We start from the raw sequence: 213,556 nt of genomic DNA on the forward strand, positions 1-213,556 counted from the left end.
CCCCAGCTGGTTCAAGCCGGGGCAAGGTTGCACATGGGTCAATTCTCAATGACAATTTCCGCTGTTGCCGGGTCAAATCTCAGTGGCAATCAACAGTCCTCGCGCCTGACGTTGCGCCTTCTTCCCAACCCCATTTGAGTTCTCCTCTGGCCCAAGCGAAAGGACCAGAGATGAAGCGCAGCAGGCTCACCGAAGAGCAGATCATCGGCATTCTGCAAGAGCTCGAGGCCGGGGTTTCGGTCGCCCATCTGTGCCGCAAGCACGGCGTCAGCGATGCGACCGTCTACAAGTGGACGACCAAGTATGGCGCAGGGATGTCAGTGAGGCCAAGCGCCTGAAGGGTCTCGAGGACGAGCACGCCCATCTGAAGCGGCTGTTGGCTGACGCGATGCTCGACAATGACGCGCTGAAGGGTTTCTTGTGGAAAAAGTGCCGACGCCCGCTGCGAAGCGGCAGGCGGTCACGCATCTGATGGCAGGCCACGGGATGAGCGGGCGGCGGGCAAGCCGACCCAGAACGCTTTCGTCGAGAGCGGCAAGGGCCGCCTGCGTGGCGAACTCTTGAACGAGCCCCTGTTCCCGTCGCTGAACTATGCAGCGCGAGCAGTGGTGACTTGCCTGCAAAGCGAGATCTCGTTTTGGTGCTGCTGCAAAATCGTCGCGAGGCATAGAGATTGGCTTTTCCCAATCGTATCATGCGTTTCGAGAATATTGGCGTGCCTCAATAATGTCATTGCTGGGAACCAGAAACACAGCCTGTCTTGCAGATCGCTCAAGCGGGCAGTTCTGTATGCGCGATCAGGGGGGCGTCCGCCGGACCTTTGCAAAGCCGTGATCAATCGCAACGAAGCGCTCCAGCATCGGTACGACCAGCTTGGCGGGTTCGACCGGCATGCCGCCCTCGGTCAGCAGACGGCCGAAATCGGTGACGTCACGATGGAGCGCCGCCGGCAGCTCCACCGTCACCTTTACGGGTTTGTCGTCGGCAATGGGCCGAGTTTCATCTTGGTCATCTGGCAGGATCAGGTGAACTCTTGAGAGGCGCCGCTGGCTGGCAAAACCGCGGATAACGGGCGCCGCTTCGCTGCGGCGCAGGAGCTGGCCCGCCTGCGGGGGATTGCGCAATCTGTCTGCGTCACGCGTCGCAGCGCATCGACATGGTGCAGCGCCGTGACGGTAGCGCCGTGACGGTAGCGCCGAGCCACCTCGCAGCCCTGGCGATCCGGTCAAGACGAATACGATCGCTCTAGGCGTTGCGCTTGCGGCGGCGTTTCTGGGCGCGTTTGACCTCGGCAAGCCGCGATTGCGTGGCGCGCTTGCGCATCGGCCCCTTGGCCCCGCCGCGCCCGCGCCCGCTGCCTTGCGGCAGGGGCCGGCCCTCGACCTCCAGCAGTTCCAGCATCAAGCCGCCGGTCAGCGGCACGGCCTCGGAGAGGCGCACGGTGACGCGCTGGCCGATGCCGATTTCCAGCCCGGTTTCCGAGCCCAGCAGGATCTGCTGATCGGGGTCATAATGGAAATATTCGCGCCCGATCTCGCGGATCGGCAGCAGGCCATCGGCGCCGGTCTCGTCCAGCCGCACGAAGGCGCCGAATTTCTGCACGCCGCTGATGCGGCCGCTGAATTCGGCCCCGACGCGATCGGCCAGATAGGCGGCCAGATAGCGGTCGGTGGTGTCGCGTTCGGCCGCCATCGAGCGGCGCTCGGTCTCGCTGATCTGCTTGGCGGTGTCCGAGAGATTCTCGATATCCCAATGCGACAGCCCGTCATCGCCCCATTTGTGGCCCAGGATCAGCGCCCGATGCACGATCAGGTCCGAATAGCGCCGGATGGGCGAGGTGAAATGCGCGTAAGACCGCAAGGCCAGCCCGAAATGGCCATAGTTTTCCGGGTGATAATAAGCCTGCTGCATGCTGCGCAGCGCGGTCATGTTGATCAGCTCGTCGAAATCGGTGCCGCCGGCCTGTTCCAGCAGCCGGTTCAGGTGCCGGGTCTGCAGGACCTGCCCCTTGGCCAGCGTAAAGCCCGAGGCCTCGGCCACCTCGCGCAGCGCGTCCAGTTTCTCGGCGGTCGGCTCTTCGTGGACGCGGTACAGCAGCGGGCGGCGCAGGCGTTCCAACTCCTCGGCGGCGGCGACATTGGCCAGCACCATGAATTCCTCGATCAGCTTGTGGGCGTCAAAGCGGTCGCGGAAATTCACGGATTTCACCCGCCCGTCCGGGGTCAGGATGATCTTGCGTTCGGGCAGGTCCAGTTCCAGCGGCTGACGGCGCGCACGGGCCGCCTTCAGCAGCTCATAGGCGCCCCAAAGCGGGCGGATGACGTTATAGACCAGAGGTTCGGTCTGCGCGTCGGGATTGCCGTCGGCGGCGGCCTGCGCCTGTTCATAGCTCAGGCTCGCGGCCGAGCGCATCATGGCGCGATGAAAGCTGTGGCCGGTCTTGTTGCCCTGCGCGTCCAGCCGCATCTTGACCGCGATGATCGGGCGGTCGACGCCTTCGTGCAGCGAGCACAGGTCACCCGACAGGATATCGGGCAGCATCGGCACCACGCGGTCGGGGAAATAGGTCGAGTTCCCGCGCTTTCGCGCCTCGCGGTCCAGCGCCGAACCGGGGGTGACGTAATGGGCCACATCGGCGATGGCGACCCAGATCGTGGCGCCGCCGTCATCATGCAATTCCGCAGCCACCGCGTCGTCATGATCGCGCGCATCCGAGGGGTCGATGGTGACCAGAGGCAGATGGCGCAGATCCTCGCGCCCTTTCAGGCTGGCTGGCTTGGCGGCATCGGCTTGCGCAATCACGTCATCGGGGAAATCGTCGGGAATGCCGTGCTGGTGAATGGCAATCAGGCTGACCGCGCGCGGCGCCGAAGGATCGCCCAGCCGCTCGATGATCCGCGCCATCGGCAGGCCAAGGCGGCCACGCGGACCGGCCTGCTCGGCCTCGACCAGCTCGCCGTCCTTGGCGCCATGGGCATCGCCCGGACGCACCTGCCATTCCTTGTCCGAACCCTTGTCGATGGGCAGGATGCGGCCGCCGGCCTCGGGGCCATTGCGGCTTTCGCGATAGATGCCGACGACGCGATGCTGGACGGTGCCGATGCGGCGGATCAGCCGGGCCTGATAGTCGTGATCTTCCTCGCCCCGGGTCTCGATCAGGCGGGCCAGAATGCGTTCGCCCGCGCCGATGGCCGGATCGGATTTCAGCGGCGCATAGAGAATGCGCGGCATCGGCGCGTCGCCATGCCATTCCAGCGGCTTGGCAAAGATATCGCCATCGGCATCGGGGGGCAAAAGCTGCAGCACCGTGACCGGTGGCAGGCGCTCGGCGTCCAGATAGTGGCGGCGGCGGCGCTCAAGCAGGCCCTCGGCCTCAAGTTCCTTGAGGATGCGCTTGAGCTCGATGCGCTCGGCGCCCTTGATGTTGAAGGCTTTCGCGATGTCGCGTTTCGCGGTCGCCTCGGGATGGGCCGAAACCCAGTCGAGGATGTCTTGTCGGGAAGGAAGCTGTGCCATGGCGCCACGCTAGCACGGCGCAATGACGCGCGGCAGAGGCAAAATCAGGCCCCGCGCGGCACGTCCTGCGGCAGCGTGATGAAGGCCACGGCGTCGCGAACGATGGGATCGGCCTTGGCCCCGGCCTGCAGCGCGGCGATCAGGTCGGCGCGCATGCGATAGGTCCAGCTGTCATTGATATGGGCGGCGACGGCCTCGGCCGGGGGGCGGTCGGGCTGGCTGCGAAAGAAATCGGCCATCTGGCCGGCCATGCGGATCAGCTTGGACGCGGGATCGGACATCAGAAACCTCGGCTGCCGGCGATGCGCCGGGGATGGGTGTAAAGATCAAAGACCGCGCCCCGCGCCCGCGCGATCAGCGTCAGGCCCGCGCGCCCGGCCCAGTCCAGCGCAAGGCCCGTGGGGGCGCTGGCGCCGATCAGGACCGGCGCGCCGATGCGGGCGGCCTTTTGCACCAGATCGACCGACAGGCGCGAGGACATGACGATGGCCCCCTGCCCGGCATCGACGCCCGCCTGCGCCAAGGCACCGGCCAGCTTGTCCAGCGCATTGTGGCGGCCGACATCCTCGCGGGTGATGGCGCGGCGGCCGTCCCAGAAGGCGGCGCCGTGGATGGCGGGCGTGATCCGGCGCAGGACCTGCCCCTCGGCCAGCGCGTCCATGGCGCGGCCGACATCCTCGGGCGGCATCGACCAGTCGGATGCCACCGGCACCACCTGCGGCAGCGCCGCCGCGATGCTGTCCACGCCGCAAAGCCCGCAGCCCACCGGCCCGACCATGCTGCGCCGGCGTTCGGCCAGACCGGCGGCAAGGCCGGGACGCAGCCACAGCCGCGCCTCGCGCGCGGGGAAACCGCCGGCCTCGACCTCGACGTCCTCATAGTCCTGAATATCGGCGGGGCTGGCGATCAGCCCCTCGGTCAGGGCAAAACCCAGCGCGAAATCGCGCAGGTCATGGGGCGTGGCCATCAGCACCGCCTGAGACATGCCGTCGATGACGATGGCTACGGGGCATTCCTGCGGCTCGGGCGGCGGCGCGACGGGATGCCAGCCATCCTGCCAGCGCAGCGCGCCGCCGGGCTGATCCTTCATCGGCGTGTCACTCTGCGGCCTCGGGCAGGATGCGGCGGGCGATCTCGGAATGATGGCGATACTCCTCTTGCCATTCTGACGGGCCGTTCGAGGGGCTGACCTGCACGGCCGTCACCTTGAATTCGGGACAGTTCGTCGCCCAGTCGGAATTGTCGGTCGTCACTACATTGGCCTGAGTCGCCGGATGATGGAAGGTCGTATAGACAACGCCCGGCGCCACCCGCTCGGTGATCCGGGCCCGCAGCGTGGTTTCCCCCGAGCGCGAGGCCACCCGCACCCAGTCGCCATCCCGCAAGCCCCGGTTCTCGGCATCCGAGGGATGGATTTCCAGCACGTCCTCGGGGTGCCAGACCACGTTGTCGGTTCGCCTTGTCTGCGCGCCGACATTGTATTGCGACAGGATCCGCCCGGTGGTCAGCAACAGCGGGAAGCGGGCGCCGGTGCGTTCCTCGGTCGCGACATATTCGGTATGGATGAAGCGCCCCTTGCCGCGCACGAAGCCGTCCACATGCATCAGGGGCGTGCCCAGCGGCGCATCGGCATTGCAGGGCCATTGCACCGAGCCTTCGCGGTCCAGCAGGTCATAGCTGACGCCCGAGAAGCTGGGCGTGGTCATGGCGATTTCGGCCATGATCTCGCGCGGGTGGGCATAGTTCCAGCCGGCGCCCATGCGATTGGCCAGCATCTGGGTGATTTCCCAGTCCTCATGGCCGTTTCTGGGCGTCACCGCGCGGCGCACCATGTTGATGCGGCGCTCGGCATTGGTGAAGGTGCCGTCCTTTTCCAGAAAGGACGAGCCGGGCAGGAACACATGCGCGTAGTTCGAGGTCTCGTTCAGGAACAGGTCATGGACGATGACGATATCCATGGCCGCCAGCGCCGAGGTCACATGGCTGGTATCGGGGTCCGACTGGACGATATCCTCGCCCTGGCAGTAAAGGCCGCGGAAACGTCCGGCCAGGGCCTCGTCGAACATGTTGGGGATGCGCAGGCCCGGCTCATCGGACAAGGGCACGCCCCAGACCCGTTCATAGATCGTCCGCGTCGCCGCATCCGAGACATGGCGATAGCCCGGATATTCATGCGGGAACGACCCCATGTCGCAAGAGCCCTGCACGTTGTTCTGGCCGCGCAGCGGGTTCACGCCGGTGCCCGGCACGCCGATATTGCCGCACATCATGGCAAGGTTCGCGATCGCCATGACCGTGGTCGAGCCCTGCGAATGCTCGGTCACGCCAAGGCCGTAATAGATGCTGGCGCGGGGCGCGAGCGCATAGGCGCGGGCGGCGCGGCGGATCAGGTCGGCCGGAACCTTGCTGAGCTTTTCTACCTCGTCGGGGCCGTGGCGCGGATCGGCAAGGAATTCGGCATAGGCCATGAATTCGTCCCAGTCGCAGCGGCTGCGGATGAATTCCTCGTCGTAAAGCTTTTCGGCGACGATGACATGGGCCAGCGCGGTCAGCACGGCGACATTGGTGCCGGGGCGCAGGGGCAGATGCAGCCCCTCGCCCATATGCGGGGTGGAGAGCAGGTCGATCTCGCGCGGGTCAAGGACGATCAGCCCCGCCCCCTGCCGCAGCCGCTTGCGCAGCCGGCTGGCAAAGACCGGATGGCCGTCGGTCGGATTGGCGCCGATGACCAGCGCCAGATCGGTATCGTCGACCGAATCGAAATCATGCGTCCCGGCCGAGGTGCCAAAGGCCGTCTTCAGCCCGTATCCGGTTGGCGAATGGCAGACACGGGCGCAGGTATCGGTGTTGTTGTTGCCGAAAACCGCGCGGGCCAGTTTCTGGACCAGATAGGTTTCCTCATTCGTGCAGCGCGACGAGGTGATGACGCCGATGGCGTCGCGCCCGTGATCGCTTTGTGCCTGCCGCAGACGCGATGCGGCGAAATCCAGCGCCTCGTCCCAGCCGACCACGCGCCACGGGTCCTGGATATTCTCGCGGATCATCGGCTGGGTCTGACGGTCGCCATGGCTGGTATAGCCCCAGGCAAAGCGGCCCTTGACGCAGCTATGGCCGCGATTGGCCTTGCCATCGCGGCTGGGGACCATGCGCACGACCTCTTCGCCGCGCATATGCGCGTCAAAGGAACAGCCGACCCCGCAATAGGCGCAGGTGGTCTTGACGATATGTTCGGGGGTGCCGATCTCGATCACCTTGTTCTCGATCAGCGTCGCGGTCGGGCAGACCTGCACGCAGGCCCCGCAACTGACGCAATCCGAGCTGAGGAAATCGTCGCTTTCCATCCCCGCCGAGACCCGGCTGTCAAAGCCCCGCCCCTCGATGGTCAGCGCGAAAGTGCCCTGCACCTCCTCGCAGGCGCGCACGCAGCGCGAACAGACGATGCATTTCGCCGGATCAAAGGTGAAATAGGGGTTCGACTGATCCTTGGGCCGGTATTCGGGATTGAGCGCCCCGGCCTCGCGCTGCATGAAATGGTTCGCGCCGGGGTCAAAGCGCACCTCGCGCAGGCCCACCGCGCCGGCCATGTCCTGCAATTCGCAATCGCCATTGGCGGCGCAAGTCAGGCAGTCCAGCGGGTGGTCGCTGATGTAAAGCTCCATCACGCCCTTGCGGATGCGGGCGATATCGTCGGTCTGGGTATGGACGACCATGCCTTCGGCCACCGGCGTCGTGCAGGAGGCGGGCGTGCCACGCATGCCGTCGATGGCCACCACGCAGAGCCGGCATGAGCCAAAGGCGCTGACATGATCGGTGGCACAAAGCTTGGGCACGCTGATTCCGGCCTCGGCGGCGGCGCGCATGACGCTGGTGCCGGCGGGAACGCTGACCTTGATGCCGTCCACGGTCAGGCTGACGATGGTGTCGGAATGGACCGCTGGCGTGCCCATGTCGCGGTCGGGAATGATGAAATCCTTCATTCTGCGGCCTCCTTGCGCGGCTGGCCGCGCCCGCTGAAGTCATCGGGGAAATGGGTCAGCGCCGACATCACCGGAAAGGGCGCAAAGCCCCCCAATGCGCAAAGCGAGCCCCATTTCATCGTGTTGCACAGATCGGTCAGGATCGGGATCGCGTCCGGATCGCCCGCGGCAATGCGGTCGATGGTCTCGACGCCCCGGACCGAGCCGATCCTGCAGGGCGTGCATTTCCCGCAGGATTCGACAGCGCAGAATTCCATGGCAAAGCGCGCCAGTTTCAGCATGTCGGCGCAGTCGTCAAAGACGGTGATGCCGGCATGACCCAAAAGCCCGTCCTTGCCCGCCAGTTCCTCATAGCCAAAGGGCACGTCGAATTCCCAATGCGGGATATATGAGCCAAGCGGCCCCCCGACCTGCGCCGCCTTGACCGGGCGGCCGCTGGCGGTGCCGCCGCCGATCTCATTGACGATCTGGCCCAGCGTCATGCCGAAGGCCGCCTCGTAAAGCCCGCCATGGCGGACATTTCCGGCAATCTGAATCGGGATCGTGCCCTTGGACCGCCCGATCCCCAAGGCGGCATATGCCGCCCCGCCATGCGCCATGATCCACGGCACCGAGGCCAATGAGATCACGTTATTGACCACCGTGGGCCGGCCCAGAAACCCTTCCAGCGCCGGGATCGGGGGCTTGGCGCGCACGGTGCCGCGCTTGCCCTCAAGGCTGTTCAGCAGGCTGGTTTCCTCGCCGCAGACATAGGCCCCCGCACCGACGCGGACCTCCATGTCATAGGCGTGGCCTGAGCCAAGGACCGAAGGCCCCAGCAGCCCCGCCTGCCGCGCGACCGTGATCGCCGCCTGCATCTGGCGGATCGCATCGGGATATTCGCTGCGGATATAGACATAGCCGCGCGTGGCGCCCACGGCGATACCGGCAATCGCCATGCCCTCGATCAGGGTCAGCGGATCGCCCTCCATCAGCATCCGGTCGGCGAAACTGCCGCTGTCGCCCTCATCGGCATTGCAGATGATGTATTTCTGCGCCGCTTTCGCGCCCGCCACGGTCTTCCACTTGATCCCGGTCGGAAAACCCGCCCCGCCGCGCCCGCGCAGGCCGGAGGCCGTGACCTCCTCGACGGTCTTTTCCGGTCCCAGATCAAGGGCGCGCCGCAGCCCTGCCAGACCGCCATGCGCCTCGTATTCAGTGGTGGACATCGGGTCGATCACGCCCACGCGGGCAAAGGTCAGCCGCGTCTGCCCACGCATCCATGACAGTTCCTCGACCGGGCCCAAGGCCAGCGGGTGATCGCCGCCCGTGCGGATCACCTCGGCAAGCCCCGCGACATCCTCGGGCGCCACCGGCCCATAGCCATAACGCAGCCCGTCGCGTTCGACCTCGACCAAAGGCTCAAGCCAGACCATGCCGCGCGTGCCATTGCGGGTGATCTGCGCATCGGGCAGCGCACGGGCCAGCGCATCCGCCACCTCATCCGCGCCCACGGCCCTTGCGGCGGCATCGACAGGAACCCAGACCCTCATGCCCCCACCTCGGCCACCAGCCGCGTCAGCTTTGCCAGATCGGCGCGCCCGACCAGCCGCTGATCCATCTGGGCCGAGGGCGCACAGGCGCAAAGCCCCAGACAAAAGACCGGCTCCAGCGTCAGCCGCCCATCCGGCGTGGTTTCGTGGAAATCGATCCCCAGCGCGGCGCGAAGCTGATCGGCCAGCGCATCCGCGCCCATCGACTGACAGGCCTCGGCCCGGCACAGCCGCAGCACATGCCGCCCGGCGGGGGCTTCGCGGAAATCATGATAAAAGCTGACCACGCCATGGACCTCGGCCCGCGTCAGGCCAAGCGCCGCTGCGATCACCGGCTGCGCCTCCTGCGGGATATAGCCCCATTCGGCCTGAATATCGTGCAGGATCGGCAACAATGGCCCCTCGCGGTCGCGATGCAGGGCGACGATCGCATCAAGGCGCTCGCGGATGTCAGCGGAATTCGCTGTCAGGGTCATGGCTGGGCAGGTCCTGGCTCATTGCAATGCCCAACCAGCCTAGACCCCTACGATAGTCGAAACAATCGCGATGTCCCGTCTATTGATTGAAGTTCTCAATCAATTCGGCGGCCTTCAGCAGCGCATCGACCAAAGGCGGATGCGGCTCGCGCCGCGCCGTCACCAGCCCGACCATATGGCCCGCACCGGCCAGCGGTCGCGCCCGGACACCATGCGGCAAGGGCAGGCCCTGGGCCAGCGATTGCGGCAGGATCGCGGCCCAGTCGCCGCTGGCCACATGCGACAGGATCGCCAGCATCGAGGTCGACTCGACCCGCGGCATCGCGTCCGCCCCCGCCTCCAGCAGATGGCGGGTGACGATGCGGCGGTTCTGCATGTCCGGCGTCAGCAGGCACAGGGGCCGCCCGGCCGCCTCGGTCCAGTCGACCGGCCCGGTCTCGGCATCGCGCGACACCAGACAATAGGTCTCGCGGTAAAGCGGTCGGCTCTGCACCCGGCCCAAGGGCTCGCTGTCCAGATAGGTGACGCCGGCATCCAGCTCCAGCGCCTCGATCTGGTCGCGGATCTCGTCGGAGCTGCGCGACAGGATCGACACGCCGGCATTCGGATGGCGGCGCAAAAACGGCCCGGTCAATTCGGCAATGCGCGGCATGGCGGTCGGAATGACCCCCAGCCGCAGCAGCCCGGAAACCCCCTTGCGGCTGGCAGCCATCTCGGCCTGCATGGCGCGGGCATCGCCGACGATCCGCCGCGCCCAGTCCAGCACCCGCTCCCCCTCGGGGGTCAGCCCCTGATAGTGCGAGCCGCGCCGCACCAGTTGCACGCCCAGTTGCTCTTCCAAGGCCTTGATCGCGGATGACAAGGACGGCTGGGTGATGCCAAGCGCCTCGGCCGCGCGGCCGAAATGCTCTTCGCGCACCAGAACCATGAACATGGACAGCCGGTCGATCATCAGGCCTCCCGCCGCCCTCTTTCATGTCCAAATATCCTGCGGGGGTCCGGGGGCGCAAAGCCCCCGGTCCGGCAGATCAGACGATCTCGACGGCGTATTTCTCGATCACGGTATTGGCCAGCAGCCCCTCGCACATGCGGGCAACCTCGGCCTTGGCCGCCTCGGCATCGCCCGAGGTCAGGTCAAGTTCGATCACCTTGCCCTGACGCACGCCCGAGACGCCCTGAAAGCCAAGCCCGCCCAGGGCATGGCGGATCGCCTCGCCCTGCGGGTCCAGAACGCCATCCTTCAGCATGATGGTGACACGAGCCTTAAGGGGGGCTTTCATCGGCGGGCCTTTCAGTTGATCAAAGTGGGCTTGGTCAGCGTGGTGGTATTGGCAGGCATCAGGCCCAGCCGGCGGGCCACCTCGGTATAGGCGTCCGTCAGGCTGCCCAGATCGCGGCGGAACACGTCCTTGTCGAGCTTCTGCCCGGTCTTGACGTCCCAAAGCCGGCAGGAATCCGGGCTGATCTCGTCGGCGACGACCAGGCGCATGAAATCGCCGTCCCAGATGCGGCCGATCTCGATCTTGAAGTCGATCAGCTTGATCCCGGCGCCAAAGAACACACCCGACAGGAAGTCGTTCACACGCAGCGCCAGGCTGACGATATCGTCCAGATCCTGCTGGCTGGCCCAGCCGAATGCGATGATATACTCCTCGGACACAAAGGGATCGCCCAACTCGTCGTTCTTGAAACTGTACTCGACGATCGGGCGCGGCAGGGGCGTGCCCTCCTCCATGCCCAGACGCTTGGCGATGGAACCGGCGGCGAAATTGCGGACAATCACCTCCAGCGGAATGATCTCGACCTGACGCACCAGCTGCTCGCGCATGTTGATGCGGCGGATGAAGTGGTTCGGCACGCCGATATTGGTCAGCCCGGTCATGAAGAATTCGGACAGGCGGTTGTTCAGCACCCCCTTGCCCTCGATCGTGGCCTTTTTCTGGGCATTGAAGGCAGTGGCGTCATCCTTGAAATACTGGATCAGGGTGCCCGGCTCGGTGCCTTCGTAAAGGATCTTGGCCTTGCCTTCGTAGATTTTCTTGCGCCTTGGTGCCATGCTGCGCGTCTCCCGTGTGCAAGGTGACCGTCATTCCTTAGCGCCTATAGGCCAGAAACGGGGTCCGGGGCAATACGGGGCGCAAGACGGACCCCCGGAAAGACACAGCGGAAAGGTTCCGCAAACCAGTTCCCGCGATACAGGCTTGCGATGCGGCGTGCGGCTGGGCATATCCTGTTGTATAATCAAGAAACACCCAAGCCGGAGGCCGCCATGACCACCTTTGATGACCGCGAGCGCGCGCAAGAGGCGAAATTCGCCTATGATGCCGAGCTGAACTTCAAGGCCGAAGCGCGGCGCAACCGCCTGCTGGGCGAATGGGCCGCCGGCCTTCTGGGCAAAAAGGGCGACGATGCGCGCTCATACGCCCTGACCATCGTCAGTTCGGATTTCGACGAGCCGGGCGATGAGGACGTGTTCCGCAAGCTGGCCCATGACCTTGCCGATTTCGCCGAGGAAGCCGCGATCCGCGCCAAGATGGTCGAGCTGCGCGCTGTCGCCCGCCAGCAGATCGTCGACGAGATCTGATCCCGCGCCAGGCGCCATGCAGATGACAATACGCCCCGGACAGCCCGGGGCGTTCGCGTCCTTGACCGGCGGTTCTCAGGCAGCCGCCCGGGCCACGCGCGGATAAAGCCGCCACATGGTCAGCCCGCGGATCGCATTCAGCCCCATCAGCGCCGCCCACAGGCCATGATTGCCGAAAGCCATCGGCAGCACCGCGACCAGCAGCGCGTAACAGCCGACCGAGATCAGCATGGCGTCGCGCATCTCGCGCGTGCGGGTGGCGCCGATGAAGATGCCGTCCAGCATCCATGAGGCGATGCCGATCAGCGGCGCCGCGACCAGCCAGGGCAGGTAAAGCCGCGCCTCGGCCCGCACCTCTGCCGAGGTGGTCAACAGATCGATGATCGCGGGACCGGCCAGCGCAAAGACCGCCGACATCAGCGCCGCCCCCGCCACGCCCCATGCCGAGGTGACCGCGACGGCGCGGCGCAGCCGTTCGGGACGGCGCGCCCCGACCGCCTGCCCGACCAGGGATTCGGCGGCAAAGGCAAACCCGTCAAGCCCATAGGCGACAATGCTGAGAAATTGCAGCAGGACCTGATTGGCGGCCAGCGCCACATCGCCCTGCCCCGCGCCCAGAAACATGAAGCTGGTGAACGCGCCCTGCAACAGGACCGAGCGGATCATGATATCGCCATTGACGCGGACCAGTTCCACCAGCCGCTCGCGCGCCCAGATCCCACCCCGGCGCAGGGCCGCGCGCAAGGCGTGCCGGGCCAGCACCAATCCCAGCGCCAGCCCGGACCATTCCGCGATCAGCGTGGCCAGCGCGACGCCGCCGACACCCCAGCCAAGCCCCAGCACGAACCACAGGTCCAGCCCGACATTCAGCCCGTTCATCAGCAATTGCAGCGCCAGCACGGCCCGCGTCCGCTCGATGGCGATCAGCCAGCCGGTGATGGCGTAAAGCGCGATGGTCGCGGGCGCACCCCAGATGCGGATCGCAAGGTATTGCCGGGCCAGCGCCTCGACCTCGGGCGAGGCCGGCGCCAGCCGGAAGGCGCCGGCAAAGATCGGCACATGCAGCAGCATCAGCGCCAGCCCCGCCGCCAGCCCGATCCCCAACGCGCGGGCCAGATGCGCGCCCGCCTCGCCCTGATCGCCCGCGCCATGGGACTGCGCCACCAGCCCCGAGGTACCCATGCGCAAAAAGCCGAAAATCCAGTAGATCGAGGCCAGGATCACCGCGCCGATGCCGACCGCGCCAATCGGTTCGGGTCGGCCCAGTTGGCCGACGACGCCGGTATCGACCGCACCCAGAATCGGGATCGTGGCGTTGGAAAGGACGATGGGCAGCGCGATGGCCAGAACCCGGCGGTGGCTGATCTCGCGCCCCGGGGCCGGTTCGGCCATGCCTGCGTCAGCCATCCTGCGGCATCAGGAAATGCCCGGTCGCCTGCGCGAACAGCTTGGTGCGCTGGTCCTGCCATGCCTCGACATGGACGCTGGCATAGCGCCGCCCGGAGCGCACCACCCGCGCCCGCGCATAGGCGTCGCGCGGCAGGCCCGAGCGCAGGTAATCGACGGTAAAGTCGATGGTCTTGGGCAGGCGCGGCAGGCTTTCTGGGACCGAGGCATCGGGGGCGATGCGGCCCTCCTCCATGTCCTCCCAGATCGCGGTCCAGGTCAGCTCGACGATGCAGGTCACCTCAAGAAAGGCGGCCGTCACCCCGCCATGGATCGCCGGCAGCAGCGGATTACCGATCAGCTTTTCGTCAAAGGGCAGCACGGCGGTCAACTCGTCGCCACGGCGGTCGAAGACCATGCCCAGCCAGCGGATATAGGGTACGCCCGAGACCAGCGCATTCAGCGCGTTGTTGCGGCGTGACTTGATCGCGGCAAGGGGTTCGTTGCGGGGGGCCATGTCAGCGCTCAAGCGTAAAGGCGCCGGTGGCCGAGGCCACGGGGCGGGTTTCGTCCTCGTCCATCGCCACGGCGCGCACAAACGCGACCGAGCGGGTGACGTGATAGCATTCGGCGCGGGCGCGGATCACCTGTCCGGGCGTCGCGCCGCGCATATAGTCGATGCGCAGATCGATGGTCGCGGTCGAACGCGGCCCGACCGGATGCGCCATCACCGCCGCGCCACTGCAAGTGTCCATCAGCGCCGAGACGACGCCGCCATGGATCACCCCGCTGCGCGGATCGCCGACCAGCTCGGCATTCCACGGCAACGAGATCACCGCCCCCTCGGGGCCGATATCCTCAAGCACCATGCCAAGGGCGCGCGCATGCGGAATCGCCTCGATGAATTGGCGCGCGATGCGCCGGCGCTGTTCGCGCTGCTCGTCCTCTGACTGCCTTGTCATCCGTTTCCGCCAAACCTTGCGTGATCTTGCGGCATGGTATCAGCGCCCATCCGGCTGGCAAGCCCGCTGCGGTGGTTGAGTTTGATTCGCCAGCACGTTACGCTGAACGTCATGCGCATCCGACCACAGAGATTTCCGATGCCCGATAGCGAATATATAAGTTTCAAAGATATGTGCGGCCGTTTCGACGTCACGCCCAGAACCTTGCGTTATTATGAATATATTGAGTTGCTCAGCCCCCATAAGGAAGGCCGCTCGCGTTTTTATGGCGCGCGCGAGGTTGCCCGGATGAAGCTGATCCTGCGCGGTCGCCGCTTCGGCTTTTCGCTGGAGGACATCCGTCAATGGCTGCTGATCTATGGCGAAAAGGGAACGCGCGAGCAGTATCGTGTCTGGATCGATCTGGCCGACCGCCAGCTTGATGTCCTGCGCGAACAGCGCGACGAACTGGAAACCTCGATGAGCGACCTGCGCGCCCTGCGTGATGAGACATCAAGACTGCTGACTGAGATGGACGGTCGCGCCGAGCAAAAATAATGCAAGGCGCATCAGGCTGATTTTCATCAATATTCGCAGGATGACCCGACCCTGACGCGACGTTCCACCTTACGCGAACGTCAACCTTGCCTATATTGCGTGGCAAGTGAACGTGGTTTGGGAGGGTATCGGCCATGAGCGCCGACTTAATGACCATCCGGCAGATGTGCGACGCCTTCGATGTGACGCCGCGCACCCTGCGTTTTTATGAGTCCCGCGAACTTCTGTTTCCGCTGCGCCGCGGCCAGCACCGGCTTTACGGCCGTACCGACCGCGCCCGGCTCAAGCTGATCCTGCGCGGCAAGCGCTTCGGCTTTTCACTGGAACAGATCCGCCAGCTGCTCGAGCTTTACGACCCGGCCGAGCGCAACATCACCCAGACCGAGGCCATTCTGGCCACCGCCCGCGACAGACTGGCCGACATGGAACGCCAGCATGCAGAGCTGGGCGGCGCCATTGTCGATCTGCGCCAGCAGATCGCCGAGGGCGAAAGCCAGCTGCGCCACGTGAAATCAGAAGCCTGAAACGCAGACCCCCCGGGGAGGAACAATGACCACCTATGCCGCGCCCATCCGTGACATGCAGTTCGTGCTGCATGACCTGCTTGAGATCTCGAAGCAGGACCTTTCAGGCTATAACGAGCTTGAGCCGGAATTCACCGAGGCCATTCTGGACGCCGCCGGCAAGCTTGCCTCCGAGGTACTGGCGCCGCTGAACCGGGTCGGCGATCACGAGGGCTGCACGCTGGAGAACGGCGTCGTGCGCACGCCGACGGGGTTTCGCGCCGCCTTCGACCAGATGCGCGAGGGGGGCTGGACGGCGCTTGACTGCGACCCGGACTATGGCGGCCAGGGCATGCCCTATGTGATCGGCCTGGCTGCGGGCGAGCTGTTCTCGGCCTCGAACATGGCCTTTACCATGTATCAGGGCCTGACCCATGGCGCCTATTCGGCGATCCACGCCCATGGCTCGGACGAGCAGAAGGCGACCTATCTGCCCAAGATGGTCAGCTGCGAATGGACCGGCACCATGAACCTGACCGAGCCGCATGCCGGCACCGATCTGGGCATGCTGCGCACCAAGGCCGAGCCGCAGGACGATGGCAGCTACCTGATCAGCGGACAGAAGATCTTCATCTCGGCCGGCGATCACGACATGTCGGAAAATGTCATCCATCTGGTTCTGGCCAAGGCACCGGGCGGCGGCGAAAGCACCAAGGGCATCTCGCTGTTCATCGTGCCGAAGTTTCTGGTCAACGAAGATGGCAGCCTTGGCGCGCGCAATGCGGTCAGCGTCGGCAATCTTGAAGAAAAGATGGGCATTCACGGCAATTCGACCTGCGTGATGAACTATGACGGCGCGAAGGGCTGGCTCCTGGGCGACCTGCACAAGGGTATGCGCGCCATGTTCACCATGATGAACGAGGCCCGCCTTGGCGTCGGCCTGCAGGGCTATGCCGTGGCCGAGGCCGCCTATCAGAACGCCGTGACCTATGCCCGCGAGCGCCTTCAGGGCCGCGCGGTGACCGGCGACGCCAATCCTGCCGGGCCGGCCGATCCGCTGATCGTGCATCCCGATATCCGCCGCAACCTGATGGACCAGAAAAGCTTCCTTGAAGGCGCGCGCGCGCTGGCCTTCTGGGGCGCCTATCTGATCGACCGCGCGCGTTTGGCCGAGGACAAGACGGCGGACGACCTGATCTCGCTCCTGACGCCGGTGATCAAGGGCTTTTTGACCGACAAGGGCTTCGACTCGGCGGTGCAGGCCCAGCAGGTCTTTGGCGGCCACGGCTATATCGAGGAACAGGGCATGTCGCAATTCGTGCGCGACAGCCGCATCGCCATGATCTACGAGGGCGCGAATGGCGTGCAGGCGCTGGACCTCGTGGGCCGCAAGCTCGCGGCCGAGGGCGGCAAGCCGATCATGGCCTTCTTCGAGATGATCAAGGCCGAGATCAAGGCGCATGAGGGCGACGCAGCGCTGAAGGCCGACTTCCTCGAACCGCTGAAGTCCGCGTCAAAGGATCTGCAGGCGGCGGGGATGTATTTCATGCAGCAGGGCATGAAGGATCCGAACGCGGCGCTGTCGGGCTCCTATGATTTCATGCATCTGTTCGGGCATGTCGCGCTGGGGCTGATGTGGACCCGCATGGCCGCCGCCGCCAAGAAGGCGCTGGCCGAGGGCCGGGGCGATCGCCAGTTCTACGAGACGAAGCTGGCGACCGGGCGCTATTATATGGCGCGGCAGCTGCCGGCGACCGCCATGCATCTGGCCCGCATCCAAAGCGGCGCGGATCCGGTGATGGCGCTGGACGCCGACCGGTTCTGAACCCTTGTCCCCGCTGGCACGGCCGGATGCCTCCGGCGGGGATATTTGAATGAAGAAGAAGGGGCGGCCCCGCCTCATACGCGGCCATCGGCATCAGTGGCATGACGCGGGGCTTTCTCCTTCAGCGGTCATCGGCTTCCCAGCCTGTACCGCGCCGTCAGGATAGAAGGCGAAAGGTTGCGCAAGCGTTAACAAGGCCCATTCTTCTTCACGAAAATATCCCGGGGGGGTCCGGGGGCGCGCAGCCCCCGGCTGGACGAGGCAGGAGGAACCCATGACCGCACAGCTCTGGTGCTTTGGCGAAAGCGGCAATGCCTACAAGGCGGCGCTGACCATGGAACTGGCCGGATACGGCTGGCGGCCGGTCTATGTCGATTTCTTCAACGGCGAGGCCCGCAGCCCCGAATTCCGCGCCCTGAACGAGATGGGCGAGGTGCCGGTCTTTCGTGAAGGGGGTCTGACCCTGACCCAGTCGGCGGTTATCCAGTTGCATATCGCCGAGCGGAGCGGAAAGTTCCTTGGCCGCGACCGGAGCGAAGTCCTGCGCTGGCTGATGTTTGACAATCACAAGCTGTCGGGTCAGGCCGGATCCGCGCGGTTTCTGGCGAATTTCCTGCCCGAGGCCAAGCGCCCGCAAGAGGTGATCGGCTTTTTGCAATCGCGCCTGCGCGCCACCTACAAGGTGCTGAACGACCATCTGGCCAGCCGCGACTGGATCGTGGACGCCGCCCCGACCATCGCCGATTTCGCCTGTTGCGGCTATCTCTTTTACCCCGAACCCTTCGGCTTTTCGCGCGCCGAATGGCCCCATATCGACCGTTGGCTGGACGGCATTGCCGCCCTGCCCGGCTGGAAACACCCCTATGATCTGATGCCCGGCAATCCTTCGGACCGGGCAACGAAGGAGGACGCATGACCGAAGCCTATATCTATGACGCCGCCCGCACCCCGCGCGGCAAGGGCCGCCCCGATGGCAGCCTGCACGAGGTCACCTCGGTCGCGCTGTCGGCGCGGCTGCTCAATGCCGTCAAGGAGCGCAACGGTCTGGAAGGCCACGCGGTCGAGGACGTGATCTGGGGCAATGTCACCCAGGTCAAGGAACAGGGCGGCTGCCTTGCCCGCTCGGCGGTGCTGGAATCCGATCTGGACGAGTCGATCCCCGGTCTGGCCATCAACCGCTTCTGCGCCAGCGGCATGGAGGCGGTGAATCTCGCCGCCAACCAGGTCAAGGGCGGGGCCGGTCAGGCCTATATCGCCGGCGGCGTCGAGATGATGGGCCGCGTGGCCATGGGCAGCGATGGCGCCGCCATCGCCGTCGATCCCTCGATGACCTTCAAGACCTATTTCGTGCCGCAGGGCATCTCGGCCGATATCATCGCCACCGAATACGGCTTTACCCGCGAACAGGCCGATGCGCTGGCAGTCGAGTCGCAGCGCCGCGCCGCGCTGGCCTGGAAAGAGGGCCGCTTTGCCAAATCCGTCGTCCCGGTTCTGGACCAGAACGGGCTGGTGATCCTTGACCATGACGAATACATGCGCCCCGGCACCACGGTCGAGGATCTGGCAAAGCTCAAGGCCAGCTTCAAGGACATGGGCGAGGCCATGCCCGGCTTCGACAAGGTGGCGATGCTGAAATACCCGCATCTGTCGCATATCGAGCATATCCACCATGCCGGGAACAGCTCGGGTATCGTTGATGGCGCCGGTGCCGTGCTGATCGGGAATGCCGAATTCGGCAAGGCTTACGGCCTCAAGCCCCGCGCCCGCATCCGCGCCACCGCCAAGATCGGCACCGATCCGACGATCATGCTGACCGGCCCGGTGCCGGTGACGGAAAAGATCCTGAAGGACAGCGGCATGTCCATCAGCGACATCGACCTTTTCGAGGTGAACGAGGCCTTTGCCTCGGTCGTGCTGCGCTTCATGCAGGCTTTCCAGGTCGATCCGGCCAAGGTCAACCCGAATGGCGGCTCGATCGCGCTTGGCCACCCGCTGGGGGCCACCGGCGCCATCATTATCGGCACGCTCCTGGACGAGCTGGAGCGTCAGGACAAGAACGTGGGTCTGGCCACGCTGTGCATCGCGTCCGGCATGGGCGCGGCGACCATCATCGAGCGCGTGTAAGGGGCAGGAACATGACCGATTTCACCATGAAGAAAGACGCCGACGGCGTCGCCATCATCACCTGGGACGTGCCCGGCAAGTCGATGAATGTGCTGTCACTGGACGGCGCGGCCACGCTGAACACCCTGATCGACGAGGCCCTGGCGGACGCAACCGTCAAGGGCATCGTCATCACCAGCGGCAAGAAGGACTTTGCCGGAGGGATGGACCTGAACGTCATCGCCGGCATGAAGCAGGGCGGCGCTCAGGGCGTCTTCGACGGCGTGATGACGCTGCACAGCCTGCTGCGCAAGATCGAACTGGCCGGGATGGACTTCAAGACCAAGAAGGGCGGCAAGCCCATCGCCACCGCCCTGCCCGGCACCGCGCTGGGGATCGGGCTGGAGCTGCCGCTCTCGACCCACCGTATCTTTGCCGCCGATAACCCCAAGGCCAAGATCGGCCTGCCGGAAATCATGGTCGGCATCTTCCCCGGCGCCGGCGGCACCACCCGCCTTGTGCGCAAGCTGGGCGCGATGGGCGCGGCCCCCCTTTTGCTCGAAGGCAAGCTTTCCGACCCCGCGAAAGCCAAGGCCGCCGGCCTGATCGACGAGGTCGTGGCCGACCCGGTGGCGGCGGCCCGCGACTGGGTGCTGAAAGCGACCGACGCCGATCTGGTGAAACCCTGGGACGCCAAGGGCTACAAGATGCCCGGCGGCGAGCCCTATCACCCGGCGGGCTTCATGACCTTTGTCGGCGCCTCAGCCATGGTCCATGGCAAGACCATGGGCGTCTATCCGGCGGCGAAAGCCCTGCTGAGCGCCGTCTATGAAGGCGCGCTGGTGCCCTTTGACACCGCGCTGAAAATCGAGGCGCGCTGGTTCACCAATGTGCTGATGAACCCCAGCTCGACCGCAATGATCCGCAGCCTCTTCATCAACAAGGAGGCGCTGGAGAAAGGCGCGAACCGCCCCGAGGCCCCCGACCAGAGCGTGAAAAAGGTCGGCATCCTTGGCGCCGGCATGATGGGGGCGGGCATCGCCTATGTCAGCGCCATGGCCGGGATCGAGGTCGTGCTGATCGACGCGGCGCAGGATGCCGCCGAACGCGGCAAGGCCTATTCGACCGGGCTTCTGGACAAGGCGATCAGCCGCCGCAAATCCTCTGAGGAGAAAAAGGCCGAAGTGCTGGCCCGCATCACGCCGACGACCGATTACGCCGCCCTTTCCGGCTGCGACCTGATCGTCGAGGCGGTGTTCGAGGACCCGAGCGTCAAGGCCGAGGTCACGAAAAAGGCCGAAGCCGCCATCCCGGCGGACGCGATCTTCGCCACCAACACCTCGACCCTGCCGATCAGCGATCTGGCGAAAGCCAGTGCCCGGCCCGAGCAGTTCATCGGCATCCACTTCTTCAGCCCGGTGGACAAGATGCTGCTGGTCGAGATCATCAAGGGCCGCGAAACCGGCCCGCGCGCCGTCGCCAAGGCGCTGGATTTCGTCCGCCAGATCCGCAAGACCCCGATCGTCGTCAACGATGCGCGCTTCTTCTACGCCAATCGCTGCATCATCCCCTATCTGAACGAAGGCATCCGCATGGTCGGCGAGGGCGTGAACCCGACGCTGATCGAAAATGCCGCCAAGCTGATGGGCATGCCGCTGGGACCGCTGCAACTGGTCGATGAAACCTCGATCGATCTGGGCGTGAAAATCGCCAAGGCGACCCGGGCCGCGATGGGCGACGCCTATGCCGACGCGCCGGTGGACGAGGTGATCTTCAAGCTGGCCGATCAGGGCCGCATGGGCCGCAAGGCGAAAGCGGGTTTCTATGACTATGACGAGGCCGGCAAGCGTCAGGGCCTGTGGTCGGGTCTGGAACAGCAATGGCCTGAATCGGACGCCCAGCCCGAACTGACCGAGGTCCAGCACCGCCTGATGTTCGCCCAGTCGCTGGAAGCCGTGCGCGCATTGGACGAAGGCGTCCTCGAAGACATCCGCGAAGGCGATGTCGGCGCCATTCTCGGCTGGGGCTTCGCGCCTTGGTCGGGCGGCCCGTTCAGCTGGCTCGACATGCTGGGCGCCGCCCGCGCGGTCGAGATCGCCGACGATCTGACGGCGAAATTCGGCCCCCGCTTCGCCACGCCGCAGCTCCTGCGCGACATGGCGGCGAAAGGCGACAGCTTCTATGGCCGCTTCGGCGCCGGCAAGAAAGCCGCCTGAGGCCATCATTACGCAATGGAAAAGGGCAGAGGCGCAAACCTCTGCCCTTTCTTCTTCACTCAAATATCCAAAAAAACCGCGCCACACGCGCGATCAGATCAGCCCTTCGGCGCGAAACAGCGCCCGCACATCCCGCTCGGGCCGGGCGCCGACATGGCCGATGACCTCGGCCGCCGCGATGCAGCCCATGCGGCCGGCAGCCGCCAGCGGTGCCCGGACGGCCAGACCATAGATCAGCCCGGCCGCGAACTGGTCGCCCGCGCCCGTCGCGTCAACGGGCACGACGCGGTGAACCGGCGCGCTGACCCGCTCATCGCCGCGGATCAGGATCGCATCATCGCCCGAACAGGTGCAGATCACCGTGTTGCAATCGGCGCGGGCCAGACGCAGCGCCTCCTCAAGGTCCTCGACCTGATAAAGCGATTTCCATTCATGGACATTGCCGATGACGTAATCCATCGGCCCGGCGACCAGACGCCGGAAATCGGCACGGTGACGGTCGACACAGAACGGATCGCTAAGCGCGATCCCCGCCTGCCCGCCCGCCGCGTGGCAGGCCTCGGCCGCCTTCAGGAAGGCCGCCTTGCCGGCATCCTTGTCGAAAAGATAGCCTTCAAGGAACAGCCAGTCGGCACCGCTGAAGGTGGCAGGATTGACGTCGCCCGCATCCAGCTGGGCCGAGATGCCCAGATAGGTGTTCATCGAGCGCTCGCCATCGGGCGTCACGAAGATGATCGAGCGCGAGGTCGGCAGCACCTCGCCAGCCACCGGCGGATTGACGAAAACCGTGCCCTGCGCCTCGGTCTGCTCGGCATAGGACAGGCCCAGCGGATCGCCCGCGACCCGGCCGATAAAGGCGGTGCTCAGCCCCAGCGCACCGATCCCGGCCAGCGTATTCGCGACCGAACCGCCCGGCACCAGCCGCGCCTTTTGCGCATCCGTATCGGCCGACTGCGCCGCCATCAGGAATTCCGAGCGCTCGCGGTCGATCAGCTGCATGATGCCTTTTTCAATGCCCAGCCGCGCAAGGCTTGCATCCGACGCGGGCGCGATCACGTCCATGACCGCATTGCCAATGCCGATCACATAGGGGGTGGTCATTGGGTCTTCTCCTCATAGGGGCAAAGGTCTTCGATGGGGCAGATGCCGCAGCGCGGCCGCTTGGCCTGACAGATATAGCGGCCATGCAGGATCAGCCAGTGATGGGCATTCTGCTGAAATTCGACAGGGACATTGTCCTCGACGGCGCGCTCGACCGCCTCGACATCGCGGCCGGGCGCGATGCGGGTGCGGTTGCCGACGCGAAAGATATGGGTGTCGACCGCCTGCGCGGGAAAGTGAAAGACGGCATTCAGGACCACATTGGCGGTCTTGCGCCCGACACCGGGCAAGGTCGTCAGGGCGGCGCGCGACTGCGGCACCTCGCCGCCATATTCATCGACCAGACGCTGCGACAGCGCGATCACGTTCTTGGCCTTCTGGCGGAAGAGGCCAATGGTCTTGATTTCCTCGGTCAGCGCCTCGACGCCGAAATCCAGCATCTCCTGCGGGGTGGTCACGCGGCTGAACAGGTTTTGGGTGGCCTTGTTCACCCCGGCATCGGTCGATTGCGCCGACAGCGCCACCGCGACCAGCAGGGTGAAGGCGTTGACATAGTGCAGCTCGGTCAGGGGCTGCGGCTCGGCTTCGCGGAAACGCGAAAAGATCGCCATCTGGGTGGCATAAGGCAGGGCTTGCGGGATGCGGGGCGAGGATGCGCGGGCCATATCCGCCTGATGCCCCGCGCGCGCGCCATGTGCAAGCTTTGGCGCCCGGTTTCGCGTGCATCCGTGACTGGATTCACACCGATCTTGCGCTAGGCTGGGCTGAAACCGGATATGAGGCCGCCATGACCCAGACCGTCTTTGCCTTTGCCCAACCCGCCCCGGGCCTGCGGGTCCGCATCACCACCCAGCCCGCCGAGGATGCCGGCGCGGTGCTGTGCCATGGCGAATTCGCCACGCCCTTTGGCACCGTGATCGCCTTTGGCGCGGGCGGCGCGCTTTGGGGGCTGGGGCTGGCGGGCGAGATGTCGGCTGATGAGGTTCGCGCCGATCTGGCGGCACGCTGGCCCCGCGCCCGCGTCGTCACCGCCCCCGAGGCGCTGGCCCCGGCGGTGAATGCGCTGATCGCGGATCGGGGCGAGATCACCGTGCGCCTGACCGGGACCGAATTTCAACTCGCCGTCTGGCGCGCGCTCATCGAGGTGCCGGCCGGGCAGGTCATCAGCTATGCGATCCTCGCGGACCGCATCGGACGCCCGCGCGCCTTGCGGGCGGTGGGGACAGCGGTCGGGCAGAACCCGGTCTCATGGGCGGTGCCCTGCCACCGGGTCACCCGCACCGATGGCAGCATCGGCGGCTATCACTGGGGTGCGGCGATCAAACGCGCGCTTCTGACCCGCGAAGGCGCCAGCATCGCCCCCCGCGCCATCGCTGCATTGTGACGCATCCGGCGGGGATTTCCGCCTGTTCCTGTGGCCTTGGCCGGGAACCCGTGGCATGGTCGCGGTGTTTGGGCACCAGCGGCCGCGCAGCAAAGCGCGGACCAGATCGTTTGGACAGGCGATGATGGATCGCCCGCTAAAAAGGGAAAAGAAAGAATGAAGACCCGTATTCCGCTGCTTCTGGCCTCAGCCGGCCTGATCGCCATCAGCGCCTGCACGACCACCGATCCTTACGGCAACAGCACGGATGCCGGCGGGGTCGGCGGCCTGAACCGCACCCAGACCGGCGCGCTGGCCGGCGCGGCCATCGGCGGCATCCTTGGTGCGACGCGCGACAGCGACAAGAACGATCAGGGCCGTGATGCGGCGCGCGGCGCGTTGATCGGTGCGGCCTTGGGCGGCGGCATCGGCGCCATCCTGGACCGGCAGCAGAAATCGCTGCAGCAGTCGCTGAACAACCCCAATATCCAGGTCGTGAACCATGGCAGCTATCTATCGGTGACCATGCCGGAATCGACGCTGTTCGCGACCGACTCGGCGGCCGTGGGCGCGCAGGGGCAGAATGATCTCTACACCATTGCCCGCAACCTCCAGCAATATCCCGACAGCACGATCCAGGTCGTCGGCCATACCGACAGCACCGGCTCGGCCGCCTATAACCAGGACCTGTCCGAGCGCCGGGCGCGTTCGGTCGCGGGCATCCTGAGCGCCGGCGGCGTGGCGCAGAACCGCCTCAGCACCGCGGGCCGCGGCGCCAGCCAGCCGGTCGCAAGCAACGAGACGGTGGCGGGCCGCGCCCAGAACCGCCGCGTGCAGATCCTGATCACCCCGACCCGCTAAGGGCCGCGCACGACGACACGATGGGGCCGGCAGCCAAGCTGCCGGCCCTTTGCTTTCGCGCGGTTTTGCGTAGCTCCGGGTCGCGAATATAATACTTGTCATTTATAGAACTCTGACGGGTTTGCACATTGCGTACTGCTCCGGCTCATTCGGTCTTGGGATCAAAAGACGCTCGATCACTTTCCAAACCAAGACATTTTACAGTGCTCCCTTCACAGTCTGGCGAGCGGCAGAGTGAATCACGTCGGTTGACTAATTCGACGACACACAAAACATTATAGGTACATGGCGACAGGATAGGGCAACTGCATGCACGGCTTCCCATCAGGCTCAATATGGTCGGCAGATGATGAGATTTCCATACAGATCCGCGAGGTGTATTCGCGGTATGGACTGGCGATGTATCATGCACAGGTCCTTGAACACGGCATGGCTAACGCAGCCATCGTTCTCCACATGCTACCCACCGCAAGCCAGTATCCAAACCGGATTGAATGGGTGGAGGCGTTAGATAGTGCATTCAACTCTGAGCTATCAAAAACATTTGGTAATATGCTCAAAGCACTATCTTCATCCGAGCTCCCAAAAACTATTATTGACGGACTTGGTCGGGCCAAGGTTGTGCGGGATCATCTAGCACATCGTTTTTTCCGTGAGCATGATCAGAATTTCTTCGGCATTTCTGGCCGCGAAAAAATGATCTCCGAATGTTAACGGGCTATTGAACAGTTCCGTTCTATTGATGCCGAATTGGACGAGTTTCTACATGCCCAGTACGAACACTACGGCATCACAAAAGAAAAGGTGAACGCTCTCGTTGCCGCGAGAATTTTAGCTGCCAGGGCAGGCGATTAGCTAAAGCAAGGCGATCTGAGTAATCGGAGAAAGCCCCTCTAGCAGAGATCTCCGTTCCATTCCATAAAACGAGCCCGCACTGCATGTAAACCGCCCCAAAAACAAAACCCCCGAAGCTCTCGCCCCGGGGGTCTGGATCACTGTGCGTGGAATCGCGGCGGGCGCGGGCCCGATATCAGTTCAGCCGGTTGGCCACGTCTTCGATGGCCTTGTCGATGCCGGCGCTGCGGTCGGCGGCGCTGGCCTGCTTGCCCAGGATCTCGGTCGCGGCCGAAATCGCGGTCTGCACGGCACGGTCACGGACGGCGCGGACGGCATCGCCCTCGGCGCTGGCGATCTGATCCTCGGCCGCTTTCAGGCGGCGCTCAATCGACAGTTTCAGCGCGGCCTTGGCCTTTTCGGCCTCCAGCGTGGCTTCGCGCTTGGCGTTGGCGACGATCTGGTCGGCCAGACCCTTCACCTCGCGCTGGCGGCGCTCATAGCTGGCATAGATCTCCTGGGCTTCCTCGCGCAGGCGACGGGCCTCGGCCAGATCGTTGCGGATGCCCTCGGCGCGCTTGTCCAGCAGCCCGCCGACGATCTGCGGCACCCGGTAATAAACCAGAATGCCGATGAACAGCAGGAAGGCCAGCAAAACGATGAAGTCGGTGTTCCGCAGCGAGAAGAACGGACCCGAGGCGGCCAGCGCGGGGCTGGCGATCAGGGCAAAGAGAACGCTCAGACGTTTCATTGCAGCGCCCCCTTCAGTCGCTGATCGACCGCTTCGTTGACAAGGTTCTGATCGCTCTTGCCACCAAAGCTTTCCACCAGAGCCGCGGTCACGTCACGCGCAACGCTGCGCGCATCCTCGACCGCCGAGGCGCGAATCTCGCCGATGCGCTTTTCGGATTCGGCGGCACGGGCCCCGATTTCCGCGTCGGCATGGGCAATGGCCGCGTTCAGCTCTTTCTGGATCTCGGCCTTGTTGGCAGCGACGATCTTGTTGGCCTCGGCGCGGGCATCGGCCAGCGCCTTGTCATAGGCGGCCTCGGCCTCCTTGGCCTTGTGCTTGAATTCCTCGGCAGCCATGAGGTCGCCGGTAATGGCACCCTGACGGTCCGAGATGACCCCGCCGATGCGCGGCAGCGCAATCCGCGACAGGACCCAGTAGATCACCGCCAGAACAACCAGCAGCCAGAAGATCTGGTTGCCAAAGGTCGTGAAGTCCAGTTGCGGCATGCCGGGGGCGCTGGCTGCGTGGCCAGCCGCTGCGTGGGCGGCATCAGCTGCACCCGCCACGGCATGGGCCGCATCGGCGCCATGACCCGCCGCTTCGGCGGATTCGGTGGAAACCACCGTTTCGGTATTTTCGACCACGGCTGGCGCGGTCTGTTGCAACAGGCTGATCATATCCTACCCCATGCCGGTCGTTTCACAATCGGGTGGGCGCGTGACGCCCCCACCCAACCGCAAGGATGGCAGATAAGGATCAGACTGCGAACAGCAGCAGCAGCGCGACCAGGAACGAGAAGATCCCCAGAGCTTCGGCGAAGGCCATGCCGATGAACAGCGTGGCGGTCTGCGAGGCAGCAGCCGACGGATTGCGCAGCGCGCCCGCCAGGTAGTTGCCGGCAACGTTGCCCACACCCATGGCGGCGCCCGCCATGCCGATGCAAGCCAGGCCCGCGCCGAGATACTGTCCGAGTTGACCCAGATTTTCCATATTTATGCTCCTTGAGGCTTTTGGAAAGAGTTTCGATTTTCCTGATCTGCGGTCCCGCGCTTAGTGCGCGGGATGCAGGGCGTCCTTCAGATAGACGCAGGTCAGGATGGTGAAGACATAGGCCTGGATCAGCGCAACCAGCACTTCAAGCCCATACATGGCGGTGATGGCAACCACCGAAACCGGCGCGATGGCGGCAATGGCGGCGAAGGCGGCAAAGACCTTGATCACCGCGTGGCCAGCCATGATGTTGCCGGCAAGTCGGATCGAGTGGCTGACCGGACGCACGAAATACGAGATCAGTTCGATCACGGCCAAAACCGGGCGCAGCGCCAGCGGTGCCGAGCTGACCCAGAACAGACCCAGGAAATGCGCGCCGTTCTTGACAAAGCCCAGCACGGTGACGCCGACGAAAACCAGCAGCGCCAGCACCGCGGTCACCGCGATATGCGAGGTCGGCGAGAAGCTTTTGGGCAGCAGCGCCAGGAAGTTCGCAAACAGGATGAAGCAGAACAGCGTCATCACATAGGGGAAGTATTTCAGCCCGTCCTTGCCGGTCACATCCTCGACCATCTTGCGGACCATGCCGTAAAGCAGCTCGGCGATGGATTGCAGACGGTTCGGCACGATTGCGCGGCCACGGGTCCCAAAGACCAGCAGGCCGGTAATGGCCAGCGCGGCCAGAGCCATCCACAGCGTCGCGTTGGTCGGCGTGTACCAGTTCACCGCACCGTCGCCGAACAGCGGCTTGATGACGAACTGATCCATGGGATGGAAAACCAGACCACCTGCTTCTTCTTCTGTCGCCATCGTCATTCACCCTTGTCGTCGCCGGGATGCCCCGGTTTCTTGCCTATCTCATGCGCCGTCCGCATCATGGTCTTGATGCCGGCCACCAGGCCCAGCAGCACAAAGACCACCATGAAGACCGGGCGCCAACCGGTCACATAGTCCAGCCCGAATCCGATCCCGAAGCCAATGGCCAGCCCGGCCACAAGTTCGGTCACCATGCGCCATGCCATATTGGCCTGGCTGAAATGTTCCTCTCCGCGCGAGGGGCCCTGCACTTCCGCCCTCTGGCCCAGCCGCGCTTCCAGCTCGCGCAGCCGCCCCGCGTCCCGGGCCCGCGCGGCCTCGTCATGCGGTTCTTCGGCCAAGGCTCACACCCTCGTTATCGGTTGGGGCGGTGATAGGGGTTGGGGCTCTATGAGTCAAGCAAAGGGAATACCCCGCCAAATCCTTGAAAAACAAGCGATTGGCAGGCAAGGCGACGGTGGCAAAGCCGGACTTGCGGCGCCCCCGGCATCCGTTCCATATTCAACCCGCAAGTTAAGCAAAGCCGATGACCCCGCAGACCGCAACGCTCGACGCCATCTTTTCCGCCCTCGCCGATCCGACGCGGCGGGCGATCCTTGCCATGCTGCTTGAGGATGACATGGCGGTGACCGACGTCGCCGCACCCTTTGCGGTCAGCCTTGCCGCGATCTCGAAGCATCTGGCGGTTCTGGCGGCGGCGGGGCTGATCCGGCAAGAGCGGCGCGGCCGCATCATCTGGTGCAAGCTGGAACCGGACGGGCTGCGCAATGCCTCGGTCTGGATGCAGGGCTTTGGCCAGTTCGACCCCGTGGATTTGGACGATTTCGAACGTTTTCTGGCCGATGAGCTGGCCGCAAGCGCCGCCGACCTGCCCGAGGACCAGGCCTAGAAACGCAAAAAGGCCGGGCACGAGGCCCGGCCATGCAACGTCTTGTGACGACAGATTTATTTGACGGTGATGCGCCCATCCAGTTTCGGCGCGAAATCGGGTCCTTGCTTGGCCAGATATTCCGCCAGCACATCGGCCAGATCCGGGCCGAAATCATAGGCGTTCATGCCCTTTTCAGCTAGGACCTTATAGCCGTCGCCACCCGCGCGCATATAGTTTTGCGACACCACGCCATAGACCGCGTTCGGGTCGATGGGCACCCATTCTGCGCCGCTGCGCACCAGAACCTCGCTGATGCGGCTGCCCACGGGCGCGGCGGGATCAAGCGTGTATTTCAGCCCGGCCACCTGCGCGAAACGGCCGGCCCCCTCTTCGATCTGGCTGGCGCCGTTCTCAAGCGCGGCCACGACATCGCCGCCGCGCAGCTCGAATGTGGACAGCGTGTTCTGGAAGGGCAGCACCGTCAGCACATCGCCCATGGTCACCGGCCCGGCATCGATTGAGGCCCGCAAGCCGCCGCCGTTCTGGATGGCGATGGTGATGCCCTGATCCTTGACACGATCCAGCATGGCGTCAGTGACGACGACGCCCATCTCGCATTCCTTGGCGCGGCAATTGTTGCGGTCTCCGTCGATGGGGGTCTTGATATCGGCCACGCGCTTTTGCTTGAGCTCATCGATGGGGGCGGCCATTTCCTTGACCCGCGCGGCGATCTTCTCATCCGGCTTGACCGAGGCATCGAGCAGGATTGGCTGCCCTTCGGCTTTGATCAGCTTGCCCTGGTCGTTCCAGGTCAGCGTCAAATGGCCCAGATACTTGCCATAGGCGCGCGCGGTGACAACCGGCACCTCGGTCCCGTCGGCGGCCTTGACCATGGTCGGATAGGGACCCTCGGCATCCTCCATATCGCCCAGAAGCGTATGGCTGTGCCCGCCGACGACCGCATCGACCCCGGCAACCTCGGCTGCGATCTCCTGATCGCGCTTGTAGCCTTCATGGGTCAGCGCAAGGATCTTGGTGACGCCCGCCTCGGTCAGTTCCTGGACATCGGCCTTGAGGCTTTCCAGATCGTCCATGAAGATGACCTTGTCGCCCGGCGCCGCCGTCTCGGGCGTGTCCATCGCCAGCGCCGAGACGATACCGACCTTTTCGCCGCCGACCTCAAGCGTCAGCACATCGCCGACCTTGTCCTTGAGTTCGGGCGATTGCGACAGGTCCAGATTGCCCGAAACGACCGGGAACTTCACCCCCTCGGCCAGAATCTGCAAACCGCCCGGGCCATCGTCGAATTCGTGATTGCCGACCGCCATGGCGTCAAAGCCGATCGCGTTCATGAACTCGACCGTGTCCTTGCCCTTGTAGGTCGTATAAAACAGGCTGCCCTGATACTGGTCGCCCGCATCCAGCACGACGACGTTCTGGCCATCGGCCTTGAGCTGATTGCGCAACTCGTTGATCTTGCTGGCAACCCGCGCCACACCGCCAAAGCACTCGTTCTTGGCCTCGGTCTCGGCATCGCAGGTGCTGTCATATTTGTTGATCGGCTCGATCCTGCTGTGGAAATCGTTGATGTGCAGGACATGCAGCGTGTAGTCAGCCTGCGCGGCACCAGAAGACAGCGTTAATGCCGCCGCCGAAAGCATGAGCCAGCGTTTCATTCCAATTCCCCTCAGTCACGGATGCCAGACAACGGGGGGCAGATTGGGCGATGCTGGCGCGGTCGTCAATCGACGAAGCCGTGTAGAGCGCAAGACCGCTTGACGCAGGGGGCGGCGCAACGCATGAACCGGCCATGCTGGCCTACAAGATTTTCCGCGCCTCCGAGTATCAGGCATTCCGCCGCGACGGCCACAGCGCCGGCGCTCCCATCGACGTGACCGATGGCTATATCCACCTGTCCACCGCCGCGCAGCTTGCCGGGACGCTTGGCAAGCATTTCGCCGGCGAAGAGGGGTTGCACCTGCTTGCGGTGGAAACCGAACGCCTTGACGCCCTGCGGTGGGAGCCGTCGCGCGGTGGCGATCTGTTCCCGCATCTCTACCGCGACCTGCGTGCCGGGGACGTCCTGTGGAGCCGCCCCCTGCCCCTCGGCCCGGACGGTCACATCATCGGAGAGCTGGGATGAATCTGATCGAACGCCTTGGCCTTGCCGCGCTGCACCGTCTCGACCCCGAGCGTGCGCATGATCTTTCGCTGCTGGCGCTGTCGCGCGGCCTTGTGCCGCTGCCGGGCAAGCCTGTCACGTCCGAGCGGCTGCGCATCAGGCTGGCGGGGCTGGAGCTGCCGAACCCTGTCGGCCTTGCCGCCGGCTATGACAAGAACGCCCGCGCCCTGCCTGCGCTGATGCGTTCGGGTTTTGGCTTCATCGAGGTGGGTGCTGCGACGCCACGCCCGCAACCCGGAAACCCGAAACCGCGCCTGTTCCGCCTGACCGAGGATCGCGCGATCATCAACCGCTTCGGCTTCAACAACGAGGGTGCCGAAACCATCGCCGCTCGTCTGGCCGCACGCCCCACCCCCTATCCGCAAGGGATCCCGGTCGGCCTGAACATCGGCGCGAACAAGGACAGCACCGACCGCAGCGCCGATTTCACACAGGTTGTCAGAATTGCTGGGAATGCCGCCGATTTTCTGACGGTGAATGTCTCATCGCCGAATACGGAAAAACTGCGCGATCTGCAGGGTCCCGAGGCCCTGGCCGCGCTGCTGAAAAGCGTGCTTGAAACCCGCGACACGCTGCCGACGCGCCCGCCGGTCTTCATCAAGATCGCGCCGGATCTGGACGACGCGGCGCTGGCCGATATCGCGGGTGTGGCGCTGGCCGCCCCGGTGGACGGCATCATCGCGACCAATACGACGCTGTCACGCGAAGGGATTGCTTCAGCCCACGCGAATGAGGCCGGTGGCCTTTCGGGTGCTCCACTGTTCGAGCGCTCGACGCGCATCCTTGCCCGGCTTCATCGTGAAACCGGCGGCCGTATCCCGCTAATCGGCGTGGGCGGCATCGCCACGCCCGATCAGGCGTGGCAAAAGATTCGTGCCGGCGCCTCGGTGATCCAGATCTATTCGGCGATGATCTATCAGGGAATTTCCATTGCCTCGCAGATTGCCCGTGCCATCGACGACCGGCTTGCCCGCGAAGGCATGACGCTGACCGAACTGACCGGCAGCGGCAATGCCGAGTGGACCTGACCCACCCGGCCTGATTTTAGAACAGGTCTTCGTGACCCAGCAACTGGTTCATCATGCTGGATGGATCGGAACAGCCCGCATCCCCGACGATCCGCGCCGGAACACCAGCGACGGTCTTGCAGGGGGGAACCTCGCTCAGCACGACCGAACCGGCAGCGATGCGCGAATGATGACCGACGCTGATATTGCCCAGCACTTTTGCGCCGGCACCGATCATCACGCCATTGCCGATCTTGGGATGGCGGTCGCCGTCCTCTTTGCCGGTTCCGCCCAGCGTCACCGAATGTAGCATCGAGACGTCATTGCCGACGACCGCGGTTTCGCCGATGACGATGGAGTGGGCGTGATCGATCATCACCCCGGTGCCGATCCGCGCGGCCGGGTGAATATCTACACCGAACACTTCCGAGCAGCGCATCTGCACGAAATAGGCCAGATCGAACCGGCCTTGCTGCCATAGCCAATGCCCGATGCGATAGGCCTGCAGCGCCTGATAACCCTTGAAGAACAGGATCGGCTGCATCAGCCGATGCGTGGCCGGATCCCGCTCATAGACGGCCAAAAGGTCGGCCGTCGCAGCCTTCGCCAGATCGGGCGAACGCGCAAAAGCATCGTCGGCGATCTCGCGCAGGATCTGCTCGCTCATCTCGCGCGAAGACAGCTTCAGCGAAAAACGATAGGCCAGCGCCGCCTCAAAGGTTGCATGATGCAGCAGCCCGGCATGGATCAGCGCACCCAGCAGCGGCTCGTCGCGAACAGCGACGCGGGCTTCGCAATGGATCCGTCCCCAAAGCGATTCGCGCGTCGCATTGCGCCCATCGAAAAGCTGTTCGATCTTGTCGTTTTGCAGGTTCATCACGGTGTGCCCGTCCATTTCTCAGCCAAATTCTAGCGGAAATGGACGGGCGCGGAAAGGCCGCTGTGACCGGCGGTTAGTTCGGGATGCGCAGCTCCCACCAATGAAGGACCACGCGCACTTGCCCGCCGGTAAACTGCCCCCCGGTCGCGGTCAGCACCACCGGCGTCGGATCCCAATAGGTCATCGGCGCCGAAAGGATGCCGCGCGACCACGATCCTTGGCCCTTGCCCAGCCCCTGACCAAAGCGGTTCACGGCCCCCGGATTGCCCAGCGTCCATGACGTCGCGCTGCCGGTGATCGCCTCGAGCACGCGGGCCGTCACCCCGATCACCATGGCCCCGGGCGGGATCGCCATCATGGTCTGAAAGCTTGCGCCCGCGCCCAGTGTCACGTCCTCGGACAATTGCCGCGCGATCATGCCCGAACCATGCGTGCCAAGCGTAATCGCCCCCGCAACCCAGACCGAGCCATCATGAATGGCGGTCACACCCTGATCGGCGATCATGGCACGCCTGCCAAAGCCGGGCTCGACAAAGATCCAGCCGCCATTCGCTGCAATGGCGATCTTGCCGCCCTGCCCCTCCCAAGCATTGGTCGCACCCGAGGGAACCCCCCAGCACAGCCCGTCAACGACGGTTTCGGGTGGCGTGATGCGGCCCAGGCTTTGCAGCACCAGATCCACCTGCCCATCCAGCCGCACCAATGCGTCATTGACGGTCACATGCTTCTGCGCCTGCGCCGGCATCAGCAATGGCAGGTCGCAATTCGCGGTGGTGTTCTCAGGCATCGATCATCCTCCTTGCATATTGTCCCGGGCCGAACGTGTCGGAAAGCTGGGCCACCTCAACGGCAAACGCGCCCCCCGCCACGGCGGAAGACCAGATATCCTGTGGCACGGTCCAATGCGGCGCAGAAACCTGCGCCTGCGCCAGCACATTGCCGCCGCGAACCAGTCGGGCCAGATACAGCTCCTGCGCCTCGCCCAACGGCACGTCCGGGCCCTCCCACCCGTCACCCTGAATCCGCGTCCGGCGGATCCAGCTGATGGCGTGGCCCTTGACCATGATGTGACAGGGCGACAGCGGGCGCAGCCCGGCACCCCGGAAGGCCTGCGCAATCGGGCGATAGCTGGCATCGTCCGGCGCCCGCGTCGCTGGTCCGATCCGCCAGTACCGCAACTGATTGCGCGCCGTGGGCGCCAGATCCACCTGCTGCGCCGCACCGTCCAGCAGCACGACCGTGCTGCCCACCGGCCAGACCTCGGGCATCAAGGCATCAGTGCCCGCCTGTCCGCGCAGCCGCATCGACAGCTCCCACAGACCGGGCGAAATCAGACGCGCTTCGGCGAATTGCAGCAGCTCCCAGTTTTCGGCAGAGCCATCGCCAATCGCCATCAGGTTCGCGCCCGACATCAGCGCCTCAGGCGTGGCGCTTTCCAGCGTGCCCCCCTTGACGCGCACCCGCAGGGCCGACCCGCGATCCCAGACCCCGGACCGCGCAGCCGCAAGCGGCGTCATCGTCTGCCCCATGATCGAGGGCTGTGCGATGGTCGTGTTCAGCCCATAGCCGCCAACCTGCTGAGCCGAGACCCAGACCGCTGCCGCCCCCGGCCAGGGTGTCGCTGTTACCGCAAGATGCGGCGCATGCGGAGCCTCATCACCCCGCAACAATGGCAGGTCCATGAAGACCGGCCAGACCGGAATCGGGGGCCGGAAGGCGCGCGAGGACGCCTCGCCCTCGACCGCACGCGCCGGGCGGTAGATCCCCGGCTCGACGCGGACGGCATCGACAGTGATCGCACCGGCGCGCTCCACGCGGTCGATGCGCCAACGCCGGGCCTCGGCGCGGCCCTCGGCCAGCCGGACGACATCGCCCGGCCCCAGATGCCCAAGCGAGGGAGGCAGCGCAAATCGTATAGAATCCCGCGCCACAATGGTTTCGGACAGCCAGCGCTCGGCCATCGCCTGCCCCTCGCCCCGGGTCAGTGCCATAGCCAGCTCACTGTCGGAAACGGCGCGGAACTCACCACCCGGCATCACCGTTTCGGCAGTACGCGCAGCATAGTCGCCGCCCGCCTCGACATGGGTCAGGCGCACGCGCCCGGCCAGTTCGGCATCTGCCGCGCGCGAGACCTCGACCGCCTCGACCTCTTCGGCCAGCGCCATGTCCTGTGGCCCAAGCTCTGCGACGACCCTGCCACCGCGCATGACAAAGCCCAGGACACCATCACGTTCGACCGCATCGAAGCCATGCGCCAGCATCAAAGGCTGCAAGGCCGCCCGTCCGCTTTCCGAGCCCGGCAAAGAATAGCCCCGCACAAGACCGCGCAGCCCTTCGGTGTCAAATGCTCGCACGCCCGCCTCGCGGCAGATCTCTGCCACGACATCGGACAAGGGCACCGCGCCGGCACGGCCATTCAGCCAATGCCCGCGTTCCCATGCCGGGCCATCCGACCACAGATCGGTCCGCACCGGAAAGGCGGGGAAAGGCCGCGCATCCCAGCACCAGACATGGGCGCGCGACATGTCGATCATGCGCCCCGCATCCGTGCGCCCATAGGCCCGCCGCGCCGGATTGTTCGCCGGCTCTGACCAGAATTCGGTCATCGCACGAACATAGGCCGCCTGGATCACATCATCGCGCCGCCCATCCGAAAAATAGGGCAGCATCGATTCCGAGCTCATGGCATCCAGGAACTTGTTGGGTTGGTTCGTCCCCTTGTCCAGCGCCGCGCAGCCCATCTCGGTAAACCAGACCGGTTTTGAGCCGGGGATCCATCCCGTGGCCTGCGCCTGCCGCACCCCGTTGATCCGGTTATGGTGATGCTGCGACCACCAGTTGCGGATATCCTTGTAACGCCATACCCAATGTTCATCATGGGCGCCGTCCTGGATCGGCGTCCGGCGCTGCTCGTGGCGATCCTCGTCGCGCGCGTAATACCAGTCATAACCTTCACCACCAGCGACATTGGCACGCAGGTAGTCGGGATTGTCGATCCGCCCCCAAGCGGCATCCAGATGCGTCTCACCCTCGCGCCAATCGGACAGCGGCATGTAATTATCGATGCCGATGAAGTCGATGTTCTCATCCGCCCAAAGCGGGTCGAGGTGAAAGAACAGATCACCATTGCCGGGGTGATAGCCGAAATATTCCGACCAGTCGGCGGCATAGCCAATCTTGACGTCCTCGCCCAGAATAGCCCGCACATCCGCCGCCAGCTGCCTCAGCTGCGCGACCGCAGGAAAGCTGTTCGCCGCCCCACGGATCTGCGTCAGCCCTACCATCTCGGACCCGATCAAGAACGAGTCGATCCCGCCAGCGGCCGCACAAAGATGCGCATAGTGCAGAATGAAGCGGCGATAGGACCATTCGGCGGGACCGCTATAGGTGATCTGATCGCCGTCACGCTGGAAATGCCCCGGCTGGGCCGCGCCAAAAAAGCGCGCGACTTCGGCAAGGGCGGCTGCGGTCCCGGCGGGACTGCCCGCGCGCCCGGCGGCAATGCTCGTGGTGATACGGCCACGCCAGGGCATGACCGGCTGGTTTTCCGCGCCGTTCCAGGGATCCGGACGACCGTTTCCGGCCAGCTGCTCCATCAGGATGAAGGGATAGAACACCGCCTTGCGGCCGCTTTCGCTGATCGCGCGCAAGGCCTCGATGACCGAGCCATCGGCGGGCGTACCGCCATAGATTGGGCGGTCATTGACCCGCGCGACCTCGACTGCCTGATCGCGCCCAACGCCACCCGCGCGCCAGTCCATCCCATGCCCCTCACGCGATGTATCCTCGACCTTGGGGCGTACCGCACATTCGCCGACGCGCAGATCGTCCCCGAACCACGAAACAACCAGCGAAACCGAGCCCACCAGCGGCAGTTCACGGCCGAGAGTTTGCATCGAGGCCAGAAAATCGCTGCCAGCGATAGGCGTGTTGCGGTTGATAACCTGCATCTCGCCCATCCCCAGGTCATAGCTGACCGGAGTCGTCGCCAGCGAATATTCGCCCGTGCCGGGGATCATCGCCACGGCCTGCACTTCGCGCGACAGACCGCGCCCGCCCTTGGCCGCCCGTGTGACCTCGACGGAAAGCTGCGGGACGCGATTGCCCCATTTCTCCAGCCCCAGATCCTCGATCACGACATAGGCGACGCCGCGATAGGCCGGCGCGTTTTCCCCCTCTTGTGCCGAAATCGCCGGGTCCGGAAGTTGCGTCTCATCGCCCATATAAACGCGCATGTTCAGATCATCGGCCGAGACCTCCTCGCCATCGGCCCAAACGCGGCCCACACCAAGAATCGGCCCTTCGCACAGGGCCAGCGCAAAGCTCAGCCGGTAGCTGATATTGGTCACGCTGGGGGCCGATCCCTTGCCACCGCCCTGTTTCTTGCGGACCTCGACCAGCGGCCCGGCCCAGATGCAATGACCCGGCACGCGCATCTGTCCCCACAGGCGCGGGACCGGATTACCCTCGCCAGCGGTCTGAATGCGCATGCGATCCACGCGCCCCGTCTCGACCGCCTTTGAGCCAGCCCCCAGCAGGCGCTGGTCGATCACGCGGCCAAGGGTCGCGCCGATGGCGCGGCCGATGACTGCCCCCGACATGCCAAGAATGGTGCCGCCAAAGCCCGCACCCAGCGATGCCCCCACCGCCGACAGCAAAATCGTCGCCATTGCGCCCTATCCTTCCAATTAGATCGACGGAAACCGGAACCGCCCCGCGATCCGCGCCCTCCAAGGCGCCGAAAGCGGGCTTTCGACCACGCCATGCCGGTCATAGGCATGCACGAAACTGGCCTCGGCGCCGGTTTGCGCCAATATTCCCATATGTTTGGCGACTGCCCCGGCCCTCATGCGAAAGACCAGGACATCTCCGGGCTGCTCGTCCGGTGCCGGCTGCAGGAAGCGCCCCGCCCCGCCCAACAGCAGCTCACTGCCGCCGATTTCACCCCAATCCGGCGTATAGGCCGGCATGGCCTCGGGTTCGATCCCAAAGAACTCGCGCCAGACCCCGCGTACCAACCCCAGACAATCCGTGCCTCCGCCCTTGACCGAGGCCTGATGCACATAGGGCGTCCCGATCCAGCCGCGCGCCGCCTGAACGATCTCACGGCTCATCGGTTCACCTTGGGGGTCAACAGCCAATCCTCGGGCGGCAGATGCGGAAATCCGCGAAAGTTCAGGTAGTTCAGGAACTTCATCCGGCAGGTTTCACCGCGCTTGTCACAGCCCGCGACCAGCCGAACGCGGTCACCGATTGCTGGATAGACACCAAGCCCGGACCAAAGCTCGACCTCGCGCCTCGTCCCAGCCGAGGCAAGATCTCGCTTGACGATCCCAGACAGCCCGTTGGCCACGCCCGAAATCACGACCAACTGGCCGCGCTCGAACCAGGCCGCGTCGTGGCCTTCGATCCCAGACAGCGTAAAGCGCTGCCCGTCCTCATGCGCGACGATCACGCCCTCGGCCGAATAGCCGGGGCGGGTCAGGTCGAATTTGCACTGGCCGTCCCCCAGACTCGCCGAACAGCGCGGGTGATAGACCCGCCCCTGCGTCCGGTTCAGCGGTTCGGACAGCCCGCGCAGTTCGGCACGAAACGCGGCGCCGCTGCGCGTGACCTCGCCCAAATGGCCGCGAAAGATCAGCCGCCGGTTTTCGGGATTGGACCAGTCCACATCCCACAGCCGGACATCAGCCGCATCCCAGCGGCCGGCCATCAGGTCGATCTCGGTGATGGCGCTGTCCGACAGGGCGCCCGCCGCCTCGGTATTGTCCACCGACAGGCCCGAGCCCTGCACCACGGCCCGCGCGCTCAGCCCGCTATCGGGACGAAACTCGATTCCCTCGAACTGCAACGAGCGGTCATGATCGGTAAAGCCCAGAACCATGCCGTCGTGGCGGGTGACAGCCCATGCCCGTGCAATCGTCTCGCTCATAGCCGGACCTCCACAACGGGCACCTGCGGCAAATCACCCGCCTGGAACGAGGCCACCGAAACCGCGATCCGGTCGGTGTCAAAGCGCACCGGCACGTCAAATTCAAAACCTGCGGTAACCTTGCCACCATTTTCCGGTGGGTCGGCAAAGGTGATGATGCCGGCCATGGCGTTGACCTCGAAATCCACATCTGGTCGCAGCTCGACACCCCCGACTGCTGCCAGCACCGTGCCCTCGACCGGCTTGGCGATGGGGCGCCAATATTGCGCCGGCCCCGAGGCATAGGCCTTGCGCAGCGCAAAGACCCGGTTCACCCCATTCCCGGTTCCGATCAGCTGATCCCGATAACTTGGCGCAAGGCTCGGGGCGGCGGATTTATAATCGGCCCAGTCCTTCCAGCGAAAACCGTGCATCTGGCCGGCACGCGCCTCGAAAAAGGCGATCAGCGCCGCCACATCGTCCAGCGAGCGCAAGCCCAGCCCGGCATCATAGCGCCGACGCGAATGTGCCCAAGGCGTGCGACGCTCTTCGTGACCATTGGTCAGCGAAACGATCTCGGTCCGCCGCTCGGGCCCCCCGACCGAGCCAAAGGACAGGTTGGCCGGAAATCTGATCTCGTGAAATGCCATGGATCACCCGTTTCTTTCGCCGCGCGCCAGCAGCCGGCCCATCTGGGCGGCGATCTGGCTTTGGCTGCGCTGGAACCCCGCCACATCGGGGGTCGAGACATTGAAGGTCACGTTGAGAGGCCGCCCGCCGCCCCCCGCCGCCACGCCCAGCCGGCCATCGGCACCGCGCCGCAACGGCATGATCGCCTCGGCGCCGGCCTCGCCCATCAGCCCGGTCGCGCCGCGCATCGGGAAATAGGTCGGTTGGCTGACAATGCCCCCCTTGGCAAAGGGCATGACCCGGCCCTGCGCAAAAGCACCGCCATTGGCAAAGGGCAAAGCCCCGCCAATCAGCCCATTCACGCCCTGCGCGATTGCCCCCGACAGCGCCTGTTCCAAGGGCTTCATCGCCACCGAAAAGGCGGTATCGGCCATGCTGCGGGCGATGCCCTTCAGCGCATCGCTCAGCTTCATGCCGTCAAAGACCAGCCCTTCGAAGGCACGGCGCAATCCGCTGCCGATGCCCGAGCTGAGGGTCGTCACCTCGCGATTGGTGTAAAGCATCGACTCGCGCAGCCGTGACAGTTCGGCTTCGAAGGCGGCGGTCATGCGCGCGCTGTCGTCAAAGCTTCTGCCCAGCATGACCTGGCCATCGTCCTCCAGCCGGTCGAATCCGTCCTTGTTCGCCACGACGGCGCCTCCTTTTGATCTTGCGGTTCTATTTCGCGGGCGCGTCGGGATAGCGGGCGACAAGCTCGGCCAGCCTGCCGCGCGTCATCGCACCGCCCTTGCCCGGCTCGATGCCCAGCATCAGCGCCAGTTCGGCCGGGGTCAGCGCCCAGAATTGCGCGGGGGTCAGGCCCAGCCCGCCCAGCCGGGCCGGGCCGATCCCCACGCGCAGCAGCCCCGGCCAGTCCATGCCGCCCGCAGCCTTCCCGCTCATGTGCCCTCGATCCGAAAGGCCCGCGCCAGCAGTGCCGCCGCCGCATGCGCCGCACCGACCGGACCGCCGCGGAACTCGGCGGCCAGCAGCTCATCCATGCCCCCAGCCCAGCCCGCGCCTTTCAGCCCGGCTACCAGCACCGCCATCACGTCGCGGCTGGAAAAGCGCCCCTGCTCAAAGCGCTCGACCAGGGCCACCATGCTTTCGGCGCCCAGCTCGCTTTCCAGCCCGGCCAAAGCGCCCAGCGTCAGCTTGGCGCAATGCGGCCGGCCGTCCAGCCAGATCTCGACCTCGCCCGCCAGCGGGTTGGCCATTTCAGAAGGCGACGAAGCTGATGACGCCCGCGCTTGCCATGGAAATCTCATAGGTCGCCTCACCGTTATAGCTGCCCGCATACTCCAGAGACGTGATCTGGAACGCCCCCTCGACCGCGCCGAAATCGGGGATCACCACCTGAAAACGTGGCACTTCGCCGTCAAAGAACACCTGCCGGGCGCGCTGGTCGGTGGTTCCATCGCGAAACACCCCCGACCCCGAGATCGAGGCCGAGCGCACCCCCGCGCCGGCCAGCAGCTCGCGCCAGCGGCCCTCGCTTTCCAGGCTGGTCACATCCACAGTCTCGGCATTGAACCCCAGCCGCGTCGCGCGCAGACCCGCGATCGTCTCGAACTGGCCGTCTCCGGTCATGTCCATCTTGATCAGCAGGTCGCGTCCGTTCTGCACCGCCATTTCCGTCTCTCCTCAACCCAGGTCAATGCGCGCGCGAAAGGTCATGTCGACCCGCCGCCCCACGCCATTCTCGGCCCGGCGCGCGGTCGCGCGCAGGAACCACAGCCCCGCCAGATGACCGTGATCCAGCGTGATCTCTGCCGTCTCAAGCGCCTCCGAGACCGCCACCGCGACCTCTTTCACCGCCCCGAACCCGTTCGCCTCATCGGTGCCCGACAGGACCGAGACGATGAAATCATGGCGCGCACCTGGCGCCGTCATGTCACCCGCGTCCCGGACCTCTTCCGGCCCCAGCGAGACATATGTCCCGGTCGGCGCCGCCACCGGCATCGCGTCATAGATCGCATCCCCGACCAGATCGGCCAGCGCCTCGCTGTCACGCAAAGCCTGATAGACTGCCGTCTGAAGCGCGGCCGTCGCTGCATAGCTCATGCCAGGGACTCCTCTTTCGCGATGCATGCCAGCCAGCAGCCCTGCGGGTCGCTTTCGGCCACCGCCTCGATCCTGAAACGCCGCGCCTGCGGACCCTCGCCCATGCGCAGCCGCTGCTCGGGGCGCGGACGGCGCGGGTCGCCTGCGGCCGCCGCCCTGACGGTGATCCGCCAGGTCACGACACTTCGCGCCCCCACCTCGGCGAACCGCTCGCCGCCCGCGCCCGACCGCATCTCGGCCCAGATCTGCCCAGTGTCCTGCCAGACCAAGCGATAACCACCCATGCCGTCGGGCTCACGGACCGGGCTTTCGATCACCAGCGGCACCGTCAGCCGCGGCGCCGTCATGCCCGGCCGCGCGAATTGCCGCGCCCCCCCAGCACCCGGACCGAGCGCCAGCGCTCGATCAACGCACTGACCCCGAAGGGGATCGCCGATTGCGTCCCCTCGAAGCTGCGATCCTCGTGATAGCGCGCGGCCAGCATCAGCACCGCCTGCGCCAGATCGGCCGGCACATCGGACCATTGCGGACCAAAGCCCGCGCGAAAGGTGATGGTCACATGACCGCCACACGGAATCTGCGGCAAAAAGGCCCCGACCGGCGCCAGAACCGGGCGCTGCATGTCGGGCTGCAGGCGATAGCTTGCCGGATCGACCAGCGTCAGGTTGCCCGCGCCATCGTCGATCTCGACCCGCTCGATGGCGGCCACCGGCGCCAGCGGCAAGGGTTGCCCCATCGGGTCGCGCCATTCCTCAAGCCGCAGGCGGAACTGCCGCACCAGAAGCGCCTTGCCGGTGCGCGCCTCGATGGTGGCCATGGCCGCCCGCAGAAAACCCGCCAGGGCCGCAGTTTCGGCCGCGTCCCCGGCCATCTCGAACCCTGTTCCCAGCCGCAGATGGTCTCGCAACCCTGCGACCGGCAGCGCCTCAAGGGCTGGCGCCGTCACTTCCACAAGCATCATCTTTGTCTCTCCCGTTCGCACGGTGGCTGCATTCCCAAGGGCGAATGACATGGGGGCCGCGCATGTCCGCCCTTGCGCGCGCGGACAGTTGCTCAGCCGGTCGGGCGGACATTTTTCCGCGCGGCCCCCGCTTCGGCCTTGGATCAGCCGAAGACCATCAGCTTGATGGCACGGGCGTCAGTGACGCCGCCGCCGACGCGTTTGGTGGCATAGAACAGCACATGCGGCTTGGCCGAGAAGGGGTCGCGCAGAACCCGCAGGTCCGGGCGCTCGACGATGGTATAGGCCGAGCGGAAATCACCAAACGCGATCGAGAAGGACCCTGCCGCGATGTCGGGCATGTCCTCGCAGACCAGCACCGGATAGCCCAGCAGCTGCGCCGGCTGACCCATCGCCAGGCTGTCGGCCCACAGGAAGCGGCCATCGGCGTCACGCATCTTGCGCACGGCAGCGGCGGTCTTCGAGTTCATCACGAAGGTGCCGTTGGCGCGGTATTGCGCACCCAGCGCATAGACCAGATCGATCAGCGCATTGGCCGGGTTGGTCGAGGCAAAATCGCCCGCCCCGCCCGAAGGGATGGTGCCGATCTGCACATTGGTCGCGGTGCCGTTCGGGGCTTTCGCATGGGTCAGGAATCCCTTGGGCTTGTTGACGCCGTCGCCGCTGACAAAGGCCGTGGCCTCGGCACGGGCAAACTTGGTGGCGATGCAATCGGCCAGCCAGGTCTCGATGTCGAAGGCCGCGTCGTCCAGCAGGCGCTGGCTGGCCTTGGGCATGGCCGACAGCTCATGGACCGGAATGACCACGCGCTGCACGGTCGAGGTGCCGGTCTCGGCCTGCGCGGTCGCCTCGGTGGACCAGCCGCTGGCGATATCGCCCATGTCGACCAGCACTTCGTAATTGGCGGACTCGACAGCCACGACATTGGCCACGCGACGCAGCGAAGCGGTGATGTTCAGCGCGTCCTGCACCTGCAGCGCCACGGTCGGCGCAGCCAGGAAACCGCCGTCGCTGACGGTGCTCATGGCCTTGCCTTCCAGCGGCAGGCCGCGCAGCGCGTCATCATCGCCGTGGCGGATATAGGCGTCGAACGCCTTTTGATGCGGTGCGCCGGCATCGGCCTCGGCCGACAGAGGGGCGCGGCCACGGGAAATGGTCTTGCGGTCCAGCATGGTCATGCGATCTTCCTGTGCTTGCAGTCGTTTCTGAATATCGGCGCGGAACGATTTGAGTTCATTGACGAACCCGATCATCTCAGCCCCCAGGTCGCCGGGCATGTCCGCCCCGGCCGCGGCTTTCACCTCGGTCATGGTTCCCCTCCAATCGGTGAAACTTATTCGGCGCGCAGCGCCATGGTGGCGGCCCGAAAGGCCGCTGCCATCTCGGTGATTTCTTCGGAACCGCGGTCGGATTTCTTGCCGACCTTGGCCTCGGCCAGCATCGGGAATGTGACCAGAGACACCTCCCACAGCTCGACCTCACTCAGCAGGCGGCGGCCCTTGCTGTCGCGCTCGGCAGAGATGGTGCGATAGCCGATCGACAACCCATCGATGGCCCCCGCCGCGATCAGCGCCGCCGCCTCGCGGGCCTGGGCAATCTCGGGCAAAAGGCGGCCCTTGACCCACAGGCCCTTGTCGTCCTCGCGGATTTCCTCCCAGACGCCGATGGGCCGGGTCGGATCGTGCTGCCACAGCATCCGCACCTTGTCGCCGCGCGCCTCCAGCCGCTTCAGGCTGGCGGCATAGGCCCCCTTCTGGACGATGTCGCCACCCTGATCGGTCAGGCCGAACAGGCTGGCATAGCCCTCGATCTGCGTGCCGTCGCTGACGATCTGCGCGCCCGGCGCATACTTCAACTCGAGCCCGTAATCCTTTGAATTCACGTCACCCTCCTTTCGGTGCATATTCCAGGATCGACTGCACCGCCTGGGTCAGGATCACCGCGACCACGCCATAGACGGTCATCCACAGCCGCCGCTCCAGCCCTTCGATCAGCGCCTCGATCCGCTCCAGCCGGCGCTCGACCTGGCCGAATTGCAGCGCCATGATCCGCTCCTGCGTATCAAGGCGCTGGTCGTGCCAGTCGAATGGCTCCTTGACGAAACGCGAGCCCTCCATCTCAGCCCTCCGCGATCGGCGGCAGGCCCAGCGCCGCACGCTTCTCGGCCTCGGTCAGAAAGCTCGCTTCGCCGATACGCTTCCATTGCTGGTCACGTTCCTCGGCCAAGGCCGGGACCTGATCGGGATCGGGCCGCAGATCGATCTCGGCGCCCAGATGCTCACCCAGCCACCAGGCCAGCGCACTGGCCACGCGCGTGACCAGCGGCAGCACGGTCAGGCGGTAGAATGCCCGATGCGCCTCGGCGTAATTGGCATAGGTCGCATCGCCCGGAATGCCGATCAGCATCGGCGGCACGCCAAAGGCCTGCGCGATCTCGCGCGCGGCGGCCTTCTTGGTCTCATGAAACTCCATGTCGCTGGGGCTGAACCCCATCGGCTTCCAGTCCAGCCCGCCCTCCAGCAGCATCGGCCGCCCGGCATTGCGCGCGCCCTGATGATGCATCTCCATCTCGGTCACCAGCCGGTCATACTGATCCGAAGACAGGCTCCCCTGCCCATCCGCGCCCTTGTAGATGATCGCCCCCGAGGGCCGCGCTGCATTGTCCAAAAGCGCCTTCGACCAACCTGAGGCGCTGTTATGCACATCGACCGCCACAGCAGCCGCCTGCATCGGCGACAGTCCGTAATGGTCGTCCAGCGGGTGAAAACTGCGGATATGACAGATCGGATCGGGACTGCCGGTCATGTCGAACCGGAACTTCCGCCCGCCCAGCGCATATTCATAGGCCTCGGGCCAGCCATCCGTCCCCGGCACCACCGACATCCGGTCCGAGCGCAGCACATGCAGCTCCGAGGGCAGCCCCTTGGCCCCCTCGCCCACCGCCTCCAGATAGCCGTTGCCGCTCAGCAGGATCTGCCCGATCAGCGCCTCGAACAGCTCGGCCCGCCCCTGCCCGGCATTGGGCCGCCGCAGCAGGTCCAGCACCGGATGCACCTCATAGCGCCGTTCGCGATCCTGACAGATCAGCGGCACGGCGGCGGCAGCTTCGGCGATCAGCCGCACGGCGCGAAAGCCGACCGGATTTCCGGCAAACCCCGTCCGCGTCAGGCTGACCGTATCGCGCGGCGACCACACCACCCGCCCCGAGCCCGAGGCCAGCGCCACCAGCTTGCCTGTAGCACTCGCCTTCTTTTCGACCTCGACGGGCGCGCTTTCCCGCCCGAACCAACGAAACGCCATAGGTTCCTCCTGAAATCCCAAGAAAAAAGGGCCGCAAGACGCGACCCTTTGCAGACCCCGAGAGATGATCCGGCGCCCGTTCTTTCATGCCCAAATATCCCGGGGTCCGGGGCAGAGCCCCGGCTTACAGCCCCCGCACCTGCGGCCGCCGGTAATGCGCCGAAGGCTCGATCATCAGCTCATGGACCGCCCAGACCAGCGCATCCAGCCGGTCGGGCGAGCCCTTGCCGTCATAGCCATGCAGCGTCATGCGGCACATCTGGTCCTCCAGCGCACCCAGGCCCCGCAGGTGGTGAACCCGCCCCTGCTCGTAAAGTGCCGCCACCGGCTCGGCCCGCAACCCCTTGCCGCGCCCCGCCCGCAAGGCGCGGAACGGCACCAGCGGATCGATCTGGCGGATCACGCTCTCGACCAGATCGCCGCCCTGATTGACCTCCGCGACCAGCCGCTCGGCGCCATGCCGCTCCATCGCGGCGATGGCGGCCCGCGCCCAGTCCAAAGGTCCGCCCCTGACGGTCGCGTCCTCCAGAACATAGGCGCGCCAGTCGGTGACCGGCCCTTCGGTGACGGCCCCCGCCACCACGATGCCGCATTCATCCGAGCCCGCGCCCCCCGTCACCGCCGGATCGACGGCAACGACGATGCGCGACAGCTTCGGCGCCGCATCGACCCGGCAACGCTCGATGGTCGCAGTCGCCCAAAGCGCCCCCTCGACATCATCCAGCAACACCCCTTCCAGCTCCTGCCGGCCCAGACGGGTGCCGGCATAGCGCGCCTCGACCTCGCTCAGGAAGCTCTCCGCCAGATAGGCGCGGTTCGCATCCGTCGGCGCATGGGTCGTAACGGTCGAGGCATTGCCCAGAATCCGCTTCAGCACCGCCACATTCCGTGGCGTGGTGGTGACGACCTGCTGCGGATGCTCGCCCAGACGCAGGGCGAATTGCAGCATGTCCCATGTATCTTCGGCCTTTTTCCACTTGGCCAGCTCATCGACCCAGGCCGCATCGAATTGCGGTCCGCGCAGGGCCTCGGGCTCATGCGCCGAATAGACCTGCGCGGTGGCGCCATTGGGCCAAAGCAGCCGGCGCCGTCCCGCCTCCCAGACCGGACGGCGGTCCGGGGGCGAGCAGGCCAGAATGCCCGACTCGCCAAAGACCATCACGTCGCGGGCCTGGTCAAAGGTCTCGCTGACCAGCGCCACGCGGCTCGCCCGGCCCGGTGCCTCGGGCGTCGCGCCCTCGACCTGGGCCCTGACCCATTCCGAGCCGGCGCGGGTTTTCCCCGCGCCGCGTCCACCCATGATCACCCAGCTTTTCCAGTCCCCTCTGGGCGGCAGCTGATGCGGCAGCGCCCAGAACTCGAACAGCCAGGGCAACGCGGCCAAAGCGTTCTCGCTCAGCCCGCCCAGGAACTCGTCAACCTCCTCCGGCTCTGCGCAGGCAAGCCAGGCGGCGCCCGATTTCATCTCGTGCTGCGGCAAGGTCAAGGACACCTGTCCCGACCGCTCCGGCAGCGTCCTTGCGAAGCTTGTCAACCTTGCTCCTTTCCTCCAGCACCAGATGGGCCGCGGCCCGCAGGTCGCGCACCAGTCTGCCGGATTCCTTCAGATCATCTGTTTCCCCGGCCTGGATCTTCAGCCGAAGCTGGTGAAGATCCCCCGCATAGGACCGAAACAGCCCATCGGCGATTTCGACCACATCCATATCTTGCGCCAAGGCGGCGCCGGGCACGAAAGGCCCTTCCGGCGCCTCCGGCCCCGGATCGAAGTTCATCGTCATTCGTGTGTCGCCCTGCCCTCGTGTGCCTGTCCGCACGAGCGAGACATGAAAAAAGCGGCCTCGGGTCCCTCAACCCGGCCGCTTGCCCACCTCTCCCAGCATGTATACTTTCTACTTCAGGGCGTTCGCCGAGTCAACGCTTAACCCAAGGTTGAGTAACGTTTCGTTATTCTTTATGTGAAAACAATGAACTAGCCAGCGCAACACCCCAGCGCACGCTGCGCAACGGGGGGCCAGTTCAGGGTGCAACAGCCCCGAATCCGCGCCCCCGCAAGATGGGGGGACGCGGAAGGATCAGTTGAAAATCAGCTCGTCTTGGGCTTCAGCGCATCGGCCTTGGCGCGGGCCTCGGCGGCGGCGGCAACGGCTGTGCTGGCCTCATCCTGAATGGACTGGGCATAGGCGACCATATTGGCGGCATAGGCTTCGGACCAGTCGGCGTAATCCTCGGCATTCATGCTGTCGACCTTGGCGCGCATTTCGGCGGCCTTGGCCTTGGTTTCGGCCACCTGCTTGTCCCAGCCTTCCTGCATGCTGTTCCATTGCGTGCGCACGCTTTCGCTGGCGTCGTCCAGATAGCCCTGAACCTTCTTCTTCAACTCTTCCTGACGGGCTTCGGCGCCCTCCTGCCAGCGACGGGCACCAGCCTCCATCTCGGCGCTCTTCGCCTCAAGCTCCTCCTGCCATTTCTTGATCCGCCCCTCGAAGCTGCGGGCGCCATCGGCGAGGTTGGTGAAAAGGTCGGACAACTTCATCGCTACATCTCCGTGCTGCGGCAGCGCCGTCATGGCGCATGGCCATAAGAACAAAGGCGATGGTGCAAGCGCGTAGCCGCTTTGTCAAACCGCGCGAAACGAGAGCGGCGGCGAAGCGCATCCGCATCGCCGCCGCCATGTTCCGCCAGCACTTATGCGCAGATCAGTCGCCCTGCACCGGCGACAGCGCCTGCCCGCGCTGGCGTTCGATTTCGCGCCAGCGCAGAACATTGGCATTGTGCTCGTCCAGCGTCCGCGCAAAGGCATGCCCGCCCGAGCCATCGGCCACAAAGAACACGTATTCCGTGTTCTCGGGGTCCATCGCCGCCTCGATAGCCGCCTTGCCGGGATTGGCGATGGGCGTCGGCGGCAGGCCGGCGATCTGATAGGTGTTATAGGGCGTGCGGCGGCGCAGCTCGGATGCGCGCAGCCCCCGGTCCAGCACGCCCTTGCCCTCGGTCACGCCATAGATCACCGTCGGGTCGGTCTCCAGCCGCATCCCCTGCCGCATCCGGTTGACGAATACGCTGGCCACGACGCGGCGCTCGTCGGGAACGCCGGTTTCCTTTTCGATGATCGAGGCCATGATCAGCGCCTCCTCGGGCGTCTGATAGGGCAGATCGGCCTCGCGCGCCTCCCAGGCGGCGGTCAGAATCGCGGCCTGGCGCCGCTCCATCTCGGCGATCAGCTTGGCGCGGTCAGCTCCCTTCTCGACGTCATAGGTATCGGGGGCAAGGCTGCCCTCGGGGGGGACATCGGCGATCTCGCCGCCAAGAAACCCCGCCTGTTTCAGCCCCTCGACCACCTGCCAGCTGGTCACGCCCTCGGCCACGGTGATGCGCAGCCGGGCGTCGGGCTTTTGCTCGGCGCTGGCGATCGCCTCGGGGGCGGATTCCTTGCCGGGGTCGTATTTCGCCTGTTCGGCGAATTCGCCCGTCGCTGCATCCATGTCGCGCAGGACCACCGAGTTTTCGCGCACGCCGATGCGGAACACCACCTCGGTGCCGCAGGTCGAAGGCCCGCCGGCGGTGATGACCTTGACCACCTCCTCCATGCTGGAATGCGGCAGCATCAGGTATGAGCCGAATTTCAGGTCGCGCGACTTGCCCGCGTAATCGGTTCCGGCCCGGAAGATATAGGCGTTCGAGACCACGCCCTGATCGGCCAGCTGCTCGCTGACCGCGCTCAGGCTGGCGCCGGGCGCGACCCGGACGCAGGCCGCGACGGCGCTGGGTCCTGGGGCGGTATACTGGTGCTTGGCCCAGGCCACGGCGGCCGCCGCAGCGATCAGGATCACGATCAGCAGGGTCAGGAAATTCGACGCGATATGGCGCCAGATCATTCCTTGACCCGTCCCATCACCAGACTGGCATTGGTGCCGCCAAAGCCGAAGCTGTTGGAGAGCACATAATCCACCTTGCGGCGCACGGCGGCATTGGCGGCCAGATCGATGGCGGTTTCCCGCGCGGGATTGTCCAGATTGATCGTCGGCGGGCAGATCTGGTCGCGGATCGCCAGAATGCAGAAGATCGCCTCGACCGCGCCCGCCGCGCCCAGAAGATGCCCGATCGAGGATTTGGTCGAGGACATGACCACATTGCCGGCCGCATCGCCCAGCATGCGCTCGACCGCGCCCAGCTCGATCACGTCGGCCATGGTCGAGGTGCCATGCGCGTTGATGTAATCCAGATCGGCCGGCGAGATCCCGGCGCGGTTCAGCGCCGCGGTCATGCTGCGGAAGCCGCCATCGCCATCCTCGCTGGGGGCGGTGATGTGATAGGCGTCGCCCGACAGGCCATAGCCGAGGATCTCGGCATAGATCTTGGCGCCGCGCGCCTTCGCATGCTCGTATTCCTCCAGCACGACGACGCCGGCGCCCTCGCCCATGACGAAGCCGTCGCGGTCCTCGTCCCAGGGGCGGCTGGCGGCCTTGGGGTCATCCTCGCGCTTGGTCGACAGCGCCTTGCAGGCGTTGAAGCCGGCAACGCCGATCTCGCCGATGGGGCTTTCGGTGCCGCCCGCGATCATCACGTCGGCATCGCCCAGCATGATCAGCCGCGCCGCATCGCCGATGGCATGGGCGCCGGTCGAGCAGGCGGTGACCACCGCATGGTTCGGCCCCTTGAAGCCGAAGCGGATCGAGACCTGCCCGGACACAAGGTTGATCAGCGCGCCGGGGATAAAGAAGGGCGAGACCCGCTTGGGCCCGCGTTCCTTGATCAGCACGGCGGTTTCCGCGATCGAGTTCAGCCCGCCAATCCCCGAGCCGATCATCACGCCGGTGCGGATGCGGTCCTCCTCGTTAGCCGGAACCCAGCCGGAATCCGCCACCGCCTGCGTGGCGGCGGCCATGCCGTAAAGAATGAAATCATCGACCTTGCGACGATCCTTGGGCTCCATCCAGTCATCGGGATTGAAGGTCCCGTTGCTGCCGTCGCCAAACGGGATCTCGCAGGCATATTTCGTCACCACATCCTTGGCGTCGAAACGGGTGATCGGCCCGGCCCCGGATTCTCCGGCCAAAAGCCTCGTCCAGGTCTCATCGACCCCCGAGGCCAGCGGCGTGACCATTCCCAGACCAGTGACGACAACTCTGCGCATCCACAGGCTCCTTCGCAACGCATAATCGCTTGGTTTCTACACGCCCCCCGCCCGGCGCGCAACGCCATGCGGCCCGACCGGCCGGGGCCCGCCCATGTGCGCCATACCGGCAGGAAAGCCACAGCACCGCCACAGCTTTCGCGGAACGGGAACTTTCGGGGTGGCCTCTCGTTGCATCCCTTGGGAATCGGCCTATTCTGCGGCCGGTCCTGAAATGACCCACGAAAGGACGACCGGATGACCACGCAGACCCAAGCCAGTGCTGAAGCCGCCTTGGACGAGATCAAGACAGTGACAGCCATGGTTCTGCCAGAGCCACCCGCCGCCGCCCCGACCCTGACCGGGGCCGAGCCCGCCGTGGCCGAGGAAATCCGCCGCCGCATCGCCGAGCTTGATATCCGCGATTCCGGCTCGATCGTGCATTTCGGCGCCCGCGCCCAGAACGAATTGCAGGAAATCAGCCAGGCCATGCTGGCCGATGTCAAGAACAAGGACGTCGGCCCCGCCGGGGAATCCCTGCGCGATATCGTGACCACCATCCGCGGCTTTTCGGTCAGCGAACTGGATGTGCGCCGCGAACGCAGCTGGTGGGAAAAGCTGCTGGGCCGCACCGCGCCTTTCGCGAAATTCGTCGCCAATTACGAAAAGGTGCAGTCCCAGATCGACCGCATCAGCTCGGATCTGGACGGCCACCAGCACCGGCTGTTGAAGGACATCAAGTCGCTCGATGTGCTCTATGAACGCACGCTGAACTTCTATGACGAGCTGGCGCTGTATATCGCCGCCGGCGAGGAAAAGCTGGCGCAGATCGACCGCGACGAGATCCCCGCCAAGGCCGCCGCCGTCGAGGCCGCGCCTGAGAACGACAAGGTCATGGCCGCGCAGGAACTGCGCGACCTGCGCTCGGCCCGCGACGATCTGGAACGCCGTGTCCACGACCTCAAGCTGACCCGGCAGGTGACCATGCAGTCGCTGCCCTCGATCCGGCTGGTTCAGGAAAACGACAAGTCGCTGGTCACCAAGATCAACTCGACGCTGGTCAATACCGTGCCGCTTTGGGAAACCCAGCTGGCGCAGGCCGTCACCATCCAGCGCAGTGCCGAGGCCGCCCGCGCCGTCAAGGACGCCAACGACCTGACCAACGACCTGCTGACCGCCAACGCCAAGAACCTGCGTCAGGCCAATGCCCAGATCCGCACCCAGATCGAGCGCGGCGTCTTCGACATCGAGGCCGTGCGCACCGCCAATGCCGAGCTGATCTCGACCATCGAGGACAGCCTGCGCATCGCCGATGAGGGCCGCACCCGCCGCGCCGCCGCCGAGGAGGACCTCAAGGTGATGGAGACCGAGCTGCGCAAGTCGCTGTCTTCGGCCAGCGCCCGCCCCGCCAACCCTGCCCCTGCAACAGCCGGACGATCTGCGACGCCGTGACCCCGATCCTTTCTGCCCGCAGGCCGCGCGCCGGCCTGCCCTTCGCCCTAGCGGCGCTGGCGCTTCTTGCCGCCTGCGCCGACCCCGCCGGCACCCCGCCGGCCTCGCCCGGCATCGACGCCACGGCCCCGCCCGAAAAGCCGGACCTGCCGCGCGTCGATCAGGCCGCCTTGCGCCGCGAACGGGCCGAGGATGCCCGCGCCGCCAATGCGCGTGCGACTGCGGCCGCCGCCTCGCCGGCCAGCGCCAACATGCGCCAATACCTCGCCGGGATCGAGGAAACGCTGATCGCGCGCGGCCGCCTGCGCACCGATCCGGGGACCGAGATCGCCCTGACCCCCGAACGCCTGACCGAGGATTTCATCCAGATCGCGCTGCATGACGAGTATGTCCGTCAGGGCGATGCGCTGGTGTCGCGCGGGGCGCCCGCGCCGCTGCGCCGCTGGCAGCAGCCGGTGCAGGTGCGGCTGTATTTCGGCGATTCCGTCGCCCCCGCCGAGCGCAGCCGCGACCGGGCCGAGGTGGCGGGCTTAGCCGCGCGGCTGCAGAAGGTCAGCGGCCATCCGGTGGGGCTGTCGGGCGCGGGCGGCAATTTCACCGTGCTGATCGTCAACGAGGACGAGCGCCACGCCATCGGCCCGCGCCTGACTTCGCTGGTGCCGGGGATTCCGCGCTCGGACGTGGCCGCGCTCAGCGATCTGTCGCCGCAGAATTACTGCACGGTCTTTGCCTATTCGCAGGGCAACTCCCCCGTCTATGCGCAGGCGGTGGCGCTGATTCGCGCCGAACTGCCGCCGCGCCTGCGCCGTTCCTGCGTGCATGAGGAAATGGCCCAGGGCATGGGTCTGGCCAATGACAGCCCGCGCGCGCGCCCCTCGATCTTCAACGATGACGAGGAATTCGCCTATCTGACCCGCCATGACGAATTGCTCCTGAAGATCCTCTACGATCCGCGCCTGCGCCCCGGCATGACCGAGGCCGAGGCCCGCCCCATCGTCTTGCAGATCGCCAGCGAGCTGTTGGGGACCGAGGTGTGAACGCAGGTCTTGCGCTGCTGCTGATCGCCGCCACGGCGGGCGGGGCAATGGCGCAGGACCGTCCGGCCTCGGTGGACTGGCTGATCGCCGCCTCGGCCGATCCCGGCAGGACCGTGATTGACCTCGGCGAATATCATCTGGATGGCAGCGGCGTGGTGGCGCTGGATCCGCTCACCGGCCTTGCCACCCCGCCAGCAAAGAGCCTGCCCACCAGCACGGCGCAGGTCCATGTCATTCAGGCCCATCAGGACGGGTTTGACGACACAGCCGCCCTGATGCTGACCCTTGGCAGGGGCAAGCCGGTCTGCGGTGTCCTGCTCGGCGGCTTCGGCGTCGATACCGGGCTTGCCGCCCTGGCCAACCAGAGCCATGCGGAAAAGCTGGACGGCTATGGCCGCATCCTCGACCTTGCCGGAAGCGACCTGTTCACCGCGCTGGAGCCCCAATTGCCGATGGAGGAACCCGCCGGTTTCGTAACCCTGCCCGAAGGCACGCGCTTTCCCGTTTCGCGCAGCGGCTATGGCGATGGCGCCTACCACCTGTTTCGCCTGAACGATGCCCAAGACGCGCCCGTCGCGCTGTACATCGACTTCATCGGCGATCGCAAAGGTGAATGGATCGACCCGCCGCCTTGCGCTAACGTCTGACCCGAACGGGGCCGCTGCCCCTTCCCGATACGAGGTAACCCATGTCCCTGTTCAACATCCTTGGCGGCGAGTTCATCGAGATCATCGAATGGACCGACGATTCCCGTGACACCATGGTCTATCGCTTCCCGACCGTGGGCAACGCGATCAAATACGGCGCCAAGCTGACCGTGCGCGAGGGGCAATCCGCCGTCTTCATCCACGAAGGACAACTGGCCGATGTCTTCGGCCCCGGCCTTTACATGCTGGAAACCAACAACTTGCCGATCCTGACTCGGCTGCAGCACTGGGACCACGGTTTCCGCAGCCCCTTCAAGTCGGAAATCTATTTCGTCAACACGACGCGCTTCAACGACCTGAAATGGGGCACCAAGAACCCGGTCATCGCGCGCGACCCGGAATTCGGCCCGGTGCGGCTGCGCGCCTTTGGCACCTATTCGATGCGGGTGACCGATCCCGGCAAGTTCATGCAGGAAATCGTCGGCACCGACGGCGAATTCACCGCCGATGAGATCAGCTTCCAACTGCGCAACATCATCGTGCAGGAATTCTCGCGCATGATCGCGGGCTCGGGCATCCCGGTTCTGGACATGGCCGCCAATACCCAGCAATTCGGCCAGCTGGTCGCCAAGGCGATCAGCCCCACGGTCGCCGGCTACGGCCTGACCATTCCCGAATTCTACATCGAAAACATCAGCCTGCCGGATGAGGTTGAAAAGATGCTCGACAAGCGCACCTCGATGGGCATTGTCGGCGACCTCAACCGCTTTGGCCAATATGCGGCATCCGAGACGATGCTGAACGCCTCGACCCAGCCCGGCGGCGGCATGGGCGCGGGTCTGGGCGCCGGGCTGGGCGCTGGCATGGGCATGGCCATGGGCGGCATGCAGCGCGGCCCATGGGGCCCTGCGCCGCAGCAGGCTGCCCCGCAAAGCCCGCCGCCCCTGCATCCCGAAACCGTCTGGCACATCGCCGTCGACGGTCAGGCCGAGGGGCCTTATGGCCGCGCCAAGCTGGGCCGCCTCGCCAATGAGGGCAAGTTCACCCGCGACACGCTGGTCTGGACCCCTGGTCAGGACGGCTGGAAAGCGGCGGATGAGGTGAATGAGCTGGCGCAGCTTTTCACCATCGCCCCCCCGCCGCCGCCCCTGCCCAAACAGGGCTAAGACGCGGGCATGCCGACGCCCCGGTCAGAATTCCGCTATCCCTGCGAGAATTGCGGCGCCAGCCTCGAATTCTCGCCGGGGCAGAACAGCCTTGTCTGCCCCTATTGCGGCCATGAACAGCAGATCGGCCCCGGCCCGGCCCGCGCCCCCGCAAGGCAGGCGCAGGACGGTCCCTGGGGCGAAAGCGCCATCCTGCGCGACCCGGCGACGGGCCGGGCGCTGCAATGGGATGCCGGCCACAAATCCCCCGGCCTGCGCGAATTGCCGCTGGCCGAGGGGCTGCGCCTCGACCAGAACAGCGACCTGACAGAAACCGTCCGCACGCTGTCCTGCCCCAATTGCGGCGCCAAGGTCGAAATCACCAGCGACCGCCACGCCTCGACCTGCCCGTTCTGCGCAACGCCCGTGGTGACCGATACCGGCACCACGCGCCTGATCAAGCCGCAAGGCGTCCTGCCCTTCGTCATCACCGAGCCGCAGGCCAAGGCCGCGCTGGAGGACTGGCTCAAGGGCCTGTGGTTCGCCCCCTCGGCGCTGATGGCCTATGCACGGCGCGGCAAACAGATGAGCGGCGTCTATTCGCCCTTCTGGACCTTCGATGCCGATACCGCCTCGCGCTACAGCGGCGCGCGCGGCGACTGGTATTACGAGACGGTCTATGTGACGCGCGAAATCAACGGCCGCCAGCAACGGGTCGCCGAACAGGTCCGCCGCACGCGCTGGACCAATGTCTCGGGACAGGTCGCGCGGAATTTCGACGATGTGCTGGTCCTGGCCGCCAGCTCGCTGCCGCGCCGCTTTACCGACGCGCTGACGCCGTGGGACCTGTCGCATCTGATGCCCTATCAGCCCGAATACCTCGCCGGTTTTCTGGCCGAGGGCTATACGATCCCGCTAGGCTCGGGCCATGACATCGCCCGTCAGGAAATGGCCGGGGTCATCGCCATGGACGTGCGCCGTGACATCGGCGGCAACGAACAGCGCATCACCGGCATCGAGACCCAGCACCGCGACGAGACCTTCAAGCATATCCTGCTGCCGGTCTGGACCGCCGCCTATCGCTACAATGGCAAAAGCTACCGTTTCGTGGTGAATGGCCAGTCCGGCCGGGTGCAAGGCGAACGGCCATGGTCGGTCTGGAAGATCGCCTTCGCGGTACTGCTGGCACTGGCCCTTGTCGCCGCCCTGCTCGCGCTGAACGAAAAGGGCGGCTATGTCCGCATCGGCGCCGCACAGGACGCGATTCCCGATCTTTCCACGACTCGAAGTTACCGCTATCACGAGCCATGGGACGGAGGACTGTCCGATCTGGCGTTAACTGGGGAAGAGGTGCGCATATGATCCTGTGTTCGGGGGAATCGCTGATCGACATGGTGCCCGAGGGGGCAAGCTATCGCCCGCTGCCGGGCGGCGCGGTCTATAATACCGCGATAGCGCTGGGGCGGATGGGTGCGGATACGGGCTATCTCTGGCCGATCTCGCGCGACAGCTTTGGCCAGACGCTCCTCGGCCCCCTGGCCGAGGCGCATGTCGACACCTCGCTTTGCCCGCGCAGCGACCGGCTGACCACGCTGGCCTTTGTCACCCTGACCGGGGGCGAGGCGCGCTATTCCTTTTACGACGAAGGTTCCGCCGGCCGCATGCTGACCGCCGAGGACCTGCCGCAGATCCCCGACCGGGTCAGCGCGCTGTTCATCGGCGGCATCAGTCTGGTCCCCGATCCCTGCGGCGCCGCCATCGAGGCGCTGGTCGAACGCGTCCGCCACCGCATCCCGGTGATGATCGACCCCAATATCCGGCCCTTCTTCATTCAGAACGCCGACGCCTATCGCGCGCGGCTTGAACGGCTCATCGCCATGGCCGATCTGGTCAAGCTGTCGGGCGACGATCTGGAATGGCTGATGCCCGATCTCAGCCACGAGGCCGCCGCCGCCTCGATCCTGACCAAGGGCCCGCGCGTGGTCTTCCAGACCGGCGGCTCTGCCGGCGCGCGCGCGCATTGGTCGGGCGAGGTCATCAGCGCCAGGGCGGTCCGGGTCGAGGTCGCCGACACGATCGGCGCCGGCGACACCTTCAACGCGGGCGTTCTGGCCGCCTTGGATCAGGCCGGCGTCCTCAGCCGCGAAGGCCTCGCGCGCCTGACCCCCGAGGCCATCATGGCCGCGCTTTCACAGGGCACCCGCGCCGCCGCGATCACCGTCTCGCGCCCCGGTGCCAACCCGCCCTGGGCCCACGAACTGGCCGCCCTGCCCGCCTGAAATCAGATGAAAACGGCCGCGCCCATCCCGGCGCGGTCCTCATTTCTTCTTCACTCAAATATCCATTGCGGCAGCGCCCGCAGGCGCCACGCTCACAGCCCCTCGAACTGCGCCCTTTGCCGCTCGGTCCAGCGCAGGCGCAGATGCACCCCGTCCTCGGCCATCTCCTCGCCCAGAACCACGCCCTGCCCATGCAGCCACGCCCGGCGCCGCCCGTCGGAATGGGACAGGACCAGCTCGGCCTCGATCCGCGGCTCGTCCAGCGCCTCGGCCAGCCGCAGATCGACGGCAGCCATCAGATCGTCCAGGCCCTCGCCGGTCAGCGCCGAAACCGCCTGCACGCCCTCGGTCCGCGCATCCGTCCGGCGCAGCGCCGCCCGCGTCTCGGGCAAGAGCGCGTCGATCTTGTTCCAGACCTCGATCAGCGGCACGTCCTCGTCGACGCCAAGGCTGTCAAGGATCTCGCCCACATCGGCGGCCTGCTCCTCGGTCTCGGGATGGCTGATGTCGCGCACATGCAGGATCAGGTCGGCGGCCAGCACCTCCTCAAGCGTGGCGCGGAAGGCGGCGACCAGCTCATGGGGCAGTTCGCTGATAAAGCCCACCGTGTCGGACAGGATCACCCGCCGCCCGCCGGGCAGGGTCAACTGCCGCATGGTCGGGTCCAGCGTGGCGAAAAGCTGGTCCTTGGCCATGACCTCAGCCCCGGTCAGGCGGTTGAACAGCGTCGATTTCCCGGCATTGGTATAGCCGACCAGCGCGACGATGGGATAGGGCACCTTGGCACGGGCCTTGCGATGCAGCTCGCGGGTCTTGACCACGCGCTCAAGCTGGCGGCGCAGGCGGATCATCTGATCGTCGATGGCGCGACGGTCGGCCTCGATCTGGGTTTCGCCGGGACCGCCGACAAAGCCAAAGCCGCCGCGCTGGCGCTCAAGGTGGGTCCAGGCCCGGACCAGCCGCGTGCGCTGATAAGCCAGCGCCGCCAGCTCGACCTGCAACACGCCCTCGCGGGTCTGGGCGCGGTCGGCAAAGATCTCAAGGATCAGCCCGGTCCGGTCCAGAAGCTTGACGCCCCATGCCTTTTCCAGATTGCGCTGCTGGACCGGGGTCACCGGCCCGTCGACCAGAACCAGTTCGGCCCCCTCGCCCTCGGCGGCGGCGGCAATATGCTGGCCGATTTCCTCGCGCTTGCCCTTGGAAAACAGCATGCCGGCATCGGGCTTGCGCAGCTTGGCCACCTCGGCGCCCACGACCTCGATCGCCGGCAGCGCATGGGCCAGCGCGATCGCCTCCTCCAGCGCCAGCTCGGGCGAGCGGCGGGTCCGCGAATTGCCCAGATCGGGATGGATCACATAGGCGCGGGTCGGGCGTTCGCGGGTTTCCGTCAGTTCGGCCAATCAGTCCTCGCCGTCATAGAGGCTGATCGGTTGCCCCGGCATGATGGTCGAGATGGCATGCTTATAGACCAGCTGCGACTGACCGTCGCGACGCAAAAGCACGCAGAAATTGTCGAACCAGGTGATGACACCCTGAAGTTTTACACCATTGATAAGGAAAATCGTGACCGGAACCTTGCCCTTGCGGACATGATTGAGAAAAGCATCCTGAAGGTTCTGTTTGTCGCCGGCCATTCGGGGTACCTTGTTCTTATCGCTGTGGCTCAAGACTTAGGCGAGCAAAAGACGGCTTGCAAGCAGATGATCGGAAACTGAACTAGCGCCTCCAGTATTCAGGCGACAGCAGTGCCAGAATTGCCAGAGTTTCCAGCCGCCCAAGGACCATCGCCCCCGCCAGAATGGCCTTGGTGGCGGCCGGCAGGCCCGCCCAGCCCTGCCAGGGCGCGCCCGCCATGCCGGCCGAGCCCTGAAACACCGGTGTCAGCGGAATCGCCCCCGCCAAAGGTCCGGTATTCGTCAGCGCGGCGATGGAGAGGATGGTGGCGCTGTCGAACTCGATCTGCTGGACCGAGATCATCATCACCACCACCGCCAGCGTGATCGCAAACAGCATGAAGAAGATGAAGGCCAGATAGGCCCCCTCGCGCCGCAGCCGCCGCGCCAGCATGCCGCCACCGCCGACCGAACTGGGATGCACGATCTTTTCCAGCTCGCGCTCGGAATGGCGCGCCAGCGCATAGACGCGCAGCAGCTTGACGCCGCCCGCGGTGGTGGCGACGCCGCCGCCCATCATCGCCAGCCCCGCCAGCATCAACCCGGGCGAGCTGAGCCCGGACCAGTTCCGCGCGCCCTGCCATTCCAGCGAGTTCCACCCCGTCGTGGTCAGATAGCTGAGCCCGGTAAAAATCCCGCCCCATGCGGCGGATGCGGCGCTGTCCAGCGTCTCCAGCACCCCGACCGCACCGGTGGGCGAGACACCGATGGCGCCAAAGAAATGCCGCCCGAACAGCAGGACCGAGACCAGCAGCACCGCCCCCGCCGCCATGCGCAGCTCGGGGTCATCCAGCAGGCTTGCCCCCACCTTCAATTCACGGCCCCCCGGCCAGAACCGCCGCGACAGCGCCGGGATCAGGAACAGAAAGATCACCACCTCGCCAACAACACCGCTGCCCTGCCCCGCCGGGCCGCTGACCGGGCTGATGCCGCTGGTCGAGAGCGTGCCCATGGCGCGGGTCAGCGCCACCAGCCCCGGCTCGCCCAGCATCAGCAGGGCCACCCACATCAGCGCCGTCAGCCCGGCATATAGCGGCAGCACGACGCGCCCGACGCGGATCACCCGATAGACCGGGTCCGCGGCCTCGGTCTGCAGAACAGGCACCGCCATCGGCATCATGATCGCGCGCCCGTCCGCCGAACGCGGCAGCCGCTCGAACCGCTCGCCACGCCCATAGGGCGAGGCAAGGATTTCGAACCCGCCGACGCGCAAGGGCGCCAGCAGCGCCACAGCGGCAACCAACATGAACAGCCCGCCCATCCAGCCGACCAGTGCCCGCCACAGATGCAGGGGCGGCGCCAGCAGCTCGGCCGAATAAAGCGAGGCGCCGGTGGTGGTCAGGCAGGAGACCATCTCCCACCAGGCGTTGAAAAAGCCGGTATCTGGCAGCGAAAAGGCAAAGGGCACGGCCAGCATCGCCGGCAGGACCGCCATGGTGCCCAGCATGGTCAGAAGCACGCTGCGCGCGCGCGGCCCCTCGGGCTCATCAGCGGTCGACAGCGCAAGGATCACGCTGAGCAGAAAGAACAACCCCGCGCAGCCCAGAAATATCGAGCCGATCTTGTGCAGGTCCTGCACATGGGCATAAAGCCCCGGCACGATCATCGCGAGCGAGCCGATCCCGGCCAGGATGACGATCAGCGGCAGGCGCAGCACAAAGCCCATGGCCCGCCTCAGAAAAAGTCGATCGAGACCTGCAACAGGCGCTCGACCTCAGGAACATCCGAGGCCAGGGCAAAGATCACCACGATATCGCCCTCCTCGATGCGCAGATCGCCGACCGGCTTGACCACGCGCCCGCCCTTTTGCACCGCGCCGATCAGCGCGCCCTCGGGGAAATCAATGTCACGCACCGGGCGCCCGGCAATGGGCGAGGTGGACAGGACCTGCGCCTCGATCACCTCGGCCTCGGCATCGCCGATGGAATAGATGTCGCGCACCCGGCCATGGCGGATATGGCGCAGGATGGTCGAGACGGTGCTGGCGCGCGGATTGATGAAGGCGTCGATGTCCAGAGGCTCCATCATCGACATCAGCGTCGGATCGTTGACCAGCGAGATCGCAAGCTTGGCCCCGGCCTGCTTGGCGCGCACGGCGGCCAGGATATTGGTCTTGTCGTCATCGGTGATGGCCAGAACCGCGTCCGCCTTGGGGACAGCGGCCTCTTCCAGCAGCTCGGCCGAAAGCCCGTCGCCATTCAGGACGATGGTCCGGGTCAGGCTGTCGGCGGCATCCTCGGCGCGGGCGCGGTTGCGCTCGATCAGCTTGACGCGGATGCGCTCGGGGCGGGCCTCCAGCGCCTGGGCCACGGCAAGGCCGACATTGCCGGCGCCGATGATGACGACGTTTTCCTGACGCGCGATGGGCTTGCCAAAGATTTCCAGCGTGCGCGTCACGTCCTCGGCCAGGGTAAAGACATAGACCTGATCGCCCTCGAACAGCTGGTCGCCCGCCTCGGGCGCGAACAGCTTGGTCCCCCGCCGCACCCCGGCCACCATTGCCGAAAGGCTGGAAAACATGTCGTTGAGCTGGCGCAGCGGCGTGTTCAGCACCGGGCTGTCGGGGTCCAGCGCGATCCCCAGCAGATGCAGCCGCCCGTCCAGAAAGGTTTCGGCGTCAAAGGTCGAGGGCGCCGAAAGCCGCTGCAAGGCCGCCCGCGCCACCTCGCGCTCTGGGCTGATGACCACGTCGATGGGCAGGTGATCGGTGCGATAAAGATCGGAGTAGATCGCATCGAGATAGGCGCCCGAGCGCAGTCGCGCGATCTTGCGCGGCACCTGAAACACCGAATGCGCCATCTGGCAGGTGACCATGTTCACCTCGTCCGAATGGGTCGCGGCAATGATCAGGTCGGCGTCGCGCGCGCCTGCGCGGTCCAGCACGTCGGGGTGGCTGGCAAAGCCGGTCACGCCCTGAACGTCCAGCGCATCGGTGGCGCGCCGGATCAGCTCGGCATTGGTATCGATGATGGTGACGTCATTGCGTTCGCCCGAAAGGTGGCGCGCGATGTGCCAGCCAACCTGACCCGCCCCGCAGATTATGATCTTCATCCTGTGTCCAGCCTGCTGCCGCCGTAAGACGCGATCCTAACGCGCGGGAAGGGCGGCGGATACTGGAAAACATCCGTCCCAGATCCGCAGGCCCACCGCTGGCGGAAAGGCCGCATGGATATTTGGATGAAGAAGAAATCCACGCCGCGCACAAGGCTGGCCGGCTGTTTCTTCTTCACTCAAATATCCAAAGGACCTCGCCGCTCGCGCGGTCATTTCCCGGTCACCTCGTCCTCGACGCGGACCCCGCCGACGACGCCCAGAGATTTCAGTTTGCGATGCAGGGCGCTGCGCTCCATTCCGACGAATTGCGCGGTGCGGCTGATATTGCCGCCAAAGCGGTTGATCTGCGCCAGCAGGTATTCGCGCTCGAAGAGCTCGCGCGCCTCGCGCAGGGCAAGGCTGGTGATCTGCGGGCCCAGGGCCAGCGCATCGCCGCTGCTGGAGGCGCCGCCCTGGGTTTCCAGCTCGGACGGCTGGATCGGGCCCGAGCCGTCGCCCAGGATCAGCACTCGCTCGATCACGTTGCGCAGTTGGCGGATATTGCCCGGCCAGTTCATCGCCTGCAGCGCGGCGCTGGTTTCCTCGGGCAGGGCGCGCTGTGGCAGGCCCTGATTGGTATGGAACTGTTCGATGAAATGCTCGGCCAGCATCGGGATATCCTCGCGCCGCTCGGAAAGCGAGGGCACGGCGACCGGCACCACGTTCAGCCGGTCGTAAAGTTCCTGCCGGAAGCGACCGGCCGAGATTTCCGCCGTCAGGTCGCGATTGGTCGAGGAAATCACCCGCAGGTCCACCCGCACCTTGTCGGTGCCGCCAGAGCGCTGAAACTGCTGTTCGGTCAGCACGCGCAGGATCTTGGGCTGCGTGCCAAGGGGCATGTCAGCCACCTCGTCGAAATAGATCACCCCGCCATGGGCCTGTTCCAGCAGCCCCGGCTCGACGCCGCGGCCTTCGGTCTCGCGGCCAAAGAGCACCTCCTCCATGTGGTCGGGCTCGATGGTGGCGCAGGACACGGTGACAAAGGACTCGCGCGCACGGGGGCTGAGCGCATGGATGAAGCGCGCGGCGATTTCCTTGCCCGCCCCCGGCTCGCCGGTCAACATGACCCGGCCATTCGATTTCGCCACCTTGTCGAGCTGTTCGCGCAAGCGCCGGAAGGCCGCCGAATTCCCCAGCATCTCGGTCGCGCGGGTCTCGCCGCGTTTCAGGGTCGAGTTCTCGTGCCGCAGGCGCGAGGCCTCCATCGCGCGGCGGATCACCACCAGAAGCTGGTCGATATTGAAGGGCTTCTCGATGAAGTCGTAAGCGCCCTGCTTGATCGCCGCGACCGCGATCTCGATATTGCCATGCCCCGAGATGATCACCACCGGCACGTCCGGATTGTTGCGCTTGACCTGCTTGAGGATGTCGATCCCGTCCATCTTGCTGTCCTTCAGCCAGATATCCAGGATCATCAGCGCCGGCTCGCCCGCGTTCAGCTCGGCCACCGCCTCGTCGGAATTGGCGGCAAGCCTTGTGGCATAGCCTTCGTCACGCAGAATGTCCGAAATCAGTTCGCGAATGTCGCGTTCATCATCAACGATAAGAATATCACTCATTTCACAGTTTCCTGATCCAGTTTCTGGCGACGTGCCGGCAGACGGACCGGCTGACGCTCGCGCGGCAGTCGGATTTCGGCCATGGCGCCCTGCTGACCGGGGGCATCGGTCAGCGACAGGCTGCCGCCATGTTCCTCGACAATCTTCTTGACGATGGGCAGGCCAAGGCCGGTCCCACCGGGTTTCATGGTCACGTAAGGCTCAAAAAGCCGCGTGCGGTCCTTGGGTAGGCCGGGACCGTTATCAATGATGCGGATGGTCACCGCGTCGGGGGCAACGCGCATCTCGACGCGGACTTGGGCCATCCAGCCCTCGGGCGGGTTTTCGCGCAATTCGTCAATAGCTTCGCCGGCGTTCTTCAGCAGGTTGGTGAAGACCTGCCGCATCATGCCGGCATCGGCATCGACGATCACCGGCTCATCCGGGATCTCGGTGACCAGGGCGCCTTGCAGGGCGTCGCGCTGCATCAGCTCGCTGTCGCGCAGGAGTTTCGCGATATCGGTTTCCTTGCGGTCCGGTTCAGGCATGCGGGCAAAGCGCGAGAATTCATCCACGATCCGGCGCAGGTCGTTGGTCTGGCGGATGATGACCTCGGTATATTGCTCAAGCGCCTCGCGCTCGTCGCCGGCGATGGGGCCGAACTTGCGCTTCAGGCGTTCCGCCGAAAGCTGGATCGGGGTCAGCGGGTTCTTGATCTCATGGGCGACGCGGCGGGCGACATCGCCCCAGGCCGCCATGCGCTGCGCCGAGACCAGATCGGTCACATCGTCCAGCGCCACCACATAGCCTTCCAGCCCCCCTGCCGCACCGCGCCGGATCGCCATGCGCACCAGCAGGCTTTCGACGCGGCCTTCGCGGTTCAGACGGATCTCGTCCTGCACCCATTCATTGACCGACTGATGCAGCCGGTCGAACAGCGGCGCGGATTCCGGCACCGCCTCAGCGAGCAGCCGGTCATGGTCGTGCGCCGGATCCAGCCCCAAAAGCCGCGTGGCCGAGCGGTTCAGAAAGTCGATCTCGCCCGCCGCATCCAGCCCGATCACCCCCGAGGTGACCGAGGACAGCACCGAATCGAACAGCCGCCGCTGGTCATCGGCGGCGCGATAGCTTTCGACCAGCTCGACGCGCTGCTGTTTCAGCTGCCGGGTCATGCGGTTGAAGCTTTGGCCCAGCGTCTGGATCTCGTCCCCGGTGTCGGGTTCGGGGATTTGCAGGTCCAGATTGCCCTTGCCGACCTGTTCCGAGGCCTCGGCCAGCCGCCCGATCGGGCGCGACAGACGGTCGGCGAACCACAGGCCCAACCACATCGCCGCCGCCACAAGAAGCAGCGCGAAACCCAAGTAAAGCAAGGAAAATTCCAGAAGGACGCGACCGCGTTCCTGTTCCAGCCGCTGATATTCGCCCACCGTCTGGCGGGTGTCGTCCAAAAGCCCCAGCAGGCTGCCATCGACATCGCGGGTGACGTAAAGATAGCGGTCGGCCATCGGCGGCAGCGGCACCAGCGCGCGGAACTCGTTGTTCTGCCAGTCCTCGATCAGCACCAGCCCGGAGGCGCTGGCCTGATCGAATTGCGTGGCCGAGGGCTGTTCGTACCAGAACTGATAGCTGCGCTCGCCGCGCGCCCGGATATTGCCGCGCCCGTCGATCACATAGGCCTCGCGCAGTCCGCGCTGGATCAGCGCTTGCCCCTGCCCCAGCCATTCGCGCATCATGCCATCGTCAAGGATCGGGCTTTTGCGCGCCGCATCTGCCAGCGCCCCGGCCAAGAGCTTGGCGTCCTTGGTCAGGTCGCGGCGGTGTTCCTCCTGATAGGCTTCGGCGGCGGAAAGCGAGGTCGAGACCACCTGCTGCACCCGGTTCGAAAACCAGCCTTCAAGCCCGATATTGACGGTCAGCCCGGCGAACAGCGCCACCAGCACCGTCGGCACCAGCGCGATGGTGGCAAAGACGCCCACCAGCCGCAGATGCAGCCGCGATCCGGCGGCAGATTTGCGCCGCGCCGCGACGATGCGCGTCATGCGCGTGACCACCAGCCCGGTCAGCACGATCAGATAGATCAGGTCCGCCAGCAGCACCAGCCGCAGCATGGTGCGCCCGGCACTTGCGCTGGCAAAGGGTCCCATGACGGCAAATGTCAGCGCCGCCAGCGCCGGTCCCAGCAGGACCAGCCCCAATGTGGTGGCGTTGCGAAAGCCCCGCTTGCGCCGCAATTTCGCGACGCGTTCCCAGGTTCCTTTGGACAGCGCGCCTGTCACCTTGTCCGACCCCACGGTTCTGCCGCTGTGCCGCGGCTTTCCTGTGGCCGCTGCGCGACTCTCGCGCGGCCATCTGTGGCGGTTTTACATCAGTTTGCGACGCCTTGTCACTTCGATATTCAGATCCGTCAGTTTCTTGCGCAACGTATTGCGATTGATGCCCAAAAGATCGGCGCAGCGCAGCTGGTTTCCGCCGGTGGCATCCAGCGCCAGCTCCAGCAGGGGCTTTTCGATCTCGCGCAGGATTCGGTCGTAAAGGCCGGGCGGCGGCAGATGATCGCCATGCAGATCGAAATAGCGTTGCAGATGCATTTCCACCGATTGCGCCAGCCGCATGTTTGCCGGCTCGGCCATGGCCGGGGCGGGGCCTTGCGGTGCGGCCCCCACGGTCACGGAGGCCGGGCGCGCATTCGCGGCCGCGACGGACAATGGCGGGGCCTGCGGCTGCAGCCCGGATTCCAGCAGCGCGCCGCGCACCTCGGATTCGGAGATCTCGGTCCCGGCGGCGGTCAGGGCCAGCCGGCGCATCAGGTTTTCCAGCTCGCGCACATTGCCGGGAAAGGGATGGGCGCGGATCAGCGCCACCGCGCCCTGTGACAGGGCGCGCTGCGGCAGGCCCTGCGCCGCGGCCCGCGCCAGCAGATGCCGGGCCAGCGGCGGGATATCATCGACGCGCGCGCGCAGCGGCGGCACGCTGATCGTCACCCCCGCCAGCCGGTAATACAGATCCGCCCGCAGCCGCCCCGAGGCCACATCCGTCTGCGGTTCGGGTCCGGTGGTCGAAACAAGGCGCGGCATCTGGTGCCGGCTTGGCCCGGCCTCCCAGGTCTCGATCATGCCGATCAGCCGGGCCTGTGCGGCGCTGTCGAACCCGGCCGGGTCCTCGACCAGCAGCGTGCCGCCCTGGGCGCGTTCGCCCGCGCGGTGGATCGCCTCTTCGGACAGATCGGCCGAGGTCAGCACCACGAAACCCGCGTCGCGCCGGTCCGACAGATCGTGAAACGAGCGCGCGACCACGGTCTTGCCCACCCCCGCCTCGCCCGCGATCATCACCGGCAGGTCGGCATTCAGCACCCGCGCCACCATGCGAAACAGGTTCTGCATCGCCGGGGCATGGCCGATCAGCGGCAAAGTCGGGTCAGCGGCGTTTTCGGGCACGGGCGTCAGGCTGGGCGCGACCGCCGGGGCCGGCTCGGCCTTGCGGACCCGGCGCGACAGCGCCTGTCCCGCGCTGCTCATCAGGTCGGGCAGGTCAAAGGGCTTGGGCAGATATTCAAAGGCCGCCGCCTCGGTCGCGCGGATGGCGGTGACGATGGTGTTCTGGGCCGAGATCACGATCACCGGCAGGTCCGGCCGGGCGCTGCGGATCGCCGGGATCATGTCGATGCCATTGCCATCGGGCATCATCACATCGGTGATGACCAGATCGCCGCGCCCCTCCTCGACCCAGCGCGACAGCTGCGCCAGCGAGCCGGTGGCATGTACCCGGCAGCCGGCGCGGGTCAGCGCCTGCGTCAGAACGGTGCGGATGGTGCGGTCGTCGTCAGCGATCAGAACGGTGCCGTCCATGGGATACCTCAGGCTTTGGGCAGGGAAAGGCGAAAGACGGTGCGGCCGGGGCGCGATTCCAGCGCGATCCAGGCGCCGTGGTCGGCAATGATCTTCGAGACCAGCGCCAGCCCCAGCCCGGTGCCGTTCTCGCGCCCCGAGACAAAGGGCTCAAAGACCTCGGCCACGATGCTGTCGGGAATGCCGGGGCCGTCGTCCTCGATCTCGATCTGCAGGGGCAGGCTGCGGCCCTGCGGCTCGGCCTCGGTCGGGGCAAGGCGCAGGGCGCCGTCGTAAAAGCTGTGGATGCGGATGGTGCCGGTCTTGCGCCCGGCGCGATGGATGGCCTCGGCGGCGTTCTTGACCAGATTCAGGCAGACCTGCACCATCTGGTCGGCATCGATCAGCGCCGGAGGCAACGAGGGGTCGTAATCGGGCACGATCTTCAGCCCCTTGCCAAAGCCCACGGCGGCGGAGCGGCGCACGCGCTCCAGCACGTCATGGATATTGACCGCCGCCAGCTTCGGGGCCGAGGTGTCGCCAAAGCGTTCCACCTGATCCAGCAATTCCACGATGCGGCGCGATTCCGCCACGATCAGGTCGGCCAGGTCCTTGTCCTCGGGGCGCAGGTTCATGCCGATCAGCTGCGCGGCGCCGCGAATGCCGGCCAGCGGGTTCTTGATCTCATGCGCCAGCATTTCCGCCATGCCGATGGCCGAGCGCGCGGCCGAGCGCGCCGCCTGCCCCTGCCCCAGCCGCCCGCCGCCCTCTTGCGGGGCGATCAGGATGGCGGTGCCGCCGGCCGGGCTGGGCGCGGGCCCGGCATGCAGCGTCGCATAGCGGTCGCTGTGCCCGCCCAGGCGGTCGCCGATCTCAAAGCGGACGCCGGCGCGGTTCATCGCCTCGTGCCCCTCGCGCACGCGTTCCAGAATGGTCGCGATCGAGGGCACGATGCGCAGCCTTTTGGCCATTTCCGGCCCTTCGAGCGGCTGGCCCAGCGACGACCGGCACGAGATGTTCAGAAAGGATTCCGCCAGATCGTTCATGGCGGCGATGCGCCCCTCGGCATCCAGGATGACGGCGGGCAAGGGCAGCGCCGACCAGTTCGGCCCGACCACGGCGGGGTGAAAGCCGGTCGTGCGTTCAACCTCGGGGTCGGGGATCAGCTCGGCGCGGCCGCGATGGGTCATGATGCCACCGTCGCGGGGGTCGCTGTGTCAGGAGCATCCGAAAACCCGGCGCGGATCGCGTCCAGCGCCGCCTCGGGCGTGGGCGCGCGCAGCAATTCGGCGCGGTTCGGGGCGCCGTTCGCTTCGGCATACCAGCCCAGATGCTTGCGGGCGACGCGCAGGCCCAGCTCGCGCCCGTAAAGGGACAGGATATCCTGATAATGTTCGGCCACGGCCTCGGCCAGTGCCGCGCCTTGCGGCACCTGCGGCGCGGGCGTGCCCCAAAGCGCATGCGCGATCTCGGCCAGCCGCCACGGCGCGCCCTGCGCGCCGCGACCGACCATCACCGCCTCGGCCCCCGATTGTTCCAGCGCCGCGCGGGCCGAGGCCGCATCGACCACATCGCCATTGGCGACCAGAGGCGGCCTGCCCGGTAGGTTCGCGACCGCGCGGATCGCGCGCCAGTCGGCCTGCCCGGTATAGAACTGCGCCCGCGTCCGGCCATGCACGGTCAGCATCCGCACACCTGCCCCGGCCGCGCGCGCGGCCAGTTCCGGCGCGTTCAGGCAATCCTGATCCCAGCCCAGCCGCATCTTCAGCGTCACCGGCAGGTCGGGGACGGCGGCGACCACCGCCTCGACCAGACCCAGCGCGTGGTCCAGATCGCGCATCAAGGCCGCCCCCGACAGCCCGCCCGTAACCTTCTTGGCCGGGCAGCCCATATTGATATCGACGATCCGCGCGCCCATCCCGGCGACGATGCGCGCGGTCTCGGCCATGGCGCCCGCCTCGCGCCCGGCGATCTGGACGCTGACCGGGGCCACGCCCTCGGTCAGGGCCTTGGCGCGGACGGCGGCGCGGGTCGAGGGGCGCGGCGTCACCATCTCGGTCGAGGCGACCATTTCGCTGACCATCAGCCCCGCCCCGCCGTGACGCGCAACCGCGCGGCGAAACGGCAAATCGGTGATTCCCGCCATGGGGGCAAGAAAGACCGGCGGGCCAAGCCGCATGCTGCCAAGGATGAGGGGGTCGGGCAATGTCATAGGAAACTCGTATGCCGTGTGCGCAGGATGCGAAAGAATGCGGCGGATGCCCGGTTTGACGACGTCGGGGCGGGCGCTGGAATCTGCCGTGATTTTATGCGATATGCCTAAATAACGTGCAGTCAGCAACTCGTCAAATGTCGCAGAGCTTCGCCCCGCGCGTCGCAGCCGCTCTGGTCGGGCGGCGGCGCCGGGGCTAGACTGCCCCTTAGCCACCAATCACCGCCACCGATCCATGAGGGAGCCGCACCATGTTTCTTTCGGTCTTCGACATCTTCAAGATCGGCGTCGGGCCCTCGTCCTCGCATACGATGGGGCCGATGGTGGCGGGCGGGCGGTTTCTGGATTCGCTGCGCGCCCGGCCCTTTCGCACCCACGGGCTGCGCGCCAGCCTGCATGGCAGCCTGGCATTCACCGGCAAGGGTCACGCGACCGACCGCGCCACCATCCTGGGGCTGGCCGGCTTTCTGCCCGAGACCATGAATGCCGAGGCCGCCGAGGCCGTGCTGGCCGAGAACCGCGACACCAAAACCCTGTCGCCCGAGGGCTTGGGCGATCTGGCCTTCGACCCGGCGCGCGACCTGATCTTTGATTTCGACCGCGCCCTGCCCGGACATGCCAATGGCATGATCCTGATGGCCACCGACGCGCAGGGCGACGTGATCTATCAGCAGACCTATTATTCCATCGGCGGCGGCTTCGTGCTGACCGAGGCCGAGTTGGCCGCGCGCGGCGACGACACCCGCACCGATGCCTCGCCCAAGGTGCCCCATCCCTTTGCCAGCGCCGCCGAGATGCTGCACATGGCCGAAAATTCGGGCAAATCCATCGCCGCCATGAAGCGCGAGAATGAGCGCGTCTTTCGCACCGATGCCGAGATCTCGGCCGGGATCCATCATATCTGGCAGGTGATGCGCGACTGCATGGATCGCGGCATCGCCACCGGCGGCATCCTGCCCGGCGGGCTGTCGATCCGGCGCCGCGCCGCCGGCATCCATGCCGCGCTGAAGGCCGAGGCCGGGATGAACCTGACCGCGCCCCATGTCATCAACGACTGGATGTCCATGTATGCCATGGCCGTGAACGAGGAAAACGCCGCCGGCGGGCAGGTGGTGACCGCCCCCACCAATGGCGCGGCGGGCGTGGTGCCGGCCGTCATCCGCTATTGGCTGGACCATGTCCCCGGCGCATCCGAGCGCCAGTTGGACGATTTCCTGCTGACCGCCTCGGCGGTGGGCGGGCTGATCAAGCACAATGCCAGCATTTCGGGCGCAGAATGCGGCTGTCAGGCCGAGGTCGGCTCGGCCAGCGCCATGGCTGCGGCGGGGCTTTGCGCCGTTCTGGGCGGCACGCCCCAGCAGGTAGAGAACGCCGCCGAAATCGCGCTGGAACACCATCTGGGCATGACCTGCGACCCGGTCAAAGGGCTGGTGCAGGTGCCCTGCATCGAACGAAACGGACTGGGCGCGATCAAGGCGGTCTCGGCGGCCAGCCTTGCCCTGCGCGGCGACGGCAATCACTTCGTGCCCTTGGACTCGGCCATCGAGACCATGCGCCAGACCGGCGCCGACATGAGCGAGAAATACAAGGAAACCTCGCTGGGCGGGCTGGCCGTCAACGTCCCGAACTGCTGAAAAGCGTGCGATAAATCGCGCATGTCGCGGCTTTCCTGCGGGGGCGCGCCTGTCTTTGCTTGCCCATGTCATGGGGTTTGTGTAGCGAATATCCACAAGCAAAACCAAGGAACCGGGACAGAGCAGATGAAATTCCGTTCGGCTTTCGCCGTTCTCTCCATGACAGTGGCCCTAGCCGCTTGCGGCGAATTGCCGTTTCAGAAAGGCGCCGAACCTGCCGCCAAGGGCCATGTTGGCCCGCCCGGCGTGTCGCCGCTGGAACAGCCGATCGAAACCGGCGCCGCGATCATCCCCGTCTCGACCGCCGAGGCCAGCACCATGAACACCGCCATGTTCCGCGCCGCAGGTGCCGGCTGGACGGTGACCGCCGCCGACAAGACTGCCGTATATGAACGGCCCGGCGCGAAATCGGTGGGCGTCAGCGTGCGCCGCATGACCTATGCCAAGGGTGTCGAATTCATCGGCACCATGAACGGTTCGGTGTTTTCGCTGAACATTCAGGCCGCCGCCTGCGAGGCGGGCGATGTCAAGACGCCCTTCACCGCACGCCTGCGCGTCGGCAGCCAGCGCCTGACCGGCTGCGCCCAGCCGACCGACACCATGCCCAAGGCGCAGACCCGCGCCTCGTCGGCAGCGCCGAAGCCCAAGAACCAGCCGAAACCGGCCGCGCCCAAGCCCGCCGCCACCCCGGCCCCGGCCGAGGCGACGACGCCTGCGACCACTCCGGCACCGGCGACAACCCCGGCACCGGCGACGGCTACCCCGGCAGCCCCCGCCCCCGCGACGCCGACGACCCCGGCCATGCCCTCGACCAGCACGCCGGCACCGGCCGCACCCCCGGCGGCGCCTCCAGCCGCTGCTCCGGCAGGCAATGCCGTGCCGGCGCCGCAGCTGATCCTGCCGCCGACCCCGCCTGCGGCCGAAACCACGGCCCCCAGCCAATGACGCCCCCCGATCCGCGCGGCCCCGGTCGCGCGGATTGCGCCAGCCCGAGGCCCGTGTCGCGGGCCAAGACCTGAGAGGACCCGCCGATGCGCGCCCATTCGACCCTGACCCGCCGCCTGCTGGCCTCGACCGTGCCGGTGACGCTGCTGCTTGGCTCCGCGACCAGTCTGGGCCATGCCGATCCGCTGATCGGCAATATCCTGAACAGCTATGGCATGCCCGGCGCCATCGACACGCCGACCGCCGAGATGCTGCCCGACGCCACGCTGGGCGCGACCATCGCCTATACGGACCTGTCGCGGAAGAACTCGATCGTGTTCCAGGCCCTGCCCCGGCTGACGGTGGCGCTGCGCTATTCGCGCTTTGACAGCACCGAGGAAAGCCGCGGCTATGTCTGGGACCGCAGCTTCGACCTGCGCTACCAGTTCCTTGACGAAGATCCGAACGGCTGGCGCCCGGCCATGGCCATCGGCATGCAGGACTTCATGGGCACCGGCTATTACGGCGCCGAATATATCGTCGCCACCAAGACCATCACCCCCCGCCTGCGCGTCAGCGCCGGTCTGGGCTGGGGCCGTCTGGCCCAGCAGGGCGGCATCGGCAGCCCCTTCGGCGACCGCCCCGACCCGGATGCCGAACTGGGCGGCAAGCCCAATGTCGATGCCTGGTTCCGCGGCGAGATGGCGCCCTTTCTCAGCGCCACCTGGCAGGCCACCGACAAGCTTTACCTGACCGCCGAATATTCGGGCGACAGCTATGCCTGCGAAACCGGCGATGCCGACAATTGCCAGCGCAGCGTCTGGCTGAGCGATGGCGATGAGCTCAAGAACCGCCTGAACCTGGGCATCACCTATCGCATGGGCGAGAATTACCAGCTGGCCGGCTATGTTCTGGGCAGCAAGCAGGTCGGCGTGCAATTCAGCGTCGCCATGAATCCCAGCCAGTCGCCCTTCCCCTCGGGTCTGGAAAAGGCCCCGGCGCCGGTGCGTCCGCGCGTCGCGCAAAGCGCCGACCCGGATGGCTGGTCGGGCGCATGGGCGGCCGATCCGACCGCGCATCCCGCCATCCAGAAGTCGCTTGGCGACGCCTTGGCCGATGAGGGTCAGGTGCTGGAATCGATGGCGCTGGACGCCAACCGCGCCGAGGTCCGCATCCGCAACAACCGCTACATGCAGCGCGCCGAGGCCATCGGCCGCACCGCGCGGCTGATGACGCGCGCTCTGCCGCCCTCGGTCGAGACGCTGGTCATCACCTCCTCCGAGGACGGTCTGCCGACGACCTCGATCACGCTGCGCCGCTCGGATGTCGAGCGGCTGGAAAACACCGAGGCCAGCCAGATCGCCAATGTCGCGGTGCTGACCAATGCCGATCCGCGCCCGGGCAATCTGGTGCGCACGCCGGGCATGTTCCCGCGCTTCAGCTGGGCGCTGAAACCCTATCTTTCGACCTCGCTCTTCGACCCGGACGAGCCCTTCCGCTATGAGATCGGCGCCGAGCTTGAGGCCGAATACGAGCTGATGCCCGGCCTGATCCTGGCCGGCAGCGTCCGCCAGCGCGCCTTCGGCAACCAGGAGCAGGAAGCCCCCGGCAACATGACCGTCGAGGAATACGAGGCGCTGGACAGCGACTATGACGAGAACGGCGTGCCGCGCGTGCGTTCCGACGGGCGCATGTATCAGGGCAATAAAAGCCCGACGATCCCGCGCCTGACGCTGGCCTGGTATGCCAAGCCCACCGACACGGTCTATAGCCGCGTCACCGTGGGTCTGCTCGAGCGCACCTTTGGCGGCGTCTCGGGCGAGGTGCTGTGGTGGCCGGCCAGCTCGCCGCTGGCCATCGGCGCCGAGATCAACCGGGTCAAGAAACGCGACTTCCGCGATGTCTTCGGCTTCCGCGACTATGAGGTCACCACCGGCCATGTCTCGGCCTATTACGAATTCGACAATGGCATCGCCGCCGAGCTTGCGGTCGGCAAGTATCTGGCTGGCGACAAGGGCGCCACGGTGACGCTGTCGCGCGAATTCGCCAATGGCTGGCGCGTCGGCGCCTGGGTCACCAAGACTGACATGAGCGCCGAGGACTTCGGCGAAGGCTCCTTCGACAAGGGCGTCACGCTCTCCATCCCGCTGGGCTGGGGCACGGGCCAGCCCTCGCTGCGTCGCGTCGGCGGCGATATCCGGTCGCTCTCGCGCGATGGCGGCTCGCGCCTGCGCGTGCAGGGACGGCTTTACGACAAGGTCCGCGACAGCCATTCGGGCCAGCTCTATCAAGGTTGGGGGAGGTTCTGGCGATGAACCGCAAGATGATGCGCGCCACGTTCGGCGTGGCCATGCTGGCCATGCTGGCCGCCTGCGGCAATGCCGGCAGCGAGGGCTCGATCCGGGGCATGCTGGTGACGGCGGTCAAGCAAAGCGCCGCTAAGGCTGCCGGCAAGGATGCCGCCGCCCAGCCCGCGCCCGATCCCTCGGCTATGGCGGCCGAGGCGCTGCGGGTCAATCCCGGCCCGCTGATCCTTGTCGGACTTGAGCGGATGAAGACCACGCAGGTCATGGCGATGACCGGCGAGAATGCCGGACAGCGGACCTATATGACCAAGAACGAGCAGGCGCTGATCCTGCGCGGCGGCATGCTGGCCGGCACGCGCGGTCTGGGCCACGACCTGTCGGTGGCCGAGATGTCGTCCTCGGCGGCACTGATCCGCGCCGGCCGCAGCGGTCAGGCCCAGCGTGTCATGCGCTACTGGACCGGCGACGGGCTGGAGCGCCCGCTGACACTGGACTGCAGCATCGGCGGCGGCCCCAAGCCGGGCGTCATCGTGGAAAGCTGCCGCTCGGGCGCATTGGAGTTCCAGAACAATTACATGGTTCAGGGCGGGCGGATCACCGTCTCACGCCAGTGGATCGGCCCGGATCTGGGCTATGTCACCATTCAGGAGCTGCGCCCCTGAGCGCAGCCTGATCCCGGCAGACGAAAGGCCCCGCAGCGATGCGGGGCCTTTTCGTTTCCGGTGCTTTAGCCTTGCGGGCGGGATCTGAGCTTCAGTCCCTGGGATCTGCGCAAAGGAAAAGGGCTGACCCGAAGGCCAGCCCTTTGAACCAAAAGTCCTTACGGACGATTAGTTGCTCGAGTCGTCATCATCGTCGTCGTCGTCCGAAGCGACGGCAGCGATCACGCCCAGCAGCAGCAGGGCGGGAACGACGAGGCCAGCGTTCGACGAAGCGGGCTTCTCGTCAACGACGACCGGCTCAACTTCAACAACGGGGGCGACATAGCCGCCGGCCAGAGCCGACGAGGCCGTCAGGCCAAGGGCCAGGGCGAAGGTAGCGATTTTGGTCATGATCATGCTCCGTTCAGTACTTTGAAGGCTGCCGTTTCCAGCAGCATCGCAGCGACAGTCGCATAATCCCAAGGAGTTGGGAAGCGGTCTTGACGAGCGGATCACACGCCATACGGGCAACTGTTGCATATTCGCCAACACGCTGAACTATGGGCAAGTTCCTGCCGTTTTTGCGCGCCCCGCCCGCAGGTTCCCGCGCATCGGGGAACCGGATTTACCTTCGGTAAACCACTAAGGACACAGCATAAATCACCGCAGATACGGCAACGATCGACGGCCCTGCCGGGCTGTCAAGCCAAAGGCTTGCGGAAAGCCCGCCCAGCACCGCGACCGCCCCGATAAGCGTCGCGGAACCCGCCATCTGTTCAGGCGTTTGCGCGAAACCGCGTGCGGTCGCGGCCGGAACGATCAGCATGGCCGAGATCAGAAGCGCCCCCACAAGCCGAATCGCAATCGCCACCACCAGCGCCAAAGCCAGCGACAGGATCAGCCTTTCGCGCGCTGGATCGATGCCGGCGGCCATGGCGAGTTCCTCGTTGACCGAGGCCGTGACCAGCCGCTGCCAGCGCCAGATCAGCAGCCCCGCGATCACTGCGGCCCCACCCCAGATCCAGATCAGATCGGTGCGGGTGACGGCCAGAATGTCGCCAAACAGATAGGCATCAAGCCCGGTCCGCATCGAGGGTACGAAACTGGCCGCAACCAGCCCCAGCGCCAGCGCGCTATGGGCAAGCACCCCCAGCACCGTGTCCATCGGCTGGCCGCGCGCCGTCAGATAGGCCACCGCCAGCGCCATGCCCAGGGCGATCCCCAGTGTGCCCAGATAGATCGGCATGGAAAAGGCCAGGCTCAGCGCCACGCCCAGAATCGCCGCATGCGCGGTCGAATCGCCGAAATAGGCCATGCGCCGCCAGACGACAAAGCAGCCAAGCGCCCCCGTCGCCAGCACCAGACCAAGCCCCGCGAGGATCGCGCGGATCAGGAAGTCGTCAAGCATGATGGTCCCGGTGATGATGTTCATGCGCACAATCGGGGCCGTGGACATGATGTCCCGCCTCCACCACATGGTCGTGGTCGTGATCGTGGTGATGACGGTAAAGCGCCAGCGTGCCCTGCGCATCCATGCCGAACAGCGCCCGATAGGCCGGGGCGGCGCTGACCGCCTGTGGCGTCCCCTCGCAGCAGACATGGCCGTTCAGGCAGACCACCCGGTCCGAGGCCCGCATCACCACCAAAAGGTCATGACTGACCATCAGCACGGCGACGCCGGTCTGGGCGCGGACCTCCTCGATCAGCTGATAAAAGGCGACGATGCCGGGCTGGTCCAGCCCCTGCGTCGGCTCGTCCAGCACCAGCAGCTGCGGATCGTTCAGCAGCGCCCGCGCCAGCAGCACGCGCTGGAACTGGCCGCCCGACAGCGCGCCGATCTGGCGGCCTTCCAGCCCCGGCACGCCGGTGCGCTCCAGGACCGCGCGGGCATCCGCATCGCTGACGCGGACCGGCAGCGACAGAAAGCGGCGCACCGTCATCGGCATGGCGCGATCGATATGGACGCGCTGCGGCACATAGCCGATGCGCAGACCGGGCAGACGATCGACCCGGCCGGTCTGGGCGGCGACATGCCCCAGCAGCGCCCGCACCAGCGTCGACTTGCCCGAGCCGTTCGGCCCGACCACGGTCACGATCTCGGCCGGATCGATGCGGAAATCGACATGACGCAGCACCGGCAGATCGGCCCCGCCATGGCTGACCGACAGATCGGCGGCCCGAATCAGCGCGTTCATGCGGCGGCTTCCGCGCTGCAGCGGGCGCAAAGGCCCAGCAATTCGACCGTGATCCGTTCGGGGGTGAATTCGGACCGCGCCGCCAGATCCTGCAAGGCGCCGCGCAGCGCCGAGGCATCGGCCTCGGCCACCTGCTCGCAGCTGCGGCAGATCAGGAAGACGGGCGCATGGTTGCGTTCGGGCGACAGGCAGGCGGCATAGGCGTTCAGGCGCTGGATGCGATGGGCAAAGCCCTGCTCGACCAGAAATTCCAGCGCCCGATAGGCCACCGGGGGCTGCTTGCCATAGCCGTCCGCCGCCAGCTTTTCCAGAACCTCATAGGCGCCCATGGCGCGATGCGATTCCAGCAGGATTTCCAGCGTGCGGCGGCGCACCGGGGTCAGGCGCACGCCTTCGGCCCGGGTCTGCTCCTCGGCGCGGCGCAGGACCACGGCGGCGCAACTGCTATGGTCATGATCATGAAACGGATCAGGGACGGCATCGGTCATTTTGTTACAGTATCACAAATATTCTTGACGAGTTACGATATAACATAAATAACCTTGCCATTTCCGCAAGTGAGCCTGCCCATGAAAACCGTTCGTTCCCTGTCCCTTGCCGCCCTGGCACTGGCCCCGGCCCTGGCCGCCCATGCCGAGGTGCCGCGCGTCGTCGCCGACCTGCCCGCGGTCGCGGCGCTGGTCCAGCAGGTCATGGGCGATCTGGGCCAGCCCGAAACCCTGATCGCGGCGGGCAGCGACGCGCATCACTATCAGCTGCGCCCCAGTCAGGCCCGCAGCCTGCAACAGGCCGATCTGCTGATCTGGATCGGCCCCGAGATGACGCCCTGGCTGGACCGCGCCGGCAGCGGTCTGGCCGCCAATGCCACGGCGCTGGCGCTGCTGGACCTGCCCGGCACGCATCGTCAGGATTTTGGTGCCAGCGCGGCCCATGATCATGAGCATGAGCATGAGCATGAGCATGAGCATGAAGCCGAATCCGGGCACGACCATGACGAAAGCCATGCCGAGGAAGGCCACGACCATTCCGGCCTTGACCCCCATGCCTGGCTGGCCCCCGGCAATGGCCGGGTTTGGCTGGGCGCCATCGCCGAGGCGCTATCCGCACGCGATCCCGAAAACGCCAAAACCTATGCGGCCAATGCCGCCAAGGCACGCGACGAGCTTGCCGCGCTGGACGCCGAACTGAAATCGAACCTTGCGCCGCTGGCCGGTAAGCCCTTCGTGGTCTTTCACGACGCCTACGGCTATTTCACCGGCCATTACGGGCTGACACCGGCAATCCCGGTCAGTCTTGGCGACGCCTCGACCCCGTCCGCCGCGCGGCTGGCCGAGATCCGCGACCGCATCGCGGCCGAGGGCGCCGTCTGCGCCTTTCCCGAGGCCAATCACGATGCCGGCCTGATCGCCACCGTCATCGAGGGCACCGGACTGCGCCAGGGCGCCGCGCTGGACCCCGAGGGCAGCCTGCTGCCCCCCGGCGCCGATCACTATGCCGCCACGCTGCGCAGCATGGCCAAATCCCTGACCGAGTGCCTGGGCCAGGGCTGACAGGTCAGGGCTGGCTCCGACCTCACGCGCAGGTAGAATCGCCGCCGGGCCGAATATGGTCCGGCGGCTCTGTCTTATGCGGCATCATTCGTGGAATCGGTTGATATAAATATAATTTTCTTCAGGAAAAATTCCTGACTAATTTCCTTTGACATTCCCTACGGAATTTGTCAGGTTGCTGTCACCGCGATAGCAACGAGGACAAGGACATGACCGCGACCCGCCCCGCCGAATTCACGCGTCCCGGCGTGACCGCCCTGCAACGCCTGCCCGAATATGATGCCGAATTGCTGACTGCCGGCGGCAATCAGGCGCTGATCGTTCTGGGCGATCAGGTCTACAACCTGCGCATCACCCGCGCAGGCAAGCTTATTCTGACGAAGTAATTTCCCCGAAGCCGGCGCGGATTACCCGCGCCGTGGCCCTTTTCCCTCGGGTCGCGCCCCCTATGCGGGGGCGCGATTCGTTTTGGGACCCGGCTTGAAGCCGCCCGGTTTCCCGCCCGGCTTGCCGGATTTGAAATCGCGACCGGGCTTGCCGTCGCCTTGGGGTTTTCCGCCCTCACCACGCGGCTTGAACCCGCCCGGCTTGCCGTCCCGAGGCTTGAAGCCACCCCGCTCACCCTCGCCCGAGCGCGGACGTTCACCACCCTTGAAGCCGGGCTTGCCGCTGCGCGCCGGACGTTCACCGTCCCGCGGCGCATCCGCGCGGTCCCGGAACCCCGAAGGCTTGCCATAGGGCTTGCGCTCGCCATCCTCGCGGCGGGCGAAAGGCTTGCGGTCGCCGTCTTCACGACGGGCATAGGGTTTACGATCCCCGTCCTCACGCTTCACGAAGGGTTTGCGCTCACCGTCCTCGCGCTTGGCATAGGGGCGGCGCTCGCCGTCCTCACGCTTCACAAAGGGCTTGCGCTCACCGTCCTCGCGCTTGGCATAGGGGCGGCGCTCGCCGTCCTCACGCTTCACGAAAGGCTTGCGGTCCCCGTCCTCGCGCTTGGCATAGGGGCGGCGTTCGCCGTCTTCACGTTTCACGAAAGGCTTGCGGTCCCCGTCCTCGCGCTTGGCATAGGGGCGGCGTTCGCCATCCTCACGCTTCACGAAAGGCTTGCGCTCACCGTCCTCGCGGCGCGCAAAAGGACGGCGCTCGCCATCCGGGCGGGGGCCACGGCTGCGGCCCTCGTCATCGGAACGCGCGGCGCCACGCTCGCGGAAGCTGCGGGGTTTTTCGTCGGTCTCGCCGGTCAGCAGCCCGCCCAGCTGGTCGCGCAGCACCTTGCGCTTGACCTCGCGGACCTCGTTTTCTTCCATGCCGGTCAGCTTGAAGGGGCCGTAGCCGACGCGGATCAGCCGGTTCACGATCAGCCCGACATGGGCCATGGCGCGGCGGATCTCGCGGTTCTTGCCCTCGCGGATGCCGACGGTCAGCCAGGCATTGGCGCCCTGCTGGCTGTCCAGGCTGATCTCCATCGGCTGGAATTCCTCGCCGTCGATGGTGACGCCGCGGCGCAGGGGGGCAAAGGTCAGGTCATTGGGCTGGCCGTTGACGCGCACGCGATAGCGGCGCAGCCAGCCGGTGGTGGGCAGTTCCAACCGGCGCTTGAGCTCACCGTCATTGGTCAGCAAAAGCAGCCCCTCGGAATTCAGGTCCAGCCGGCCGACGGTCATCACCCGCGGCAGATCGCGCGGCAGCGCATCGAACACCGTCTGGCGCCCCTTTTCATCCGAGGACGAGGTCACCAGCCCAAGCGGCTTGTAATAGAGCCAAAGCCGGGTTTCCTGCGGCTCGTCCAGCGGCTTGCCATCGACGCGGATCTTGTCCGAGGGCGTGACATCCAGCGCCGGGCTGTCGATCTTTTGCCCGTTCACGCTGACGCGGCCCTCAAGGATCATGCGTTCAGCCTCGCGGCGGCTGGCGACGCCCGCGCGCGCCATCACCTTGGCGATGCGGTCGGCATTGGGATTGGCATTGGGGGATTCGGGGGTGTCGGTCATGGCGATCTCCTGCGCATCTCTGCGGTGGCAAAGCGGGATGAATACGCCATCCGCCCCCGAAAGGAAAGGGAGACATGCGGGCCTGACCAGAGGTCAGAGGCCCGCGCCGGCGATCCGTGCAGGTGCGCTTTCAGATTGCAGGCAAGGACGGAACTGCATGGGACATGCGTTCACGCGCAAAGGACGGAATGTGGATGGGTGATTTCGGGTTGAAATGGTGCCGCAGAAGGGACTCGAACCCCCGACCCCAACATTACGAATGTCGTGCTCTACCAGCTGAGCTACTGCGGCATCCGCGCCGATGTATCAGCGCAGGGCGATCCTCGCAAGACGCATTTGCGCCCGTTCGGACCTCTGGTCTTGGCGGGGGCGAGGCCGCCCCGACCGGCAAGCGCTGCCGTCTTCCGGCATGTCTTGCGCCGCGCCGGATAACAGGTTCCGGCACGGCGCGAAAGAGGGGGTCAGCGCTTTTTGGCCGCCACCGGCACATCGTCCAGCGGCTCGACATCGGGGCGGACCGGCAGGATATCGCCCTGCCTCGCGATCTGCGGCTTATGCGCAGGCTCGGGCCTAAGAAGCTCGGGGCGCGGGGCCTCGGGTTCCGGCTCGGGCTCGGGATCGGTGACGGTCATCGCCGGCTCACCCGTGTCGTCGTAATCCGATTCCCGCGGCACCATGCCCGGCGCGACATGCGGCAGATCGGAGCCGGAGGCTTTCTCGGGCGCTTTCTCGGCGGGCTTCGGGGCGGCGGGCGGCGGGTCGTCGGGTTCGTCGCCGATCATGCCCGGCCGCAGGCTGGCGGTGCCGGGTGCGACCACCTCGGCATCGGCGGCGGCGTCGCGGCGCGCGGGCACCGGGGCCGCAGGCGCGCCGACCAGCAAGGGCAGCATCTCGACGCCATTGCCGGGCATGGTGCCCCAGACCGGGGTCTGCGGCTCGCGCCAGCTCAGCGTGTCAAAGCCGCCGCAGCTGTCGCAGACCGGCGACCATTCGGCCATGACATTATGGCACTTGTCGCAGACCCATTGCGGGCCACGGCTGGCGACCAGCGCCCTCGCCAGAATGCCGCGCACCACCGCGTCGTCGCCCCCCTCGCCGCGCTCGATCGCGGCCAGCAGCGACAGCGAACGCACGGTCGGGTGCTTTTCGGCCAGATCGCCAAGCGCACGGCGGGCACCGGGGAAATCCTCGGCGGTCAGCAACAGCTCGGCGCGCAACAGCCGGGTTTCCTCGTGATCGGGGTTTTGCCGCATCAGGTCCTCGAAACGGCGCAGCCTTGCAGCCGGCTTTTCATCGGGGACGATCTCGGCATAAGTCGAGGCGATCGAGGGATGGGGCCGCACGCTCCAAGTCTTTTGCAGGACGCGGCTGGCATTGCGAGCGTCATTTTGCGCGATATAGCTGCGGGCCGCCAGCACCGCCGCCGGAACCAGATCCGGGCTGGCGCGGCTGGCCGAGATCGCGGCCTCGCGCGCGCTGATCGAATTGCCCTCGGCCAGCACGTCCGAGGCCTCTTTCAGCGCCAGCACGGCGTCGCGGCGGATATGGACGTCCTGCGGCAATTGCCCCTGCTTGCGCTTGTCCTTGAGGACCGCGCGCGCGCCTTTCCAGTCGCCCTGCCGGGTCTGCAATTCCAGCAGCGTATCCTGTACCTCGGCATGGCGCGGCTTCAACGCATAGGCCTTTTCGGCCAGTTTCAGCGCGGTAGCGGTGTCGCCCTCGGCCAGTTTCTGGCGCAGAAGGCCGCGCACCCCGACGAAACGGGTGCGTTCGTCATTCAGCAGGCGGCGATAGACCTCGCCCGCCTTGGCCTTGTCGCCCGCCACCTCGGCGGCCTGCGCGGCCAAAAGCTCGGTCACCTGCGCATTGTCCAAAAGCTTGGCGGCGCGGGCGGCCTTGTCCTGCGCCAGCCGCCCCTCGCCCGAGGCGACGGCCAGCATGCCTTCGGACAGTGCCGCATAGCCCTTGCGCTCGCGCGAGCGGTCGAAATAGCGGGTGATCGCGGTTTCATCCCCCATCAGGAACCGCACAAAGGCCAGAGCCAGCATCAACAGCCTGACCACCAGCCAGCCCAGCAGCACGACGACGGTCGCCGCGATCATGGTCTGGACCGGTCCCAGCACATATTCGGTGCCGCCATAGACCAGCGTCAGCCCATCACCGCTTTCCGAAAGCTGCATCGCGCCCAACGTGACGGCCAGGACGATAGCGAAAAAGATCAGTATTTTCAAAGCCGAAAGCAGCATCTGATCCCCCTTACAGGCTGCCGGCGGCCAAAGTGGCCAGCGCGGTATCGGCATCAACCCAGATCTGGGCACGGGTCGTCCAGCCGGCCATGGCCTCTTGCGCCGGCTGCGGCAGGCTGGCTATTCCGGCCAGCGCGCCGCGAATATCGCCGGCCTTCACCGCCGCATCGGCGCGCGAGAGCACCGCGTCGGGATCATCCCCCTCGCGCGGCTCGACCGAGCGGGCGCCGGTCTGCACGCGCAGGAAATCCCCGATCACGCCAAAGGCCCCGCCCTGATTGGGCGCGGCGTTCAGCGCGGCGGCCAGCCCGGCACGGGCGGCGGCTGGGAATTCGGCGCGCAGCTGTTCCAGCGTCGGCACATCGCCGGTCAGCACCGCCGGCGGCGCGACACCCGCAGCATTCAGATCGGTCAGCGCCTGATCGCGGCTGCCACCGGTCTCGATGGCGGCGCGTAAGGCGGCGGCGGCCGTCGCGGCCTGTGCACGGCGGTTCGCGGCCTCGGCGCTGTCCTGCAGCGCGGAGGCCTGCGATTCGGCGGCGGCAATGCGCTGCTCGGCCTCGGCGGCCGAGGCGGCGATCTGGCTTTGCAGCGCCTCGGCCTGCGCAACGAAGCCCTGCAATTGCTCGGCCGAGCCGGCATCCCCTGCCGGGCGCGAGGCCAATTCGTCAAGGCGCTGCTGCTGGGCGGCCAGCCGGGCGGTCATCTCGTTCAGGACCGCCTGCATCTGCTCGCCCCCCTCGCCCGAGACGACGGGCGCCACGACCGGGCGCGCGGCCAGATCGGCGACGGTCTTTTCTAGCGCCGCCAGCTGGCCGGTCAGTGCCGAGACATCGCCCGGGGGCTGAAGATCGGCCAGCGCCTGACGCGCGGCATCGGCCCCGGCCTCGGCGGCGCGGTTGGCGATGGCCTCGGTTTGGGTGCGGAATTCGGCGGTCGCGGCCTCGGCCCCGGCGGCGCGGGCGGCCTCAAGCTGGCCCTCGGCGGGGGCGGCGGCGGGCGCGACCGGTTGCCATGCGGCGGGCAGATGCGGAATCGCCCAATAGGCGGCGCCGGCACCAAGGCCGGCCGCGACCACACCGCCCAGAAAGGTCGGCATGAAGCCGGCCTTGCGCACCTCGACCACGCGGGTCTCGACCTTGGTCGCGGGGGCCGGATTGGGGGCCGCATTGGCGGACGGGGCGGCGGCAGAAGGGGTGGCGGGCGCGGCGGCGGGCTTCACCGGCTCGGGCTTGGCGGCCTCCTTGACCGGCTCGGATTTCGTCACCGGGGGCACGCTGCTGGCGGCGGATTTCGCGGCTGCGGCCGATTCGGCTGCGGCATTCGGCCCGGTCGCGGCTTTGGGCGCGGCGGCCTCCGGCCCCTTTCCCGAACCGACCAGCTTCGACTCGACCAGCGGCTTCGGCTCAGACTTGGCGGCAGCGGCACCATCGCCCGCGCTGATCGGATGGCTGTCGATCACCGCCCCTGATACGGGTTTCTTTTTGCTGTCCTTTCCGGGGGTTGCCTTGTTTTCGCTGGCATCGGTCTCTGGCTTTTTCACAACTCTTCCCCGTTCCCTTATGGATCGCGCCGCAGCTGGCTTGCGCCTGTGCCGTGCCGGCTGGGGGCGATCGTGCCTCTGGCTCTGGCGGTCAGTCTAGACGGCACGGCGCAGCGCCTCAACCCGCGCGTCACATGGATTGTTCCGGCAAGTCCCGGGACTTCAGCAGCGTCCCAATCGCTCGCAGCACGCCCATGGCATCGGGGATTGCCGCAACGGCAAGGCGGTCCTGCCGACCCTGCCACCGGGCGGCGGCAGCGGCGCTGATCGCCACCAGCCACAGCGCCGCATGCGCCTGCCCCAGCTGCGCCGAAAGCAACCCGGCCGAACGCGGCGAAAACAGCGGCAGGATCACCGGCGCGCTGCCCGCCAGCACCCGATGCGCGGCATCCGTCAGCGGCTGGGGCATCTGGTCATAGACCACCATCCCCGGCACCGGCAGCTGCCTAGCGACATGGGCGCCATGCGGATGCAGCCAGTCTTCACCCAACCCGGCCAGCAGCGGCATCATCCGCGCCGCGTCGCCCGGCCCCTCGGTCACATTGAACCCCGCCGCCCGCGCCGCCTCGGCCGTCGCCGGTCCGACGCAGATCGCGGGCCGCCCCTGCCCCGGACCGGCCCAGGGCACCGCATGAACCGAGGTAAAGACCAGCCCCTGCGCCTGCGCCAGCCGCGCGGTATCATGGGCGACCGGCACAATGCGCAGAACCGGCGCGATCACCGTTTCCAGCCCCAGATGCGCGGCCTCTGCGGCAAAACGCCGCGAGGCCGGCTCGGGCCGGGTCAGCAGCAGCACGGGGGCGGCGTCGGAAGACGAGGTGTCAGAAGGCATGGCACGCGGCATGGAAATCGGCGGGGCAAGATGTTACGTCCCATTGCCTAGGCCCTTGGCCGCACAGGAACAAGGATAAGCATGGCACTGACCTTTCTGGGCATCGAAAGCAGTTGCGACGACACCGCGGCGGCGGTGGTGCGCGACGACCGTGATATCCTTGCCTCGGTAGTGGCGGGACAGACCGCGCTGCATGCCGATTTCGGCGGCGTCGTCCCCGAGATCGCCGCCCGCGCCCATGCCGAGAAACTGGATGCCTGCGTCGAGGAGGCCCTGTCGCAGGCCGGCCTGCGGCTTGCCGATCTGGACGGGATCGCGGTCACCGCCGGGCCGGGGCTGATCGGTGGCGTGCTGTCGGGCGTCATGCTGGCCAAGGGGCTGGCCATCGGCAGCGGGCTGCCGCTGATCGGCGTGAACCATCTGGCGGGCCATGCGCTGACCCCGCGCCTGACCGATGGCGTGGCCTATCCCTATCTGATGCTGCTGGTCTCGGGCGGGCATTGCCAGTTCCTGTCGGTGACCGGCCCCGACAGCTTTACCCGCCTTGGCGGCACCATCGACGACGCCCCGGGCGAGGCCTTCGACAAGATCGCCAAGCTTCTGGGCCTGCCGCAACCGGGCGGCCCCTCGGTCGAGGCGGCGGCGCGCGCGGGCAATCCCCGGCGTTTTGCCCTGCCCCGCCCGCTTCTGGACCGGCCGGGCTGCGATCTCAGCTTTTCGGGGCTGAAAACCGCCGTGCTGCGCCAGCGCGACGATCTGGCCGCCGCGCAGGGGGGCCTGCATGAACAGGACCGCGCCGATCTTTGCGCGGGCTTTCAGGCGGCGGTCGCGGATGTGCTGGCTGAAAAGACCCGCCGCGCGCTCGCGCAGACCGGCGCGCCGGTGCTGGCCGTGGCCGGGGGCGTCGCCGCCAACCAGACCCTGCGCGCGGCGCTGCAAACCATCGCCGCCGAAGCCGGCGCCGCCTTTCTTGCGCCGCCCTTGCGGCTTTGTACCGACAATGCCGCGATGATCGCCTGGGCCGGGATCGAGGCTTACAACGCCGGCCAGCGCGACGGCATGGACCTGGCCGCGCGTCCGCGCTGGCCGCTGGATCAGAACGCCGCCCCGATGCTGGGCGCGGGCAAGAAGGGGGCCAAGGCATGAGCGTTTCGGTGATCGGCGCGGGGGCCTTTGGCACCGCATTGGCGGTCAGTCTGGCCAGCAAGGGGCAGGTCGCGCTGTGGGGACGCGATACCGGCTGGGCGCGCGAGCGCGAGAACCCGCGCCTGCCCGGCGTGCGCCTGCCCGCCGGATTGCAGGTGACCGCCCGGCTGGAGAAAATCGACTCGGAAACCCTGCTGCTGGCGCTACCCGCGCAGGTGCTGGGCGGTTTCCTGACCGAACATGCCGATTGGCTGGACGGCCGCCGGCTGGTCAATTGCGCCAAGGGCATCGATCTGGCGACACTGACCGGCCCCTCGGCCCTGATCGCGGCGGCCTGTCCCAAGGCCACGGTGGCGGTGCTGACCGGACCCAGTTTTGCGACCGATATCGCGCGCGGGCTGCCCACGGCGCTGACGCTCGCCTGCGCCGATCCGCAGGCCGCCGAGGCGCTGCAGACCGACCTGACCACCGCCTCGCTGCGGCTTTACCGCACCACGGATGTCGCGGGCGCGGAACTGGGCGGGGCGCTGAAAAACATCATCGCCATTGCCGCCGGCGCCGCCATCGGCGCGGGCTACGGCGACAGCGCGCGAGCCAGCGTCGTCACCCGCGGCTTTGCCGAAATGCAGCGCCTTGCCAGCGCGCTTGGCGCAAGGCCGGAGACACTGAACGGGCTTTCGGGACTGGGCGATCTGGTCCTGACCTGCACCTCGGAACAGTCGCGCAATTTCCGCTATGGCCTTGCTTTGGGGGCCGGCCGCCCCTTTGCGCAGGGCACCACGGTCGAGGGCGCCGCCACCGCCCGCGCCGTCAGCTCGCTTGCCCGCCAGAAGGGCATCGAGATGCCGATCTCGGATCTGGTGGCCGGCCTTGCCGAAGGCCGCATCGCCATGAAACATGCCCTGAACCTTTTGCTGAACCGTCCCCTCAAGGAGGAATGATGCCCCTTTTCGCCGTGATCTGCCGCGACCATGCCGGCAAGCTGCAAACCCGTCTGGACACCCGTGAAAAGCACCTGGCCTTTCTGAAAGCCCAGCCCGGCCTGAAGATGGCCGGCCCCCTAATCGAAGAGGGCGAGATGCGCGGCTCGCTTCTGGTGGTCGAGGCCGAGGATTTGACCCGTGTCAAGGACTGGGCCGCGACCGATCCCTACAAGGCGGCGGATCTGTTTGCCTCGGTCGAGGTGATCGAGTGGAAAAAGGTGATCGGCTGATGGCGCATTGGCTTTTCAAATCCGAGCCGGACGTCTTCAGCTTTGACGACCTGATCGCCAAGGGCGAGACGGGCGAGGAATGGGACGGCGTGCGCAATTATCAGGCCCGCAACAACATGCGCGCCATGCAGATCGGCGATCGCGGTTTCTTCTATCACTCGAATATCGGCAAGGAGGTCGTCGGCATCTGCGAGGTGGTGGCGCTGGCCCATCCGGATTCGAAAGCCGCCGACCCCAGATGGGAATGCGTCGATATCCGCGCCGTGGCGCGGGTCACGCGCCCGATCTCGCTGGACGAGGCCAAGGCCGAGCCGCGCCTGAAAGACATGGTGCTGGTCAATAATTCGCGCCTGTCGGTGCAGCCGGTCTCGGACGCGGAATGGCAGGTCATTCTAGAACTCGCCGGCGGAACCCGGCCACTGTAAGCGCAAGTTAGGCACCGGCCCCAAGGCCGGCACCGAAAGGAAAGACATGGCACGCACGCCCACCATCATCGCCGACCGTCCGACGACGAAACGCATCGGCGCCCTGCGCGCGCTCTGGCCGTTCATCCGCCCCTATCGCGGGCTGATGCTGGCGGCGATGGCGGCGCTGGTGGTGACCGCGGGGATCAGCCTGATCCTGCCCCTGGCGGTGCGCCGGGTGGTGGACGGGTTCGACGCGGGCGCGCATCTGCTGGATCAGTATTTCGGCGCGGCGCTGGCCATCGTGGCGCTGCTCGCGACCGGGACCGGCCTGCGCTATTACCTTGTCACCCGTCTGGGCGAGCGCGTCGTCGCCGATATCCGCAAGGCCGTCTTTGCCCGCGTCATCGCCATGAGCCCGGCCTTTTACGAACGCGTGCTGACCGGCGAGATCATCAGCCGCATCACCACCGACACGACGCTGATCCAGTCGGTGATCGGCTCGTCCGTGTCGGTCGCGCTGCGCAATTTCCTGATCCTGATCGGCGGCATGGTCATGCTGGTCTGGACCTCGGCCAAGCTCTCGCTGCTGCTGCTGGTGCTGGTGCCGGTGGTTGTCGTCCCGATCATCGTGCTGGGCCGGCGGCTGCGCGGGCTTTCGCGCGAAAATCAGGACTGGATCGCGCAATCCTCGGGCGCGGCCTCGGAAAGCCTGCTGTCGGCGCAGACCGTGCAGGCCTTCACCCATGAAGGCCCGACCCGCGCCCGCTTTGACGATGTGACCGAGCGCTCGTTCGATTCGGCGCTGCGCCGGGTGCAGACGCGCACGGTGATGACCGTGATCGTGATCTTCCTGATCTTTTCGGGCGTGCTGGGGGTGCTGTGGATCGGCGCCCGCGATGTCCGGCTTGAGACGATGACCGTGGGCGAACTGGTGCAATTCGTCATCTATGCCGTGCTGGTCGCCGGTGCCGTCGGCGCGCTTTCGGAAATCTGGGGCGAATTGCAGCGCGCCGCCGGCGCGACCGAGCGCCTGACCGAGCTGCTGACCGCCGAGGACAGCCTGCGCGACCCCGTCCATCCTGTGCCCCTGCCCCGCCCGGTCAAGGGCCGGATCGATTTCGACGAGGTGACCTTCCACTATCCCAGCCGGCCCGACCGCTCGGCGCTGGAAAACGTCACGCTGGAGATCGCGCCCGGCGAAACCGTGGCGCTGGTCGGCCCCTCGGGCGCCGGCAAGACCACCGTGATCCAGCTGATCCAGCGGTTCTGGGACCCTGATGCCGGCGTAGTGCGGCTGGACGGGATCAATCTGCGCGACATGGCGCGGGCCGATTTCCGCCAGGCCATCGCGCTGGTGCCGCAGGACCCGGTGATCTTTGCCACCACCGCGCGCGAGAATATCCGCTTTGGCCGACCCGGCGCCTCGGATGCCGAGGTCGAGGCCGCCGCCCGCGCCGCCCATGCCGACGAATTCCTGACCCTGCTGCCCGAAGGCTATGACAGCTATGTGGGCGAACGCGGCGTGATGCTGTCGGGGGGCCAAAAGCAGCGCATCGCCATTGCCCGCGCCATCCTGCGCGACGCGCCGATCCTGCTGCTGGACGAGGCGACCAGCGCGCTGGACGCGGAATCCGAACGGCTGGTGCAAGAGGCGGTGGACGAGCTGGCCCGCACCCGCACCACGATCATCGTGGCGCATCGGCTGGCGACGGTGAAAAAGGCCGACCGCATCGTGGTCTTTGACCATGGCCGCATCGTGGCGCAGGGCCGGCATGACGAGTTGGTGGCGCAGGGCGGGCTTTATGCGCGTCTGGCCCGGCTACAATTCACCGAAGGCTTTGCCGATGCCGGGGCCGCGGCGGCGGAATAGCCCGCCGCCATTCCGCCGCGCTGCTGGCTCAGCGCCGTTTGGGGGCGCTGTAGACCGCCGCCCAGAACACCGTCTTGCCATCGGCAGCGATCGCCTTGCCGATGCCGTAATGCTGGATCTGCGGGATCAGGATATTGGCCAGATGCCCACTGGAGCGTTCCCACTCCACCAGCACCCGCTCCTGTCCCCAGGGGCCGGCGGCGATGTTTTCGGCGGTCAGCCTGGGCTTGTAGCCGGTCTTCTTGACCCGCTGCATCGGGCCGCGCGTCCCGACGCCGCGATGCGAGACCACGCTGCGCTGCGCCATGTCGCAGGCATGACGCGCCGCCGCCAGCGCCAGATCGGCATTGGCGCGCAGGGGCTTCAGCCCGCGCTGCTTGCGGGTGGCATTGGTGGCGCGGACCGCCGCCTCATTCTCGTGACGTGAGGTATTGTAGCAGGTGACCGGACCAAGACTGGGCGACTTGGTCGATATCTTCACATCGACCGCCGCCACCGGCATTGCCAGCAGACCGGAAAAAGCAAACACAATCAGTGATTTGACTATTTTCGACAGCATTTGACCCCCTATTCCTGCCGCGAAGCTAGGATTCTCAGTTCAATTTCTCAACCATTGATTGTCTAAAATGTCCGGGAACCGCCGCGTCGGCCAAACGTTGCCCAATCAAGTCAATCTGAAAGGAATAGCGATGGCTTTCTGGGATTTCGTGAAGGATGCAGGGAAATCGGTTCTTGGCAGCGAGGCCGAGGCCGCGCCGGCACCCGCCGCCGCCCAGCCCGCCCAAAGCGACACCGACCGCAAGGTCGCCGCGCTCAAGGCCGAGCTGAAGGCGCTGGGGCTGACCGCCAAGGACGTGCATCTGACGCTGCGCGGCGGTGACACGATCATCATCTCGGGCAAGGCCCGCGATCAGGAGACGCTGGAAAAGCTGGTCCTGGCGCTTGGCAACATCAAGGGCATCGCCCGCGTCGAGCTGGCCCCCGACACCACCACCGAGACCCCGGCCCCGGCTGGCGCCAAGCCGGTCTTCCATACCGTGCAGAAGGGCGAGACGCTCTCGGCCATCGCCAAGCATTATCTGGGCAGTGCAAACCGTTACCGCGAGATCTTCGAAGCCAACAAGCCCATGCTCAGCGATCCCGACAAGATCTATCCGGGCCAGACCCTGCGCATTCCGCAGACCTGACCTGACGTTCTGACGCTGCGTTTTGACATGCCGGGGCGTGGCTGGAACTTGCCCCGGCACCATGTTTCGGACCATGCTCACCCCGGGGCCAGGAGACCCCGAAGGACGATCCGGGAGGAACATCAATGGTCAGGTTCGCGTCAGTCGCAGACCGCGACGCGGTCGAGAATGAGATGCTCTATGCCGAGCGCAAGCTGCCGCATAGTATCTACGCAGCCCTGACCGGGATGCGCGACACCCATCCGCAGCGCCCCGCGATCAGCTTTCAGCTGTTTTCGGCGCCCGATGCGCCGGCACGGACGCTGAGCTGGACCGACCTGCATGAGCGCGTGACCGAGACCGCGAATCTTTTCAGCCAGCTGGGCGTCGGCCGCAAGGATGTGGTGGCCTATCTGCTGCCAAACTGCCTTGAGGCGCCAATCGCGCTGATCGCCGGCGCGACCGTCGGCATCATGAACCCGATCAACCCGCTGCTCGAGCCCGAACAGATCGCCGGAATTCTTCGCGAAACCGGCGCCAAGGTGCTGGTGACGCTGAAAAGTTTTCCCAAGTCCGACATCGCGCAGAAGGCCGCCGCCGCCGTCGCCCTGGCCCCCAATGTCCAGACCGTGCTTGAGGTGGACCTGCGCCAGTACCTGACCGGCATCAAGCGCCTGCTTGTGCCCTTGATGCGCCCCAAGACCCCCACCCGCCACCACGCGAAAGTCATGGATTTCGAGGCCGCCGCCAGTGCGCAGCGCCACAACCGCCTGATCTTCGACGAGGTGACCGAGGACCGCGTCGCCGCCTATTTCCATACCGGCGGCACCACCGGCACGCCCAAGGTCGCCCAGCACAAGCAATCGGGCATGATCTATAACGGCTGGCTGGGCGGCGTGCTGCTGTTCAACGAAAAGGACGTGCTGCTGTGCCCTCTGCCGATGTTTCACGTCTTTGCCGCCTATCCGGTTCTGATGTCCTGCATCATGTCGGGGGCGCATATGGTCATGCCCACCCCCGCCGGCTATCGCGGCGAGGGGGTCTTTGACAACTTCTGGAAGCTGATCGAACGCTGGCAGGCCACTTTCCTGATCACCGTGCCCACCGCCATCGCCGCGCTGATGCAGCGCCCGGTCAATGCCGATGTCTCATCGCTCAAGACCGCGATTTCGGGCTCGGCCCCGCTGCCGGTCGAGTTGTATAACCGCTTCAAATCCGCCACCGGTGTCGAGATCGCCGAGGGTTACGGCCTGACCGAGGCAACCTGCCTTGTGTCCTGCAACCCCGTCGACGGGTTCAAGAAGATCGGCTCGGTCGGGGTGCCCCTGCCCTATAGCCATGTGCGCATCCTCAAGCGCCACCCCGGCGGTTTCGACGAATGCGCCATCGACGAGATCGGCGAGATCTGCGTCGGCAACCCGGGCGTCTTCGAGGGCTCGACCTATACCGAGGCCGACAAGAACCACGACCTCTTTGCCGAGGACCGCTTCCTGCGCACCGGCGATCTGGGCCGGATCGACCCCGACGGCTATCTGTGGATCACCGGCCGCGCCAAGGACCTGATCATCCGCGGCGGCCATAATATCGACCCCGCCGAGATCGAGGACGCGCTGCTTTCGCATCCCGCCGTGGCCTTTGTCGGCGCCATTGGCCAGCCCGACAGCTTTGCCGGCGAATTGCCCGCCGCCTATGTCGAACTGGTGGCCGGTGCTACGGTCACGGTCGACGAGCTGACCGCCCATGCCCGCGACCATATCCATGAACGCGCCGCAGTCCCCAAGCATATCGAGATCCTGACCGAGCTGCCCAAGACCGCGGTCGGCAAGATCTTCAAGCCGGACCTGCGCAAGATGGCGATCAAGCGCGTCTATGACACCGCGCTGGCCGATGCCGGGATTGCCGCCGAGGTGGCCGAGGTCGTCGACGACAAGAAGCGCGGCCTTGTCGCGCGGCTGGGGCGCAAGGGCGAGGTGGACCAGCAGGCGGTGACCGACTGCCTCGGCCGCTTTACCCGGCCCTGGGAATGGGTCTGAGCGCCGCGCACGGCGGGGGCGGCGGGGCGTGACGCCCCGGCCTATCATGGCAAGCGCCCGCCTTTGGGCGGGCGTCACCTGAAACGAGGGCGCAGGATCAGTCGATCTGTGCGCCCAAGGCCCGCATCAGCGGCAGGAAATCCGGGAACGAGGTGGCGATCGGGCCGCCATCATCGACCGAGATCATCTGGTCCGAGGCCAGCCCCGCGACCAGGAACGACATGGCGATGCGGTGGTCCAGATGCGTGACCGCCACCGCCCCGCCGGTCAGATGGCCGGTGCCGTGGACGGTCATGGTGTCCTCGGTATCCTCGACATGGGCGCCATTGGCGCGCAGGCCCACGACCATGGCGTCGATGCGGTCGCTTTCCTTGACGCGCAGCTCATGGACGCCCTGCATGACGGTCGTGCCCTCGGCAAAGGCCGCGATCACCGACAGGATCGGGAATTCGTCGATCATGCTGGCGGCGCGCTCGGTCGGGACGGTTACGCCCTTCAGCGCCGGGCTATAGCGCACCAGCAGGTCGGCGACCGGCTCGCCCCCCTCTTCGCGCGGGTTTTCAAAGGTGATGTCGGCGCCCATTTCCAACAGCGTGACGTAAAGCCCGTCGCGGGTCGGGTTGCGGCTGACGCCCGGCACCCGGATCTCGGATCCCGGCACGATCAGCGCCGCCGCCACCGGAAACGCCGCGCTGGAGGGGTCGCGCGGCACGGCGACCGGCTGCGGCTTAAGGTCCGGGCGGCCGGTCAGGGTGATGACGCGGCCCTCATCGGTCACTTCGGTGGTGATGCTGGCGCCAAAGCCCGCCAGCATGCGCTCGGTATGGTCGCGGGTCGGCTCGGCCTCGATCACCACGGTCTGGCCCGGCGCGTTCAGCCCGGCCAGCAGCACGGCGGATTTGATCTGCGCGCTGGCGACCGGGGTCTTGTAGCGGACCGGCACCGGATCCGCCGCGCCCTTGATGGTCACCGGCAGGCGCTTGCCCTCACGCGAGGTGATCTCGCAGCCGAAAAGCTCCAGCGGGTCGGTGACACGGCCCATGGGACGGCGCGACAGGCTGGCATCGCCGGTGAATGTCGCAGTGATGGGGGTTGTCGCCATCGCCCCCATGATCAGTCGCACGCCGGTGCCGGAATTGCCGCAGTCGATGACGCCCTCGGGCTCGGCAAAGCCGCCGACACCGACGCCGTTCACCTTCCACTCACCTTCGCCCAGACGCTCGACGCGGGCGCCAAAGGCCTGCATGGCCTTGGCGGTGTCCAGCACGTCCTGGCCTTCCAGCAGGCCGGTGATATGGGTTTCGCCCACCGACAGTGCCCCAAGGATCAGCGCGCGATGGCTGATCGACTTGTCGCCGGGCACGCGGGCCTCGCCCTTGAGTGCCCCCGAACGGCGGGCGGTCATGGGAAGCGGTTCGGCGGAATGCGACATGGGACACCTTTGGCTGTTCGCGCAAGGTGATAGCGATCACAGGGCCGGCTTGCAATCAACCCTGACGGCGGAAGGTCACATAATGCGGCACCCGCCCCTCGCGCAGCGCCTTTTGCTCATAGCGGGTCGAGAGCCAGTCATCCCAGGGCGCGGGCCCCTCGGCCACCAGATCGAAACCGGCGGGCGGGACCTCCTCCAGCGTCTGGCGGACGTAATCGGGAATGTCGGTCGCGACGCGGAATTCAGCGCCGGGCTTCATCACGCGCGCCAGCGGGATCAGATGCTCGGGCGTGACAAAGCGGCGGCGGTGATGACGCGCCTTGGGCCAGGGGTCGGGATAGTTCAGGAATGCCCGGTCGACCGAGGCATCGGGGAACACATCCATCAGGTCGCGCGCATCGCCCGGATGGACGCTGACATTTTCAACGCCCGCCGCGCGGATCTTGCCCAAGAGCATGGCGACGCCGTTGATGAAAGGCTCGCAGCCGATGATGCCGATTTCGGGGTAGCGGGCGGCCATGTGGACCATGTGCTCGCCACCGCCAAAGCCGACCTCAAGCCAGATCGGGCGGTCATCGCCAAAGATCGAGGCCGGGTCGATCCGGTGCCGTTCAGGATTATCCTGCACGGTAATGCCACGCGGGCGCAGGCTGCCCAGATCTTCGGACAGATAGCCCTTCTGGCTTTGGCGCAGGGTCTTGCCGTGACGGCGGCCGTAAAAGTTGCGGCGCGGAGGGGTGGGATCGAATTCGCTCATGGGCCGGCGCTTTGCCCGGCCCATGGCAAAAGGTCAAGTCATTCCGCCGCCAGACGCGAGATGATCACCGTCACCTCGGGCTTCTTGCCGATTTCCTCCATCGCGACCTGACGGGTGATCTTGCGGATCCCGTCCTCAAGCTTGTCGTCATCCATGACGACCTTGCCATCGACGCGCTCAAGGAACTCGGCCAGTTCGCTTTCGATATTGCTGGCCAGCGGTACACCGGCACGGCCGGTTTCGGGCAGGCCCGACAGCTCGACCCAGGCATCGGGCAAGGGATTGTCGTCCTCGTCGATGATGACCGAGACCGTGGCATGACCGTTCAGCGCCATGCGGATGCGGTCGCGCACGACCCCGTCCATGGCGCCGATCAGCACCGAGCCGTCCAGATACAGCCGGCCGGTATCGATCTGGTCGACGACGCGCGGCGCATCCCCGGTCAGGTCCAGCATGGTGCCGTTGGTGGCGATGGCCGAGGCGATGCCGCGGGCCTCGGCCAGCTTTGCATGCTCGCGCAGGTGCATATGCTCGCCATGCATGGGAATGACGATCTGCGGTTTCAGCAGCTCATGCACCGCCTGGATATCCGGGCGGTTCGCGTGGCCCGAGACGTGATAGACCCCGTCATCGGCATCATAAAGATCGACGCCCTTTTCGCTGAGCGCATTCATGATGCGGATCACGCCGCGCTCATTGCCCGGAATCGTGCGCGAGGAAAACAGGAAGCTGTCCCCCTCTTTCAGCTCGACCCCCAGATAGCGGCCGCGCGACAGCTGCGCGCTGGCGGCCCGGCGCTCGCCCTGCGAGCCGGTGACGATCAGCATGACCTTGTCGCGGGGCAGGTCTGCCGCCTCTTCCGGGCCGATCACGGCGGGAAAGCGGTCAAGAATGCCGGTTTCGGTCGCCACCGTGATCATGCGACGCATGGCGCGGCCCAGAAGGCAGATCTTGCGCCCGGCCGCGACGCCCGCCTCGGCCAGCGTGCGCAGGCGGGCGATGTTGCTGGCGAAGGTCGTTGCCACCACCATCTGCTTTTGCCCCATGACGAAATCCAGGATCGGATTGGCCAGGATCGCCTCGGAGCGACCGGGATGGGGTGAAAAGACGTTGGTCGAATCGCAGGTCAGGACCTTGATTCCCTGCCCTTCATGGGCGATCTCATGCCACAGAATCGGGTCGAACGCCTCGCCGACCACGGGGGTGCCGTCCAGCTTGAAGTCGCCGGTATGGACGATCCGGCCCGCAGGCGTGTCGATGATCAGCGCCGAGCTTTCCGGGATCGAGTGGCTGACCGGCACGAACTGCACCTTGAAGGGGCCTGCCTCGACCACTGCCGGACGCGGCGCGTGGATATGCAGCTGGTCGGTGGGCTGGCCCGCCTCTTCCAGCTTCAGCCGCGCAAGCGCGCCGGTAAAGCGGCGGCAATGCACCGGCTTTTGCAGCTTGGGCCACAAAAGGCCAAGCGCGCCGACGTGATCTTCGTGCCCATGGGTGATGAAGATCGCGTCAATGCGGTTGCGGTTCGCCTCGAGCCAGGCCAGATCGGCCATGATCAGGTCGATCCCCGGCGCGCTGTCCATGTCGCCAAAGGTCACGCCCAGATCGACGACGATCAGCCGTTCGCGCCCCGGCTCGCCATAGCCATAGACATAGGCGTTCATGCCGATTTCGCCCGCGCCGCCCAGCGGCAGATAGATCAGGCGTTCAGCCATGCCCTGTCTCCTTGTTATTATAATCATGTATCAGACGCAGACCGTGCATGGTCAGATCGTCCTCGATGGCATCGAACAGATCAAAACCCTGATCGAAGAGCGGCGCAAGCCCGCCGGTGGCAATCACCTTCATCGGCCGGGCGCGTTCCTGCCGGATCTTGTCGACAATGCCCTGTGTCAGGCCGATATAGCCCCAATAGATGCCCGACTGGATACAGGCGACGGTATTGGTGCCGATCACCTTTTCGGGCATGGTCACATCGACATGGGGCAGCGCGGCAGCGGCCATGTGCAGCGCCTCAAGCGACAGGTTCACGCCCGGCGCGATGACGCCGCCGATATAGGCGCCGTCCGTATCGACCACATCGAAGGTGGTCGCGGTGCCGAAATCGACCACGATCAGGTCCGGCCCGTGACGGTCAAAGGCCGCAACGGTATTCACCAGCCGGTCCGGCCCGACCACGGTGCCGAAATCGACGCGGGGAGCCACCGGCAGCCGCGTCTCGGGCTTGCCGACGACCAGCGGGCGGGTGTTGAAATAGCGGTTGCAGAGGACGCGCAGATTGAACAGCACGCGCGGCGCCGTGGTCGAGATGATGCAGGCGTCGATATCCAGGTCGAAATGGCGCAGGCTGATCATGGTCTGCAACCAGACGAAATATTCATCCGCCGTGCGCCGGTGATCGGTCGAGATGCGCCAATGCGACAGGAATTTCTCCCCGTCCCAGATCGAGAAGACGCTGTTGGTGTTTCCGGTATCGATGCACAGCAGCATGATCTAGCCCGTGAAATAGACATCGGCGGCGGGAATGACCTGCCGCCCCGAAGCGGCTTTCAGGATCAGCGCGCCGCCTTCGTCGATGCCCTCAAAAATGCCATGGCTTTCGGTGCCGCCGGTGCGGGCGATGATCGGCTCGCCCAGTTTCGCGGCGCGGGCCAGCCAGGCATTGCGGATCGGCGCAAAGCCGTAAGTGTCCAACTGCCCCTGCCAGCGGGCAAAGGCCACGGCCAGAAGGTCCAGGAACTCCTCGGGCGGGACGGTATGGCCGGTCTCACCCTTGACCGAAACAGGGGTGACGGCGCCCTGCTCAAGCGCGGCAGTTTCGGGCGCGGCGGCCAGATTGACGCCGATGCCCACGGCCACCGCCTGCAGGCCGATGCCGGAGCCCGCGCTTTCCAGCAGAATCCCCGCGACCTTGCCGCCATTCAGAAGCACGTCATTGGGCCATTTGATCGCCAGCCGCGCGGCGGGACCGCAGGCATCGCCAAGCGCGTCGTAAAGCGCCAGCGCCGCGACAAAGGACAGTTGCGCCGCCCCGGCTGGCCCGCCCTTGGGCCTTAGAACCAGCGTGCCGGCGAAGTTTCCGGCCGGCATCGCCCAGCCGCGACCGCGGCGGCCCCTTGCCGCCGTCTGTTCGCGCGCCATGATCCATGCGGGACCGGAAAGGCCGGGCGCCAGTCGCAGCGCCTCGGCATTGGTGCTGTCGGTGCGGGCCAGCACATGGCGGGCCACGCCCTCGGGCCAGGCGTCACTCAACGTGCGCAGGCTCGGCTGCGGCGGCTGGCTGGCTGGCGATGACAGGCCCCACCAGCGTTTCGGCGGCACGGCCCGCAGCGGTATCGACGCCGAACATGTTGATCGCGCCGACAACCATCAGCAGCGCCGGAACCATCAGGCCGACATATTGCACCGCGCCCATGCGGCTGGTCACGCCCTCGCTCTCGGCGCCGAAATACATGTAATAGACGATACGCAGGTAATAGAACGCCCCGATGACCGAGGCGATCACGCCCAGCACCGCAAGCCAGCCCATGCCCGCATCGACCGCCGCCGTCAGCACGGCGTATTTCGCGAAAAAGCCCAGCATCGGCGGCACGCCCGCAAGGCTGAACATCAGGACCAGCATCGCCAGCCCCTTGACCGGATCGGTCCAGGCAAAGCGGTTCAGCGAGGCCAGATCGGTGACCGGTACGCCGTCGCGTTCCATCGACAGGATGAAGGCGAAGGTGCCGACATTCATCACCGCATAGATGGCCATATAGACCAGCATCGCCTGCACGCCCAGCGTGGTGCCGGCGGCAAGGCCGACCAGCGCAAAGCCCATATGCGCGATCGAGGAATAGGCCATCAGACGCTTGATATTGGTCTGGCCGATACCGGCGATCGAGCCAAGGAACATCGACATCACCGCCAGCGCGGCGACGATCTGGCTCCAGTCGCCGATGACATGGCCGAAGGCGTCAAAGACCAGCCGCGCGATCAGCGCCATGGCCGCGACCTTGGGTGCGGTGGCAAAGAAGGCGGTGACCGGCGTGGGCGAGCCTTCGTAAACGTCGGGCGTCCACATGTGGAAGGGCACGGCCGAGACCTTGAAGGCCAGACCGACCAGCATGAAGACCAGACCAAACAGCACGCCCAGCGACAGGTGGCCGGCATTGATTACGGTGATGATGCCCTCAAAGCTGGTGGTGCCGGCAAAGCCGTAAACCAGCGAGGCGCCGTAAAGCAGCAGACCGGAACTCAGCGAACCCAGCACGAAATATTTCAGGCCTGCCTCGGACGAACGGGCCGAGTCGCGGCGCATGGCGGCGACGACGTAAAGCGATAGCGATTGCAGCTCAAGCCCCATATACAGCGTCAGAAGATCGCCGGCCGAGACCATGAACATCATCCCCAAGACCGCCAGCGCGACGATGATCGGGAACTCAAAGCGCAGCATGTTGCGGCGCTGCATGTAATCGGCGCTGGTGGCCATGACGGCGGCGGCGGCGATCAGGATCACCACCTTGGCAAAGCGCGAGAAGCCGTCATCGATGAACATGCCGTAAAAGGCCGTCTCATCCTCATGCGTGCCCAGGCCCAGCATGGCCGCGACGATCAGGAACATGGCGACCGTGGCCCAAAGCAGCGTCGAGGCCAGCTTGTCCTTGCCGAAGTAGGCCCCCGCCAGCAAGGCGATCAGGGCATATGCGGCCAGAACCACCTCGGGCAGAATGGTCGAGAAATCGAGCGAGGTCATGGCTGCCCCCTAGTGGCTGGCTTCAGCCGTGGCGACGGGCGCCTCGGGCTGGCTTTGGTTGTAGTGGTCGATCAGCGCGGCAACAGAGGGGCCGGTCACATCGGTGGCAAGGCGCGGATAAACGCCCAGGATCAGCGTCATGGCGATCAGCGGAATGAAGACCCAGCGCTCACGCGGGGTCATGTCGGTGATCGATTTCAGGCTTTCCTTGATCAGCTGGCCCAAGGTCACGCGGCGGTAAAGCCACAGCGCATAGGCCGCCGACAGGATCACGCCCGTGGCCGCGACAAAGGCGACCCAAGTGTTTTCGCGGAACGTGCCCAGCAGGGTCAGGAACTCGCCCACAAAACCCGAGGTGCCGGGCAGGCCAACGTTCGCCATGGTAAAGAACATGAACACGGCGGCATAGGCCGGCATCCGGTTCACAAGCCCGCCATAGGCGTCGATCTCGCGCGTGTGCATGCGGTCATAGATGACGCCCACGCACAGAAACAGCGCGCCCGAGATGAAGCCGTGCGACAGCATCTGGAAGATGGCGCCATCGACGCCGACCTGATTGGCGGCAAAGATCCCCATGGTCACGTAGCCCATATGGGCGACCGAGGAATAGGCAATGACCTTCTTCATGTCCGACTGTGCCAGCGCCACCAGCGAGGTATAGACGATGGCAATGGCCGACAGCCAGAAGACGAAGTCCTGCAAAATGTCGCTGGCGACCGGGAACATCGGCAGCGAAAAGCGCAGGAAGCCATAGCCGCCCATCTTCAGCAGAACTGCGGCCAGCAGGACCGAACCGGCGGTCGGCGCCTGAACGTGGGCATCGGGCAACCAGGTATGGACCGGCCACATCGGCATCTTGACCGCAAAGCTGGCAAAGAAGGCCAGGAACAGCAGGGTCTGCGTGCCGCCGACAATGGTGATCCCCAGCAGGCGATAGGTGTCCGAGGGGAACGGATATTGCAGCAGCGCCACGATGTCCGTGGTCCCGGACATGCGGTACATGGCGATCATCGCCACCAGCATCAGCACCGAGCCAAGGAAGGTATAAAGGAAGAACTTGAAGGCCGCATAGATGCGGTCCTTGCCGCCCCAGATGCCGATGATCAGGAACATCGGGATCAGCCCTGCCTCGAAGAACAGGTAGAACAGCACCAGATCCAGCGCGGTGAAGACGCCGATCATCAGCCCCTCAAGCACAAGGAAGGCGATCATGTATTCCTTGACCTTGGTCTCGACCGTCCAAGTCGAAAGAATGGTCAGAGGCATCATGAAGGTGGTCAGCAGCACGAACAGCACCGAGATGCCGTCCACGCCCATCTTGTAGCGCAGCCCCATGATCCAGGGGTGGTCCTCGACGAACTGGAAGCCGGTATTCGCCGGATCGAACCGGAACAGTACGAACAGCGAGATGATAAAGGTCGCCGTCGTGGTCAGCAGCGCCAGCCATTTGGCATTGCGGTCAGCCGCCGCGTCCCCGCCACGCAGGAACAGGGCCATGATGATCGCCGCGACGATCGGCAGGAAGGTGATGATGGAAAGAAGGTTCGTCATGTCAGTGCGCGCCCCGCATCATCACCCAGATCAGCAAGCCCACGATGCCAAGAACCATGGCAAAGGCGTAGTGGAACAGATAGCCCGATTGCACGCGGACCGCCGCGCGGGTCAGCCGTGGGATCAGCCCCATGGCGACGCCGTTGATGGTGCCGTCGATAACCTCTCCATCGCCCTTTTTCCAGAGCATGCGGCCCAGCCACAGCGTCGGACGGACGAAGATGAAGTTATAGATCTCGTCGAAATACCATTTGTTGAGCAGGAACTGATACAGCCCCCGCTGTTGCGCGGCCAGACGGCGCGGCGCGGTCGGATCGACGATATAGAAGAGCCAGGCGACGATCAGCCCCAGAACCATGGCGATAAAGGGCGAGGTCTTGACCCAGGCCGGGGCGTGATGCGCCTCGTCCATGATGTGGTTGTCCGGCGCCATATAGATCGCGCCTCCGACAGGGGCGGCGACAGCCGCATGCTCCCCCTCGGCGGCGGGGGCGGCATGTTCACCCTCGGCAGCCGGAGCGGCCTCGGTCGCGGCGTGTTCGGTCGCGGCATGCTCAACCGGGGCCTCGGCGGTGGCGTGACCCCCGGCCTCGGCATGGCCCCCCTCGGAAGCTTCATGGCCGCCGGGGATGTGGAAGAAGCTGACGACCTTGTCATGGCTGCCGAAGAACGGGCCATACCAGACCATGCCGGCAAAGACCGCGCCGACGGCCAGTACGCCCAGCGGAATGGTCATGACCGGCGGGCTTTCATGCGCATGGTCATGGGCATGATGGTCGCCGCGCGGCTTGCCATAGAAGGTCAGGAAGATCAGCCGCCACGAATAGAAGCTGGTGAAGCAGGCCGCGATGACCAGCATCCAGAAGGCATAGGAGTTGCCCGCCCATGCGCTTTCGATGATCGCGTCCTTGGACAGGAAGCCGGCAAAGCCGATGGTGGTCAGCGGAATGCCCACGCCGGTGATGGCAAAGGTGCCGATCATCATCGCCCAATAGGTCAGCGGGACTTTCTTGCGCAGCCCGCCATAGTTGCGCATGTCCTGTTCATGATGCATCGCATGGATGACCGAACCGGCGCCAAGGAACAGCATGGCCTTGAAGAAGGCGTGGGTCAGCAGGTGGAACATCGCCGCCGAATAGACGCCGACGCCCGCCGCCACGAACATGTAGCCCAGCTGCGAACAGGTCGAATAGGCGATGACGCGCTTGATGTCGTTCTGGACCAGACCGACCGTCGCGGCAAAGAACGCCGTGGTCGCGCCAATGATGACGATGAAGTTCTTGGCATCCGGCGCGAATTCGTAAAGCGGCGACATGCGGCAGACCAGAAACACACCCGCGGTCACCATGGTCGCGGCATGGATCAGGGCCGAAACCGGGGTCGGACCCTCCATCGCATCAGGCAACCAGGTGTGCAGCAAAAGTTGCGCCGACTTGCCCATGGCACCCACGAACAACAGGAACCCAAGCAGGTTCGCCGCGTTCCAGTCCGCCCACAGGAAATGCATATTGGTCTGGGCGATTTCCGGGACCTGCGCGAAGATCTCGTCGAACTGGATCGAGCCGGTCAGCCAGTAAAGCCCGAACATGCCCAGCAGGAATCCGAAGTCGCCGACACGGTTGACGATAAAGGCCTTCATCGCCGCCGCGCCCGCCGACTGTTTCTTGTAGTAGAAACCGATCAGCAGATACGAGGCGACGCCCACGCCCTCCCAGCCGAAGAACATCTGCAAGAGGTTGTCGGCCGTCACCAGCATCAGCATGGCAAAGGTAAAGAAGGACAGATAGGCGAAGAAACGCGCCTTGTAATGCTCGTCATGGGTGAAGTTGTCGTCATGGGCCATGTAGCCCAGCGAATACATATGAACGAGCGCCGAGACCGTGTTCACCACGATCAGCATGATCGCCGTCAGCCGGTCGATGCGGATCGACCATTCGGCGTGGAAATCGCCCGAGACGACCCAATCCAGCACCGGGATATGCTTCGGCACGCCGTCAAAGGTCAGAAAGACATACCAGCTGAGCGCGCAGCACAGAAACAGGATGCCCGTGGTCAGGTATTGCGCGGCCTTTTCGCCGATGATGCGCCAGCCAAGGCCGGCGATGATCGAGGCGATCAGGGGGGCAAACAGGATGATCTTTTCCATATCCGCTTACCCCTTCATCACGTTGACGTCTTCGACCGCGATGGTGCCGCGGTTGCGGAAGAATACCACCAGGATCGCAAGGCCGATGGCTGCCTCGGCGGCGGCGACGGTCAGGATGAACATGGTGAAGACCTGCCCCGCCAGATCGCCCAGATGGGTCGAGAAGGCGACGAAGTTGATGTTGACCGCCAGAAGCATCAGCTCGATCGACATCAGGATGACGATGACGTTCTTTCGGTTCACGAAGATGCCGAAAACGCCGGTGACGAAAAGTATCGCCCCCACCACAAGATAATGTGTCAATCCGATCATCGTCCTGGTCCCTCCGGGTCGTTCACCCGTTGAATATTCTAATCGCTGCTGGGACCGCGAGGGGCGATCCCGGTTGGCTGGCCAAGGCCGGACTTACAGCCCCTGCCCCGGCTTGACATCCTTCAGTTCCAGCTGCTTGGCCGGATCGCGCCACATCTGTTCCAGCACGTTCTGACGCTTGACGTCCTTGCGGTGGCGCATGGTCAGCACGATGGCGCCAATCATCGCGACCAGCAGCACAAGGCCGGCCAACTGGAACATCAGCGCATAGCGGTCATAAAGCAGCATGCCCAAGCCACGGGTGTTCTGCACCCCCTCGACAATCGGCGCGGCGCGCAGGCTTTCGGCACTATCCGCCGAGGTCCAGCCCGACAGCGCCATGCCCAGCTGCGCCAGCAGCACCAGCCCGATCAGCAGTCCCAGCGGCAGCGACCGCGCCAACTCGCCCTTCAGCTCGGCAAAGTCCACGTCCAGCATCATGACGACGAACAGGAACAGCACCGCCACCGCGCCGACATAAACCACGATCAGCAGCATGGCGACGAATTCGGCACCCTGCAGCACGAACAGCCCCGAGGCCGACAGGAAGGCAAGGATCAGCCACAACACCGAATGCACCGGATTGCGCCCGATCACGACCATGAAGCCCGCAACACAGGCACTGATCGCAAACAGGTAGAATGCAAAGATCATCATTCCTCGTCCTCCTCGGCATAGACGCTCTGGGCGATCTCAAGGGCCTTCTGCATCGCAGGCAACCCGCCGAACATGCTCATTTGAAAGATCGTCTCGGCGATCTCGCGTTTCGTGGCGCCGGCCGCCAGCGCCTGACGGATGGTCAGGCGCAGCTGCGGCTCGGCCAGCGCGCCCTGAACGGTGATCGCGCCAATGGTCAGAAGCAGGCGCGTCTTGGCGTCCAGCCCCTCGCGGTTGAAGGTCTTGCCGAACCACATCTCCAGCATGTCGGCCGGCATCGTCGGCACCAGCTTTTCCATGGCGCGCATATCGACGGTTTCCAGCGCCGGATTGAAGGCGCGCGCCATTTCCTGGCCCGAGGCCATCATCTGCGCGAAAAGCTTGGTGAACGCGTCGGTCATCTGTAGGGCGCATCCAGCTGAAGGTTGCGGGCAATCTCGGATTCCCAGCGCTCGCCATTCGCCAGCAGCTTCTGCTTGTCGTAGAACAGCTCTTCGCGGGTCTCGGTCGCGTATTCGAAGTTCGGTCCCTCGACGATGGCATCGACCGGGCAGGCTTCCTGGCAGAAGCCGCAATAGATGCATTTGGTCATGTCGATGTCATAGCGCGTGGTGCGGCGCGAGCCGTCCTCGCGCGGTTCGGCGTCGATGGTGATCGCCTGCGCCGGGCAGACCGCCTCGCAGAGTTTGCAGGCGATGCAGCGTTCCTCGCCATTGGGATAGCGGCGCAGCGCGTGTTCGCCGCGGAAACGCGGGCTCAGCGGGCCCTTTTCATGGGGATAGTTCAGGGTCGGCTTGGGCGACACGAAATAGCGCATCCCAAGGCCAAAGCCCTTGATGAAGTCCCACATCAGGAAATATTTGGTCGCCCGCGCGAAATCGAAAGCCATCAGAAACGCTCTCCCTTGCGCGGGGCCGCGAAGCGGTCAAAGGCGGCGACGAGGCCACGGACAAAGGCGCTGTCCTTGGCATGTTCGCCATTGTCTACATTATTGGCGAGGAAATGCGCCAGTTCCACCTTGTCGGTCTCACTGGCTTGGGCAAGGGCCTCGGCTAGCTTGTTGGAATACATGGCCTATCCTCCGATCGCGTAACGGGCCCAGAAACCGCCCAGAACCTCGTAGCGCGCCAGGATGGCGATCAGCACCACCCAGCCCAGCGACAAGGGCAGGAACACCTTCCAGCCGATCCGCATCAGCTGGTCATAGCGATAGCGCGGCACGATCGCCTTCACCATCGAGAACATGTAGAACCAGAACCACATCTTGATGACCATCCACCACCAGCCATCGGCGATGAACGGCACCGGCGACAGCCAGCCGCCGAAGAACAGCAGCGAAAGCAGCGCGCACATCAGATAGATGGCGATGTATTCACCGGCCATGAACAGCAGATAGGGCGTCGAGGAATATTCGACCATGTGGCCGGCGACCAGTTCCGATTCCGCCTCGGCAAGGTCAAAGGGCGGGCGGTTGGTCTCGGCCAGCGCCGAGACGAAGAACAGCACCACCATCGGCAGATGCGGCAGCCAGTACCAGTTCAGCAGGCCGTAATCGCCTTTCTGGGCATGGACGATCTCGGTCAGGTTCATCGAGCCGGTCGAAATGATGATGCCGATGATGATCAGCCCCATCGAGACCTCGTAGGAGATCATCTGCGAAGCCGAGCGCAGCGACGCCAGGAACGGATATTTCGAGTTCGAGGCCCAGCCGCCCATGATCGAGCCGTAAACCTCAAGCGACGAGGCGGCGAAGATGAACAGGATGCCGACGTTGATATTGGCCATCACCCAGCCTTCGTCGAAGGGGATGGCGACAAAGGCGAACAGCGCCAGCATCATCGACAGGAACGGGGCCAGGAAAAAGATGAACTTGTCCGCGCCCGCCGGGATGACGATTTCCTTGACGATGTATTTCAGCGCGTCGGCGAAGGTCTGCAAAAGGCCCCAGGGCCCGACGACGTTCGGGCCGCGGCGCATCTGCACGGCCGCCCAGATCTTGCGGTCGCCATAGACCATGAAGATCAGCGAGCCCATGACAAAAGCAATGATCGCCAGCCCCTGCAAAAGCACGCTAAGCGCGAAACCGTAGGTCGAGGCCCAGAATTCAGCCATGATCTTTCGTCCCTCTCATCACGCCGCGGGAATGCCGCGTGTCTTGCATTCCTGCAAGGTGTCTTTCGTTGTCATCACCGTCAGCCCCATCGGACGTTCCCCCGAAAGGGTAAAGACCGATCCGACGACCACCTTGCCGTCACGTTCGTCCCGAATGGTCCGGATGTGACGGGCATAGGGCGTCCCGTTGGCGTCGGCCCAGCTGGCCAGCGCGCATGTGGCATAGGCGAAGGCCGTGTCGGCGTCCACCCCGCGGCGCAGGTTGGCCTGCACTTCGACAAGGCTGTTGCCGCTTTTCTTGTTGCTGTCGAAGCTCTTGACCTCGGCGCCCTGGAAATCCTTGGGCTCGGCCGCGAAGCTTGCCGGCAGGTTCAGCCGCATCGGCTTGGTGCGCGCGGCGAACTCGGCCAGCGCACGCTCCTGCGCCGTCGGCTCGCGCGGTGCGATGGGCGCCATGTCCGGCATGCCCGACAGATCCAGCCCCAGATTGGCGTTCAGGGCCAAAAGGTCGGCCTCGGTCACGGCGAATGCGTCGCGCCCTTCCGAGCTGTCCAGCGCCATTTCGGTCACCGAGCCATCGGGTTCCAGAATCAGGATCTCGCCCGATTTGGTCGAGATGCGGCCCCGGCTCAGCACCTTCTTGTCGGGCGATCCGGCATCGCTGTGCAGCACCGCCACGTCCAGTTGCTCGGGCTTGGCGCGGGGACGCGATTCGCCCTTCTCGCCGCCGCAAGCGACAAGAAGCGTCAGCATCGCCCCCGTTCCGATCAACCGTGCCATGGCGCTGCGCCGCATTGCCTTACTCCGCTGCCAGAGGCGTGGCCTTGCGGGCCGCCGCCATTGCCGAAAGCTCGCCCATCAGCGGCGAGGACCGCGCGATGGGGTTGGTCAGGTAGAAATCCTTGATCGCATAGCGGAAGCTCGCATGGCCCAGATCGAAGCGGGTCAGCGGCTGCCATGCGTTTTCGGGGACGTGGTCGATCTGCGCCAGATGCGGCACCGCCTCGATGAGCTTGCGGCGCAGCCCGGCAAGGCTGTCCCAGGGCTGGGTCTTGCCCAGCTCGGCGGAAAGCGCGCGCAGGATAGCCCAGTTTTCCTTGCCCTCGCCCGGCGCGAAATTCGCGCGCAGCGCCAGTTGCGGACGGCCCTCGGTGTTGACGAACAGGCCGTTTTCCTCGGTATAGCAGGCACCGGGCAGGATCAGGTCGGCGCGATGCGCGCCGCGATCACCATGGCTGCCCTGATAGATCACGAAGGCGCCGGGGGCGATGTCCACCTCGTCCGCGCCAAGGTTATAGATGACCTCGGCGCCGTCGATGGCGGCGTCCAGTCCGCCCTCGGTCACCGCACCCACATCCATCGCGCCGACGCGGGCGGCGGCAGTGTGCAGGACCAGCAGTTTCGAGTTCGAGTTCTCGGCCAGACGCATGGCATGGGCCAGCACCGCCTCGCCATCGGCTTCGCGGATCGCGCCCTGCCCGACGATGACGATGGTCGGCTTGGCGCGGGTTTCGTCGGTGATCTCCATCGACGAGAGCTTTTGCAGCGCCGCGCGGTCATTGCCCAGATGCGCGTAATCATAGGTCAGGTCGACCGGCTCGCCGACCAGCCCGACCTTGGCGCCATGCAGCCATGCCTTGCGGATGCGGGCGTTCAGCACCGGCGCCTCTTCGCGCGGGTTGGTGCCGATCAGCTGGATCATCGCGGCATGGTCGATATCCTCGATCCGCGCCGTGCCGACATAGGCCGAGCGGTTGCCGATGGGCAGGCGGGCATTGTCGGTGCGGCATTCCACCTTGCCGCCCAGACCCTCGACCAGTTGCTTGAGGCTGAAGGCGGCCTCGACCGGGACCAGATCGCCGATCAGGCCGGCGACCTTCTTGCCCTTCATGGCGCGGGCGGCGGTTTCCAGCGCCTCGGGCCAGCTTGCCGGGCGCAGCCGGCCGTTTTCGCGGATATAGGGCTTGTCCAGACGCTGGCGACGCAGCCCGTCCCAGACGAAACGGGTCTTGTCGTTGATCCATTCCTCGTTCACGCCGTCATTGTTGCGCGGCAGGATGCGCATGACTTCGCGGCCCTTGGTATCGACGCGGATGTTCGATCCCAGGGCGTCCATGACGTCGACGGTCTCGGTCTTGGTCAGTTCCCACGGCCGGGCGGTGAAGGCATAGGGCTTGGAGACCAGCGCGCCGACCGGGCACAGGTCGATGATATTGCCCTGAAGGTTCGATTCCAGCGTCTGGTTCAGATAGGAGGTGATCTCGCTGTCCTCGCCACGACCGGTCTGGCCCATCTGGGTGATGCCCGCGACCTCGGTGGTGAAGCGCACGCAGCGGGTGCAGGAGATGCAGCGGGTCATGTGGGTTTCGACCAGCGGGCCAAGGTTCAGGTCCTCGGAGGCGCGCTTGGGTTCGCGATAGCGACTGAAATCGACGCCGTAGGCCATGGCCTGATCCTGCAGGTCGCATTCGCCGCCCTGATCGCAGATCGGGCAATCCAGCGGGTGGTTGATCAGCAGGAATTCCATCACGCCCTCGCGGGCCTTGCGGACCATCGGGCTGTTGGTGCGCACCTCGGAGGGGGCGCCATCGGGGCCGGGGCGCAGGTCCTTGACCTGCATGGCGCAGGATGCGGCGGGCTTGGGCGGGCCGCCGACGACCTCGACCAGACACATGCGGCAGTTGCCGGCGATGGACAGGCGTTCGTGATAGCAAAAGCGCGGCACCTCGACCCCGGCCTGTTCGCAGGCCTGAATCAGGGTCAGGTTGGGATCGACCTCGATCACCTTGTCGTCGATCTTGAGCTTGCGAAGATCCGCCATCACTTCACCTTCATCTTTATGTCGGGCATGCCGCCTTGGCCGTACCGCATTGTCAATCGCCCCGAAGGACCGGCGCCTCATTCGCGCCCGAAGAATTCATTCCGCCCAGCGAGGCCAGAGAGCTGTCCATCGACCGGCTTCCCGGCACCACCCGCAGGAACGACTTATGCGCCACCTCGACGATATCGTTGATATCATCGCCACGACGCAGGACCACAGTCATCGCATCGCGGTCGCGCTGATATGTCACGGTCGCGCGCAAGGGCGCGGCGGTGTTGTAGAACTGCTCGCGGTTGGCGTCGGTCGTATAACGGCTGCCATCGGGGCGCGAGCAGGTGATCTGGGCGTCCCAGACGTTCCCGGTCACACGCAGCACCGGCTTGCCGGCGATATCGCGCATCTTCTTGACCCGCACCCCCGGCCCGCTCGCGTCGCATTCCAGATCGGCCGGGGCCAGCATGTCGAAATTCAGGTAGAATTTCTGCGAAGTCGGCGCGAAGGGCTGCGATTCCTCGCCCGCGAAGGCATCCCCCGCGATCATCGCGGCGGCGGCCGCAGCCATCAGCGCCAGTCCGATCCTGTTCATCCAACCCCCGCTCATTTCGCCACCAGCAGGCTGCCGATGATGGTCTTCTTCTGCATCTCGGCGCGGCCGATCCTGCAGAAGCTCTCGGGGTCGTTCTTTTTCGCGCCGTTGCGGGCCAGATAATCCTCGGCCACGGCATAGATGCGCTTTTTCTCGGTCTTGCTGTCCAGGAAGGCGTCGATCTGCTCGTCCGAATAGCCCTTTTTGCGGGCATAGGATTGCAGCTTCCGCGCCTCGCCATAGGCATAGAAGATACGCGCATTGATCGTCGGGCAGGTCTTGCGGATGCGGTCGGCGATGCGCGCGGCGATTAGCCGGTCATTGACGTATTTTTCCTGCGACAGCGGCTCAAGTGCTGCGGCGGGCGCGGCCAGCGCGGTCAGGGCGATGGCGGCGGCGGTCAGGGCTTTCAGGGTTTTCATGGCGATTGCCTCCTGCATGTCATGAAGGCGCTTCATAACATGCAGGGTGTTCAGGCTCCCGACACAGGCTGGTGTGCATTTCGTGAAGACGCTCATGCGCAGCCCCCGAAATACCAGACCCGGATCTCACTCTCGGCGAGCGCATTCAGCCTCAGCGCGCCCGGCGCGCCCTGACCAGATTTGGTGCAGAAATGCGCGGCGGCCTGACGGGCGCGGCCCTCATCCGCCTCGGTGGTCGGCTGGCCATCATTGCGGATCACCGCGTGCCCCGAGGCGACGGGGCTGGGCGTGATCCGCAGCTCCTCGCCGGTCACCGGATCCTTTTCGACGATCTCGACGTAATCAAGGACGTCGGCGGCGAAATAGACCTTCATCGGGACGCCATCGACGGAAAGAAGCATCGGCGGATGTTCCGCGTCCGTTGTGGCGCAGGCGGCCAGACCGGCAAGGCACAGCAGCGCAAGGGCCTTCGCCCCCCGCTTCGCCATGATCCCGTATGCCAGTCCGAAACCCATCATCCCCGTCCTTACGATCCCTGCCCTTACTCGGCCGCCATCGCGCCCATGCGCCCGGTGCGCTTGGCCTTGATGCGGTCCTCGATTTCCTCGCGGAAGTTGCGGATCAGGCCCTGGATCGGCCATGCCGCCGCGTCGCCAAGGGCGCAGATCGTGTGGCCCTCGACCTGTTTGGTCACGTCAAAGAGCATGTCGATTTCCTCGACCTCGGCCTCGCCCTTCACAAGGCGGTCCATGACCCGCATCATCCAGCCGGTGCCTTCGCGGCAGGGCGTGCACTGGCCGCAGCTTTCATGCTTGAAGAAGGCCGACAGCCGCCAGATCGCCTTGATGATGTCGGTGTCCTTGTCCATCACGATCATGCAGGCGGTGCCAAAGCTGGATTTCAGCTCGCGCATGCCGTCGTAATCCATGATGGCGTTTTCGCACATCTCGGCGGTCAGCACCGGGCAGGAGGCGCCGCCGGGAATGACCGCTTTCAGGTTCTTCCAGCCGCCGCGCACGCCGCCGCCATGCTTTTCGATCAGCTCGCGCATGGGGATCGACATGGCCTCTTCGACCACGCAGGGGCTGTTGACGTGCCCGGTCATGCCAAAGAGCTTGACGCCGGCGTTGTTCGGGCGGCCGAAGCTTGCAAACCATTCCGGGCCACGACGCAGGATCGTCGGCACGACAGCGATGGATTCGACGTTGTTCACGGTGGTCGGGCAGCCGTAAAGCCCTGCCCCTGCCGGGAAGGGCGGCTTCATCCGGGGCATGCCTTTTTTGCCTTCAAGGCTTTCCAGCAGCGCGGTTTCCTCGCCGCAGATATAGGCGCCGGCGCCGTGATGCAGGTAAAGGTCGAAATCCCAGCCCGAGCCGGCGGCATTCCGGCCCAGAAGGCCCGCGTCATAGCATTCGTCGATGGCGGCCTGCAGCGCCTCTTTCTCGCGGATGAACTCGCCGCGAATATAGATATAGGCGGCATGTGCGCCCATGGCGAAGCTGGCGATCAGCGCCCCTTCGATCAGGGTATGCGGATCATGGCGCATGATCTCGCGGTCCTTGCAGGTCGCGGGCTCGGATTCGTCGGCGTTGATGACCAGATAGGACGGACGGCCATCCGATTCCTTGGGCATGAAGGACCATTTCATGCCGGTGGGGAAACCCGCGCCGCCTCGGCCGCGCAGACCCGAAGCCTTCATCTGATCGACGATCTTGTCCCGGCCGCGCTGGATGATGGCGGCCGTGCCATCCCAGCAGCCGCGCTTTTTCGCGCCGGCCAGGCTGCGGTCGCCCATCCCGTAGATATTCGTAAAGATCCGGTCCTGATCGTTCAGCATCGTCGTCTTATCCTTGTCCCTGCGAGGACGCATTGCGCCGCCGCCAGATCCGCCAGGTCACCAAAAGCGACCAGATCATCGCCCCGATCGCCGCAAGATCGGCGAGAAAGACGTATTTCCCGGGCCAGCCCATCTGGCCCCCAATCCATTGCACGCCCAGCCACAGCACCATGGTCACGGCAATCACCACCGCCACCAGCCGCATCTGCCGGGCATCCGCCGCCTGAGCCTCAGGCGCCGGCCCCTGTCCCGAAGGCGAGGGCATCAGTAAACCTCGCCGTCATCGACGCGGTGCGAGAATTCGGTCTCGCCCCCCGCCGCCAATAGTCTTGCCTGACCGACCCAATCGTCGGCCTCGATCCTTCCGCCCATCCGGCCCATGCGATGGGCGAAATCCGCGACCGCTGCGGCGTCCCATGCAGCGATCTGCGCGTAGCGGGTAACCCCGTTCTCGTGCAGCCAGTCGGACAGTTTCGGCCCGATGCCCTTGATCCGCTTGAGATCGTCGGGCGGGGCCGCCTTGGTCTTCTTGCCCGCCGCCGGTTTTGGCTTGGCAGCGGCCTTGGGCGCGGCTTTCGGCGCTTTGGCCTGAGCCTGGGGCGCGGCGGGTTCGGGTTCCACGGCCCTGGTTTCGCTCGCCGGCATCGCCCCGGCCATGATCGGCACCTGCACCACCGGACCCAGCCCCGGCTCCGGCCCAAGCGCACCGCCGACCAGCAGGCTTTCGGGCTGGCTGTCCATCATCTCGCGCTGCCAGTCGGTGCCGGTCGTGCCCTCATCGGCGAACAGCTCGGGTGTCTCGTGGCAGGTCAGCCAGACCAGCGTCGCCCCGAACAGGCCAAAGGTAATGGCGCCGAGAAACAGCCCCGCCAGCCAATGCAGATCGCCAACCCCCGAGACGAACAGCAGCACAACGACCCCGGCGATGGCCGCCACGATCCAGTTGTTCCTGCTGCATTCCGCCCGTTCCATCGCGATCCGCCCTGTTGCCGTGCCCGTATCGTCCCGCTTCGTTCCCGTTCCTGTCGATTAAGCCCCTTTTTCCGCAGCAAGCCAAGGCGTGGTGATCGGAACCTCGGTCCCGTCGATGCGCTTGATCGTGTCGCCCAGCCCCAGCGCCCGCGCGACGCTGCCATTATGCGCCTCGCCGCCTTTCAGGCCGGCCAGAGCGGTCGGACCGCCCAGAGCCTCGGACGAGAAGCGGCCGTTCTGCGGCCCCGGAGCCGGCACCTCGCCGGCCGCAAAGCTGTCGATCAGCGCCGACAGCTTTTCGACCGTCAGGTCCTCGTAGAAATCCTTGCCGATCTGGGCCATGGGCGCATTGGTGCAGGCGCCGAGGCATTCGACCTCTTCCCAGCTGAAGCGGCCATCGGCGGACAGCGTATGGGGCGCTGCCGCGATCTTTTCCTTGCAGACGCGGATAAGGTCCTCGGCCCCGCAGATCATGCAGGTCGTGGTGCCGCAAATCTGGATATGCGCAACCGTTCCAACGGGATAAAGCTGGAACATGAAGTAGAATGTCGCGACTTCAAGCGCCCGGATATAGGCCATGCCCAGAAGGTCGGCGCAATATTCGATGGCGGGACGGCTGAGCCAGCCTTCCTGTTCCTGCGCGCGCCACAAGACCGGGATGATCGCCGATTGCTGGCGGCCTTCCGGGTATTTGGTCATCTGGGCGCGGGCCCATTCAAGGTTCTTGGGCGTGAACTCGAACGAGTCAGGCTGGATGGGGGACAGACGGCGCAGCATCAGCGGTCAACCTCTCCGAAAACGATGTCGAGCGTGGCGATGACCGCCGGGATATCGGCCAGCATATGGCCCTTGGTCATCCAGTCGATGGATTGCAGATGCGCGAAACCCGGCGCACGCAGCTTGGCGCGCCACGGCTTGTTGGTGCCGTCCGAGACCATGTAGACGCCGAATTCGCCCTTGGGCGCCTCGACGGCGGCATAGACCTCGCCCGCCGGAACCTTGAAGCCCTCAGTATAAAGCTTGAAGTGGTGGATCAGGCTTTCCATGTCGCGCTTCATGTCGGCGCGCTTGGGCGGCGTCAGCTTGCCACGCGCCAGAACGTCGCCGGCCGGCTCGGCCCGCAGCTTCTGCACAGCCTGCTTCATGATATTGCAGCTTTCACGCAGTTCGGCCATGCGCACCAGATAGCGGTCATAACAGTCGCCCTGTTTGCCCACGGGGATCTGGAAGTCGAATTCGTCATAACATTCATAGGGCTGTGCGCGCCGCAGATCCCATGCCAGACCCGAGCCGCGCAGCATGACGCCGGTATAGCCCCAGTCCAGCGCGTCCTGTTCGGTGACGATGCCGATATCGACCAGACGCTGCTTGAAGATGCGGTTTTCGGTCAGCAGCGTGTCGAGGTCATCGACCAGACGCGGGAAGCGTTCGCACCATTCCTCGATATCGTCCAGAAGATCGGGCGGCAGGTCCTGATGCACACCGCCGGGACGGAAATAGGCGGCATGCAGCCGCGCCCCGCTGGCGCGTTCGTAAAAGATCATCAGCTCTTCGCGGGCCTCAAAGCCCCAAAGCGGCGGGGTCAGCGCGCCCACGTCCAAGGCGCCGGTGGTCAGGCCCAGCAGGTGGTTCAGAATGCGGCCGATCTCGGAGAACAGCACCCGGATCAGGCTGGCGCGGCGCGGAATCTTGGTGCCGGTCAGGCGCTCGATCGCCAGACACCAGGCATGTTCCTGGTTCATCGGCGCGGCGTAATCCAGCCGGTCCAGATAAGGCAGGTTCTGCAGATAGGTGCGGCTTTCCATCAGCTTTTCGGTGCCGCGATGCAGCAGGCCGATATGCGGGTCGGCGCGTTCCACCACCTCGCCGTCCAGCTCCAGCACCATGCGCAGCACGCCGTGGGCCGCCGGGTGCTGAGGCCCGAAGTTGATGTTGAAATTGCGGATGCTCTGTTCGCCGGTCAGGGCGTCCACCGAGCCATCGTCATAGCTGTTGTTGCGGATGTCGCCGTCCATGGTCATCCCTCCAGCCCGGCCTGGGCGCGTTTGACATCCAGCCGGTCGTTGAATTTCTCGTTGCGGATCACCGCGCGGCGGTGCCGGCCGGCGCCGATCTGGTCGACACCGTCATGGGCAGTGACCTTGAACCAGATGAAGCGGCCATCCACTTCCTCGACCTCGGTTTCCACGGTCACCACCTGCCCGGGCAGGGTCGGCGCGGTATGGTCGACATCGACATGAACGCCCAGCGAGCCCTCGCCCTCTTCGTAATAGGGACGCATCTGTTCGACGCAGGCCCATTCCATCAGCCCGACCATATTCGCCGTGGCGAAGACCGCCGGCATGTCCAGAAAGGCATCGCGGTCCCCGAACAGCGCGGGCACCGTGTCGCCCGGTTGCACTTGCATGCTGAACCGGGCGCGATCGCCGGATTTCAGCCCCGGCTTCACTTCTTGGCCTCCGCCGCCTTCTCGTCGCCCGGCAGGACGTATTTCGCGCCCTCCCACGGCGACAGGAAGTCGAACTGGCGGTATTCTTGGACCAGGTTCACCGGCTCATAGACGACGCGCTTCTCGACATCGTTCCAGCGCACCTCGACATAGCCGGTGGTGGGGAAGTCCTTGCGCAGCGGATGGCCGCGGAAGCCGTAATCGGTCAGGATGCGGCGCAGATCCGGATGGCCGGAGAAATAGATCCCGAACATGTCGAAGACCTCGCGCTCATACCAGTTGGCACCGGGAAAGACGCCGATCAGGCTGGGCACCATCTCGTCCTCGCGGACCTTGGCTTTCACCCGGATGCGCAGGTTCTGGTACATCGACAGCATGTGATAGACGATGTCGAAGCGCGCCGCGCGCGCCGGGTGGTCCACCGCCGTGATGTCGATCAGCGTCGCAAAGCGGCAGTTCGGGTCGTTGCGCAGAAACTCGATCAGCGGCACCACGCCAGACAGCGTGGCCTCGACGGTCAGTTCGCCAAAGGCGATATTCGTGTCGACCACCTCATTGGGGCGGCGCAGCGAGATATGCTCGGCCAGTTCCAGCAGGGCCTCATCAGACATGGCTTACCTCACCAGCGTGCCGGTGCGCCGGATGCGGCGCTGAAGTTGCAGGATGCCGTAAAGCAGCGCCTCGGCGGTGGGCGGGCAGCCCGGGACATAGATGTCCACCGGCACGATACGATCACAGCCGCGCACCACGGAATAGCTGTAATGGTAATAGCCGCCGCCATTGGCGCAGCTTCCCATCGACAGCACATAGCGCGGCTCGGGCATCTGGTCATAGACCTTGCGCAGCGCCGGCGCCATCTTGTTGGTCAGCGTACCCGCAACGATCATCAGGTCCGACTGGCGCGGGCTGGCGCGAGGCGCCGTCCCGAAACGTTCAAGGTCATAGCGCGGCATCGAGGTCTGCATCATCTCGACAGCGCAGCAGGCCAGACCAAAGGTCATCCAGTGCAACGAGCCGTTGCGGGCCCAGTTGATGATGTCCTCGGTCGTGGTCAGCAGGAAGCCCTTGTCCTGCAGCTCGCGGTTCAGCTCCTGGACGGCGACCTCGCGGTCGGCGCCAGCGGTATTGCCCCCGGTCATCACGCCCATTCCAGTGCCCCCTTCTTCCATTCATAGGCAAAGCCCACGGTCAGGACGCCCAGAAACAGGATCATGCCCCAGAAGGCCACGTCCGACAGGCTGGCAAAGCTGACCGCCCAGGGAAACAGGAAGGCGACCTCAAGGTCGAAGATGATGAACAGGATCGACACCAGATAGAAGCGCACGTCGAATTTCATCCGCGCGTCGTCAAAGGCGTTGAAGCCGCATTCATAGGCGCTGACCTTCTCCGGGTCCGGGTTGCGCACGGCGACGATGGCCGCGGCCAGAATCAGGATGATGGCCAGAGCCGAGGCCATTCCCAGAAAGACAAGGATCGGCAGGTATTCGTTCAGCAGGTATTCCACTGGGTCGGGCTCCCTTTCGCTCGCGGAGACCCAACTGGCTCCCGCGATGGGTTTGGCTAAGGTTCGTTTAGTCCGCGGCGCGGGCAGGGTCAACGGTCCGCCCTTGTTTTGCACGGGCTTTGCGCCATCCAAGCGGATGCCATGCAACAGTTTTTCCGAGTCTTTTTATCGGCTTTCTCAGCCGATCCGGCCCAGATGCGTGTCGCGAAAACCGCTGCTCAGCTTAAGGCCCAGCCCCAACGCACGGTCGGTGCCGATATGGGCAAGCCACAGCCCGCCAGCCGCGATCAGCGCCACCGACCCCAGTGCCACCCCCAGCACCGTCAGCAGAAAGGGCAGCGCGTAAATATGCGTGGCATTATAGACGATTGCGCCGAAACGCGGCCCGGCCAGATAGGCCAGCATCGCCAGATCGGGCGCGATCAGCAGCCCGATCCAGACCAGCGCACTCCAGCCGGGTGCGGCGAATACGGCAACAAGCAGCCCGCCAAGCGCCAGCCCTGCCCCCTCAAGGCGTTGCCAGAGCGCGGTGCTCACACGCGGCTCATTCGGCGGCCCGGCGGCGTGCCGTATTCAGCATCGGGGCCAGATAGCGGCCGGTATGGCTTTCAGCGACCTGCGCCACGTCCTCGGGCGTGCCGGTCGCGACGATGCGTCCGCCGCCGTCACCGCCTTCGGGACCGATATCAATGATCCAGTCGGCGGTCTTGATGACGTCAAGATTGTGCTCGATGACCACCACGGTATTGCCCTGATCCACAAGGGAATGAAGCACTTCCAGAAGTTTCCTCACATCCTCGAAATGCAGGCCGGTGGTAGGCTCATCAAGGATATAAAGCGTCTTTCCGGTGGCCCGGCGCGACAGTTCCTTGCTCAGCTTGACCCGCTGCGCCTCGCCGCCCGAAAGCGTCGTCGCCTGCTGGCCGACCTTGATATAGCCCAAGCCCACCTCAACCAAGGCATCCATCTTTTCACGGATCGAGGGCACGGCGCGAAAGAATTCCTGCGCATCCTCGACCGTCATGTCCAGCACATCGGCGATGGATTTGCCCTTGAAATGCACCTCAAGCGTTTCGCGGTTGTAGCGCTTGCCCTTGCAGGTCTCGCAGGTGACGTAAACGTCGGGCAAAAAATGCATCTCGATCTTGATGACGCCGTCGCCCTGACAGGCCTCGCAGCGGCCGCCCTTGACGTTGAAGCTGAAGCGGCCCGGCTTGTAGCCGCGCGCCTTGGCCTCGGGCAGGCCGGCAAACCAGTCGCGGATCGGAGTGAAGGCGCCGGTATAGGTGGCCGGGTTCGAGCGCGGCGTGCGGCCGATGGGGCGCTGGTCGATGTCGATGACCTTGTCCAGCAGTTCCAGCCCCTTGATGGTTTCGCAAGGCGCCGGGGTCTGCCTTGCCCCATTCAGGCGCAGGCTGGCGGTCTTGAACAGCGTCTCGATGGTCAGCGTCGATTTGCCGCCTCCCGACACGCCGGTCACACAGACGAACTTGCCCAAGGGAAACTCGGCGGTGACATTTTTCAGGTTGTTGCCGGTCGCGCCGACCACCTTGACCGCCTTGCCGCTGCCCTTGCGCCGGGTGTCAGGCACGGCAATTTCGCGCAGGCCCGACAGATACTGCCCGGTCAGGCTTGACGGGTCAGCCGCGATTTCCGCAGGCGTGCCCCGCGCCACCACCTGCCCGCCATGAACGCCCGCCCCCGGGCCCATGTCAAAGACGTAATCGGCATGGCGAATCGCGTCCTCGTCATGTTCGACCACGATGACCGAGTTGCCCTGATCGCGCAGCCCCTTCAACGTCGTGAGCAGGCGGTCATTGTCGCGCTGATGCAGCCCGATCGAGGGCTCATCCAGCACGTAAAGGACGCCGGTCAGCCCCGAGCCGATCTGGCTGGCCAGTCGGATACGCTGCGACTCGCCCCCCGAGAGCGTACCCGCCGCACGGCTAAGCGTCAGGTAATCCAGCCCGACATTCACAAGAAAACCAAGCCGTTCGCGGATCTCCTTAAGGATCGCGGCGGCGATTTCGTTCTTTTGCTTGCTCAGATGCGCGGGCGCATCCTCGACCCAGGCCAGCGCCTCGCGGATCGAAAGCTCGGTCACCTGGCCGATATGGCTGCCCGCAATCTTCACAGCCAGCGCCTCGGGTTTCAGGCGGTAGCCTGCGCAGGCACCGCAGGGGCGATTGTTCTGGTATTTCTCGAACTCTTCGCGCACCCATGCGCTGTCGCTTTCGCGCAGGCGGCGCTCCATGTTCGGGATCACACCCTCGAACTGGCGGGTGACTTCGTAAACGCGGCCGGCATCGTCGAAACGGAACGGGATCTCGTCCTTGCCCGAGCCTCGCATGAACATGTCGCGCACGGATTGCGGCAAGTCCTTCCACAGGGTCTTGCGGTCAAAGCCATAGAACTTGGCCAGCGCGTTGATGGTCTGGGTCAGATAGGCCGATTTCGACTTGGCCCAAGGCGCGATGGCCCCCTGCGCCACCGACAGCGCCGAGTCGGGCACCACCAGCCGTTCGTCAAAGAACAGCTCCATCCCCAGCCCGTCGCAGACCGGGCAGGCCCCGAACGGCGCGTTGAAGGAAAACAGCCGCGGCTCGATCTCGGGGATGGTGAAGCCCGACACCGGACAGGCGAAATTCTCGCTGAAGGTGATGCGTTCGGGCTCACCCTCAGCCGGCGCGGTTTCCAGCACGGCGATGCCATCGGCCAGATCCAGCGCGGTGCGGAAACTGTCTGCGAGCCGCGTCTCCATCCCCTTGCCGACGACGACGCGGTCCACGACCACGTCGATATTGTGGCGGAATTTCTTGTCCAAGCTGGGCGGCTCGTCCAGTTCATGAAACTGGCCGTTCACCTTGACGCGCTGGAAACCCTGCTTTCTCAGCTCAAGGAATTCCTTTTTGTATTCGCCCTTGCGGTCGCGGACGATGGGGGCCAGCAGATAGGCGCGGGTGCCCTCCTCCATCGCCATGACGCGGTCAACCATGTCTTGGACCTGCTGCGCCTCGATGGGCAGGCCGGTCGCAGGGCTATAGGGCGTGCCCGCGCGCGCAAACAGCAGCCGCAGATAGTCATAGATTTCCGTCACGGTGCCGACGGTCGAGCGCGGGTTCTTGGACGTGGTCTTCTGCTCGATGGAGATCGCCGGGGACAGACCGCTGATATGATCCACGTCCGGCTTGCCCATCATGTCGAGGAACTGCCGCGCATAGGCGGACAGGCTTTCGACATAGCGCCGCTGCCCTTCGGCATAGATGGTGTCAAAGGCAAGGCTGGACTTGCCGCTGCCCGACAGGCCGGTGATCACCACCAACTGGTCGCGCGGAATGTCCATGTCCACGTTCTTCAGATTGTGTTCGCGCGCCCCGCGAACCTCGATGAACTTCTGTTCCATCGCCACGTCCCGATCACGTCCTGATTCCGCCAAGCGCAACACATAGGCATGATCGGCGAAATGGCAACCACAAACAGAACAAACACGAAACATTCCGACTTGCAGCGCCGGCTTCCCTGCCCCACCATGCAAGCGAGTCGAAAAAGGAGGCACCATGACCCGACAGAGCTATCAGGGCAGCTGCCAATGCGGCAGCGTCGCCTATGAGGTGCAGGCCGATCTGGACGAAACCTTCACCTGCAACTGCTCGCGCTGCCAGCGGCTGGGCTTCGTGCTGACCTTTGTGCCCAAGGCAGATTTCCACCTGACCAGCGACGGGCCGGTGACGGAATATCTGTTCAACCGCAAGCAGATACATCACCGCTTCTGTCCGACCTGCGGTGTGGAATCCTACGCCTTCGGCACGGGGCCGGACGGGGCCGAGGTGGTGGCCGTGAACGTGAACTGCCTCGACGGCATCAATCCGCGTGAACTGGCCAGCCAGGCGGTAGACGGGGCGAGCTACTAGCCGCCGGTATGGCTCATGTAGCGGCTGACCTGCCCGGCGACATGCTGGCGGGAATAGTCGAAGTCATGGCCCTTGGGCTTGCGGGCGATGGCGTCGCGGATCGCCTGCCGCACAAGCGCGTCGTCCGGGCTGGCGCGCAACGGCGCGCGCAGATCGGCGCGATCCTCCTGCCCCAGGCACATGAACAGCTCGCCGGTGCAGGTCAGGCGCACGCGGTTGCAGCTTTCGCAGAAATTATGGCTCAGCGGGGTGATGAAGCCGATCTTCTGGCCGGTTTCCTCAATGCGGACATAGCGGGCGGGGCCGCCGGTCCGCTCGGTCAGCGGCGTCAGGGTCAGGCGTTCCTCGAGCCGGCGGCGCAGGTCCGACAGCGCCCAATATTGGTCAAGGCGCTGCTCCTCGCCCATCTCGCCCATGGGCATGACCTCGATGAAGGTCAGGTCATGGCCCTGATCGGCGCACCAGTCGATGAGGCCGAATACCTCATCCTCGTTGAAGCCCTTCAGCGCCACGGTGTTGATCTTGACGCGCAGGCCGGCGGCCCTGGCGGCCTCGATCCCCTCAAGCACCTGCGGCAATCTGCCCCAGCGGGTGATCTGCGCGAAGCGGTCGGGGTCCAGCGTGTCCAGCGACACATTGACGCGCTTGACGCCATAGCTGGCCAGTTCGGACGCGAAACGGCCCAGCTGGCTGCCATTGGTGGTCAGGGTCAGCTCATCCAGCCCCTGCCCCAGATGGCGCGACATGGCGCGAAAGAATTCCATGATATTGCGCCGCACCAGCGGCTCGCCGCCGGTCACGCGCAGCTTGCGCAGCCCCATGCCGACAAAGGCCGAACACAGCCGGTCCAGTTCCTCCAGCGTCAGCAGGTCGCGCTTGGGCAGGAACTGCATATGCTCGGACATGCAATAGGTGCAGCGAAAATCGCAGCGATCCGTGACCGAGACCCGCAGATAGGTGATCGGACGGGCGAAGGGGTCGACAAGAGGGACGTTCGGCGTCATCTGCATTAGATAATCCCGCCCAGGCATCGGCACAAGCCAGCCGATCCGTTAAGGGTTGCGTAACCAAGAGCGCAGGTCGTGGTGGACAGCCGCCCTGCCCGGCCGCTAGCCTGCCCCGGAATTCGGATGACCAGATCACGAGGCTTTTGATGACCACGCGCATTCTCTATCTGTTGGTCCCGTCGCTTCTGGCGCTGGCTGCCTGTTCGCAGACCGCAAAGACCGCGCAAACACCGGTGGCCCCGCCGCCGGTTCTGGAAACCATGACCGATCCGGCGACCGGGTCGCCCGTGATCGCGGGTCCGGTGCTCAAGGGCACGGCGCCGCGCACGCCAGGAAAGACCTCATCGGTTGGCGCGCCGGCCGGGCAAAGCGCGGATGCGCTGAACACCACGTCAAGCACCGAGCGGGCCGAGGCCGCGGCCCCGCCCGCCACGGCCGAGCGGCGGCTGGGAAGCACCGTCGCCTCGCTGGGCGATCCGTCGCAGCCCGGATTCTGGGTCAAGACGCCGCTGGTGCAATCGGAAACCAACGGCCGTATCGTGAACCCGGCCAATGGCAAATCGGCCAAGGTGCGGCTGATCCCGCTTGGCGGCGCGGCCGGGGGCGGCAGCCAGGTGTCCCTGCCGGCGCTGCAGCTCATCGGCGTCAGCCTGACCGACCTGCCCACGATCGAGGTTTATTCGGGCTGAGCCAGCCGGCGCTCCGCCTCGCGGCGGGCAAAGGGTTTCAGCCGCGCCCCATGCGTCCCGAGCCAGTCGCGAACGCGCTGCGGATCGTGCTTCGACAGCTCGCGCAGCCACCAGCCGATGGCCTTCTGGATGAACCATTCGCGGTCCTCGGCCAGACGATCCAGCCAGCCCAGCACCCGCTCGCGCTGCGCCAGATCTTCAGGTTTGGGATTGCGGATATGTGTCCATGGCAGCGTTCCGACCAGTGCCGCGCGGCGCACCCAGAAACTGGGATGTTCGAGCCATGTCTCGACCTCGTCCAGCCGCGCGGGATCGGCCGTCAGTCGCCGTTCGCCCGCATTCATGGCATGATCGGCAATCGCCCAGCCATCGAATTGCGGCACCCAGCCCGCAATCAGCCGCCAGACCCCGTCATCGGGCCGGATCCGTGCCTGGGTCAGCAATTTGGCGGCGGCGATGCGGCCCTCATGCACATCGCTGTCCCAAAGCCGCGACGCCAGGTCGATGCGGCCCGGTACATCCAGTTCCGCGCGCCATTCCCGCGCCATCTCGTCGATGACCGGCACCGGCACGCCCAGATAGACGCGCGGAACCTTGTGATATGCCGCCATCCCCGCTGCCTTCTCGGCATCGGCCAAGGCTTGCAACTGCTCCAGTTCCCGCATGTTTTCGATACTCCCGCGCCCTGTTTCGCCGTGCTGATAGCCCGAGCACGGAAACGCGTCGAGAGGACAGCCGCCGCGCCACCACAAAGATCGCAGATGTTTCATGGCCAGACCGGATGTCGGATACCGGCATCTTCGGCGATGCTGCGCGTTTGATCGAGGTCGAGAGGGAACTGTTCGCGGATATCGCGCACATCATCGCGAAAATCATAAATCAGGAAGGCCCGCCGTTCGATGTCCGACAGCAGGTGATGAACCCACCCGGGAATCAATCCCGCGATACGATGAGACCGACCACGCGAGGGCACATCCCGCACCGTCAGCCAAGGCCTGAAATCGCCACCGAAGCCTCGACCGCGCCCCTCCTAGCGGAAGCGCGCGACCTTCACTTCGTCAAATCCGTAGCGAGACGACATGCCAAATAACTTGGTGCAATGCCTCCCAAGCAGTCGCCCATCGATGCGTTGAGGCACGAACTTTATTCCCACCTCACAACATCCCGCGCCACGCCCCTTCGACCTACTCCACCGTCACCGATTTCGCCAGATTGCGGGGCTGGTCCACGTCGGTGCCTTTGGCCACCGCCGTATGATAGGCCAGATACTGCATTGGCACCGCGTAAAGGATCGGCTGGAACACCCCTCCGCCCGAAGGCATGGTCAGCGAGGCCCGCACGCCATGGCCGCCGGTCGCGATCCCCTCGGCATCCGAGATCAGCAGCACCTGCCCGTGACGCGCCATGACCTCTTGCATGTTCGAGACGGTCTTGTCGAACAGCGCGTCGCGCGGCGCCACCACGACCACCGGCACATTGCGGTCGATCAGCGCGATCGGCCCGTGCTTGAGTTCGCCCGAGGCATAGCCCTCGGCATGGATATAGCTGAGCTCTTTCAGCTTCAGCGCGCCCTCCAGCGCCACCGGGTAAAGCGCGCCGCGGCCCAGATACAGCACGTCCTGCGCCTCGCTGAGCCAGCCCGCAAGACGGCGGCATTCGTCGCTGATCCCCAGCGCCTGATTGAGCAGCCCGGGCATGGCGCGCAGGTCGTCCAGATGCGCGCGCAGCTCGGCATCGGTCAGCCGGCCGCGATCATGCCCGGCCTTCAGCGCCAGCACCGCCAGCACGGCAAGCTGGCAGGTGAACGCCTTGGAGGAAGCAACCCCCACCTCGATCCCGGCCAGCGTCGGCAGCGCGATATCGGCGTCCCGCGCAATCGCCGAGGTCCCCACGTTCACCACGCCCACGGTCTTTGCCACCTTGTCGCGCGCGTAATGCAGCGCGGCCAGCGTGTCGGCGGTCTCGCCCGACTGGCTGACAAAGATCGCCCAGCTTTTCGGCGACAAGGGCGGCTCGCGATAGCGGAATTCAGAGGCCACATCCAGATCGCAGGGCAGCCCGGCAAGGCTTTCGAACCAGTAGCGCGCGACATAGGCCGCATAGGATGCGGTGCCGCAGCCGACCAGCGTCAGCCGGTCCACATCGCGGAAATCCAGTGCCTCGGGCAGCACGATCCGGTCGCCCTTGATGTAATGGCTCAGCGCATCGCCCAGCACCACCGGCTGTTCGGCGACTTCCTTGGCCATGAAATGCCGATAGCCGCCCTTGTCGATCTGGGTCGCGCCGACATCGATCTGGGCAATTTCGCGGTTCGCGGGACGCCCCTCGGCGTCAAAGATCTCGGCGCCCGAGCGGCGGATGATGGCGTGGTCGCCATCTTCAAGATAGGTGATGCGGTCGGTAAAGGGCGCCAGGGCCACCGCGTCCGAGCCGATGAACATCTCGCCCTCGCCATGGCCGACGGCCAGCGGGCTGCCCTTGCGGGCGGCGATCATCAGGTCAGCCTCGCCATCGAACAGGAAGGCCAGCGCGAAGGCGCCATGCAGCCGCGCCAGCGTCGCTCGCGCCGCCGTGATCGGGTCCATCCCCTGGGTCATGTGCCATGCGGTCAAGAGCGCCACGGTCTCGGTATCGGTCTGCGATTCCGGCTGCAGCCCCAGCGCGATGACCTCATCGCGCAGCTCGCGGAAGTTTTCGATGATGCCGTTATGGACCACCGCCACCGGACCGCGGCGATGGGGATGGGCATTCGCCTCGGTTGCCGCGCCATGGGTGGCCCAGCGGGTATGGCCGATGCCTGCGTGACCGGGCAGCGGCTCATGCACCAGCCGGTCGGACAGGTTCACCAGCTTGCCGACCGCGCGGCGGCGGTCCAGCTGCCCCTTGGCGTCGACGGTCGCCACACCGGCGCTGTCATAGCCGCGATATTCCAGCCGCTTGAGCGCCTCGACCAATTGGGGCGAGACCTCGTGGCCGCCCAGAATTCCAATAATTCCACACATACTAGTTACCTTTCTTCTGACGCAGCGCCTGCATCAGCCGCGCGGCAAGGCCAGGCTTGTTCACCTGGGCCGGGCGGCTGATGGCCAGCGCATCATCCGGTACATCCTCGGTGATGACCGAGCCCGAGCCGGTCATTGCCCGTGCCCCCACCCTGACCGGCGCGACCAGCATCGTGTCCGAACCGATAAAGGCATGCGGGCCGATCTGGGTCTTGTGCTTGCTGACGCCGTCATAGTTGCAGGTCACGGTGCCCGCGCCGATATTCGCGCGTTCGCCGACATGGGTATCGCCCAGATAGGTCAGGTGACCGACCTTGACGCCCTCATCCAGCACCGAATTCTTGATCTCGACGAAATTGCCGACATGGACATCGCCGCCCAGCTCGGCCCCCGGACGCAGCCGGGTGAAGGGGCCGACCGTGGCACCCGAGCTGATATGGCAGCCCTCGAAATGGCAAAAGGGCAGGATCTCGGCACCGCTTTCCACCGTGACACCGGGGCCGAAAACCACATTCTGGCCGACGATGGCATCGCGCCCGATCACCGTATCCAGCGAGAACCAGACCGTCGCCGGATCGCTGAGCGTGACGCCATCCTCAAGCGCCTGCGCGCGGGCGCGGGCCTGAAAGGCGGCCTCGGCGCTGGCCAGCTCGGCGCGGGTATTGATGCCCAGCGTCTCGGCCTCGTCGCAGGTGACGACATCGACGCGCATGCCGGCGGCGCGGGCAAGGCCCGGCAGGTCGGTTAGGTAATATTCGCCGGCGGCATTGCGATTGCCGATCATCGGCAGGAATTCGCGCAAGGTGGCGGCATCGGCGGCGACGACACCGGAATTGACCAGCCGGATGGCGCGAGTCGCCTCGTCGGCATCCTTGTATTCGACGATCCGCTCCAACCCGTTCGGGCCGGTCACAAGCCGGCCATAGCGGCCGGGATCGGCGGCTTCAAAGCCCAGCACCACCACGTCCGAGGGATGCGCGGCCAGCACGTCCAGCGTCTCGCGGCCGATAAAGGGGGTGTCGCCGTAAAGGATGATCACCCGCCCCTCGAACCCCTCAAGCAGCGGCATCGCCTGACGGACGGCATGGGCGGTGCCAAGCTGTTCTTCCTGCAACGCAATCCGGGCATCGGGGTCCAGTTTTCCCAGCGCCTTTTTGACCTGATCGGCACCGTGGCCGGCGACCACGATGACCTCTTCGGGGTCAAGGCTGCGACCGGCGGCCAGCGCATGGCCGACCAGCGGCACGCCGCCCAGACGGTGCAGCACCTTGGGCAGATCCGATTGCATGCGGCTGCCTTGCCCGGCGGCCAGCACGATCAGTGCGACGGGTTTCTCGGTCATGTCTGCCCCTTGCCTGTTCCTTATCCTTGGCCGGCGTTCTACCTAGGGGGCGGCAGGGGGGAAAGCCCCCAGCGTTCACACATCTTGACGGAAGGTTACAAGGGCATGGCGGGCAGGGTTGCAGGCACGGTGGTTTTCGATCTGGACGGAACGCTGGCGGACACCTCGGCGGACCTGATCGCGGCGGCCAATGCCTGCTTTCAGGCGCGCGGCCTTGGCGCGCTGCTGGACCCGGTCGCGGATGCGCTGATCGCCTTTCACGGCGGCCGCGCCATGCTGCGCGCGGGCTATGCGCGCCTGCCCGCCGACACGCTGCTGCCGCCGGGCGCCGAGGAGCAGGACTATCCGCGCCTGCTGGATCATTACGCCACCGGCATCGCGGTCCATACCCGGCTTTACCCCGGCACCGAGGCCGCGCTGGAACAGCTTGCCACCGACGGCCACCTGCTGGCGGTCTGCACCAACAAGCCCGCCGCGCTGGCCGAGATCCTGCTGCGCGAACTGGGCATCCGTGACCGCTTTGCCGCCATGATCGGCGCCGACACGCTGCCGGTCCGCAAGCCCGACCCCCGCCCCTATGCCGCCGCCGTGCATGGCGCCGGCGGCGAGGTCGCGCGATCATTTCTGGTCGGCGATACCGAGACCGACCGCAAGACCGCGGCGGCGGCGGGCGTGCGCGTGGCGCTGGTCGCCTTTGGCCCCGAGGGAGAGGCCCTGACCCGCCTGCGCCCCGAGGCGATGCTGGCCCATTACGACGAGTTGCCGGCGCTGGCCGCGCACTGGCTGGGGGCCTAGCCGCCCTTGCGCGAAAGACGGTCGCCAGACCTCTCCGGGCCGGGATCTCGCATCCCGGCCCCTTTCATTTTACCTTTTGGTTGACTCATGGTTGGGCATCGTTTAAATATACCACATGGTTGAATGATGAATGCCGAGAATGAACGAGATTTTCCATGCGCTCAGTGACGAGACCCGGCGCGCCATGCTGCGGGATCTGGCCCTTGGCGAACGGACGGTGGGCGAGCTTGCCAAGCCCCATGCCATGACCCTTGCGGCGGCCTCCAAGCATATCAAGGTGCTTGAGAAAGCCGGGCTGCTGCGTCGGGAAATCCGTTGGCGCACCCATATCTGCCATCTCGAGGCAGCGCCTCTGAAACCGGCCTGGGACGAGTTGGCGTTCTATGAACGCTTCTGGACCGACCGCCTTGACCTGCTCGAGCGCCTGCTGCGCGACGAGGATGCGCAGGCACCGGCCACCGGATCGGACCCGTCGGACAACCCCAAGGGAGAAGCGACATGAATGTGGACGCCAAGATCGAGGAATTCGCCAGCCTCAGGGATGGCACGACGCTGGTGATCCAGCGCTGGCTGCCGGGGCCGGTCGAACGGATCTGGAACTATCTCACCGACAGCGAATTGCGCCGCAAATGGCTGGCCGCCGGTGACATGACCCTGACGCCGGGGGCCGGGTTCGAACTGATCTGGCGCAATGACGAGCTGAGCGACGCCTCGGACCCCCGCCCCGCCGGCTTTGCCGAGGAACAGCGCATGGACAGCCGCATCATCGCGGTCGAGCCGCCGCGCCTGCTGACCTATGCCTGGGGCAAGGGCGACGTGACCTTTGAGCTTGAGCCGCGCGGCGACAAGGTGCTGCTGACGCTGACGCATCGCGGGCTGGATCATCCGTCCATGCGCGACATGACCGCCTCGGGCTGGCACATGCATCTGGAAATCCTCGGCGCGCGGGTGGCGGGCCGGGATGCCGCGTCCTTCTGGTCCGGCTGGACGAGGTTGCACGGAACCTATCGGGCCCGGCTTGCCTCCACCCGCTGACCCGAAACGAAAAAGGGGGCCATCCGGCCCCCTGATCGCGTTCCGGGATGCGGATCATTCCGCCTCGTTCGCGGGTTTGGCATTCAGCAGGCCATAGTTCTGCGCGCCGATCTGCTCGTGAAGGCCCAGCTGCGTCTCGAGGAAGTCAATATGGCCTTCCTCATCGGCGATCAGATCGTCGAACAGCGCCTTGCTGACATAGTCGCCGACCTTGTCGCAATGCTCGCGTGCCTGAATATACAGCGTGCGGGCGTCATGTTCGCCGGCCAGATCGGCCTCCAGCGTTTCCTTGATGTTCTGGCCGATGCGCAGCGGGTCCAGTTTCTGCAGATTCGGGTGCCCTTCCAGGAAGATGATTCGCTGGATCAGACGATCCGCGTGGTTCATTTCCTCGATGGATTCCTCGCGCGACTTGGCGGCGATGCGGCCATAGCCCCAGTCCTCCTGCAGACGATAATGCAGCCAATACTGGCTGACTGCAGTCAGTTCAGACCGCAGCGCTGCGTTGAGATACTCGATGACCTTGGCGTCGCCCTTCATGGCTGTCCCCTTTGCGAATGGCTCGAAGCCCCCGAAGGATCGGAGGCACCGCCAGATTATCGCATTGGCGCATGGTGTCCAGAAACAAGGGCATACAGCCACCGCAATCAGCCCTTTTGCCGAGAGCGTGGTAAATCTTTCCGGGGGTGATGATCGTCTCGGGGTCGGACGCGCGCATCCAGTCCACGGCAGCGCGGATGTCATGGTCTGAAATCTGGGTGCAATGGCAGACGATCATGGACTCACCTCGTATGCCGAATACTTAGCATTTCTCTCGGACATGTAAAGCCCGAGCTTTTCACTTTGTGATCCGCGCCCGCCTTGACGGCCCTGCATGGCAGCGCGAGAAACCCGCTATGAAACTGGACGATTTCGATTTTCACCTGCCCGAAACGCTGATCGCGACGCGCCCTGCCCGGCCGCGTTCCTCGGCGCGGCTTTTGCTGGCCGAGGGCGACGCGACGCGCGACCTGCATGTGCATGATCTGGCCGATCTGCTGGGGCCGGGCGACCTGCTGGTTCTGAACGACACCAAGGTGATCCCGGCGCGGCTGTCCGGGACCCGCGCCCGCCAGACCCCGCAGGGCGAGGCGGTGGCAAGGATCGAGGTCACCTTGCTGGAACCCGCAGCCGATGGCTGGCGGGCGCTGGCGAAACCGCTGCGCAAGCTCAAACCCGGCGAGGTGATCCGCTTTTCCGACCGGTTTTCAGCCGAGGTGACGGAGATCGCCGATGGAGAACTGACGCTGCGCTTTGACGCAACCGGCGCCGATTTCGACGCCGCGCTGGCGCGGGTCGGCGCCATGCCCCTGCCCCCCTATATCGCGGCGCTGCGCGCCCCCGACGCGGCCGATCATCAGGATTACCAGACGGTCTGGGCGCGGCGCTCGGGCGCGGTCGCAGCCCCCACCGCCAGCCTGCATTTCGACGCCGATCTGCTGGCGCGGCTGGCCCAAAAGGGCGTGCGCTTCACCCATGTCACCCTGCATGTCGGCGCCGGCACCTTCCTGCCCGTCAAGGTCGAGGACGTCACCACCCACCGGATGCATGGCGAATGGGGCGAGGTGACGCCCGAGGCGGCCGCCATCATCAATGAAACCCGCAGGGCCGGCGGGCGGGTGATCCCCGTCGGCACCACGGCGCTGCGCCTGATCGAATCGGCGGCCGATGCCGGGGGCCGGGTCCATGCCTTCAGCGGCGTTACCGATATCTTCATCTATCCGGGCTATCGATTCCGGGTGACGGATGCGCTGATGACCAATTTCCACCTGCCGAAATCGACGCTGCTGATGCTGGTCAGCGCGCTGATGGGACAGGACCGTATCAAAGCCCTCTATCGCCATGCGGTCGAATCGGGCTATCGATTCTTCAGTTATGGCGACGCTTCCTTGCTGATTCCAAAGGGTTCGTGATGCTGACCGTCCTTCGCACCACCTGGCCGCTGCTTCTGGGCATCCTGCTTTTGATGGTCGGGAACGGCATGCAGGGCACGCTTTTGGGCATCCGGGGCAATATCGAGGGCATCTCGACCACGCAGATGTCAGTGGTGATGGCGGCCTATTTCGGCGGCTTCCTGCTGGGGTCGCGGGTGGTGCCGGGCATGATCCAGAAGGTCGGGCATGTGCGGGTCTTCGCGGCGCTCGCCTCGCTGATCTCGTCACTGCTGATCCTTTACGCGGTCGCGCCGCACTGGATCGCCTGGTCGGTGATGCGCCTGCTGATCGGCTTCTGCTTTTCGGGGGTCTATATCACCTCGGAAAGCTGGCTGAATGCCTCGACCTCGAACGAATCGCGCGGTCAGGCGATGTCGGCCTATATGATCGTGCAGATGCTGGGAATCGTCTCGGCGCAGCTTTTGATGAACACCGCCGATCCGGCGGGATACCTGCTTTTCGTCATCCCCTCGGTGCTGGTCAGCCTGTCCTTCCTGCCGATCCTGCTCTCCACCCAACCCGCGCCGCAATTCGCGACCATGAAGCGGATGACCTTCGGCAAGTTGTTCCAGGTCTCGCCCCTGGGCTGCGTGGGGATTTTCCTGATGGGCGGCGTCTTTTCGGCGCTGTTCGGGATGGCCTCGGTCTGGGGCTCGTCCAAGGGGCTGACCGTGACCGAGATTTCGGCCTTTGTCGCCGCGATCTATGCCGGCGGGCTGGTCTTGCAATATCCGATCGGCTGGCTGTCGGATCACAGCGACCGGCGCATGATCGTGCTGGGGCTGGCGGTGCTGGGCTGCGTCACCAGCCTTGCGACCTTCGTGCTTGATCCGGGCATCTGGGGCCTGCTGCTGGCGGCGGCGCTGGTTGGCGGGGTCTCGAACCCGATCTATTCTGTGCTGCTGGCCTATACCAACGACTTTCTCGAGGCCTCGGACATGGCCGCCGCCTCGGCTGGGCTCTTGTTCATCAACGGAGTCGGCGCGATGACCGGCCCGCTGATCACCGGCTGGGTGATGTCGGTCATGGGGCCAGACGGGTTCTGGATCTATATCGGCCTCTTGCTGGTCATATTGGCCGCCTATACCGGCTGGCGCCGCACCCGCCGCGCCGCGCCCGCGCAGGACCAGAACTTTGCCGTCATCGCCCCCTCGGCTACCCCCGTCGCGGTCGAGGCGGCCCTGGAAAACGCCGGTTCGGACGACAGCGGTAAATCCTGACGCAGCGGGTACAGGACGGGGTTGCAGGGCGCGGCAAGCTCTGCAACCATTCCCTGACCACGAAAGGGGGCCTCATGCTTGCGACAGCGACGGACGTGAACCGCTTCTGGCTCGACGAGGTCGGCGAAAAGGGCTGGTATAACGGCACGGCCGCACTGGACCAGACCATCCGCGACCGCTTCATGGCGACCTGGGAACGCGCCGACACCCTTGCCCCCGCCTGGGCCGGCACGCCCGAAGGCGCGCTGGCCGCGCTGATCCTGACTGACCAGTTTCCGCGCAACATGTTCCGCAATGATCCGCGCGCCTTTGCCACCGACGCGCTGGCCCGCAGCATCGCCGACCGCGCCATCACCGCGGGCTTCGACCGCCAGATCCAGCCCCCCGCGCGGCAGTTCTTCTACATGCCCTTCGAGCATTCCGAAGACCTCGCCGATCAGCATCGCTGCATCGAGCTTTTCCGCGCTCATATGCCGGGCGAGAACCTGGAACATGCCGAACTGCATCGCGACACCATCGCCTGTTTCGGCCGCTTTCCCTGGCGCAACGATGCGCTGGGGCGCCAGCCCACGCAGGCGGAAACCCGCATGATGGATGCTGGCGGTTATGGTGCGCTGGTCTCGGGCAAGCTGTCGCTTGATGACCTTGTCTAAATGATTTAACGCTGAACTATCTTTTTCAAGAGGGGGAATTCCATGGCGCAGTCCTTCGACATGGTGGTGATCGGTTCCGGCCCGGGCGGCTATGTTTGCGCCATCCGCGGTGCCCAGCTTGGCCTCAAGGTCGCCTGTATTGAGCGTGAGCATCTGGGCGGTATCTGCCTGAACTGGGGTTGCATCCCGACCAAGGCGCTGTTGCGTTCAGCTGAGGTTTTCCACCTCATGCATCGCGCCAAGGAATTCGGGCTGTCGGTCGAAAAGGCCGGCTATGACCTTGATGCGGTCGTGCAGCGTTCGCGCGGCGTGGCCAAGCAGCTTGCGGGCGGCGTCGGCCACCTGCTGAAAAAGAACAAGGTCACGGTCATCATGGGCGAGGCCACGCTGACCGCCCCCGGCAAGATCAGCGTCAAGACCGACAAGGGCACCGAGGAAGTCACCGCCAAGAACATCGTGCTGGCGACCGGCGCCCGCGCCCGCGACCTGCCGGGGCTCGAGGCCGATGGCAAACGGGTCTGGAGCTACAAGCACGCGCTGGTCCCCGCGCATATGCCGAAAAAACTTCTGGTCATCGGCTCGGGCGCCATCGGCATCGAATTCGCCAGCTTCTTCAACACGCTCGGGGCCGACACCACCGTGGTCGAGGTGATGGACCGCGTGCTGCCGGTCGAGGATGCCGAAATCTCGGCCCTCGCCAAGAAGCAGTTTGTCAAGCAGGGCATGAAGATCATGGAAAAGGCCACGGTCAAGTCGCTTGACCGCAAGGCCGACAAGGTCATCGCCACCATCGAGAGCGGCGGCAAGACCGAGGCACAGGAATTCGACACGGTCATCTCGGCCGTCGGCATCGTCGGCAATGTCGAAAATCTTGGCCTCGAAAAGCTGGGCGCCAAGATCGACCGCACCCATGTGGTGACCGACGAATATTGCCGCACCGGGGTCGAGGGGCTTTATGCCATCGGCGACGTGGCGGGCGCGCCCTGGCTTGCCCACAAGGCCAGCCATGAAGGCGTGATGGTGGCGGAACTGATCGCCGGCGGCCACCCGCATCCGATCAAGCCGAACTCGATCCCCGGCTGCACCTATTGCAATCCGCAGGTGGCCTCGGTCGGCCTGACCGAGGAAAAAGCCAAGGCCGCCGGATACCAGGTCAAGGTCGGCCGCTTCCCCTTCATCGGCAATGGCAAGGCCATCGCGCTTGGCGAACCCGAGGGACTGGTGAAAACCGTCTTCGACGCCAAGACCGGCGAGCTTCTGGGGGCCCATATGGTCGGCGCCGAGGTGACGGAACTGATCCAGGGCTATGTCGTCGGCCGCACGCTGGAAACCACCGAGGCCGAGCTGATGGAGACGGTCTTCCCGCACCCCACGCTCAGCGAAATGATGCACGAGGCGACGCTTTCGGCCTATGGCCGCGCCATCCATTTCTGATCCGATCAGGACCGGCGATGAAACAAGGGGGCCAGAACGGCCCCCTTTCTTCTTCATGAAAATATCCCGGGGGCGCGGGGGCAGCGCCCCCGCATCCTCGCCGCTCAGACGGGCATCCGCGCCTCGATCATGCCGGCATACCAGCTTGATCCGGCGGGAATGGCATTGTCGTCGAAATCATAGGCCGGGTGATGAACCATGGCGGTATCGCCATTGCCGACAAAGATATAGGCGCCGGGACGCTCCAGCAGCATATAGCTGAAATCCTCGCCGCCCATCATCGGGGCCATCTCGGTATTGACGTCGCCGGCAATGCTGCGGGCCACCTCGGCGGCATGAACCGTGGCCTCGGGATGGTTCATCGTCACCGGATAGCCGCGATCATATTGCACCTCGGCGGTCGCGCCATAAGCCGCCGCCACATTGGGGGCGATGCGCTTGATGCCCGCTTCCAGCAGGTCGCGGACTTCGGGATCAAGGCTGCGGGCGGTGCCTTTCAGCTTCACCACCTGCGGGATGACGTTATGGGCGGTGGAATCGGTTTCCACCACGCAGACCGAGACCACGCCGCTTTTCAGCGGGTCCAGATTGCGCGACACGATCGATTGCAGCGCGACGGTGATCTGCGCCGCGACCAGCGTCGTGTCGATGGTGTCATGGGGCTTGGCGGCATGACCGCCCTTGCCGGTCACGACAATGTCGAACTGGTCGGCGGCAGCCATCATCGCGCCCTCGCGGATGGCGAAACTGCCGATCGGATAGCCGGGCATGTTGTGCATGCCGTAAAATTCCTGAATGCCCCAGCGCTCCACCAGGCCGTCCTCGACCATGGCCAGACCGCCTCCGCCGCCCTCTTCGGCGGGCTGGAAGATAACCACGGCGGTGCCGTCGAAATTCCGCGTCTCGGCCAGGTATTTCGCCGCGCCCAGCAGCATGGCGGTATGGCCGTCATGGCCGCAGGCATGCATGACCCCCGGATTTTTCGAGGCATATTCCGCGCCGGTCCGTTCGCGGATGGGCAGCGCATCCATATCGGCGCGCAGCCCGATCACCCGGCCCTTGCTGTCCGAGCGGCCCTTGATCACGCCGACGACGCCGGTGCGGCCGACGCCTTCGGTGACATCATCGACGCCGAATTCGCGCAGCAGGGCGGCGACCTTGCCGGCGGTGCGATGCACCTCATAGAGCAGCTCGGGGTTCTCGTGAAAATCCCTGCGCCAGGCGGTGATCTCGGGCAGCAATTCGGCGAAGCGGTTCTTGACGGGCATGTGACATCTCCTTCGCGGGCAGGTTACGCCTTTCGGCCCGGGCTGCAAGGGCGGGCGGGTGCCGCGCCTTGCGATCAGGCCGGCGGATCCGCGTCAGCGGGAGGATATAGCCGCGACAGGTCATCCAGCGCCCTGGCGTTGCGAAGCCCGATCTCTTCGGCGGTCAGCGGCGGGATGGCGCCGGTCACGCGGCGCATCTGCAGGTCGCCGACCAGCAGCGTGAGCCACAGCTCGGCCAGATCGCGGGGCAGCACATCGCACCCGTCGCGCGATCTGGCCAGTTCGCCCGTGGCCTGCGCCTCTTGCATGACCCGCCCGAATTTCGGCGCGCAGGCCTGGCGCCCGGCCTCGGCCAGCGTGCGGCCCAACTCACCCGTATCGTCTGCCGCCGCCGCGCGGTTCAACGCCATCGCCCGGTCGCTGAGCAGCATCGTCAGCAATACCGGCCCGACCACGCGCAGCACCGCCAATCCGCGCTCGCCCCGGCCATGCGCCTGCTCCAGCGCCGCGCATGGCAGGCTGGCATTGCGCATGATCAGCGCCCGGAACAGACCGGTCTTGTCACCATACCAGCGATAGAGCGTCTCGTTCGAGGCCCGCGCCGCCCGCGCAATGGCCTGCATGCCCGCGCCGGCAAAGCCATGCTCTTCCAGAAGACGATAGGCGGCGGCCTCGATTTCCTCTTCCCGGTCGTCGCGGTTCGCGCGCTGCATCAGACTGTCTCCGCTTGCTGGCAAGCATATCGCATGATAGCGTCCGACGCATTACAGTAATTCGTATTACGGTTTAATCATTTCCCGGTTTACGAGCTCAGGCCCCCATATCGTGACCGATCGCTGGCGACATTGTCGCGTCATTGCTGTTGGCAAGGGCATCGTCCCGCCCAGCGATATGGGGGTTCGACATCCCGCATCGCGTGGAATGACCGCTGCGCGTCACTGAAAACTGCGCGTCTTGGCCGGCCGCCGTCCCAGCATATGGGCCAGAACCGCGTTCAGCACTGCCGCATCGGTCACCGCGGCACCCAGATCGGCGCCCACCCCGCCCTTGCCGCTGACCCGCGGCCCGTCGCCGGATCTGGACAGCCGGGACAGAAAGTCGCACCAGTCGCCATCATAGCCGCGCATGACGGCATCCGCCGGCTTGCCCGCCGAAAGCCGCCAGCACCGGAAGCGCGTCTCGGCGGGCGCCGGAGGATCGGCATGGATCGGCGGCGCCACCGCCCCGACCGAGGCGCAGGGACCAAAACCCATTGCCTGACGCGCGGCGATGAAGGCGCGGGCCGGGAACCAGCCGGCACCGATCGACAGCAGATGCAGCGCGCGCCACTGCCCGTCGCCGCGCCCGGCAGCGCCCCTTTGCGCGGCTTCAAGGCCCAGCCCGGCCATGGCCTGCCACAGGCCGCCGCCCGGCTCGACCGCGCGGTCGCAGCCCGCCAGCCAGGCCGAGAACAGCGGCTGCGCGATGCCAAGGGCGCGGCGGTCGAGATAGCTGTTCAGCCGCTCGCCCGAGCCGGCGGCAAGGGCAAAGGCCAGCTCTGCCTCATAGAGCATGCGCACCATCAGCGAGCGCATCTCGTCGGCGCCGTAATGGACATGGACCGGATAGATGCCATTGACCTTGAGCGGCTCGATCATATGCGCCGCCAGCCGGGCGACCGGGTCGGCATCGGTGGTCGGATCGTGAAAGATCAGCGCCAGACCGGGATATTCCTGCCAGCCCCGCGCGCTGGCCAGATGCAGCGCGGTCTCGCGGATGGCCTCGGGACCCAGCCCCAGCCGGCTTTCGCCCCGCAACCCGGTGCTTTCGGCATGGATCGTATGGCCGACCAGCGCCGAGCGCCGCACGTCGCGCAGCCGCGCATAGCCCGAGGGCAGCCCCGGCGCGTCGCCGGCGGTGGCGGCGGGCTGGCGCACCTGCAGACCGAAGGCCCCCGAGACCGGCGGCGCGAGCCGGATCACCCAGGCGTCAATGATGTTTTCGGCCCAATCGGCATAGGTCCAGCGCGCCAGGCCGCTGCAATTGCACCAGTTGCTCCAGCCCGGCCCCCAGGAATTCTGGATGATGAAGCCGTGATCGTCATAGCCAAGAATGGCAAAGGCATGGGCGCCGGTCCGCCCCGGCTTGAAGGGGATGGTCTCGATCGGTCCGCGCCGGCGAAACTCCCAGCCGGAATGGGTATGGGCGGAAACCACGATCGCCCGAGCCTCGTGCAGCGCGGCCTGATAATCGGTCAGAACCGGATGCAGCCGGTAGTAGGCGCCCAGCGTGATCTCGCGCGCCTGCTTGGCGGCCTCGATGGTCAGATGCCATTCGGGATCATAGCCGCTATAGGGGGCGGTCGCCTCCTGACAGACGCCGAAATGGAAAAAGCCCTTGATCGCACCACGCAGCGACGAGCCGCCGGGAAGATCGTCGACAAACTCGTCATGCTGGGTCGCCAGGCCGTAAAGCATGGCCGGACTGACGCTGGCGGGCGCCTCGTCGCCGCCGGGCAGCTCGCGCAGCTGGCGGTCGATGACCGCCGCCAGCGCAAAGCCCGTGCAGCTGAAACCGTCCTGCTGGACGCGCGCATTGCCCAGCCGTGACATGTCGGGCAGCATCTTGCCGGGCAGCGCGGCCAGCGACGGGCGGTAGAAGCGGTCGCGGCGGTCGAAACGGTCCGGCATGGCGCGGTTCGACATCGCCAGCGCCGGCGGGACCGTGGCCGCCAGCTCGTCGCCATTGCCGTGCTGCATATGCAGGGGCATGCCGAAATAGGGGGGCGGGTCGGGCGATCCATGCGGCGCGGTGCCGCCATCGGGCGGGTCCGAGCCGTCCCCCATGCGCCGGAACAGCTCGGCCTCGGTCAAGGCGGCGGGCAGCAGCACGGCATGGTTCAGACCGAATTTCAGGCAAGCATGCACGGCGATGACCTTGCCGCTGTCCAGCGCAACCACCGGAGAGCCGGAACTGCCGCCCAGCGTGGTTGCATCATGGCGCATGCCCATCACCGGATCATGCGCCTGCGACGGGTTGATCCGGCCGGGCGACACGCGCTTGCGGCCCAGTTCCGTCGCGCCAAACAGCGCCCCGAACCCGCTGCTGACCGGATCGGCCGGCGCCTGCATCGGATAGCCGATGACGCAGATCGCGGCCTCGGGCGCGGGCAAGGGATCGCCGCCGGCGGGCAGCGCAAGCTCCAGCGCGGGCCGGGTGCAATCCCCGGCCAGCCGCAACAGCGCCAGATCCAGCACGGCATGCGGCCATTCGACGGCCTCGATGTCGATCACCTCATCCGGGCCGCCGGCCGTCTCGAAGCGCACCCGCGCCGGGCGATAGGCGGATTGCGGCGGTGTGGCGTCGGGCTGGGCATCGGGCGCGCAGAGGATGCTCTCGCTTGACTTCAGCAGCGCGCGCAGCACATGGCGCGCCGTCACCACCCGGCGCGGATCCGTGCTGACCCGAAAACAGGTGGCGATGTTGTGCCAGCCCTGCTCCTCGACCTCGATCCGTCCGACCGAGCCCGCCATCCGCGCCACCGCATCCTGCATCCGCGAAAAGTCCTGACCGTCGAACCCCTTGGGCGGCGCGACATCGGAAAGCCGGTCATCCTCCAGCAGCAGCGCCGGCCGGTATTCAAGGATGATCCCACCCACCCGTCCCGGCGCCGACAGCGTCGAGCGATGCATGGCCATCAGCGATCGCCAGTGGCGGATATCGGGCGCGGGTTCGGGCACGGCGTGCCTCTGATTGCATAGGGTCTAGGGAAAATCGCGTTTCCTATGCTACCGTTAATACGGGCGCGAATCCATCCTGCCGCGATTCCACCCGTGAAAGCGGCGTCCTGCCTGACGCATTCATTGGAAATGCTTGTCTGGAGGCATGTCATGCCGCGTCGGGGTTTGTTTGTTGTCGTGACGTTTCTTGGTGCCGCGGTCCTGGCGACGGCGTCGCCGGCATTGTCCAATGCGCAGCAGGACGATTTCGCACCCGCCTGCCGGGCCGTCAGCAACGATCTGCCAAAGGACGAGAAAGGCCGCGTGGTCTGCGCCGATATTGCCGCGCTGGAACAGACGCTGGTCTATAACCGCTTCGGCTCGTTCAACCCCTTTGGCATGATCTTCGCGCTGAACCGCGACATCGCGCCATTGCCGCCGGCGCCGCAGGCCGATGGCGTCGTCGATCTGGACCTGACCGAGCCGCTGAGCGGCGCGCAATGCGGCGCGCTGACGGGCACCGAGACGCGCGGCGCCGACAGCGCGCTTTCAGCCGGGGACGTGCGGCTGCGCGACTGCAAGCGGCCGCGCCCGATGGTTTTGCGCGCCAATGTCGGCGATACGCTGGTCGTGCATGTCAGGAACCTGCTGACCCCTGCCACCCCGATACGGCAGGCCCCGGACTTCTCGGGCGATGTCTGCCAGCGCAAGACCCCGACCGCCGATCATGGCCGCGAAAGCGTGCAGCGCGAGCTGGCGCGCGGGGACGCCGCCCTGCGCCGCCATGCCGAGGTCGATTGCGACCCCGCGACCAGCCAGGACGCCAGCATCGATCCCGATGCGCCGAACTGGCCCAGCACACGGATGGTGAATTTCGTGGTCCAGGGGCTGACTCCGCTGGCCATGCCCGGCACGAGCGCCCCCGACCCCGCCTGTTTCGGCACCGGGGCGGTGGCGCCGGACGCCGATTTCTATTGCCGCTACCGCATCGAGCAAGAGGGCACCTATTTCTTTGCCTCGCTGGCCGCGCCGGCCGGGGGCGAGGGCAATGGCGGCTCGCTGGTGCATGGCCTGTTCGGCGCGGTCATGGCCGAGCGGCGCGGCGCGCGCTGGTATCGCAGTCAGGTCAGCAGCGCGGCGCTGGATGCGGTCTGGCCGGCCGAAGGCGAGATGCCGGACCGCATCCGTGCTGCCTCGCCCGATTACGAGGGCGTGGATGCGGCGGGCACGCCGATCCTGAACATGGCCCGGCCGCTGATCGACGCCGATGCCGATGCCAAGGCCGCGCAGGCGGCATTCGCGGATGCCAGGCTGCTTGAACTGGTCCATTCCGACCTGAACGCGATCATCTATTGCGACCCCAGCATGACCGGCGCCAATTGCACGCCGCAAACCGAGGAACAGAAACATGGCGGCATCACCACCGAGGCGCAATATGGCGCCTTCCGCGAATTCTCGGTGTTCTTCCATGACGAGCTGAAGACGTTCTATACCAAGAATTTCCGCGAACTTGGCCAGCTTGGGCAGCTTGCCGGGGTCAAGGACGGGTTCGCGATCAATTACGGCGCCTCGGGGATGGGATCGCTTCTGCTGGCCAATCGCAAGGGCATCGGGCCGGCCGACGATTGCATGGAATGTCTTTACGAAGAGTTCTTCCTGACCTCATGGGCGAATGGCGATCCGGCGCTGCTGGAATGGTATCCGGACGATCCCTCGAACGTGCATCATTCCTATCTGAACGACCCGGTGGTGTTTCGCAACTTCCATGCCGGCCCCAAGGAAACCCATGTCTTCCACCTGCATGCCCATCAATGGTTCGCCGGCAACGACCCCAATCGCGGCTCGTATCTGGACAGCCAGACGGTCGCGCCGCAGCAGGGCTTTACCTATAACATCTATCACGGCGGCCAGCGCGGGCCGGATGGCAAGGGCAAGGGCGGCTGGTGGGACAGCCAGGGCTCGGGGAACCGCAACCGCACGGTGGGGGATTCGATCTTTCACTGCCATCTCTACCCGCATTTCGCGCAAGGCATGTGGGCGCTGTGGCGCGTCCATGACGTGCTCGAGGACGGAACCCGGCTGTTGCCGGACGGCCAGTCCCATGCCGGGCTTTCGACCGAATTCACCCCGGCCACGCTGCGCCCCGACCGGCGCGCGGGCAGCATCGACCGCCTGACCGGGTTGTGGCATGGCGAGCAGCAGGGGACGCCGATCCCGGCGCTGGTCCCCCTGCCCGGAGAGCCGCTGCCGCTGGCCCCGACCTATGCCAAGGCCGCCGATCTGACCGCGGACGGCACGGCGCTGAAACCCGAGGCGGCAACGCCGATGCCGGGCTATCCGTTCTATATCGCCGCCGAGCCGGGCCACCGCCCGCCGCAGGCACCGCTGGACATCGCCCGCAATCTGGGGGCGCCGGCTGCGAACAGCGATGCCGTGGACGATCGCGCCCCCGCAGCCGTCAGCGGTGCCTTTGCCGCGGCCGGGGAATGGCTGGATGGCGGCTTGAACCGGCATGTCATCACCACCGGCTCGCGGCGCGCATTCGGCATCGACCTGCCCAAAGCCGTCCTTGACAGCACCAAATTCGAGGCGCTGAGCGACGACAAGCAGGTCTTCCTGATGCGGCAGGTCATCGCCAAGGCCTTTGCGCTTGGCGATCTGAGCGGCCATCTGACCACATCCGTCATCACCCGGCTGGACCCCTATGGCGAACGGCTGGAACGCGCCGCCATGGGCTATCACCATAACGGCAAGCTCTATCGCCCCGATGCCGGGGCGGGCGATCTGCGGCTGCAACAGGCCGATGGCACCGAGGTCGCCGGCTTTGCCGAGGGCGGTTACGCGACCACGCTGGCCGGAACCCCGACACCTGCGCCCGACTCCGAAACCGCATCGGAACCCGCGCGCGAGGCGGTGTTCTACGTCAATGGCGCGGCGCCGCGCCCAGGCGCGCCCTTTGCCGATCCTTGCGGGCGCTGGCAGGACGATCCGGCGACCACGCCCGGCCCCGATCCGTTGACGCCATGGCTGGAAACGCCGCTGATCCGCGACGACCGCGTGGCCGGGTTCCGGCGCTATGAGGCCTCGGCGGTGCAGCTCGACATGATCGTGAACCGCGCCGGCTGGCATGACCCGCAGGCGCGCATCAATGTGCTGAGCTTTGACTCCGACCGCTTCAAGACCGGGCCGGGGCTGATCTCGCCGCTGATCAGCGACAGCGAGGAGCCGTTCTTTTTCCGTGCGCTTTCGGGCGAATGCATCGAATTCCGCCATACCAATGAACTGCCCAAGGAACTCGAGCTGGACGATTTTCAGGTCCGGACGCCGACCGACACCATCGGCCAGCATATCCATCTGGTGAAATTCGACGTCACCGCCTCGGACGGGTCGGGGAATGGCTGGAACTATGAGGACGGCACCTTCGCCCCCGACGAGATCGCCACCCGCATCTGCACCGAAAAGGGGGCAAAGGATGCGCGCTGCACGACGCCGGCCTATAAGGAACATCGCATCTGGCGCGAAAAGCGTAGCGAACATCCGGAATGGTTCCAGACCACGACCCAGCGCTGGTTCGCCGACCCGATCCTGTCGCTGGATGAAAACGGCGATGCCATCGACCGCACCATGCGCACCGTCTTCACCCATGACCATTTCGGCCCCAGCTCGATCCAGCAGCACGGCTTTTATGCCGCGCTGGTGATCGAGCCGCCGGCGCGCTACTCGGTCGATCTGGCGAAGCCCGCCATCTGCAACGACATGAAGGCCAAGGCAGCGGACACGCCGGCGCAAAACTGCGTCACCCCCCTGCCCAAGGCTCAGGCCCCGCACGCAGTCGCCTGGGGCAGCGATCTGTGGCAGGGCACGCGCAAGCTGATCCGCATCGCCGCCGAGGATCCCTATCACCCCGATTATCGCGAATTCGCCCTGTCCATCGCCGATTTCGCGCTGCTTTACGATCCGCGCGACCGCGAGGATCCGGCCGCCTTCGCCAGGGCCATGGCGGATACGACCGGCGCGGCCGCAACGCGGATCGGAGCGCTTGACGGCATGGCAAAGCTATATTGCGAGGCCCGCTATCGCCTGAGCCCCTTCAACATGCGCGATGTCTGCGGCACCGCGGAAAGCCGCGACCCGCGACGCGGCAGCTTCTTCTATCCGCTGCCGCCGCCGGCCTGGCTGGCGGGCGGCGCGCATCGCGACGACATGCACCACCTCAGCCATTACGCGGGCGATCTGCTGTCCCCGCCGGGCGAGGTCCGCGCGTTGCGCCGGCATCTCGTGAGCTATCGCCAGAGGGCGGCGGGGGGGGATGGCACCGGCGCGATGGCCAGGCCGGTTGCCGCGCCCGAGCGGCCCGAGTCGATCTCGGTCGATCATCACGACCCCTATCTGGTGAATTATCGCGGCGCGCCGATCCCGTTGCGCATCGCCGACAAGGATGGCGATGGGGTCCTGTCGGGGAATTGCGCGCCGATGGCGATGAACGCGCCGGGCGATCATGGCGACAGCGATCTGGTCACCGCGCTGGCCAAGGGCAGCTTCCAGCCCTGCTCGCGCAGCCATCAGATTGCCGGGGCCTGGGGCGACATGGCAGGGGCGCTGCATTCCGGCCTGCATGGCGACCCGGAAACACCGCTGCTCGAAGCCTATGAGGGCGAAAGGCTGGTCCTGCGGATGATCCAGGGCGCGCAGGAAGTCCAGCACACGTTCACGCTGACCGGCCAACCCTTCAAGCGCAATATCGATCAGGCCTTTGCGCAGGGCATGATGCCGCTGGACATGACGGGCGCGGCCTCGCTGCAAAACCTGTGCGAACAGCGCGCGGAACTGCGGCGCGCGCATCCGGGGAAATACATCGAATGGCGCGACACCGCGCCCATGGACCGCGACACCTGGCCCGACAAGGATCATTGGCGGGCCTATGAGGCCGCGCTGGCGCAATGCGACAATATCGAAGGCTTCATGTTCGCGCAGGAAATCGGCATCTCGGAACATTTCGAGATGCAGGGCAGCCTGCGCGCCGACACCGCCGGCAGCATCGAGTCGGTCACCGGCGGCAATGTCACCTATGCCGCTGACGCATCTGACGGCCTGCCCGCGGATGTGCAGCGCGACTCGTCGGATTACCTTTATCACTTCGGCAGCGTGGACGCGCTGTGGAACGGCGCCTGGGGGTTGATCCGGATCTACAAGGACGGCGCCGCCCCCGACCCCAAGACGGTCGCGGCCTTCAATCCGGGCTGGACGGCCGCCGAGCGCGGCGCCGAGCAGAGGATCGACGCGCGCCTGCTGAGGCTGGACAGCAGCGCGGCCGAGACGGCAGGCTCGGCGGCACTTGCGGCCGAGACATTCTCGGGCACTGGCCGGACCTGCCCGATCCCGGCCGGGGACGGCCCCGAACAGCGCATCGTCGAAGCCGTCATCGTCGCGGTCGAGACCCGGCGCGTCTTTGACCCGCGCGGAACGGTCTATGGCGCGGGGGTTTCCGACCCGGACGGGCTGATGCTGGCGCTGATGGCGCCGGACCAGCTGGGGGTTCCCGACATCTCGGATACGAATGCCTTCCGCGCGCTTTCGGCCGCGACGGTCATCGACCGGGTCCGCACCGCCTATGGCGACACGCAGCCCGAGCCCTTCGTGCTGCGCGTCCGCGCCGGGGATTGCCTGCGGCTGCGGGTGCTGAACCTGCTGGGCGAGACGGAGCGGGGCATGCGCGATGTGCTGGGTGACGCGCTCTTGCCAAAGATCGTGCCGCTGAATGCCGATCCGATCCCGCATTTCGACGACGACCTGCACCGGATCGAATTGCAGCGCCTGCCCGACAGCGCGGCCCCTCACGGGCTGCGGCCCTCGACGGGGCTGGCGATCAGCTTCGGTCTGCCGGGGCTGGACCTGATCCGCACCGTCCCGGCGGGCTTTGGCTATAACCCCAAGGCCATCGCGGGCGGCCATGGCGGGGTCGAGCCGGGACCGCTGCTGAGCAGCTATGCCGGACGCTCGCGCCTTGACCTGAAAGGCGACCGCAACGAGAAGGCCACGAAAATCGTCATGATCGCGACGCCCCTGCTGAATGCCATGCTGCCCGAAATGCTCGACCGGCATTTCGGCGCGCGCAGCGATGGCGCGGCCCCGCGGGTCGATTTGCGGCTGGTGCCGCTTTTCGACGTCGGCCCCGGCGACGGCATCGCGCAGGTGCTCGATCAGGAATATGCGCTGAACATCACCGTCACCGGCAAGCCGCGGGTCAGGCTGCAGCGTGACCCGGCGGTGCTGGCGCCGGTGATCGAGGCGCTTTGCCGCGTGCAGGATTGTCCGGCCACGACCGGGCGGAACAGTGACGCCGCCCTTGACGAGCTGGCCGCCGATCTGGCGGCGCTGAGCCGGCTTGCGCTGCTGCAGGCGGTGGACAGGCGGACGCATTGGATCCCCTATGCCTTTGGCGCGGTCCCGGTCAAGCCGACCGCAGACGTGATCTCGCAGGTGCCGCATGGTCTGTTTGGCGCCATCGACGTGGTGCCGGTGACCTGGGAACCCGCCGAACCCGAGGGCAAGACCGGCCTCGCCTGCGACAAGGAGCCGGTCGAAAACTACCGGCGCTGCTCGGCTTACCATGTTCCGGGACGCGGCGCGGGTCAGGGCATGCGCTATACCGCCAAGGCCAGCCCCGACGCGGTGGAAACCATGCGCATCCGCGAATTCGTGCTGTTCTATCAGGATGGGCTGAACCATTGGGACGACGCCATGAAGCTGGATACGGTCTGGGCCGATACCGGCCGCATCGCCACCGACCCCGATCTGGGTCCGGTGCGCGCGGTTCCCGACTGCGCGGTCTGCGACGACAGCTATGATCGCGGCGAGGCCGCCGTCAGCCAGCATTCGCCCGCCTTCTACCGGATGCTGCGCGGCGGAAATCCCGACAGCGGCATCGAGGCCAATTCCAACCTGAACGCCCATGTCTTCGCCAGTGACTATGTCCTCTCGGCTGCTGGCCAGCCCCGGCTTCCGGCCTGCGCGGGCGAACAGATCGTCATTCGCGTGGTCCATCCCGGCGGGCGGGCGCGACAGCGCTCCTTTGCCATGAACGGCTATTCCTATGACGAGCTGTTCCCCGGCTTCGGCTTTCCGCGCTCGGCGCTGCTGGCGCCGGGTAAGGCGATCACCGCCTGGCTGCGCCCCGAGGCAAAGCCCGGCACCACGGTCTGGCATGACGGGCCGACGCATCTGCGCGCCGCCGGCACCTGGGGGCTGATCGATGTGGCCAAACCCGGAGACCCGCAATGCGCCGTGCCCTGACCCTGGCGGCGGCACTTGCGGCACTGACTGCCCCGCCCTGCGCCGCCGACGAGCTGAAACCGGCGCTGACCGCCACGACCGAATTCCTGTCGCTGGACGGCCAGCCGGTCCCGAGCATCGCGCCGCATATGCCGGTGCAGATCCGCGTCAGCATCGCCAACGGTCTTGGCGGCGGCACCCCTGCGGGGCTGAAGCTTTTCGGCTGGCTCAGGCGCATCGACGCGGACGACCTGCCCTGCGGGCAGGCGGCCGAGGCCTTCATGCGCACCGGGCGCCTGCCGAATGGCACGATGTTTCTGAACGATCCGGTGATCGGCGTGGTGACCGAGGATGGCGCATTTGCCGTCAGCGACCCGGATTTCTCGCTGGCAAGCGCCAATATCCTGGGTGCGGTGACGCTGGAATCGCGCGTCGCGGCGCTGCGCGGCGATGCGTTCGGGCGGCGCTTCCTGCTGGTTTTGCCCGATGCGGGGCAGGTGCGGATGATCGGCGCCGCTGGGCATGATCTGGGCGCGATCGACGGGCTGGAGCACCCGCGCGATGTCAGCGGTGCCGGGAATGGCGCGGTGATCGTTCTGGAGGGGAGCGGCGCGCTGCTGCATGTCGCGGCGGATGGCGCGCGGCGCAGGATTGCCGAGGGGGTTGGCGCGATCCGCCCCTCGGGCAATGCGGATTGGCTGGTCGCATTGCAGCCGGAAACGGGGGCGGATAGCGGCCGCGCGGTGCTGATCGACACTGGCAAGGGGGTGCAGAGCCAGGAATTCGCCGCGCCCGACCTGCGCGATGCCACCATTCTTGAACAGGGCGGCACCCCCTTCGGCATTGCCCTGCTGACCGGCGCGGGCATCGCGATCCAGTATCTGGACGCGCCCGAACTCGTCCAGCTTATCCCCCTGCCGGCACGGGTCGCGCGCCTTGCCGCCGCGCCGGGCGGCCGGGTGGCGCTGGCCTGGTCGCCCCGCGGCGGACCGGCGCATGTGATCGATGTGGCGCGGGGGCGGCTCGTGCGCTCGGTCAAGGCCAACTCCCCCATTTCTGAGGTCGCCTTCTCGCAGCGCTCGGCCTTTCTGATGCTTGCCAGCCAGACCCATGTCGGCGCGCTTGGTCTGGATGCCATCGCCCGGGGCGAGGCCGCCGATTTCCGCGAGATCCTGATCGGCAGCGCCGCACAGGCACCCCGGGCGGGCCGGCAGTTGCTGGCGCCGCTCTGGCCGCTGGACGGGATGCTGGCGGTCCATGCAGAGAGCTATCAGGGCTATCGGATCATGGAAAGCTCGACCATGGGCGATGCGCCGGCGATGACCGCGACACCGCTGCGCGGCGGCATTCCGCGGCTGGTCGCCACGCTTGACCGCAGCTTTCGCGAAGGCCCCGAGGGGGTGTTTCAGACCGTCGCCAGCCTGCCCGGTCCCGGCCGGTTCGAGCTGGTGGCGACGACCGGGCTTGGCGCACTGAGCTTTTGCACCGAACTGCCGGTGGCCCTGCCGCAAGGCCCCGAGGCCGCCCCCGTCGGACGGCTGGCCATCCGCCCCGAGGGCGAGGCGATCCGGCTGGCGCTGACCGATGCCGGCGGCCATCCGCGCGCGGGGCTGGTCGGGCGCGTCACCTTCAGCGCGCTGACCGGCAGCTGGCGCGCGCATGCCGATCTGCGGACTGGGGCGGATGGGGTCTCGGATCTGGCTTTCGCCCTGCCGCCGCTGGATGCGGTGCTGATCCAGATCGATGCCGGCAACGAGGTCTTTGCGCCGCTGCTCTGGGAGAGGGATCCATGAACCCGACCGTCACCGCCCTGCTGATCCTTGCACTGGGCGCCCTGCCCGCCCTGTCCCATGACGGCGCGCACAAGCCCGCGCCCCGCGCCGCCCGCGTCATCAGCGGCGAGGAGCCGCTGGCGATCCCGAATTTCCCGGTGGCGCTGGCGGGCGGCACGCGCGGGGGCTTGCGCGATCTGCTGCCCGAGACGGCGCCGGTCATCATCGGCTTTACCTATACCAATTGCCAGTCGCTTTGCGGCATCACCAATGCGACGCTCTTGTGGGTCGACGGGGCGCTGGCCGAGGACGGGCTGGACGGCGCGCGCATCGTCACCATCTCGATCGACCCCGTGCATGACACGCCCGAGCAACTGGACCTGACCCGGCACGAGATCGGCGCCAGCGCGCGCTGGCTCTGGGTCACCGGCGGGTCGCAGGGCACGCAGCCGCTTCTGGACGCGCTGCGCTTTCCGCCCGGCCCGGTCGAGGATCACGACCCGGTCTATCTGGTCGGCCGGCCCTGCGCCGGCAGCTTTACCCGCATCGTCGGCCTGCCCGACCCGGATGCGCTTTATGCCCTTGCCGCGAACCTGCCGGAATGCGCGGGCTAATCCCGGCCCTGCTGCTGGCGGCCCTGCCGGTGGCCGCAGACGAGGGGCCGGGCGCGGCGCTTTACCTGCGCGGCACCGGCGCCGAGGCGCGGCTGATGGGCGGCAAGCTGCGCGTCCCGGCGACGCGCTTTCCCTGTGCCGGTTGCCACGGTCAGGACGCGCGCGGCAGCCGTGAGGGCGCGACCATCTTTCCCGCCATCGACTGGCCCGGCCTGACCGCGCCCGACCGCCCCGGCGGCGCCTATGACCGGGCGGGCTTCCTGCACGCCGTGACCGATGGCGTCGCCCCGGACGGGCGCGAACTGGATCCGGCCATGCCGCGCTATGTCGCGGATGAGGCTGTGCTCGGGGCACTGATCGCCTTCCTGCAAGGGATCGGCGCGGCCCAGCAACGCGGCATCACGCCCGGCGCGCTGCGCGTCAGTGCCGCGCCGGGCACGCCGGCGCAAGTCGGGCTTGAGGCCGCAGCAAAGGCCTTCAACGCGCGCGGCGGGGCCTTTGGCCGGCGGATCGAGATCGTGACCCAGGGCGACATGGCCTTCGACGCGGACGAACTGGCCGAATTGCTGGAGCCGCGCCTCGCGCAGCTTGACATGCCCGAAATCGCGGACCTGCCCGCCGAAAGCCGGCGCGCCTATCTGCACGGGCTGATGCTGGGCGAGGCGCTGATCGCCTGCGGGCGCAGGCTGACCCGCGCCTGTCTGGAAACCACGCTGCCCAAGCTGGACCCCGCGCGGCTGCCGCGCGAGGGAATGCCGCCCTAGCCGTGCGTCACCGGATCGACCAGCACCCGATGGCCCGGCGCCACCTCATGATAGACCGAGGGGAGCGCGGCATAATCCACCGGAAAGATCGGCGAGGGGATCGGGCGGAACCGCAGATCCTCGGAGATCTTTTTCTGGCGCGGATCGGCCACCGGCACGGCGGACATCAACTGGCGCGTATAGCTGTGCTGGGGGTTTTCGAACACCTGCCGGCGGCTGCCGATTTCGACGATCCGGCCCAGATACATGACCGCGACCTGATGGCTGACGCGTTCCACCACCGCCATGTCATGGCTGATGAACAGCATGGCGATGCCCAGCTCGCGCTGCAGCTCCATCAGCAGGTTCAGCACCTGCGCCTGCACCGAGACATCCAGCGCCGAGACCGCCTCGTCGGCGACGACAAGGCGCGGGTTCAGCGCAAGGGCGCGGGCAATGGCGATGCGCTGGCGCTGGCCGCCCGACATTTCATGCGGATAGCGGCGCATGAAGCTGCGCGGCAGCTCGACCCGGTCGAACAGCCCGGCGATGCGGGATTCGCGTTCGGCGCGGGTGCCGATGCCGTAATTCAGCATCGGTTCCTCGATCTGGTCGTAAAGCCGCATATGCGGGTCAAGGCTGGCAAAGGGGTCCTGAAAGATCATCTGCATGTTGCGCCGGGCGCGGCGCAATTCGCCCGGCCCCATGGCGATGATGTCCTGTCCGGCCAGTTGCACCTGACCCGAGGTCGGCTCGACCAGCCGCAGGACCGAGCGGCCCGCCGTGGTCTTGCCCGAACCGGATTCGCCGACCAGCGACAGGGTTTCGCCGGCATTCAGCGTGAATGAGACATCCTCGACCGCATGGACCTGCGCCACGGTGCGGCGCAAAAGCCCGCCCTTGACCGGAAAGCGGGTGCAAAGATGACGGACCTCCAGCAGCGGCTCGGGTTTGCGGGCGGCGACGGGTTCCGGGGCCGCCGCCTCGCCCGCGCGCATCAGGCGCATGGGTTCGGGGGCGTCGCGGCCGGTCATCTCGCCCAGTCGCGGCACGGCGGCCAGCAGCGCCTTGGTGTAATCCTGCTGCGGACGTTCGAATATCTCGGTGACCGGGCCTTCCTCGACCTTGTTGCCACGGAACATGACGACGACGCGGTCGGCCATCTGCGCCACCACCGCCATGTCATGGGTGATGAACATCACCGCCATGCCGTTTTCGCGCTTGAGCCGGTCGATCAGCGCCAGAATCTCGGCCTGGATGGTCACATCCAGCGCGGTCGTCGGCTCGTCGCAGATCAGAAGGCGCGGCCGGCAGGCCATGGCCATGGCGATGACGACGCGCTGGCGCATGCCGCCCGACAGCTCATGCGGATATTGCTCCAGTCGGCGTTCGGGTTCGGGGATGCGCACCTCGCGCAGCAGTTCCAGCGCGCGGGCGCGGGCCTCGGCGCGGGTCAGGCCGCGATGGGTGATCAGCCCCTCGGAAAGCTGGTCGCCGATGGTGAAGACCGGGTTCAGCGCCGTCATCGGTTCCTGAAAGATCATCGCGATCTCATTGCCGCGGATGCCCTGCATGGTGCGGCCGTCTTCCCGGGCGATGTCGATCCTTTCGCCATCCTCGCGCTGGAAAAGCAGCTTGCCCTTGGTGATCTCGCCGCCGCCGAACTCGACCAGCCGCATCAGCGAGAGCGAGCTGACCGATTTCCCCGAGCCGCTTTCGCCCACCACGCAGACGCATTCGCCCGGGCGGATGTCGAATGACAGCTCGTTGACGCCGGTCACCGGGCCGTCATGGGTCTGAAACTCGACCCGCAATTTCTCGATAGAGACCAGCGGCTCTGTGTCCAGCATCGGCCATCCCCTGTCGAAAGCACTGGCCGACAGGCTAGCCCGGCGCCACGACATTGCAACCGGAAAGCGCCGGCAACTTGTTTCTTGCAATTCGCCGGAAACCCGTCTGAAACTCGGGGGCAGTTTTCACGGGCGGAGATACCGCCGACACGGCAATAACCGAGAGGTTCCACAGCAAGCCCGGCCCATAAGGCCCCTGCCCGCGAATCACGGAACCCTTCCAACAGGAGTTAATGATGAAACTGAAAACGCTGATGATGGGCGCGGTGGCGACCCTTGCCATGGCCCCGGCGGCATTTGCCGAGCGCGGCGCCGACGGGCAGGTGAATGTCATCCTGTGGCAGGCGCCCTCGACCATGAACCCGTATCTGTCCTCGGGGACCAAGGACATCATCGCCGCCAGCATGTCGCTTGAGCCGCTGGCCAATTTCGACCCGACCGGCAAGGTGGTGGCCCGGCTGGCCGCCGAGGTGCCCTCGCTGGAAAACGGCGGCATCGCCGAGGACCTGAAATCGGTGACCTGGAAATTGCAGCCGGGGCTGAAATGGTCGGATGGCAGCGCGCTGACCGCCGCAGACGTGGTCTTCACCGCCAATTACTGCATGGACCCCAAGGGCGGCTGCGCGCAGCTGGCGAAATTCGAGGGCATCGAAAAGGTCGAGGCAGTGGACGACCTGACCGTCAAGGTCAGCTTCGCCGCGCCGCGCCCCGATCCCTTTTCGGCCTTTGTGGGCGGCCAGTCGCCGATCCTGCAAAAGGCGCAGTTCGAGAAATGCATCGGCGAGGCCGCGCCGACCTGCACCGAGCAGAATTTCGGCCCGATCGGCACCGGCCCCTTCAAGGTGGTCGAGTTCCGCACCAATGACGTCATCAGCTATGCCGCGAATGGCGAATATCGCGACCCGGCCAAGCCCGCATTCGCCACGCTGACCATCAAGGGCGGCGGCGATGCGGCGGCGGCGGCGCGCTCGGTTCTGGAAACCGGCGAATTCGACTATGCTTGGAACACCCAGCTTGCCCCCGATGTCATTCAGGGTATGGAGGCCAAGGGGCTGGGCAAGCTGTCGGTGGCCTTTGGCACGCTGGTCGAGCGCATGGTCGTCAACCTGAGCGACCCTTCGGTTGACCTGCCCGAGGGCGAGCGTTCGACCATCAAGCATCCGCACCCGATCCTGTCGGACGCCAAGGTGCGCAAGGCGCTGTCCATCGCCATCGACCGCCAGCTTCTGGCCGAGGTCGGCTACGGCCAGGCCGGCAAACCCACCTGCAACGTGGTGCCCGCGCCCGAGGCCTGGGCCTCGGACAACACCGCCTGCCTGACACAGGACATGGACGGCGCGCGCAAGCTGCTGGACGAGGCGGGCTGGGTGCCCGGCTCGGACGGCATCCGCGAAAAGGACGGCAAGCGGCTGAAGCTGGTCTTCCAGACCTCGGTCAACGCGGTGCGGCAGGACTTTCAGGCGCTGATCAAGCAATGGTGGCAGGAAATCGGCGTCGAGACGGAACTCAAGACCATCGACGGCTCGGTCTTCTTTGGCTCTGACGCGGGCTCGCCCGACACGCTGCAGCGTTTCTATGCCGATATCGAGATGTATGCGAACTTCTTCGAGGGCAACAATGCCGAGCCCTATCTGGCCAAGAACACCTGCGACAAGGCACCGGGGCCGGACAACCAGTGGCAGGGCGAAAACACCAGCCGCTATTGCGACCCGGAATATGACAAGCTGGTGGGGGAACTCGGCGCCATCGTCGACCCGGTCGAGCGCGGCGCCATGGGCAAGCGCATGAACGACATGGTGACCAAGGACAGCGACGCGATCATCCCGCTGATCTATCGCGGCACCGCCTCGGCCCATGCCAACAGCCTTGGCGGCGTCCAGCTGAACGCATGGGACACCGAGCTGTGGAACGTGGCCGACTGGCATCGCGTGAAGTAACGACACTGGCCGGGCCGGTCCCCCATGCGGGGCCGGCCCGGTTTTCTCTTGCACCGGGAAAAGACTGCCATGACCCTTGGACCGACCGCCTCGGCGCTGGCACTGGCCGCGCTGCCTTTGACCGCCCTGACCGCCCCCGCCCTTGCCGAACGCGGCGCGGATGGCGAATTGCGCGTGCTTTACTGGCAGGCGCCGACGGTCCTGAACCCCTATCTTTCGACCGGGGCCAAAGATGTCGATCCGGCCTCGATGGTGATCGAGCCCTTGGCGCAGGTCGCCCCCGATGGCAGCCTGACCCCGGTTCTGGCGGCCGAGATCCCCAGCCTTGAAAACGGCGGCATCGCGGCCGATTACAGCGCGGTCACATGGAAGCTGAAGCCCGGCCTGTTGTGGTCCGATGGCAGCCCGGTCACCGCCGAGGACGTGAAATTCACCGCCGAATATTGCATGGACCCGGCCTTTGGCTGTGCGGTCCTGCAGGAATTCGAGGGCATTACCGGCGCCGAGGTGCTGGACGCGCAGACGGTGCGGCTGAATTTCGACGCGCCCCGTTTTGCCCCCTTGCAGGCCTTTGTCGGCGGCCGCACCCCGATCCTGCAAAAGGCGCAATTCGCCGCCTGCAAGGGCGCGGCGGGGGTCAGCTGCACGGCGCAGAATTTCGGCCCGCTTGGCACCGGCCCCTATAAGGTCGCGGATTTCCGCCCCGGCGATGTCGCCCAGTTCGAGCTGAACCCGAATTACCGCGACGCCGCGAAACCCGCCTTCGCGCGGGTGACCGTCAAGGGCGGCGGCGATGCCATGGCCGCGGCCCGCGCCGTGCTGGAAAGCGCCGAATATGATTTCGCCTGGAACCTGCAACTGCCGCCCGAAGCCGTCTCGGCGATGGAGGCCGCAGGCAAGGGCCGCGTGGTCGCGAGCTTTGGCTCGATGGTCGAGCGGATCGACCTGAACCAGACGAACCCCTCGCCTGAACTGCCCGAGGGCGAGCGTTCGACCGTCAAGCATCCGCATCCCTTCCTGACCGATCCGGCGGTGCGCAAGGCGCTGTCCATGGCCATCGACCGCCAGATCATCGCCGAGCTGGCCTATGGCCCCGCCGGCAAGGCCACCTGCACCATCCTGCCCATGCCCGAGGCCTATGCCCCCGAAGCCCCGGCCTGCCTGACCCAGGATCTGGAGGGGGCGCGCGCCCTGCTGGATCAGGCCGGCTGGGTTCCGGGGCCGGATGGCATCCGCGCCAAGGACGGCACCCGGCTGGCGCTGCTGTTCCAGACCACGGTGAACCCGGTGCGTCAGGACGAACAGGCGCTGGTCAAGCAATGGTGGTCGGAAATCGGCGTCGAGACGGAACTCAAGGCCGTGGACGGCGCCTCGTTCTTTGGCGCGGATCCGGGCAATCCCGACACCCAGACCAAGTTCTATGCCGATGTCGAAATGTATACCGACGCCTATTACCTGCCCGACCCGGCATCATTCCTGAGCAAGTTCACCTGCGACCGCATCCCGACCCCCGAAACGCAATGGCAGGGCAACAATACGCCGCGTTTCTGCGACGCGGGCTATGATGCCGGCATCACCGAACTGCATGCCACCGGGGATCTGGCGCAGCGCCAGCAGTTTGCCAGAAAGCTGGATGCGCAGTTGGTCGGGGACGGCAATTATGCGCTGCCGCTGATCCATCGCGGCATGGTCTCGGCCCATGTGAACACGCTTTCGGGCATCGTCCCGAATGGCTGGGAGGGGCAGTTGTGGAACGTCGCCGACTGGAGCCGCGTGAAATGATGCGACCAAGGATACCGGAGGCCCCATGCTGACATTCGCCCTGCGCCGGATCCTGCTGGCGATTCCGACGCTTTTGTTCATCTCGCTGGTGATCTTCCTGCTGCTTGAGGCATCGCCGGGCGACCCCCTGGGCGAGGTGCCCCTGACCGTCCCCCCCGAGGTCAAGGAACGCATGCGCGAGGCGCTGGGGCTGGGGCAGGCCTGGTATATCCGCTATGTCCTGTGGCTGAAGCAGTTCTTCTGGGTCGAGCCGCTTTACTGGTGCGACCAGATTTTCGGCACCTCGTTCAGCGCCGGCCAGCAGCGCATCATCAGCTTTCAGTCGCGCAGCCCGGTTTTCGACGTGATCGCCCAGCGCCTGCCGCAGACGCTGACCGTCGTCGGCATGTCCTATCTGCTGGGGGTGCTGATCGCGATCCCGATCGGGATCATCTCGGCCTATCGGCAATACAGCTGGTTCGACCAGATCGGCACCTTCGTGTCGATGGTCGGGTTTTCGCTGCCGACCTTCTTTACCGGGGTGGTGTTCATCATCATCTTCGGGATCAAGCTGCAATGGTTCCCGTCGATCTATGACACCACGCTGCGGGTCACCGACTGGGACAGCTTTGTCATGCAGGTGCGCCAGATGGTGATGCCGGTCACTGTGCTGGCGCTTTACAACGCTGCGCAGATCAGCCGCTTCATGCGCGCCTCGATGCTGGACAACCTGCGCCAGGACTATGTGCGCACCGCCCGCGCCAAGGGCCTGTCGGAGCGTACGGTGGTGCTGAAGCACGTCCTGCGCAACTCGCTGATCCCGGTGGTCACCGTGATCGCGCTGGGGCTGCCGGTGGTCTTTGGCGGCGCGCTGATCACCGAGCAGGTCTTCAAGGTGAACGGCATCGGCCAGCTGCTGATCCTTGCGATCCATGCCAATGACATTCCCATGGTGATGACCCTGACCTTCATCTTTGCCATCCTGATCGTCAGCTTCACGCTGATCGCCGACCTGCTTTACGGCGTGCTTGACCCGAGGATCCGCTATGACTGAACCCAGCGATCTGTTGGTCGAGGAAACCGCCTCGAATGCCGCGGCCCCCGGCGCCGAAGCACTGCCGCCCGCAAATCCGGTCGAGGCCGGCGCCCCTGCCCGCAGCCAGTGGCGCGATGTCTGGCGGCAGTTTCGCAGCCATCGCGGCGCCATGGTGGCGCTGGTGCTGTTTGTCAGCATCATCCTGTTCGTCGCCATCGGGCCATGGCTCTGGACCATCGATCCGACCTTTGTCGATTACCGCGCCCGCAATCAGGGCTTCAGCATGGCCCATCCCCTGGGCACCGACCAGCTGGGCCGGGACATGCTGGCGCGGATGATGACGGGGGGGCGGGTCTCGATCGCGGTGGGGCTGGTCGCGATGTCGATCGCGCTGACGCTGGGCAGCCTGATCGGGGTCGTCTCGGGCTATTTCAAGCGGCTGGACGCGCCGCTGATGCGGCTGACCGAGCTGTTTCTGGCGCTGCCGCTGCTGCCCTTGCTGTTGCTGATGGTGACGCTGTTTCGCGAGCCTCTGGGCCAGAAGCTGGGGCCGGCGGGCGGGACCTTTCTGCTGATCGTCTCGGCCATCGGCGTGACCTCGTGGATGCAGACGGCGCGGATCGTCAGGGGCGATGTTCTGGGCCTGAAAGAGCGCGAGTTCATTCTGGCGGCGAAATCCATCGGCACGCCCGCGCCGCGCATGATCCTGCGTCATGTGCTGCCCAATGTGATCTCGCCGATCATGGTGGCGGCGACGCTGGGGATCGCGACAGCGATCATCACCGAAAGCGCGCTGTCCTTTCTCGGGCTGGGGTTTCCGCCGGATTTCCCGACCTGGGGACGGTTGCTGTTCGATGCGGTGGACCAGATGCAGCAATATCCGTGGCGGGTGATCCTGCCGGGCGCGTTCATTTCGCTGACGGTTCTGTCGGTGAACTATATCGGCGACGGGCTGCGGGACGCGATGGATCCCCGCATTCGCGGGCGGTGATTGCGTCACCGCCGCATGGATATTTGAGTGAAGAAGAAAGTGGTTCAGAGCGCGCGGGCGAGTGTCACCAGATGCGCGCGGGGCAGGATCAGCAGCATCGGTCCCTCGGTCTGCAAAAGGACCGGGCCGGTCGCTGCGTTCGAGGTGCCGATGCGGGCATCGGGTGCAAAATCGAGGCCGTCGATGGGCCATTTCAGGCCCTGCGCATAGCCGCTGGCCGGGCCCATCGGGAACAGCGAGAGCCTTGTGCCCGGGGGCAGGTCAAGGGCGATCTCGGGCGGGCAGAGGGTGATGATGTCCTCGGCCGCGATCAGGATGCAGGGCGGGCCGATCCGGCGCGACAGCGTTGAAAGCGCCGCCAGAAAATGGTCGTGGCGGGCGCCGGCAAAGCCCACGGCGATGACCAGGGGCGCGTCGATGCGCGACAGGCATTTCTCGAAATCGGTGCTGTCCTGTTCGGTGACGGGATGCAGGTTTCCGGGCGGGATTTCGGCGCGGGCACGGGCCGAGATGCTGTCGAAATCGCCCCAGACCGCCTGCGGCACCAGCCCGTTCGCCAAGGCCGTGTCGGCCCCGCCATCGGCGGCCGCGACGACCGGCGCCAAGCTCAGCGCCTGCGTCAGATCGTCAGGGTCGAGGGGGGCGCCGCCGATCAGCGTCACCGGCTGGCGACTGGCCAGACGGGTCATTCGGCCTTGCCGATGCCGGAGAATATCTTGCGGAAGGGCAGGATCCAGATGATCCCCAGCCCGACATAGATCACAAATTCCAGCAGTAGCGGCATCCGCCCCCAATGGTCATAGATCAGGCCGGTGATGAACCATGCTGCCGCCAGATACAGCGGCAGGCCCACCAGAAGGATGACCAGCGACCAGCGTTTGCGGGATTTCACATCCATGCTCATCCGAGAATCCTTTTGCGGGGGCGGGTGGTTGTGGCGCGATCGGCCGCGCGGGTAATGCGGGCCTGCCATCCGGGCAGGCCGCGTTCCGCCCCGCCACGGCGGATGGGGCCGAAATAATGCAGCCGGATCGGCGAAAAGCCCACGAAGCCCAGCACCTGCCGGCGATAGCGCCAGCCCAGCGGGTCGAAATAGGCCAGCCGCAGATAGGCGGGCGGCGTGTCCATGCTCACCAGAAGATCCGCCGAGCGTCCCGCCAGCAGCCGGTCCCACCACGGGTCCCGGTCGTGATAGCGAAACGCGCGCCGGGGCAGCAAGGCCCGGTCCCAGAAGCCCTTGAGCCCCGCCGGCTCCGCCCCCCACCACAGCGGGAAGGCAAGAACCAGATGGTCGCATGCCTCGATCAGGTCCAGGGCCCGCGCCAGATCGGGTTCCAGCGGCGGAATATCGACATAGCCGCGGGCAAGGTCCGGATCGAAATCCAGATCGCGGATGGCGATGCGGTCCAGCGTGGTGCCGACGGGCAGCGCTTGCTGATAGAGGTCCAGAAGATGCCCCGACAGCCTTTCGGCATCGGGATGGCCATCGATCAGCAGGAAACGCCGCCCCATCCCCCTAGTCCGCGAAGGGGTCGGTCACGAGGATGGTGTCGTCACGCTCGGGCGAGGTTGACAGCAGCGCGACCGGGCACTGGATCAGTTCCTCGATGCGGCGGACATATTTGATCGCCTCGGCAGGCAGGTCGGCCCAGCTGCGCGCGCCGGCGGTCGATTCCTGCCAGCCCGGCATTTCCTCATAGATCGGCTTGACCTTGGCTTGCAGCGCCGCCGCCGTGGGCAGGTGGTCGTAAAGCACGCCGTCGATTTCATAGCCGGTGCAGATTTTCAGCGTCTTGAAGCCGTCCAGCACGTCCAGCTTGGTCAGCGCAATGCCGTTCACGCCGGAAATCGCACAGGTCTGGCGCACCAGCACCGCATCGAACCAGCCGCAGCGGCGCTTGCGGCCGGTGACGGTGCCGAATTCATGGCCACGTTCGCCCAGACGCTGGCCGTCCTCGTCGAAGAGTTCGCTGGGGAAGGGGCCTTCGCCGACGCGGGTCGTATAGGCCTTGACGATGCCAAGGACGAAGCCGATGGCCGAGGGGCCCATGCCGGTGCCGGTCGCGGCCATCCCCGACATGGTGGTCGAGCTGGTGACATAGGGATAGGTGCCGAAGTCGATGTCCAGCAGGCTGCCCTGCGCGCCCTCGAACAGGATGCGTTTGCCGGCCTTGCGGTAATCGTTCATCACCTTCCAGACGGGCTGGGCGTATTGCAGAAGCTTCGGCGCGATCTCCAGAAGCTTCGCGCGCAGCTCGGCCCGGTCGATGGGGGCGGCGCCAAGGCCCTGACGCAGCGCGTCGTGATGGGCCAGCAGGCGGTCAAGACGCGAATCCAGCGTCTCCTCGTCGCCCAGATCGGCGACGCGGATGGTGCGGCGGCCGACCTTGTCCTCATAGGCGGGGCCGATGCCGCGCCCGGTGGTGCCGATTTTCGAGGCACCCGCGGCCTCTTCGCGCAGCCGGTCCAGATCCTGATGCAGCGGCAGAATCAGCGGCGTGTTTTCCGCGATCATCAGGTTCTCGGGGCTGATTTCGACGCCCTGCCCGGCGAGCTTGTCGATTTCGGAAAACAGCGCCCAGGGGTCCAGCACGACGCCATTGCCGATGACCGCCATCTTGCCCTTGCGCACGATGCCCGAGGGCAGCAGCGACAGCTTGTAGACCTGATTGCCGATGACCAGCGTGTGGCCGGCGTTATGACCTCCCTGAAAGCGCGCGATCACATCGGCGCGCTCGCTGAGCCAGTCCACGATCTTGCCCTTGCCTTCGTCGCCCCATTGCGCGCCGACGACCACCACATTGGCCATATTGGTTCCCTTCCCGCGGTCATGAATGCCGCAAACGGTATAATGGCCCAAGCCCTTGGGGGAAAGCGCATTCGGTCACGCCCGCGAAATGCGCAGGGCGCCCGGAATTTGGGCAGATGCGGGATGGCTGACGTTTTGGCGGGGCCATGGCTTGCGGGTGGCGCGGCGCTTTGCCGATGCTGCCGGTAAAGAGGACCCTATGCTGCACCAGACCATTCCCGCCGAACTGCCCCGCGCCCAAGGCCGCATCCGCGCCGATTTCGGGCTGGCGGGAGGCGTCACGCGGCGGCTGCGGCTGTTCCAGTCCGGCAGCGCCAAGGCGATGCTGCCCCCCGCCCCGGGCTGCGAGATGGTGCTTTTGAACACCTCGGGCGGGCTGACCGGCGGCGACCGGATGAAGATCACGGTCACGCAAGACCCCGGAACGGCGCTGGTGGTGACGACCCAGACCGCCGAGCGCGCCTATCGCTCGACCAGCGGGCGGGCGCGGGTCTCGGCGCGGTTTCAGGTCGGCGCGGGCGGGCATCTGGACCTGCTGCCGCAGGAAACCATCCTGTTTGACCGCGCCGCACTACATCGCGAACAGGACATCGCGCTGGAGGGCGACGCCACCTGCCTGTGGGTCGAGACGCTGATCCTGGGCCGCGCCGCCATGGGCGAGGTCGTCCGGCACCTGGACCTGAGCGAGCGCCGCCGCATCACCCGCGACGGGCGGCCCATATTCGTCGAGAACCTGAGGCTGGACGATGCCGCGTTGAACGGGCGCGACCGTCCCGCGACACTTGCGGGGGCGCGCGCCCTTGCCACGCTGGTGCTGGTGGCGCCGGACGCCGCCGACCGGCTGGCGCCCGCCCGTGCGGCGCTGGGAAATCTGGGCGCGGCCAGCGCCTTTGACGGCAAGCTGGTGGCGCGGCTGATGGCGGATGACGGCTGGCCCTTGCGGCAGGCGCTGATGCGGCTGATCCGGGCCATCCGCCCCGGCCCCCTGCCCCGCGTCTGGCAGATCTGAACGAATGAGGATGCAATGAACCTGAGCCCGCGTGAAAAGGACAAGCTGCTGATCTCGGTCGCGGCCATGGTGGCCCGCGCCCGGCTGGCGCGCGGCGTCAGGCTGAACCACCCCGAGGCCATCGCGCTGATTTCCGATTTCGTGGTCGAGGGCGCCCGCGACGGCCGCAGCGTCGCCGATCTGATGGAGGCCGGCGCCCATGTCATCACCCGCGACCAATGCATGTCCGGCATCCCCGAGATGATCCATGCCGTGCAGGTCGAGGCCACCTTCCCGGACGGCACCAAGCTGGTCACCGTCCATGATCCCATCCGCTGAAAGGTCCCCATGAAACGCCAGATGACACGCCTGATCCCGCTTGTGCTGCTGCCCGGCGCGGTCCTTGCCCATCCCGGCCATGACATTGCCCCCACGCCCGAGGGGCTGCATCACGCCGCAAGTCACGCCGATCATCTGGGCATCATTCTGGGGGCCGCCGCCGGGGCGCTGGTCCTGCTGACGCTGACCATCGTCCTGCGCCATCGCCGCCGGGCGCGGCCATGATCCCCGGCGAAATCTTTCCGGCGGATGGGGACATCACCCTGAACGCGGAGCGCGCGGCGATCACGCTGATGGTCGCCAATACCGGCGACCGCCCGGTTCAGGTCGGCAGCCATTACCACTTCGCCGAGACCAATCCGGGGCTGGATTTCGACCGCGCTGCGGCACGGGGCATGCGTCTGGATATCGCCTCGGGCACCGCCATGCGGTTCGAGCCGGGCCAGCGGCGCGAGGTGCGGCTGATCCCCTATCAGGGGGCACGAAAAGTCTTTGGCTTCAACGGCAAGGTCATGGGAGCATTGGACCGGCCGGACCCCTCCGGCGCAACAGGAGATCAACCATGTGCAATGCCTGCCTGATCGAAAGCGTCAAACACTCCATGCTGAGCCGCCGCCAGCTTTTCGCGGGGGCCGCCGCGACCGGCGCCGCCGCCGTCGCCATGGGTGCGCTGAGCGCGCGGCCGGCGCTTGCGCAGGCACAGGGCAAGGTCCTCGACCTGACCCATGTGCTGGACGAGAAATTCCCGACCTTCGACGGCGCGCCCGGCATCGCCTATGAAGAGGCGGTGAATTTCGACACTTCCGGCTATCAGCTGTGGAAGCTGACCATATTCGAACATTCCGGCACCCATATCGACGCGCCGCTGCATTTTTCCAAGGATGGCGCCTCGGTCGCGGAACTGGCGCCGGAATCGCTGATCTGTCCGCTTTGCGTCATCGACATCAGCGCCAAGGCCAAAGACGATGCCAATGCCATGCTGGAGGCCAGCGACGTCGAGGCCTGGATCAGCGCCCATGGCGAGATCCCGGCAGGCGCTTGCGTCGCGATGAATTCGGGCTGGGGCGCCAAGGTTGGAACCCCCGAATTCCGCAATACGCCGGATGGCAAGTTCGCCTTTCCGGGCTTCGCGAAATCCGCGACCGACCTTTTGGCGGGGATGAATGTCGCGGCCATCGCCAGCGACACGCTGTCCTTGGACCCCGGCAACTCGGCCGATTTCGCCGTGCATTATTCCTGGTTGCCCGGCGGGCGCTATGGCATCGAGAATCTGGCCAATGTGGGTCAACTGCCCGCCACCGGCGCCACGATCTTTGTCGGCGCGCCCAAGCATGCGCGCGGCACCGGCGGCCCGGCCCGCGTCATGGCGGTGATCTGATGGCGACGGTTCCCTTGCTGTCAGACGAGGACGCGGCCCCCGAAAGCCGGGCCGTCTTTGACCGCATCCGCGCCGCCCGCGACACGGATTACGTCAACAATTTCTGGCGCGCGCTGGCCCATGACCCGGCGCTTTTGACGGCGACATGGGACCGGCTGTCGACGGTCATGGCACCCGGCGCGCTGGATCCTCTGGTCAAAGAGCTGGTCTATCTGGCCGTCTCGACCGCGAATGGCTGCGCCTATTGCATCCATTCCCACACGGCAGCCGCGCGCGCCAAGGGCATGACGCCCGCCCAGCATGCCGAATTGCTGGCCGTGATCGCCATGGCCAGCCAGACCAACGCGCTGGCCACCGCCTTGCAAGTGCCCACCGACGACCGCTTTCAGGAGAGTTGAATGCCCCTGACCATCCCGCGCGCCGAATATGCCCAGATGTATGGCCCCACCACCGGGGACCGCATCCGTCTGGGCGACACCGAGATCATCATTCAGGTGGAACGCGACCTGACCACCTATGGCGAAGAGGTGAAATTCGGCGGCGGCAAGGTCATCCGCGACGGCATGGGCCAGTCCCAGATCAGCCGCGCGGGGGGCGCCATGGACACGGTCATCACCAATGCGCTGATCCTTGACCATTCCGGCATCTACAAGGCCGATATCGGGCTGCGCGACGGGCGCATCCATGGCATCGGCAAGGCTGGAAATCCCGACACCCAGCCCGGCGTCACCCTGATCATCGGCCCCGGCACCGAGATCATCGCCGCCGAGGGCCGCATCGTCACCGCCGGCGGCATGGATGCGCATATCCACTTCATCTGCCCCCAGCAGGTCGAGGACGCCATCGCATCCGGCATCACCACCATGCTGGGCGGCGGCACCGGCCCCGCGCATGGTACGCTGGCCACGACCTGCACGCCGGGGCCATGGCATATCGGGCGGATGCTGATGGCGATGGACAGCGTGCCGGTGAACATGCTGATCTCGGCCAAGGGCAATGCCTCGACCCCCGAGGCGCTGGAGGAAATGGTCCGCGCCGGTGCCGCGACGCTGAAGCTGCACGAGGATTGGGGCACCACCCCCGCCGCCATCGCCTGCTGCCTGACGGTCGCCGATGCGATGGATGTGCAGGTGACGATCCATACCGATACGCTGAACGAATCCGGCTTTGTCGAAAACACGCTGGCCGCGATCCGGGGACGCACCATCCACGCCTTTCACACCGAAGGCGCGGGCGGCGGCCATGCCCCCGATATCATCCGGCTGGTCGGCGCAGATCACGTCATCCCCAGCTCCACCAACCCGACGCGGCCCTTTACCGCCAATACGGTCGAGGAGCATCTGGACATGCTGATGGTCTGCCATCACCTTGACCGGCGCGTCCCCGAGGATGTGGCCTTTGCCGAAAGCCGCATCCGCCGCGAGACCATCGCCGCCGAGGATATCCTGCATGACATCGGCGCCTTCTCGGTGATTTCGTCCGACAGTCAGGCCATGGGCCGGGTGGGCGAGGTCATCACCCGCACCTGGCAAACCGCCCACAAGATGAAGGTCCAGCGCGGCCGGCTGGCGGGCGAGACCGGGCCGAACGACAATCTGCGCGCGCGGCGCTATGTCGCCAAATACACGATCAACCCTGCCATCGCACATGGGGTCGCGCATGAGATCGGCTCGATCGAACGGGGCAAGCGCGCCGATCTGGTGATCTGGGACCCGGCGATGTTTGGCGCAAAGCCTGAAATGGTTCTGGTCGGCGGCATGATCGCCTGGGCGCAGATGGGCGACCCGAACGGCTCGATCCCGGTGCAGCCGATCTATATGCGGCCGATGTGGGGGGCAATGGGACGGGCGCGGCAGGCATCAAGCGTGACGTTTCTCAGTCAGGCGGGGCTGGATGCGGGCGCGGGCGACGGGTTGATGAAAACCGCCGTCGCCATCCGCAACACCCGCCATATCGGCAAGGCCGACATGGTGCTGAACAGCACCACGCCCAGGATCGAGGTCGATCCCGAGACCTATGAAGTGCGCGCCGATGGCGAATTGCTGGCCTGCCAACCCGCGACCGAACTGCCTCTGGCGCAACGATATTTCCTGTTTTGACCCCTCACCGCAATGCTGCATTGCAGAAATTGGCATGGAAATGACAGCAGATATGACCCATACTGACCGGCAAGGGAGGAAACCGTTCGCCAATACCGAAAGGGTTTCCAATGGCTATCCAATCCACCAACCTCTCGATCTCGTTGCGCGACCGCATGGACGCGTTTTTCGCCCGGCTGGGCCAGGGACTGAACGCCTATATCGAGACCAGCTCGCGTCAGGCCGAAATCGCGGCCATGGACGCGAAATCGGACGAAGAGCTGGCAAAGCTGGGCATCACCCGCGACCGCATCGTGCATTACGTCTTTCGCGACCTGCTCTGGGTCTGACGGGCGTCCGGGCGGGGGCGCGGCCATGAACGCGTCCCCGACATTGACCCTGACCCTGCCGCGCGCCACCACTGTCCTGCACGCGACCCCGGCCACGGATTGGGTGGTGCTGGACTATGAAGGGCGGTTCCTGCGCCGCAAGCGCCTGACCTCGGGCGCGGGCCTGTCCTTTCTGGTCGATCTGGCGGAAACCGTCAGCCTTGATCCCGGCGATGCCCTGCGGCTTGAGGACGGGCGCCTGATCGGCGTCAAGGCGGCGCTGGAGCCCTGCCTGCGCGTCACCGGCCCGCTGCCGCGTCTGGCCTGGCATATCGGGAACCGCCACACCCCCTGCCAGATCGCGGCGGATCACCTGCTGATCCGCGCCGATCATGTGCTGGAGGGGATGCTGCGCGGCCTTGGCGCGACCGTCACCCCGACCATGGCCGCCTTTGCCCCCGAGGGCGGCGCATACGGTCATGGCCGCACCATGGGCCATGACCACGGATTTCACCCGCATTGATGGCGGCGCTGGACCGCCTTTCCCTGATCCAATGGCTGTCCCCGGCCTTTCCGACCGGGGGCTTTGCCTATTCGCACGGGCTGGAGCAGGCCATGTCCGAGGGGCTGCGGGATGCCGACGCCGTCGCCGGCTGGGTCGCCGACGTGCTGGATCGCGGCGGCGGCTGGACCGATGCGGTGATCCTGTCCCTGACCCTGCGCGGCAGAGAGGCGTCCGATCTGGCGGATCTTGCCCGCGCCATGGCCGGTTCCGCCGAGCGGCTGGCCGAGACCATGGATCAGGGCCGTGCCTTTGCCGCCACCGTCTCGGCGCTGGAGGGGACCCGGGTCGCCGCCCATCCCCTGCCCGTCGCCGTCGGGCTGGCGGCCCGCCGGCTGGACCTGCCCGCCCCCGAAATCATCGGCCATTATCTGCATGGCTTTGCTGGCAATCTGATCTCTGCCGCGACGCGTTTTCTGCCTTTGGGTCAGGCGCAAGCGCAGCGGGCGCTGGCCGGGCTGCATCCGCTGATCGCGAGAACCGCGGCCCGCGCAGCCATGGCCGGTCCCGAGGCGCTGGAAACCGGCTGCTTCGGCGCCGATCTGGCCGCCATGCGTCACGAAACCCTGGATGTGAGGATATTTCGCACATGAGCCAGAATGGCCCCCTTCGCGTCGGTATCGGCGGCCCCGTCGGCGCCGGCAAGACCACCCTGACCGAGCAACTGGCCCGCGCGCTGGCACCGCGCCTGTCGATGGCGGTCATCACCAATGACATCTATACCCGCGAGGATGCCGAGGCCCTGATGCGTGCGCAGGTCCTGCCCATGGACCGTATCCGCGGCGTCGAGACGGGCGGCTGCCCGCATACCGCCATCCGCGAGGATGCGAGCATCAACCTGGCCGCCGTAGCCGATCTGCGCGCTGCCCATCCGGATCTGGAACTGATCCTGATCGAATCCGGCGGCGACAATCTGGCCGCGACCTTCAGCCCGGAACTGGCGGATCTGAGCATCTATGTGATCGACACCGCCGCCGGGCAGGATATTCCGCGCAAGCGCGGGCCGGGGCTGGCAAGATCCGATCTGCTGGTCGTGAACAAGACCGATCTGGCGCCCCATGTCGGGGTCGATCCAGTGCTGCTGGAACAGGATGCCCGCGCGGCGCGGGGGGTGCGACCGCTGGTCATGGCGCAATTGCGCCATGGGAAGGGTATCGACCAGATCGTCGATTTCCTGATCCGCGAGGGCGGGCTGGTTCCGCGCGATCCCGGCTGAGCTGTCCGTCCTGAACCGGGAGCGTTTCGCCGGTTGCGGCGTTGCGTTTTGGATATTTGAGTGAAGAAGAAAGCCACAGGGGCGCGCGTGGGGGACGTGCGCCCGGTCAGGCGGCGGCGCGGGCGGCGTCGGGCAGGAAGGGCTGGATGGTCACGTCGCGGCCCTGAAAGATGCAGAAGCTTTGTGCCGGCACCTCGAGCCAGTCGACCTCGTCCTGTTCCAGCGGCTCCGAGACCACGGCGCGGCCACCGCGTGCCTCGGACCAGCGGTGATAGAGCGTCGGCGCGAATTCGTCGCTGGCATAGCGCAGCGCATAAAGGCGTTCGCCATCGGAAAAGGCCGCCGTCAGCCGCACATAGGGCGCGGTGCCGCGCTGGCGGGCAAGTGCCTCGAATTGCGCGGTGGCGCGGGCCATGGCGCCTGCGGGATCGTGATCCAGCCCCTCGGCCAGCGCCATCAGGAACAGCGCTTCGCTGTCGGTGGCGCCCTTGCGATACGGGTAATAGTCGTCCGGAATCAGTGCATCGGCATGGCGTCGATACTGGTCATAGCCGCCAAACTGGCCGTTATGCATGAAGCTCCAGCGGCCGACCGCGAAGGGGTGGCAATTGTTGCGGCTGGTCGCGGTCCCGGTCGAGGCCCGCACATGCGCCAGAAACAGATGCGATTTCAGCGTGGCGGTCAGACTTTTCAGGTTGCTGTCGGACCAGGCCGGCATGATGTCGCGGTAAAGCCCCGGATCGGAGCGTTCGCCATACCAGGCCATGCCGAAACCGTCGGCATTGATCGGCGTGTGGCAGCGCGTCGCGCCATGGCTTTGCCGCACCAGTGAATGCCCGGGCAGGCAGATCACATCCTCAAGAAAAATAGGACTGCCGATATAGGCTGCCCAGCGACACATAACCTACCCCCGTTCGTGCGTTTTCCTTGGCTTAGCACGAAAAGCTTAACAAATCATCCCCTGCTTTCAGGCAGGATTTTCCTCGACCACGACCAGATCGCGCTCGGCCGCGTCGCGGGCATGGTCCAGCGCCGCCTGATATTCGGGCGAGTTGTAGCAGGCCACCGCATGTTCGACGCTGGGAAAGCGCGCCACGACATTGCGGGCGCGGTCATTGCCTTCCAGCTGCACATAGCGCGAGGCGCGGGCCAGAAACACCCCGCCATGCGCCGCGATCACCGGGCCGGCCGCCTGCGCATAGCGGCCATAAGCCTCGGGGTCGGTGACATTCACATGCGCGATCCAAAGCGCACTCATGCCTTGGCCCCGATCAGCGCCTCGATGGCGGCGATCGCCGCATCGGCGGCTGCAAGGCTGGGCGCGCCGCCCTGCGCACGGTCGGGACGGCCACCGCCGCCCTTGCCGCCAAGCGCGGCGGTGGCCGCCTGCACCAGTTCCACGGCGGTGAGGCGCGCGGTCAGGTCCGGCGTCACGCCGGCCGCGACCGTGGCCTTGCCGTCGGCCTCGGTCAGCACGACGACCGCACCGGAACCCAGACGCTGCTTCATTTCCTCGACCAGCGGCGCCAGATCCTTGCCCGAGACGCCATCAACGCGGCGGGCGATCAGCTTGATGCCGCCGATTTCCTTCGGCGCGTCCTCGGCCCCGCCGCCGCCCATGGCGAGCTGGCGTTTCAGCGCCGCGACCTCATTGGCCAGCGCCTTGCGTTCATCGGCAAGCGCGCGGACCTTATTCACCACATCGCCCGATTGCGCCTTGAGGATACCGGCGATTTCGCTGAGCTCGCCATCCACGCGGCGCAGCTCCGCCATCGCGGCCTGCCCGGTCAGCGCCTCGATCCGGCGGATGCCGGCGGCCGAGGCGGTCTCGGCGGTCAGGGCGAACATGCCGATATCGCCGGTGCGGGCGACATGGGTGCCGCCGCACAGTTCCAGCGAATAGGTCTGGCCATTGGCGCCCTTGCCCGAGCCGGGCTGCTCGCCCATCGAGACCACGCGCACCTCATCGCCATATTTTTCGCCAAACAGCGCCTGCGCCCCCAGCGCGCGGGCATCGTCGGGGGTCATGATCCGGGTCTCGACCGGGGTGTTCTGGCGGATATAGCCGTTCACCTCGGCCTCGACCTGCGCCAGCTCCTCGGGCGTCATCGCCTTGGAATGGCTGAAGTCGAAGCGCAGACGGTCGGGCGCGTTCAGCGAGCCGCGCTGCGCGACATGTTCGCCAAGCGCGCGGCGCAGCGCCTCGTGCAGCAGGTGGGTGGCCGAGTGATTGGCGCGGATCGTGCTGCGGCGGTCGTGATCGACCGACAGTTGCGCGCCCTGCCCGCGCGAGATCGTGCCCAGCGTGACCTCGGCCACATGCACGAACAACCCGCCGGATTTGCGGGTGTCGGTGACGCGGGCGGCGCCGGTTTCGGTCTTGATCAAGCCGGTATCGCCGACCTGACCGCCGGATTCGGCATAGAACGGCGTCTGGTTCACGACGATCTGGACCTGCTGACCCTGCCCCGCCTGTTCGACGGCGGCACCGTCCTGCACAAGCGACAGTATCTGGCCCTCGGCTTCCTCGGTGTCATAGCCAAGGAACTCGGTCGCGCCGTGCTGTTCGGCCAGATCGAACCAGATCGCGGCGTCCTTGGTCTCGCCCGAGCCGGCCCATGCGGCACGCGCCTTGGCCTTCTGTTCGGCCATGGCGGTGTCGAAACCGGCGGTGTCGACCGCGCGGCCCTGCTCGCGCAGCGCGTCCTGGGTCAGGTCCAGCGGGAAGCCGTAAGTGTCGTAAAGCTTGAAGGCGGCCTCGCCGGGCAGGTTCGCGCCTTCGGGCAGCTTGCCAAGCTCATCGTCCAGAAGCCGCAGGCCGCGATCCAGCGTCTGCTTGAAGCGGGTTTCCTCAAGCTTCAGGGTTTCCTCGATCAGCGGCTGGGCGCGGCCAAGCTCGGGGTAAGCCTCGCCCATCTGGCGCACCAGCGCCGGGACCAGACGGAACATGACCGGGTCCTTGGCGCCCAGCATATGGGCATGGCGCATGGCGCGGCGCATGATGCGGCGCAGCACATAGCCGCGCCCCTCGTTCGAGGGCATGACCCCGTCCGCGATCAGAAAACTGGTCGAGCGCAGGTGATCGGCGATGACGCGGTGATGGACCTTGCCCGGCCCGTCCGGGTCGCTTGAGGTCGCATGTGCCGAGGCCTCGATCAGGGCGCGCATCAGGTCGGTGTCGTAATTGTCATGCTTGCCCTGCAGCAGCGCGCCGATCCGCTCCAGCCCCATGCCGGTGTCGATGGACTGCATGTCCAGATCGCGCATCGAGCCGTCCTCGAACTGCTCGAACTGCATGAAGACGAGGTTCCAGATCTCGATGAAGCGATCACCATCCTCATCGGGCGAGCCGGGCGGGCCGCCCCAGATATGATCGCCGTGATCATAGAAGATCTCGGTGCAGGGGCCGCAGGGGCCGGTTGGGCCCATGCGCCAGAAATTGTCGTCGGTCGGAATGCGGATGATGCGGTCATCGGTCAGGCCCGCGACCTTTTTCCACAGGTTCGCCGCCTCGTCATCGGTGTGATAGACGGTGACCAGCAGCTTGTCCTTGGGGATGCCGAAATCCTTGGTCAGCAGCTCCCATGCAAAGGGGATGGCGTCGCTTTTGAAATAGTCGCCAAAGCTGAAATTCCCCAGCATTTCAAAGAAGGTATGGTGGCGCGCGGTATAGCCGACATTGTCGAGGTCATTGTGCTTGCCGCCGGCGCGCACGCATTTCTGCGCCGTGGTGGCGCGCTTGTAGTCGCGCGTCTCGACCCCGGTGAACAGGTTCTTGAACTGCACCATGCCGGAGTTCGCGAACATCAAGGTCGGGTCGTTCCTCGGCACCAGCGGGCTGGAGGCGACCTTGCGGTGACCGTTCCGATCAAAGAAATCAAGGAAGGTCGAGCGGATTTCGTTCAAACTGGGCATGATCGGGCCTCGGCTGGGCATGGGGGCGGGCGAGATCGGGGAATATCAGCGCCGGGCGGCGCCGACAAGCACAAGCGTCGGACGCGGCGCGCGGTTGGGGCTCAGCGGGCTGTTCCCTCAAGAAACTGGTCGCCGATCAGCACATGCTCGCCCGAGCGGAACACCGCCATGGCCCGGCGCGGATCGCCATTCCCGGGGCGGAAGATGACCAGCCCGTCGCGGATCTCATAGGTGCCGCCATCCTCGTCGCCGTTGCTGATGGCATAGCCGCCGCCGCTGTCGAAGCTGCCAAAGACGCCGCCCGAGCTGCTGCCGCTATAGCGCCCGTCGGGATAGAATATCGTCTGGCTTGACGACGACACCCCGCCCGTGACGCCGCTATTGGGCACGAAACCCGTATAGAACATCGAGGAAATGCTGCCATCCAGCCGGGTGCCATCCGCCAGCGGCGTGACGGGATACATGTCATAGCCCCAGCCCGACCAGCTTTCGCCGTCACCCTCCAGCACTTCGTTATGGCCGTCGATGAAGCTCAGCACGATGCTGTCGCCCTTTTCGGTATAGTTCCCCCATTCGGTCAGCAGCGCCTTTTCCAGCGCCGCACGGTCGGGAATGGCGGTGCCCTGTGGCGGCGTGCCCTCGAAGAATGTGCCGTCAGACCAGAACATGATCCGGCGGTGGCTGGTTTCCATCCGCACCATCATGTCCATGCCCATGACCGTGTCCATGCGCGTGCCCCACCACAGCCCGTCCATCCCGCCAGGGCTGGGGGCTGGCAAAAGAGACGGCGCGCCCTCCGAGCGGAACCGCAGCAGCGACAGCCACGGCAGGAAGGTGCCGGTCATGACCTTGAGGTTATCCTCGACCAGTTCCGGGTCTCTGGAATAGGTCCGAAAGCCGGTCAGCGCGAATTCCGGTCCGGCGCGGATCGCGATCAGAAACAGCATCTCGCTGCCGTCGCTCATCGCCATCATCGCCGCCTCGCGCGCGCCCAGCGTGCTGGCCTCGGCGGGCTGCAGGATGTCGAAGCCCTCGCGGTCGTCCTCGTCGATGAAGGCATAGCGGTTGCGGGTCAGCCAGCTGGTCAGGCTGCCACGCGCCGTCTCGCCGGGACCGACCATGATGCGGCAGAATTCGCAGCGGTCATCCGGCAGGTCCGAGACCATCGAGACATGACCGTCCCCGCCCGGATCGGACCAGCCGGGCACGGTCGGAAAGATGACATTGCCGAACTGGCGCAGTTCGGCCAATGCCGGCGCGGCGGCCATCCATGCGGCCGCCAGCGTGATGGCGGAAATAACAGGAACTCGCAAACCTACCCCCTCATGCAGCCGAGGGGGCAACGTGCCCTCAGTCCTCGGTCAGCGCATCATCCTCGGCCGAGGCGCCGAAATCCAGACCATGGCTGGCACGGATCTTGTCCTCGATGGCATAGGCGACATCGGGATTGTCGCGCAGGTATTGCTTGGCATTCTCGCGACCCTGGCCGATGCGCTCGTCGCCATAAGAATACCAGGACCCCGATTTCTCGACCACGCCGGCCTTGACGCCCAGGTCGATCAACTCGCCGGTCTTGGAAATCCCCTCGCCATACATGATGTCGAATTCGACCTGGCGGAAGGGCGGCGCGACCTTGTTCTTGACCACCTTGACCTTGGTCGAGTTGCCCACCACCTCGTCGCGGTCCTTGATCGCGCCGGTGCGGCGGATATCCAGACGAACCGAGGCATAGAATTTCAGCGCGTTCCCGCCCGAAGTGGTCTCGGGATTGCCGAACATCACCCCGATCTTCATGCGGATCTGGTTGATGAAGATGACCATGCAATTGCTGCGCCCGATGCTGGCGGTCAGCTTGCGCATCGCCTGGCTCATCAGACGGGCCTGGGCGCCGACCTGATGGTCGCCCATATCGCCCTCGATCTCCGATTTCGGGGTCAGCGCCGCGACCGAGTCGACCACGACCACGCTGACCGCGCCCGAACGCACCAGCGTATCGACGATTTCCAGCGCCTGCTCACCCGTATCGGGCTGGCTGATCAGCAGCTCTTCCAGATTGACGCCCAGCTTGCGGGCGTAAAGCGGGTCCAGCGCATGTTCAGCATCGACAAAGGCGCAGACGCCGCCTTTTTTCTGCTCTTCGGCCACGACATGCAGGGTCAGCGTGGTCTTGCCCGAGCTTTCGGGGCCGTAAATCTCGACGATCCGGCCCTTGGGCAGGCCGCCGATACCCAGCGCGATGTCCAGCCCCAGCGAGCCGGTCGAGGTCGCCTCGATCTCGGCCACCGGGTTGTCGCCGCCCAGTTTCATGATCGAACCCTTGCCGAACTGGCGTTCGATCTGGGCCAAGGCGCTGTCCAGCGCCTTTTGCTTGTCTGCGGATCGCTTGTCGTTCATGTCGAAAAGTGTTGCCCCTGCCATGCCGTCCTCATGTTTATTTCACACCCCGACTGCCGGGGCAATCAGTGCCCGCCCGCGCGTTTGTTCACGAGTTGTTCCCGTTTTGCGCCTGTTTCCGATCTTTTGCAAGTCCTGGTTAACGAATCCCGCAAAAGGCGCCCGTTTCGGTGATCAGCCTGCCACCGGATGGTTAAGAAACAGTTTACACGCCCCGGTCGCGCGGCTATCCCCCAACGCTGTTGCGGCAAGGGTCGAAAGCGAAAACGATGTTGATCTTCTGGGAAAGCCGCCTTGTATTTCTGGCCACCCCCAAGGCGGGCTCAACCGCGGTCGAGGCCGCGCTTGAGGCGCTGGCCAATGTCGCCGTGCAGCGCCCGGCCGCGCTGAAACACGCCAATCTTGCCACTTATCAGCGCCATATCGCGCCCTGGCTGCATTCCGCGACCGGCGATCATTTCACCACCGTCGCGCTGATGCGCGAGCCGATCGACTGGCTGCGCAGCTGGTATCGTTTCCGCCAGCGCGACGATGACGAGGACCCCGACCACGCCATGACCGGGATCAGCTTTGCCGAATTCGCCGCGCATTATGCCCGGCCCGATGGCATGGCCGCCGCCCGGGTCGGAACGCAGGCCGAGTTCCTGACCGATGATGCGACGCAGGTGGACCGGATCTTCCGCTATGAGGACATGGAGACCTTTACCCATTTCCTCGAGGACCGGCTGGATTGCGTCCTCAGCCTGCCGCGCGTGAACGTGCCTCCGGCGGTCGATGTCAGTCTGGACGGCGCTCAGGAAAGCGCGCTGCGTCAGGTCATGGATCGCGACCTGCGGCTGTATCACGCGCTTTGACCGGCCGCCAAATGGGCCGTGTCAGCGGCCTTTACAGATCCTTGACCAGACGCAGCGCATCATAGATCGCGGCATGGGTGTTTCGTGCGGCGACCGCGTCGCCGATGCGGAACAGGCGGAACCTGCCCTCGGGGTTCTTGCGAAGGTCCTGCGGGCCGCCGGTGGTCAGGGCGTCGTAATCGACCTCGCCCAGATTCGACGAAAGCGGTTTCAGGTCGAAATACAGCTCGTCCAGCGGCCGGGTGCCGTGGTTGACGACGACCTGATCGACCAGCCGTTCGCGGGTGACACCTCCGTAATCGCTGCCCAGAGTGGCGCGCAGATGGTTGCCGTCACGCGCCACCGACGTCAGCCGCCAGGTCACGGTGAAGGTCGTGTCCAGCTTCTGCAGGCTGCGCATGTAGGGAACAAGGTTCATCGCCATGACCTCGGGCGAGAAGGCGCGGTCCGGCGTCACGATCTCGACCCTTGCGCCCGTCGCGGCGATCAGGTCGGCAGCCTGCAGCGCCGCATGATCGCCCGCATCGTCATAGATCAGCACGTTCTGGCCCGGCTTCACATCGCCCGACAGAATGTCCCAGGCCGAGACGACCAGATCGTTGCCCGCCCGCAGCATCTCGGTATGCGGCAGGCCGCCGGTGGCGATGATGACCTCGTCCGGCTCGGTCGCCAGCACATCGCCGGCCTCGGCGAAGGTGTTGAACCTGAAGGCGACGCCGTGCCTTTCGCACATGGCCTGACGCCAGGCGATGATCGAGATCATCTCGCGCCGCCGCTCCTGCAAGGCGGTCAGGCGGATCTGGCCGCCGGGCCGGTCGGCGGCCTCGAAGACCGTCACGGCATGGCCGCGTTCGGCGGCGACACGCGCCGCCTCCATCCCGCCGGGGCCGGCACCGACAATGGTGACACGCTTTTTCGCATCGGCCGCCGGGATGGTCTGCGGCATGGTTTCCTCGCGCCCGGTCGCGGCGTTGTGCAGGCAAAAGGCCAGACCGCCCTGATAGATGCGGTCGAGGCAATAATTCGCACCGACGCAGGGCCGGATCTCATCCTCGCGCCCCTCGATCACCTTGCGGACCAGATGCGGGTCGGCCATATGCGCCCGCGTCATCCCCACCATGTCCACCAGCCCCGAGGCGATGGCATGGCGCGCGGTCGGAATATCGGGGATCTTGGCCGCGTGAAAGGTCGGGAAATCCGTCGCCTTGCGGATCTGGCCGGCGAATTCCAGATGCGGCGCGTTGCGCATGCCCTGCACCGGGATCACGTCGGTCAGGCCGGCATCGGTGTCGATATGGCCGCGCACCACATTCAGGAAATCGACGAGACCGCTGTCCTTGAGCTTGTGCGAGATGGCGATGCCGTCCTTGGCGTCGAACCCGCCCGGCAGGTCCTCGTCGCCGGTATAGCGCACGCCCAGCAGGAGATCCGCGCCGCAGCGGTCACGGATGCCGCGCAGGATCTCGAAGGTAAAGCGCAGCCGGTTGTCCAGGCTGCCGCCATAGGGGCCGTCCAGTTCATTGGTCAGCGGTGACCAGAACTGGTCCATGAGGTGCCCATAGGCCTGAAGCTCCAGCCCGTCGAGGCCCGCGGCCTTCATCCGCTCGGCCGCATCGACGTAATCGCCGATGATGCGCTGGATGTCCCAGTCCTCCATCTTCTTGGGGAATGACCGATGCGCTGCTTCGCGTTCATGGCCGGGCGACACGACCGGCAGCCAGTCAGCCTTGTCCCAGCGGGTGCGGCGGCCAAGATGGGTCAGCTGGATCATCACCGCGCAGCCATGGTCGTGGCATTCATCGGCCAGCTTTCTCATCCAGCCGACGACCTCGTCCTTCCAGGCCAGGATATTGTTGAAGACCGGCGGGCTGTCGCGCGACACCGAGGCCGAGCCCGCCGTCATCGTCAGCGCCACGCCCGCCCTTGCCCGCTCGACATGATAGGCGCGGTAGCGATCCTTGGGCATGCCGTCTTCCGGATAGGCCGGCTCATGGCTGGTGATCATGATCCGGTTGCGAAGCGTCAGGTGCTTCAGCTGGAACGGCTGCAAGAGGGGATCGTTCGACATGGCGGTGCCTGCAAGATGGGTGCGCTGCGGCCAGAAATCTCGAAAATGTTCACATATGTCAATTAAAAATTCATCAGTGAACCTGATTGTGTCACAAATGAACATTTTCTTGCCACAGCACCCCGAAAGACCTATCAGGGCACATGGACCAGGCGAATGCATCAGAGACGGGTTGGCGCGGATCGCGTGAGGGCTGGCTTGAGGCCGGCTATCGGGCGCTGATCGACAGCGGCATCGACGCGGTCAAGATCCTGCCGCTGGCAAAGCGTCTGAACCTGTCGCGCACCAGCTTCTACTGGTTTTTCGAGGATCGCGAGGCGCTGCTTGCGGCGCTTCTGGAGGGCTGGGAACAGCGCACGACCGGACCGCTCATCGAATCTGCGGCCAGCTATGCCGAGAGCCGGGCCGAGGCGATGCTGAACGTGCTGACCTGCTTTCTTGCCGCAGACAGTTTTGATTCCAAACTGGAATTCGCCGTGCGCAGCTGGGCCTTGCAGGATGAGAACGTGGCGGCCCGGGTAAGGACCGCTGACGAGGCGCGCCTTGCCGCGCTATCGCGGATGCTGGTGAAATGGGGCATCAGCGATGCCGAGGCGGACATACGCGCCCGCACCATCTATCTGGTACAGATCGGATATATCTCGATGCAGGCCGAGGAGGATATCGAGACCCGCCTGATGCGCATTCCGCTTTACGTCAAGATCTATGCCGACCAGGAGCCGCAACCCCGCGAGATGGCGCGGTTCAACGCAAGGTTCCGCGGCACGAAAGCCTGAATCCCCCCCGCGCCGTGCCCCATTGCGATGCGGGCGGCACTGGCCCAAACACCTGATCAGTTGTCATGCCGGTTCTCACTTGGTTCGGCACCCGCTTGCATGAAACTCAGGACGACAGGCCCGCGACAAAAGCGAAACGGCAGCGAAGGCACAAGGCGCAAAGACCTCGGCGATCGCCGCGCGCGAAACGGTGGCGATGTCGTTCATTCGGATGCTGCGAACCGACTGCGGCCGCGTGAACCGGCATAAGCCGTTGAAGCCGGAGGCAGCGGCCAGCAATCTCTCCGCCACCCCCGACCCGGTTCGACCCGTTGACTACCCGAGACGATAATTCGGGCTTTCGCGGGTGATCTGCACGTCATGGACGTGGCTTTCCTTGAGGCCCGCGCCGGTGATGCGCACAAACTCGCAGCCGCCGCGCATCTCGGCGACGGTGGCGTTGCCGGTATAGCCCATGGCGGCGCGCAAGCCGCCGACCAACTGGTGGATCACGGTGCCGGCGGGGCCTTTATAGGGGACCTGCCCCTCGATCCCCTCGGGGACCAGCTTGTCGGTTGCCGCATCCTTCTGGAAATAGCGGTCGGCCGAGCCGCGCGCCATGGCGCCCAGGCTGCCCATGCCGCGATAGGATTTGAACGAGCGGCCCTGATACAGGATCACCTCGCCCGGGCTTTCGTCGGTGCCGGCGATGGCGCTGCCGACCATGGCGCAGCTGGCGCCCGCCGCGATCGCCTTGGCGAAATCGCCCGAAAACTTGATGCCGCCATCGGCAATGACCGGGATGTCACCAGCGCCGCGCACCGCATCCATGATCGCGGTCAGCTGCGGCACGCCGACGCCCGCCACGATCCGCGTCGTGCAGATCGAGCCGGGACCGATGCCGACCTTGATCGCGTCCGCGCCCGCTTCGACCAGCGCGCGGGCGGCCTCGGCGGTGGCGACGTTGCCGGCGACGACCTGCACCTGATTGGAATGGGCCTTGATGCGGCTGACGGCGCGGGCCACGCCCTCGGAATGGCCATGCGCGGTGTCGATGACGACCAGATCGACGCCGGCCTCGACCAGCGCCAGGCTGCGCTCATAGCCCTCTTCGCCCACGGTCGAGGCGGCGGCGACGCGCAACCGGCCCAGATCGTCCTTGCAGGCCAATGGGTTAAGGACCGAAAGCTCGGTATCCTTCAGGGTCAAAAGGCCGGTCAGGCGACCTTCGGCATTGGTGACCAGCAGCTTCTCGATCCGGCGTTCCTTCATCAGGCCGATGGCCTCGGCGCGGTCGGCCGGTTCGCGCAGAATGGCAAGGTTTTCGGCGGTCATGATCGCCTTGACCGGGGTGCGGTCGTCGCTGGCGAAACGCATGTCGCGATTGGTGATGATGCCGACGACGCGGCCGCTGGCATCGACGACCGGAAAGCCGGTGACATTGTAGCGGGCCTGCAGGGCGCGCGCATCGCCCACAGTCTGGTCGGGGGTCAGGGTGATCGGGTCATAGACGATACCCGATTCAAAGCGCTTCACGCGGCGGACCTCGTCGGCCTGCTGCTCGGCGGTCAGGTTGCGATGGATCACGCCAATGCCGCCGGCTTGCGCCATGGCAATCGCCATGCGGCTTTCGGTCACCGTATCCATGGCACTGGAGAGCAGCGGGATGTTCATCCGGATCTGCTTGGTGACATATGTGGTCACATCGGCGGTCGAGGGCATCACCGAAGACGCCGCAGGAACCAGAAGAACATCGTCGAAGGTCACAGCCTCACGAATCTGCATGGGAGCATCCTAGTCAGGGGTTCGTTTGGCAGTTTCCCCTTTCATGCGGCGGCGGGATTGTCCAGCCTGTCAGGCGATGGCGGCGTTGGTTTTGACCGCAAGCCGGCCCTGCGCCCATGCCCTCCAGACCAGAAGCAGGATCGGCGGCACCACCAGGCTGGCCAGGACCAGCAAAAGCCGCGCCGGCCACGCCCAGTCCGGCTGCACCCCCGAGGCCGCGATCCACAGGCCCGCACTGGCCGCCAGCGGAAAGGTGAAGGCCCCCCAGAGCGGCGAGAACCCCGCCTCGGTCAGCCAGCGCAGGCGCAGACCGGCCAGTGCCAGCGCCGGGACCAGGGCCCAGGCAAAACCCAGCGCGATCTGCGACCAGCCGACCGCGGCCGCCGTCGCGCCCAGCATGGCAATGGGGGCGATATGGATCATCAGCAGCGGGCGCAGCGGCGCGGGCACCCGCTCGGCCCAAAGCTGACGCAGGCTGGCGATCCAGATAAAGCCGGCCATCGCCGCCATCGGCCACCACAGCGCCTGCGCGAATGCCGTCCAGCCAAAGCCCGCGGCCGCCTGCGCGGCGACGATGGGGCCGACGAAGTTCAACTGCCAGACCGGGGTGACGCGCCCCTGCCCCGGCAGGCGGCGCATGACCGGAATGACCACCGCCCAGAAGATCAGATGCAGCCCCATGCCAGCGATCAGCACCGTGCGCCCCAGCGCCGGCGCAAAGGGTGCCAGCACCTGCGCCGCCGCATAGATGCCGACCAGCGCCGCGCCGATACCGGCGCGGCCGGGCAGGATGGCAAGCTCGTCGGCCAGCACCGAGGGCCGGCGCGCCAGCTTGACCGCATAGGCGGTCAGGGCAAAGAGCCATGCCGCGATGACCATGCCCGCAAGCATCGAGGGCAAGGCCTGCGGCAGGCCAAAGCGGCTGGCCGCCACGCGCCACGCCAGCACCAGTCCCAGCGCCCCCAGAAGCGGCGGGAAGATCGCGGGCGGAACGCGGCGCCAGAGGCCGGGCGGGGCAATACGGGCAGGGGCAAAACGCATGAAACCTGTTTACCCATGGTCATATCGTTGCCGCAAGGCCACGCTGCGCGCCGCTGTTACCTTGGAACGCGGCGTCACGAAGCCCCGCCGGTTGACGCAACCGAGACGCGTAAAGCAGTCTGAAATTGCAGGTTCACCAAAGAACCGCTTCAGGGAGGAAAACATGAAACATATCATCACCGGCATCGGCGCCCTGCTGGCCAGCGCAGCGCCTGCTTTTGCCGGGGGTATCGAACGCGCCCCGCATTCGCTGGCACCGCTATTCGAAAATGGGAACTATGCCGAGGTCAGCTTTGGCGGCGTCGACCCCGAAGTCAGCGGCACGGATATTATGGGCTTCTCGACCGGCGATGTTGCGCAGGGTTACGGCTTTGCCGGCTTTGCCTACAAGCATCAGTTCAACGAGAATCTGTCGGCCGCACTGATCGTCGAGCAGCCCTTTGGCGCCGACATCCTTTACCCGTCTTCGACCCCGATCCTGGGCGGCACCCGCGTCGAGGTGAATTCGACGAGCTATACCGCATTGCTGCGCTACAAGTTCCAGAACAACTTCTCGGTCCATGGCGGTATCCGCGGATCGCGCGCCGATGGCCATGTGCGGCTGCAGGGCGCGGGCTATCGCACCACCTCGGGCTATGACCTCAAGCTTGATGGCGCTTGGGGCGTGGGCTGGGTCGCCGGCGTCGCCTATGAGGTGCCCGAGATCGCAGCGCGCGTCTCGCTGACCTATAACTCGTCCATCGACCATGATTTCAACATGAAGGAATCCGGCGGCCCGCTGCCGATGACCTTCGAGGATGAATATACCGTCACCACGCCGCGCAGCTGGACCCTGGAAGGCCAGACCGGCATCGCCGAGGATACGCTGCTCTTTGGCTCGATCCGCTGGGTGAAGTGGTCCGAGTTCAAGGTGGACAACTTCGTGTTCCCGATTTCGCCCGGCCCCACCGGTGGCGAGATCCCGCTGGTCGAAGTGGAGGACACCACCACCTATACGATCGGCGTCGGGCGCAAATTCACCGACAACTGGGCGGGCTCGGTCACCTTCCTCTATGAGCCGAAAGAGGGCGATATCATCTCGCCGCTGGCGCCGGTCAATGGCCGCAAGGCCATCACCGTGGCTGCGATCTATACGATGGACAACATCAAGATCTCGACCGGGATCAACTATACCAAGCTGGGCGGCGCCGATCTGGGCGTCGGCGAAAGCGGCAACAAGACCAAGGTCGCCGAGATGGATGACGGCGATCTCTGGGGTGTCGGGGTGCGGATCGGCTATTCGTTCTGATCCTTGCCCGAAAGATGCGGAAGGCCCCGGTTGCGCCGGGGCCTTTTTCATATGCGGCGGTCCTGCCGGTGGCGCGGCCGCGTGGATATTTGAGTGAAGAAGAAAATCAGGGCGTCAGCGCCTTGACGAGCAGGGTGAAGTGCTCGCCACGTTTTTCGAAATTGGGGTATTGGTCGAAACTGGCGGCGGCGGGGGCGAGCAGCACGGTTTCGCCAGGTTGGGCCTCGGCTGCGGCGCGCGCGACGGCTTGTTCCATGGTTTCGGAGATTTCGTAGGGGGTCTGGCCGATCTGCAGCGCGAAGTCGCGCGCCGAATGGCCGATGAGATAGGCCTTGACCACCTGTCCCAGATGCGGGGCCAGCGCCTCGATCCCGCCATCCTTGCCCATGCCGCCAGCGATCCAGCGGATGCGCTGGAAGGCGGTCAGGGCCTTGGCCGCGGCATCGACATTGGTGGCCTTGCTGTCATTGACCCAGCGCACGCCGTCGATCTCGGCGACGGTCTGGCTGCGATGCGGCAGGCCCTGGAAGCTGTGGAAGGCGCGCTCGATTTCGCGCGGCGCAAGGCCAAGGGAGCGGGTCGCGGCATAGGCGGCGGCGGCGTTCTGGTGATTATGTTCGCCCGGAAGGCCCGTCACCTCGCGCAGGTCGATGGAGGCGACCTGCCGGCCCTTGCGGTATTCCGACAGGAACCCCTTGCGGGCAAAGACCGACCAGCCGAAGCGTTCGAGTTTCTGCCCCGAGGAGATGCGGATCACCCGGTCATCCGCCGGGCCCATTGAAAGCTGGTCGGCCAGATAGCGGCCCTCGGCTTCATCGACGCCGATCACGGCACGGTCGGGGCCGCCCTCGGCGAAGAGCCGGCGTTTGGCGGCGAAATAGCCCCCCGGCCCGCCATGACGGTCCAGATGGTCGGGCGAGAGATTGGTGAAGACGGCGATATCGGGGGTCAGGGCGCGGGCCAGATCGGTCTGGTAGCTGGAAAGTTCCAGCACCACCACCTCGCCATCATGGGCGGGGTCGAGCGACAGGACGCCCGTGCCGATATTGCCGCCGATCTGGGTCGGGCGGCCGGATTCCCTGAGGATGTGATGGATCAGCGCCGTGGTCGTCGATTTGCCGTTCGAGCCGGTGATGGCGATGACGCGGGGCGTGGTGTCGAACTGGTCCCAGTCGCGGGTCGCGAAGCTGCGGAAGAACAGGCCGATATCATTGTCGACCGGCACGCCCAGCTCATAGGCCTTGGCGATGACCGGATGCGGCTTGGGGTAGAGATGCGGGATGCCGGGGCTGGTGATCAGGGCCGAGACCCCCTCCCAGCTTGCGTCGCGGGTGAGGTCGAGGACGGTCATGCCGTCGGCCTGCGCCTGCGCGCGGGTGTCGGCACCATCGTCCCAGACGACGACATGGGCGCCGCCCTCGGCAAGAGCGGCGGCGGTGGCGCGGCCCGAGCGACCGAGGCCGAGGACGGCAATGGTCTGGTTTTCGACGCCTTGGACGGGGATCATGGTGGTTCCTTGCTTAGCTGCGGCGCCGGGGGCGCTTCGCCCCCCGGACCCCCAGAGGATATTTCGGCATGAAAGAATGCGCGAGACGGATCAGCGCAGCTTCAGCGTGGCCAGACCGATCAGCGCCAGAATCAGCGCGATAATCCAGAAGCGAATGACGATCTGCGCCTCGCCCCAGCCCTTTTTCTCGAAATGGTGGTGGATCGGGGCCATCAGGAAGACGCGCTTGCCGGTGCGCTTGAAGTAAAGGACCTGGATGATCACCGAAAGCGCCTCGACCACGAAGAGGCCGCCGACGATGGCAAGGACGATCTCGTGCTTGGTCACGACCGCGATGGCGCCCAATGCGCCGCCAAGCGCGAGGCTGCCGGTATCGCCCATGAAGACCGCCGCCGGCGGGGCGTTATACCACAGGAAACCAAGGCCGCCGCCGATCAGGGCCGCGACGAAGACCGCAAGCTCGCCGGTGCCGGGGACGAAATGAAGGCCAAGGTAATTGGCGAAATTGGCGTTGCCGACCACATAGGCGATGACCGCGAAGCTGCCGGCGGCGATCATCACCGGCATGATCGCCAGCCCGTCCAGACCGTCGGTCAGGTTAACCGCATTGGCCGCGCCAAGGATCACCAAGACCGAGAACGGCACGAAAAGGATGCCCAGATTGATCAGCGTGTTCTTGAGGAAAGGCAGTGCCAGCTGGTTGCTCAGCGCATCGGGATGCAGCCACGCGGCGGCGGCCCCGGCACAGGCGGCGATCATGAGCCCGATCAGCAGCCGCACCCGGCCCGACAGGCCCGCATGGTGCTGCTTGGTCACCTTGGCATAGTCATCTGCAAAGCCGATGGCGGCAAAGCCCAGCGTCACCAGCAGCACGATCCAGACATAGCCATTGTCAAGCCGCGCCCACAAAAGCGTGCCCACGGTCAGCGCCGCAAGGATCAGCAAGCCCCCCATGGTCGGCGTGCCCGCCTTGGAAAAATGGTTCTGCGGCCCGTCATCGCGGATCGGCTGGCCCTTTTTCTGCTTGCGGCGCAAAAGGTCGATCAGCGGGCGACCGAACAGAAAGCCAAAGATCAGCGCGGTAAAAAAGGCGCCTCCGGCCCGGAAGGTCTGATATCGGAAAAGGTTGAAGAAATCCCCGCCATCCGAGAGATGGGTGAGCCAATAAAGCATTACGCCGTCCTTTCGCCAGGCGCGCTGCTTTCGCCTGTCCGCCGCAGCGCGTCAACCACTGTCGAAATCCGGGATCCCTTGGATCCCTTCACAAGCACGATATCGCCGATGGCGACCAGATCGGCCACGCGCGCGGCCAGATCCGCCGCCGTCTCGGCATAGAGCCCGCGGCGGGTTTCCGGCAGCGCCTCGTAAAGCGCGCGCATGCGGGGACCGGCCAGATGCACCAGATCGACCGAGGCCATGGCCGGGTCATCGGCCATGGCGCGATGCATCGCGACCTCATCGGGGCCCAGTTCCAGCATGTCGCCCAGAATGGCGACGCGCCGCCCGCCGGTCAGCCGCGCCAGCGTCGCAAGCCCCGCCGAAAGCGAGGTCGGGTTCGAGTTATAGGCGTCGTCGATCAGGCGGATGCCGGCCAGATCCTCGACCGCGCCGCGCCCCAGCGGCGGGCGCCAGTCGGAAAGCTCCCGGGCCGCCTGCGCCATATCGGCACCGGCGGCAGAGAGCGCGGCCAGAACCCCGACCGCGTTCATGACAAAATGCGTGCCCGCACTGGCCAAGGTGAAATCGACCGTCTCGCCCAGAATGCGGGCGCGAACCTGGGTCACGCCGTCCGTGGTCTCGGCCTTCAGGGGCTTGGCCATGCCATGCTGGCCGAAACCGATGACGATGGCCCCCGCCTCATCGGCGCAATCGCGCAGAAGCTGGGTCACGGACAGGTCTTCGGGGATGATGGCGGTGCCGGGGGTCAGAAGACCGCGAAAGATCGCGCCCTTTTCACGGGCGATGCCTTCGATGGCGCCGAAGGCCTCAAGATGGGCGGCGGCGACGGTGGTGATCATGGCGACATGCGGACGGGCGAAGCGGGCCAGCGGCTCGATCTCGCCGGGATGGTTCATGCCGATCTCGATAATGGCGAAATCGGTGTTTTCCGGCATCCGGGCCAGCGTCAGGGGCACGCCCCAATGGTTGTTGTAGCTGGCCTCGGCCGCGTGGATCACGCCCTGCCCATTGAGCGCGATCCGCGCCATTTCCTTGGTCGAGGTCTTGCCGACCGAGCCGGTGATGGCGATGACCTTGCCCTGCATCCGGGCGCGACCGGCGCGGCCAAGCGCCTCAAGCGCGCCGAGCACGTCGGGAACGATCAGCAGCGGCGCGTCATCCGCGACACCTTCGGGAATGCGGCTGACCAGCGCGGCGCCTGCGCCCTTTTCCAGGGCCTGCGCCACGAAATCATGCCCGTCCCGCGCCGCCTGCAGGGCGACAAACAGATCGCCCGGCCGGATGGTGCGGGTGTCGATCGAGACGCCCCCCACGGCAAAATCACGGGTTGCCCGCCCGCCCGTGGCGGCGGCAGCGTCATGCGAGGTCCAAAGCGTCATATCTTGCCATCCAGCGCCGCGACGGCCACCGAGGCCTGCTCGGCATCGTCAAACGGATATACGTCCGAGCCGATGATCTGGCCCGTCTCATGCCCCTTGCCCGCGATCAGCAGCGCATCGCCCGGCTGCAAGGCGTCAACGCCGCGCAGGATCGCCTCGGCGCGGTCGCCGACCTCGATGGCGTCGGGGCCTGCGCCGGCCATGACCTCGGCGCGGATGGCTGCGGGGTCCTCGGTCCGGGGGTTGTCATCGGTCACGAAGACCACATCGGCGAATTCGCGGGCAGCTTCGCCCATCAGGGGGCGTTTCAGGCGGTCGCGGTCCCCGCCGGCGCCGAAGACCACGACGATGCGGCCCATGACATGCGGGCGCAGGCTTTGCAGCGCCGAGGCCAGCGCGCCGGGCTTGTGGGAATAGTCCACAAAGACGGCAGCGCCGTTTTCACGCAAGGCAGCCAGTTCCATCCGGCCGCGCACGGTGGTCAGGCCGGGCAGCGTGTCGATGACGCGGGCCGGCTCGTCGCCCGCCGCCATCACCAGACCGGCGGCGGCCAATACGTTCTCGGCCTGGAACCCACCGATCAGCGCCAGACGCACCAGATGCGCCTGTCCGCGCAGCGAAAAGCGCAGGTCCTGCCCGGTCGCGTCATAGCGCTGGCCAAGGATGCGCAGATCGGCAGCCTCGTCACGGCCGATGGTGGTCAGGGCAAGGCCGCGTTCGCGCGCGATCATCGCCATCTGGCGGCCGCGCGGATCGTCGATATTGATGACCGCCGCCGCGCCCTCATCCAGAATGTGATTGAAAAGCAGCGCCTTGGCGGCGAAATACTCGTCGAAATTCCGGTGATAATCCAGATGATCCTGGCTGAAATTGGTGAACGCCCCGGCCTTGAGGCGCACCCCGTCCAGACGGCGCTGGTCCAGCCCGTGGGAACTGGCCTCCATCGCGGCATGGGTGACGCCAGCGGCGGCGGCCTCGGCCAGAATGCGGTGCAGGGTCAGGGGATCGGGGGTCGTATGCGCCAGCTTTGCCTGATAATCGCCCTGCACGCCCATGGTGCCAAGGCTGATCGCCTTGTGCCCCAGCGCCTGCCAGATCTGGCGGGTGAAGCTGGCGACCGAAGTCTTGCCCGAGGTGCCGGTCACGCCGACCATGGTTTCGGGCTGGGCCGCGAACCACAGGGCGGCGGCGCCCGACAGCGCGGCGCGCGGGTCCTCGGCCACGACCAGCACGGCGTCCGAACCGGCCAGCTCGGCTGCGGCGATCTCGGCGCCCTTGCGGTCGGTCAGGATCGCGCCCGCGCCCTGACGCAGCGCATATTGGATGAATTCGCCGCCATGGGTCACCGATCCGGGCAGCGCCGCGAACAGATGGCCCGGCTTTACCTGCCGCGAATCGACGGCAATTCCCGTCACCTCGGGGTCGCGCCCCTTGTCCCCTCTTAGCCCCAGAAGGGACAGTCGCATCGCCCGGTCGGTCACGGAACCCTCGTTTCTCAGTTCGAGACGAGCTTTAGCCCATCCGGCAGAGGCCGTTCAACCATCGGCAACTGCGATTCAGTCAGCGGGCGCAAGCCCAGCAGCGGTGCGACGCGGCGGATCAGCTCGCCCGCGACGGGGGCGGCGGTCGCGCCGGCAGTGCGGCTTTCGACCCCGCCCGCACGGGTGACCGAGGGCTCGTCCAGCGTCAGCACCAGCACATATTGCGGATCGCTGGACGGGAAGGCCGAGGCAAAGGTCGCAACCACCTTGTTCTTGTAATAGCCGCCCGTCGGGCGCGGCTTGTCGGCGGTGCCGGTCTTGCCCGCCACCTCATAGCCCGCCACCTCGGAGGAACGCGCGGTGCCGCGTGTCACCACCTGCCGCATCAGCGCCATGGCGGTCTTGGCGGCCTCGGGCGACAGCACCTGTTCGCTAGGCCGCGCGCTGCGGCCATGAACCAGCGTCGGGCGCACGCGCTTGCCGCCATTGGCGATCGTCGCATAGGCCGCCGCCAGATGCAGCGGGCTGGCCGCCAGACCGTGCCCGAACGACACCGTCGCCGCCGTCACCGCCGGCCAGCGGGTCGGAACCAGCGGCTTGCCGGTCGGGGCCTCGCTCATCTCGATGGTGGTCGGGTCGAAAAAGCCCAGCTTTTGCAGGAAATCTTTTTGCCGCTCGGGGCCCAGCAACTGCGCGATCCGCACGGTGCCCACGTTCGAGGATTTCACGATGATGTCGGTGACCGACAGTTGGCCGCCGTAATTGTGGAAATCGTTGATCAGGTATTTGCCGATCTTCATCGGGGTCTTGGAATTGATCATCGTCGCCGGGCTGACCAGTTTCAGGTCCAGCGCCTGCGCCACCGGAAAGATCTTGAAGGTCGAGCCAAGCTCATACTGGCCCTGCACCGCGCGGTTGAACAGCGGGCTGTCCGAAGGATCGCCCTTGAGCAGCGGCTTGGGGCGGTCGTTCGGGTCGAAATCGGGCAGGCTGGCCATGGCGACGATCTCGCCGGTCTTGACCTCCAGCAGGATGCCGGTCGCGCCCTTGGCATTCATCACCTTCATGCCGTTCGACAGCACTTCCTCCATCGCGGCCTGCACGGTCAGGTCCAAGGACAGGACCAGCGGCGCGCCGTCATTGGCCGGATCGCGCAGCCAGTGGTCAAAGGCCTTTTCGACCCCGGCGACACCGATCACTTCGGCGCTGGCCACGTCCTCCTTGCCAAAGGTCGAGCCGCCAAGGATGTGGCTCGCGATGGTGCCATTGGGGTAAAGCCGCATCTCGCGCGGGCCGAACAGCAGCCCCGGCTCGCCAATGTCATGGACGGCCTGCATCTGTTCGGGCGACAGCTTTTTCTTGATCCAGACAAAGCTGCGCTTGCCGGAAAAATCCTTTTCCAGCCGCGCGATATCCAGATCGGGAAAGATCTTTGCCAGCTTTTGCGCCGCGCCCGCAGGGTCGACCATCTGGCGGGGATGGGCGTAAAGCGAATGGGTCAGCAGGTTGGTGGCCAGCACCCGCCCCTGCCGGTCGGTGATGTCGGCGCGCTGCGAGATGATCTGCGCGCCGCTGGTCTGGACCTGCGGCTCGCTGGGCTGGCTTGATGCCAGGACCGCCATCTTGGTGCCCACGGTGCCAAAGGCCAGCATGAAGCCCATCGCCATGAAGAACAGCCGGCTGCGGGCGCTGCTGCGCGCCTTTTCCTGAATCTCGGCATGCCGCTGGGCGCGGTTCTCGGCCTCGATCTCATCGGGGTTTTCGCCCTTTTCCCGGGCGCGAAGGATGCGGGCCAGCGGGCGCAGGGGGGTGCGGATCATGGCGTGCTCTCCTGTGGGCGGCGGGGCGGATACCAGGCGGGGCGTTCAACGGGCATGGCGTCAGAGCCGGAGGCGGCGGGGGCGGCCTGCGGGCTGGGAAAGGTCACCTGCCCCACATCGACGAACTGGTCGGCGCCAAAGGGCACCAGCTTCAGCTTGTCGAAATTCAGGTTCACCAGCTCGCGCAGCCGCTCGGGGCGGTTCAGGAACGCCCATTCGGCGCGCAGGACGATCAGATCCTCGCGCAACCCGCCGATCTGGCGCTGCACATCGGCCATCTCGGTGATGGCGGATTGGGTGCTGTAATTTTCGCGGTAAGCCCAGAAGGCCAGCCCCATCACGATCAGCGTGGTCAGCAAGAACAGGACCGAACGCATCACGCCCGCCTTTCCGGCAGGACCGGCAGGCCCAATGCCGCAGCGTCAATGCGCCCGGCAGGCGCCGAGCTGCGGATGCCGACGCGCAGCAGCGCCGAGCGCGCGCGCGGATTGGCCGCCATCTCGCCCTCATCGGGGCCGATGGCGCGGCGAAAGGGCAGCGTGAAGGCGGGCGCGTCCTGCGCCACTTCGGGGGCATAGCGGCTGCTGCCCCCGGCGCTGTTCGAACGCGCCTGCATGAAGCGCTTGACGATGCGGTCTTCCAGCGAATGAAAGCTGACCACGGCCAGTTGTCCGCCGGGACGCAGGGCGCGCTCGGCCGCGGCAAGACCCGCGACAAGCTGGCCGAATTCGTCATTCACCCAGATGCGGATGGCCTGGAATGTCCGGGTCGAGGGATGGCTGTGACCGGGCTTGGGACGCGGCAGACAGCCCGAGACGATATCCGACAACTGCCCGGTGCGGCTGAGCGGGCGCGCCGCGACAATGGCCTTGGCGATGCGGCGCGAGGCGCGCTCTTCGCCGTAAAGATACAGCACATCGGCGATGACCTGCTCGGGCGCGGTGTTCAGCAGATCGGCGGCGGTTGGGCCGTCGCCGCCCATGCGCATGTCCAAAGGCCCGTCGCGCATGAAGGAAAACCCGCGCTCGGCCTGATCGAGCTGCATCGAGCTGACGCCCAGATCCAGCACCACGCCATCGACCGGCTCACCCGCCAGCTTGTCCAGATCGGAAAACGTGCCCTGCTCCAGCCGCAGCCGGTCGCCATATTCGCCCGCCCAGACAGCCGCCATGGCGAATACCGCCGGGTCGCGGTCGATGCCGATGACGCGGTCAGCGCCCTGCGCCAAAAGCCCGCGCGCATAACCGCCCGCACCGAATGTGCCATCGACCCAGGTGCCCCGAACAGGCGCAACGGCCCGCAACAGCGGGCCAAGCAGGACGGGGATATGGGGGTCAGAGGCGCTGGACATGCCCTACCCCTCGGTCGCGATCGGCTGGGACAAGAGCGACAGCGGATCGGCGCCCGGCTCAAGCTCGGGGACGCGAGCCTCAAGGGCGCGCTCTTCTTCCTCATAGGCCTCGGGGGACCAGACCTTCAGGTTGTCCCCGCCCGAGATGAAGATCGCGCCATCCGTCAGCCCGATCTTGTCGCGCAGCTTCTGGGGCAGGACCAGACGGCCGTCGCCGTCGATCTCGGTTTCCTCGGAATGGCCGTGATAGATATGTTCCAGATAGTTGCGGCGCGGGCTGCCACGGTCTAGCTTGGCGATCTGCTCGTCGATCTCGTTGATGGCATTGATGGTGAAGAGCTGTAGATATTTCCAGTCGCGCGTGCCGAAGACGATGACCAGTTGCGGGCGCTTGCCGGCCTCCCATTCGGGGTCCGAGCCTTCAAAGACCCGGCGGAACTTGGCCGGGATCGAAACGCGGCCTTTCGCGTCGACCTTGACCTCTTCCGAGCCTCTGAACCTGCGTGCCACTGGCGCGCCACTCCCTTCACTGCCTCGCCCTTTCCGGTTGCCCGAAAAGGAAAGGGCGGATCGGGCTGCTGCCACTGCCCGATCCGCCGCCCTCGTTCCCATCTCTGGGCCCCGTAGTTTCGGGGATCGAGCCTTGCCATTCGCGCCACCTGGGGGAGGTGCTGCTCGCGCGCCGCAAGGCCATGTTCCGGAAGCGGGTTGCCTGTATGAAGCCTGCTTGTCGCCTTTGGGGTCTTGCTGCCCCTTGAGCCCGTCTCCGTGCCATTAGGGATGGCATGGGATTTTACGGGACGCAATGGATTTATTTGGGCAAAAGCCGGTTGTCGGCGGGGTGTTGCAGGCGAATGTCCGTGAACACTTTCACGCCCACGCGAGGGCGACGGAAGGTTTGGGCCAGTTACGCCGCTATACCACTAGATATGGTAGAAATCGCGTTGTGGTAAATAAATCCCACAAAATCCCGAAATCGACATGACTCGGCCCCGGCCAGCCGCTCAAGCGGTAGATCGCCCCCGCAAACCCCGGCGAACAGCCCCGGAATCACAGGGAATCACGCGGCAGTGATTCGGCGCAAAAGGCCGCGCCAGAGGCCATTCCCGGATTTTCCCAGCCCGCATTCCCATGATTTCCCGGAAGCGCCCCACGGCCCGCCCGGGCCGCAGGGATTGGCGTCGAGGTTCAGGCCATGCCGCCCGCGACCAGCCGCTCGGCCAGCCGGGCGAAAGCCTGCGCCACCGGGCCGTCACCGGCCGCGACCGGCGTGCCTTCGTCGCCGGCCAGCCGCACATCGAGGTTCAGGGGAATCTCGCCCAGGAAAGGCAGGCCCAGCTTTGCGGCTTCGGCAGCAACGCCGCCATGACCGAACAGATGCGCCTCATGGCCGCAATTGGGACATATATAAGTAGTCATGTTTTCGACCAGCCCCAGCACTGGGGTTTTCAGCTTGTCGAACATGTCGATGGCGCGGCGCGCGTCGATCAGCGCCACGTCCTGCGGGGTCGAGACGATGATGGCGCCGCTGACCTGCGCCTTTTGGCACAGGCTCAACTGCACATCGCCGGTGCCGGGCGGCAGATCGACCAGCAGCACGTCCAGTTCGCCCCATTTCACCTGATTGAGCATCTGCTGCAGCGCACCCATCAGCATCGGGCCGCGCCAGACCACCGCCTCGCCTTCCTTCATCATCAGACCCAGCGACATGACGGTGACGCCATGGGCGTGCAGCGGCTCGATCATCTGGCCGTCACTGACCGGGCGCTGGCCGGTCAGGCCCAGCATGCGCGGCTGCGAGGGACCATAGATATCGGCGTCCAGCAGCCCGACCCGGCGCCCCTGCCGCGCCAGCGCCACCGCGAGGTTCGAGGTCAGAGTGGATTTCCCCACGCCCCCTTTGCCCGAGCCGATGGCGAGGATCCGCGCCACGCCACTGACCGGGGCCGGCCCGGCCTGCGGCGTCGGATGCCGCCCGATCTTGAGGCTGGGCGGCTCGGCGCCCGCAGGTACCCCCTCGCCCGAGCGCGCCACCACCTGCGGCGCCGGGCCACGGGGCGCGGCGGGCGCGGTCATCACGATCTGAACCTTCTGGTCGCCGGTCAGCGCGCTCAGGCGGTGCTGCGCCTCGGCCTCGACCGGGGCAAGGGCACGCGCAACCACCGCATCTGGGGCCTCGATCACGAATCGAATCGTTTCGGCATCGACATGCAGCGCCCGCAGCAGATCGTCGGAAACCAGGTTTCCACCCCCCGGAACCGCGATCCGCGCCAATTCCTCAAGCACACGTTCCCGTGATATCGCCATTTCATCCCCCAGAAGCAAAGCGCCGGCAGAATGACAAATGCCCCGGACGGCGGCAAGGCACCGTCGGCGGCGCCCGGATAAGGGCTTGTTCCCCCGCGTCACAAACCGGAAAACCCAGCGAAATTGGCGTTCTCCGCGCTGGAGATCACGAAATTTTACGGGATTTTAACGTCTTGTGTGCATCTCCCAGAAACAGATATGTCGTTTCTGCATAGCAGCATTTCACCCCGGCCCATTGTGCAAGTGCAGAAAACGAACCATGTTGGCCCTAACAAAGCGACAGGCAATCCGGCCCGCCGCGAACCCGCAAGAAGATGAGTAGATGAAATGGCTGTTCTCGTACTGAACCAAGGCACCGCCCGCAACGAAGCTGGCAACGGTCGCATCGCGAAATTCGTCGCCGACGCCCGTGATTACATGGCCCGCCGTTCGGTCTATCGCCAGACCCTGCGCGAACTGAACGATCTGACCGACCGCGACCTGGCCGACCTCGGCATGTGCCGCTCGAACATCCGCAGCGTGGCTTACGAAGCCGCCTGGGGTGCGAAGTAAGGAATAACGATACCCGACCCCCTCCTCCTCCCTGGGGTCTGGGTTCAGGCGGCATCCTCCCTCCTCCTCCCTGAGGATGCCGCCGCAAAAATTAGGTTCCGGAGAAGCCCTCTCCTCCTCCCTTGGGCTTCACGGTACTGGCGGCCTCCCCCCTCCTCCTCCCTGGGGATGCCGCCACCCAATACGGCAAGACCCGCCTCCTCCCTTGGGTCTTGCAGTTCCGGCGGCAGCCTCCCTCCTCCTCCCTGAGGGTGCCGCCAACCCATACGGCGCGATCCCACCTCCTCCCGGGATCTCGCAGTTCAGGCGGCACCCTCCCCTCCTCCTCCCTGGAGGGTGCCGCCGCAAATCCCCGCCCTGATGCGGGACGGAATACGACGCTCCCCCCTCCTCCCCGGGATCGTCGGCAGCGGTCAATGGCTCCTCCTCCCTGCCATGACCGCGACCTATACGCGGCCCCTCCTCCTCCCTGGGCCGGCGTTGTGCGGCGGCGCCCCCTCCTCCTCCCTGGGCGCCGCCGCTTTTCATTTCCGGCTGCCGGATATAGGGGGAAATCATGTTGTCCTATCAGCACGCCTATCACGCCGGGAATCTGGCCGACCTGCACAAGCACGCGCTGCTGGCGTGGATGCTGGATTACCTGTGCGCCAAGCCCAAACCGCTGAGCTATCTGGAAACCCATGCCGGGCGCGGGCTTTACGACCTTGGCGGCCCGGAATCGGAAAAGACCGGCGAGGCCCGTGCCGGCATCACCCGTGCCCTGGCGCAGGACTGGCTGCCCGCGGATCACCCCTTGCGTCAGGCGCTGGACCAGATCCGCGCCCTGCACGGGCCGCAGGCCTATCCCGGCTCGCCGCTGATCGCCCGCTATTTCCTGCGCCCCGAGGATGAGGCCCATCTGGCCGAGTTGCACCCGGCCGAGCACGACGCCCTGGCCCGCGTCGGCGGCTTCGCGCATCTGCACCGTCAGGACGGGTTCCAGATGGCCAATGCGATCTGCCCGCCGACGCCCCGGCGCGGGCTGCTGCTGATCGACCCAAGCTATGAGATCAAGGCCGATTACGACGCGATCCCGCGCCATATCGCCAAGCTGGCGCGGAAATGGAATGTCGGCACCATCGCGCTGTGGTATCCGATCCTGACCGATGGCCGGCAGGCACCGATGGTCGAAACGCTGCGCGCCGCAGATCCCGAGGCACTGCTGTCCGAGGTCCGTTTCCCGCCCGCGCGGCCCGGCCATGGCATGGTCGGATCTGGCATGTTCGTCATCAACCCACCCTATGGTCTGAGTGACGAGGCCGCGCGGATCGAGGCGCTTTACGATACGCTATAGGCCAGAGCTGCCGCGATCCGGCGGTCGGTTGGATCCTCGGGGCCGTCCGCCCATGGCCGGAAGCGCAGCCGGAATGCCGCGAGCCGCGCCGGATCGTCGGGATAGCCGATGCGGGTCAGGCTTTCGGCCAGGGGCAGATCATCACCCGCCGCCCCCGCGGGCCAGACCGCAAGGCCCTGCACGGCCAGCCGCCGCCAGTCGAAACGTGGGCCGGGGTCCGATTTGCGCCCCGGCGCCATGTCGGAATGGCCGATCACCCCTGCCGCAGGAATGCCCCAGCGCGCCACGATCTGATGCAAAAGCCGCTCCAGCGCCGCCATCTGCGGCTCGGGAAAGGGGCTGTCGCCGGGATTGACCAGTTCGATGCCGATGCTGCGCGAATTCACGTCGTCGCGCCCCAGCCAACTGCCGGCGCCGGCATGCCAGGCGCGGCGGTCCTCGGGGACCAGCGCCTCGGTGCGGCCGTCCTCATGGATCAGCCAATGGGCACTGACCTCGGCTGCGGGATCGCAGAGCCGGGCGCGGGCCGAAGGCCCGTCCGCCATGCCGGTATAATGAATGACGACCAGCTCGGGCCGCTGGCCGCGCCGGTCGCCGTGATTGGGCGAAGAGCTCAAAGCCCGGAGGCGTTGCGCACCGGGCGCGGGTCCCAGCCGCAGACGAAGCCGTCACCATCGGGATCCATGCCCTTGGGGTCCAGAATCGGGCCGCCCGCCGAAATGAAGGCGCGCTGCGCGATATCCGCCGAGGCATAGCCCGAGCAGCTGCGCCCGGCATCCAGCACCGAACCGCCGGTCCGGGCCTGAGGCCGCTTATAGACCTGAGAGCCGGGGTTTTGCTGTTCCTGATGGGCATAGCGCACCAGCACCGGGGTCGAGCCGGGATAGGGTCCGCTGGTCGTCACCGGCATGGTCGCGGGAACATTCTTGGGGGCCCTGGCGGTGACAGTCACCGTGCCTGCGGCCTTGGTCTGCGTGGGCACAGTCCCCGCGATCTCGGCCGCAGTCGGCGCCTTGGCCGGCAGCTCGACCGGAATCACCGAGGGCACCGCGCCCCGGCCATGCAGCGCCGCCTCGCGTTCATGCATGTATTTAGCATAGCTCGTACCATTATGCATGCCGCTGTAATTCGGGTTCCAACCCGTATTTTCGCCGCAAGCGGCCAGCGCCAGCACCGACAGGATCACAAGGTTTCGCATCCGTCTCTCCTGTAAAAGGCCGCTCACCACCAGCGCGCGGGTTTCGCCGTGAAGCCTGCCGCAGATTCGAGGCTCTGCGCAAGGTTCAACAGACCGGCTTCATCCCAAGGACGGCCAATGAGCTGCATTCCCAGCGGCAGGCCCTGCTTGTCCAGGCCCACCGGCACCGAAATCCCCGGCAGGCCGGCCAGGTTCACGGTCACGGTGAAGACGTCGTTGAGATACATCTCGACCGGGTCCTTGCCCGACATCTCGCCCAGGCCGAATGCGGCGCTGGGGGTGGCGGGGGTCAGGATCGCATCGACGCCCGCGGCATAGGCCTGATCGAAATCGCGCTTGATCAGCGCGCGGACCCGGCGGGCGCGGTTGTAATAGGCGTCATAAAAGCCTGCCGACAGCACATAGGTGCCGATCATGATGCGGCGCTGCACTTCGGGGCCGAAACCTTGGGCGCGGGTCTTTTCATACATCTCGACCACGCCATCGCCCGCGCCCAGCTTGGCGCGGCGGCCATAGCGCACGCCGTCATAGCGCGCGAGGTTCGAGGACGCCTCGGCCGGGGCGATGACGTAATAGGCGGGCAGCGCGTATTTCGTATGCGGCAGGCTGATATCGACGATCTCGGCCCCGGCATCGTGCAGCATCTCGGCCGCCTGACGCCACAGCGCGTCGATTTCATCCGACATGCCCTCCATGCGGTATTCGCGCGGAATGCCGATCTTTTTGCCGCGAATATCGCCGGTCAGCGCGGCCTCGTAATCGGGGATCTCGCGCTCGGCGCTGGTCGAATCCTTGGGATCGACCGAGGCCATGGCCCCCAACATGATCGCCGCGTCGCGCACGGTCTTGGTCATCGGCCCGGCCTGATCCAGCGAGCTGGCAAAGGCGATGACGCCCCAGCGGCTGACGCGGCCATAGGTCGGCTTCAGCCCCACCGTGCCGGTGAATGCCGCAGGCTGGCGGATCGAGCCGCCGGTATCGGTGCCGGTCGCCGCCAAGCACAGGTCAGCTGCCACCGCCGCGGCCGAGCCGCCCGAGGAACCGCCCGGCGTCAACTGCCGCCCATCGACTTTCCACGGGTTCACCACCGGCCCATAGCACGAGGATTCGTTCGAGGACCCCATGGCGAATTCATCCATGCTGAGCTTGCCCAGCATGACCGCGCCCGCGTCCCACAGGTTCTGCGTGACCGTCGATTCATATTGCGGCAGGAAACCGTCCAGAATGCGGCTCGCGGCCTGCGAGGGCACGCCCTTGGTGCAGAACAGATCCTTGATCCCCAGAGGAATCCCGCACATCGCGGGCGCGTCACCCGACTGGATGCGTTGATCCGCCGCCGCCGCCATGGCGCGCGCGGCATCGGGCGTGCGGTGGCTATAGGCGTTCAGCCCGTCGGCGCATTCGATGGCGCTCAGGCAGGCCTCGGTCAGGTCAAGGCTGGTGAAATCGCCCTTGCGCAGCCCGTCGCGGGCGCTGGCAATGGTCAGTTTGTTCAGATCGCTCATTCCACCACCTTCGGCACGGCAAAGAAGCCCTCGCGCGCATCGGGCGCATTCTTCAGGATCAGGTCCTGCATCTCGCCATCGGTGACGATATCCACGCGCCGCTTCAGCCGCATCGGCTCGACGCCGGTCATCGGCTCGATGCCTTCGACATCGACCTCGTTCAGCTGCTCCATGAAATGCAGGATGCCGTTCAGCTCCTGCGCCAGGGCCGGCAGGTCCGCGTCATCGACCGCAATCCGCGCCAGATGCGCGACCTTGCGGGCTTCATCCTCAGTGATCGCCATGGGGGCTCCTTTCGCTTGGCCGGGGTTTTACCGGGGCAGCCGGGGCGGGGCAAGCGCGCAAGGCCCGTGCCGCGCCGGAACTTTACGCGCGCGCCCCGGCTTGGCAGGATGCGACCTGCATGAAAAGGAGCCGCCCCATGAAAATCACCTGGCTTGGCCATTCCGGCTTTCGGCTGGAAATCGAAGATGCCGTGATCCTGATCGACCCCTGGCTGTCGGGAAACCCGATGTTCCCCGAGAATCGCCGGGCCGAGGCCATCGCCGGCGCCACCCATGTCCTGTTGACCCATGGCCATGGCGATCATACCGGCGACACGATTTCCATCGCGCGCGAGCTGAACATCCCCGTGGTCGGCATCTATGACCTGATGAGCAGCTGGCAGACCCATCAGGCGATCGAGACCATCGGCTTCAACAAGGGCGGCACCGTCGATCTGAATGGTGCCCGGGTGACGATGGTGAACGCCACGCATTCCTCGTCGATGGAGGGGAATGAAGGCCCGGTCTATGCCGGCCACGAGTCGGGCTACATGATCGCGGGCGAAGATCATGTGATCTATGTCTCGGGCGACACCGACATCATGGCCGACATGGAATGGATGGGCGACTATCACCAGCCCGATATCGGCATCCTTTGCGCGGGCGGGCATTTCACCATGGACATGCGGCGCGCGGCCTATGCGGCGAAACGCTATTTCGACTTCAAGACCGTGATCCCCTGCCATTACCGGACCTTCCCGCTGCTCGAACAGAATGCCGATGCGCTGAAGGCAGGCCTGCCGGGCGTGAACGTGATCGAACCCGAGGTTCTGGTCCCGATCACGCCATAGCGCGGGTCAGGGCCAGCGATAGCCGTTCGGGGCGGGCTCGGGACGCGCGACCGGCCCGGCGGGGGCGAATATCTCGACCAGCAGCGGATAGCAGGTGACGGTATCGCTGGAATGCTCGGAGCCGCAATCGCCGCCCGGACAGGCCGAGAGCCCGCCGATCAGGTCGATCTCGGCGAACATCTCCAGATAGTCGCCGGGGCGCACCGGGCTTGCCTTCATGAAATACTGCCCGGTATCGCGGGTGAAGCCGGTGCACATGAAGACGTTGAGGACATCATGGACCAGCGGCTCGGCCTGATCGCGGGGCAGGCCCAGTTCCTCGATCAGGGCATAGGTCAGGTTGTTGTGGCAGCAATGGTGATAGTCCTGCCCGCTCAGCAGGTGATGGGTATAGGGATCGCAGCGCGTGCCGATCACGTCATGGACCGAGCCGCCGAATTCGTCGATGCCGTACCATTCCAGCGTATCCTCGGTGATCGTGGCCAGGGGGCGCAGATGCGGGAAATTCGACCACAGCCGGTCGCCCCGCGTCAGATGCGTGCCGTGCAGGGCGCGGGTCTTGCCGGAGTAAAGCCGCTCGGTCGGGTCGGCGGCGGACCAGATATCCAGATCGCCGACCTGCGGCCCCTCGACGCTGGTGATACGAAAGAAATGCCCGGCGGGGACGCGAAAACAGCGCCCCGCGCGCGGCGGCACCAGACATTCGCCGCTCTTGCGCGCGCCCGCCCGCGCCCTGGCCAGCGTTGCCAGATCGGGGTCCGGCAGGGTCTCGTTGGGGTAGCAGATGACGGGCTTGATGGCGCGGCGCGCGACAGCATCCAAGGGGATCATGTGGTATCTCCTGACAGCCGGGTGACGATCCGCCCATGCTAGGCGTCACCCGCCCGCCCCATCAAGATATCTTCGCCCCTGCGTCACGGGCAGCATGGATATTTGAATGAAGAAGAAAGACAGCCGCGATTTCTTCTTCACTCAAATATCCATGCGGCAGAGCCATCAGGCGATGGGCGGGACGTCCGGGCGCATCCGCCAGACACACGAAGGCCCGTCATGCAGGCGTTAGGACTGCTGGTCAGGCGGCAAGACGGCGGTCGGCCTCGAGCGGCATCGGCTCATAGCTGAAATAGCCATACATCTGCTCCAGCACCGCCAGCGACTGCTGCGCAACACGGTCGCGAGCGGGGTCGATCACAGCCAGATTGCCAGCGATTTTCAGGGGGTTTTCGGGGGTATTCATCTTCGCTCTCCGGATCGAAGGACAGGGTTCTCCCTGAGCGAAGTTTAACGCCGCGCCGCAGCACAATCCATGGCTGCAACGCGGCGTCATTGTCGCAGGGGGCGCAGATCAGACGATCCGGTCCACCATCATATGCTTGATCGAGGCGATGGCCTTGGCCGGGTTCAACCCTTTGGGGCAGGTATTGGTGCAGTTCATGATCGTGTGGCAGCGGTAAAGCTTGAAGGGGTCTTCAAGCTCGTCCAGCCGCTCGCCCGTGGCCTCATCGCGCGAGTCGATGATCCAGCGATAGGCCGCCAGCAGCGCCGCCGGGCCAAGATAGCGGTCGCCATTCCACCAATAGCTGGGGCAGGAGGTCGAGCAGGAGGCGCAAAGGATGCATTCATAAAGCCCGTCCAGCTTCTTGCGATCCTCGATCGACTGGCGCCATTCCTTGTCCGGGGTCGGCGTCTCGGTGATCAGATAGGGATGGACCGAGGCGTGCTGGGCGTAGAAATGCGTCAGGTCCGGCACCAGATCCTTGACCACCGGCATATGCGGCAGCGGATAGATGTTCACGTCGCCCTTGATCTCGTCCATGCCATAGATGCAGGCCAGATGGTTGCCGCCGTCGATATTCATCGCGCAGGAACCGCAGATCCCCTCGCGGCAGGACCGGCGAAAGGTCAGCGTCGGGTCGATCTCGTTCTTGATCTTGATCAGCGCGTCCAGAACCATCGGTCCGGTCTTGTCCAGATCGATGAAATAGCTGTCGATGCGCGGGTTTTCCCCGCTATCCGGGTCCCAGCGATAGATGTTGAAGCGGCGGATATTCGTGGCGCCCTCGGGCTTGGGCCAGGTCTTGCCGACCCGCATGCGGCTGTTCTTGGGAAGGTTGAATTGGACCATTGGGGTCTCTCCTGGTGGTCAGGCCGGACGCGCGGCGAAGCGGTCGTGGCGGATATTGGCATGCGGCCAGCGGGTCGCAAAGGACCACATCAGGCCGCGATAGGCGGCATGCCCCTTGCGGGCGACGGTCTGGAAAAGGCTCGACGGGCGCAGGTTGCGCGGCAGCTCGTTCGAGAGCCAGCCCGCCTCGCGCGGCAGGGTCCAGGGCAGGATGCCGCGCTGGAAGAGCCAGGCGCAAAAGGGAATGTCGCAGGCGCCGGCATTGGGTTCGATCTCGGACAAAGGCGGGATCGACGAGCCGCGCGCGCAAAGCGTGCCGGTGCCGAGGATCGAGGCGCCCAGCACCTGATCGGCGGGCTGGTGGAACAGGTAATTGTCCCAGACCGTCTGTCCTTCGCCGCGCGGGCCGACATAGACATTGGCCTGATAGCCGACGACATTGCCCTCGGGGCCGATGGCGTCCAGATGCGCCAGCGTGCGGGTCACGTAATCGGGCGGATAGCCGATATCGTCATCGATGGTGAAGACGATGTCCTCGGGCGCGGGGGTGAACCAGAACTTGCCGGCATCCTTGACGTCGCGGTCGGGAATGACCGCCGTCACCTTCGGGTCCTTGGCCAGAAAACCGGGGATATCCTCATAGCCGTTCAGCACCACGAACAGATGGTTTACCTGCGGCAGGATCGCCTCGCAGGTCTTGCGCAAGAGCCGGCGGCGCGGCGGAAAGGTGGCCAGATGGGCGCGGATCATGCGTAGCCCCATCCTGGCGGCTGGCCGATGCAGATGCGGATCCAGGGTTGCATGCTCATGCCGCCCCCCCGATTGCAGAGGCACCGTTGCGACGGTGTTCGGCTTCGGCCTCCGCCCCCGAGATTGGCAGCGGATGGGCGCTGGTCCCCGACGCCCTGGGATGCGCTGGCGACCGGAAATCCACGTTGAACAAGGGCTGATGGCGCGCGACAAGATTGGCAATCTTGTTGCGGGCATGAGGGTTGATCCCGGATGCGTTCACCTGTCGCAGGAACTCGAGCGCACCTGCGTTCAGCCGCATCATAGCGGGCTGGTCCAGCGCCTCCATGGCGTCAAGATCCCCGTCCGAGAGACCCGCCAGACGCAAGAGCTGCAGACCAGGCCGCAACAGGTTTTTTTCGTCCTCGCTGGCGAAGCGGACCACCTTGCCGGCCCCGATCGCGTCCGAGAGGCGCGTGCTCAGGTCGTCCCAGTCAGCTATCTCTGCGATCATCTGCAGAAACTGCGGGTAGGTCCCGCTATAGCCATCCGTCCTGATGACCTGTCCCCAGACACTTTCCAGCCATTTATCCATCTGGCGCGAGTAGAAGGCGATCCGGACATCAAAACCGCGCGCCTCATCGACAAGGATCCTGGCGATCCTGGGCATCATGGGGAAAAAATATGCCTCGCCGCCATTCCCCGGCAACGCCCCGGCAAGATTTTCATGCGTCAGAAGGACCGGCAGGTCGTTCTGAGGCAGACCCGTCAGGATCTCCGAAAAGGCCTTGCGCAGCTTTCCTTCGGTCTCGCTGTCGGGGGCAAGGCTGTAGGCAATCGCCGCGCGACCGATCGGCTGGGTCGCAACGCCGGTCAATTGGCAGGGAACAACCAGACGCCGGGAAAGCTGCCGGATATTCCGCGCAACGAAGTGGTGAAACGACGTCGAGCCGGTTTTGGGAACGCCCATATGGATGACCAGCCGGCGCGCGCCATGTGCGGACGGCATCGTATCGTCCATGCGGATCATTTCCCGCCCCAGCCCGGCTGCTGATACAGCGATTTGCTGGGCGCCTGACCCGAACGGCTGCGCACGCAGCTGTGGAAGATCATCTCGGGGTCGCGCGACGCGTATGAACGGTCGGGGGTGAAATCCACCCCCACCCCGGCGCCGCGATAGCCGCCCGAGCCGATGCCGATGCTGATCCGGGGCTGGGCGGTCATGCCGACCCCCGGATCGCTGAGGTTCTGGCTGCAATAGCGCTCGGCCTCGGCCACGGACATTTGTGGCGGCTGCGCACAGGCGGCCAGCCCCAGCATTGCCGGGGCCAGAACCATCAGCACCCGCCGGGCGCCCATCAGGCGACGCCCTTGGCGGCGGCGGCCGCACCCGCGATGCATTGCGAGGTCGCCGGCCGGCCCACGATCGAGGCCACGGCATTCCCCGCCCCGTCCGCACCGGAATCGGCGATGCTGGCCAGTTCCGCCGTGGTGGCGTTCTGCAGCACGCAATCGGTATAGGGCGCGACATTGGCGCCGGGCAGGCGCTTGGCCATCTCGCGGTTGACGACCACCCGCGCCGAGCTGCGGATCGCCACATCCGGCGACGGCGTCGTCACCTGAGGCAGCGGCGCAGGCGCGGGGGCCATGCCGGGGTTCTGGATCACGCAGCCCGACAGGGCCAGCGCGGCAGTGGTCAGGATCAGGGGAAGACGCATCAATAAACCCTCGCTTTGGGTGCGATCTTTTTCAGGTCGATCCCGCCCTGCTCTGCCGTGGTCAGAGGCTCAAGATGAACGGGCCGATAAGCCAGTTTAACATCGTTGCCTTTCACCCATGCAAGCGAGTGCTTGCGCCAATTGGCATCATCCCGCTCGGGCCAGTCTTCATGGGCATGGGCGCCGCGGCTTTCCTTGCGCGCCTCGGCGGCGATGATGGTCGCCAGCGCATTGGGCATCAGGTTCGTCAGCTCCAGCGTCTCCATCAGGTCGCTGTTCCAGATCAGGCTGCGATCGGTGACCTTGAGATCATTGAGCTTGGCGGCGATGGACTTCATCTTTTCGGCGCCCTCGGCCAACGTCTTGTCGGTGCGGAAGACGGCGGCGTCAGCCTGCATGGTCTTTTGCATCTCAAGCCGCAGATCGGCGGTCGGGACCGAACCATTGGCATTGCGGATGCGGTCAAAGCGGTCCAGCGCCTTTTGCACGCCCTCCTTGTTGGTGGCCGGGATCGGCGCGGCGCGGTCGATCACCTCGCCAGCGCGGATCGCGGCGGCACGGCCAAAGACCACAAGGTCGATCAGGCTGTTCGAGCCAAGGCGGTTCGCGCCATGCACGCTGGCGCAGCCGGCCTCGCCCACAGCCATCAGGCCGGGGAAGGTGGCGTCCGGGTTGGCTTCGGTCGGGTTCAGCACCTCGCCCCAATAGTTCGTGGGGATGCCGCCCATGTTGTAATGCACGGTCGGCAGGATCGGGATCGGCTCGCGCGTCACGTCAACACCGGCAAAGATCTTGGCCGATTCCGAAATGCCCGGCAGACGCTCATGCAGGCTTTCCGGCGGCAGGTGCATCAGGTTCAGGAACATGTGGTCCTTGTGCTCACCAACGCCGCGGCCTTCGCGGATCTCGATGGTGATGCAGCGCGACACCACGTCGCGGGACGCAAGGTCCTTGTAGGTCGGGGCATAGCGTTCCATGAAGCGCTCGCCCTCGCTGTTGGTCAGGTAGCCGCCCTCGCCGCGCGCGCCCTCGGTGATCAGGCAGCCCGAGCCGTAGATGCCGGTCGGGTGGAACTGCACGAACTCCATGTCCTGCAAGGGCAGGCCCGCGCGCGCCACCATGCCGCCGCCGTCGCCGGTGCAGGTATGGGCGCTGGTCGCGCTGAAATAGGCGCGGCCATAGCCGCCTGTCGCCAGCACCACCATCTTGGCGTTGAAGACATGGATGGTGCCGTCATCCAGCTTCCAGCAGACGACGCCGGTGCAGCGGCCATCGGTGATGATCAGGTCCAGCGCGAAATATTCGATGAAGAACTCGGCCTTTTCCTTCAGCGACTGGCCGTAAAGCGTGTGCAGGATGGCGTGGCCGGTGCGGTCGGCGGCGGCGCAGGTGCGCTGCACCGGCGGGCCTTCGCCGAATTCGGTGGTGTGGCCGCCGAAGGGGCGCTGATAGATCTTGCCCTCTTCGGTGCGCGAGAACGGCACGCCGTAATGTTCCAGCTCATAGACCGCCGCCGGGGCCGAACGCGCCAGATATTCCATGGCGTCGGTGTCGCCCAGCCAGTCCGAGCCCTTGACGGTGTCGTACATGTGCCATTGCCAGTTGTCCGGCCCCATGTTCGACAGCGACGCGGCAATGCCGCCCTGCGCGGCGACGGTGTGGCTGCGGGTCGGGAAAACCTTGGTCACGCAGGCGGTGCGCAGCCCCTGCTCGGCCATGCCCAGCGTCGCGCGCAGCCCGGCCCCGCCGGCGCCCACGACCACCACGTCATAATCATGCGTTACATATTTGTATTCAGCCATGGCGTGGTTTCCTCAGACGACGACGATCGCGCCCAGACCCATGCGGGCCAGCGCGTAAAGGGCACAGGCGATGACCGCCCAGCCAAAGATGACGGAAGCGATGATCGCCGCCTTGCGGGCACCGCCCTGCAAGTAATCGTCGATCATGATCCGCGTGCCCTTGATGAAGTGGATCATGCCCACGGTCACGAACAGCGCGGTGATGATGGCCGGGAAGGGGCGGCCGAAATAGACCAGCAGCAATTCGCGCGGCAGGCCGATCGCGCAGGCGACGGTGATCATGAACAGCGGCGTCAGCACAAGCAGCGCGACGGCGGTGACGGTCATGGCCCAGTGGTGCTGCGTGCCCGAATGGGCGGAGCCCAGACCTTCGGCGGCTTTCAGCGGGGTGATATAGCGCATGATCCCTGCCCTTTCAGAAAATGAAGAAGACGATCAGCGTCAGTACGGCCAGGCCGACCGAACCGGCGATCAGCGCCTGGCTGGATTTCTGCGCCTGCTCGATGTTCATGCCATAGCCCGCATCATAGAACAGGTGCCGGATACCGGCCAGCAGGTGATACCACAGCGCCCACATCGAGCCGGTCAGAACGATGAAGCCCAGCCAGGACCGCACCACCCAGTCGGCGCAGGCGAATGCACCGGGCGAGCTGACAGCGGCCAGAAGCCACCAGACGATCAGCACGATACCCGCAACCAGTGCATGGCCGGTGATGCGGGTCAGGATCGAGGTGATTGCGGCAAGGGGCAGGCGATAGACCTGCAGATGCGGTGACAGCGGCCGGTTGCCCCGGTTGACGTCAGCCATGTTGCGCTCTCCTGCGTTCAGGGGCCCTCGGCGCGTCGGCTGGCGGCGAGGGCTGGCCGGGATTTTCGTTTTTTTCGCTTCTAGTCGTTTTCTGGCATCTGTCACCAAGGGATTCCAGACGAAAGAACCAAGCTTACCGATTTTTGGATTTTGTGATCACGCACTCGCCGCCTGTGATCACATGGGGCGGAATTGTTTGCGTTACCAGCCGGGACTCAGCCGCGCGCAAGCCTCATGGATTTGGATCAGCCCCCCGGGACGAGTCCCCCACGCAGGATTCGCAAGATCGCTCCACCGGAATCCGACCTGTGGCAAGATTTGTGATCACCTGCGCCGAAAGGCCGCAGAGCCGCCGCTATTGCTGGCCCAGCTTCATCTCGGGGTGATATTCGGCCTCGATTTCCTTGGTGACGGCCTGCGCCATGCGCATCACGCCCTTTTGCGGGTCGAATGCCATCGAGGGCGCGCCATGCAGCGACCAGCCCTTCGACAGCGCCTCGCTGACGCGGTGGCAGAATTGCGAGGTATCGTCCTCGGTGATGCAGCGATAGATCGTGGTCACGTCAGCCTCCGAAGGGGTTATAGCCAAGCCAGGCGTGGATCAGCCCCACCACCAGCGTCACAAGAACGGCGCCCGCGGCAGCCATGATTTCCTTGCGCACGGGTACCGGCCCCGCAGGCGGCGCCCAGTCCGGCTGGGCGCGGTTGATCACCACCATCTCGACCAGCGCCCAGATCCCCAGCCCGCCAAACAGCACGAATGAGGGTAGATCGCCATTCGGCAACAGATGCGCAAAGGCCCAGAGCGCAAAGCCGGTCAGCTGCGGATGGCGCAGATGACGGGTGATCCGCGTCTTCATCCCATCCGCCGCATATAGATAGAAAGCCAGCAGAACCAGCAGGTTGTTGATGCCCTTCAAGGGCGCGGTAGCGCCCCACCAATAGGGGCCGTCCGCCATCCGATAGCCGATGACCATCAGGACGACCGAGACCAGCAGCGCCCCCGCGACGCCGCCGCGCCCGATGCTTGCGCGCAGGCCCGGCGCCACGCGTTTCAGAAGATGTGCCGCCCACCAAAGCGCGACGCCCAGTATCAGGATGACCATCTGGCTGCTCTCTCTCGCTGGATGTTAATTGCCGTCACTTTGCCATCATGAGGCGCTGCGGGCAATCGCCTCGGCCATGGCCAGCGTGGCGCGGGCGGTTTCGGCATGCAGGTTCTCGACGATGCGGCCGTCCAGAACCGCGACGCCAAGCCCCTGCGCGCGAGCCTGATCAAAGGCGGCGATCTGGCGGCGCGCCAGCTCGATCTCGGCCTCGGAGGGGGCGAAAACCTCGTTGGCGATGTCCAACTGGTCGGGATGGATCAGGGTCTTGCCGTCAAAACCCATGTCGCGGCCCTGCTCGCATTCGGCGCGCAGGCCGGCCTGATCCTGAAAGGCGTTATAGACGCCATCGACGATGATCCGGCCATGGGCGCGGGCGGCCAGCAGGCACAGGCCCAGCCCCGCCACCAGCGGCGCCCGGTCGGGACGAAAGCGGGCATGCAGGTCCTTGGCCAGGTCGTTGGTGCCCATGACCATGCCGGTCAGGCGCGGATGGGCGGCGATCTCGGCCGCTTTCAGCATGCCCTCGGGGGTTTCCAGCATCGCCCAAAGCGGCGTGGTCGGAATCAGCGCGGCGGCGCGGTCCAGACTGGCGCCGCGGCTGACCTTGGGGATCAGCACGCCATCGGCATCGCGGGCAAAGGCACGGGCGTCGGCCTCGCCCCATTCGGTCTCAAGCCCGTTGATGCGCACGATCCGCGCCCGACCGCCGTAATCGGCCAGCAGCGCGCGGGCCAGCAATTCGCGGGCATGCAGCTTTTCCGCCGGGGCCACCGCATCCTCAAGATCGAAGATGATGGCATCGGCCGGCAGGGTGCGGGCCTTTTCCATTGCCCGTGTATTGGCGGCGGGAATGTAAAGCACCGAGCGATAGGGGCGAGCCATTCGGACCTCTTACATATTTCCCCGCAAGATTGTCGGGTTGCGGGCGGAATCGCAAGTAGGCGCGGGCCTAGATTCCGTCCCAGATCAGCTTGATCGAGACCACGGCCAGCGACCAGGTGATGAACTTGTAGAAATAGTTCGCCGGCACCCGCCTGACGATCCAGAGCCCGGCGCCGACCCCCAGCAGTGCCGGCACCACCAGCACCGCCGAGACCGACAGATTGTGCGGCGAGAGCTGCCCCAGCGCCGCATAGGGGATCAGCTTGACCGCATTGGTGATGGCGAAAAAGATCGTGGTGGTGCCGGCGTATAGCATCGGCTCCATCCGCATCGGCTGGACATAGATCTGATAGGGCGGTGCGCCGGAATGCGACACAAAGCTGGTATAGCCCGACAGCGCCCCCCAGAAACTGCCAAGCACCCCCGACGGCCCATGCGCCGGGCCTGACAGCCCCGGGCGCAGCAGCGCATTCAGCGAAAAGGCCAGCCCGATCAGCCCGACGATCAGCCCGACCTGCGCCTCATTGACCAGCCGCGCGGTGGCCCAGCCCAGGGCGATGCCGCTGAGCATGCCGGGGATCAGCGTGGCCAGCACCCGGCGGTCGAAGCTGCGCCGGAAGGCGATCAGCCCGCCGATATCCGAGACGATATAGACCGGCAGCAGGATCCCCGCCGCCTGTACCGGCGAGATCACCAGCGCCAGCAGCGGCACGCCCAGCATGCCGACCATCGACAGGCCGCCCTTGGCCAGACCGACGGCAAAGGCCGCGACGCAGCCCAGCACCCAGCCCCAGATTCCCAGCTCGCCCAGATCCATCGCCCACTCCGTTCCCGCGCATTTCCGCCTAGTCCAGCCGGCAAGCCGGCGCAACGCGCAAGATCGCCCGATGTTAGCGCTTGACAGGACAGGATTTCCGCCGCGCCCGTCAGGCAAGGCTTGCGATTCTCATTCCAAGGGACTACGCCACCGCTCGAACCATCAAGGAAATCGGAGGTTACAATGGCCCGACCCAAGATCGCACTCATCGGTGCGGGACAGATCGGCGGCACGCTGGCGCATCTGGCGGCGATGAAGGAACTGGGCGATGTCGTCCTGTTCGACATCTCCGAGGGCACGCCGCAAGGCAAGGCGCTGGACATCGCGGAATCGGGCCCCTCCGAGGGCTTCGACGCCGTGATGAAGGGCACCAATGATTATGCCGACATTGCCGGCGCCGATGTCTGCATCGTGACGGCCGGCGTGCCGCGCAAGCCCGGCATGAGCCGCGACGATCTGCTGGGCATCAACCTGAAGGTCATGAAATCGGTCGGCGAAGGCATCAAGCAGCATGCCCCGAACGCCTTCGTGATCTGCATCACCAACCCGCTGGATGCCATGGTCTGGGCGCTGCGCGAGTTCAGCGGCCTGCCCGCCGAGAAGGTCGTCGGCATGGCCGGCGTGCTCGACTCGGCCCGCTTCCGCCACTTCCTGTCGCTGGAATTCGGCGTCTCGATGCGCGACGTGACCGCCTTTGTTCTGGGCGGCCATGGCGACACCATGGTGCCCCTGGCCCGCTATTCGACCGTCGCCGGCATCCCGCTGCCCGATCTGGTCAAGATGGGCTGGACCACGCAGGAGAAACTGGACGCGATCGTCCAGCGCACCCGCGACGGCGGAGCCGAGATCGTCGGCCTGCTGAAAACCGGTTCGGCCTTCTACGCCCCGGCCACCTCGGCCATCGAGATGGCGGAAAGCTATCTCAAGGACCAAAAGCGCGTCCTGCCCTGCGCGGCCTTCGTCAAGGGCGCCTATGGTCTGGACGGGCTTTATGTCGGCGTGCCGACCGTGATCGGCGCGAATGGCATCGAGAAGGTCATCGACATCAAGCTGGACAAGGACGAACAGGCGATGTTCGACAAGTCCGTCGAGGCGGTGCAGGGCCTGGTCGCAGCCTGCAAGCAGATCGACCCCTCGCTGGCCTGAGCCCGGCACCCAGGGAACGAAAAAAAGGCCCCGCAGGTTCGACCTGCGGGGCCTTTCCTTGCAGAACCCGCCTTAGACGAACTGGAAGTCCGAGGCGTCAAGCCGCGCGGCTTCGACGCCCACCAGCGTGATGGTGCAGTCGCCGAACTTGACGACGGCATGCGCGCCACCGCGGGTCGAGGTGATGGTCAGGTCAATGAACTCGTCATAGACCCCCTCGCCCTGGATCAGGATCCGGTCGGGGCCGTTCTCCCAGCCGATGATCCGATCCGCACCCGAGTCAGCCTTAAAGGTGAACACATCCGCACCGGCACCGCCGAACAGCGAGTCGTTGCCCGCATGCCCGGCCAGAAAGTCATTGCCCGTGCCGCCGAACAGCTTGTCATTGCCCCCCGAACCGAACAGCCGGTCATTGCCCGCAATGCCATACAGGACGTCATCCCCCGAGCCGCCATTCATGTCATTGGCAAGCCCGCTGCCGATCAGCCGGTCGGCATAGTTCGAGCCGATCACGTTCTCGATCGAGGCCAGCATGTCCATCCCCTCGCCGCCGCCGATCGCCTGGGCGGTGGTCAGCGACAGGTTCACCTGAACAATGCCCGTGGCATGAAGATAGCTCAGGCTATCCGTGCCGGCGCCGCCGCTGAGCGTGTCGTCGCCGTGACGGCCAACCAGGAGGTCGTTGCCGTCCCCGCCATCGACCTCGTCATGCCCCTCGCCGGCGTCCAGCACGTCATTGCCTGCACCGCCCAGCAGCGTGTCGTTCCCCAGCCAACCGTACAGGTTGTCATTGCCAAGGCCGCCATCGACATTGTCAGCGCCGCGATGGCCGACAAGCCGGTCGTCGCCCGCCAGCAACTCGATGCGACTGCCATTGATGATGGCCTGGACGCCGGTCAGGTTGAAATTGTCGCTGCTGGCCGTCCCCGACAACGCGTGACCGCCGAAATCCATGGCCTCGACGCTGACGACGGTGTGGGCGGTCAGCATGAACTGGTTCGCGATCACATCGGCGCCAAGCAGGATGGTGTCGGTTCCGCCGCCGCCAAGACAGGTGTCATTGCCGACATCGCCGGACACGATCATGAAGAGGTCATTGCCGGCGCCGCCGTCCAGACGGTCATTGCCGCTGTTGCCGGTCAGGCTGTCGGCGCCGTCACCGCCGCGCAGCGTGTCATCCCCCGCACCGCCATCGACAAGGTCCTGGCCGATATGCCCGGTATAGCTGTCGGCGCCGGCACCCAGATCGACGACCCGGCTGTTGACGATCATCTGCACGCCGCTGATGTCAAAGACATCATTCGCCGCCGTCCCCGACAAGCTGTAGCTGCCAAGATCCAGCGCCTCGACATCGACGATATTGGCCGCGGCCATCTGCAGCAGGGTGGTGCTGATATTGTCGGTCAGGCGGATGATGTCGATCCCCACGCCACCGTTGAAGGTGTCACTGCCGATCAGGCTGCCATACAGGGTGAAGATATCCGCCCCCTCGCCGCCGTCCAGGCTGTCATTGCCGTCGCTGCCGAACAGGCTGTCGTCGCCGGCGCCGCCGATCAGCGTGTCATCGCCCCGGCCGCCATCGGCGAAGTCCGAGCCCTGATGACCGGTAAAGCTGTCATTGCCGCCCTGCATCGAAAACCAGCGCGCATTCTGCACCAGGGTGATGCCGCTGATGTCGATGATGTCGTCGCCCTCGGTGCCGCCAAGGTGATAATCGCCGAAATCCAGGGCCTCGATGTCGCTGAGATTGGCGCTGGTCAGCAACAGCTGCGCGGCCGCCAGATCGTCGCTCAGACGGATGATGTCGTTACCGGTGCCGCCGACGTAAGTGTCGGTGCCGGGCTCGCTGCCATCAAGGAGAAACAGGTCATTGCCCGCCGCCCCGGTCAGGCTGTCATCGCCTGCGCCGCCGCCCAGCGTGTCGTCGCCGTCGCCTCCGACCAGCGCGTCGTCGCCACCGCCCCCGGTCAGCGTGTCATTGCCCGCACCGGCATCGACCATGTCGGCACCCTGATAGCCGGTGAAGGCATCATTGCCGTCGTTGAGCAGGATCCAGCGGTAAACCGGCACGGTCGAGATGCCGCTGATATCGAAGATATCGTCGCCATTGGTTCCGCCAAGCTGGTACGCGTCGAAATCCAGAATCTCGGTATTGATCGCATTGCTGCTCAGCAGGAATTGCGCGACCGCGACATTGGCATTCAGGCGGACGGCATCAATTCCGTCGCCCCCATCATAGGTGTCATAGCCGAAATAGTTGCCGCCAATGTAGAAAACATCATTACCACCGCTACCATTTATCGTGTCCGCACCACCGCCGCCGGTGATGGTATCCGGATCAGTCGTACCGCTCAGGATTTCTGAAGCGTCTGTTCCATTGATAATTGCCACGGTAAATCTCTCGATTTGGTTGATCAGGGCTTATTGCCCAAGGCGGAATCAGCGCGAGAGCCGTGAATACGTCAATATGTTTATTAATAATATCAGCATATTAATTCCCCGACTTCTGATTTCCCGAAGAAAACCGTGACCACCGCGACCTTTAGGGTCCAGACTCATTGAATTTCACAGCCAGAACAAGACGGTTGCGGCGAGCATGATCGCGGAGAAGAAGGTTTCCGGGCAGCGGTCGTATCGGGTGGCGACGCGCCGCCAATCCTTCAGACGGCCGAACATGATCTCGATGCGGTTGCGCCGTTTGTAGCGCCGCTTGTCGTATTTGACGGCCTTCTTGCGGGACTTCCGACCGGGGATGCAGACCTTTATCCCTTTGTCTTTCAACGCTTCTCTGAACCAATCGGCGTCATAACCTCTATCCGCCAGCAGCCAACCCGCCTTCGGCAGACTGCCCAAAAGAGCCGCGGCGCCTGTGTAGTCGCTGACCTGCCCGGCGGACATGAAGAACCCGATCGGCCGCCCCTTGGCATCGGCAACGGCATGCAGCTTGGTGTTCATGCCACCTTTGGTCCGCCCGATCTGACGTTCGCGCCCCCCTTTTTTACGCACAGGCTCGACGCCGTGCGGTGCGCCTTGAGATAGGTCGCATCGATCATGATCGTCTTGTGCTCGGCGCTCTCAGCGGCCAGGCCGACCATGATTCGGGCGAAGACCCCGTTGTCGCTCCAGCGCTTCCAACGGTTGTACAGGGTCTTGGCGGGCCCGTATTCCTTCGGCGCATCACACCACCGCAACCCATTGCGGTTGATGAAGATTATGCCACTGAGAACGCGGCGATCATCGACGCGGGGCTTGCCATGACTCTTGGGAAAGAACGGCTTCAGGCGTTCCATCTGGGCGTCGGTCAGCCAGTAAAGATTGCTCATCGATCAGGTCTCCTTGCGGAGCCTGAATCATGCCAAACGCCTGAAAACAATGGGTCTGGAGCCTAGGCTCCAGACTCATTGATCTTCACAGCCAGAACATGACTGTTGCGGCGAGGGCGACGGCGGATAGGAAGGTCTTGGCGGATCTGTCATAGCGGGTTGCGACCCTGCGCCAGTCTTTCAGCCGACCGAACATGATCTCGATGCGGTTGCGGCGGCGATAGCGCCGCTTGTCGTAGCGGACAGCTTTGCCGCGTGACTTCCGACCGGGGATGCAGGGGCGTATCCCCTTGTCTTTCAACGCATCTCGGAACCAGTCGGCGTCATAACCCCGGTCCGCGATCATCCACTCGGCATCAGGCAGACT

At 65.8% G+C, this 213,556-nt stretch carries 212 protein-coding genes, 1 tRNA gene and 1 pseudogene; 70 read left to right on the top strand and 144 right to left on the bottom strand.

What is annotated here, in order from left to right; translation table 11 throughout:
* Nucleotides 1-170: 170 nt before the first annotated feature.
* A pseudogene (locus tag DFP89_RS06090) lies at nt 171-510 on the top strand (transposase); the annotation flags it as partial.
* 287 nt (nt 511-797) lie between these two features.
* Here DFP89_RS06090 and DFP89_RS06100 read toward each other — a convergent pair.
* The 10 genes from DFP89_RS06100 to purC all read right to left on the bottom strand — a co-directional run bounded on the left by DFP89_RS06100 (nt 798) and on the right by purC (nt 11,557).
* The gene (locus DFP89_RS06100; protein ID WP_425452640.1) at nt 798-1,124 is read right to left on the bottom strand and encodes a DUF2274 domain-containing protein; all 327 of its coding nucleotides are present in this window, start codon (nt 1,122-1,124) and stop codon (nt 798-800) included.
* 121 nt (nt 1,125-1,245) lie between these two features.
* Nucleotides 1,246-3,516, bottom strand: coding sequence for a ribonuclease R (rnr, locus tag DFP89_RS06105; protein ID WP_114348545.1), 2,271 nt, complete (start codon nt 3,514-3,516; stop codon nt 1,246-1,248).
* A gap of 44 nt (nt 3,517-3,560) precedes the next feature.
* Nucleotides 3,561-3,797, bottom strand: coding sequence for a formate dehydrogenase subunit delta (locus DFP89_RS06110; RefSeq protein ID WP_114348546.1), 237 nt, complete (start codon nt 3,795-3,797; stop codon nt 3,561-3,563).
* A complete protein-coding gene (gene fdhD / locus DFP89_RS06115; protein ID WP_114348547.1) occupies nt 3,797-4,606 on the bottom strand; it encodes a formate dehydrogenase accessory sulfurtransferase FdhD in 810 nt (269 codons plus the stop codon). Before fdhD ends, DFP89_RS06110 begins: the two co-directional genes overlap by 1 nt.
* A gap of 7 nt (nt 4,607-4,613) precedes the next feature.
* The gene (fdhF, locus tag DFP89_RS06120) at nt 4,614-7,493 is read right to left on the bottom strand and encodes a formate dehydrogenase subunit alpha (RefSeq protein WP_114348548.1); all 2,880 of its coding nucleotides are present in this window, start codon (nt 7,491-7,493) and stop codon (nt 4,614-4,616) included.
* Nucleotides 7,490-9,025, bottom strand: coding sequence for a formate dehydrogenase beta subunit (locus tag DFP89_RS06125; protein WP_114348549.1), 1,536 nt, complete (start codon nt 9,023-9,025; stop codon nt 7,490-7,492). The genes fdhF and DFP89_RS06125 overlap by 4 nt, the downstream gene beginning before the upstream one ends.
* Complete coding sequence (locus DFP89_RS06130; RefSeq protein WP_114348550.1) at nt 9,022-9,501, bottom strand: formate dehydrogenase subunit gamma; 480 nt, start codon at nt 9,499-9,501, stop codon at nt 9,022-9,024. The genes DFP89_RS06125 and DFP89_RS06130 overlap by 4 nt, the downstream gene beginning before the upstream one ends.
* 79 nt (nt 9,502-9,580) lie before the next feature.
* The gene (locus tag DFP89_RS06135) at nt 9,581-10,453 is read right to left on the bottom strand and encodes a LysR family transcriptional regulator (RefSeq protein ID WP_114348551.1); all 873 of its coding nucleotides are present in this window, start codon (nt 10,451-10,453) and stop codon (nt 9,581-9,583) included.
* Between the two features lie 76 nt (nt 10,454-10,529).
* Entirely contained in the window at nt 10,530-10,781 is a 252-nt protein-coding gene (purS, locus tag DFP89_RS06140; RefSeq protein WP_114348552.1) for a phosphoribosylformylglycinamidine synthase subunit PurS, read from the bottom strand.
* An 11-nt stretch (nt 10,782-10,792) separates the two neighbouring features.
* Nucleotides 10,793-11,557 (bottom strand): phosphoribosylaminoimidazolesuccinocarboxamide synthase, encoded by a 765-nt coding sequence (gene purC, locus DFP89_RS06145; protein ID WP_114348553.1) that lies wholly within the window; start codon nt 11,555-11,557, stop codon nt 10,793-10,795.
* A 213-nt stretch (nt 11,558-11,770) separates the two neighbouring features.
* On the opposite strand from purC, the gene DFP89_RS06150 reads away from it, so the two are divergent.
* Nucleotides 11,771-12,085, top strand: coding sequence for a DUF1476 domain-containing protein (locus DFP89_RS06150; RefSeq protein WP_114348554.1), 315 nt, complete (start codon nt 11,771-11,773; stop codon nt 12,083-12,085).
* 75 nt (nt 12,086-12,160) lie between these two features.
* On the opposite strand, the gene DFP89_RS06155 is transcribed toward DFP89_RS06150, so the two are convergent.
* The 3 genes from DFP89_RS06155 to DFP89_RS06165 are packed head-to-tail and all read right to left on the bottom strand — an operon-like array spanning nt 12,161 to nt 14,433.
* Nucleotides 12,161-13,477 (bottom strand): MATE family efflux transporter, encoded by a 1,317-nt coding sequence (locus DFP89_RS06155; RefSeq protein ID WP_114348555.1) that lies wholly within the window; start codon nt 13,475-13,477, stop codon nt 12,161-12,163.
* 7 nt (nt 13,478-13,484) lie between these two features.
* Nucleotides 13,485-13,988, bottom strand: a complete 504-nt coding sequence (locus DFP89_RS06160) for a PaaI family thioesterase (protein WP_114348556.1) — start codon at nt 13,986-13,988, stop codon at nt 13,485-13,487.
* 1 nt (nt 13,989) lies between these two features.
* The gene (locus DFP89_RS06165; RefSeq protein WP_114348557.1) at nt 13,990-14,433 is read right to left on the bottom strand and encodes a PaaI family thioesterase; all 444 of its coding nucleotides are present in this window, start codon (nt 14,431-14,433) and stop codon (nt 13,990-13,992) included.
* 138 nt (nt 14,434-14,571) lie between these two features.
* Here DFP89_RS06165 and DFP89_RS06170 point away from each other — a divergent pair, with 138 nt between their 5' ends.
* The 6 genes from DFP89_RS06170 to DFP89_RS06195 all read left to right on the top strand — a co-directional run bounded on the left by DFP89_RS06170 (nt 14,572) and on the right by DFP89_RS06195 (nt 21,617).
* On the top strand, nt 14,572-14,970 hold the full coding sequence (locus DFP89_RS06170) for a MerR family transcriptional regulator (RefSeq protein ID WP_114348558.1): 399 nt from the start codon (nt 14,572-14,574) through the stop codon (nt 14,968-14,970).
* Between the two features lie 134 nt (nt 14,971-15,104).
* A complete protein-coding gene (locus DFP89_RS06175; protein ID WP_114348559.1) occupies nt 15,105-15,494 on the top strand; it encodes a MerR family transcriptional regulator in 390 nt (129 codons plus the stop codon).
* Nucleotides 15,495-15,519: 25 nt separating this feature from the next.
* On the top strand, nt 15,520-17,298 hold the full coding sequence (locus DFP89_RS06180) for an acyl-CoA dehydrogenase C-terminal domain-containing protein (RefSeq protein WP_114348560.1): 1,779 nt from the start codon (nt 15,520-15,522) through the stop codon (nt 17,296-17,298).
* Nucleotides 17,299-17,572: 274 nt separating this feature from the next.
* Nucleotides 17,573-18,214: a glutathione S-transferase family protein gene (locus tag DFP89_RS06185; protein ID WP_114348561.1), complete on the top strand. Its 642-nt coding sequence runs from the start codon at nt 17,573-17,575 to the stop codon at nt 18,212-18,214.
* The gene (locus tag DFP89_RS06190) at nt 18,211-19,422 is read left to right on the top strand and encodes an acetyl-CoA C-acetyltransferase (RefSeq protein WP_114348562.1); all 1,212 of its coding nucleotides are present in this window, start codon (nt 18,211-18,213) and stop codon (nt 19,420-19,422) included. Before DFP89_RS06185 ends, DFP89_RS06190 begins: the two co-directional genes overlap by 4 nt.
* A gap of 11 nt (nt 19,423-19,433) precedes the next feature.
* A complete protein-coding gene (locus DFP89_RS06195; RefSeq protein ID WP_114348563.1) occupies nt 19,434-21,617 on the top strand; it encodes a 3-hydroxyacyl-CoA dehydrogenase NAD-binding domain-containing protein in 2,184 nt (727 codons plus the stop codon).
* Between the two features lie 93 nt (nt 21,618-21,710).
* On the opposite strand, the gene DFP89_RS06200 is transcribed toward DFP89_RS06195, so the two are convergent.
* Both DFP89_RS06200 and nth read right to left on the bottom strand, forming a co-directional pair.
* On the bottom strand, nt 21,711-22,718 hold the full coding sequence (locus DFP89_RS06200; protein WP_114348564.1) for an adenosine kinase: 1,008 nt from the start codon (nt 22,716-22,718) through the stop codon (nt 21,711-21,713).
* Nucleotides 22,715-23,383 carry an endonuclease III gene (nth, locus tag DFP89_RS06205; protein WP_114348565.1) on the bottom strand — a complete coding sequence of 223 codons (669 nt, stop codon included), beginning with the start codon at nt 23,381-23,383 and terminating at the stop codon, nt 22,715-22,717. Before nth ends, DFP89_RS06200 begins: the two co-directional genes overlap by 4 nt.
* Before the next feature lie 122 nt (nt 23,384-23,505).
* Between nth and DFP89_RS06210 the strand changes: the two genes are divergently transcribed.
* The 3 genes from DFP89_RS06210 (at nt 23,506) to DFP89_RS20095 (ending at nt 25,656) form a co-directional block, all read left to right on the top strand.
* On the top strand, nt 23,506-24,102 hold the full coding sequence (locus DFP89_RS06210) for a methylated-DNA--[protein]-cysteine S-methyltransferase (protein WP_114348736.1): 597 nt from the start codon (nt 23,506-23,508) through the stop codon (nt 24,100-24,102).
* A gap of 156 nt (nt 24,103-24,258) precedes the next feature.
* Nucleotides 24,259-24,942, top strand: a complete 684-nt coding sequence (locus tag DFP89_RS06215) for a YiaD family glycine zipper/OmpA-like lipoprotein (RefSeq protein ID WP_114348566.1) — start codon at nt 24,259-24,261, stop codon at nt 24,940-24,942.
* 309 nt (nt 24,943-25,251) lie between these two features.
* Nucleotides 25,252-25,656, top strand: a complete 405-nt coding sequence (locus DFP89_RS20095; RefSeq protein ID WP_147273280.1) for a hypothetical protein — start codon at nt 25,252-25,254, stop codon at nt 25,654-25,656.
* Between the two features lie 316 nt (nt 25,657-25,972).
* On the opposite strand, the gene DFP89_RS06220 is transcribed toward DFP89_RS20095, so the two are convergent.
* The 5 genes from DFP89_RS06220 to DFP89_RS06240 form a co-directional block, all read right to left on the bottom strand.
* Nucleotides 25,973-26,527, bottom strand: coding sequence for a F0F1 ATP synthase subunit B (locus DFP89_RS06220; RefSeq protein WP_114348567.1), 555 nt, complete (start codon nt 26,525-26,527; stop codon nt 25,973-25,975).
* Nucleotides 26,524-27,186: a F0F1 ATP synthase subunit B' gene (locus DFP89_RS06225; RefSeq protein WP_181870270.1), complete on the bottom strand. Its 663-nt coding sequence runs from the start codon at nt 27,184-27,186 to the stop codon at nt 26,524-26,526. Before DFP89_RS06225 ends, DFP89_RS06220 begins: the two co-directional genes overlap by 4 nt.
* 79 nt (nt 27,187-27,265) lie before the next feature.
* Nucleotides 27,266-27,499, bottom strand: coding sequence for a F0F1 ATP synthase subunit C (locus DFP89_RS06230; protein WP_114348568.1), 234 nt, complete (start codon nt 27,497-27,499; stop codon nt 27,266-27,268).
* Between the two features lie 60 nt (nt 27,500-27,559).
* A complete protein-coding gene (locus DFP89_RS06235) occupies nt 27,560-28,315 on the bottom strand; it encodes a F0F1 ATP synthase subunit A (RefSeq protein ID WP_114348569.1) in 756 nt (251 codons plus the stop codon).
* Nucleotides 28,312-28,656, bottom strand: coding sequence for an AtpZ/AtpI family protein (locus tag DFP89_RS06240; RefSeq protein WP_114348570.1), 345 nt, complete (start codon nt 28,654-28,656; stop codon nt 28,312-28,314). The genes DFP89_RS06235 and DFP89_RS06240 overlap by 4 nt, the downstream gene beginning before the upstream one ends.
* A 185-nt stretch (nt 28,657-28,841) precedes the next feature.
* Here DFP89_RS06240 and DFP89_RS06245 point away from each other — a divergent pair, with 185 nt between their 5' ends.
* Nucleotides 28,842-29,204: an ArsR/SmtB family transcription factor gene (locus tag DFP89_RS06245; protein WP_114348571.1), complete on the top strand. Its 363-nt coding sequence runs from the start codon at nt 28,842-28,844 to the stop codon at nt 29,202-29,204.
* A 56-nt stretch (nt 29,205-29,260) separates the two neighbouring features.
* Here the strand turns inward: DFP89_RS06245 and DFP89_RS06250 are convergent, their stop codons facing one another.
* Nucleotides 29,261-30,862, bottom strand: coding sequence for a bifunctional metallophosphatase/5'-nucleotidase (locus DFP89_RS06250; RefSeq protein WP_114348572.1), 1,602 nt, complete (start codon nt 30,860-30,862; stop codon nt 29,261-29,263).
* 134 nt (nt 30,863-30,996) lie between these two features.
* On the opposite strand from DFP89_RS06250, the gene DFP89_RS06255 reads away from it, so the two are divergent.
* Complete coding sequence (locus tag DFP89_RS06255; protein WP_114348573.1) at nt 30,997-31,329, top strand: DUF952 domain-containing protein; 333 nt, start codon at nt 30,997-30,999, stop codon at nt 31,327-31,329.
* Nucleotides 31,326-32,396: a quinone-dependent dihydroorotate dehydrogenase gene (locus DFP89_RS06260; protein ID WP_114348574.1), complete on the top strand. Its 1,071-nt coding sequence runs from the start codon at nt 31,326-31,328 to the stop codon at nt 32,394-32,396. Before DFP89_RS06255 ends, DFP89_RS06260 begins: the two co-directional genes overlap by 4 nt.
* A 16-nt stretch (nt 32,397-32,412) precedes the next feature.
* On the opposite strand, the gene cysE is transcribed toward DFP89_RS06260, so the two are convergent.
* The 22 genes from cysE to fabF form a co-directional block, all read right to left on the bottom strand.
* Nucleotides 32,413-33,252: a serine O-acetyltransferase gene (gene cysE, locus DFP89_RS06265; protein ID WP_114348575.1), complete on the bottom strand. Its 840-nt coding sequence runs from the start codon at nt 33,250-33,252 to the stop codon at nt 32,413-32,415.
* 76 nt (nt 33,253-33,328) lie between these two features.
* Nucleotides 33,329-34,042 carry a DUF2793 domain-containing protein gene (locus DFP89_RS06270; protein WP_114348576.1) on the bottom strand — a complete coding sequence of 238 codons (714 nt, stop codon included), beginning with the start codon at nt 34,040-34,042 and terminating at the stop codon, nt 33,329-33,331.
* On the bottom strand, nt 34,035-37,925 hold the full coding sequence (locus DFP89_RS06275; protein WP_114348577.1) for a baseplate multidomain protein megatron: 3,891 nt from the start codon (nt 37,923-37,925) through the stop codon (nt 34,035-34,037). Before DFP89_RS06275 ends, DFP89_RS06270 begins: the two co-directional genes overlap by 8 nt.
* A gap of 18 nt (nt 37,926-37,943) precedes the next feature.
* On the bottom strand, nt 37,944-38,369 hold the full coding sequence (locus DFP89_RS06280; protein WP_114348578.1) for an NlpC/P60 family protein: 426 nt from the start codon (nt 38,367-38,369) through the stop codon (nt 37,944-37,946).
* Entirely contained in the window at nt 38,366-39,187 is an 822-nt protein-coding gene (locus DFP89_RS06285) for a DUF2163 domain-containing protein (protein WP_114348579.1), read from the bottom strand. The genes DFP89_RS06280 and DFP89_RS06285 overlap by 4 nt, the downstream gene beginning before the upstream one ends.
* On the bottom strand, nt 39,184-39,816 hold the full coding sequence (locus tag DFP89_RS06290) for a DUF2460 domain-containing protein (RefSeq protein WP_114348580.1): 633 nt from the start codon (nt 39,814-39,816) through the stop codon (nt 39,184-39,186). The genes DFP89_RS06285 and DFP89_RS06290 overlap by 4 nt, the downstream gene beginning before the upstream one ends.
* Before the next feature lie 3 nt (nt 39,817-39,819).
* On the bottom strand, nt 39,820-40,485 hold the full coding sequence (locus DFP89_RS06295; protein WP_114348581.1) for a phage tail tape measure protein: 666 nt from the start codon (nt 40,483-40,485) through the stop codon (nt 39,820-39,822).
* A 28-nt stretch (nt 40,486-40,513) separates the two neighbouring features.
* Complete coding sequence (locus DFP89_RS06300; protein ID WP_114348582.1) at nt 40,514-40,738, bottom strand: phage tail assembly chaperone; 225 nt, start codon at nt 40,736-40,738, stop codon at nt 40,514-40,516.
* Nucleotides 40,735-41,052, bottom strand: a complete 318-nt coding sequence (locus tag DFP89_RS06305) for a gene transfer agent family protein (protein ID WP_114348583.1) — start codon at nt 41,050-41,052, stop codon at nt 40,735-40,737. The genes DFP89_RS06300 and DFP89_RS06305 overlap by 4 nt, the downstream gene beginning before the upstream one ends.
* 1 nt (nt 41,053) lies before the next feature.
* Nucleotides 41,054-41,467, bottom strand: a complete 414-nt coding sequence (locus tag DFP89_RS06310; RefSeq protein ID WP_114348584.1) for a phage major tail protein, TP901-1 family — start codon at nt 41,465-41,467, stop codon at nt 41,054-41,056.
* 12 nt (nt 41,468-41,479) lie between these two features.
* A complete protein-coding gene (locus DFP89_RS06315) occupies nt 41,480-41,899 on the bottom strand; it encodes a DUF3168 domain-containing protein (protein ID WP_114348585.1) in 420 nt (139 codons plus the stop codon).
* Nucleotides 41,896-42,246, bottom strand: a complete 351-nt coding sequence (locus DFP89_RS06320) for a head-tail adaptor protein (RefSeq protein ID WP_114348586.1) — start codon at nt 42,244-42,246, stop codon at nt 41,896-41,898. The genes DFP89_RS06315 and DFP89_RS06320 overlap by 4 nt, the downstream gene beginning before the upstream one ends.
* Nucleotides 42,243-42,860, bottom strand: a complete 618-nt coding sequence (locus DFP89_RS06325; RefSeq protein ID WP_114348587.1) for a head-tail connector protein — start codon at nt 42,858-42,860, stop codon at nt 42,243-42,245. Before DFP89_RS06325 ends, DFP89_RS06320 begins: the two co-directional genes overlap by 4 nt.
* Nucleotides 42,861-43,003: 143 nt before the next feature.
* A complete protein-coding gene (locus tag DFP89_RS06330) occupies nt 43,004-44,170 on the bottom strand; it encodes a phage major capsid protein (RefSeq protein WP_114348588.1) in 1,167 nt (388 codons plus the stop codon).
* A gap of 23 nt (nt 44,171-44,193) precedes the next feature.
* Nucleotides 44,194-44,763: an HK97 family phage prohead protease gene (locus DFP89_RS06335; RefSeq protein WP_114348589.1), complete on the bottom strand. Its 570-nt coding sequence runs from the start codon at nt 44,761-44,763 to the stop codon at nt 44,194-44,196.
* Nucleotides 44,744-44,977 carry a GTA head formation protein, RCAP_rcc01685 family gene (locus DFP89_RS06340; RefSeq protein WP_114348590.1) on the bottom strand — a complete coding sequence of 78 codons (234 nt, stop codon included), beginning with the start codon at nt 44,975-44,977 and terminating at the stop codon, nt 44,744-44,746. Before DFP89_RS06340 ends, DFP89_RS06335 begins: the two co-directional genes overlap by 20 nt.
* Before the next feature lies 1 nt (nt 44,978).
* Nucleotides 44,979-46,160, bottom strand: a complete 1,182-nt coding sequence (locus DFP89_RS06345) for a phage portal protein (RefSeq protein WP_114348591.1) — start codon at nt 46,158-46,160, stop codon at nt 44,979-44,981.
* Between the two features lie 124 nt (nt 46,161-46,284).
* Nucleotides 46,285-47,625, bottom strand: a complete 1,341-nt coding sequence (locus tag DFP89_RS06350) for a DNA-packaging protein (RefSeq protein WP_114348592.1) — start codon at nt 47,623-47,625, stop codon at nt 46,285-46,287.
* Nucleotides 47,576-47,938: a permease gene (locus tag DFP89_RS06355; RefSeq protein WP_114348593.1), complete on the bottom strand. Its 363-nt coding sequence runs from the start codon at nt 47,936-47,938 to the stop codon at nt 47,576-47,578. The genes DFP89_RS06350 and DFP89_RS06355 overlap by 50 nt, the downstream gene beginning before the upstream one ends.
* 305 nt (nt 47,939-48,243) lie before the next feature.
* The gene (locus DFP89_RS06360) at nt 48,244-48,693 is read right to left on the bottom strand and encodes a hypothetical protein (protein ID WP_114348594.1); all 450 of its coding nucleotides are present in this window, start codon (nt 48,691-48,693) and stop codon (nt 48,244-48,246) included.
* Between the two features lie 163 nt (nt 48,694-48,856).
* Nucleotides 48,857-50,035, bottom strand: coding sequence for an endolytic transglycosylase MltG (mltG, locus tag DFP89_RS06365; RefSeq protein ID WP_114348595.1), 1,179 nt, complete (start codon nt 50,033-50,035; stop codon nt 48,857-48,859).
* The gene (fabF, locus tag DFP89_RS06370) at nt 50,032-51,294 is read right to left on the bottom strand and encodes a beta-ketoacyl-ACP synthase II (RefSeq protein WP_114348596.1); all 1,263 of its coding nucleotides are present in this window, start codon (nt 51,292-51,294) and stop codon (nt 50,032-50,034) included. The genes mltG and fabF overlap by 4 nt, the downstream gene beginning before the upstream one ends.
* A gap of 237 nt (nt 51,295-51,531) precedes the next feature.
* On the opposite strand from fabF, the gene DFP89_RS06375 reads away from it, so the two are divergent.
* Genes DFP89_RS06375 through DFP89_RS06400 form a run of 6 tightly spaced genes read left to right on the top strand, consistent with a single transcriptional unit; the run spans nt 51,532 to nt 57,833 of the window.
* Entirely contained in the window at nt 51,532-52,725 is a 1,194-nt protein-coding gene (locus DFP89_RS06375) for a toxic anion resistance protein (protein ID WP_114348597.1), read from the top strand.
* Nucleotides 52,722-53,762 (top strand): DUF2927 domain-containing protein, encoded by a 1,041-nt coding sequence (locus DFP89_RS06380; protein ID WP_114348598.1) that lies wholly within the window; start codon nt 52,722-52,724, stop codon nt 53,760-53,762. Before DFP89_RS06375 ends, DFP89_RS06380 begins: the two co-directional genes overlap by 4 nt.
* Entirely contained in the window at nt 53,759-54,409 is a 651-nt protein-coding gene (locus DFP89_RS06385) for a DUF4241 domain-containing protein (protein ID WP_114348599.1), read from the top strand. The genes DFP89_RS06380 and DFP89_RS06385 overlap by 4 nt, the downstream gene beginning before the upstream one ends.
* 41 nt (nt 54,410-54,450) lie before the next feature.
* Complete coding sequence (locus DFP89_RS06390; protein WP_114348600.1) at nt 54,451-55,575, top strand: SPFH domain-containing protein; 1,125 nt, start codon at nt 54,451-54,453, stop codon at nt 55,573-55,575.
* Between the two features lie 9 nt (nt 55,576-55,584).
* Complete coding sequence (locus DFP89_RS06395) at nt 55,585-56,916, top strand: TFIIB-type zinc ribbon-containing protein (protein WP_114348601.1); 1,332 nt, start codon at nt 55,585-55,587, stop codon at nt 56,914-56,916.
* A complete protein-coding gene (locus DFP89_RS06400; protein ID WP_114348602.1) occupies nt 56,913-57,833 on the top strand; it encodes a carbohydrate kinase family protein in 921 nt (306 codons plus the stop codon). The genes DFP89_RS06395 and DFP89_RS06400 overlap by 4 nt, the downstream gene beginning before the upstream one ends.
* Nucleotides 57,834-57,925: 92 nt before the next feature.
* Here the strand turns inward: DFP89_RS06400 and hflX are convergent, their stop codons facing one another.
* The 9 genes from hflX to dusB all read right to left on the bottom strand — a co-directional run bounded on the left by hflX (nt 57,926) and on the right by dusB (nt 70,173).
* Entirely contained in the window at nt 57,926-59,233 is a 1,308-nt protein-coding gene (hflX, locus tag DFP89_RS06405) for a GTPase HflX (RefSeq protein ID WP_114348603.1), read from the bottom strand.
* Entirely contained in the window at nt 59,234-59,467 is a 234-nt protein-coding gene (hfq, locus tag DFP89_RS06410; RefSeq protein ID WP_017999735.1) for an RNA chaperone Hfq, read from the bottom strand.
* A gap of 82 nt (nt 59,468-59,549) precedes the next feature.
* Entirely contained in the window at nt 59,550-61,172 is a 1,623-nt protein-coding gene (locus tag DFP89_RS06415; RefSeq protein ID WP_114348604.1) for a TrkH family potassium uptake protein, read from the bottom strand.
* Between the two features lie 8 nt (nt 61,173-61,180).
* Nucleotides 61,181-62,557 (bottom strand): Trk system potassium transporter TrkA, encoded by a 1,377-nt coding sequence (trkA, locus tag DFP89_RS06420; protein ID WP_114348605.1) that lies wholly within the window; start codon nt 62,555-62,557, stop codon nt 61,181-61,183.
* Nucleotides 62,558-62,769: 212 nt separating this feature from the next.
* Nucleotides 62,770-64,158: a nitrogen assimilation response regulator NtrX gene (gene ntrX, locus DFP89_RS06425; protein ID WP_114348606.1), complete on the bottom strand. Its 1,389-nt coding sequence runs from the start codon at nt 64,156-64,158 to the stop codon at nt 62,770-62,772.
* The gene (locus DFP89_RS06430) at nt 64,155-66,413 is read right to left on the bottom strand and encodes a sensor histidine kinase NtrY-like (protein ID WP_114348738.1); all 2,259 of its coding nucleotides are present in this window, start codon (nt 66,411-66,413) and stop codon (nt 64,155-64,157) included. The genes ntrX and DFP89_RS06430 overlap by 4 nt, the downstream gene beginning before the upstream one ends.
* An 84-nt stretch (nt 66,414-66,497) precedes the next feature.
* Nucleotides 66,498-67,982, bottom strand: coding sequence for a response regulator (locus tag DFP89_RS06435; protein WP_114348607.1), 1,485 nt, complete (start codon nt 67,980-67,982; stop codon nt 66,498-66,500).
* A gap of 8 nt (nt 67,983-67,990) precedes the next feature.
* A complete protein-coding gene (locus DFP89_RS06440; RefSeq protein WP_114348608.1) occupies nt 67,991-69,151 on the bottom strand; it encodes a two-component system sensor histidine kinase NtrB in 1,161 nt (386 codons plus the stop codon).
* A complete protein-coding gene (gene dusB / locus DFP89_RS06445) occupies nt 69,148-70,173 on the bottom strand; it encodes a tRNA dihydrouridine synthase DusB (protein WP_114348609.1) in 1,026 nt (341 codons plus the stop codon). Before dusB ends, DFP89_RS06440 begins: the two co-directional genes overlap by 4 nt.
* Before the next feature lie 251 nt (nt 70,174-70,424).
* On the opposite strand from dusB, the gene DFP89_RS06450 reads away from it, so the two are divergent.
* From DFP89_RS06450 to DFP89_RS06465, 4 genes are all read left to right on the top strand, one after another.
* Nucleotides 70,425-71,807: an L-serine ammonia-lyase gene (locus tag DFP89_RS06450; protein ID WP_114348610.1), complete on the top strand. Its 1,383-nt coding sequence runs from the start codon at nt 70,425-70,427 to the stop codon at nt 71,805-71,807.
* 126 nt (nt 71,808-71,933) lie between these two features.
* Nucleotides 71,934-72,752, top strand: a complete 819-nt coding sequence (locus tag DFP89_RS06455; protein ID WP_114348611.1) for a hypothetical protein — start codon at nt 71,934-71,936, stop codon at nt 72,750-72,752.
* Between the two features lie 86 nt (nt 72,753-72,838).
* On the top strand, nt 72,839-75,046 hold the full coding sequence (locus DFP89_RS06460) for a YjbH domain-containing protein (RefSeq protein ID WP_114348612.1): 2,208 nt from the start codon (nt 72,839-72,841) through the stop codon (nt 75,044-75,046).
* A complete protein-coding gene (locus tag DFP89_RS06465; protein ID WP_114348613.1) occupies nt 75,043-75,699 on the top strand; it encodes a YjbF family lipoprotein in 657 nt (218 codons plus the stop codon). The genes DFP89_RS06460 and DFP89_RS06465 overlap by 4 nt, the downstream gene beginning before the upstream one ends.
* Nucleotides 75,700-75,867: 168 nt before the next feature.
* Here DFP89_RS06465 and DFP89_RS06470 read toward each other — a convergent pair whose 3' ends face one another.
* The 4 genes from DFP89_RS06470 to DFP89_RS06485 all read right to left on the bottom strand — a co-directional run bounded on the left by DFP89_RS06470 (nt 75,868) and on the right by DFP89_RS06485 (nt 78,361).
* Nucleotides 75,868-76,089 carry a hypothetical protein gene (locus DFP89_RS06470; RefSeq protein WP_425452641.1) on the bottom strand — a complete coding sequence of 74 codons (222 nt, stop codon included), beginning with the start codon at nt 76,087-76,089 and terminating at the stop codon, nt 75,868-75,870.
* Nucleotides 76,090-76,303: 214 nt separating this feature from the next.
* A complete protein-coding gene (locus DFP89_RS06475) occupies nt 76,304-77,086 on the bottom strand; it encodes a metal ABC transporter permease (RefSeq protein WP_114348740.1) in 783 nt (260 codons plus the stop codon).
* Nucleotides 77,079-77,873 (bottom strand): metal ABC transporter ATP-binding protein, encoded by a 795-nt coding sequence (locus tag DFP89_RS06480; protein WP_114348739.1) that lies wholly within the window; start codon nt 77,871-77,873, stop codon nt 77,079-77,081. Before DFP89_RS06480 ends, DFP89_RS06475 begins: the two co-directional genes overlap by 8 nt.
* On the bottom strand, nt 77,870-78,361 hold the full coding sequence (locus DFP89_RS06485) for a Fur family transcriptional regulator (RefSeq protein WP_114348615.1): 492 nt from the start codon (nt 78,359-78,361) through the stop codon (nt 77,870-77,872). The genes DFP89_RS06480 and DFP89_RS06485 overlap by 4 nt, the downstream gene beginning before the upstream one ends.
* Nucleotides 78,362-78,442: 81 nt before the next feature.
* Here DFP89_RS06485 and DFP89_RS06490 point away from each other — a divergent pair, with 81 nt between their 5' ends.
* Together DFP89_RS06490 and hemP are read left to right on the top strand one after the other, a co-directional pair.
* Nucleotides 78,443-79,423 carry a zinc ABC transporter substrate-binding protein gene (locus tag DFP89_RS06490; RefSeq protein WP_114348616.1) on the top strand — a complete coding sequence of 327 codons (981 nt, stop codon included), beginning with the start codon at nt 78,443-78,445 and terminating at the stop codon, nt 79,421-79,423.
* Nucleotides 79,424-79,632: 209 nt separating this feature from the next.
* The gene (gene hemP, locus DFP89_RS06495; protein WP_010394206.1) at nt 79,633-79,809 is read left to right on the top strand and encodes a hemin uptake protein HemP; all 177 of its coding nucleotides are present in this window, start codon (nt 79,633-79,635) and stop codon (nt 79,807-79,809) included.
* A gap of 60 nt (nt 79,810-79,869) precedes the next feature.
* Here the strand turns inward: hemP and DFP89_RS06500 are convergent, their stop codons facing one another.
* From DFP89_RS06500 to DFP89_RS06520, 5 genes are all read right to left on the bottom strand, one after another.
* On the bottom strand, nt 79,870-81,414 hold the full coding sequence (locus tag DFP89_RS06500; protein WP_114348617.1) for a pseudouridine synthase: 1,545 nt from the start codon (nt 81,412-81,414) through the stop codon (nt 79,870-79,872).
* A gap of 215 nt (nt 81,415-81,629) precedes the next feature.
* Nucleotides 81,630-81,705: transfer RNA gene (locus DFP89_RS06505), tRNA-Thr, on the bottom strand.
* A 170-nt stretch (nt 81,706-81,875) separates the two neighbouring features.
* The gene (locus DFP89_RS06510) at nt 81,876-83,660 is read right to left on the bottom strand and encodes a heme biosynthesis protein HemY (protein WP_114348618.1); all 1,785 of its coding nucleotides are present in this window, start codon (nt 83,658-83,660) and stop codon (nt 81,876-81,878) included.
* 10 nt (nt 83,661-83,670) lie between these two features.
* Entirely contained in the window at nt 83,671-85,203 is a 1,533-nt protein-coding gene (locus DFP89_RS06515; protein ID WP_114348619.1) for a COG4223 family protein, read from the bottom strand.
* Nucleotides 85,204-85,333: 130 nt separating this feature from the next.
* The gene (locus DFP89_RS06520; RefSeq protein WP_114348741.1) at nt 85,334-86,035 is read right to left on the bottom strand and encodes a uroporphyrinogen-III synthase; all 702 of its coding nucleotides are present in this window, start codon (nt 86,033-86,035) and stop codon (nt 85,334-85,336) included.
* A gap of 75 nt (nt 86,036-86,110) precedes the next feature.
* On the opposite strand from DFP89_RS06520, the gene tsaD reads away from it, so the two are divergent.
* Genes tsaD through DFP89_RS06545 form a run of 5 tightly spaced genes read left to right on the top strand, consistent with a single transcriptional unit; the run spans nt 86,111 to nt 90,671 of the window.
* The gene (gene tsaD, locus DFP89_RS06525) at nt 86,111-87,181 is read left to right on the top strand and encodes a tRNA (adenosine(37)-N6)-threonylcarbamoyltransferase complex transferase subunit TsaD (RefSeq protein WP_114348620.1); all 1,071 of its coding nucleotides are present in this window, start codon (nt 86,111-86,113) and stop codon (nt 87,179-87,181) included.
* Nucleotides 87,178-88,122: an NAD(P)H-dependent glycerol-3-phosphate dehydrogenase gene (locus DFP89_RS06530; RefSeq protein ID WP_114348621.1), complete on the top strand. Its 945-nt coding sequence runs from the start codon at nt 87,178-87,180 to the stop codon at nt 88,120-88,122. Before tsaD ends, DFP89_RS06530 begins: the two co-directional genes overlap by 4 nt.
* Nucleotides 88,122-88,394 carry a YciI family protein gene (locus DFP89_RS06535; protein ID WP_425452642.1) on the top strand — a complete coding sequence of 91 codons (273 nt, stop codon included), beginning with the start codon at nt 88,122-88,124 and terminating at the stop codon, nt 88,392-88,394. The genes DFP89_RS06530 and DFP89_RS06535 overlap by 1 nt, the downstream gene beginning before the upstream one ends.
* Nucleotides 88,394-88,819, top strand: coding sequence for an EVE domain-containing protein (locus DFP89_RS06540; RefSeq protein WP_114348623.1), 426 nt, complete (start codon nt 88,394-88,396; stop codon nt 88,817-88,819). The genes DFP89_RS06535 and DFP89_RS06540 overlap by 1 nt, the downstream gene beginning before the upstream one ends.
* A gap of 46 nt (nt 88,820-88,865) precedes the next feature.
* Complete coding sequence (locus DFP89_RS06545; RefSeq protein ID WP_114348624.1) at nt 88,866-90,671, top strand: ABC transporter transmembrane domain-containing protein; 1,806 nt, start codon at nt 88,866-88,868, stop codon at nt 90,669-90,671.
* Between the two features lie 28 nt (nt 90,672-90,699).
* Here DFP89_RS06545 and DFP89_RS06550 read toward each other — a convergent pair whose 3' ends face one another.
* Entirely contained in the window at nt 90,700-91,200 is a 501-nt protein-coding gene (locus DFP89_RS06550; protein WP_245948612.1) for a CAP domain-containing protein, read from the bottom strand.
* Between the two features lie 160 nt (nt 91,201-91,360).
* Between DFP89_RS06550 and lysM the strand changes: the two genes are divergently transcribed.
* Nucleotides 91,361-91,858: a peptidoglycan-binding protein LysM gene (gene lysM / locus DFP89_RS06555; RefSeq protein ID WP_114348625.1), complete on the top strand. Its 498-nt coding sequence runs from the start codon at nt 91,361-91,363 to the stop codon at nt 91,856-91,858.
* Between the two features lie 125 nt (nt 91,859-91,983).
* A complete protein-coding gene (locus tag DFP89_RS06560) occupies nt 91,984-93,870 on the top strand; it encodes an acyl-CoA synthetase (protein ID WP_114348626.1) in 1,887 nt (628 codons plus the stop codon).
* A gap of 97 nt (nt 93,871-93,967) precedes the next feature.
* Here DFP89_RS06560 and aroA read toward each other — a convergent pair whose 3' ends face one another.
* The 30 genes from aroA to uvrA all read right to left on the bottom strand — a co-directional run bounded on the left by aroA (nt 93,968) and on the right by uvrA (nt 121,605).
* Nucleotides 93,968-95,302 carry a 3-phosphoshikimate 1-carboxyvinyltransferase gene (gene aroA, locus DFP89_RS06565; protein ID WP_114348627.1) on the bottom strand — a complete coding sequence of 445 codons (1,335 nt, stop codon included), beginning with the start codon at nt 95,300-95,302 and terminating at the stop codon, nt 93,968-93,970.
* Nucleotides 95,303-95,357: 55 nt separating this feature from the next.
* Nucleotides 95,358-96,059: a tRNA (guanine(46)-N(7))-methyltransferase TrmB gene (gene trmB, locus DFP89_RS06570; RefSeq protein ID WP_114348743.1), complete on the bottom strand. Its 702-nt coding sequence runs from the start codon at nt 96,057-96,059 to the stop codon at nt 95,358-95,360.
* 38 nt (nt 96,060-96,097) lie between these two features.
* Nucleotides 96,098-97,774: a ribonuclease J gene (locus tag DFP89_RS06575; protein WP_114348628.1), complete on the bottom strand. Its 1,677-nt coding sequence runs from the start codon at nt 97,772-97,774 to the stop codon at nt 96,098-96,100.
* A complete protein-coding gene (locus DFP89_RS06580) occupies nt 97,767-98,549 on the bottom strand; it encodes a type III pantothenate kinase (RefSeq protein ID WP_114348629.1) in 783 nt (260 codons plus the stop codon). Before DFP89_RS06580 ends, DFP89_RS06575 begins: the two co-directional genes overlap by 8 nt.
* Nucleotides 98,550-98,552: 3 nt before the next feature.
* The gene (locus DFP89_RS06585) at nt 98,553-99,311 is read right to left on the bottom strand and encodes a biotin--[acetyl-CoA-carboxylase] ligase (protein WP_114348630.1); all 759 of its coding nucleotides are present in this window, start codon (nt 99,309-99,311) and stop codon (nt 98,553-98,555) included.
* Nucleotides 99,304-100,794: an NADH-quinone oxidoreductase subunit NuoN gene (gene nuoN, locus DFP89_RS06590; protein WP_114348631.1), complete on the bottom strand. Its 1,491-nt coding sequence runs from the start codon at nt 100,792-100,794 to the stop codon at nt 99,304-99,306. The genes DFP89_RS06585 and nuoN overlap by 8 nt, the downstream gene beginning before the upstream one ends.
* A gap of 9 nt (nt 100,795-100,803) precedes the next feature.
* Complete coding sequence (locus DFP89_RS06595) at nt 100,804-102,345, bottom strand: NADH-quinone oxidoreductase subunit M (RefSeq protein WP_114348632.1); 1,542 nt, start codon at nt 102,343-102,345, stop codon at nt 100,804-100,806.
* A 1-nt stretch (nt 102,346) separates the two neighbouring features.
* Nucleotides 102,347-104,491 carry an NADH-quinone oxidoreductase subunit L gene (nuoL, locus tag DFP89_RS06600; protein ID WP_114348633.1) on the bottom strand — a complete coding sequence of 715 codons (2,145 nt, stop codon included), beginning with the start codon at nt 104,489-104,491 and terminating at the stop codon, nt 102,347-102,349.
* A 6-nt stretch (nt 104,492-104,497) separates the two neighbouring features.
* Nucleotides 104,498-104,803 (bottom strand): NADH-quinone oxidoreductase subunit NuoK, encoded by a 306-nt coding sequence (gene nuoK, locus DFP89_RS06605; RefSeq protein WP_114348634.1) that lies wholly within the window; start codon nt 104,801-104,803, stop codon nt 104,498-104,500.
* A 93-nt stretch (nt 104,804-104,896) separates the two neighbouring features.
* Nucleotides 104,897-105,499, bottom strand: coding sequence for an NADH-quinone oxidoreductase subunit J (locus DFP89_RS06610; RefSeq protein WP_114348635.1), 603 nt, complete (start codon nt 105,497-105,499; stop codon nt 104,897-104,899).
* Nucleotides 105,496-105,900 (bottom strand): carboxymuconolactone decarboxylase family protein, encoded by a 405-nt coding sequence (locus DFP89_RS06615; RefSeq protein WP_114348636.1) that lies wholly within the window; start codon nt 105,898-105,900, stop codon nt 105,496-105,498. The genes DFP89_RS06610 and DFP89_RS06615 overlap by 4 nt, the downstream gene beginning before the upstream one ends.
* Nucleotides 105,897-106,388 (bottom strand): NADH-quinone oxidoreductase subunit NuoI, encoded by a 492-nt coding sequence (nuoI, locus tag DFP89_RS06620; protein ID WP_114348637.1) that lies wholly within the window; start codon nt 106,386-106,388, stop codon nt 105,897-105,899. Before nuoI ends, DFP89_RS06615 begins: the two co-directional genes overlap by 4 nt.
* Nucleotides 106,388-106,570, bottom strand: a complete 183-nt coding sequence (locus tag DFP89_RS06625; RefSeq protein WP_114348638.1) for a hypothetical protein — start codon at nt 106,568-106,570, stop codon at nt 106,388-106,390. Before DFP89_RS06625 ends, nuoI begins: the two co-directional genes overlap by 1 nt.
* 3 nt (nt 106,571-106,573) lie before the next feature.
* Nucleotides 106,574-107,611 (bottom strand): NADH-quinone oxidoreductase subunit NuoH, encoded by a 1,038-nt coding sequence (nuoH, locus tag DFP89_RS06630; RefSeq protein WP_114348639.1) that lies wholly within the window; start codon nt 107,609-107,611, stop codon nt 106,574-106,576.
* A gap of 18 nt (nt 107,612-107,629) precedes the next feature.
* Nucleotides 107,630-108,391, bottom strand: coding sequence for a hypothetical protein (locus tag DFP89_RS06635; protein WP_245948613.1), 762 nt, complete (start codon nt 108,389-108,391; stop codon nt 107,630-107,632).
* Nucleotides 108,392-108,410: 19 nt separating this feature from the next.
* The gene (nuoG, locus tag DFP89_RS06640; RefSeq protein WP_114348641.1) at nt 108,411-110,432 is read right to left on the bottom strand and encodes an NADH-quinone oxidoreductase subunit NuoG; all 2,022 of its coding nucleotides are present in this window, start codon (nt 110,430-110,432) and stop codon (nt 108,411-108,413) included.
* A 52-nt stretch (nt 110,433-110,484) separates the two neighbouring features.
* On the bottom strand, nt 110,485-111,018 hold the full coding sequence (locus DFP89_RS06645; protein ID WP_181870272.1) for a hypothetical protein: 534 nt from the start codon (nt 111,016-111,018) through the stop codon (nt 110,485-110,487).
* A gap of 11 nt (nt 111,019-111,029) precedes the next feature.
* Nucleotides 111,030-111,440, bottom strand: a complete 411-nt coding sequence (locus tag DFP89_RS06650; RefSeq protein ID WP_114348744.1) for a DUF5333 domain-containing protein — start codon at nt 111,438-111,440, stop codon at nt 111,030-111,032.
* A 92-nt stretch (nt 111,441-111,532) separates the two neighbouring features.
* The gene (locus DFP89_RS06655) at nt 111,533-111,955 is read right to left on the bottom strand and encodes a hypothetical protein (protein ID WP_114348642.1); all 423 of its coding nucleotides are present in this window, start codon (nt 111,953-111,955) and stop codon (nt 111,533-111,535) included.
* 26 nt (nt 111,956-111,981) lie between these two features.
* Nucleotides 111,982-113,277 carry an NADH-quinone oxidoreductase subunit NuoF gene (gene nuoF, locus DFP89_RS06660; protein WP_114348643.1) on the bottom strand — a complete coding sequence of 432 codons (1,296 nt, stop codon included), beginning with the start codon at nt 113,275-113,277 and terminating at the stop codon, nt 111,982-111,984.
* A gap of 7 nt (nt 113,278-113,284) precedes the next feature.
* Nucleotides 113,285-113,542, bottom strand: coding sequence for a DUF5337 domain-containing protein (locus DFP89_RS06665; protein ID WP_114348644.1), 258 nt, complete (start codon nt 113,540-113,542; stop codon nt 113,285-113,287).
* Nucleotides 113,542-114,249 carry a hypothetical protein gene (locus DFP89_RS06670; protein ID WP_114348645.1) on the bottom strand — a complete coding sequence of 236 codons (708 nt, stop codon included), beginning with the start codon at nt 114,247-114,249 and terminating at the stop codon, nt 113,542-113,544. The genes DFP89_RS06665 and DFP89_RS06670 overlap by 1 nt, the downstream gene beginning before the upstream one ends.
* 57 nt (nt 114,250-114,306) lie before the next feature.
* The gene (gene nuoE / locus DFP89_RS06675; protein ID WP_114348646.1) at nt 114,307-115,026 is read right to left on the bottom strand and encodes an NADH-quinone oxidoreductase subunit NuoE; all 720 of its coding nucleotides are present in this window, start codon (nt 115,024-115,026) and stop codon (nt 114,307-114,309) included.
* Nucleotides 115,026-116,264 carry an NADH-quinone oxidoreductase subunit D gene (locus DFP89_RS06680; RefSeq protein WP_114348647.1) on the bottom strand — a complete coding sequence of 413 codons (1,239 nt, stop codon included), beginning with the start codon at nt 116,262-116,264 and terminating at the stop codon, nt 115,026-115,028. The genes nuoE and DFP89_RS06680 overlap by 1 nt, the downstream gene beginning before the upstream one ends.
* Nucleotides 116,265-116,266: 2 nt before the next feature.
* The gene (locus DFP89_RS06685; protein WP_114348745.1) at nt 116,267-116,656 is read right to left on the bottom strand and encodes a thioesterase family protein; all 390 of its coding nucleotides are present in this window, start codon (nt 116,654-116,656) and stop codon (nt 116,267-116,269) included.
* A 38-nt stretch (nt 116,657-116,694) separates the two neighbouring features.
* The gene (locus DFP89_RS06690; protein WP_114348648.1) at nt 116,695-117,309 is read right to left on the bottom strand and encodes an NADH-quinone oxidoreductase subunit C; all 615 of its coding nucleotides are present in this window, start codon (nt 117,307-117,309) and stop codon (nt 116,695-116,697) included.
* A gap of 3 nt (nt 117,310-117,312) precedes the next feature.
* A complete protein-coding gene (locus DFP89_RS06695) occupies nt 117,313-117,837 on the bottom strand; it encodes a NuoB/complex I 20 kDa subunit family protein (protein ID WP_114348746.1) in 525 nt (174 codons plus the stop codon).
* Nucleotides 117,837-118,202, bottom strand: coding sequence for an NADH-quinone oxidoreductase subunit A (locus tag DFP89_RS06700; RefSeq protein ID WP_114348649.1), 366 nt, complete (start codon nt 118,200-118,202; stop codon nt 117,837-117,839). The genes DFP89_RS06695 and DFP89_RS06700 overlap by 1 nt, the downstream gene beginning before the upstream one ends.
* Nucleotides 118,203-118,379: 177 nt before the next feature.
* Complete coding sequence (locus DFP89_RS06705; RefSeq protein WP_114348650.1) at nt 118,380-118,739, bottom strand: DUF4260 family protein; 360 nt, start codon at nt 118,737-118,739, stop codon at nt 118,380-118,382.
* Between the two features lie 7 nt (nt 118,740-118,746).
* Entirely contained in the window at nt 118,747-121,605 is a 2,859-nt protein-coding gene (gene uvrA / locus DFP89_RS06710) for an excinuclease ABC subunit UvrA (protein WP_114348651.1), read from the bottom strand.
* A gap of 154 nt (nt 121,606-121,759) precedes the next feature.
* Here uvrA and DFP89_RS06715 point away from each other — a divergent pair, with 154 nt between their 5' ends.
* Complete coding sequence (locus tag DFP89_RS06715; protein ID WP_114348652.1) at nt 121,760-122,113, top strand: GFA family protein; 354 nt, start codon at nt 121,760-121,762, stop codon at nt 122,111-122,113.
* Here the strand turns inward: DFP89_RS06715 and moaA are convergent.
* Complete coding sequence (gene moaA / locus DFP89_RS06720) at nt 122,110-123,117, bottom strand: GTP 3',8-cyclase MoaA (protein ID WP_245948614.1); 1,008 nt, start codon at nt 123,115-123,117, stop codon at nt 122,110-122,112. The genes DFP89_RS06715 and moaA overlap by 4 nt on opposite strands.
* 149 nt (nt 123,118-123,266) lie before the next feature.
* Here moaA and DFP89_RS06725 point away from each other — a divergent pair, with 149 nt between their 5' ends.
* The gene (locus DFP89_RS06725; RefSeq protein WP_114348654.1) at nt 123,267-123,809 is read left to right on the top strand and encodes a hypothetical protein; all 543 of its coding nucleotides are present in this window, start codon (nt 123,267-123,269) and stop codon (nt 123,807-123,809) included.
* Here the strand turns inward: DFP89_RS06725 and DFP89_RS06730 are convergent.
* The gene (locus DFP89_RS06730; protein WP_114348655.1) at nt 123,797-124,474 is read right to left on the bottom strand and encodes a DNA alkylation repair protein; all 678 of its coding nucleotides are present in this window, start codon (nt 124,472-124,474) and stop codon (nt 123,797-123,799) included. The two genes, DFP89_RS06725 and DFP89_RS06730, sit on opposite strands and share 13 nt — an antisense overlap.
* Before the next feature lie 116 nt (nt 124,475-124,590).
* Here DFP89_RS06730 and DFP89_RS20705 point away from each other — a divergent pair, with 116 nt between their 5' ends.
* A complete protein-coding gene (locus DFP89_RS20705; RefSeq protein WP_114348656.1) occupies nt 124,591-124,899 on the top strand; it encodes a hypothetical protein in 309 nt (102 codons plus the stop codon).
* Between the two features lie 94 nt (nt 124,900-124,993).
* Here the strand turns inward: DFP89_RS20705 and glmS are convergent, their stop codons facing one another.
* Together glmS and glmU are read right to left on the bottom strand one after the other, a co-directional pair.
* Complete coding sequence (gene glmS / locus DFP89_RS06740) at nt 124,994-126,811, bottom strand: glutamine--fructose-6-phosphate transaminase (isomerizing) (RefSeq protein ID WP_114348657.1); 1,818 nt, start codon at nt 126,809-126,811, stop codon at nt 124,994-124,996.
* Between the two features lies 1 nt (nt 126,812).
* Nucleotides 126,813-128,153, bottom strand: coding sequence for a bifunctional UDP-N-acetylglucosamine diphosphorylase/glucosamine-1-phosphate N-acetyltransferase GlmU (glmU, locus tag DFP89_RS06745; RefSeq protein ID WP_114348658.1), 1,341 nt, complete (start codon nt 128,151-128,153; stop codon nt 126,813-126,815).
* A gap of 105 nt (nt 128,154-128,258) precedes the next feature.
* Here glmU and DFP89_RS06750 point away from each other — a divergent pair, with 105 nt between their 5' ends.
* The 3 genes from DFP89_RS06750 to DFP89_RS06760 all read left to right on the top strand — a co-directional run bounded on the left by DFP89_RS06750 (nt 128,259) and on the right by DFP89_RS06760 (nt 129,983).
* The gene (locus DFP89_RS06750; RefSeq protein WP_114348659.1) at nt 128,259-128,948 is read left to right on the top strand and encodes an HAD hydrolase-like protein; all 690 of its coding nucleotides are present in this window, start codon (nt 128,259-128,261) and stop codon (nt 128,946-128,948) included.
* A 139-nt stretch (nt 128,949-129,087) separates the two neighbouring features.
* The gene (locus tag DFP89_RS06755) at nt 129,088-129,450 is read left to right on the top strand and encodes an ArsR/SmtB family transcription factor (RefSeq protein ID WP_220269819.1); all 363 of its coding nucleotides are present in this window, start codon (nt 129,088-129,090) and stop codon (nt 129,448-129,450) included.
* Nucleotides 129,447-129,983 (top strand): SRPBCC family protein, encoded by a 537-nt coding sequence (locus DFP89_RS06760; protein WP_114348661.1) that lies wholly within the window; start codon nt 129,447-129,449, stop codon nt 129,981-129,983. The genes DFP89_RS06755 and DFP89_RS06760 overlap by 4 nt, the downstream gene beginning before the upstream one ends.
* Before the next feature lie 54 nt (nt 129,984-130,037).
* On the opposite strand, the gene bfr is transcribed toward DFP89_RS06760, so the two are convergent.
* Entirely contained in the window at nt 130,038-130,523 is a 486-nt protein-coding gene (bfr, locus tag DFP89_RS06765) for a bacterioferritin (protein ID WP_114348662.1), read from the bottom strand.
* On the bottom strand, nt 130,471-130,761 hold the full coding sequence (locus DFP89_RS06770; RefSeq protein WP_114348663.1) for a (2Fe-2S)-binding protein: 291 nt from the start codon (nt 130,759-130,761) through the stop codon (nt 130,471-130,473). Before DFP89_RS06770 ends, bfr begins: the two co-directional genes overlap by 53 nt.
* Nucleotides 130,762-130,879: 118 nt before the next feature.
* Here DFP89_RS06770 and queA point away from each other — a divergent pair, with 118 nt between their 5' ends.
* The 4 genes from queA (at nt 130,880) to lpdA (ending at nt 135,263) form a co-directional block, all read left to right on the top strand.
* Nucleotides 130,880-131,935: a tRNA preQ1(34) S-adenosylmethionine ribosyltransferase-isomerase QueA gene (gene queA, locus DFP89_RS06775; RefSeq protein ID WP_114348664.1), complete on the top strand. Its 1,056-nt coding sequence runs from the start codon at nt 130,880-130,882 to the stop codon at nt 131,933-131,935.
* The gene (locus DFP89_RS06780; protein WP_114348665.1) at nt 131,935-133,176 is read left to right on the top strand and encodes an MFS transporter; all 1,242 of its coding nucleotides are present in this window, start codon (nt 131,935-131,937) and stop codon (nt 133,174-133,176) included. The genes queA and DFP89_RS06780 overlap by 1 nt, the downstream gene beginning before the upstream one ends.
* A 74-nt stretch (nt 133,177-133,250) precedes the next feature.
* Entirely contained in the window at nt 133,251-133,829 is a 579-nt protein-coding gene (locus DFP89_RS06785) for a DUF924 family protein (RefSeq protein ID WP_114348666.1), read from the top strand.
* A 42-nt stretch (nt 133,830-133,871) separates the two neighbouring features.
* Nucleotides 133,872-135,263, top strand: coding sequence for a dihydrolipoyl dehydrogenase (gene lpdA / locus DFP89_RS06790; RefSeq protein ID WP_114348667.1), 1,392 nt, complete (start codon nt 133,872-133,874; stop codon nt 135,261-135,263).
* A 104-nt stretch (nt 135,264-135,367) separates the two neighbouring features.
* On the opposite strand, the gene DFP89_RS06795 is transcribed toward lpdA, so the two are convergent.
* The 3 genes from DFP89_RS06795 to DFP89_RS06805 all read right to left on the bottom strand — a co-directional run bounded on the left by DFP89_RS06795 (nt 135,368) and on the right by DFP89_RS06805 (nt 140,250).
* The gene (locus tag DFP89_RS06795; protein ID WP_114348668.1) at nt 135,368-136,531 is read right to left on the bottom strand and encodes a M20 aminoacylase family protein; all 1,164 of its coding nucleotides are present in this window, start codon (nt 136,529-136,531) and stop codon (nt 135,368-135,370) included.
* A 74-nt stretch (nt 136,532-136,605) separates the two neighbouring features.
* On the bottom strand, nt 136,606-137,244 hold the full coding sequence (locus tag DFP89_RS06800) for a TetR/AcrR family transcriptional regulator (RefSeq protein WP_114348669.1): 639 nt from the start codon (nt 137,242-137,244) through the stop codon (nt 136,606-136,608).
* 222 nt (nt 137,245-137,466) lie between these two features.
* A complete protein-coding gene (locus DFP89_RS06805; protein WP_114348670.1) occupies nt 137,467-140,250 on the bottom strand; it encodes a trypsin-like peptidase domain-containing protein in 2,784 nt (927 codons plus the stop codon).
* Between the two features lie 222 nt (nt 140,251-140,472).
* On the opposite strand from DFP89_RS06805, the gene DFP89_RS06810 reads away from it, so the two are divergent.
* From DFP89_RS06810 to DFP89_RS06825, 4 genes are read left to right on the top strand one after another with little or no spacing between them, the layout of a single operon-like run.
* Nucleotides 140,473-147,522 (top strand): cupredoxin domain-containing protein, encoded by a 7,050-nt coding sequence (locus DFP89_RS06810; RefSeq protein ID WP_147273281.1) that lies wholly within the window; start codon nt 140,473-140,475, stop codon nt 147,520-147,522.
* Nucleotides 147,507-149,294: a hypothetical protein gene (locus tag DFP89_RS06815; RefSeq protein WP_114348672.1), complete on the top strand. Its 1,788-nt coding sequence runs from the start codon at nt 147,507-147,509 to the stop codon at nt 149,292-149,294. The genes DFP89_RS06810 and DFP89_RS06815 overlap by 16 nt, the downstream gene beginning before the upstream one ends.
* Nucleotides 149,291-149,887 carry an SCO family protein gene (locus DFP89_RS06820; protein WP_114348673.1) on the top strand — a complete coding sequence of 199 codons (597 nt, stop codon included), beginning with the start codon at nt 149,291-149,293 and terminating at the stop codon, nt 149,885-149,887. The genes DFP89_RS06815 and DFP89_RS06820 overlap by 4 nt, the downstream gene beginning before the upstream one ends.
* A complete protein-coding gene (locus DFP89_RS06825; protein WP_114348674.1) occupies nt 149,875-150,651 on the top strand; it encodes a hypothetical protein in 777 nt (258 codons plus the stop codon). Before DFP89_RS06820 ends, DFP89_RS06825 begins: the two co-directional genes overlap by 13 nt.
* On the opposite strand, the gene DFP89_RS06830 is transcribed toward DFP89_RS06825, so the two are convergent.
* Nucleotides 150,648-152,480, bottom strand: coding sequence for an ABC transporter ATP-binding protein (locus tag DFP89_RS06830; RefSeq protein ID WP_114348675.1), 1,833 nt, complete (start codon nt 152,478-152,480; stop codon nt 150,648-150,650). The genes DFP89_RS06825 and DFP89_RS06830 overlap by 4 nt on opposite strands.
* 236 nt (nt 152,481-152,716) lie before the next feature.
* Here DFP89_RS06830 and DFP89_RS06835 point away from each other — a divergent pair, with 236 nt between their 5' ends.
* The 4 genes from DFP89_RS06835 to DFP89_RS06850 all read left to right on the top strand — a co-directional run bounded on the left by DFP89_RS06835 (nt 152,717) and on the right by DFP89_RS06850 (nt 158,205).
* The gene (locus tag DFP89_RS06835) at nt 152,717-154,417 is read left to right on the top strand and encodes a peptide ABC transporter substrate-binding protein (protein WP_114348676.1); all 1,701 of its coding nucleotides are present in this window, start codon (nt 152,717-152,719) and stop codon (nt 154,415-154,417) included.
* Between the two features lie 69 nt (nt 154,418-154,486).
* Complete coding sequence (locus DFP89_RS06840) at nt 154,487-156,199, top strand: peptide ABC transporter substrate-binding protein (RefSeq protein WP_114348677.1); 1,713 nt, start codon at nt 154,487-154,489, stop codon at nt 156,197-156,199.
* Between the two features lie 25 nt (nt 156,200-156,224).
* Nucleotides 156,225-157,232 carry an ABC transporter permease gene (locus tag DFP89_RS06845; protein WP_114348678.1) on the top strand — a complete coding sequence of 336 codons (1,008 nt, stop codon included), beginning with the start codon at nt 156,225-156,227 and terminating at the stop codon, nt 157,230-157,232.
* Nucleotides 157,225-158,205: an ABC transporter permease gene (locus tag DFP89_RS06850; protein WP_114348679.1), complete on the top strand. Its 981-nt coding sequence runs from the start codon at nt 157,225-157,227 to the stop codon at nt 158,203-158,205. The genes DFP89_RS06845 and DFP89_RS06850 overlap by 8 nt, the downstream gene beginning before the upstream one ends.
* A 44-nt stretch (nt 158,206-158,249) precedes the next feature.
* On the opposite strand, the gene DFP89_RS06855 is transcribed toward DFP89_RS06850, so the two are convergent.
* Genes DFP89_RS06855 through DFP89_RS06870 form a run of 4 tightly spaced genes read right to left on the bottom strand, consistent with a single transcriptional unit; the run spans nt 158,250 to nt 161,014 of the window.
* Complete coding sequence (locus DFP89_RS06855; RefSeq protein WP_114348680.1) at nt 158,250-158,894, bottom strand: thiamine diphosphokinase; 645 nt, start codon at nt 158,892-158,894, stop codon at nt 158,250-158,252.
* On the bottom strand, nt 158,891-159,109 hold the full coding sequence (locus DFP89_RS06860; RefSeq protein WP_114348681.1) for a DUF2842 domain-containing protein: 219 nt from the start codon (nt 159,107-159,109) through the stop codon (nt 158,891-158,893). Before DFP89_RS06860 ends, DFP89_RS06855 begins: the two co-directional genes overlap by 4 nt.
* A complete protein-coding gene (locus DFP89_RS06865; protein ID WP_114348682.1) occupies nt 159,106-159,717 on the bottom strand; it encodes an NAD(P)H-dependent oxidoreductase in 612 nt (203 codons plus the stop codon). The genes DFP89_RS06860 and DFP89_RS06865 overlap by 4 nt, the downstream gene beginning before the upstream one ends.
* Nucleotides 159,718-159,721: 4 nt before the next feature.
* Nucleotides 159,722-161,014, bottom strand: coding sequence for an adenylosuccinate synthase (locus tag DFP89_RS06870; RefSeq protein WP_114348683.1), 1,293 nt, complete (start codon nt 161,012-161,014; stop codon nt 159,722-159,724).
* Between the two features lie 199 nt (nt 161,015-161,213).
* Here DFP89_RS06870 and DFP89_RS06875 point away from each other — a divergent pair, with 199 nt between their 5' ends.
* The 11 genes from DFP89_RS06875 (at nt 161,214) to ureG (ending at nt 167,904) form a co-directional block, all read left to right on the top strand.
* Entirely contained in the window at nt 161,214-162,023 is an 810-nt protein-coding gene (locus tag DFP89_RS06875; RefSeq protein WP_114348684.1) for an urease accessory protein UreD, read from the top strand.
* A gap of 15 nt (nt 162,024-162,038) precedes the next feature.
* Nucleotides 162,039-162,341, top strand: coding sequence for an urease subunit gamma (locus DFP89_RS06880; RefSeq protein ID WP_114348685.1), 303 nt, complete (start codon nt 162,039-162,041; stop codon nt 162,339-162,341).
* Between the two features lie 21 nt (nt 162,342-162,362).
* Nucleotides 162,363-162,566 carry a hypothetical protein gene (locus DFP89_RS06885; RefSeq protein ID WP_114348686.1) on the top strand — a complete coding sequence of 68 codons (204 nt, stop codon included), beginning with the start codon at nt 162,363-162,365 and terminating at the stop codon, nt 162,564-162,566.
* Nucleotides 162,563-162,922 (top strand): urease subunit beta, encoded by a 360-nt coding sequence (locus tag DFP89_RS06890; RefSeq protein WP_114348687.1) that lies wholly within the window; start codon nt 162,563-162,565, stop codon nt 162,920-162,922. Before DFP89_RS06885 ends, DFP89_RS06890 begins: the two co-directional genes overlap by 4 nt.
* Nucleotides 162,904-163,719, top strand: coding sequence for a cyclase family protein (locus tag DFP89_RS06895; protein ID WP_114348688.1), 816 nt, complete (start codon nt 162,904-162,906; stop codon nt 163,717-163,719). The genes DFP89_RS06890 and DFP89_RS06895 overlap by 19 nt, the downstream gene beginning before the upstream one ends.
* Complete coding sequence (locus DFP89_RS06900) at nt 163,719-164,117, top strand: carboxymuconolactone decarboxylase family protein (RefSeq protein ID WP_114348689.1); 399 nt, start codon at nt 163,719-163,721, stop codon at nt 164,115-164,117. The genes DFP89_RS06895 and DFP89_RS06900 overlap by 1 nt, the downstream gene beginning before the upstream one ends.
* Entirely contained in the window at nt 164,118-165,818 is a 1,701-nt protein-coding gene (gene ureC, locus DFP89_RS06905; protein WP_114348690.1) for an urease subunit alpha, read from the top strand.
* A gap of 110 nt (nt 165,819-165,928) precedes the next feature.
* Nucleotides 165,929-166,147, top strand: coding sequence for a hypothetical protein (locus DFP89_RS06910; protein ID WP_114348691.1), 219 nt, complete (start codon nt 165,929-165,931; stop codon nt 166,145-166,147).
* Between the two features lie 25 nt (nt 166,148-166,172).
* Nucleotides 166,173-166,649, top strand: coding sequence for an urease accessory protein UreE (locus DFP89_RS06915; RefSeq protein ID WP_245948615.1), 477 nt, complete (start codon nt 166,173-166,175; stop codon nt 166,647-166,649).
* Nucleotides 166,646-167,281, top strand: a complete 636-nt coding sequence (locus DFP89_RS06920; RefSeq protein ID WP_114348692.1) for an urease accessory protein UreF — start codon at nt 166,646-166,648, stop codon at nt 167,279-167,281. The genes DFP89_RS06915 and DFP89_RS06920 overlap by 4 nt, the downstream gene beginning before the upstream one ends.
* Nucleotides 167,278-167,904 (top strand): urease accessory protein UreG, encoded by a 627-nt coding sequence (gene ureG / locus DFP89_RS06925; RefSeq protein ID WP_114348693.1) that lies wholly within the window; start codon nt 167,278-167,280, stop codon nt 167,902-167,904. Before DFP89_RS06920 ends, ureG begins: the two co-directional genes overlap by 4 nt.
* A gap of 106 nt (nt 167,905-168,010) precedes the next feature.
* On the opposite strand, the gene DFP89_RS06930 is transcribed toward ureG, so the two are convergent.
* From DFP89_RS06930 to recA, 5 genes are all read right to left on the bottom strand, one after another.
* Nucleotides 168,011-168,805 carry a class II glutamine amidotransferase gene (locus DFP89_RS06930; protein ID WP_114348694.1) on the bottom strand — a complete coding sequence of 265 codons (795 nt, stop codon included), beginning with the start codon at nt 168,803-168,805 and terminating at the stop codon, nt 168,011-168,013.
* A gap of 66 nt (nt 168,806-168,871) precedes the next feature.
* Entirely contained in the window at nt 168,872-169,162 is a 291-nt protein-coding gene (locus tag DFP89_RS06935) for a DUF1330 domain-containing protein (RefSeq protein ID WP_114348695.1), read from the bottom strand.
* Nucleotides 169,159-171,819 (bottom strand): alanine--tRNA ligase, encoded by a 2,661-nt coding sequence (gene alaS / locus DFP89_RS06940; protein ID WP_114348696.1) that lies wholly within the window; start codon nt 171,817-171,819, stop codon nt 169,159-169,161. Before alaS ends, DFP89_RS06935 begins: the two co-directional genes overlap by 4 nt.
* Nucleotides 171,820-171,920: 101 nt before the next feature.
* Nucleotides 171,921-173,132, bottom strand: coding sequence for a hypothetical protein (locus DFP89_RS06945; RefSeq protein ID WP_147273282.1), 1,212 nt, complete (start codon nt 173,130-173,132; stop codon nt 171,921-171,923).
* A gap of 37 nt (nt 173,133-173,169) precedes the next feature.
* Complete coding sequence (recA, locus tag DFP89_RS06950; RefSeq protein ID WP_114348698.1) at nt 173,170-174,237, bottom strand: recombinase RecA; 1,068 nt, start codon at nt 174,235-174,237, stop codon at nt 173,170-173,172.
* 245 nt (nt 174,238-174,482) lie between these two features.
* Here recA and DFP89_RS06955 point away from each other — a divergent pair, with 245 nt between their 5' ends.
* Nucleotides 174,483-175,067, top strand: coding sequence for a sulfotransferase family 2 domain-containing protein (locus DFP89_RS06955; RefSeq protein ID WP_114348699.1), 585 nt, complete (start codon nt 174,483-174,485; stop codon nt 175,065-175,067).
* A 31-nt stretch (nt 175,068-175,098) separates the two neighbouring features.
* Here the strand turns inward: DFP89_RS06955 and hpbA are convergent, their stop codons facing one another.
* The gene (gene hpbA, locus DFP89_RS06960) at nt 175,099-177,135 is read right to left on the bottom strand and encodes an N-methyl-L-proline N-demethylase HpbA (protein ID WP_114348700.1); all 2,037 of its coding nucleotides are present in this window, start codon (nt 177,133-177,135) and stop codon (nt 175,099-175,101) included.
* 143 nt (nt 177,136-177,278) lie between these two features.
* Between hpbA and DFP89_RS06965 the strand changes: the two genes are divergently transcribed.
* On the top strand, nt 177,279-177,911 hold the full coding sequence (locus DFP89_RS06965) for a TetR/AcrR family transcriptional regulator (RefSeq protein ID WP_114348701.1): 633 nt from the start codon (nt 177,279-177,281) through the stop codon (nt 177,909-177,911).
* Nucleotides 177,912-178,226: 315 nt separating this feature from the next.
* On the opposite strand, the gene guaB is transcribed toward DFP89_RS06965, so the two are convergent.
* Together guaB and DFP89_RS06975 are read right to left on the bottom strand one after the other, a co-directional pair.
* Nucleotides 178,227-179,675: an IMP dehydrogenase gene (gene guaB, locus DFP89_RS06970; protein ID WP_114348702.1), complete on the bottom strand. Its 1,449-nt coding sequence runs from the start codon at nt 179,673-179,675 to the stop codon at nt 178,227-178,229.
* Nucleotides 179,676-179,744: 69 nt separating this feature from the next.
* Nucleotides 179,745-180,716, bottom strand: coding sequence for a TDT family transporter (locus DFP89_RS06975; RefSeq protein WP_114348703.1), 972 nt, complete (start codon nt 180,714-180,716; stop codon nt 179,745-179,747).
* A 163-nt stretch (nt 180,717-180,879) separates the two neighbouring features.
* On the opposite strand from DFP89_RS06975, the gene DFP89_RS06980 reads away from it, so the two are divergent.
* Nucleotides 180,880-182,004 (top strand): OmpP1/FadL family transporter, encoded by a 1,125-nt coding sequence (locus tag DFP89_RS06980; protein ID WP_114348704.1) that lies wholly within the window; start codon nt 180,880-180,882, stop codon nt 182,002-182,004.
* Nucleotides 182,005-182,110: 106 nt separating this feature from the next.
* Here DFP89_RS06980 and murD read toward each other — a convergent pair whose 3' ends face one another.
* The 9 genes from murD to DFP89_RS07025 form a co-directional block, all read right to left on the bottom strand.
* The gene (murD, locus tag DFP89_RS06985; protein ID WP_114348705.1) at nt 182,111-183,511 is read right to left on the bottom strand and encodes a UDP-N-acetylmuramoyl-L-alanine--D-glutamate ligase; all 1,401 of its coding nucleotides are present in this window, start codon (nt 183,509-183,511) and stop codon (nt 182,111-182,113) included.
* Nucleotides 183,512-183,601: 90 nt separating this feature from the next.
* Complete coding sequence (gene mraY / locus DFP89_RS06990; protein WP_114348706.1) at nt 183,602-184,684, bottom strand: phospho-N-acetylmuramoyl-pentapeptide-transferase; 1,083 nt, start codon at nt 184,682-184,684, stop codon at nt 183,602-183,604.
* Nucleotides 184,684-186,069: a UDP-N-acetylmuramoyl-tripeptide--D-alanyl-D-alanine ligase gene (locus tag DFP89_RS06995; protein ID WP_114348707.1), complete on the bottom strand. Its 1,386-nt coding sequence runs from the start codon at nt 186,067-186,069 to the stop codon at nt 184,684-184,686. The genes mraY and DFP89_RS06995 overlap by 1 nt, the downstream gene beginning before the upstream one ends.
* Nucleotides 186,066-187,535 carry a UDP-N-acetylmuramoyl-L-alanyl-D-glutamate--2,6-diaminopimelate ligase gene (locus DFP89_RS07000; RefSeq protein WP_114348708.1) on the bottom strand — a complete coding sequence of 490 codons (1,470 nt, stop codon included), beginning with the start codon at nt 187,533-187,535 and terminating at the stop codon, nt 186,066-186,068. Before DFP89_RS07000 ends, DFP89_RS06995 begins: the two co-directional genes overlap by 4 nt.
* A 29-nt stretch (nt 187,536-187,564) precedes the next feature.
* Nucleotides 187,565-189,370: a peptidoglycan D,D-transpeptidase FtsI family protein gene (locus DFP89_RS07005; RefSeq protein ID WP_114348709.1), complete on the bottom strand. Its 1,806-nt coding sequence runs from the start codon at nt 189,368-189,370 to the stop codon at nt 187,565-187,567.
* Entirely contained in the window at nt 189,367-189,747 is a 381-nt protein-coding gene (gene ftsL, locus DFP89_RS07010; RefSeq protein ID WP_114348710.1) for a cell division protein FtsL, read from the bottom strand. Before ftsL ends, DFP89_RS07005 begins: the two co-directional genes overlap by 4 nt.
* Nucleotides 189,747-190,721 (bottom strand): 16S rRNA (cytosine(1402)-N(4))-methyltransferase RsmH, encoded by a 975-nt coding sequence (rsmH, locus tag DFP89_RS07015; protein ID WP_114348711.1) that lies wholly within the window; start codon nt 190,719-190,721, stop codon nt 189,747-189,749. Before rsmH ends, ftsL begins: the two co-directional genes overlap by 1 nt.
* 3 nt (nt 190,722-190,724) lie before the next feature.
* A complete protein-coding gene (mraZ, locus tag DFP89_RS07020; RefSeq protein WP_114348712.1) occupies nt 190,725-191,231 on the bottom strand; it encodes a division/cell wall cluster transcriptional repressor MraZ in 507 nt (168 codons plus the stop codon).
* A gap of 678 nt (nt 191,232-191,909) precedes the next feature.
* The gene (locus DFP89_RS07025) at nt 191,910-193,028 is read right to left on the bottom strand and encodes an Mrp/NBP35 family ATP-binding protein (protein WP_114348713.1); all 1,119 of its coding nucleotides are present in this window, start codon (nt 193,026-193,028) and stop codon (nt 191,910-191,912) included.
* A 327-nt stretch (nt 193,029-193,355) separates the two neighbouring features.
* Between DFP89_RS07025 and DFP89_RS07030 the strand changes: the two genes are divergently transcribed.
* Together DFP89_RS07030 and DFP89_RS07035 are read left to right on the top strand one after the other, a co-directional pair.
* A complete protein-coding gene (locus tag DFP89_RS07030) occupies nt 193,356-193,580 on the top strand; it encodes a DUF1127 domain-containing protein (protein WP_114348714.1) in 225 nt (74 codons plus the stop codon).
* 556 nt (nt 193,581-194,136) lie between these two features.
* Nucleotides 194,137-194,913: a 23S rRNA (adenine(2030)-N(6))-methyltransferase RlmJ gene (locus DFP89_RS07035; protein ID WP_114348715.1), complete on the top strand. Its 777-nt coding sequence runs from the start codon at nt 194,137-194,139 to the stop codon at nt 194,911-194,913.
* Here DFP89_RS07035 and DFP89_RS07040 read toward each other — a convergent pair.
* Genes DFP89_RS07040 through gatC form a run of 4 tightly spaced genes read right to left on the bottom strand, consistent with a single transcriptional unit; the run spans nt 194,898 to nt 197,900 of the window.
* On the bottom strand, nt 194,898-195,530 hold the full coding sequence (locus DFP89_RS07040; protein ID WP_114348716.1) for an N-acetylmuramoyl-L-alanine amidase: 633 nt from the start codon (nt 195,528-195,530) through the stop codon (nt 194,898-194,900). The two genes, DFP89_RS07035 and DFP89_RS07040, sit on opposite strands and share 16 nt — an antisense overlap.
* A complete protein-coding gene (locus tag DFP89_RS07045) occupies nt 195,527-196,111 on the bottom strand; it encodes a hypothetical protein (RefSeq protein ID WP_114348717.1) in 585 nt (194 codons plus the stop codon). Before DFP89_RS07045 ends, DFP89_RS07040 begins: the two co-directional genes overlap by 4 nt.
* Before the next feature lie 23 nt (nt 196,112-196,134).
* The gene (gene gatA, locus DFP89_RS07050; RefSeq protein ID WP_114348718.1) at nt 196,135-197,616 is read right to left on the bottom strand and encodes an Asp-tRNA(Asn)/Glu-tRNA(Gln) amidotransferase subunit GatA; all 1,482 of its coding nucleotides are present in this window, start codon (nt 197,614-197,616) and stop codon (nt 196,135-196,137) included.
* The gene (gene gatC, locus DFP89_RS07055; protein WP_114348719.1) at nt 197,613-197,900 is read right to left on the bottom strand and encodes an Asp-tRNA(Asn)/Glu-tRNA(Gln) amidotransferase subunit GatC; all 288 of its coding nucleotides are present in this window, start codon (nt 197,898-197,900) and stop codon (nt 197,613-197,615) included. The genes gatA and gatC overlap by 4 nt, the downstream gene beginning before the upstream one ends.
* 137 nt (nt 197,901-198,037) lie before the next feature.
* Between gatC and DFP89_RS07060 the strand changes: the two genes are divergently transcribed.
* The gene (locus DFP89_RS07060; RefSeq protein ID WP_114348720.1) at nt 198,038-198,730 is read left to right on the top strand and encodes a metal-dependent hydrolase; all 693 of its coding nucleotides are present in this window, start codon (nt 198,038-198,040) and stop codon (nt 198,728-198,730) included.
* Between the two features lie 6 nt (nt 198,731-198,736).
* Here the strand turns inward: DFP89_RS07060 and DFP89_RS07065 are convergent, their stop codons facing one another.
* Nucleotides 198,737-199,561 (bottom strand): urea carboxylase-associated family protein, encoded by an 825-nt coding sequence (locus tag DFP89_RS07065; protein WP_114348721.1) that lies wholly within the window; start codon nt 199,559-199,561, stop codon nt 198,737-198,739.
* A gap of 106 nt (nt 199,562-199,667) precedes the next feature.
* Between DFP89_RS07065 and DFP89_RS21005 the strand changes: the two genes are divergently transcribed.
* A complete protein-coding gene (locus DFP89_RS21005; RefSeq protein WP_281271199.1) occupies nt 199,668-199,793 on the top strand; it encodes a hypothetical protein in 126 nt (41 codons plus the stop codon).
* Between the two features lie 9 nt (nt 199,794-199,802).
* Here DFP89_RS21005 and DFP89_RS20290 read toward each other — a convergent pair whose 3' ends face one another.
* The 13 genes from DFP89_RS20290 to DFP89_RS07125 form a co-directional block, all read right to left on the bottom strand.
* Complete coding sequence (locus DFP89_RS20290) at nt 199,803-199,967, bottom strand: hypothetical protein (RefSeq protein WP_181870275.1); 165 nt, start codon at nt 199,965-199,967, stop codon at nt 199,803-199,805.
* A 108-nt stretch (nt 199,968-200,075) separates the two neighbouring features.
* The gene (locus DFP89_RS07070; protein WP_114348722.1) at nt 200,076-200,855 is read right to left on the bottom strand and encodes a succinate dehydrogenase iron-sulfur subunit; all 780 of its coding nucleotides are present in this window, start codon (nt 200,853-200,855) and stop codon (nt 200,076-200,078) included.
* A gap of 18 nt (nt 200,856-200,873) precedes the next feature.
* On the bottom strand, nt 200,874-201,605 hold the full coding sequence (locus tag DFP89_RS07075) for a hypothetical protein (protein WP_114348723.1): 732 nt from the start codon (nt 201,603-201,605) through the stop codon (nt 200,874-200,876).
* 55 nt (nt 201,606-201,660) lie between these two features.
* Nucleotides 201,661-202,605: a hypothetical protein gene (locus tag DFP89_RS07080; RefSeq protein WP_114348724.1), complete on the bottom strand. Its 945-nt coding sequence runs from the start codon at nt 202,603-202,605 to the stop codon at nt 201,661-201,663.
* A 5-nt stretch (nt 202,606-202,610) separates the two neighbouring features.
* Nucleotides 202,611-202,943 carry a hypothetical protein gene (locus tag DFP89_RS07085; RefSeq protein ID WP_114348725.1) on the bottom strand — a complete coding sequence of 111 codons (333 nt, stop codon included), beginning with the start codon at nt 202,941-202,943 and terminating at the stop codon, nt 202,611-202,613.
* Complete coding sequence (locus tag DFP89_RS07090) at nt 202,943-203,302, bottom strand: hypothetical protein (RefSeq protein WP_114348726.1); 360 nt, start codon at nt 203,300-203,302, stop codon at nt 202,943-202,945. Before DFP89_RS07090 ends, DFP89_RS07085 begins: the two co-directional genes overlap by 1 nt.
* A complete protein-coding gene (gene sdhA, locus DFP89_RS07095) occupies nt 203,302-205,104 on the bottom strand; it encodes a succinate dehydrogenase flavoprotein subunit (RefSeq protein ID WP_114348727.1) in 1,803 nt (600 codons plus the stop codon). The genes DFP89_RS07090 and sdhA overlap by 1 nt, the downstream gene beginning before the upstream one ends.
* A gap of 12 nt (nt 205,105-205,116) precedes the next feature.
* Complete coding sequence (locus DFP89_RS07100; RefSeq protein WP_114348728.1) at nt 205,117-205,506, bottom strand: succinate dehydrogenase, hydrophobic membrane anchor protein; 390 nt, start codon at nt 205,504-205,506, stop codon at nt 205,117-205,119.
* A gap of 13 nt (nt 205,507-205,519) precedes the next feature.
* On the bottom strand, nt 205,520-205,912 hold the full coding sequence (gene sdhC, locus DFP89_RS07105; RefSeq protein ID WP_114348729.1) for a succinate dehydrogenase, cytochrome b556 subunit: 393 nt from the start codon (nt 205,910-205,912) through the stop codon (nt 205,520-205,522).
* 355 nt (nt 205,913-206,267) lie between these two features.
* A complete protein-coding gene (locus tag DFP89_RS07110) occupies nt 206,268-206,474 on the bottom strand; it encodes a DUF1737 domain-containing protein (protein WP_114348730.1) in 207 nt (68 codons plus the stop codon).
* Between the two features lies 1 nt (nt 206,475).
* Nucleotides 206,476-207,018, bottom strand: a complete 543-nt coding sequence (locus DFP89_RS07115; protein WP_114348731.1) for an NnrU family protein — start codon at nt 207,016-207,018, stop codon at nt 206,476-206,478.
* 45 nt (nt 207,019-207,063) lie between these two features.
* The gene (locus DFP89_RS07120) at nt 207,064-207,903 is read right to left on the bottom strand and encodes an HpcH/HpaI aldolase/citrate lyase family protein (RefSeq protein WP_114348732.1); all 840 of its coding nucleotides are present in this window, start codon (nt 207,901-207,903) and stop codon (nt 207,064-207,066) included.
* 67 nt (nt 207,904-207,970) lie between these two features.
* Nucleotides 207,971-208,720, bottom strand: coding sequence for a sulfite exporter TauE/SafE family protein (locus DFP89_RS07125; protein ID WP_181870276.1), 750 nt, complete (start codon nt 208,718-208,720; stop codon nt 207,971-207,973).
* A 183-nt stretch (nt 208,721-208,903) separates the two neighbouring features.
* On the opposite strand from DFP89_RS07125, the gene mdh reads away from it, so the two are divergent.
* Nucleotides 208,904-209,866 carry a malate dehydrogenase gene (mdh, locus tag DFP89_RS07130; RefSeq protein ID WP_114348733.1) on the top strand — a complete coding sequence of 321 codons (963 nt, stop codon included), beginning with the start codon at nt 208,904-208,906 and terminating at the stop codon, nt 209,864-209,866.
* A 72-nt stretch (nt 209,867-209,938) separates the two neighbouring features.
* On the opposite strand, the gene DFP89_RS07135 is transcribed toward mdh, so the two are convergent.
* From DFP89_RS07135 to DFP89_RS07145, 3 genes are all read right to left on the bottom strand, one after another.
* Nucleotides 209,939-212,257, bottom strand: coding sequence for a calcium-binding protein (locus DFP89_RS07135; protein ID WP_114348734.1), 2,319 nt, complete (start codon nt 212,255-212,257; stop codon nt 209,939-209,941).
* A gap of 174 nt (nt 212,258-212,431) precedes the next feature.
* Nucleotides 212,432-213,189, bottom strand: a protein-coding gene (locus tag DFP89_RS07140) for an IS5-like element ISSpo7 family transposase (protein WP_425452644.1) whose coding sequence is annotated in 2 segments (ribosomal slippage) — nt 212,432-212,868 and nt 212,868-213,189 — 759 coding nt in all. Because the reading frame shifts where the segments join, the coding sequence is not laid out codon by codon here.
* Between the two features lie 85 nt (nt 213,190-213,274).
* Nucleotides 213,275-213,556 (bottom strand): transposase (locus tag DFP89_RS07145; protein WP_147273283.1); only part of this gene is annotated, 282 nt, incomplete at its 5' end.

Origin of the sequence: Paracoccus lutimaris (genome assembly GCF_003337565.1) — a bacterium.
In the GTDB taxonomy this organism is placed as follows: Bacteria; Pseudomonadota; Alphaproteobacteria; order Rhodobacterales; family Rhodobacteraceae; genus Paracoccus; species Paracoccus lutimaris.

Excerpts from the sequence above, each read along its gene's own strand:
- DFP89_RS06260 (WP_114348574.1), top strand. The coding sequence starts at position 31,326 with ATGAATCTGATCGAACGCCTTGGCCTTGCCGCGCTGCACCGTCTCGAC.
- DFP89_RS06490 (WP_114348616.1), top strand. The coding sequence starts at position 78,443 with ATGAAAACCGTTCGTTCCCTGTCCCTTGCCGCCCTGGCACTGGCCCCG.
- DFP89_RS06305 (WP_114348583.1), bottom strand. The coding sequence starts at position 41,052 with ATGGCCAACCCGCTGGCGGGCGAGGTCGAGATCTGGCTGGACGGCCGG.
- sdhA (WP_114348727.1), bottom strand. The coding sequence starts at position 205,104 with ATGGCTGAATACAAATATGTAACGCATGATTATGACGTGGTGGTCGTG.
- DFP89_RS06320 (WP_114348586.1), bottom strand. The coding sequence starts at position 42,246 with ATGACGGCGCCGCGGCTGACGGTGCCGCTGGTGATCGAAAGCCCGGTC.
- DFP89_RS06975 (WP_114348703.1), bottom strand. The coding sequence starts at position 180,716 with ATGCGTTTTGCCCCTGCCCGTATTGCCCCGCCCGGCCTCTGGCGCCGC.
- mltG (WP_114348595.1), bottom strand. The coding sequence starts at position 50,035 with ATGATCTGGCGCCATATCGCGTCGAATTTCCTGACCCTGCTGATCGTG.
- sdhC (WP_114348729.1), bottom strand. The coding sequence starts at position 205,912 with ATGGCTGACGTCAACCGGGGCAACCGGCCGCTGTCACCGCATCTGCAG.
- DFP89_RS07115 (WP_114348731.1), bottom strand. The coding sequence starts at position 207,018 with ATGGTCATCCTGATACTGGGCGTCGCGCTTTGGTGGGCGGCACATCTT.
- DFP89_RS06130 (WP_114348550.1), bottom strand. The coding sequence starts at position 9,501 with ATGACCCTGACAGCGAATTCCGCTGACATCCGCGAGCGCCTTGATGCG.
- DFP89_RS07035 (WP_114348715.1), top strand. The coding sequence starts at position 194,137 with ATGTTGTCCTATCAGCACGCCTATCACGCCGGGAATCTGGCCGACCTG.
- DFP89_RS06470 (WP_425452641.1), bottom strand. The coding sequence starts at position 76,089 with ATGACCAAAATCGCTACCTTCGCCCTGGCCCTTGGCCTGACGGCCTCG.
- DFP89_RS06890 (WP_114348687.1), top strand. The coding sequence starts at position 162,563 with ATGATCCCCGGCGAAATCTTTCCGGCGGATGGGGACATCACCCTGAAC.
- DFP89_RS06195 (WP_114348563.1), top strand. The coding sequence starts at position 19,434 with ATGACCGATTTCACCATGAAGAAAGACGCCGACGGCGTCGCCATCATC.
- DFP89_RS06225 (WP_181870270.1), bottom strand. The coding sequence starts at position 27,186 with ATGATCAGCCTGTTGCAACAGACCGCGCCAGCCGTGGTCGAAAATACC.
- DFP89_RS07005 (WP_114348709.1), bottom strand. The coding sequence starts at position 189,370 with ATGATCCGCACCCCCCTGCGCCCGCTGGCCCGCATCCTTCGCGCCCGG.
- nuoH (WP_114348639.1), bottom strand. The coding sequence starts at position 107,611 with ATGGCTGAATTCTGGGCCTCGACCTACGGTTTCGCGCTTAGCGTGCTT.
- DFP89_RS06865 (WP_114348682.1), bottom strand. The coding sequence starts at position 159,717 with ATGGGGCGGCGTTTCCTGCTGATCGATGGCCATCCCGATGCCGAAAGG.
- DFP89_RS06390 (WP_114348600.1), top strand. The coding sequence starts at position 54,451 with ATGTCCCTGTTCAACATCCTTGGCGGCGAGTTCATCGAGATCATCGAA.
- DFP89_RS07075 (WP_114348723.1), bottom strand. The coding sequence starts at position 201,605 with ATGATCCGCGCCCATCTGGCCACCTTTCCGCCGCGCCGCCGGCTCTTG.
- DFP89_RS06250 (WP_114348572.1), bottom strand. The coding sequence starts at position 30,862 with ATGAAACGCTGGCTCATGCTTTCGGCGGCGGCATTAACGCTGTCTTCT.
- DFP89_RS06680 (WP_114348647.1), bottom strand. The coding sequence starts at position 116,264 with ATGGACGGCGACATCCGCAACAACAGCTATGACGATGGCTCGGTGGAC.
- rnr (WP_114348545.1), bottom strand. The coding sequence starts at position 3,516 with ATGGCACAGCTTCCTTCCCGACAAGACATCCTCGACTGGGTTTCGGCC.
- fdhD (WP_114348547.1), bottom strand. The coding sequence starts at position 4,606 with ATGAAGGATCAGCCCGGCGGCGCGCTGCGCTGGCAGGATGGCTGGCAT.
- DFP89_RS06180 (WP_114348560.1), top strand. The coding sequence starts at position 15,520 with ATGACCACCTATGCCGCGCCCATCCGTGACATGCAGTTCGTGCTGCAT.
- DFP89_RS06880 (WP_114348685.1), top strand. The coding sequence starts at position 162,039 with ATGAACCTGAGCCCGCGTGAAAAGGACAAGCTGCTGATCTCGGTCGCG.
- DFP89_RS06355 (WP_114348593.1), bottom strand. The coding sequence starts at position 47,938 with ATGACGATGAACTTCGATCCGGGGCCGGAGGCGCCGGAAGGGCCTTTC.
- DFP89_RS06235 (WP_114348569.1), bottom strand. The coding sequence starts at position 28,315 with ATGACGATGGCGACAGAAGAAGAAGCAGGTGGTCTGGTTTTCCATCCC.
- DFP89_RS06340 (WP_114348590.1), bottom strand. The coding sequence starts at position 44,977 with ATGGAGGGCTCGCGTTTCGTCAAGGAGCCATTCGACTGGCACGACCAG.
- hpbA (WP_114348700.1), bottom strand. The coding sequence starts at position 177,135 with ATGTCGAACGATCCCCTCTTGCAGCCGTTCCAGCTGAAGCACCTGACG.
- DFP89_RS06780 (WP_114348665.1), top strand. The coding sequence starts at position 131,935 with ATGCTGACCGTCCTTCGCACCACCTGGCCGCTGCTTCTGGGCATCCTG.
- DFP89_RS06635 (WP_245948613.1), bottom strand. The coding sequence starts at position 108,391 with ATGGCACGGTTGATCGGAACGGGGGCGATGCTGACGCTTCTTGTCGCT.
- DFP89_RS06580 (WP_114348629.1), bottom strand. The coding sequence starts at position 98,549 with ATGCTGCTGTGCATCGATACCGGAAACACCAACAGCGTCTTCTCGATC.
- DFP89_RS21005 (WP_281271199.1), top strand. The coding sequence starts at position 199,668 with ATGAAGAAGAAAGACAGCCGCGATTTCTTCTTCACTCAAATATCCATG.
- DFP89_RS07025 (WP_114348713.1), bottom strand. The coding sequence starts at position 193,028 with ATGGCGATATCACGGGAACGTGTGCTTGAGGAATTGGCGCGGATCGCG.
- DFP89_RS06465 (WP_114348613.1), top strand. The coding sequence starts at position 75,043 with ATGAACCGCAAGATGATGCGCGCCACGTTCGGCGTGGCCATGCTGGCC.
- DFP89_RS07090 (WP_114348726.1), bottom strand. The coding sequence starts at position 203,302 with ATGCGTCTTCCCCTGATCCTGACCACTGCCGCGCTGGCCCTGTCGGGC.
- fdhF (WP_114348548.1), bottom strand. The coding sequence starts at position 7,493 with ATGAAGGATTTCATCATTCCCGACCGCGACATGGGCACGCCAGCGGTC.
- DFP89_RS06270 (WP_114348576.1), bottom strand. The coding sequence starts at position 34,042 with ATGCCTGAGAACACCACCGCGAATTGCGACCTGCCATTGCTGATGCCG.
- DFP89_RS06855 (WP_114348680.1), bottom strand. The coding sequence starts at position 158,894 with ATGACCCGTCTGGCCAGTCGCCAGCCGGTGACGCTGATCGGCGGCGCC.
- DFP89_RS06220 (WP_114348567.1), bottom strand. The coding sequence starts at position 26,527 with ATGAAACGTCTGAGCGTTCTCTTTGCCCTGATCGCCAGCCCCGCGCTG.
- DFP89_RS06670 (WP_114348645.1), bottom strand. The coding sequence starts at position 114,249 with ATGGAACGGGCGGAATGCAGCAGGAACAACTGGATCGTGGCGGCCATC.
- DFP89_RS06300 (WP_114348582.1), bottom strand. The coding sequence starts at position 40,738 with ATGAGCGGGAAGGCTGCGGGCGGCATGGACTGGCCGGGGCTGCTGCGC.
- DFP89_RS06750 (WP_114348659.1), top strand. The coding sequence starts at position 128,259 with ATGGCGGGCAGGGTTGCAGGCACGGTGGTTTTCGATCTGGACGGAACG.
- nuoK (WP_114348634.1), bottom strand. The coding sequence starts at position 104,803 with ATGATCGGATTGACACATTATCTTGTGGTGGGGGCGATACTTTTCGTC.
- DFP89_RS06695 (WP_114348746.1), bottom strand. The coding sequence starts at position 117,837 with ATGACCGGGGGCAATACCGCTGGCGCCGACCGCGAGGTCGCCGTCCAG.
- DFP89_RS06645 (WP_181870272.1), bottom strand. The coding sequence starts at position 111,018 with ATGAACAGGATCGGACTGGCGCTGATGGCTGCGGCCGCCGCCGCGATG.
- DFP89_RS06345 (WP_114348591.1), bottom strand. The coding sequence starts at position 46,160 with ATGGCGTTTCGTTGGTTCGGGCGGGAAAGCGCGCCCGTCGAGGTCGAA.
- glmS (WP_114348657.1), bottom strand. The coding sequence starts at position 126,811 with ATGTGTGGAATTATTGGAATTCTGGGCGGCCACGAGGTCTCGCCCCAA.
- DFP89_RS06915 (WP_245948615.1), top strand. The coding sequence starts at position 166,173 with ATGAACGCGTCCCCGACATTGACCCTGACCCTGCCGCGCGCCACCACT.
- DFP89_RS07125 (WP_181870276.1), bottom strand. The coding sequence starts at position 208,720 with ATGGATCTGGGCGAGCTGGGAATCTGGGGCTGGGTGCTGGGCTGCGTC.
- DFP89_RS06215 (WP_114348566.1), top strand. The coding sequence starts at position 24,259 with ATGAAGACCCGTATTCCGCTGCTTCTGGCCTCAGCCGGCCTGATCGCC.
- DFP89_RS06820 (WP_114348673.1), top strand. The coding sequence starts at position 149,291 with ATGAACCCGACCGTCACCGCCCTGCTGATCCTTGCACTGGGCGCCCTG.
- DFP89_RS06360 (WP_114348594.1), bottom strand. The coding sequence starts at position 48,693 with ATGAAGTTGTCCGACCTTTTCACCAACCTCGCCGATGGCGCCCGCAGC.
- DFP89_RS06860 (WP_114348681.1), bottom strand. The coding sequence starts at position 159,109 with ATGAGCATGGATGTGAAATCCCGCAAACGCTGGTCGCTGGTCATCCTT.
- DFP89_RS06395 (WP_114348601.1), top strand. The coding sequence starts at position 55,585 with ATGCCGACGCCCCGGTCAGAATTCCGCTATCCCTGCGAGAATTGCGGC.
- trkA (WP_114348605.1), bottom strand. The coding sequence starts at position 62,557 with ATGAAGATCATAATCTGCGGGGCGGGTCAGGTTGGCTGGCACATCGCG.
- DFP89_RS06230 (WP_114348568.1), bottom strand. The coding sequence starts at position 27,499 with ATGGAAAATCTGGGTCAACTCGGACAGTATCTCGGCGCGGGCCTGGCT.
- DFP89_RS06730 (WP_114348655.1), bottom strand. The coding sequence starts at position 124,474 with ATGCGGGAACTGGAGCAGTTGCAAGCCTTGGCCGATGCCGAGAAGGCA.
- DFP89_RS06785 (WP_114348666.1), top strand. The coding sequence starts at position 133,251 with ATGCTTGCGACAGCGACGGACGTGAACCGCTTCTGGCTCGACGAGGTC.
- cysE (WP_114348575.1), bottom strand. The coding sequence starts at position 33,252 with ATGAACCTGCAAAACGACAAGATCGAACAGCTTTTCGATGGGCGCAAT.
- DFP89_RS06930 (WP_114348694.1), bottom strand. The coding sequence starts at position 168,805 with ATGTGTCGCTGGGCAGCCTATATCGGCAGTCCTATTTTTCTTGAGGAT.
- DFP89_RS06895 (WP_114348688.1), top strand. The coding sequence starts at position 162,904 with ATGTGCAATGCCTGCCTGATCGAAAGCGTCAAACACTCCATGCTGAGC.
- ureC (WP_114348690.1), top strand. The coding sequence starts at position 164,118 with ATGCCCCTGACCATCCCGCGCGCCGAATATGCCCAGATGTATGGCCCC.
- DFP89_RS06825 (WP_114348674.1), top strand. The coding sequence starts at position 149,875 with ATGCGCGGGCTAATCCCGGCCCTGCTGCTGGCGGCCCTGCCGGTGGCC.
- DFP89_RS06485 (WP_114348615.1), bottom strand. The coding sequence starts at position 78,361 with ATGACCGATGCCGTCCCTGATCCGTTTCATGATCATGACCATAGCAGT.
- DFP89_RS06815 (WP_114348672.1), top strand. The coding sequence starts at position 147,507 with ATGCGCCGTGCCCTGACCCTGGCGGCGGCACTTGCGGCACTGACTGCC.
- DFP89_RS07000 (WP_114348708.1), bottom strand. The coding sequence starts at position 187,535 with ATGCGACTGTCCCTTCTGGGGCTAAGAGGGGACAAGGGGCGCGACCCC.
- murD (WP_114348705.1), bottom strand. The coding sequence starts at position 183,511 with ATGATCCCCGTCCAAGGCGTCGAAAACCAGACCATTGCCGTCCTCGGC.
- DFP89_RS06995 (WP_114348707.1), bottom strand. The coding sequence starts at position 186,069 with ATGACGCTTTGGACCTCGCATGACGCTGCCGCCGCCACGGGCGGGCGG.
- DFP89_RS06125 (WP_114348549.1), bottom strand. The coding sequence starts at position 9,025 with ATGAGGGTCTGGGTTCCTGTCGATGCCGCCGCAAGGGCCGTGGGCGCG.
- ftsL (WP_114348710.1), bottom strand. The coding sequence starts at position 189,747 with ATGCGTTCGGTCCTGTTCTTGCTGACCACGCTGATCGTGATGGGGCTG.
- hfq (WP_017999735.1), bottom strand. The coding sequence starts at position 59,467 with ATGGCCGGCGACAAACAGAACCTTCAGGATGCTTTTCTCAATCATGTC.
- DFP89_RS06560 (WP_114348626.1), top strand. The coding sequence starts at position 91,984 with ATGGTCAGGTTCGCGTCAGTCGCAGACCGCGACGCGGTCGAGAATGAG.
- moaA (WP_245948614.1), bottom strand. The coding sequence starts at position 123,117 with ATGACGCCGAACGTCCCTCTTGTCGACCCCTTCGCCCGTCCGATCACC.
- DFP89_RS06510 (WP_114348618.1), bottom strand. The coding sequence starts at position 83,660 with ATGCTGCTTTCGGCTTTGAAAATACTGATCTTTTTCGCTATCGTCCTG.
- DFP89_RS06830 (WP_114348675.1), bottom strand. The coding sequence starts at position 152,480 with ATGCTGGACACAGAGCCGCTGGTCTCTATCGAGAAATTGCGGGTCGAG.
- glmU (WP_114348658.1), bottom strand. The coding sequence starts at position 128,153 with ATGACCGAGAAACCCGTCGCACTGATCGTGCTGGCCGCCGGGCAAGGC.
- DFP89_RS06200 (WP_114348564.1), bottom strand. The coding sequence starts at position 22,718 with ATGACCACCCCCTATGTGATCGGCATTGGCAATGCGGTCATGGACGTG.
- DFP89_RS06530 (WP_114348621.1), top strand. The coding sequence starts at position 87,178 with ATGAGCGTTTCGGTGATCGGCGCGGGGGCCTTTGGCACCGCATTGGCG.
- hemP (WP_010394206.1), top strand. The coding sequence starts at position 79,633 with ATGACCGCGACCCGCCCCGCCGAATTCACGCGTCCCGGCGTGACCGCC.
- DFP89_RS06335 (WP_114348589.1), bottom strand. The coding sequence starts at position 44,763 with ATGCACCGAAAGGAGGGTGACGTGAATTCAAAGGATTACGGGCTCGAG.
- DFP89_RS06595 (WP_114348632.1), bottom strand. The coding sequence starts at position 102,345 with ATGACGAACCTTCTTTCCATCATCACCTTCCTGCCGATCGTCGCGGCG.
- DFP89_RS06255 (WP_114348573.1), top strand. The coding sequence starts at position 30,997 with ATGCTGGCCTACAAGATTTTCCGCGCCTCCGAGTATCAGGCATTCCGC.
- lpdA (WP_114348667.1), top strand. The coding sequence starts at position 133,872 with ATGGCGCAGTCCTTCGACATGGTGGTGATCGGTTCCGGCCCGGGCGGC.
- DFP89_RS07100 (WP_114348728.1), bottom strand. The coding sequence starts at position 205,506 with ATGCGCTATATCACCCCGCTGAAAGCCGCCGAAGGTCTGGGCTCCGCC.
- queA (WP_114348664.1), top strand. The coding sequence starts at position 130,880 with ATGAAACTGGACGATTTCGATTTTCACCTGCCCGAAACGCTGATCGCG.
- DFP89_RS20705 (WP_114348656.1), top strand. The coding sequence starts at position 124,591 with ATGTCGGATACCGGCATCTTCGGCGATGCTGCGCGTTTGATCGAGGTC.
- DFP89_RS06165 (WP_114348557.1), bottom strand. The coding sequence starts at position 14,433 with ATGACAAGGCAGTCAGAGGACGAGCAGCGCGAACAGCGCCGGCGCATC.
- DFP89_RS06290 (WP_114348580.1), bottom strand. The coding sequence starts at position 39,816 with ATGGCATTTCACGAGATCAGATTTCCGGCCAACCTGTCCTTTGGCTCG.
- DFP89_RS06800 (WP_114348669.1), bottom strand. The coding sequence starts at position 137,244 with ATGCAGCGCGCGAACCGCGACGACCGGGAAGAGGAAATCGAGGCCGCC.
- DFP89_RS06650 (WP_114348744.1), bottom strand. The coding sequence starts at position 111,440 with ATGAAAACCCTGAAAGCCCTGACCGCCGCCGCCATCGCCCTGACCGCG.
- DFP89_RS06655 (WP_114348642.1), bottom strand. The coding sequence starts at position 111,955 with ATGGGTTTCGGACTGGCATACGGGATCATGGCGAAGCGGGGGGCGAAG.
- DFP89_RS06155 (WP_114348555.1), bottom strand. The coding sequence starts at position 13,477 with ATGGCCGAACCGGCCCCGGGGCGCGAGATCAGCCACCGCCGGGTTCTG.
- DFP89_RS06455 (WP_114348611.1), top strand. The coding sequence starts at position 71,934 with ATGAAATTCCGTTCGGCTTTCGCCGTTCTCTCCATGACAGTGGCCCTA.
- DFP89_RS06285 (WP_114348579.1), bottom strand. The coding sequence starts at position 39,187 with ATGAGCGAGACGATTGCACGGGCATGGGCTGTCACCCGCCACGACGGC.
- dusB (WP_114348609.1), bottom strand. The coding sequence starts at position 70,173 with ATGACATTGCCCGACCCCCTCATCCTTGGCAGCATGCGGCTTGGCCCG.
- DFP89_RS06500 (WP_114348617.1), bottom strand. The coding sequence starts at position 81,414 with ATGACCGACACCCCCGAATCCCCCAATGCCAATCCCAATGCCGACCGC.
- gatC (WP_114348719.1), bottom strand. The coding sequence starts at position 197,900 with ATGGCGATCACTGAGGATGAAGCCCGCAAGGTCGCGCATCTGGCGCGG.
- DFP89_RS06375 (WP_114348597.1), top strand. The coding sequence starts at position 51,532 with ATGACCACGCAGACCCAAGCCAGTGCTGAAGCCGCCTTGGACGAGATC.
- DFP89_RS06610 (WP_114348635.1), bottom strand. The coding sequence starts at position 105,499 with ATGATGATCTTTGCATTCTACCTGTTTGCGATCAGTGCCTGTGTTGCG.
- DFP89_RS06415 (WP_114348604.1), bottom strand. The coding sequence starts at position 61,172 with ATGGGCTTTGTGCTGCGCCTGCCGCTGATCGTCATCCTGGCCGGGATC.
- rsmH (WP_114348711.1), bottom strand. The coding sequence starts at position 190,721 with ATGTCCAGCGCCTCTGACCCCCATATCCCCGTCCTGCTTGGCCCGCTG.
- DFP89_RS06325 (WP_114348587.1), bottom strand. The coding sequence starts at position 42,860 with ATGATGCTTGTGGAAGTGACGGCGCCAGCCCTTGAGGCGCTGCCGGTC.
- DFP89_RS06435 (WP_114348607.1), bottom strand. The coding sequence starts at position 67,982 with ATGGACGGCACCGTTCTGATCGCTGACGACGACCGCACCATCCGCACC.
- DFP89_RS07045 (WP_114348717.1), bottom strand. The coding sequence starts at position 196,111 with ATGCGAAACCTTGTGATCCTGTCGGTGCTGGCGCTGGCCGCTTGCGGC.
- DFP89_RS06770 (WP_114348663.1), bottom strand. The coding sequence starts at position 130,761 with ATGATCGTCTGCCATTGCACCCAGATTTCAGACCATGACATCCGCGCT.
- DFP89_RS06475 (WP_114348740.1), bottom strand. The coding sequence starts at position 77,086 with ATGCTTGACGACTTCCTGATCCGCGCGATCCTCGCGGGGCTTGGTCTG.
- DFP89_RS06185 (WP_114348561.1), top strand. The coding sequence starts at position 17,573 with ATGACCGCACAGCTCTGGTGCTTTGGCGAAAGCGGCAATGCCTACAAG.
- ureG (WP_114348693.1), top strand. The coding sequence starts at position 167,278 with ATGAGCCAGAATGGCCCCCTTCGCGTCGGTATCGGCGGCCCCGTCGGC.
- lysM (WP_114348625.1), top strand. The coding sequence starts at position 91,361 with ATGGCTTTCTGGGATTTCGTGAAGGATGCAGGGAAATCGGTTCTTGGC.
- DFP89_RS07080 (WP_114348724.1), bottom strand. The coding sequence starts at position 202,605 with ATGGACGATACGATGCCGTCCGCACATGGCGCGCGCCGGCTGGTCATC.
- DFP89_RS07085 (WP_114348725.1), bottom strand. The coding sequence starts at position 202,943 with ATGGGCGCCCGGCGGGTGCTGATGGTTCTGGCCCCGGCAATGCTGGGG.
- DFP89_RS06540 (WP_114348623.1), top strand. The coding sequence starts at position 88,394 with ATGGCGCATTGGCTTTTCAAATCCGAGCCGGACGTCTTCAGCTTTGAC.
- DFP89_RS06545 (WP_114348624.1), top strand. The coding sequence starts at position 88,866 with ATGGCACGCACGCCCACCATCATCGCCGACCGTCCGACGACGAAACGC.
- DFP89_RS06690 (WP_114348648.1), bottom strand. The coding sequence starts at position 117,309 with ATGTCTGATGAGGCCCTGCTGGAACTGGCCGAGCATATCTCGCTGCGC.
- DFP89_RS06685 (WP_114348745.1), bottom strand. The coding sequence starts at position 116,656 with ATGCAAGTGCAACCGGGCGACACGGTGCCCGCGCTGTTCGGGGACCGC.
- nuoL (WP_114348633.1), bottom strand. The coding sequence starts at position 104,491 with ATGGAAAAGATCATCCTGTTTGCCCCCCTGATCGCCTCGATCATCGCC.
- DFP89_RS07060 (WP_114348720.1), top strand. The coding sequence starts at position 198,038 with ATGAAAATCACCTGGCTTGGCCATTCCGGCTTTCGGCTGGAAATCGAA.
- DFP89_RS06715 (WP_114348652.1), top strand. The coding sequence starts at position 121,760 with ATGACCCGACAGAGCTATCAGGGCAGCTGCCAATGCGGCAGCGTCGCC.
- DFP89_RS06275 (WP_114348577.1), bottom strand. The coding sequence starts at position 37,925 with ATGGCGACGATTTTGCTGTCGGCGGTGGGGGCATCGCTGGGTGCGGGC.
- DFP89_RS06150 (WP_114348554.1), top strand. The coding sequence starts at position 11,771 with ATGACCACCTTTGATGACCGCGAGCGCGCGCAAGAGGCGAAATTCGCC.
- DFP89_RS06870 (WP_114348683.1), bottom strand. The coding sequence starts at position 161,014 with ATGGCCAATGTGGTGGTCGTCGGCGCGCAATGGGGCGACGAAGGCAAG.
- recA (WP_114348698.1), bottom strand. The coding sequence starts at position 174,237 with ATGGCAGGGGCAACACTTTTCGACATGAACGACAAGCGATCCGCAGAC.
- DFP89_RS07030 (WP_114348714.1), top strand. The coding sequence starts at position 193,356 with ATGGCTGTTCTCGTACTGAACCAAGGCACCGCCCGCAACGAAGCTGGC.
- purC (WP_114348553.1), bottom strand. The coding sequence starts at position 11,557 with ATGGCACCAAGGCGCAAGAAAATCTACGAAGGCAAGGCCAAGATCCTT.
- mdh (WP_114348733.1), top strand. The coding sequence starts at position 208,904 with ATGGCCCGACCCAAGATCGCACTCATCGGTGCGGGACAGATCGGCGGC.
- uvrA (WP_114348651.1), bottom strand. The coding sequence starts at position 121,605 with ATGGAACAGAAGTTCATCGAGGTTCGCGGGGCGCGCGAACACAATCTG.
- nuoG (WP_114348641.1), bottom strand. The coding sequence starts at position 110,432 with ATGGCGGATCTTCGCAAGCTCAAGATCGACGACAAGGTGATCGAGGTC.
- DFP89_RS06665 (WP_114348644.1), bottom strand. The coding sequence starts at position 113,542 with ATGCCCTCGCCTTCGGGACAGGGGCCGGCGCCTGAGGCTCAGGCGGCG.
- DFP89_RS06350 (WP_114348592.1), bottom strand. The coding sequence starts at position 47,625 with ATGAAATCGGGCGCCGCCTGGCTTGCCTGCGCAGAGCCGGAGGAGGTT.
- DFP89_RS06450 (WP_114348610.1), top strand. The coding sequence starts at position 70,425 with ATGTTTCTTTCGGTCTTCGACATCTTCAAGATCGGCGTCGGGCCCTCG.
- nuoE (WP_114348646.1), bottom strand. The coding sequence starts at position 115,026 with ATGCTGCGCCGTCTGTCCCCCATCCAGCCTGACTCGTTCGAGTTCACG.
- DFP89_RS06615 (WP_114348636.1), bottom strand. The coding sequence starts at position 105,900 with ATGACCGACGCGTTCACCAAGCTTTTCGCGCAGATGATGGCCTCGGGC.
- mraY (WP_114348706.1), bottom strand. The coding sequence starts at position 184,684 with ATGCTTTATTGGCTCACCCATCTCTCGGATGGCGGGGATTTCTTCAAC.
- DFP89_RS06935 (WP_114348695.1), bottom strand. The coding sequence starts at position 169,162 with ATGAGTGCGCTTTGGATCGCGCATGTGAATGTCACCGACCCCGAGGCT.
- DFP89_RS06910 (WP_114348691.1), top strand. The coding sequence starts at position 165,929 with ATGGCTATCCAATCCACCAACCTCTCGATCTCGTTGCGCGACCGCATG.
- fabF (WP_114348596.1), bottom strand. The coding sequence starts at position 51,294 with ATGCGCAGAGTTGTCGTCACTGGTCTGGGAATGGTCACGCCGCTGGCC.
- DFP89_RS06850 (WP_114348679.1), top strand. The coding sequence starts at position 157,225 with ATGACTGAACCCAGCGATCTGTTGGTCGAGGAAACCGCCTCGAATGCC.
- DFP89_RS07120 (WP_114348732.1), bottom strand. The coding sequence starts at position 207,903 with ATGGCTCGCCCCTATCGCTCGGTGCTTTACATTCCCGCCGCCAATACA.
- trmB (WP_114348743.1), bottom strand. The coding sequence starts at position 96,059 with ATGAGCGAATTCGATCCCACCCCTCCGCGCCGCAACTTTTACGGCCGC.
- DFP89_RS20290 (WP_181870275.1), bottom strand. The coding sequence starts at position 199,967 with ATGAATACCCCCGAAAACCCCCTGAAAATCGCTGGCAATCTGGCTGTG.
- DFP89_RS07065 (WP_114348721.1), bottom strand. The coding sequence starts at position 199,561 with ATGATCCCCTTGGATGCTGTCGCGCGCCGCGCCATCAAGCCCGTCATC.
- DFP89_RS06520 (WP_114348741.1), bottom strand. The coding sequence starts at position 86,035 with ATGCCTTCTGACACCTCGTCTTCCGACGCCGCCCCCGTGCTGCTGCTG.
- DFP89_RS06280 (WP_114348578.1), bottom strand. The coding sequence starts at position 38,369 with ATGAGCCGTGAGATCGTTCAGGCGGCGCGCGGCTGGATCGGGACGCCC.
- DFP89_RS06760 (WP_114348661.1), top strand. The coding sequence starts at position 129,447 with ATGAATGTGGACGCCAAGATCGAGGAATTCGCCAGCCTCAGGGATGGC.
- nuoN (WP_114348631.1), bottom strand. The coding sequence starts at position 100,794 with ATGACCTCGCTCGATTTCTCGACCATTCTGCCCGAGGTGGTTCTGGCC.
- nth (WP_114348565.1), bottom strand. The coding sequence starts at position 23,383 with ATGGCCCGCGCATCCTCGCCCCGCATCCCGCAAGCCCTGCCTTATGCC.
- DFP89_RS06175 (WP_114348559.1), top strand. The coding sequence starts at position 15,105 with ATGAGCGCCGACTTAATGACCATCCGGCAGATGTGCGACGCCTTCGAT.
- DFP89_RS06575 (WP_114348628.1), bottom strand. The coding sequence starts at position 97,774 with ATGGCTGAACGCCTGATCTATCTGCCGCTGGGCGGCGCGGGCGAAATC.
- DFP89_RS20095 (WP_147273280.1), top strand. The coding sequence starts at position 25,252 with ATGCACGGCTTCCCATCAGGCTCAATATGGTCGGCAGATGATGAGATT.
- DFP89_RS06725 (WP_114348654.1), top strand. The coding sequence starts at position 123,267 with ATGACCACGCGCATTCTCTATCTGTTGGTCCCGTCGCTTCTGGCGCTG.
- DFP89_RS06875 (WP_114348684.1), top strand. The coding sequence starts at position 161,214 with ATGCTGCACCAGACCATTCCCGCCGAACTGCCCCGCGCCCAAGGCCGC.
- DFP89_RS06210 (WP_114348736.1), top strand. The coding sequence starts at position 23,506 with ATGACCCAGACCGTCTTTGCCTTTGCCCAACCCGCCCCGGGCCTGCGG.
- DFP89_RS06840 (WP_114348677.1), top strand. The coding sequence starts at position 154,487 with ATGACCCTTGGACCGACCGCCTCGGCGCTGGCACTGGCCGCGCTGCCT.
- DFP89_RS06170 (WP_114348558.1), top strand. The coding sequence starts at position 14,572 with ATGCCCGATAGCGAATATATAAGTTTCAAAGATATGTGCGGCCGTTTC.
- DFP89_RS06955 (WP_114348699.1), top strand. The coding sequence starts at position 174,483 with ATGTTGATCTTCTGGGAAAGCCGCCTTGTATTTCTGGCCACCCCCAAG.
- DFP89_RS06980 (WP_114348704.1), top strand. The coding sequence starts at position 180,880 with ATGAAACATATCATCACCGGCATCGGCGCCCTGCTGGCCAGCGCAGCG.
- DFP89_RS06835 (WP_114348676.1), top strand. The coding sequence starts at position 152,717 with ATGAAACTGAAAACGCTGATGATGGGCGCGGTGGCGACCCTTGCCATG.
- bfr (WP_114348662.1), bottom strand. The coding sequence starts at position 130,523 with ATGAAGGGCGACGCCAAGGTCATCGAGTATCTCAACGCAGCGCTGCGG.
- DFP89_RS06535 (WP_425452642.1), top strand. The coding sequence starts at position 88,122 with ATGCCCCTTTTCGCCGTGATCTGCCGCGACCATGCCGGCAAGCTGCAA.
- DFP89_RS06310 (WP_114348584.1), bottom strand. The coding sequence starts at position 41,467 with ATGGCGGTGCAGAACGGACGCGACCTGCTGATCAAGATGGACATGACC.
- DFP89_RS06795 (WP_114348668.1), bottom strand. The coding sequence starts at position 136,531 with ATGCCCGTCAAGAACCGCTTCGCCGAATTGCTGCCCGAGATCACCGCC.
- nuoI (WP_114348637.1), bottom strand. The coding sequence starts at position 106,388 with ATGGCTTTCGATTTCGCGCGGGCGACCAAATATTTCCTGATGTGGGAC.
- DFP89_RS06900 (WP_114348689.1), top strand. The coding sequence starts at position 163,719 with ATGGCGACGGTTCCCTTGCTGTCAGACGAGGACGCGGCCCCCGAAAGC.
- DFP89_RS06755 (WP_220269819.1), top strand. The coding sequence starts at position 129,088 with ATGAACGAGATTTTCCATGCGCTCAGTGACGAGACCCGGCGCGCCATG.
- purS (WP_114348552.1), bottom strand. The coding sequence starts at position 10,781 with ATGAAAGCCCCCCTTAAGGCTCGTGTCACCATCATGCTGAAGGATGGC.
- DFP89_RS06885 (WP_114348686.1), top strand. The coding sequence starts at position 162,363 with ATGACACGCCTGATCCCGCTTGTGCTGCTGCCCGGCGCGGTCCTTGCC.
- ntrX (WP_114348606.1), bottom strand. The coding sequence starts at position 64,158 with ATGAGTGATATTCTTATCGTTGATGATGAACGCGACATTCGCGAACTG.
- gatA (WP_114348718.1), bottom strand. The coding sequence starts at position 197,616 with ATGAGCGATCTGAACAAACTGACCATTGCCAGCGCCCGCGACGGGCTG.
- DFP89_RS06190 (WP_114348562.1), top strand. The coding sequence starts at position 18,211 with ATGACCGAAGCCTATATCTATGACGCCGCCCGCACCCCGCGCGGCAAG.
- DFP89_RS06110 (WP_114348546.1), bottom strand. The coding sequence starts at position 3,797 with ATGTCCGATCCCGCGTCCAAGCTGATCCGCATGGCCGGCCAGATGGCC.
- DFP89_RS06965 (WP_114348701.1), top strand. The coding sequence starts at position 177,279 with ATGGACCAGGCGAATGCATCAGAGACGGGTTGGCGCGGATCGCGTGAG.
- DFP89_RS06400 (WP_114348602.1), top strand. The coding sequence starts at position 56,913 with ATGATCCTGTGTTCGGGGGAATCGCTGATCGACATGGTGCCCGAGGGG.
- DFP89_RS06845 (WP_114348678.1), top strand. The coding sequence starts at position 156,225 with ATGCTGACATTCGCCCTGCGCCGGATCCTGCTGGCGATTCCGACGCTT.
- DFP89_RS06460 (WP_114348612.1), top strand. The coding sequence starts at position 72,839 with ATGCGCGCCCATTCGACCCTGACCCGCCGCCTGCTGGCCTCGACCGTG.
- nuoF (WP_114348643.1), bottom strand. The coding sequence starts at position 113,277 with ATGCTGAACGATCAGGACCGGATCTTTACGAATATCTACGGGATGGGC.
- DFP89_RS07070 (WP_114348722.1), bottom strand. The coding sequence starts at position 200,855 with ATGGTCCAATTCAACCTTCCCAAGAACAGCCGCATGCGGGTCGGCAAG.
- alaS (WP_114348696.1), bottom strand. The coding sequence starts at position 171,819 with ATGCCCAGTTTGAACGAAATCCGCTCGACCTTCCTTGATTTCTTTGAT.
- guaB (WP_114348702.1), bottom strand. The coding sequence starts at position 179,675 with ATGCAGATTCGTGAGGCTGTGACCTTCGACGATGTTCTTCTGGTTCCT.
- aroA (WP_114348627.1), bottom strand. The coding sequence starts at position 95,302 with ATGTCGCATTCCGCCGAACCGCTTCCCATGACCGCCCGCCGTTCGGGG.
- DFP89_RS06160 (WP_114348556.1), bottom strand. The coding sequence starts at position 13,988 with ATGGCCCCCCGCAACGAACCCCTTGCCGCGATCAAGTCACGCCGCAAC.
- DFP89_RS06625 (WP_114348638.1), bottom strand. The coding sequence starts at position 106,570 with ATGTATTCCAACAAGCTAGCCGAGGCCCTTGCCCAAGCCAGTGAGACC.
- DFP89_RS06480 (WP_114348739.1), bottom strand. The coding sequence starts at position 77,873 with ATGAACGCGCTGATTCGGGCCGCCGATCTGTCGGTCAGCCATGGCGGG.
- DFP89_RS06135 (WP_114348551.1), bottom strand. The coding sequence starts at position 10,453 with ATGATCGACCGGCTGTCCATGTTCATGGTTCTGGTGCGCGAAGAGCAT.
- DFP89_RS06440 (WP_114348608.1), bottom strand. The coding sequence starts at position 69,151 with ATGACCCATCGCGGCCGCGCCGAGCTGATCCCCGACCCCGAGGTTGAA.
- DFP89_RS06315 (WP_114348585.1), bottom strand. The coding sequence starts at position 41,899 with ATGAGCTATGCAGCGACGGCCGCGCTTCAGACGGCAGTCTATCAGGCT.
- DFP89_RS06245 (WP_114348571.1), top strand. The coding sequence starts at position 28,842 with ATGACCCCGCAGACCGCAACGCTCGACGCCATCTTTTCCGCCCTCGCC.
- DFP89_RS06330 (WP_114348588.1), bottom strand. The coding sequence starts at position 44,170 with ATGACCGAGGTGAAAGCCGCGGCCGGGGCGGACATGCCCGGCGACCTG.